Source organism: Flavihumibacter sp. UBA7668 (assembly GCF_002483205.1).
Lineage (GTDB): Bacteria > Bacteroidota > Bacteroidia > Chitinophagales > Chitinophagaceae > Flavihumibacter.
The window spans coordinates 458305-688990 of the sequence record NZ_DLHM01000004.1 but is presented as its reverse complement, the minus strand read 5'-3'; the positions used below and the strand labels follow the sequence as shown (position 1 = coordinate 688990).

At 42.1% G+C, this 230686-nt stretch carries 184 protein-coding genes (2 of these 184 running past the window's edge); 60 read left to right on the top strand and 124 right to left on the bottom strand.

Translation table 11 applies throughout. The features are described from left to right. Positions 1 to 1013, bottom strand: the 5' portion of a protein-coding gene (locus B2746_RS10970; protein WP_290793497.1) for a hybrid sensor histidine kinase/response regulator transcription factor. Its footprint begins 3055 nt before the window's first position; 1013 of the gene's 4068 nt are visible here — the first part of the coding sequence; its start codon is at positions 1011 to 1013; its stop codon lies beyond the left edge, outside the window. 57 nt (positions 1014 to 1070) lie between these two features. Here B2746_RS10970 and B2746_RS10965 point away from each other — a divergent pair, with 57 nt between their 5' ends. Beyond that, complete coding sequence (locus B2746_RS10965; RefSeq protein ID WP_290793494.1) at positions 1071 to 1583, top strand: hypothetical protein; 513 nt, start codon at positions 1071 to 1073, stop codon at positions 1581 to 1583. Here B2746_RS10965 and B2746_RS10960 read toward each other — a convergent pair. From B2746_RS10960 to B2746_RS10950, 3 genes are read right to left on the bottom strand one after another with little or no spacing between them, the layout of a single operon-like run. Next, positions 1558 to 2127 carry a hypothetical protein gene (locus B2746_RS10960; RefSeq protein WP_290793491.1) on the bottom strand — a complete coding sequence of 190 codons (570 nt, stop codon included), beginning with the start codon at positions 2125 to 2127 and terminating at the stop codon, positions 1558 to 1560. The two genes, B2746_RS10965 and B2746_RS10960, sit on opposite strands and share 26 nt — an antisense overlap. Continuing rightward, positions 2127 to 3473: a sensor histidine kinase gene (locus B2746_RS10955; protein ID WP_290793488.1), complete on the bottom strand. Its 1347-nt coding sequence runs from the start codon at positions 3471 to 3473 to the stop codon at positions 2127 to 2129. The genes B2746_RS10960 and B2746_RS10955 overlap by 1 nt, the downstream gene beginning before the upstream one ends. After that, positions 3463 to 4818: a sigma-54-dependent transcriptional regulator gene (locus B2746_RS10950; protein ID WP_290793485.1), complete on the bottom strand. Its 1356-nt coding sequence runs from the start codon at positions 4816 to 4818 to the stop codon at positions 3463 to 3465. Before B2746_RS10950 ends, B2746_RS10955 begins: the two co-directional genes overlap by 11 nt. Positions 4819 to 5006: 188 nt before the next feature. Here B2746_RS10950 and B2746_RS10945 point away from each other — a divergent pair, with 188 nt between their 5' ends. Beyond that, the gene (locus tag B2746_RS10945) at positions 5007 to 6269 is read left to right on the top strand and encodes an efflux RND transporter periplasmic adaptor subunit (RefSeq protein WP_290793482.1); all 1263 of its coding nucleotides are present in this window, start codon (positions 5007 to 5009) and stop codon (positions 6267 to 6269) included. Positions 6270 to 6329: 60 nt separating this feature from the next. Here the strand turns inward: B2746_RS10945 and B2746_RS10940 are convergent, their stop codons facing one another. Next, positions 6330 to 6521 carry a hypothetical protein gene (locus B2746_RS10940; protein ID WP_290793479.1) on the bottom strand — a complete coding sequence of 64 codons (192 nt, stop codon included), beginning with the start codon at positions 6519 to 6521 and terminating at the stop codon, positions 6330 to 6332. A gap of 31 nt (positions 6522 to 6552) precedes the next feature. On the opposite strand from B2746_RS10940, the gene B2746_RS10935 reads away from it, so the two are divergent. From B2746_RS10935 to B2746_RS10895, 9 genes are all read left to right on the top strand, one after another. Continuing rightward, positions 6553 to 7230 (top strand): ABC transporter ATP-binding protein, encoded by a 678-nt coding sequence (locus B2746_RS10935; protein ID WP_290793475.1) that lies wholly within the window; start codon positions 6553 to 6555, stop codon positions 7228 to 7230. Between the two features lie 35 nt (positions 7231 to 7265). After that, positions 7266 to 9623 (top strand): ABC transporter permease, encoded by a 2358-nt coding sequence (locus tag B2746_RS10930; RefSeq protein ID WP_290793472.1) that lies wholly within the window; start codon positions 7266 to 7268, stop codon positions 9621 to 9623. 61 nt (positions 9624 to 9684) lie between these two features. Then, the gene (locus tag B2746_RS10925; protein WP_290793470.1) at positions 9685 to 12114 is read left to right on the top strand and encodes an ABC transporter permease; all 2430 of its coding nucleotides are present in this window, start codon (positions 9685 to 9687) and stop codon (positions 12112 to 12114) included. A gap of 9 nt (positions 12115 to 12123) precedes the next feature. After that, positions 12124 to 14484 carry an ABC transporter permease gene (locus tag B2746_RS10920; protein ID WP_290793468.1) on the top strand — a complete coding sequence of 787 codons (2361 nt, stop codon included), beginning with the start codon at positions 12124 to 12126 and terminating at the stop codon, positions 14482 to 14484. A gap of 9 nt (positions 14485 to 14493) precedes the next feature. Next, complete coding sequence (locus tag B2746_RS10915) at positions 14494 to 16929, top strand: ABC transporter permease (protein WP_290793465.1); 2436 nt, start codon at positions 14494 to 14496, stop codon at positions 16927 to 16929. A gap of 8 nt (positions 16930 to 16937) precedes the next feature. Further along, positions 16938 to 19364, top strand: a complete 2427-nt coding sequence (locus tag B2746_RS10910; RefSeq protein ID WP_290793462.1) for an ABC transporter permease — start codon at positions 16938 to 16940, stop codon at positions 19362 to 19364. Positions 19365 to 19408: 44 nt separating this feature from the next. Then, positions 19409 to 21832 carry an ABC transporter permease gene (locus B2746_RS10905; protein ID WP_290793459.1) on the top strand — a complete coding sequence of 808 codons (2424 nt, stop codon included), beginning with the start codon at positions 19409 to 19411 and terminating at the stop codon, positions 21830 to 21832. A gap of 183 nt (positions 21833 to 22015) precedes the next feature. Next, positions 22016 to 22687 carry an ABC transporter ATP-binding protein gene (locus B2746_RS10900; RefSeq protein ID WP_290793457.1) on the top strand — a complete coding sequence of 224 codons (672 nt, stop codon included), beginning with the start codon at positions 22016 to 22018 and terminating at the stop codon, positions 22685 to 22687. A gap of 12 nt (positions 22688 to 22699) precedes the next feature. Next, positions 22700 to 24151 (top strand): TolC family protein, encoded by a 1452-nt coding sequence (locus B2746_RS10895; protein WP_290793453.1) that lies wholly within the window; start codon positions 22700 to 22702, stop codon positions 24149 to 24151. A 2-nt stretch (positions 24152 to 24153) separates the two neighbouring features. Here B2746_RS10895 and B2746_RS10890 read toward each other — a convergent pair whose 3' ends face one another. Then, positions 24154 to 25932: a carboxypeptidase-like regulatory domain-containing protein gene (locus B2746_RS10890; RefSeq protein WP_290793450.1), complete on the bottom strand. Its 1779-nt coding sequence runs from the start codon at positions 25930 to 25932 to the stop codon at positions 24154 to 24156. A 152-nt stretch (positions 25933 to 26084) separates the two neighbouring features. Between B2746_RS10890 and miaB the strand changes: the two genes are divergently transcribed. The 8 genes from miaB (at position 26085) to B2746_RS10850 (ending at position 33447) form a co-directional block, all read left to right on the top strand. After that, complete coding sequence (gene miaB / locus B2746_RS10885) at positions 26085 to 27509, top strand: tRNA (N6-isopentenyl adenosine(37)-C2)-methylthiotransferase MiaB (RefSeq protein ID WP_290793447.1); 1425 nt, start codon at positions 26085 to 26087, stop codon at positions 27507 to 27509. A gap of 77 nt (positions 27510 to 27586) precedes the next feature. Then, positions 27587 to 28867: a sigma-54 interaction domain-containing protein gene (locus tag B2746_RS10880; RefSeq protein ID WP_290793445.1), complete on the top strand. Its 1281-nt coding sequence runs from the start codon at positions 27587 to 27589 to the stop codon at positions 28865 to 28867. After that, on the top strand, positions 28851 to 29378 hold the full coding sequence (locus B2746_RS10875) for an LptE family protein (protein ID WP_290793443.1): 528 nt from the start codon (positions 28851 to 28853) through the stop codon (positions 29376 to 29378). The genes B2746_RS10880 and B2746_RS10875 overlap by 17 nt, the downstream gene beginning before the upstream one ends. A 21-nt stretch (positions 29379 to 29399) precedes the next feature. After that, entirely contained in the window at positions 29400 to 30335 is a 936-nt protein-coding gene (locus B2746_RS10870; protein ID WP_290793440.1) for a hypothetical protein, read from the top strand. Next, complete coding sequence (gene secG, locus B2746_RS10865) at positions 30332 to 30703, top strand: preprotein translocase subunit SecG (protein ID WP_290793436.1); 372 nt, start codon at positions 30332 to 30334, stop codon at positions 30701 to 30703. The genes B2746_RS10870 and secG overlap by 4 nt, the downstream gene beginning before the upstream one ends. Positions 30704 to 30783: 80 nt before the next feature. Then, positions 30784 to 31824, top strand: coding sequence for an endolytic transglycosylase MltG (gene mltG / locus B2746_RS10860; RefSeq protein ID WP_290793433.1), 1041 nt, complete (start codon positions 30784 to 30786; stop codon positions 31822 to 31824). 12 nt (positions 31825 to 31836) lie between these two features. Then, positions 31837 to 32805, top strand: a complete 969-nt coding sequence (locus tag B2746_RS10855; protein ID WP_290793430.1) for a YihY/virulence factor BrkB family protein — start codon at positions 31837 to 31839, stop codon at positions 32803 to 32805. Between the two features lie 39 nt (positions 32806 to 32844). Continuing rightward, positions 32845 to 33447, top strand: coding sequence for a thioredoxin family protein (locus B2746_RS10850; RefSeq protein WP_290793427.1), 603 nt, complete (start codon positions 32845 to 32847; stop codon positions 33445 to 33447). Between the two features lie 17 nt (positions 33448 to 33464). Here the strand turns inward: B2746_RS10850 and B2746_RS10845 are convergent, their stop codons facing one another. After that, the gene (locus B2746_RS10845) at positions 33465 to 33881 is read right to left on the bottom strand and encodes a TlpA family protein disulfide reductase (protein WP_290793424.1); all 417 of its coding nucleotides are present in this window, start codon (positions 33879 to 33881) and stop codon (positions 33465 to 33467) included. A 169-nt stretch (positions 33882 to 34050) separates the two neighbouring features. On the opposite strand from B2746_RS10845, the gene B2746_RS10840 reads away from it, so the two are divergent. After that, positions 34051 to 37131 carry an AsmA-like C-terminal region-containing protein gene (locus B2746_RS10840; protein ID WP_290793421.1) on the top strand — a complete coding sequence of 1027 codons (3081 nt, stop codon included), beginning with the start codon at positions 34051 to 34053 and terminating at the stop codon, positions 37129 to 37131. 156 nt (positions 37132 to 37287) lie between these two features. Then, positions 37288 to 39666, top strand: coding sequence for a sodium-translocating pyrophosphatase (locus tag B2746_RS10835; RefSeq protein ID WP_290793418.1), 2379 nt, complete (start codon positions 37288 to 37290; stop codon positions 39664 to 39666). Positions 39667 to 39738: 72 nt separating this feature from the next. Here B2746_RS10835 and B2746_RS10830 read toward each other — a convergent pair whose 3' ends face one another. Beyond that, positions 39739 to 40173 carry a MarR family winged helix-turn-helix transcriptional regulator gene (locus B2746_RS10830; protein ID WP_290793415.1) on the bottom strand — a complete coding sequence of 145 codons (435 nt, stop codon included), beginning with the start codon at positions 40171 to 40173 and terminating at the stop codon, positions 39739 to 39741. 137 nt (positions 40174 to 40310) lie between these two features. On the opposite strand from B2746_RS10830, the gene B2746_RS10825 reads away from it, so the two are divergent. Together B2746_RS10825 and B2746_RS10820 are read left to right on the top strand one after the other, a co-directional pair. After that, positions 40311 to 40694, top strand: coding sequence for a BlaI/MecI/CopY family transcriptional regulator (locus tag B2746_RS10825; RefSeq protein ID WP_290793410.1), 384 nt, complete (start codon positions 40311 to 40313; stop codon positions 40692 to 40694). 1 nt (position 40695) lies between these two features. Next, the gene (locus B2746_RS10820; RefSeq protein ID WP_349680613.1) at positions 40696 to 42585 is read left to right on the top strand and encodes a M56 family metallopeptidase; all 1890 of its coding nucleotides are present in this window, start codon (positions 40696 to 40698) and stop codon (positions 42583 to 42585) included. On the opposite strand, the gene B2746_RS10815 is transcribed toward B2746_RS10820, so the two are convergent. Continuing rightward, on the bottom strand, positions 42582 to 43220 hold the full coding sequence (locus tag B2746_RS10815) for a WbqC family protein (RefSeq protein ID WP_290793407.1): 639 nt from the start codon (positions 43218 to 43220) through the stop codon (positions 42582 to 42584). The genes B2746_RS10820 and B2746_RS10815 overlap by 4 nt on opposite strands. Positions 43221 to 43540: 320 nt before the next feature. Here B2746_RS10815 and B2746_RS10810 point away from each other — a divergent pair, with 320 nt between their 5' ends. Further along, entirely contained in the window at positions 43541 to 43975 is a 435-nt protein-coding gene (locus tag B2746_RS10810) for an LEA type 2 family protein (protein WP_290793404.1), read from the top strand. A gap of 83 nt (positions 43976 to 44058) precedes the next feature. On the opposite strand, the gene B2746_RS10805 is transcribed toward B2746_RS10810, so the two are convergent. Beyond that, on the bottom strand, positions 44059 to 44424 hold the full coding sequence (locus B2746_RS10805) for a heavy-metal-associated domain-containing protein (protein WP_290793401.1): 366 nt from the start codon (positions 44422 to 44424) through the stop codon (positions 44059 to 44061). A gap of 27 nt (positions 44425 to 44451) precedes the next feature. Further along, entirely contained in the window at positions 44452 to 45087 is a 636-nt protein-coding gene (pyrE, locus tag B2746_RS10800; protein WP_290793398.1) for an orotate phosphoribosyltransferase, read from the bottom strand. A 121-nt stretch (positions 45088 to 45208) separates the two neighbouring features. Here pyrE and B2746_RS10795 point away from each other — a divergent pair, with 121 nt between their 5' ends. Then, positions 45209 to 45832 carry an NUDIX hydrolase gene (locus tag B2746_RS10795; RefSeq protein WP_290793395.1) on the top strand — a complete coding sequence of 208 codons (624 nt, stop codon included), beginning with the start codon at positions 45209 to 45211 and terminating at the stop codon, positions 45830 to 45832. Here the strand turns inward: B2746_RS10795 and B2746_RS10790 are convergent. The 7 genes from B2746_RS10790 to prfB all read right to left on the bottom strand — a co-directional run bounded on the left by B2746_RS10790 (position 45829) and on the right by prfB (position 51811). Then, entirely contained in the window at positions 45829 to 46257 is a 429-nt protein-coding gene (locus B2746_RS10790; protein WP_290793393.1) for a hotdog fold thioesterase, read from the bottom strand. The genes B2746_RS10795 and B2746_RS10790 overlap by 4 nt on opposite strands. A 2-nt stretch (positions 46258 to 46259) precedes the next feature. Then, complete coding sequence (coaD, locus tag B2746_RS10785) at positions 46260 to 46733, bottom strand: pantetheine-phosphate adenylyltransferase (RefSeq protein WP_290793391.1); 474 nt, start codon at positions 46731 to 46733, stop codon at positions 46260 to 46262. A gap of 13 nt (positions 46734 to 46746) precedes the next feature. Further along, positions 46747 to 47676: an aspartate carbamoyltransferase catalytic subunit gene (locus B2746_RS10780; RefSeq protein WP_290793388.1), complete on the bottom strand. Its 930-nt coding sequence runs from the start codon at positions 47674 to 47676 to the stop codon at positions 46747 to 46749. Positions 47677 to 47695: 19 nt separating this feature from the next. Further along, positions 47696 to 48217 carry a bifunctional pyr operon transcriptional regulator/uracil phosphoribosyltransferase PyrR gene (gene pyrR, locus B2746_RS10775; RefSeq protein WP_290793385.1) on the bottom strand — a complete coding sequence of 174 codons (522 nt, stop codon included), beginning with the start codon at positions 48215 to 48217 and terminating at the stop codon, positions 47696 to 47698. An 88-nt stretch (positions 48218 to 48305) separates the two neighbouring features. After that, complete coding sequence (locus B2746_RS10770; RefSeq protein WP_290793382.1) at positions 48306 to 48887, bottom strand: porin family protein; 582 nt, start codon at positions 48885 to 48887, stop codon at positions 48306 to 48308. Between the two features lie 177 nt (positions 48888 to 49064). After that, positions 49065 to 50696, bottom strand: coding sequence for an L-glutamate gamma-semialdehyde dehydrogenase (gene pruA, locus B2746_RS10765; protein ID WP_290793379.1), 1632 nt, complete (start codon positions 50694 to 50696; stop codon positions 49065 to 49067). A 16-nt stretch (positions 50697 to 50712) separates the two neighbouring features. After that, positions 50713 to 51811, bottom strand: a protein-coding gene (gene prfB, locus B2746_RS10760) for a peptide chain release factor 2 (protein WP_349680612.1) whose coding sequence is annotated in 2 segments (ribosomal slippage) — positions 50713 to 51759 and positions 51761 to 51811 — 1098 coding nt in all. Because the reading frame shifts where the segments join, the coding sequence is not laid out codon by codon here. A gap of 236 nt (positions 51812 to 52047) precedes the next feature. Here prfB and msrA point away from each other — a divergent pair. Further along, entirely contained in the window at positions 52048 to 52641 is a 594-nt protein-coding gene (gene msrA, locus B2746_RS10755; RefSeq protein ID WP_290793373.1) for a peptide-methionine (S)-S-oxide reductase MsrA, read from the top strand. Positions 52642 to 52733: 92 nt separating this feature from the next. On the opposite strand, the gene B2746_RS10750 is transcribed toward msrA, so the two are convergent. Together B2746_RS10750 and B2746_RS10745 are read right to left on the bottom strand one after the other, a co-directional pair. After that, positions 52734 to 53492 (bottom strand): acyl-CoA desaturase, encoded by a 759-nt coding sequence (locus tag B2746_RS10750; protein ID WP_290793370.1) that lies wholly within the window; start codon positions 53490 to 53492, stop codon positions 52734 to 52736. Positions 53493 to 53543: 51 nt separating this feature from the next. After that, a complete protein-coding gene (locus B2746_RS10745) occupies positions 53544 to 55178 on the bottom strand; it encodes an ABC transporter substrate-binding protein (RefSeq protein WP_290793367.1) in 1635 nt (544 codons plus the stop codon). Between the two features lie 41 nt (positions 55179 to 55219). On the opposite strand from B2746_RS10745, the gene B2746_RS10740 reads away from it, so the two are divergent. Then, on the top strand, positions 55220 to 56878 hold the full coding sequence (locus B2746_RS10740; RefSeq protein ID WP_290793364.1) for a M1 family metallopeptidase: 1659 nt from the start codon (positions 55220 to 55222) through the stop codon (positions 56876 to 56878). Here B2746_RS10740 and B2746_RS10735 read toward each other — a convergent pair whose 3' ends face one another. Further along, complete coding sequence (locus B2746_RS10735; RefSeq protein ID WP_290793361.1) at positions 56879 to 57553, bottom strand: C40 family peptidase; 675 nt, start codon at positions 57551 to 57553, stop codon at positions 56879 to 56881. An 85-nt stretch (positions 57554 to 57638) separates the two neighbouring features. Here B2746_RS10735 and dnaE point away from each other — a divergent pair, with 85 nt between their 5' ends. The 3 genes from dnaE (at position 57639) to B2746_RS10720 (ending at position 63678) form a co-directional block, all read left to right on the top strand. After that, on the top strand, positions 57639 to 61280 hold the full coding sequence (gene dnaE, locus B2746_RS10730) for a DNA polymerase III subunit alpha (RefSeq protein WP_290793358.1): 3642 nt from the start codon (positions 57639 to 57641) through the stop codon (positions 61278 to 61280). A 104-nt stretch (positions 61281 to 61384) separates the two neighbouring features. After that, positions 61385 to 61702 carry a thioredoxin gene (trxA, locus tag B2746_RS10725; protein ID WP_290793355.1) on the top strand — a complete coding sequence of 106 codons (318 nt, stop codon included), beginning with the start codon at positions 61385 to 61387 and terminating at the stop codon, positions 61700 to 61702. Between the two features lie 203 nt (positions 61703 to 61905). Continuing rightward, a complete protein-coding gene (locus B2746_RS10720) occupies positions 61906 to 63678 on the top strand; it encodes a carboxypeptidase-like regulatory domain-containing protein (RefSeq protein WP_290793353.1) in 1773 nt (590 codons plus the stop codon). A gap of 16 nt (positions 63679 to 63694) precedes the next feature. On the opposite strand, the gene B2746_RS10715 is transcribed toward B2746_RS10720, so the two are convergent. Then, positions 63695 to 64957 carry a NupC/NupG family nucleoside CNT transporter gene (locus B2746_RS10715; protein WP_290793352.1) on the bottom strand — a complete coding sequence of 421 codons (1263 nt, stop codon included), beginning with the start codon at positions 64955 to 64957 and terminating at the stop codon, positions 63695 to 63697. A gap of 127 nt (positions 64958 to 65084) precedes the next feature. Here B2746_RS10715 and B2746_RS10710 point away from each other — a divergent pair, with 127 nt between their 5' ends. Then, the gene (locus B2746_RS10710) at positions 65085 to 68765 is read left to right on the top strand and encodes a T9SS-dependent choice-of-anchor J family protein (RefSeq protein WP_290793350.1); all 3681 of its coding nucleotides are present in this window, start codon (positions 65085 to 65087) and stop codon (positions 68763 to 68765) included. 1 nt (position 68766) lies between these two features. After that, positions 68767 to 69909 carry an aminofutalosine synthase MqnE gene (gene mqnE, locus B2746_RS10705; protein WP_290793348.1) on the top strand — a complete coding sequence of 381 codons (1143 nt, stop codon included), beginning with the start codon at positions 68767 to 68769 and terminating at the stop codon, positions 69907 to 69909. On the opposite strand, the gene B2746_RS10700 is transcribed toward mqnE, so the two are convergent. From B2746_RS10700 to B2746_RS10675, 6 genes are all read right to left on the bottom strand, one after another. Next, the gene (locus B2746_RS10700) at positions 69888 to 71345 is read right to left on the bottom strand and encodes a TolC family protein (RefSeq protein WP_290793346.1); all 1458 of its coding nucleotides are present in this window, start codon (positions 71343 to 71345) and stop codon (positions 69888 to 69890) included. The two genes, mqnE and B2746_RS10700, sit on opposite strands and share 22 nt — an antisense overlap. Before the next feature lie 9 nt (positions 71346 to 71354). After that, positions 71355 to 72716, bottom strand: coding sequence for an HlyD family secretion protein (locus tag B2746_RS10695; RefSeq protein WP_290793344.1), 1362 nt, complete (start codon positions 72714 to 72716; stop codon positions 71355 to 71357). 1 nt (position 72717) lies between these two features. Further along, on the bottom strand, positions 72718 to 74418 hold the full coding sequence (locus B2746_RS10690; protein ID WP_290793342.1) for a peptidase domain-containing ABC transporter: 1701 nt from the start codon (positions 74416 to 74418) through the stop codon (positions 72718 to 72720). Between the two features lie 74 nt (positions 74419 to 74492). Beyond that, on the bottom strand, positions 74493 to 75917 hold the full coding sequence (locus B2746_RS10685; protein ID WP_290793340.1) for an L-serine ammonia-lyase: 1425 nt from the start codon (positions 75915 to 75917) through the stop codon (positions 74493 to 74495). Positions 75918 to 75956: 39 nt separating this feature from the next. Next, positions 75957 to 76439 carry an FKBP-type peptidyl-prolyl cis-trans isomerase gene (locus tag B2746_RS10680; protein WP_290793338.1) on the bottom strand — a complete coding sequence of 161 codons (483 nt, stop codon included), beginning with the start codon at positions 76437 to 76439 and terminating at the stop codon, positions 75957 to 75959. A gap of 211 nt (positions 76440 to 76650) precedes the next feature. Beyond that, complete coding sequence (locus tag B2746_RS10675; protein ID WP_290793336.1) at positions 76651 to 76992, bottom strand: hypothetical protein; 342 nt, start codon at positions 76990 to 76992, stop codon at positions 76651 to 76653. Positions 76993 to 77066: 74 nt separating this feature from the next. On the opposite strand from B2746_RS10675, the gene B2746_RS10670 reads away from it, so the two are divergent. Continuing rightward, complete coding sequence (locus tag B2746_RS10670) at positions 77067 to 77939, top strand: hypothetical protein (protein WP_290793333.1); 873 nt, start codon at positions 77067 to 77069, stop codon at positions 77937 to 77939. Here the strand turns inward: B2746_RS10670 and B2746_RS10665 are convergent, their stop codons facing one another. From B2746_RS10665 to B2746_RS10565, 21 genes are all read right to left on the bottom strand, one after another. Then, positions 77940 to 79325 (bottom strand): undecaprenyl-phosphate glucose phosphotransferase, encoded by a 1386-nt coding sequence (locus B2746_RS10665; protein ID WP_290793331.1) that lies wholly within the window; start codon positions 79323 to 79325, stop codon positions 77940 to 77942. It lies immediately after the preceding gene. A gap of 35 nt (positions 79326 to 79360) precedes the next feature. Then, the gene (wecB, locus tag B2746_RS10660; RefSeq protein WP_290793328.1) at positions 79361 to 80449 is read right to left on the bottom strand and encodes a non-hydrolyzing UDP-N-acetylglucosamine 2-epimerase; all 1089 of its coding nucleotides are present in this window, start codon (positions 80447 to 80449) and stop codon (positions 79361 to 79363) included. Between the two features lie 9 nt (positions 80450 to 80458). After that, positions 80459 to 81334, bottom strand: a complete 876-nt coding sequence (locus B2746_RS10655; RefSeq protein ID WP_290793325.1) for a hypothetical protein — start codon at positions 81332 to 81334, stop codon at positions 80459 to 80461. A gap of 5 nt (positions 81335 to 81339) precedes the next feature. Beyond that, positions 81340 to 82350: a Gfo/Idh/MocA family protein gene (locus tag B2746_RS10650; RefSeq protein ID WP_290793322.1), complete on the bottom strand. Its 1011-nt coding sequence runs from the start codon at positions 82348 to 82350 to the stop codon at positions 81340 to 81342. Further along, positions 82350 to 83375 (bottom strand): DUF354 domain-containing protein, encoded by a 1026-nt coding sequence (locus B2746_RS10645; protein ID WP_290793319.1) that lies wholly within the window; start codon positions 83373 to 83375, stop codon positions 82350 to 82352. Before B2746_RS10645 ends, B2746_RS10650 begins: the two co-directional genes overlap by 1 nt. Continuing rightward, the gene (locus B2746_RS10640; RefSeq protein WP_290793316.1) at positions 83359 to 84570 is read right to left on the bottom strand and encodes a prenyltransferase/squalene oxidase repeat-containing protein; all 1212 of its coding nucleotides are present in this window, start codon (positions 84568 to 84570) and stop codon (positions 83359 to 83361) included. The genes B2746_RS10645 and B2746_RS10640 overlap by 17 nt, the downstream gene beginning before the upstream one ends. Next, on the bottom strand, positions 84560 to 86716 hold the full coding sequence (locus B2746_RS10635; protein WP_290793314.1) for a bi-domain-containing oxidoreductase: 2157 nt from the start codon (positions 86714 to 86716) through the stop codon (positions 84560 to 84562). The genes B2746_RS10640 and B2746_RS10635 overlap by 11 nt, the downstream gene beginning before the upstream one ends. Before the next feature lie 13 nt (positions 86717 to 86729). Then, on the bottom strand, positions 86730 to 88625 hold the full coding sequence (gene asnB / locus B2746_RS10630) for an asparagine synthase (glutamine-hydrolyzing) (RefSeq protein ID WP_290793267.1): 1896 nt from the start codon (positions 88623 to 88625) through the stop codon (positions 86730 to 86732). Between the two features lie 17 nt (positions 88626 to 88642). Then, positions 88643 to 89701 carry a glycosyltransferase gene (locus tag B2746_RS10625; protein ID WP_290793266.1) on the bottom strand — a complete coding sequence of 353 codons (1059 nt, stop codon included), beginning with the start codon at positions 89699 to 89701 and terminating at the stop codon, positions 88643 to 88645. Continuing rightward, on the bottom strand, positions 89679 to 90638 hold the full coding sequence (locus tag B2746_RS10620) for a hypothetical protein (RefSeq protein ID WP_290793263.1): 960 nt from the start codon (positions 90636 to 90638) through the stop codon (positions 89679 to 89681). Before B2746_RS10620 ends, B2746_RS10625 begins: the two co-directional genes overlap by 23 nt. A gap of 5 nt (positions 90639 to 90643) precedes the next feature. Then, a complete protein-coding gene (locus B2746_RS10615; RefSeq protein WP_290793262.1) occupies positions 90644 to 92068 on the bottom strand; it encodes an MBOAT family O-acyltransferase in 1425 nt (474 codons plus the stop codon). Positions 92069 to 92100: 32 nt separating this feature from the next. Next, the gene (locus B2746_RS10610; RefSeq protein ID WP_290793259.1) at positions 92101 to 92844 is read right to left on the bottom strand and encodes a hypothetical protein; all 744 of its coding nucleotides are present in this window, start codon (positions 92842 to 92844) and stop codon (positions 92101 to 92103) included. 37 nt (positions 92845 to 92881) lie between these two features. Beyond that, positions 92882 to 93745, bottom strand: coding sequence for a polysaccharide deacetylase family protein (locus B2746_RS10605; protein WP_290793256.1), 864 nt, complete (start codon positions 93743 to 93745; stop codon positions 92882 to 92884). After that, entirely contained in the window at positions 93742 to 94932 is a 1191-nt protein-coding gene (locus B2746_RS10600; protein WP_290793253.1) for a glycosyltransferase family 4 protein, read from the bottom strand. Before B2746_RS10600 ends, B2746_RS10605 begins: the two co-directional genes overlap by 4 nt. After that, positions 94925 to 96124, bottom strand: a complete 1200-nt coding sequence (locus tag B2746_RS10595) for a glycosyltransferase (RefSeq protein ID WP_290793250.1) — start codon at positions 96122 to 96124, stop codon at positions 94925 to 94927. The genes B2746_RS10600 and B2746_RS10595 overlap by 8 nt, the downstream gene beginning before the upstream one ends. After that, a complete protein-coding gene (locus tag B2746_RS10590; RefSeq protein WP_290793247.1) occupies positions 96114 to 96737 on the bottom strand; it encodes an acyltransferase in 624 nt (207 codons plus the stop codon). Before B2746_RS10590 ends, B2746_RS10595 begins: the two co-directional genes overlap by 11 nt. After that, entirely contained in the window at positions 96734 to 97936 is a 1203-nt protein-coding gene (locus B2746_RS10585; RefSeq protein WP_290793244.1) for a hypothetical protein, read from the bottom strand. The genes B2746_RS10590 and B2746_RS10585 overlap by 4 nt, the downstream gene beginning before the upstream one ends. Positions 97937 to 97974: 38 nt before the next feature. Then, entirely contained in the window at positions 97975 to 99264 is a 1290-nt protein-coding gene (locus B2746_RS10580) for a glycosyltransferase family 4 protein (protein WP_290793241.1), read from the bottom strand. A 9-nt stretch (positions 99265 to 99273) separates the two neighbouring features. Next, on the bottom strand, positions 99274 to 100641 hold the full coding sequence (locus B2746_RS10575; protein WP_290793239.1) for a lipopolysaccharide biosynthesis protein: 1368 nt from the start codon (positions 100639 to 100641) through the stop codon (positions 99274 to 99276). A gap of 117 nt (positions 100642 to 100758) precedes the next feature. Continuing rightward, positions 100759 to 103062, bottom strand: coding sequence for a GumC family protein (locus B2746_RS10570; RefSeq protein ID WP_290793236.1), 2304 nt, complete (start codon positions 103060 to 103062; stop codon positions 100759 to 100761). Positions 103063 to 103092: 30 nt separating this feature from the next. Continuing rightward, on the bottom strand, positions 103093 to 103899 hold the full coding sequence (locus B2746_RS10565) for a polysaccharide biosynthesis/export family protein (protein ID WP_290793234.1): 807 nt from the start codon (positions 103897 to 103899) through the stop codon (positions 103093 to 103095). Between the two features lie 401 nt (positions 103900 to 104300). Between B2746_RS10565 and B2746_RS10560 the strand changes: the two genes are divergently transcribed. Then, entirely contained in the window at positions 104301 to 108038 is a 3738-nt protein-coding gene (locus B2746_RS10560; RefSeq protein ID WP_290793231.1) for a PKD domain-containing protein, read from the top strand. A 73-nt stretch (positions 108039 to 108111) separates the two neighbouring features. On the opposite strand, the gene B2746_RS10555 is transcribed toward B2746_RS10560, so the two are convergent. The 3 genes from B2746_RS10555 to B2746_RS10545 all read right to left on the bottom strand — a co-directional run bounded on the left by B2746_RS10555 (position 108112) and on the right by B2746_RS10545 (position 112611). Beyond that, positions 108112 to 110283: a sialate O-acetylesterase gene (locus B2746_RS10555; RefSeq protein WP_290793228.1), complete on the bottom strand. Its 2172-nt coding sequence runs from the start codon at positions 110281 to 110283 to the stop codon at positions 108112 to 108114. A 373-nt stretch (positions 110284 to 110656) separates the two neighbouring features. Next, on the bottom strand, positions 110657 to 112294 hold the full coding sequence (gene groL, locus B2746_RS10550) for a chaperonin GroEL (protein ID WP_290793225.1): 1638 nt from the start codon (positions 112292 to 112294) through the stop codon (positions 110657 to 110659). A gap of 35 nt (positions 112295 to 112329) precedes the next feature. After that, a complete protein-coding gene (locus tag B2746_RS10545; protein ID WP_150846796.1) occupies positions 112330 to 112611 on the bottom strand; it encodes a co-chaperone GroES in 282 nt (93 codons plus the stop codon). Between the two features lie 225 nt (positions 112612 to 112836). Here B2746_RS10545 and B2746_RS10540 point away from each other — a divergent pair, with 225 nt between their 5' ends. The 6 genes from B2746_RS10540 to B2746_RS10515 all read left to right on the top strand — a co-directional run bounded on the left by B2746_RS10540 (position 112837) and on the right by B2746_RS10515 (position 116582). Further along, positions 112837 to 113178 (top strand): hypothetical protein, encoded by a 342-nt coding sequence (locus B2746_RS10540; RefSeq protein WP_290793222.1) that lies wholly within the window; start codon positions 112837 to 112839, stop codon positions 113176 to 113178. A 71-nt stretch (positions 113179 to 113249) separates the two neighbouring features. Further along, positions 113250 to 114173, top strand: coding sequence for a transcription antitermination factor NusB (nusB, locus tag B2746_RS10535; RefSeq protein WP_290793219.1), 924 nt, complete (start codon positions 113250 to 113252; stop codon positions 114171 to 114173). 7 nt (positions 114174 to 114180) lie between these two features. After that, entirely contained in the window at positions 114181 to 114654 is a 474-nt protein-coding gene (locus B2746_RS10530) for a DUF1573 domain-containing protein (protein ID WP_290793216.1), read from the top strand. 61 nt (positions 114655 to 114715) lie between these two features. Next, the gene (gene yajC, locus B2746_RS10525) at positions 114716 to 115042 is read left to right on the top strand and encodes a preprotein translocase subunit YajC (RefSeq protein ID WP_290793214.1); all 327 of its coding nucleotides are present in this window, start codon (positions 114716 to 114718) and stop codon (positions 115040 to 115042) included. Then, positions 115042 to 115620: a dephospho-CoA kinase gene (coaE, locus tag B2746_RS10520; RefSeq protein WP_290793211.1), complete on the top strand. Its 579-nt coding sequence runs from the start codon at positions 115042 to 115044 to the stop codon at positions 115618 to 115620. Before yajC ends, coaE begins: the two co-directional genes overlap by 1 nt. Before the next feature lie 50 nt (positions 115621 to 115670). Next, positions 115671 to 116582 carry a hypothetical protein gene (locus tag B2746_RS10515; protein ID WP_290793208.1) on the top strand — a complete coding sequence of 304 codons (912 nt, stop codon included), beginning with the start codon at positions 115671 to 115673 and terminating at the stop codon, positions 116580 to 116582. 106 nt (positions 116583 to 116688) lie between these two features. Here the strand turns inward: B2746_RS10515 and B2746_RS22835 are convergent, their stop codons facing one another. The 11 genes from B2746_RS22835 to B2746_RS10465 form a co-directional block, all read right to left on the bottom strand. Then, positions 116689 to 116907: an RHS repeat-associated core domain-containing protein gene (locus B2746_RS22835; protein WP_414655284.1), complete on the bottom strand. Its 219-nt coding sequence runs from the start codon at positions 116905 to 116907 to the stop codon at positions 116689 to 116691. Positions 116908 to 117123: 216 nt separating this feature from the next. Further along, positions 117124 to 117318: a hypothetical protein gene (locus B2746_RS10510; protein WP_290793205.1), complete on the bottom strand. Its 195-nt coding sequence runs from the start codon at positions 117316 to 117318 to the stop codon at positions 117124 to 117126. A 305-nt stretch (positions 117319 to 117623) separates the two neighbouring features. Beyond that, positions 117624 to 117908, bottom strand: a complete 285-nt coding sequence (locus tag B2746_RS10505; protein ID WP_290793202.1) for a hypothetical protein — start codon at positions 117906 to 117908, stop codon at positions 117624 to 117626. A gap of 2 nt (positions 117909 to 117910) precedes the next feature. After that, complete coding sequence (locus B2746_RS10500; protein WP_290793200.1) at positions 117911 to 118717, bottom strand: hypothetical protein; 807 nt, start codon at positions 118715 to 118717, stop codon at positions 117911 to 117913. A 425-nt stretch (positions 118718 to 119142) separates the two neighbouring features. Beyond that, positions 119143 to 119835 (bottom strand): hypothetical protein, encoded by a 693-nt coding sequence (locus B2746_RS10495; RefSeq protein ID WP_290793198.1) that lies wholly within the window; start codon positions 119833 to 119835, stop codon positions 119143 to 119145. Between the two features lie 14 nt (positions 119836 to 119849). Continuing rightward, positions 119850 to 129680, bottom strand: coding sequence for an RHS repeat-associated core domain-containing protein (locus tag B2746_RS10490; protein WP_290793195.1), 9831 nt, complete (start codon positions 129678 to 129680; stop codon positions 119850 to 119852). 11 nt (positions 129681 to 129691) lie between these two features. Further along, the gene (locus B2746_RS10485; RefSeq protein WP_290793192.1) at positions 129692 to 130435 is read right to left on the bottom strand and encodes a hypothetical protein; all 744 of its coding nucleotides are present in this window, start codon (positions 130433 to 130435) and stop codon (positions 129692 to 129694) included. Between the two features lie 4 nt (positions 130436 to 130439). Then, positions 130440 to 137996, bottom strand: coding sequence for a PA14 domain-containing protein (locus B2746_RS10480; protein WP_290793190.1), 7557 nt, complete (start codon positions 137994 to 137996; stop codon positions 130440 to 130442). Between the two features lie 22 nt (positions 137997 to 138018). After that, a complete protein-coding gene (locus B2746_RS10475; protein WP_290793187.1) occupies positions 138019 to 139128 on the bottom strand; it encodes a hypothetical protein in 1110 nt (369 codons plus the stop codon). Further along, positions 139125 to 141311, bottom strand: coding sequence for a hypothetical protein (locus B2746_RS10470; protein WP_290793184.1), 2187 nt, complete (start codon positions 141309 to 141311; stop codon positions 139125 to 139127). Before B2746_RS10470 ends, B2746_RS10475 begins: the two co-directional genes overlap by 4 nt. Before the next feature lie 51 nt (positions 141312 to 141362). Then, the gene (locus tag B2746_RS10465; protein ID WP_290793182.1) at positions 141363 to 142523 is read right to left on the bottom strand and encodes a hypothetical protein; all 1161 of its coding nucleotides are present in this window, start codon (positions 142521 to 142523) and stop codon (positions 141363 to 141365) included. Positions 142524 to 142766: 243 nt separating this feature from the next. Between B2746_RS10465 and B2746_RS10460 the strand changes: the two genes are divergently transcribed. Beyond that, positions 142767 to 143570, top strand: coding sequence for a hypothetical protein (locus tag B2746_RS10460; protein ID WP_290793180.1), 804 nt, complete (start codon positions 142767 to 142769; stop codon positions 143568 to 143570). A gap of 17 nt (positions 143571 to 143587) precedes the next feature. Here B2746_RS10460 and B2746_RS10455 read toward each other — a convergent pair whose 3' ends face one another. The 6 genes from B2746_RS10455 to B2746_RS10430 all read right to left on the bottom strand — a co-directional run bounded on the left by B2746_RS10455 (position 143588) and on the right by B2746_RS10430 (position 153374). Next, on the bottom strand, positions 143588 to 145042 hold the full coding sequence (locus B2746_RS10455; protein ID WP_290793178.1) for a glycoside hydrolase family 30 protein: 1455 nt from the start codon (positions 145040 to 145042) through the stop codon (positions 143588 to 143590). Positions 145043 to 145071: 29 nt separating this feature from the next. After that, entirely contained in the window at positions 145072 to 145914 is an 843-nt protein-coding gene (locus B2746_RS10450; protein ID WP_290793175.1) for a glycoside hydrolase family 16 protein, read from the bottom strand. A gap of 9 nt (positions 145915 to 145923) precedes the next feature. Next, entirely contained in the window at positions 145924 to 146772 is an 849-nt protein-coding gene (locus B2746_RS10445) for a hypothetical protein (protein ID WP_290793172.1), read from the bottom strand. A 36-nt stretch (positions 146773 to 146808) separates the two neighbouring features. Next, complete coding sequence (locus B2746_RS10440) at positions 146809 to 148323, bottom strand: RagB/SusD family nutrient uptake outer membrane protein (RefSeq protein ID WP_290793169.1); 1515 nt, start codon at positions 148321 to 148323, stop codon at positions 146809 to 146811. 24 nt (positions 148324 to 148347) lie between these two features. Beyond that, positions 148348 to 151467, bottom strand: a complete 3120-nt coding sequence (locus B2746_RS10435) for a SusC/RagA family TonB-linked outer membrane protein (RefSeq protein WP_290793166.1) — start codon at positions 151465 to 151467, stop codon at positions 148348 to 148350. Positions 151468 to 151607: 140 nt separating this feature from the next. Beyond that, positions 151608 to 153374: a cellulase family glycosylhydrolase gene (locus B2746_RS10430; RefSeq protein ID WP_290793164.1), complete on the bottom strand. Its 1767-nt coding sequence runs from the start codon at positions 153372 to 153374 to the stop codon at positions 151608 to 151610. Positions 153375 to 153530: 156 nt separating this feature from the next. Here B2746_RS10430 and B2746_RS10425 point away from each other — a divergent pair, with 156 nt between their 5' ends. Then, complete coding sequence (locus tag B2746_RS10425; RefSeq protein ID WP_290793161.1) at positions 153531 to 156452, top strand: triple tyrosine motif-containing protein; 2922 nt, start codon at positions 153531 to 153533, stop codon at positions 156450 to 156452. Between the two features lie 36 nt (positions 156453 to 156488). Here B2746_RS10425 and B2746_RS10420 read toward each other — a convergent pair whose 3' ends face one another. Next, complete coding sequence (locus B2746_RS10420; protein ID WP_290793158.1) at positions 156489 to 157679, bottom strand: pyridoxal phosphate-dependent aminotransferase; 1191 nt, start codon at positions 157677 to 157679, stop codon at positions 156489 to 156491. A 79-nt stretch (positions 157680 to 157758) separates the two neighbouring features. Next, the gene (locus B2746_RS10415; protein WP_290793155.1) at positions 157759 to 158478 is read right to left on the bottom strand and encodes a hypothetical protein; all 720 of its coding nucleotides are present in this window, start codon (positions 158476 to 158478) and stop codon (positions 157759 to 157761) included. Positions 158479 to 158660: 182 nt separating this feature from the next. Between B2746_RS10415 and secDF the strand changes: the two genes are divergently transcribed. The 3 genes from secDF (at position 158661) to B2746_RS10400 (ending at position 165171) form a co-directional block, all read left to right on the top strand. Next, positions 158661 to 161774, top strand: coding sequence for a protein translocase subunit SecDF (secDF, locus tag B2746_RS10410; RefSeq protein ID WP_290793152.1), 3114 nt, complete (start codon positions 158661 to 158663; stop codon positions 161772 to 161774). A gap of 180 nt (positions 161775 to 161954) precedes the next feature. Continuing rightward, positions 161955 to 163517, top strand: a complete 1563-nt coding sequence (locus tag B2746_RS10405) for a hypothetical protein (RefSeq protein WP_290793150.1) — start codon at positions 161955 to 161957, stop codon at positions 163515 to 163517. A gap of 19 nt (positions 163518 to 163536) precedes the next feature. Beyond that, complete coding sequence (locus tag B2746_RS10400) at positions 163537 to 165171, top strand: hypothetical protein (RefSeq protein WP_290793146.1); 1635 nt, start codon at positions 163537 to 163539, stop codon at positions 165169 to 165171. Here B2746_RS10400 and B2746_RS10395 read toward each other — a convergent pair whose 3' ends face one another. Further along, positions 165172 to 165516, bottom strand: coding sequence for a HesB/IscA family protein (locus tag B2746_RS10395; RefSeq protein WP_290793143.1), 345 nt, complete (start codon positions 165514 to 165516; stop codon positions 165172 to 165174). 162 nt (positions 165517 to 165678) lie between these two features. Between B2746_RS10395 and B2746_RS10390 the strand changes: the two genes are divergently transcribed. From B2746_RS10390 to B2746_RS10375, 4 genes are read left to right on the top strand one after another with little or no spacing between them, the layout of a single operon-like run. After that, a complete protein-coding gene (locus B2746_RS10390; RefSeq protein ID WP_290793141.1) occupies positions 165679 to 166212 on the top strand; it encodes a hypothetical protein in 534 nt (177 codons plus the stop codon). An 18-nt stretch (positions 166213 to 166230) separates the two neighbouring features. Beyond that, a complete protein-coding gene (locus tag B2746_RS10385) occupies positions 166231 to 167796 on the top strand; it encodes an acyl-CoA mutase large subunit family protein (protein WP_290793139.1) in 1566 nt (521 codons plus the stop codon). Between the two features lie 35 nt (positions 167797 to 167831). Continuing rightward, entirely contained in the window at positions 167832 to 169160 is a 1329-nt protein-coding gene (locus tag B2746_RS10380; RefSeq protein ID WP_290793137.1) for an amidohydrolase, read from the top strand. A gap of 2 nt (positions 169161 to 169162) precedes the next feature. Continuing rightward, positions 169163 to 169711 (top strand): GNAT family N-acetyltransferase, encoded by a 549-nt coding sequence (locus B2746_RS10375; protein ID WP_290793135.1) that lies wholly within the window; start codon positions 169163 to 169165, stop codon positions 169709 to 169711. Between the two features lie 16 nt (positions 169712 to 169727). Here the strand turns inward: B2746_RS10375 and B2746_RS10370 are convergent, their stop codons facing one another. From B2746_RS10370 to B2746_RS10360, 3 genes are all read right to left on the bottom strand, one after another. Further along, positions 169728 to 171404 (bottom strand): glutamine--tRNA ligase/YqeY domain fusion protein, encoded by a 1677-nt coding sequence (locus B2746_RS10370; protein WP_290793133.1) that lies wholly within the window; start codon positions 171402 to 171404, stop codon positions 169728 to 169730. Positions 171405 to 171463: 59 nt separating this feature from the next. Further along, positions 171464 to 172138, bottom strand: coding sequence for a YggS family pyridoxal phosphate-dependent enzyme (locus tag B2746_RS10365; RefSeq protein ID WP_290793130.1), 675 nt, complete (start codon positions 172136 to 172138; stop codon positions 171464 to 171466). 139 nt (positions 172139 to 172277) lie between these two features. Then, positions 172278 to 173432 (bottom strand): acyl-CoA dehydrogenase, encoded by a 1155-nt coding sequence (locus B2746_RS10360; RefSeq protein ID WP_290793127.1) that lies wholly within the window; start codon positions 173430 to 173432, stop codon positions 172278 to 172280. Between the two features lie 152 nt (positions 173433 to 173584). Here B2746_RS10360 and B2746_RS10355 point away from each other — a divergent pair, with 152 nt between their 5' ends. Further along, on the top strand, positions 173585 to 174169 hold the full coding sequence (locus B2746_RS10355; RefSeq protein ID WP_290793124.1) for a methyltransferase domain-containing protein: 585 nt from the start codon (positions 173585 to 173587) through the stop codon (positions 174167 to 174169). Between the two features lie 9 nt (positions 174170 to 174178). On the opposite strand, the gene B2746_RS10350 is transcribed toward B2746_RS10355, so the two are convergent. The 5 genes from B2746_RS10350 to bshB1 form a co-directional block, all read right to left on the bottom strand. Further along, positions 174179 to 174688: a fasciclin domain-containing protein gene (locus tag B2746_RS10350; RefSeq protein ID WP_290793121.1), complete on the bottom strand. Its 510-nt coding sequence runs from the start codon at positions 174686 to 174688 to the stop codon at positions 174179 to 174181. 308 nt (positions 174689 to 174996) lie between these two features. After that, a complete protein-coding gene (locus B2746_RS10345) occupies positions 174997 to 176058 on the bottom strand; it encodes an agmatine deiminase family protein (RefSeq protein ID WP_290793118.1) in 1062 nt (353 codons plus the stop codon). After that, complete coding sequence (locus B2746_RS10340; RefSeq protein WP_290793115.1) at positions 176048 to 176923, bottom strand: carbon-nitrogen hydrolase; 876 nt, start codon at positions 176921 to 176923, stop codon at positions 176048 to 176050. The genes B2746_RS10345 and B2746_RS10340 overlap by 11 nt, the downstream gene beginning before the upstream one ends. 44 nt (positions 176924 to 176967) lie before the next feature. After that, positions 176968 to 178035 carry a fatty acid desaturase family protein gene (locus B2746_RS10335; protein WP_290793113.1) on the bottom strand — a complete coding sequence of 356 codons (1068 nt, stop codon included), beginning with the start codon at positions 178033 to 178035 and terminating at the stop codon, positions 176968 to 176970. A gap of 93 nt (positions 178036 to 178128) precedes the next feature. Next, positions 178129 to 178866 carry a bacillithiol biosynthesis deacetylase BshB1 gene (gene bshB1, locus B2746_RS10330; protein WP_290793111.1) on the bottom strand — a complete coding sequence of 246 codons (738 nt, stop codon included), beginning with the start codon at positions 178864 to 178866 and terminating at the stop codon, positions 178129 to 178131. A 52-nt stretch (positions 178867 to 178918) separates the two neighbouring features. On the opposite strand from bshB1, the gene B2746_RS10325 reads away from it, so the two are divergent. Then, positions 178919 to 180589, top strand: a complete 1671-nt coding sequence (locus B2746_RS10325) for a DEAD/DEAH box helicase (protein WP_290793107.1) — start codon at positions 178919 to 178921, stop codon at positions 180587 to 180589. A 79-nt stretch (positions 180590 to 180668) separates the two neighbouring features. Further along, entirely contained in the window at positions 180669 to 182072 is a 1404-nt protein-coding gene (lpdA, locus tag B2746_RS10320) for a dihydrolipoyl dehydrogenase (RefSeq protein ID WP_290793105.1), read from the top strand. A 645-nt stretch (positions 182073 to 182717) separates the two neighbouring features. Here the strand turns inward: lpdA and B2746_RS10315 are convergent. Beyond that, on the bottom strand, positions 182718 to 184010 hold the full coding sequence (locus B2746_RS10315) for a M43 family zinc metalloprotease (RefSeq protein ID WP_290793102.1): 1293 nt from the start codon (positions 184008 to 184010) through the stop codon (positions 182718 to 182720). 205 nt (positions 184011 to 184215) lie between these two features. On the opposite strand from B2746_RS10315, the gene B2746_RS10310 reads away from it, so the two are divergent. Continuing rightward, a complete protein-coding gene (locus B2746_RS10310) occupies positions 184216 to 185064 on the top strand; it encodes a glutaminyl-peptide cyclotransferase (RefSeq protein ID WP_290793099.1) in 849 nt (282 codons plus the stop codon). Here the strand turns inward: B2746_RS10310 and B2746_RS10305 are convergent. Genes B2746_RS10305 through B2746_RS10290 form a run of 4 tightly spaced genes read right to left on the bottom strand, consistent with a single transcriptional unit; the run spans position 185061 to position 191387 of the window. After that, a complete protein-coding gene (locus B2746_RS10305) occupies positions 185061 to 185957 on the bottom strand; it encodes a class I SAM-dependent methyltransferase (protein WP_290793096.1) in 897 nt (298 codons plus the stop codon). The two genes, B2746_RS10310 and B2746_RS10305, sit on opposite strands and share 4 nt — an antisense overlap. 2 nt (positions 185958 to 185959) lie before the next feature. Beyond that, positions 185960 to 186616 carry a hypothetical protein gene (locus tag B2746_RS10300; RefSeq protein WP_290793094.1) on the bottom strand — a complete coding sequence of 219 codons (657 nt, stop codon included), beginning with the start codon at positions 186614 to 186616 and terminating at the stop codon, positions 185960 to 185962. Between the two features lie 59 nt (positions 186617 to 186675). Beyond that, the gene (locus B2746_RS10295) at positions 186676 to 188331 is read right to left on the bottom strand and encodes a hypothetical protein (RefSeq protein WP_290793091.1); all 1656 of its coding nucleotides are present in this window, start codon (positions 188329 to 188331) and stop codon (positions 186676 to 186678) included. A gap of 23 nt (positions 188332 to 188354) precedes the next feature. Continuing rightward, entirely contained in the window at positions 188355 to 191387 is a 3033-nt protein-coding gene (locus B2746_RS10290) for a tetratricopeptide repeat protein (protein WP_290793088.1), read from the bottom strand. A 153-nt stretch (positions 191388 to 191540) separates the two neighbouring features. Between B2746_RS10290 and B2746_RS10285 the strand changes: the two genes are divergently transcribed. Together B2746_RS10285 and B2746_RS10280 are read left to right on the top strand one after the other, a co-directional pair. Then, positions 191541 to 191948, top strand: a complete 408-nt coding sequence (locus tag B2746_RS10285; RefSeq protein WP_290793086.1) for a DoxX family protein — start codon at positions 191541 to 191543, stop codon at positions 191946 to 191948. 26 nt (positions 191949 to 191974) lie between these two features. Then, positions 191975 to 192400: an acyl-CoA thioesterase gene (locus B2746_RS10280; protein WP_290793083.1), complete on the top strand. Its 426-nt coding sequence runs from the start codon at positions 191975 to 191977 to the stop codon at positions 192398 to 192400. Here B2746_RS10280 and dacB read toward each other — a convergent pair. Beyond that, positions 192373 to 193764 carry a D-alanyl-D-alanine carboxypeptidase/D-alanyl-D-alanine endopeptidase gene (gene dacB, locus B2746_RS10275; RefSeq protein ID WP_290793081.1) on the bottom strand — a complete coding sequence of 464 codons (1392 nt, stop codon included), beginning with the start codon at positions 193762 to 193764 and terminating at the stop codon, positions 192373 to 192375. The two genes, B2746_RS10280 and dacB, sit on opposite strands and share 28 nt — an antisense overlap. A gap of 72 nt (positions 193765 to 193836) precedes the next feature. Here dacB and B2746_RS10270 point away from each other — a divergent pair, with 72 nt between their 5' ends. Beyond that, on the top strand, positions 193837 to 195105 hold the full coding sequence (locus tag B2746_RS10270) for a competence/damage-inducible protein A (RefSeq protein ID WP_290793078.1): 1269 nt from the start codon (positions 193837 to 193839) through the stop codon (positions 195103 to 195105). Positions 195106 to 195162: 57 nt separating this feature from the next. Further along, positions 195163 to 196518 carry a dihydrolipoamide acetyltransferase family protein gene (locus tag B2746_RS10265; protein WP_290793075.1) on the top strand — a complete coding sequence of 452 codons (1356 nt, stop codon included), beginning with the start codon at positions 195163 to 195165 and terminating at the stop codon, positions 196516 to 196518. A 12-nt stretch (positions 196519 to 196530) separates the two neighbouring features. On the opposite strand, the gene B2746_RS10260 is transcribed toward B2746_RS10265, so the two are convergent. Beyond that, positions 196531 to 197040: a SixA phosphatase family protein gene (locus tag B2746_RS10260; RefSeq protein WP_290793072.1), complete on the bottom strand. Its 510-nt coding sequence runs from the start codon at positions 197038 to 197040 to the stop codon at positions 196531 to 196533. Between the two features lie 50 nt (positions 197041 to 197090). Here B2746_RS10260 and B2746_RS10255 point away from each other — a divergent pair, with 50 nt between their 5' ends. Continuing rightward, entirely contained in the window at positions 197091 to 197798 is a 708-nt protein-coding gene (locus B2746_RS10255; RefSeq protein ID WP_290793069.1) for a hypothetical protein, read from the top strand. Here the strand turns inward: B2746_RS10255 and B2746_RS10250 are convergent. The 4 genes from B2746_RS10250 to B2746_RS10235 are packed head-to-tail and all read right to left on the bottom strand — an operon-like array spanning position 197795 to position 203198. After that, on the bottom strand, positions 197795 to 200731 hold the full coding sequence (locus B2746_RS10250) for an alpha/beta hydrolase family protein (RefSeq protein WP_290793066.1): 2937 nt from the start codon (positions 200729 to 200731) through the stop codon (positions 197795 to 197797). The two genes, B2746_RS10255 and B2746_RS10250, sit on opposite strands and share 4 nt — an antisense overlap. Before the next feature lie 38 nt (positions 200732 to 200769). Beyond that, positions 200770 to 201639 carry a DMT family transporter gene (locus B2746_RS10245; RefSeq protein ID WP_290793063.1) on the bottom strand — a complete coding sequence of 290 codons (870 nt, stop codon included), beginning with the start codon at positions 201637 to 201639 and terminating at the stop codon, positions 200770 to 200772. Continuing rightward, a complete protein-coding gene (locus B2746_RS10240; protein WP_290793060.1) occupies positions 201636 to 202400 on the bottom strand; it encodes a polyprenol monophosphomannose synthase in 765 nt (254 codons plus the stop codon). The genes B2746_RS10245 and B2746_RS10240 overlap by 4 nt, the downstream gene beginning before the upstream one ends. 27 nt (positions 202401 to 202427) lie before the next feature. After that, complete coding sequence (locus B2746_RS10235) at positions 202428 to 203198, bottom strand: 3'-5' exonuclease (protein ID WP_290793057.1); 771 nt, start codon at positions 203196 to 203198, stop codon at positions 202428 to 202430. A gap of 279 nt (positions 203199 to 203477) precedes the next feature. Between B2746_RS10235 and ytxJ the strand changes: the two genes are divergently transcribed. Next, positions 203478 to 203807, top strand: a complete 330-nt coding sequence (gene ytxJ / locus B2746_RS10230) for a bacillithiol system redox-active protein YtxJ (protein ID WP_290793055.1) — start codon at positions 203478 to 203480, stop codon at positions 203805 to 203807. 9 nt (positions 203808 to 203816) lie between these two features. Here ytxJ and B2746_RS10225 read toward each other — a convergent pair whose 3' ends face one another. From B2746_RS10225 to B2746_RS10210, 4 genes are all read right to left on the bottom strand, one after another. Continuing rightward, a complete protein-coding gene (locus B2746_RS10225; RefSeq protein WP_290793052.1) occupies positions 203817 to 204698 on the bottom strand; it encodes a hypothetical protein in 882 nt (293 codons plus the stop codon). A 36-nt stretch (positions 204699 to 204734) separates the two neighbouring features. Next, positions 204735 to 208652 (bottom strand): T9SS type A sorting domain-containing protein, encoded by a 3918-nt coding sequence (locus B2746_RS10220; protein WP_290793049.1) that lies wholly within the window; start codon positions 208650 to 208652, stop codon positions 204735 to 204737. Between the two features lie 208 nt (positions 208653 to 208860). Then, positions 208861 to 209532: a response regulator transcription factor gene (locus B2746_RS10215; RefSeq protein ID WP_290793046.1), complete on the bottom strand. Its 672-nt coding sequence runs from the start codon at positions 209530 to 209532 to the stop codon at positions 208861 to 208863. A gap of 631 nt (positions 209533 to 210163) precedes the next feature. Further along, positions 210164 to 211600 carry a membrane dipeptidase gene (locus B2746_RS10210; protein ID WP_290793043.1) on the bottom strand — a complete coding sequence of 479 codons (1437 nt, stop codon included), beginning with the start codon at positions 211598 to 211600 and terminating at the stop codon, positions 210164 to 210166. Between B2746_RS10210 and B2746_RS10205 the strand changes: the two genes are divergently transcribed. Further along, a complete protein-coding gene (locus B2746_RS10205; protein ID WP_290794071.1) occupies positions 211577 to 211744 on the top strand; it encodes a hypothetical protein in 168 nt (55 codons plus the stop codon). The genes B2746_RS10210 and B2746_RS10205 overlap by 24 nt on opposite strands. Before the next feature lie 17 nt (positions 211745 to 211761). Here B2746_RS10205 and rpsA read toward each other — a convergent pair whose 3' ends face one another. The 29 genes from rpsA to B2746_RS10060 all read right to left on the bottom strand — a co-directional run. After that, positions 211762 to 213663 carry a 30S ribosomal protein S1 gene (gene rpsA / locus B2746_RS10200; RefSeq protein WP_290793040.1) on the bottom strand — a complete coding sequence of 634 codons (1902 nt, stop codon included), beginning with the start codon at positions 213661 to 213663 and terminating at the stop codon, positions 211762 to 211764. 70 nt (positions 213664 to 213733) lie between these two features. Further along, positions 213734 to 214957: an NAD(P)/FAD-dependent oxidoreductase gene (locus tag B2746_RS10195; protein ID WP_290793038.1), complete on the bottom strand. Its 1224-nt coding sequence runs from the start codon at positions 214955 to 214957 to the stop codon at positions 213734 to 213736. A 29-nt stretch (positions 214958 to 214986) separates the two neighbouring features. Then, positions 214987 to 215457 carry a hypothetical protein gene (locus tag B2746_RS10190; RefSeq protein ID WP_290793035.1) on the bottom strand — a complete coding sequence of 157 codons (471 nt, stop codon included), beginning with the start codon at positions 215455 to 215457 and terminating at the stop codon, positions 214987 to 214989. Between the two features lie 131 nt (positions 215458 to 215588). After that, positions 215589 to 216383, bottom strand: a complete 795-nt coding sequence (gene map / locus B2746_RS10185; protein WP_290793032.1) for a type I methionyl aminopeptidase — start codon at positions 216381 to 216383, stop codon at positions 215589 to 215591. 70 nt (positions 216384 to 216453) lie between these two features. Further along, complete coding sequence (secY, locus tag B2746_RS10180; RefSeq protein WP_290793029.1) at positions 216454 to 217788, bottom strand: preprotein translocase subunit SecY; 1335 nt, start codon at positions 217786 to 217788, stop codon at positions 216454 to 216456. Between the two features lie 75 nt (positions 217789 to 217863). Then, entirely contained in the window at positions 217864 to 218313 is a 450-nt protein-coding gene (gene rplO / locus B2746_RS10175; RefSeq protein ID WP_290793025.1) for a 50S ribosomal protein L15, read from the bottom strand. A gap of 87 nt (positions 218314 to 218400) precedes the next feature. Beyond that, positions 218401 to 218580: a 50S ribosomal protein L30 gene (gene rpmD, locus B2746_RS10170; RefSeq protein ID WP_290793022.1), complete on the bottom strand. Its 180-nt coding sequence runs from the start codon at positions 218578 to 218580 to the stop codon at positions 218401 to 218403. A gap of 19 nt (positions 218581 to 218599) precedes the next feature. Further along, on the bottom strand, positions 218600 to 219118 hold the full coding sequence (rpsE, locus tag B2746_RS10165; protein WP_290793019.1) for a 30S ribosomal protein S5: 519 nt from the start codon (positions 219116 to 219118) through the stop codon (positions 218600 to 218602). Positions 219119 to 219163: 45 nt separating this feature from the next. Continuing rightward, positions 219164 to 219517 carry a 50S ribosomal protein L18 gene (gene rplR / locus B2746_RS10160; protein ID WP_290793016.1) on the bottom strand — a complete coding sequence of 118 codons (354 nt, stop codon included), beginning with the start codon at positions 219515 to 219517 and terminating at the stop codon, positions 219164 to 219166. Between the two features lie 74 nt (positions 219518 to 219591). After that, positions 219592 to 220146, bottom strand: coding sequence for a 50S ribosomal protein L6 (gene rplF, locus B2746_RS10155; RefSeq protein WP_290793013.1), 555 nt, complete (start codon positions 220144 to 220146; stop codon positions 219592 to 219594). A gap of 122 nt (positions 220147 to 220268) precedes the next feature. Then, positions 220269 to 220667 (bottom strand): 30S ribosomal protein S8, encoded by a 399-nt coding sequence (gene rpsH / locus B2746_RS10150; RefSeq protein WP_290793010.1) that lies wholly within the window; start codon positions 220665 to 220667, stop codon positions 220269 to 220271. An 88-nt stretch (positions 220668 to 220755) separates the two neighbouring features. After that, a complete protein-coding gene (gene rpsN / locus B2746_RS10145; RefSeq protein WP_290793007.1) occupies positions 220756 to 221025 on the bottom strand; it encodes a 30S ribosomal protein S14 in 270 nt (89 codons plus the stop codon). Between the two features lie 22 nt (positions 221026 to 221047). After that, the gene (gene rplE / locus B2746_RS10140; protein ID WP_290793003.1) at positions 221048 to 221629 is read right to left on the bottom strand and encodes a 50S ribosomal protein L5; all 582 of its coding nucleotides are present in this window, start codon (positions 221627 to 221629) and stop codon (positions 221048 to 221050) included. Then, on the bottom strand, positions 221629 to 221967 hold the full coding sequence (gene rplX, locus B2746_RS10135; protein ID WP_290793000.1) for a 50S ribosomal protein L24: 339 nt from the start codon (positions 221965 to 221967) through the stop codon (positions 221629 to 221631). Before rplX ends, rplE begins: the two co-directional genes overlap by 1 nt. Before the next feature lie 70 nt (positions 221968 to 222037). After that, the gene (gene rplN, locus B2746_RS10130) at positions 222038 to 222406 is read right to left on the bottom strand and encodes a 50S ribosomal protein L14 (protein ID WP_039132458.1); all 369 of its coding nucleotides are present in this window, start codon (positions 222404 to 222406) and stop codon (positions 222038 to 222040) included. Positions 222407 to 222447: 41 nt separating this feature from the next. After that, positions 222448 to 222705: a 30S ribosomal protein S17 gene (gene rpsQ, locus B2746_RS10125; RefSeq protein ID WP_290792994.1), complete on the bottom strand. Its 258-nt coding sequence runs from the start codon at positions 222703 to 222705 to the stop codon at positions 222448 to 222450. A gap of 50 nt (positions 222706 to 222755) precedes the next feature. After that, positions 222756 to 222968, bottom strand: coding sequence for a 50S ribosomal protein L29 (rpmC, locus tag B2746_RS10120; protein ID WP_290792991.1), 213 nt, complete (start codon positions 222966 to 222968; stop codon positions 222756 to 222758). A gap of 27 nt (positions 222969 to 222995) precedes the next feature. Next, complete coding sequence (rplP, locus tag B2746_RS10115) at positions 222996 to 223415, bottom strand: 50S ribosomal protein L16 (RefSeq protein ID WP_290792988.1); 420 nt, start codon at positions 223413 to 223415, stop codon at positions 222996 to 222998. Positions 223416 to 223486: 71 nt separating this feature from the next. Further along, on the bottom strand, positions 223487 to 224281 hold the full coding sequence (gene rpsC / locus B2746_RS10110) for a 30S ribosomal protein S3 (RefSeq protein WP_349680611.1): 795 nt from the start codon (positions 224279 to 224281) through the stop codon (positions 223487 to 223489). A gap of 30 nt (positions 224282 to 224311) precedes the next feature. Continuing rightward, positions 224312 to 224647 (bottom strand): 50S ribosomal protein L22, encoded by a 336-nt coding sequence (gene rplV / locus B2746_RS10105; RefSeq protein ID WP_290792985.1) that lies wholly within the window; start codon positions 224645 to 224647, stop codon positions 224312 to 224314. 54 nt (positions 224648 to 224701) lie between these two features. Continuing rightward, positions 224702 to 224971, bottom strand: a complete 270-nt coding sequence (gene rpsS, locus B2746_RS10100; RefSeq protein WP_290792982.1) for a 30S ribosomal protein S19 — start codon at positions 224969 to 224971, stop codon at positions 224702 to 224704. Positions 224972 to 225006: 35 nt separating this feature from the next. After that, positions 225007 to 225846 (bottom strand): 50S ribosomal protein L2, encoded by an 840-nt coding sequence (gene rplB, locus B2746_RS10095; protein WP_290792979.1) that lies wholly within the window; start codon positions 225844 to 225846, stop codon positions 225007 to 225009. A 115-nt stretch (positions 225847 to 225961) separates the two neighbouring features. Beyond that, positions 225962 to 226261, bottom strand: coding sequence for a 50S ribosomal protein L23 (gene rplW / locus B2746_RS10090; protein WP_290792976.1), 300 nt, complete (start codon positions 226259 to 226261; stop codon positions 225962 to 225964). 24 nt (positions 226262 to 226285) lie between these two features. Beyond that, complete coding sequence (gene rplD, locus B2746_RS10085; protein WP_290792972.1) at positions 226286 to 226924, bottom strand: 50S ribosomal protein L4; 639 nt, start codon at positions 226922 to 226924, stop codon at positions 226286 to 226288. Between the two features lie 20 nt (positions 226925 to 226944). Then, a complete protein-coding gene (rplC, locus tag B2746_RS10080) occupies positions 226945 to 227562 on the bottom strand; it encodes a 50S ribosomal protein L3 (protein WP_290792969.1) in 618 nt (205 codons plus the stop codon). Positions 227563 to 227967: 405 nt separating this feature from the next. Continuing rightward, positions 227968 to 228273, bottom strand: a complete 306-nt coding sequence (rpsJ, locus tag B2746_RS10075) for a 30S ribosomal protein S10 (RefSeq protein WP_039142986.1) — start codon at positions 228271 to 228273, stop codon at positions 227968 to 227970. Between the two features lie 78 nt (positions 228274 to 228351). After that, positions 228352 to 228921, bottom strand: a complete 570-nt coding sequence (locus B2746_RS10070; protein ID WP_290792966.1) for a DUF4126 domain-containing protein — start codon at positions 228919 to 228921, stop codon at positions 228352 to 228354. Positions 228922 to 228958: 37 nt separating this feature from the next. Then, positions 228959 to 230017 carry an acyltransferase family protein gene (locus B2746_RS10065; protein ID WP_290792963.1) on the bottom strand — a complete coding sequence of 353 codons (1059 nt, stop codon included), beginning with the start codon at positions 230015 to 230017 and terminating at the stop codon, positions 228959 to 228961. Next, positions 230014 to 230686, bottom strand: partial view of a S9 family peptidase gene (locus B2746_RS10060; RefSeq protein WP_290792960.1) — the 3' portion only. The gene runs 1508 nt beyond the window's last position; only the last 673 of its 2181 coding nucleotides appear in the window; its start codon lies beyond the right edge, outside the window; its stop codon occupies positions 230014 to 230016. Before B2746_RS10060 ends, B2746_RS10065 begins: the two co-directional genes overlap by 4 nt.

Sequence of the window (230686 nt, the reverse complement as noted above, 5' to 3'; positions counted from 1 at the left end):
TGTTTATAGGTTCCAAGCCAAATAATGCCCTCTCTGTCCTGGTGCATGGTGAGAATACTATTCTGTGCAATGGATTTAGGATTGAGAGGATCATTTGTCAGATAACGTACAGTCGCCTTGGCCCGATTTATAAGGTTAATTCCGCCATGATCCGTCGAAAGCCAGATATTTCCATCCCTATCCTCCAGAACGCCGGTAATCAGGTCATTATTCAATTGCAGGGGTTGGGTGTTTTCGTTTATACGTACCAGTTGTTCGTTTTCCTGTAAGTAAAAAATACCATTGGGTGTATTGGCAGCATAAATCCAGGGTTGTCCGGCTGAATCTGCAAAAAGCCGGTAATCGAATTCCCCCGGATTCACTTCGTCCAGGTCATAACTGCTGTATTCCACCTGGCCAGTTTGTATGGATCGCTTTTCCAGTAATCCATCCTTATATACCAGCCATATTTTACCATTCTTTGTTTCCTTAAAACTGGTTGGTTGGATAGATCGGCTTTGTTTAGTAGCCGTGAAGAATTTTTTGGCGCCAGCTTCTGCAGGATTGATTTGGAATAAGCCAGATTGATTGAACAAAAACCAATAGCTGCCAGACCGTCCCCGTTCTATTTGGATCAGTGAGTCGATAGGTAATTGGCGTTCTTTTAGCCAACCCTGATAATCGGGGTTGAACTGTTCTGTTTTTGCATTATAAATGCAAGGTTGTTTTCGCGTCATTACCCATATTTCATGTCCGGGTAATTCATACAATCCGCTTACATTATTATCAACCAGACTGGTTGGATTTCCCTGGCTCGTGCGAAACTGTTTAAGATCGGAGCCGTCGAATCGATTGAGACCAGACATGGTACCTAACCAAAGAAACCCCTGCTGATCTCTTAAAATCGTATTTACCTGATTATTGGATAAGCCCGAATAGATATCCAATTGTGAAAAATTGTATTGTCTGGATTGCGCAGATCCGGTTATGGCAAACCCAATAATTAAGAATAGCAGGCTGGTTCTGAATAACATACATCTGCAAAATAGTACATTCCTGAAAGATCATCGAACTCTCCCTACCTTTGCCATATGAATCTTGATTACCAATCTATATTACCTGCCAATTTTGATGGCAGCTCCCGGGTTTGGATTTACCAGAGCAACCGGATTTTTGGCATCATCGAAGCGCTGGAGCTGGAAAAAATTTTTCAAGCATTTACCGATCAGTGGCAAGCCCATGGAGAACCGGTAAAAGGGTATGCCAATCTGTTTTTTGGGCAGTTTATTGTGTTGATGGCCGATGAAACACAAACCGGTGTGAGTGGCTGTTCTACAGACAGTTCAGTTCGTATGATCAAGGCTATTGAAGAAAAATTCGGTGTGAGTCTGTTCGACCGGCAGTTGCTTGCCTTTGTAGTGAAGGACAAAGTTCAATTGATTCCGCTGGCACAACTGGCTCCTGCAGTAAAGGGTGGATTTGTTACGGGAGAAACACGTTACTTCAATAATCTGGTGGCCACCAAAGCAGAACTTGAAAAAAAATGGATAATTCCGGTAAAGGAAAGCTGGTTAAAAACTAAGTTACCTTTGGAGAAGGCTTAAAGTCTATCCAGCAGACAAGAAATACCAGGATTGGAATTATCCAATCCTGCAGGGAAATTTTAGGTGAAGCTTTTATACTCCAATAGCTTTGAATAAAATCACTAAAATACGCTGCAATTAAAATATAAATTCCTTCAATAATCGGAATGAAGTAGGATAAGATTATTGATATTATAACAACCCAAATTTTTTGTCTGTTTGATTGCCACCAAAACAACTGATGAAAAAAGAACCCAAATAGGAATACACTAACTATCCGGATTAAGAAAAACTCATTTCCAATATACGGATCAACATCTTCGACACCAGCTTCGGAATCAACTTTTGAACGAATCATCTGATTGATCATTTGAACCGACTCCAAAACCAATAAAAGAATTTGTATAGCTAATACAAAAATTCCCGATTTATTTAGAAATTGTTTTCTCCTTTTTCGAAAACATTCAAAGAATAAAAGCCCGATTAAAAAAATAGTGGTAGAGAAAACATACCCTGACAAAAGATTTACTAATAAACCCCAAAAGTTATAAATCAAATTATTCATCAAAATTGCAATATAAACGCGGTTCCCTCTCCTTCCACGCTTTGAACGCTTATATTTCCTTTATGCAGCATCATAATCTGTTTACATAAACTCAGGCCAATTCCGCTGCCACTTTTTTTGGTACTGAAAAATGGAATGAAGATTTTATCCATAATTTCAGCAGGCATTCCAACACCATTATCAGCCACTTTAACCAGGGTTTTATTATTGGATCCTTTACTGGCAGATAATATTATACGGGGCTGCGGACGCTCCCGAACAGCATCCATCGCATTTACCAGCAAATTGATCAGAACCTGATCAACCAGATTGGTATCCGCTTCAATGGTTATTCCGGGCTCCTTTAGAATAATTTCTACCTCAATATCTAATTGCTCCAGTTTAGGTTGCATCAGTTGCTGTAAATTCACAAAAAGATCCAGCACCTGCACAGTCTCCAGATTCAGCTTGGTGATTTTGTTAAGGTTGCGATAGGTTTCTGCAAAACGAAGCAGCCCTTCACTTCGTCTTTTGATGGTTTCTATCCCCAATTCCAGGTCTTCAAACCTCCCATTTGGATCTTGTAACTCCCCCACCGCCTTATGCAAGCTTTTCTTGAGCGTATCCGCCAGCGAGGATATCGGTGCCACCGAATTCATAATTTCATGCGTCATAACACTCAGCAGTCGCTGCCAGGCCTTGCTTTCCGTTTCATCCAAGGCTTCATTCACGTTTTGAAAGGCAATCAGTTTATAGGTTTGGGACTCCGTCTGAAATGCAGAACAACTTACAAGTACTTTAAAACTATCTTTCTCCAAATGAGCAGTGGCCACTTTAACCTCACCAGGCTTTATAGACTTAACAACATCTCCCAATTCTGCATCTCTCCTGCCCAGTGAATCAATTGTTTTCAAATATGGAATCTGCAACATGCGCTTCAATGCTTCATTCATCCAGACTACATTACCTGTGGCCAATTCATAGGATAGAATACCTGTATCCACCAGTTCAAGTATACGTTGCAAATATTGATACTGTGTTTCCTTTTCCTTACTGATTACCTTGAATGCTGTATTAATTTCATTAAACCCCTTACGTAAAGGCTGTAATTCCGAGGGAGCATGTTTAACATCAAAATAGCGGGTGAAATCGCGGTAATGTACGGATTCCACAAATTGCCTTAATTCATTCTGCGCCTTCTGCTGGTACCGATATAAGTCATATAACAAAAAAATTGCCAACGGGATCACTAAAAATAGAAATCGATATTGTGCAGCTGCCATCAACCAGGCAGCCCCGCAAAGCACGGCAAAAAGCAACAATACTTTGAGCAGTAGTTTATTATTTTCCCAAAAATCAGATATCATATTTACTTAATCGACGATAAAGAGCAGTTCTTGTAAGGCCCAGTTCTTTTGCGGCTTTGGTTATATTCCCGTTATGTTTTTCGATCACTTTAAGGATGGTATTTTTCTCCACCGTACTCAAATTGGTTTCTTTTGGTTCCTCAACACCTTCCGTGGCAAATTCAATGGGAGAAAACAATAAATCAGCTGATTTCAATTCATCACCTTCGGCCATAATTACGGCGCGTTCAATGGTATATTGCAATTCTCGAACATTACCCGGAAAAGGATAGGTTAGCAATTTTTCTCTTGCCCCTTTGTCAAAACTCAATTGAGGCTTCATATATTTCTGACTGTAAATCTGGTTAAAATGATCAGCCAGTAATAGAATATCTTTCCCTCTTTTCCTTAATGGAGGAACAATTATTTCTACTGTATTGATCCGGTAAATCAAATCTTTCCGAAACCTTCCTTCATTGGCCAGTTCCTGCAGGGGAAGATTGGTAGCACAAACAAGCCTTACATCAATAGGCATGGGTTTATTGGATCCAAGCCTGGTAACCGTTCTATTCTGTAAAACCGAAAGCAGTTTCGCCTGTTGCTGTAAACTTATATTGCCAATTTCATCCAGAAAAATAGTACCACCATTCGCTGTTTCAAAACGTCCCATCCGGTCCTCACGGGCATCTGTAAACGCTCCTTTTACATGTCCGAATAATTCACTTTCAAAAAGGGATTCGGTTAATGCCCCAACATCCACTTTTACAAATGGATTGGAGGCTCTTAAGGAATGTTGATGAATCGCTTTTGCGATCAGATCCTTACCGGTACCATTCTCTCCGAGAACAAGAATATTCGCATCCGTAGGTGCTATCTTTTCAATCTTGTAAAAGATTGCTTCCATTTGCTCCGATTCGCCCAGCAATTCCGATCCAATCAGGCTTTTTGTGTCAAGTGTTTCCCCGGCTTTTTTACCTTCTTTTTTCTTCAGCACTTCTTTAATCGTTGCAATCAAACGATCGTTATGCCAGGGTTTAACCACAAAATCGGATGCGCCCTCTTTGAGTGAGCGAACTGCCAAATCCACATCGCCATAAGCTGTAATCATGATTACACCGGCATCACTTTTTAATTCCTTGATTCGTCTAAGCCAGAATAATCCTTCATTTCCGGTATGAAGGGAACTGTTGAAATTCATATCCAACAGAATAACATCAAACCGGTTTCCAGGAACAAGGTGGTTGATTTCCTGTGGATTCTTTTCAGTTACCACTTCCTTTACTTCCGATTTTAATAAGAGACGGACCGCTGTCAGAACATCGGTATCATCGTCAATAACCAGTATGGAGGCATTTTTTAACGTCATAATTCAAGGACACAAGTATAGGATTTATTTCCAGTGTACGTATATCTCAATTGCGAACAGTTATTGTATCAAAAGCGAACACAGGATATTCAAGGAAAGTTCAGAGGGTATTGAAAATCAGTCGTTTAGTTTTTGGCACAGGGTTTACATACCATAAGAAAGCACAATCAACGAAAAAAATACGAACTGTGGACAGAGTCATCGAAAAAAAGAAGTGGTCAACCAAAAAGCTGGTTACAATCGGGGGGATTATCGCCCTCATAACCCTGATCGCGGGAAGTTTTTATTTTACCCAGGGAGCCAGCCGGTTGAATGTAGATACAGAACGCATTTCCATAAGTGAAATCACCAAGGGAATTTTTCAGGAAACCATTCCGGTAAATGGAGTTGTACTTCCAGTTACCACTATTTATCTGGATGCAACCGAAGGCGGCCGGGTAGAAGAAAAATACGTGGAAGATGGTGCTATGATGACCAAGGGTCAACCTATCCTCCGGTTGAGCAATACCGACCTGGAGCTTAGTCTGTCAAACCAGGAAACTCAGGTTTTTAACGTATTGACCCAGATGCAGATTTCAAAAAACAATGCAGACCAGAATACTATTACCCGTTTGAACCAGATGGCTGAAGTGGACAATGCGCTAAAAGAAGCAGAGCGCCTCTACAAAGTGAATGAGCGCCTGTATGACCAAAAAGCGATTGGAAAGCAGGAATACCAGTCGAGCAAAAATTTATACGATTATCAGGTTAAAAGAAAAACACTTACCATCGATATTCTCAATAAAGATTCTGTTTCTAACCGCCAGCAGCTTTCCCAAATGCAGCAAAGTTTTGAACGGATGCAGAATGCGCTTCAACTCATGCGGAAAAAAGTGGGTGATCTGATTGTAAAGGCGCCGGTAGATGGCCAGTTAACTTCTTTGGATGCAGAAATCGGTCAGTCGAAAAACAAAGGTGAGCGCCTCGGACAACTGGATGTAATGAGTGGGTATAAAATCCGGGTAGATGTGGATGAACATTATATTTCCCGGATTTTCACCGGACTAAGGGGTACATTCAGTTTTGCCGGAAAAGAATATGCACTGCTTATAAAAAAGATCTATACCCAGGTAACAGGCGGACGTTTTCAGGTTGATATGGAATTTGAAAAAGAAGTACCGCAGGGAATCCGTCGCGGCCAAACCCTGCAGATAAGGCTGGCACTTTCAGATGAAAAACAGGCAATTCTTCTACCAAAGGGTGGTTTTTATCAGCAAACCGGCGGCAACTGGGTGTACAAAATAAATGAATCCGGAACAATGGCTTATAAAGTGAATGTGCAACTGGGTATGCAGAGTCCGGATAATTATGAAGTGCTGGAAGGATTGCAACCCGGTGACAAAGTCATCACATCGAGTTATGAAAATTTCGGCAATAACCAGGAACTGATCCTGAAAGGAGGTGAAAAGTGAGACATGAGATGAACTCCGGAGTGCCCAACTTTTAATTTTTTACTTTTAATTTTTTACTTTTTATACCATGCTTCCAATCATTACAAAAATATTTCTGCTGATGGCTGTGACCCTTTGCTCAAGCAATTCCTTGATCAGTGGCGAAAATTGTGTGGAACCAATCTTCACCCAACCTGCCTGTACAGCAGAACCATTGAACCTTATCCAGGAGGACCAAACCAGTTTACTGGAAGAATCCTCCCCTCTTTTCATTCTCACCACTATATAATAAATCGACCTCAGTATGATCAAGATCAGCCAACTCGAAAAAATTTACCGCACGGAAGAAGTGGAAACCGTGGCGCTGAACAAATTATCGCTGGAAGTTAAAGAAGGCGAATTTGTTGCCATAATGGGACCATCCGGTTGTGGTAAATCTACCTTATTAAATATCCTCGGACTGCTGGATGATCCTGATGCCGGCTCCTTCGTGTTTAATGGTATTGAAGTAGCAGGATTTAATGAACGCAAACGCGCCGACCTCCGCAAACGGAATATTGGGTTCGTCTTCCAGAGTTTTAATCTTATTGATGAACTCACAGTATATGAAAATGTGGAATTGCCCCTTATTTATACCGGTGTAAAACCTGCTGAAAGAAAAAAAATAGTGGAAGATGTACTTGACAAAATGGTCATCATGCACCGTAGGAACCACTATCCTCAGCAATTATCCGGCGGTCAGCAACAACGGGTGGCCGTTGCCCGTGCAGTGGTTAATAATCCAAAACTTATTCTGGCGGATGAACCAACAGGAAATCTGGATTCCTCCAACGGAAATGAGGTTATGCAACTACTTACAGATCTCAATGAACAGGGTACCACCATCATCATGGTAACACACTCAGAACATGATGCCCGGTACAGTCATCGAATCATTCGCATGCTCGATGGTCAAACTGTAATGGAAAATATCATGGTCTAACCTGACGGATAACCGACGGGTAAAAAAACAACTTTATGATTCTGAACTACTGCAAGCTCGCATTGCGAAACCTGACAAAAAACAGGTTCTTTACCATTATTAATATAACCGGGCTTACAATCGGAATGGCAGCCACTTTGCTCATCTTTTTGTGGGTATACAGTGAGCGCTCCTGGAATAAAGAACATGTAAATTATGACCGCATTTCTCATGTACATGTGAACCGAAATTTCAATGGAGAAATAAACACCGGTTCAGATATGATGTTTCCACTGGCAGCCGCCGCAATGACAGCAATTCCTGAAGTGGAAAAAGCATCGATATCCGGATTTCCAACAAGTATTATGCTAACTGTTGGGGATAAAAAGATAAATCGCCTGGTAGTTACAACCAGCCCTGAATTTCTGGACATTTTCAGCTTTGAATTTTTACAGGGACAGCCGGAAGGATTGCAGGATCCGGATGGAATCATTCTGACCGAATCAACAGCAAATAGTCTTTTTAACCGAATAAATGTAGTAGGCGAAGCAGTAAAAATAAATAATGACCGTACTGCCTATGTAAAAGCAGTAATTAAAGATCCAGCTAGTACCAGCACGGTCCAATTCGATGTGTTACAAGCATTCAACACTTCTTCCCAATGGGTGAAAAATGCACAAACTGATTGGGTAAATTGCGGGAACCGGGTTTTCTTTCTGCTTCGCGAAGGTGCGGATAAAGCAGCAGTTGAAGCAAAAACGATCGCATTGATTCGTGAAAAAACCGGAGCGGAAAATCCAACAACACGCGGACAGATAATTTTACACCCGATGAGTAAATGGCGTTTATATGAAGAATTTAGAGACGGCATTAATACCGGGGGAAGAATTCAATATGTTCGATTATTTACGTGGATTGCCATTATTATACTATTGATTGCCTGCGTAAATTTTATGAATCTTTCAACAGCACGCTCTGAAAAAAGAGCTCGTGAAGTTGGTATTCGTAAAACTCTTGGCTCAATGAGGCGCCAACTGGTTTTTCAGTTTATCGCAGAATCGGTATTACTGGCTTTATTTGCATTTTTGATTTCAGTATTGGTTGTATGGATTACACTCCCCTCCTTTAGCAAATTGCTAAATCAACCAATACAACTTCCCTTCAAAGAACCATTTTGGTGGTTCATTGGAATGGGAATTATATTATTAACCGGAGTTATTGCCGGAAGCTATCCCGCCTTGTTTTTATCAGGGTTCAAACCGGTAAAAGTGTTGAAAGGAACATTCCTAACAGGAAAATCCGGACTCACTCCACGAAAAATACTTGTCACAGCTCAGTTTTCCATCTCCATTTTATTGATTTCCGCAACTCTTCTCATTTATCAGCAAATCAATCATGTTCAACAACGTGATCTTGGATACCATCAGGAAAACTTGCTCATGGTAAATTCATCGGCCCAATTGGATAGACAGCTTAAAGCCGTCAAAAACGAATTATATGCGACAGGAATGGTAGAATCCGTAAATCGAACCAGCAATCAGATTACCGACCTTTTCGGATATACATCAGGAATACGTTACAGTGGTGCACCACAGGCTGATAATCTGGTAATCGGATTTATGTTTACCGATGAGGATTTTGCAAAAACATTACAAGCAAAAGTAATAGAAGGTCGTGATTTCCTAGCCAGAGACACCCAACAGATTCTGCTGAATAAAGCAGCAGTGAAGGTCCTGGGTATGAAGGATCCGGTAGGCAAGATCGTAACATGGGCCGGGCGTGAACGTACTGTTGTTGGAGTAATTGATAACATGGTGATTAATTCACCCTATGCAGCACCTGAACCCATAATGCTGATACAGGGTGCAGCTTGGGCAGGAAGAATCAATATCAGATTTAAGAATGGTATAGATATAAAAAAAGCCGTGGAAGCTGTAGAACATATCCACCGTAAGTTCAGCCCGGATTACTTATTTGAATATCGATTTATTGATGATTTTTTTAATGAAAAATTCAACAATGAAAAACTGGTTGGGCAATTAGCTATCATCTTTTCAGGCATGGCCATTTTTGTATGCTGCCTTGGTCTGTTTGGATTGGTATCCTTTGCTATAGAAAGGCGAAAAAAAGAAATCGGAATTCGGAAAGTTCTTGGTGCTTCCGTTAAACAATTGCTGGTATTGCTGTCTCAGGAATTTGTCCTTCTTATTGCATTTGCTTTCCTGATTGCAATTCCCCTTGCCTGGTGGATGATGCATGGCTGGCTTGCAAATTATGCTTACAGAATTACTATAAACCCTTTGATCTTCCTTGTTGTAGCTGCCTCTGTCGCACTGATTGCTTTTATCACAATAAGTCTGAACGCATCAAGAGCGGCCTTGAAAAATCCGGCCACCTCGCTCCGATCAGAATAACCTTATTTCTTTCACCCGACCGGTGGCACCGGTCGGGTGAAAGAAATTTAATACAGTTGAAATGTTTAACAATAACTGGAAAATAGCCTATCGAAGTCTGTTAAAGAATAAATTCTTTACAACTTTAAATATAGTTGGGCTTGCTGCCGGCTTAACCTGCTTTTTATTGATTACACTATATGTGACCAATGAACTGGGCTATGATCATCATAATAAAAAAGCGGATCGGATATTCCGTATCAATACAGATATAGTGATGGGTGGAACTGAACTAGTTATGACAGTTGCTCCTGATCCAATGCCTGAAATTTTGAAAAAAGATTATCCGGAAATTGAAGAATACACAAGAATATACGCCAGCTCCGGTTCCAAACTGATTAAAAAGGGTACTACCTTTTTAAATGAGACGTTGGTAGCTCATGTGGATTCCACCTATTTCAAAGTATTCTCCGCTACAGCTATTTCCGGTGACTTGAACACTGCACTTAATGAACCAAATACAGTTGTTGTCACCAAATCCATGGCGGAAAAATATTTTGGAACTACCGATGTTCTTGGGAAAACGTTGGAAACCAATGATAATGGCTCCACCATTTATAAAATTACCGGGGTAATTGAAGATATTCCAAAGCAGTCGCATTATCGTCCTGATTTATTGTTTTCCATGGATAATGCTCCCTATCAGTTTGGCCAACTGCTCAGCCATAATTTTCAGACCTATCTCCTATTAAAAGATGGCAACAACGCTGCCAGTCTGGAAGCCAAGTTTTCTGACTATGTAATGCGACATGTTTTGCCAGCAGCGAAACAGGAAATGCAGATTAATAGCATGGAAGAATTTGAACAGGCAGGAAACAAGTTGAAGTACAGCCTGATGCCACTTACTGATATCCATTTACATTCCAATCGCTTTCCAGAGCTTGCTGTAAATGGTAATATCCAGTACATTTATATTTTTTCTGCAGTCGCAGTTTTTATACTCTTAATAGCCTGCATCAATTTCATGAACCTTTCAACTGCAAGATCTGCCAACCGCGCCCGCGAAGTAGGAATCCGGAAAGTATTGGGTTCAGAAAAATCAACACTTATCAGACAATTCCTTACCGAGTCTACACTTCTCTCCTATTTGGCTATTTTCCTTGCCCTTCTTGCCACAGCCTTATTACTGCCTCTTTTCAATGACATCTCTGGTAAGCAATTTGAGGTTGCTGATCTTTTCAATCATTTTTTCATTGTTTTGTTATTTTTTCTTCCACTTGTTGTTGGTTTGCTCGCGGGTACCTATCCTGCATTTTTTCTTTCCTCCTTTCAGCCATTGCAGGTCTTAAAATCAAAATTTAGTACTGGCCATACCAAAGGTGGATTGCGTAGCACGCTTGTTGTAGTACAATTCGTTACCTCCATTGTACTAATCATTGGAACCCTTGTTATATATCGTCAGTTGAATTATATACAGACCAGAAATATTGGATTCAATAAGGACCAATTGCTGGTGATCAATAATACATTCGCATTGGATAATCAAAAGGAAGGATTTCGAAATGAAATTCTAAAATTGTCCGGGGTTATAGGCAGCACTAACAGCGGATTTTTACCGGTATCCGCAAGCTCCAGAAATGATCGCACCTTTTCCACCCAGGCAGCAATGACATCCAGTTCAGGTTTGAATACCCAAATCTGGGGAGTGGATGAAAATTATATTCCACTTTTGGGAATGGAAATGAAGTATGGAAGAAATTTTTCAAAAGAATTTGGAACCGATTCTTCCGGTATCATAATTAATGAAACGATTGCAGCCCTTATGGGAATTGAAAACCCGGTTGGACAAAAATTATATTCGGGAAATAATGGTGGCATGACAACTCCATATACAATAATTGGTGTTGTAAAAAACTTTCATTTTGAATCGCTGAAACAGCAAATTGGTCCGGTTGCATTCTGGCTAAAGCCCGCAGACTATTCAATGGCATTTAAAGTCAATGCAAAAAATATAAACCCCTTGCTGGCAAGTATTGAACAAACCTGGAACAAAATGGCCCCTGATATGCCATTTGAATATAGTTTTCTGGATGAATCCTTTGCCCGCATGTATGAGTCAGAGCAACGGGTGGGTCAATTGGCAATTAGTTTTGCGGCCCTTACTATCCTGATCGCCTGTCTAGGGTTATTCGGTCTCGCTGCTTTTATGGCAGAACAGCGCAACAAAGAAATTGGTGTTCGGAAAGTCCTGGGAGCATCTGTTCAGCACATAATGGCATTACTTACCCGTGACTTTATAAAACTGGTGGGAATAGCAGCAGTAATTGCATTTCCAATAGCCTGGTATGCCATGCATAAATGGCTGGAGAATTTTGCATTCAAAACTTCTATTGGCTGGTGGATATTTTTTGTGGCTGGTGGTATTGCGATCTTAATTGCTCTTATTACTGTAGGCGGGCAGGCATTAAAAGCAGCCATTACCAACCCGATCAAAAGTTTGCGATCAGAATAAAATTAGACTATGCTGTACAGTTACTTAAAAATTGCTTTTAGAAATCTGGGTAAATACAAAGGTTTCTCAGCCATCAATATACTTGGTCTGGCTGTAGGTATGGCATCAGCCATTCTGATCTTCTTATGGATTTCACATGAAATCAGTTATGACCGATTTCATGAAAAAAAAGACCGTATTTATGAAGCATGGAATAAAGGAAGTTTTAACGGAAAGCTTTCGTGCTGGAATACCACTCCCAAAATTCTTGCAAAAGCCTTACAGTCAGATATACCCGAAATTGAGACGACAACCCGGGTAAACTGGACTGATTCTTATCTGACAAAATTTGGCGAAAAAACCATCATGATGAAGGCTTCCGTGGTAGATTCCACCTTTCTTCAGGTTTTCAGTTTTCCCGTTCTTAAAGGGGATTCTGCCAGTGCATTAATGAATCCAACCGGCACGGTAATCACTCTATCGACAGCACAAAAACTTTTTGGAAACGAAAATCCAATAGGGAAAATACTGGAACTAAATGAACAATACCAGCTAACAGTAACAGCCGTAGTACAGGATCCGCCAAATAATTCACGTTTTCAATTCGAATGCCTGGTCCCCTGGTCCTTTTTGCGAAGCCAGGGAGGAGACGATGACTATTGGGGAAATAATTCAACCCGTACATATGCCCTGTTAAAACCGGGTACCAATGCTGAAACTGCCAATGCAAAACTGGTTGAATTCAGAAAAAAATATGACCGGGATGATCCAAAAGGTGGGTTCTTCCTTTACCCGATAGAACGATGGAGACTATATTCCAATTTTACTGAAGGTGTTGAAGAAGGAGGCATGATCGAATACATCCGTATATTTTCTATTGTAGGGGCTATCATTCTGCTGATTGCCTGTATCAATTTTATGAATCTTAGTACGGCTAAAAGTGAAAAAAGAGCAAAAGAGGTTGGAATCCGTAAAGTAATCGGCGCCATGCGTCATAATTTAATGGGACAGTTCCTGGGAGAATCAATTCTCATTGCTTTTCTTGCCGGCTTGCTTGCTATTGTACTTGTACAATTGACCCTTCCTTCCTTTAATACATTTACCGGAAAAATTGTTCGGCTTGATTATACCAATGCCTGGGCATGGACTTTGTGGTTCGGTTTTATTCTGTTAACCGGACTGATTGCAGGAAGTTATCCCGCATTTTTTCTATCGGGATTTCAGCCAACCAAAGTGCTTAAAGGGGCTTTCAAAAAAACACAGGCTGCTATCAATCCAAGAAAAGTATTGGTTGTATTGCAGTTCACCTTTGCAATCGTATTGATCATTTGCACACTTGTAATAAACAAACAGATCAATCATGCACGCAACCGAAATAATGGATATAACAAAGATCAGCTGGTCTATTACTTCATGACGGGCACTACAGAAAAAAATTATACGCTTATTAAAAATGAATTACTTTCATCAGGTACTGCTGTATCCGTAACCAAAACCAGTGCCCCTTTAACAGAAGGCTGGAGTAATACATGGGGCATCAACTGGAAAGGAAAGCAGGAAAATGATCGGACCTTGTTTGATCGCTTTTGTGCTGACCAGCAATTTGTTACAACCGCCGGACTGGAATTGGTAAAAGGCAGAGATTTTGATCTGGAAACACACCCTTCCGACTCAACAGCGATACTATTAAATGAATCTGCTGTTGCAGCAATGGGCTTTAAGGATCCGATCGGACAAACTTTACAGGATAATGGACGCGATTGGACTGTGGTTGGGGTCATCAAAGACTTTATCCTGCACTCCCCCTTTGCTAAAACACAACCCATGTTCATTCAGGGTGCGAAGGGCTGGTTCAATGTCATTCATTTCAGACTAAATGCCGCCAATTCAGTAAGTGAAAACCTAAAAAAAGCAGCATCTATTTTCAAAAAATTCAACCCCAGCTACCCCTTTGATTACACATTTGTGGATGAGGCTTATGGTGCAAAATTTGAAGAAGAAAAAAAGATGGGATCGCTTGCAGCATTGTTTGCCGGACTCACCATTTTCATCTCCTGTATGGGGTTATTTGGACTGGCTACCTACATGGCAGCTACTCGTTTTAAAGAAATTGGGATCCGCAAGGTGTTGGGAGCTTCTGTTGCATCAATTACCACCTTATTATCAAAAGACTTTCTAACACTGGTTTTGCTTTCATTCCTTATTGCCAGTCCGCTTGCCTGGCTGCTTATGAATCAATGGCTTGAATCCTATGCCTACAAAACAGCCATCGATGGTTGGATATTCCTTGTAACTGGGGTTGTAAGTATGTTGATAGCTGTATTGACAACGAGCATTCAGGCAATTAAAGCAGCTCTTTCCAATCCGGTTAAAAGCTTAAAGTCAGAATAAATCCCTGTCATGATAAAGAATTATTTTACCATCGCATTTAGAAATATCAGAAGATACGGAACCCATTCCCTTCTGAACATTACCGGCCTGGCCATTGCACTGGCTGCCTGTCTGGTTATATTTCTGGTATTGCAACATGAACGGAGTTATGATCAATACCATGCCAATGCCAGCAGGGTTTTCCAGATAGTGAAAAAAGAAGTGAAAGACGGCAATGAAGAATTCTATTCAGGAGTCGCTTTCCCGGCCAGAAAGGCACTCAGCAATGATTTTCCGCAGGTTCAGTTTACCCAATTTTTTGTTTCAAACGGTTCCCAGATAACAGTTTTGGATCAGGAAAATAAAATTACCAATCAGAAATTCATAGAAGAAACAGGTGTTTTTTTTAGTGAACCCAACTTTACTGATTTTTTTGATTTAATCTGGATTGCAGGACAACCGGAGATTTTGAATCAACCCGGCATGGTAGCAATCTCCAGATCCAAGGCAGAAAAATACTTTGGATCAGTTGAGCGGGCAATGGGCAAATCCATATTATTCGACAATCAAATCCGCTTACAGGTAGCAGGAATATTTAACGATCCACCGACTAATACCGACTTTAATTTTCAAATTGTTCCGTCGTACCAGACCTTTTTATCAAACTCTGGGGTGTGGGGATTTGAAGATGCTATTGATGGATGGGGATTATCAACATCCAATCACCAGGTATATGCACTTATACCCGAACGTACAACAGCTGACCAGATCAATTCACAAATGGGTACATTCGTTAAAAAATATTATCGGCCAGAGGCAGCATCAAAAACGTTTCATTCCCTGCATCCACTTAAAGAAATTCATTTTGATACCAGGTTTGGAAACAACGGTACCCATGTTACCAGCAAAGCATCCTTAAACACACTATTACTGATTGGCGTATTGATACTCCTTATGGCATGTATCAATTTTGTAAATCTGTCAACTGCACTTGCTGCCAAAAGAAGCAAAGAAATCGGCATTCGGAAAGTTATTGGAGGAACACGTTCACAATTACGCGCACAATTGATAACAGAAACATTTTTATTGGTGCTGTTTTCCTCCGTTATTGCTCTTTTACTCTCCTGGATTGCACTCCCCTATCTCAAATACATTACTGATATCCAGGAAAAACTGAAACTGCTTAACCCGGGAAGTTTCCTATTTCTGTTCTCTGTAATTCTGATTACCAGTGTGCTTTCAGGTTTTTACCCCGCATTTGTATTAAGTAATTTCAAACCAATTGCTGCAATTAAAAATAAAATCAATACCAGTACCTATGCTGGTTTATCTTTGCGAAGAATTCTGGTAGTATTACAATTTTCGTTTTCACAATTACTGGTTATAGCAACTATAATAGCTATTTCTCAGATGAGCTTTATCCGCAATGCGGACCTTGGTTTCAGTAAAGATGCTACATTGCTGTTAACTGGCAGCAGTGATAGTGTTACGATTGCGCGTCAGACTGGATTTCGTGCCGAACTGAAAAAAATTCCTGAAGTACAACAGGTTTCTTTTTCATTTGATGCCCCGTCAAGCGATAATAACTGGACCTCAAATTTTGCATTTGATCATAAAACTGAAGACCAGCCCTTTGATGCACATATAAAAATGGCAGATGAAGCCTATGCTGAAACCTTTGGGCTGAAACTCCTGGCAGGAACTTTTTATTCAGATGCTGATTCCGTTCAAAAAGTGGTAATTAATGAAACCATGTCCCAAAAACTGGGCATGAAAAATCCTCAAGAAGCCATCGGTAAAACAATGAAGCTTGGTTTGCAGGATTGGCTGCCAATTGTTGGAGTGGTAAAAGATTTTAAAAATAATTCCCTGAGAGAAACCGTAAAACCAACCATTATTTTACGTACCAGAAACAGAGCCAGCACCTACATGAGTCAGACCAATATCAAACTGAAGACCAGTAATCCTGGCAAAGTACTCGGAAAAATTGAGCAGCTTTGGAATACGCATTATCCCGAATATGCTTTTAGTGCAAGTTTTCTGGACGAATCCATCAATGATTTTTACCAGCAGGAAGAACGATTGAGCAGGCTATATAAAGTATTTGCCATCCTCGCTATCATTATTTCAAGCCTCGGTTTATATGGGCTTATTTCCTTTATGGCTATTCAAAAAACAAAAGAAGTAGGTATCCGAAAAGTGCTGGGAGCGTCTGTCTCAAACATAGTATTACTTTTTTCCAAAGAATTTACTATCCTAATTCTGGTTGCATTTGCGCTTGCTGCACCAGTCGCCTGGTACCTGATGAATGCCTGGCTGCAGAATTTCGTATTCAAGATCACAATAGGCTGGTGGATTTTCGCCATAGCCATCCTTACCAGTATTCTGATCGCCTGGGCTACCGTTGGATATAAAGCCATCCGCGCTGCTCTGGCCAACCCTGTCACCAGCCTTAAAACTGAATAACCAATTCTATGCTGCGCAATAATATAGTACTGGCGATCAGGAATATAACCAGAAATAAGGCATATAGCCTGCTAAATATTACCGGGATTGCACTTGGTACTGCAGCCTTCCTGCTAATACTGCAGTTTGTCAGCAGGGAAAAAAGTTTCAATTCATTTCATAAGGAGCTTCACCAGCTGCACCGCCTGGTATATACCAGCCCGGATGGAAACTCCTGGCCGGAAATGGAACCAGGAATCGGTCCGCTTATAAAAGAACATTTTCCCCAAATTCAGGATTTTTGCAGGTATGAATCAGGAATAGCTCAGGGAGTAGTGAAGATCAATGATCCGGGGGCTGATCCTTTCAGGGAAACCGGGATTGGGTATGCGGATGGCAATTTTTTCAGCTTTTTCAGCTTTCCACTTCTTGCCGGAAAAGCTGCTGATCTTGAACATCCATTTACTGTATTTGTATCCAATAAAACTGCGAAAAAATATTTTGGCAATAAAAGTCCTATAGGACAATCCATACTTTTATACAACCAGTTTGGTGAAGGCACATTCAGAGTAGCCGGGATTTATGATATTCCAGACAATTCTGATATTCAGTATGATATGGTTTTTTCCCTTGCCACCCTTGCCGTTCCTTCCTATGTAAAAGATAATGACTGGGCCGCCATTGGCAATTTATCTTCCCAGTATATTCAAACAATGGTTAATCTTTCTCCGGGCACTGATCTGACTCATTTGGAAAAACAATTGAATGAACTTCGTCACTCAAAAATCCCCGAACAGGATGGTACCAAACTGCATTTGCAGAAAATGTCTGCCATGCACCTGCCCGATTCTTTTAATGACCCTTTCCCAAGTTTTGGAAATTTAAAATATGTGTATGTATTAGGTCTTGTAGCAATTCTGATTGTGTTCATGGCCTGGTTTAATTATGTCAATCTTTCAACTGCGCAGGCCTTAAAACGAGCGAATGAAATCGGAATACGTAAAATTATTGGGGCAAGCCGGGCTTCCCTTATTCAACTCTACCTGACAGAAGCTATGTTGATGAACCTGCTGGGTGCCGGTTTAGCACTTCTGCTGGTACTTTTTATTCAACCTGTTTTCAATAACCTGATCCAACAGGAACTAACACTGACATCTATTAAATGGAACAATATTACCATTACAGGTATTGGAATCCTGCTTACCGGAGCAGTTTTATCCGGTTGGTATACCGCAATGGTAATTACTGGTTATCAACCACTGACTGTACTCAAAAATAAATCCATCGGCTCTTCAAAATCTTCAGTTGTAAGGAAATACCTGGTAGTTGCACAATTTGCCATATCAATCGGACTAGTCTTATCTACTTTTATTATTTATAAACAATTGCAATACATGCAGGATAGTGCTCTTGGAATGACAATTGATAAACTATTGGTAGTGAGAGGTCCGTCTGTTGGGAAAGACAGTAGTTATGCCAACCGGAAATCAGCCTTTATAACCGGACTGGAATCCAATCCACAGGTTCAGCAATTTTCATTGACAGGATCAGTACCTGGGTCCTATTATAATTTCCGTACCGCAGGATTCTCTCAACCAGGCTCCAACAAAGGGGTTGAGCAAAAGTCTTTTGCCTTTGCCATTGTAGATCACCGATACCTGCCTACTTATTCAATCGATCTGGTCGCAGGAAGAAACTTTACACCTTCCGAAACATCGGTAGAATGGAATCAGAATGATAAAGTGATGCTTAATGAACGGGCCGTAAAAGAACTCGGTTTTAAATCTGCAGAAGAAGCCATATCCACAAGAATATCCTGGGATGAACGAAGTTTACAGGTTTTGGGAGTAGTAAAAAATTATCATCATACAGGTTTGCAAAACGCAATTGATCCAATTATCTTTTACCCCCAAACCAACAATGTTTATTATTCAATCCGACTGGTTTCGGGCCGGATTCAGGAACAAATTGCAAAGTTGGAAACCTTATTTAAACAAAGTTTTCCCAATAACCCTTTTGAGTATTTTTTTGCAGATGAACAATTCAATCGGCAATATATTGCGGAATCAAAATATGGTGCATTATTTACAACAGCTTCCTTTTGGGCGATCCTGATCGCCTGTCTGGGATTATTTGGATTGACCACCTATTCTATTCGTGCCAGAACCAGAGAAATTGGCATTCGAAAAGTATTGGGAGCATCCGTTTCTGATATTACAACACTTCTCTCACTTGACTTTATAAAACTGGTACTTGTTGCAGGACTGATTGCCTGTCCCCTTGCCTGGTGGGGTATGCAGAACTGGTTAACCAATTTCGCCTATAAAATTGAAATTCCCTGGTGGCTTTTACCCTTTGCAGTGCTGGTTGCCCTTTTTATTGCTGTAGGCACCATCAGCATTCAAACAATTAAAACAGCCCTTTCTAATCCAATTAAAGCATTAAAAACAGACTAAAAGCACCACCCGACCGGTGCCACCGGTCGGGTAAAATATGTACTATGTTCAGAAATTATTTAAAACTCGCCTATCGCAATATTATCAGACAAAAAGGATATTCAGCCATCAATATATTGGGATTAGCTATCGGAATAGCAGCCTGTTTACTCATCCTTCAATATGTAGCGTATGAATTAAGCTATGAGGATATGATTGACAATAAAGAATCAATTTACCGGGTCAATCAGGATCGCTATGATAATGGAAAACTTAGTACCCAATGGGCTTCCGGAGCATTTGCTGTTGGAAATAGTTTTAAAGATGCCTTTCCTGAAATCGAATCCTATGTCAAAATTGTTCCGGATGATAATGCTGTTGTAATCACCAATTCAGAAAATCCGCTCAAGATTGATTTCCCATATTTTGTGTCAGAAGATTTTTTCAAGGTATTCTCTTATCCGCTGATAAGCGGAGACAAATCTACCCTGCTAAAAGAACCTTTCACAGCGGCCATTTCAATCAGTCTGGCGAAAAAAATATTTGGTGATAATAACCCCATCGGCGAATCAATCCAATTAAATAAATCTCAGCTTTATAAAGTAACCGGAGTATTTGCAGATTTTCCGGCAAACAGTCATATGGGATCAGATCTGTTGTTATCCTATCAATCCTTTATTCAGATACAGGCAAAATACAATAACAACCCGGAACAAGCCTGGTTATGGGACGGCTGTATTACTTACCTGAAATTAAAACCGGGAACAGATCCCAACGCATTGGAAAAAAAATTCCCCGGTATTGTTGAAGCTGCTGTTGGTACCGATCTGAAATCCTTTAATGCAAGCGTAACCTATCTGCTGCAACCAATAAAAGACATACATCTGAACTCAAACCGGATTGGTGAAGCCCGTCCAACCGGAAACAGCAGAACAGTATATCTGCTATTTGGGATTTCTCTATTCATTATAGTGATCGCCTGGATTAATTATATAAATCTTGCTACTGCCCGATCTATTAATCGTGCAAGAGAAGTTGGAATTCGTAAAGTAGCAGGATCACTTCGAATCGACTTAATCAAACAATTCATGTTGGAATCGGCACTCATGAATGCAATAGCTATTGTGCTGGCATTTCTGATTATACTGGCATTTCTTCCCGTTTTTAACTATACTACCAACCAGCAACTTTCAATATCCCAATTAAATCTGTCAGTTTTCTGGACAGTATTAGTTGGCTTATTTATTGTTGGCAGTCTGTTGTCAGGGATCTATCCTGCCCTTGTATTATCCGGTTTTAAACCCATCTCAGTACTGAAAGGAAAAATGTCAACCAGCTCACAGGGCGTATTATTACGAAAAGGACTGGTTGTATTCCAATTCACGGCTTCACTGTCTTTATTAATTGGAACCGCCATCGTATACAAACAGATCAAATTCATGAAGAGCCAGGAAATTGGCCTTACAATAAATCAAACGCTGGTGCTGAAAAGACCAATTGTTGTAAGTGACAGCATCTATACAAGAACACAAACAAGTTTCAAACAGGAAATATCCAAATTACCATCCGTCTCAGGAGTAACAGTATCAAATGCCATTCCGGGAGAATCGGTAAATCAAAATGCTGGAGGAATCAGGTTGATTACAGATCCTGAATCAAAACAAAATCAATACCGGATCATCTCCATGGATTACGATTATCCGCAGTTATATGGATTAAAAATTATTGCCGGCAAAACTTTTTCACTGGAAAAAGGAACATCCGGAAACCCTGTACTATTTAATCAAACCGGCATCAAACAATTAGGTTTTCCCAATCCGGCTGATGCAATCGGAAAACAAATTTTTTTCTGGGGTGATACCATGCGTATTGATGGTGTGGTCGCTGATTTTCACCAACAATCCTTACAATCCAATTTCGAACCGTTGATTTTGGTACTTCGTCCAAATACAAGAGGATATATGTCTATCCGAATGCAAACAACAGATGTTAAATCAACCATTGCCTCTATTGAACAAAAATGGAAACAATATTTTCCTGGGAATCAATTGGAATATTTTTTCCTGGATGCACATTTTGATGCACAATATAAAGCAGACAATCAATTCGCCCTGATATTTGGAATTTTCACGTTTCTCGCCATATTTGTTGCCTGTATGGGATTATTCGGATTGGCTTCCTATATTACCATTCAACGAACCAAAGAAATTGGAATCCGTAAAGTTCTTGGTGCATCAGTGCAGCAAATAATCTTTTTATTCTACAAAGAATTGGGACTTATGGTCAGTTTGTCATTCATAGTAGCAATTCCGCTTGCATGGTTTGCCGGAAAAAAATGGCTGCAAAGTTTTGCCTTCCAGACAAACCTGAATCTACTGGTATTTGCACTTCCCTTTATTTTAATTGTATTAATTGGCCTTATTACAATCAGCTTTCAGACAATTAAAGCAAGTTTAAGAAATCCGGCAATCTCACTTAGAACTGAATAAAACTACCTGGATGGGATCCATACTTCTTTATTAAAAATCTGCACGCTACACAACCGTACAATAACTGTATCATAAACGAACAGTAACCAACTTGAACATCTCTGTATCTGGTTCATTTTCAATAAATTATAATATTGGCATAAAATTTCATCCTTTCTTTACAGTTCTAAAAGCTCAAGCATTATGATTAAACTGGAACATATTTCAAAATGGGTAAACCAGGGAAATAACCGAATTTTTTTATTGAAAGATATCAATATAAATATTGGAGAAGGGGAATTCATTTCCATTATGGGACCCTCAGGATCAGGAAAATCAACCCTCCTGAATGTGATTGGTATGCTGGATTCTGCCGACGAAGGATCCTATTTTTTCAATGATCAACCCGTTCATACGCTCAAAGAAAAACAACGTTCACTTTTATATAAACAACATATCGGTTTCGTTTTTCAGGCCTATCACCTGATTGATGAATTAACGGTGTATGAAAATATTGAAACTCCGCTGCTCTACCAGGATACGAAATCTGCTGATCGTAAGGCAATGGTAGGTGATATGCTGGATCGTTTTAATATCGTGGGAAAAAAAGACCTGTTCCCAGCCAATCTTTCTGGCGGACAACAGCAACTGGTAGGAATCGCCAGAGCATTGATTGCCAAACCTAAACTCATTCTGGCAGATGAACCCACCGGAAACTTAAACAGCAAACAGGGGGAGGAAATTATGGAAATTTTCACCCAACTGAATAAAGAAGAAGGCGTTACCATCATTCAGGTAACCCACTCAGAAAAGAATGCCGCCTATGGCAACCGCATTATCAACCTACTTGACGGAAGAATTGAACACAACCGATAAGCGACTTATTTTATGAAGAAGAGATTAACCTCACTCCTATGTGTATGCGCTATTTACCTGGTCCTGCTACTGGCGGGACCGGGTTTGATGGCGCAATCAGACAGCAGCACTCATCTTACCCTCAAACAATGTCTTGACCTGGCCTATTCAAATAACCTGGATTTAAAACAGGCGGAATTGCAGGCTGCCACCATTGGAATCGATTACAGGCAGGCAAAACAGAATATGCTGCCGCAAATCAATGGCAGTATAGAACATGGAAACAATCAGGGAAGAAGCATTGATCCGTTTACCAATAGTTACTTAAATCAAAAAATTGAATACGCTAATTATGGTGTTAATGGAGGCGTGATTTTATTCAATGGACTGGCAACCCAAAATGGTATTCGGCAACAACGCCTGGCATTGGCTGCCGGAAAAGAAGAAATTCAACAGGAAAAGGATAACCTTAGTATCAATTTGATGAATGCCTATTTTCTTGTATTAAGTACAGCGGATCTGCTAGAACAAATAAAGATACAGGCAAATCTTACTCGCAAACAGGTTGAGCGGCTTACCATCATGCACCAGGAAGGAGCAGTTCCGCCTGCTCAGTTTTACGATTTGAAGGGGCAATTAGCAAGTGATGAAATCAATCTGGTAAACACTAAAAACCAGTTGGATGCTGCGGTATTGGATTTATGCCAAATGATGAATATCCCGTACGATCCAGGTATCCAACTCGAACCTTTAGGTCCGCAGGATTTTCTTCAGGCCTATGAAGGTAATCCGTCCTCCATTTATCAGACAGCATTGGGTGCATTGGCTGTTGTAAAAGCAGCAAATTTAAGAACAGAAAGTGCAGAAAAAGGAGTAAAAGCATGGAGAAGCCAGCTCTGGCCTACTCTTAGTCTGAATGGCGGATTATTTACCAATTATTCAAGCGCTGCGCGTACAGCCCAATTTCTCCGGACTGTTGAATCACCTACAGGAGATTATGTTCAGATTAATGGAACTGAATCACCTGTACTGACCATGCGCGATGAATTTTCTATGCAGAAAATTGCCTATGGCGATCAGTTCAAAAACAACTATAGCACCAATATAAATCTCTCTCTTCGAATTCCCTTGCTCAATTATATGCAAACCCGTAACCGGATTGATCGGGCAAAAATCCAGCTAAAATCCGCCGAGTTGGTAGAAAAAACAACCAGAATCCGCCTGCAGCAACAGGTAGAACAGGCCTTCCTCAATATGACAGCTACCTATAATCGCTATAAGACTGTTCTTCAACAGGTAGATGCCTTTCAGGAATCCTTCCGTACAGCTGAAGCCAGATTTAACGAGGGAGTATTGAACTCAGTAGAGTACCTGACCGCCAAAAATAACCTGGACCGGTCCAATATCAATCTGATCATTGCAAAATATGAATATGTATTCCGTACGCGCGTACTTGATTTCTACCAGGGCAAACCGATCTGGTAAACTTAATTTCGCCTTATAAATGAGAACTTACCATTCATTGGCAGAATCAGTTGAGAACTAAACTCCCTCATTTGCCCCGAAAAGGAACCACTAACCCGCTCGCCGACACCACCAATTTCATCAAATTTTAATTCAGCCGGATTACTGTGCAGGGCAGCTCCGCCATAAATGGAGGAGGCATCCCAGCCATCAAAAAACAAGACTTGACGGAGAGGATATGAACCAAAATAAAACTCAGGCACAAAAAATTTCATCTGATATTTCCCTTTCATGTCTTTAAAGGTAAATTCATAGCCATTACTCGTAGGACTTATTTTACGGATACTAAACGTATCTCTGTTTTCAAAGAGGAAATAGGTAGAATCTCCAAAATTAATTTGAGCATAAGAGAGCTCGGTATCCGGCTCACACAATTCCACATTTCCCAGATTTATTTCCGGATGCCCCTCCTGATTAATTGCTTCAATTGTATGTGTTTTGTTTCCGGAAAAATCCATCAGTTTTACAGAAACTCCGGCAAACTGCGGTCCTCTGCACTTTAAATATTGTATATCAAAAAGACCATCTTTAAAAGAATGATACTGGACATTTAAACCCTGTTTTATTTCAATGCCACCAATTAATAAGGGGGAACTTCCATTACAACCAAAAGCAGTACCGGTTAATCTTACAAATTCCTGTTTATAGGTGGGTTGGGGACTAAGATAAGCATAGAGTTTTCCTGTCAAAAACAACCGATGTGACCTACTAATATCATTACCACAATAATCCTGGGTACTAATTGCAATATCTCTATTTATAGGAAATCTGGTAACTGAAATTCCATTTTTATCCGGATAAAGATAGGTCCGTTGATGTGATGCAACATCAGTAATCAATACCTTAGATTCATTAAAAGGAGTCCCATCCCGTTTAAACAGGTATATTTTAATCAAACCAAGATCGGATCGTGTACCAATGGCCCAGCTTGAAAAACTGGTTGCATTAAATGTGAAAACAGTATCAACTCGAATTGCCTCCCCTTTATTCTCCCAAATTGCTGCTTTTTCATTGAAATGCCAGGAATACATTTTTTCCTGCGGATTAAGTACCGTTTCTGATGATGGCTTTATTCTTACTTCAACTGCTTTCCCACTTGCAATCTGTAATGGCTGATCTTTCTCATCATATAATTCAATCATGAAAAAAGCAGAGGGACTCATTATTTGATTCTCTCCAGATTCATTTTTTGCTGTCTCGCCTCCCGGTATTAAAGTTTCAAAATTTGGTTGATTACTGGTAAATGTTTTGGCATACACTTTCACCATCCCGTTATAAGTGGTTCTATTTTGTTTAAATTCAATACCCTGAGCAGGAAAAACCAATTCCAATCCATTTTCCAGCTTTAATACACCTCCGCTATTTCCTGAAACAGTTACGGCTTTCGGTTTTTTAACCAAACTAATATCCAGTTCCAGTACGCCGCCACCAACTGTCTTGAATTTTTGTGAGTAATTAAAATAACCAGGCTTTTCTACCATTAATAGTACTGAATCCACTTTCAAACCAGCATCCATCCTAAAATTTCCATCTGTACCCGATTCCAATTTTTGCCCTTTAATGTTAACAATTGCACCGGATACGCTTGAGCCTGTTTCATCTGTAATTTTTCCCTGAATATGTAAAGCAAGTTCATCCTCCAGCTCTGATAATCCACTTTCCATTCCGCTCTTGGAGCAGGAGTTGATTCCAATAGCTATTATACAAAACAACAGCTTTGATAGTATCCAATTAGTTTTCATAAGATAAGGTTGAATTTATAAAACTTCAATTTAACGCCTACATCCACAATTAATTGCCTGATAATCAATCAAAAATTCCTCGAATTTTAACAACTGTCAATTTGGCACATGTGCCGGTTTTTCGCTAATTTTGCTCCCTTAAACAGATTTGGATGCTGGATCTCTCGACACAAAAAATACAGGATGAATCCCGGCAGGGGGAAGCTTTCGCACCCTTTGCCATCGATGAAAACCAATACAAAAAGCATTTCTATATTGAAAGCTATGGCTGTCAGATGAATTTCGCCGACAGTGAAATAGTCGCTTCTATTTTACAGGAACAGGGTTTTGGCGCTACCAGAAACCTGGAAATTGCCGATCTGATTTTTATCAATACCTGCTCCATCCGTGAAAAAGCGGAGCAAACCGTTCGCAAACGCCTCACCGATTTTAAAAGAGCAAAAAGAGCAAAACCCGGATTGTTGATAGGCGTACTTGGTTGCATGGCCGAACGTCTGAAAGCAAAGTTCCTGGAAGAGGAAAAACTGGTAGATCTGGTCGTGGGACCGGATGCTTATCGCTCCTTACCTGCCTTAATTGAAGAAGCAGAAACCGGTCAAAAGGCGGTAAATGTCCTTCTTAGCAGAGAAGAAACCTATGCCGATATCGCTCCGGTGCGACTTGATTCAAACGGTGTTTCCGGATTTGTAAGCATCATGCGAGGGTGCAATAATATGTGTTCTTTCTGTGTGGTACCTTTTACGCGCGGACGTGAACGCAGCAGGGATGCCGGCAGCATCGTTGCTGAATGCGAGGCACTATTCATTGATGGATACAGGGAAGTGGTGTTGCTAGGACAAAATGTCGATTCCTATCACTACCTGAATGAAGTAACGGATGAAATCGTAACCTTTGCGCGGCTACTGGAAAAGGTTGCACTCATTTCTCCAGAACTTAGGGTGCGCTTTTCAACCTCCCATCCCAAAGATATTACGGATGAAGTGCTTCACACCATGGCTAAATACGAAAACATCTGCAATTATATTCACTTGCCGGTTCAAAGCGGCAGTTCCCGCGTATTGCAATTGATGAATCGTACCTATACCCGCGAATGGTATATGGCTAAAGTTGACCGCATCCGCGAAATTATCCCGGATTGTGGCATCTCTTCCGACATAATTACCGGTTTCTGTACCGAAACAGAGGAAGACCATCAGGATACCATGAGTATAATGGAATATAGCAAATACGATCTCAGCTACATGTTCTTTTACAGCGAACGTCCCGGTACCCTGGCTGCACGTCGCTATACCGACGATATTCCGCTTGAAACAAAGAAACGCAGACTTGCTGAAGTAGTATCTCTGCAAGGCCGATTAAGTAGAGAAAGCAATGCACGCGATCTTGGAAAAACTTTTCAGGTACTGGTGGAAGGCCCCAGTAAAAAGAACCCTGCCGAATGGATGGGCAGAACCAGCCAGAATAAAGTGATCGTTTTTCCAAAACCAGCCGGACTGGAAAAAGGACAATACCTCCATGTCGAAGTGACGGATTGTACACAGGCTACGCTAATTGGAAAAGTGAAACTTGAGGAGTGAGATGTTAGACCTGAGATGTGAGGAGGGTTCCTACTTTTGACTTTATACTTTTGACTTTTGACTTTTGACTTTACAAAATGGACACTCAAAGCATAAAAAACAGATTTGGCATTATTGGAAACGCACCAGCTTTAAACCATGCATTGAATGTAGCGGCCCAGGTTGCCAATACTGACCTGAGCGTACTGATCGTTGGCGAAAGTGGAGTTGGAAAGGAAGCATTTTCGCAAATCATTCATGCACTGTCAGCCAGAAAACACAATCCCTTTATTGCTGTTAACTGCGGTGCAATTCCTGAAGGAACCATTGACTCAGAATTATTTGGACATGAAAAAGGCGCCTTCACCGGTGCAGTTGATAGCCGGAAAGGTTATTTCGAAACAGTAAATGGAGGAACCATTTTCCTGGATGAAATAGGAGAAATGCCCCTCGGCACACAGGCACGCCTGCTAAGGGTGCTCGAAACAGGTGAATTCATCCGCGTTGGTTCTTCCAAAGTCCAAAAAACCGATGTTCGGGTAATTGCAGCTACTAACCGGGAATTATTGGAATTCACCCAAAAAGGGAAATTTCGGGAAGATCTCTACTACCGCTTAAGTACCGTCCCCATTCGGGTACCTTCCCTCCGCGACAGAAAAGATGATATTCCGCTGTTATTCAGAAAATTTGCCGTTGATTTTGCGGAACGATATAAATCGCCCCCAATACAACTTGATGATGAAGCCAGAACCTTACTGGTGAACTATCCATGGCCTGGGAATGTTCGTGAACTAAAAAATATCGCAGAACAGATCAGTGTACTTGCCACTGATAAGATGGTTAACTTTTATGAACTGAAACGGTTCCTTCCGGAACAACCAAATAATCGGTTACCCATGCTCGTTGGAAACGGACACACATCTAATAGTCCGGAATTCAATAGCGAACGCGAAATCCTTTACAAGCTTTTTTTTGATATGAAAAAAGATGTAACTGAACTGAAAAAAATGTTCGTAGAGATCCTGAAGAATCCGGGGGAAGCAGCTGCTGCCGCTGCCTATACTAAAGAAAGTCTGCTGCGCGATTACCCATCACCGGTAGACTATGCATCACCTGCAGCAGCACTCCCCTCTCCTTCATCTTACATGCAACCCATGCAGCAAAATGCACCATCAACCGTACTAATGCCGCATTCGCATGATGATATCCATGATCATGAAGAGGTTGAAGAGTCGCTTAATATCATGGATAAAGAAAAGGAATTGATTCTCAAAGCATTAAAAAAACATAAAGGAAAAAGAAAGGATGCTGCAGCAGACCTTGGTATCAGTGAACGAACCCTTTATCGTAAATTGAAAGAATATGATATCAGTGAATAAATCAGTCCGAACCAAATCGGCCTTACTCTCTTCTCTTGTGGCTCTTTTTTTAGTAGTACTTCCAGGCTGCTACTCCTTTAAAGATATATCCATACCCGAAGAAATTAAGACGGTACGTGTTCAGTATTTCGAAAATAAAGCACGTCTTTTTAATCCGGTATTAAGTCCCCTGCTCACCGACAAATTACGACAAAAGGTAATCAGTCAGACCAGATTAACCCAGGTTCAGGGAGAAGATGCACATTATGATATTGCTGGTACAATTACTGATTGTTCTGTTACAACCACAGGCATCTCCAATCAGCAGGCAGCCAGCAACCGATTGAATATCACTGTTCAGATTGAATTTAAAAACAGGAAGGATGAAACAAAAAACTTTGAGGCATCCATTACGCGGAATTTTGATTTCAGTGCAAGTCTGACACTGGACCAGGCACAGCTTCAGTTACAGGATGAAATTATCCGAAACCTGAGTGATGAAATTTTCAACCGCATATTCTCCAACTGGTAAATAAAGTATATTGCCATCTTCATGGATCTCAACAGAACGATACAATATTATTTTCATCAGCCAAATCTGGAAAGTGTAACTGTTTCCGAGTTGGAACAGCTGGTTAAACAATATCCCTATTGCGCCCCTCTGCAATTTCTCTTACTGAAAAAAATGAAACTGAGCTATTCTTTGGGGTTTTCCGAACAATGGCAACAATCACTGCTTTTTTTTCAGGATCCTTATTTTTTGAATGCGCAGTTAAACTGGATCAGCGGCCCTGTTACTGAATCCGTGAAACTGGAAATAAAACAGGAAGAAAAAACGGCTCCGCTAATTGAATCCAAACTGGTCAGGGAACTGACCTCAGAACTGGCAGATGCGCTGGCCCTCGCCAAATCAATCGCCAATTCAGCCATTGAACCGGAAACAATCGCTTCTCATCAACGGGAGGAACCATCCTATAATACAGATGATAACCAAAATGATTCGGATTCCTCTCCGGCTTTGGATGATCAGCCTATGCTCCGAACCGACCTCCTGTTAAAGGAATCACCCATCCGAATTCCTTCCATCCGGGATCTTGGTCCGGTTACAGATGATATGCCAAGTTTTGAACCCTATCACACCATCGATTATTTCGCATCTCAGGGTATTAAACTCGGAAATGAACTCCCAAAAGATAAACTCGGAAAACAACTGAAATCCTTTACTGAATGGATCCGATCCATGAAAAAACTGCCTCAGACTGTTATTGAGGAGAAATTGATGGATGCCGGAAAAGGCGAAACCATTGAGGCAATGGCCGCCGATTCTATTGAAGGAAAGGAAATTCTTACTGAAACCATGGCGGATGTCCTCCTGAAACAGGGTAATAAAGCCCGGGCAATGGAGATTTTTCAGAAATTAAGTTTGGCTCATCCCGACAAATCCGCTTATTTTGCGACTCGAATTGAACAATTAAAAAATCGATCATGACCGTCTTTTTTCTGATTCTGATAATCCTGGCAAGTGCTGTCCTGGGTTTTATCATCCTGGTTCAAAGCCCAAAAGGTGGCGGACTTGCTGGTAATGTGGGTGGATTAAGCAACCAATTCATGGGTGTTAAACAAACTACGGATCTGCTTGAAAAAGGTACCTGGGTATTTGCCCTGATTGTAGCATTGCTTTGCCTCTTTTCTGCTGCTTTTATACCTCAATCAGCCGGAAAATCGAAATCTATTATTGATGAATTGAATACTAAACCAGCTGTTACGGCTCCTGCTCAAACGCCTGCTACCCCGGGTAATCAGCAACTGGTACCGGCTCCTGCACCGGCTGATAGCCAACCCAAGCCGGCCAATTAATCAATTTCAACTTATTGAAACAATAAACCCTGCTCCAAACAGCAGGGTTTTTGCTTACTTTAGAGTGCAATCAGGCATCCATGAAAAAAATACTTCTCGTTCTATTCGGTTTGATATTTATTGCCGGTCTGGCAGCTCTCTGGTTTTTTACCGGCTCCGCTACCGCATTCGAAAAAAAGAACTACTTCCTGGAAATCCCAACAGGCAGCAGGTACGAAGATGTTCTTGCTAAACTTGAAAAAGATACTGTTTTGCGCTCTCCTGCCAGCTTCAATTTTGTTGCCAAACGACTTGATTATCCTGAAAAAGTGAAAGCCGGGAGGTACAATATCCCAAAAGGATCCAGTCTGCTTACCATTATCCGAAAATTGAGAAATGGCCAGCAGGATCCGGTAAACCTTGTAATCAACAAACTTCGGACGAAAGAAGACCTGGCCTCCATGGTAGGACGAAAACTGGAAATTGATTCCGCAACATTCATAAATTATCTGTTGAACCCGGATTCTCTTCGCTTATGGGGCCTGGACAGCAATACCATCCTATCGACAGTTATTCCTAACACTTATACCTATTTCTGGAACACTTCCCCTTCCCGGATAATGGACAAATTGCTGGCTGCCCGAGAAACATTCTGGAATGAAGAAAGAAAAGCCAAAGCCGAAAAACTTGGCTTCACGCCGGAACAGGTAGTTTCACTAGCCTCCATCGTAGAAGAAGAAACCAATAACAATCAGGAAAAAGATACTATTGCTTCTGTTTATATCAACCGATTGAAAATAAATATGCGGCTGGGTGCTGATCCTACGGTCAAATTCGCTTTGCGGGATTTCTCACTGAAACGCATTTACCATAAACACCTGGCAGTAGAATCGCCGTTTAATACTTATAGGGTAGCAGGATTGCCACCCGGACCCATTTGCACTCCGCAAGCAGTTACAATTGATGCAGTTCTGAATGCGGCTGTTACCAAATATCTCTATTTTGTGGCCAATCCCAAATTTGATGGCACCCATATTTTCGCAGAAAATTACAAGCAGCATCTGGTTAATGCCAAAGCATATCAACAAGCGCTGGATACTTATCTTAAAAAGAAAAATAAACCGGAGGATACCGGAAGTTGATGTTGCCTCACTATGTTCAACCTAAACAACCTGATACGTAACCTGCCTCCAGTGCGGTGGACCATTGCCAAAAGCAAAAAAATCATTCTGCCCGGATTTGAAGGGCTGCCACTTTATGATGTGGCGGTATTTTTTATGCAGCAGGTGAAGAAAGTTGGATTGAATGACCGCGCGGCAGCTATTTCATTCAACCTGTTGATGGCTATACCTGCGGCTACGATCTTCCTTTGTACACTGATTCCATATATGCCTTTTAGCAGGCAAATTACCACGCAACTCCTGTTACTAACCAGAGATGTAACTCCCAATATGAATACATTCCTTTTGGTGAAAGATTTCCTGGAAGATTTTCTGGAAACTCCCCGGAGCGGATTGTTGTCGATTGGTTTTTTTCTGGCGGTTTTTTATGCCTCCAATGCCATGCTTGGAATCATGCGCACATTCAATAAATCATTACTATATACACGAGACCGGAATTTTTTACTGGAACGATGGGTTGCCGTTCGCATAACCACGGTGCTGATCCTGTTATTTTTATTGACAATGGGTTTAATTCTGGCACAGGGAACCATCTTAACCTGGGCTTTGAATAAACTTGAAATTAATACCCCAGTTGTGCGATGGCTGGTAAAAAACCTGCGTTGGGTGTTCATCCTTGCCCTTGTTTACTATTGTATTGCGATCATCTACAAATATGCACCGGCCATCCATGAACGCTGGCAACTTTCCTCACCTGGAACAACACTGGCCACTATATTGGTTGTACTCACTGCTGCCGGCTTCTCCCTTTGGCTGCAAAGATTTGACAACTTCAATAAAGTGTATGGTTCTATCGGTACCATATTAATTCTTATGTTACTTATATTCTTCAGTTCCCTGGTCTTACTTATTGGATATGAATTAAATGTGAGCATTCACTCCTTAAAAATGATGGCTGCGGAAAGGGCTAGAAAAGAAGCTACACTTCCATCTGTGAAATAAAATGCCGAACTTTAAGAAGCTTACCAAATTCGTGTTCATATGAAGTTGATCTTTACCATCTTTATCACCCTTATAACCATTCAACCTCTTTGGGCTCAGATAACCCCCCTGGCCATTGGTTCCTCTATTCCAAAATCAGAGATCAGAATGAAGGATGTTTCCGGAAAACTGGTTTCACTTTCAGATATCAGAACGTCCAATGGCCTGCTGGTTATGTTTAGTTGTAATACCTGTCCTTATGTGGAAAAAAATCAATCCAGAACGCGTGCAATTGGCTCTCTGGCTCAGGAAAAAGGCATTGGTTTTATTGTTTTAAATTCCAATGAAGGATCCCGTGATAGTGATGATTCCTATAAAGATATGCAGCAATATGCACGCGCCCAGCAATACGCATGGCCCTACACAATTGATAGTAAAAATGAACTGGCTGATGCTTTTGGTGCATCCCGTACACCTGAATGTTTTCTTTTTGATGCAAATGGCAAACTGGTATATCACGGGGCTATTGATGATAATCCCGCTGATCTGACTAAGATTAAGCGAAAACACCTGGAACTGGCAATACTTGAAGTAATGGAAGGCAAAGAGGTTTCTGTAAAATATAGCCGGTCTGTAGGCTGTAGCATTAAGAGAAAAAGCTAACCTGAACCTTTTATATGTTATTGGGTTAATTCCTGATAAGCTAGTTTTATCTGGGGACCTGTCATGGATCGATTTACAAATTTCCGATAGTTTTTTACCGGATTTATCCATAAAGTGACCGGTATCGCACCATCCCAGGCAGGGTCAATTCTCGGACAAAAACTATCGGCATTCGTTTCATTCAACCAAACCTGAGTAGGCCCCAGAAAATTTTTAGCCCGAAGAAAAGATTCCACTTTTTCCGGATAATAACCCGGTAAATCCAGGCTTACCATCACCAGCTCAACCTGCGGATACTGCTGTTGCGACTCAATAAAATAGGGCAATTCATCAATACAGGGTCGGCAAAACGTAGCCCAAAAATTGACCACCATGGGTTTTTGCGCCGATTTAATATAATTATCCAACTCATCAATTGAAATTTTCTTAACCATTTGGGCAGTTGAGCTGCCTGTAAGGCAAATGCATAGTAAAAAACCAAGTATCTTATTCATATTCGAAATGGCCCATGTTTAACAGTGAATGAAACAACAGTTCATCCCTTTCAACGTTTATCTTTGCGGGGCACGATATTTTCATTGCTAAGCTAAAAACTTTCCCCCTATGCTTAAAAGAATACTGGCAATTTTAGGAATTCTTCTGGTTTTACTGCTTGCTGCAGCAATTGCCATCCCGCTTCTTTTTGGCGATAAGCTAAAAGCAATGGCTAAACAGGAAATGAATAAACAACTTAAAGCCCCCTCCGGTTTTGAAGATGTTTCCATTTCTTTTTTCCGTCACTTTCCCAAACTAAGTATTGGACTTGATAAACTCTATATTACCGGCCCGGATAATTATGCTACAGATACACTGGTTTCCGCCCAGCGAATTGATGTAGCGGTAAATATTTTCAGTTTGATTGGGAGTGGTCCCATTAAAGTATCCAGCGTAGTGCTGGAAGATCCCAGGATTCATGCCATAATTGGAAAAGACGGTACGGTTAACTGGGATATTATGAAAGAATCTGAAGAAACAGAAAATCCCGATACTTCAAGCAATGGATTCAACCTGGATTTGCAGCAATATGAAATAAAAAATGGGTTGATCCGCTACGATGATCGGCAGGGTAATATGTTTGCATCTATTGAAGGTCTCAATCATGAAGGAAGCGGAAATTTCAGTGCTGAACAATTTCTGCTTGAAACAAAGACAGAAGCTACAGCAGTAAATTTTACTTATGAAGGAATTCCCTATCTGGTAAATACAAAAACTGATCTGGATGCAAATTTTGATATCAATACAAGTTCCAGCAAATACAGCTTTTCAAAAATGAAAGCTGTTCTGAATGAAATGGAATTGAATGCAGATGGTTATTTTCAGCTGGTAAATGACTCCACTTATGGAATGGATATTCAATTTAATACACCATCCAATGAATTTCGAACCATATTATCGTTGGTTCCGGCCATCTACACAAAAGATTTTGCTTCGCTTAAAACCAGTGGTACCGCTGCATTCAAAGGATTTGTAAAGGGTCAGTATTCACCTACTGAAATGCCGGCCTATTCTGTTGAAGCCATTATTAAAGAAGGCTTCTTTCAATATCCGGAATTGCCCCAGCCTGTCCAGCATATCAATCTTGATCTTAAAGCTACAAACGCAGATGGACAACCGAATAGCCTGGTACTGGAAATTCCCACTGCCAATCTGCAGTTTGGCAAAGAGCCTTTTTCCTTCCGGGTTCTATATAAACAACCCGAAACTTTGCAATTTATTGATGCTGCTGCAAAAGGAAAACTGGATCTTGGCACCATCGGGCAATTCATTAAGCTGGAAGAGGGCACAAAAATAGGCGGACAGGTTACTGCGGACATCGAGGCAAAGGGAAACCTGAATGTAGTACTGCAACAACAACCCGGCCCATTTCAGGCAAAAGGGCTAATCCAGCTGGCGAATATTTATTATGCGTCCAAAGAATTTCCACAACCTATTCAAAATACAAGTGCAACCATTCAGGTTTCCAATCCGGATGGCGTTCCGGATCATACTGTTGTTAACATACCATCCGGACATGCTGAATTCGGATCAGACAAAATAGATTTTTCTCTTTTATTGACACAACCCGCTTCTGATCCGGCTTTTGATGCCAGTGCCAAAGGCGGGTTTGATTTAGGAAGAGTTCAACAGTTTTATAGTTTTGATCCTGGTACCAGCCTTACCGGCCATTTGGATGCAGACCTTCGGATCAGGGGAAAAAAATCACAGATAGACAAGGAACAATATGATTTGATTCAATCAAGCGGGGTTGTGAATCTTCAGCAGATTGTTTTCAAAACACCTGATTATGCAGACGGACTGGCATTGAAATCAGCCAATTTGCAGTTTACACCGAAAGATATTGCGATCAATAATGCCAATGGAAGTTTTCAACAAACCAATTTTACCGCAAATGGTAAAATCACAAACGCTATTGGATACGCGATAAAAGATGAGCCTTTATCAGGAACATTATCCATGCAGGCAGATAAACTGGATCTTAATAAATGGATGGGGACTTCAACAGAAGCAGCGCCCGAAGCCACTGCCAGCAGTCAGCCTTTTGCAGTACCTGATAATATTCGCTTTACTGTTAATGCAGCGGTTGATCAGGTTAACTATGATAAAGTAGCTTATAATAATGTTAAGGGCCAGGTTTCTATTGCAAACGAAACGGTCAATTTGCAAAACCTGAGTATGAAGGCGCTGGATGGAACAATTGGACTGAATGGCTCCTACTCTACCCGGGATAATAAACTGAAGCCGGCAATCAGTTTTGCCTATCAGCTGCAAAATCTGGATGTAGCTAAAACCTTTAAAGCATTTAATACAGTTAAATACATAATGCCGATCGGTGAATTTATTTCAGGTAAACTAAATTCAAGTTTGACCCTGAATGGCCGATTGGGTGAACAGATGATGCCTGATCTAAGTTCCCTCACAGGTAATGGGGTAGTACTATTGGTGGAAGGATTTCTGAACAAATTCAAGCCCCTTGAAATGCTGGCCGCCAGGCTAAAAATTAGTGAGTTGGAAAAAATCAGTGTGAAAGATATCAAACAATATTTTGAGTTTGTTAATGGGAAAGTGCTGGTGAAACCCTTTACGGTAAAACTGAGTGATATCGAAATGGAAATTGGGGGCATGCATGGATTTGATCAGAGCATGGATTATCTGATCAATATGAAAATCCCGCGTGCCAAACTCGGAACGGATGCAAATCAGTTAATAAATGGACTGGCTGCTGAATTAAGTAAAAAAGGGCTGGCAGTTAATCCCGGTGAAACGGTCAACCTCAAAATAAATATGGGCGGGTCCTTAACCAATCCAAAACTCAATTATAATCTTGCACAGGCGGGCACAAGTCTGGCCAGTGAACTGGAAGCAAAAGCAAAAGACATTGCTGCAGAACAGAAAGCCAAAGCGGATTCTGCCCTGAATGTGGCGAAACAGCGGGCAAAAGACAGCCTGGCTGTGATCAAAGCAGAGGTTTTGAAAGATGCTAAAAAGGAACTTGCTAAACAGATCCTTGGTAGCAAAGACAGTACAGCAGCAGGTGATTCCGGTAAAACATCAACCCCTAAACGCGCCGAAGAAGCAGCCAAAGGAATCCTGAACGACCTCTTCAAAAAGAAGAAAAAACCCGCTGACAGCACCAAAAACCAATAACTCCCCCCACCCGACCGGTGGCACCCGACCGGTGGCACCCGACCGGTGAAAAATAATTTGCGCCCAAAAGGCACCTGAGATGCATCCTGGGTGCCTTTTTTGCATTTTCTCCCCTATTTTTGCCCACTCTAAAATTTTGTTAACAAGTACTTCATTATGGACAAATTGTTTTACCTGGTTCCGGCAATGGGTGTGATTGGCTTGCTTTACACCTTTGTAAAATTTGCCTGGGTATCCAAGCAGGATGCAGGTTCCGACCGCATGAAAGAAATCAGTAATTATATTGCTGAAGGAGCTATGGCCTTCCTGAAGGCTGAATGGAAAATCCTAGGATATTTTGTTGTGATTGTAGGCATCCTCTTAGGATTTATGGCCAGTAGGAATGAACATTCCCACTGGAGCATTGCAATCGCATTTGTAATTGGTGCTGTATTCAGTGCGCTGGCTGGGTATGTAGGAATGCGTATCGCGACCAAGGCCAATGTACGCACAGCACAGGCAGCACGGACCAGCTTATCCAAAGCATTACAGGTTTCTTTTACAGGTGGGTCAGTTATGGGACTTGGTGTAGCCGGACTGGCAGTATTAGGATTGGGAAGTCTGTTTATTGTGCTGGTTTTATTCTTCGCACCCGGATTGGCAGCAAATGACCACCTGGTAGCAAAAGCAATTGAAGTATTAACCGGATTTTCCCTGGGTGCTGAATCCATCGCACTTTTTGCTCGCGTAGGCGGCGGTATTTATACCAAAGCTGCGGATGTGGGTGCTGACCTCGTAGGTAAGGTGGAAGCCGGTATTCCGGAAGACGATCCCCGTAATCCTGCTACGATTGCCGATAACGTAGGTGATAATGTGGGCGATGTTGCAGGTATGGGTGCAGATCTTTTCGGTTCCTATGTTGCAACCGTTCTGGCAACTATGGTACTTGGACAGGAAACCATCGCAACAGATGCATTCAACGGGTTCTCTCCAATTCTGCTACCGATGCTGATTGCAGGTGTTGGGATCCTTTTCTCCATTGTGGGAACCTGGTTCGTTCGAATTTCAGATAGTGCAGGAATAAGTACGGAAGCTGTACAGAAAGCCCTCAATATGGGGAACTGGGGATCAATTATCCTTACAGCGATTGCGTCTTTCTTCCTGGTTCAATATATTCTTCCGGAAACTACCATGCAACTACGTGGATTTGAATTCACCCGTATGGATGTATTCTATGCCATCCTGGTTGGATTGGTAGTTGGAACCCTGATGAGTATTATCACCGAATATTATACTGCAATGGGTAAACGTCCGGTTATGAGCATCATCCGTCAGTCAGCCACTGGTCATGCTACCAATGTAATTGGAGGTCTGGCAGTAGGAATGGAATCTACTTTCCTTCCAATTCTCGTTTTAGCGGGAGGAATTTATGGCTCTTATTGGTTTGCCGGATTGTACGGAGTGGCAATCGCAGCAGCCGGTATGATGGCAACCACTGCGATGCAGCTGGCAATTGATGCGTTCGGACCGATTGCTGATAACGCAGGCGGTATTGCGGAGATGAGCGAATTACCCAAAGAGGTTCGTGAAAAAACAGATGTACTCGATGCAGTTGGTAATACAACGGCTGCTACCGGTAAGGGTTTTGCAATTGCATCTGCGGCATTAACTGCACTTGCATTATTCGCGGCATTTGTTGGAGTAGCCGGTATTTCCGGAATCGATATTTATAAGGCAGATGTACTCTCTTGCTTATTTGTTGGGGCAATGATTCCGTTCATATTCTCCTCACTCGCCATCCGCGCAGTTGGTGAAGCAGCTATGGCGATGGTGGAAGAAGTTCGCCGTCAGTTCAAAACCATTCCGGGCATTATGGAAGGAACCGGCAAACCGGAATACGATAAATGTGTGGCCATATCCACGGAAGCTTCCATCAAAAAAATGATGCTGCCGGGAGCTATAACTATTATTTCCCCCCTTATTATCGGATTCATGTTTGGTCCGGAAGCGCTGGGTGGATTCCTCGCTGGTGCAACCGTTAGCGGTGTTTTAATGGGAATGTTTCAGAACAATGCCGGCGGTGCCTGGGACAATGCGAAAAAATCCTTTGAAAAAGGAGTTGAGATCAATGGAGAAATGTACTACAAAAAGTCAGAACCACACAAGGCTTCTGTAACCGGCGATACAGTAGGTGATCCGTTTAAGGATACTTCCGGTCCATCTATGAATATCCTGATCAAACTGATGAGTATTGTTTCCCTGGTAATTGCTCCTACCCTTGCTGATCTGCACAATACCAAGGCAGATACAGGAAAAGTGGAGAAAAAAGTTGAAATCAGGGTTAATGGTTCGGATGCCGACCTGGAATTGAACAACTTTGTTGAAATCCTTCAAAAAGATGGGTACAGCAAAAATGGGCAGCTGGCTGTAAATTACAAAGAAGGAATACTGATCATCAACGGAGAAAAACAAACTGCGGAGATCGTTAAGAAATATGAAAACTTTCTTGTTTCTGGTCAAGAAATCGCGTTCGAAATGTCTGTAGATAGGAATTAATTCTATCTTTACTACTGAAACTAATCAGATCCAAATACCAAAAGTCCCGACGTGTCTACGCCGGGGCTTTTTTTAGCTACAATTCTCTGTTATTTTTGCCAGCACTTTTCGCGCAATGGCAATTTCCTCCTCGCTGATACCGCTTAACGCAATCTTCCTGTTTTTCAAAATTCTTGGATGCACCTGCTGAAGTAAATCATCTGCTGCCCGGGTAAGTGTCAGTTCGAACCGGCGACGGTCAGTCGGATGATCTGCCCGATGCAATAAGCCCTTCCTCACCAATAAATCGATGATCCGGGTAATGGAGGCATAGTCTTTAAATACAACCAATGCTATTTGCTGCTGCGTTAATTCAGGCTGATCCTTCATAGCCTGTAAAACCAATAATTGGTCAATTGTTATTGCTCCATATTCCTGGGCAAGGTTTCGTTGAGCCATCTGACGATAGGTCTTGATTGACTTCTCCAACACATAAAAAAAGGTAGAATTTAATTTTTCGGCCGTCATAATATTGATACATCATTATTTGATATATCAATATTATGATTTAATTTTGAGGAAAGCAAATCGTCATGAATAAAATTTCAAGCACCTTAACAAGGCTTTACGAAAACAATCGTATATTCGGTTTCAAATTCTTCACCATGGCTTCAACCAAGTACATTAAACCAACTGAAAGTGAACTGGAAATCCTGCAGGTTCTGTGGAATCGGGAACTGGCAAGTGTTAGAGAAGTTCACGAGGAATTATCGAAAACCAAAGATGTCGGTTATACCACCACGTTAAAGTTGATGCAGATAATGAATGAAAAGGGATTAGTGAAGCGCGATGATTCTGTAAAAACGCATATTTATCAGGCTGCGGTTAGCAGGGAGAAAACCCAAAAACATCTTTTGAATAAAATGATAGATGGATTATTTGGCGGCTCCCCTACCCAATTGGTATTACAGGCACTGGGTAATCACCAGGCATCAAATGAAGAGCTGGAAGAAATACAGCATTTATTGAATAATCTTAAAAAACAGTAACATGGCTCTGCTCCCCCAGTATGCCTGGTTAGAGGCACTGGGCTGGACCATCGTAAACAGCTGGTGGCAGTTTGGATTGCTTTGGATGTGTTGGCTGCTATTACAAAAAGTTTGGCCCCAGGCTTCGGCCTCTACCCGTTATAACCTTGGGATTGCCTTCCTGCTTATCGGGACAGGCTGGTTTTTAGGTGGATTTGTTCTTCGTTGCCTCGCACCTGTCCGGGAGCTGGAACCCCTATTTTACCAATCCGGTAGCTCTTCAGGCTTGTGGTTAAGTCTCCAAAAAATCCCCTCTCTGGTTTTTCCCTATCTTTCTATTGCCTACCTAGGCTGGCTTGGGATTAAATTATTCCAGCTGGTTTTTCAATACCGCCAGGTTAAACTGAGTGGAATTTCCGGCCTTCATAAAGTTCCATCAACCTGGAGAATTTTTAGTGAAGCGATGGCAGCCCAGATGAATATTGGAACAACCGTTCAAATTTGGTTATCCGAAAAAATAGATAGCCCCCAAATAATGGGCTGGCTAAAACCTGTGATTCTCCTTCCTATAGCTGCAATAAATCAATTAAGTCCAGAACAGTTAGAAGCTGTTCTGATTCATGAACTAGCCCACATTAAAAGAAATGATTATGTATGGAATTGGGTTATTTCACTGATTGAAACACTCCTTTTCTTTAATCCTTTTGCGAAATTATTTATTTCAAATATAAGAGAAGAAAGAGAGCATGCATGTGATGATTGGGTCTTGCAATTTCCCTTCCAACCACAATCTTATGCTGAAGCATTGCTCAAACTGGAACAAAAAAGAAGCGGACATGAAAGTAATTTAGTTCTGGCAGCAAGTGGTAGTAGCAGAAAATTACTGTTAATCAGAATTCGAAGAATGTTGAATATCCCAGCAACCCGTTCCATCCGTAAGGGATACACAGGCTTGCTTTTCCTATTATTGCTGCTCAGTTCCCTTGCACTCCTACTACCCACGAATCAGCATGCAAAAGTGCTAATACAAGAATTGACAGATCCGGTTGCAGCACTGGAATTAAAGTTGTTTCAAGGAGTGAATTACCAGTCCAGAAGATTGACAAGATTAAGTTCCACTAATAGAAAAAATGAAATCCAGCCATCAGAGCCAATGCAGGATAAATTGATGGAAAATAGTGAAATAAACCCTATTTCATTAACTGATAAATCAATTATAAACATTGAAAATCAACTAGTTGATAACTCAGAATCAATAACTGATAAACAAGCTCCTGAATTGTTAGAACTTGTTTATACCGGTGCAGCAAACGGACCTGTAATATATCAGGAAACTTCCGCTGCTGTTGTTGAGAATAAGGCCTTTACATTTGAAAAATCAGAAAATACAATAGATATTCCGGAAGAAGCATCTTCTCATTATATGCTTCCGTATGTACCAAGCAAAAGCTTTGAAGCTACCGCCATTATTGACACCACTCCTGCCTTAAACGCTCATTTACAGTCAAAACGTAAGGCGCAGGAAGCCGCACTGCAAACTCAGCTTGCATTGGAGAAATTAAACTGGACCAAGGTTCAGGAAAAGCTATCAAAACTCGCAGCAGGATCCGGATCGCGACAGGACCTTCAATTATTGCTCGAAAAAGAATTGGCCAAACTAAACTGGCAGGAAATTCAACAACAATCCAGTCAACTTATGAAACAGTTAAGCCAGACTGAATTTGAAAAATTTCAAATAAAGCAGCAGGAAGCACAGGAATTACTGTTGGAAAAAATGGATACTTTAAAGGAACTTGACCTTGAACTACAAAAAGCAACCGAAAATCTTGAAAAAGCCATCCGCGAAAAAGAACGAGAATTAAAGGAAAAACAAGAACAACTACGCAAAAAACACAAGATTGTACATATTTAAGAACCTGGCCTTAACAGGTTTTTAGCTGAAGGACCTTTACAAAATAACAAGTCAAGTATGGATAAACCGGCAATAAAGCCGGTTTTTTCATGAAATACCTGCGTATAATTGGAAGTAATATACAGGAGCCCCCCATCTGATCCTGGATGAAATTCATTTACTGCGTTATCCATTTCCATGAATGGAAAAATGGTGCTATCTCGAATTTCTTCCTCCTTTTCTACAATGATAAAGGGATTACCCAATCCAATTTTTTCAACCACCCAATTCTGACAGGCCAAATTCCATTCAAACAAATTGGCAAATGGCATTTTATAAAGATCTGCCAATTCGTCGCGATAATATTCAAACCAGGGCGAACGATTATAACAGGACGCAATCGCTCTGAAATGTTCGAGGCGCCATCTCCCATCTACCGTTTTTACATCCTTATAAAATTGACGTTCATTCCTTCCATCAACAATGGGGACAGTGAGTCGGAGAGGACCATCCGCACCCGCGATCATGGTGCGGTTACGAAAACTCATTTTTGCATGCATTTCATATTTAGATAAATACACATGCTTATAATTATATGCTTTTTTAAACCAATTAACATTTGCAAAATATTGTAAATCAATAATTAATGAATTCATATAACGAATATATATATTTCTATCAAATTTTCCGAATAAATGATCTTTACAGGTAATAAAATTGTGTATAAATAGTATCTAATTATTTTAGATAAATACAGTTAATTAACTGTAAATCAATTTAATATATTTATTTTATGATACTAAAAATAATAGTATATACTATCTTCTTATAAATACTCTATAATTAAACTAAAGACCAAAAATATTGGCACTAAAGATAGGTTAATTCATGGAAATGAATTTGTGCATAAATGGGAAATCACCTATTTTGCCTGCTTATGATACCTTCAATTTTAAAGGGCGGTAAATCGCTCCTAATGGCTGCAATTGCCCTCACCTGCTGGACTATGAGTTCATGTAAACAACCTGAAATACCAGAGTACCAGGCTTTGGAAAATTTCAATATTGGGAGGATGGGGATGAAAGAAACTGTCGTTTCGGCAGATTTAAAATATTATAACCCCAATAATTATGAGCTCCAGTTTAGAAGAGCAGACCTGGCTATTTCCGTAAATGATCGCCCGGTGGGCAATACTGTTTTGGATACCCTGATTTGGATTCCTAAAAAAGATACTTTTTATATTCCTGTCCAGATGAAGGTCAATTTGAAACAACTGATGGGTAATGCGCTCACCTTAATAATGGACGATGAGTTGGATATTAAAGTAAATGGGACTGTTCGTTTAGGACGCTCCGGATTTTTCATGAACCTCCCTGTAAATTACCAGGGAAAACAAAAAATCAATTGGTGATCCAAAACCACCCGTCGGGTATCCGACGGGTAAAAAAAAGTCCGGTTCCATTGGAACCGGACTCATATAAAGAAAAAATCAATTTATTGTTTTTTCATACCCCCACCATCTTCAGGTTTCTTGCAACATTTGGGTAATTTCTCATATGATTCTTCATTGGCAGCCACGTCATCGGCATCATAGCCGGCATTAGCGATTGCCGTTTTAATGTTTTCAATATTGGTTCGATCAGTGAAAAAAGTCACTTTTGTTGTCTTCCTTTTATAATCAACAACTGATTTGGATACCCCGTCCTCCCGTGAAAGAAAACTTTCAATCTTCTTTTTGCAACTTTCACATTGAACGGAAGGCGTTTTGATTGTAACTGTTTGGATCGCCTTTTTGGATTGAGCAACTGCTGCCATGGTAAAAGTTCCAAGGAGCAACAGTAATACGGATAGCTTTTTCATATATGCATTTTTTTGATTACTAAAATACTAAACTCCGGTCCAGTTTGAAGGGTCTTCCCTCCATTTTAACAGAATAGGCTCTACCTTACTATCAATCATTCCTTTTTCCAATGCCAGACTTACCAGTTGGCTATAGTTAGTGAGTGATTGAAATGGTATGCCTGCTTTCGCAAAGGCTTCGTCTGCAATTGGAAATCCATAGGTAAAGATAGAAACCATTCCAAGTACTTGCATCCCTGCAGTTTTCAACACATCCACTACCTGCAGGCTGCTTTTTCCGGTCGAGATCAAATCTTCTATAACCACTACTTTCTGTCCAGCGGTAAATGCCCCTTCAATCTGATTACCCAAACCATGTTCTTTGGGTTTGGGTCGTACATAGATGTAAGGTAGTTTCAACTGGTCTGCTGCCATTGCACCCCAGGCAATACCTGCTGTTGCCACTCCTGCCAGTATTTCCGCTTCCGGATAACGTTCAAAAATCAGGTTACACATTTCCGACTTTATGAAGTCTCTGATGTAAGGAAAGGAAAGCACTTTACGATTATCACAATAAATAGGGCTTTTCCATCCACTTGCCCAGGTAAAGGGTTCATCCGGACTCAATCGAACTGCATTCGTCTGTAATAATTTCTCGGCTACGGCCTTCTCATTTGAATTCATAGTAACTATTTAGGTGTCAGACAGGTGTTAGGACAGTCTTCTGACTATCTTTGTTAAATGTTAGAACACTGTCCTAACACCTGTCTGACACCAGTCTGACGTTTAAGCGAAATTACTCCATATGTACATCAAAATCTACTTTGGGACCAAGCCGGTTTTCTTATGTGATTCCATCAGCCCGGAACTGGAGCCCTATCTTCATCACGATGATGCTATTTTTATGGAGGAAAACAGCAGTCCGGCTATTCGATCCCTGATCCATGAAATGGAAGTACCCAAAGTACATGCAGGCATCCTGCTTCACCCAGATCTTTCGGCCCTTCAACATGCCTTCTGGAAAAAATTCACGGTACTCAAAGCCGGTGGCGGCGCGGTTTGGAATGAACAAAACCAATTACTGTTTATACAGCGCAGGGGAAAATGGGACCTGCCAAAAGGGAAACTGGATGATGGTGAAACCATCGAAGCCTGTGCCATCCGGGAAGTGGAAGAAGAGACTGGAATCCATCCTCCTACCATACAAAAACACCTGCTAACCACCTATCATACCTACCAGGAAAGTGGTAAACATATCCTGAAAGAATCCTGGTGGTTTGAAATGATGTCAAATGGGCCACAAGACCTAAAACCTCAGGTAGAAGAACAGATAACCGAAACAGTTTGGTTAGCACCATCCGATTGGGCAAAAGTGAAGGAAAATACATTCCCATCAATACTTGATGTATTGGATACGCTACAATCTTAAATTTTCCGGATCGCAACCGTCAATCTGCTGATGCAAACCAATTTGCCCAGTTCATCTTCAATCCGGATTTCCCAAACCTGGGTACTGGCACCGCGATGAATTGGTCGGGTAATCCCAGTTACTCTGCCTTCTCTTGCAGAACGGATATGGTTCGCATTGATCTCCATTCCTACTGCAATAAATTTACGCGCGTCCACCGACAACGCAGCTCCTACACTTCCCAGGGTTTCCGCCAAAGCCACCGACGCCCCCCCATGCAGAAGTCCATATGGTTGCTTCGTTCGGTAGTCCACCGGCATACTTGCTTTTATATAATCAGGTCCCAATTCTTCCCACTCAATTCCAAGGTGCTCGCCCATGGTTCCCTTACCCAATAGTAATAAATCCTCCATCTTCAAATTTGGATTAAACCATATAACGGCCATGCTTACCTATTTTGGTGTAAACTATTAAATACTGCAGCCGGAATAAATGGCGATGCATCTCCATTGTTACGGATAATATCGCGCACAATAGTGGACGCCACAGATGTGTATTTGGGCTCGCCAGTCAGAAAGATCGTCTCAATATTTTTATCCATCGTCCTATTTGCATCCGCGATGGTTTTTTCATATTCAAAATCACTCACATACCTAATACCCCGCAGTATGAAATTCGCCCCGATTTCCTGGCAAAATTTCACAGTGAGACCTTCATATACCGCCCCTTCGACTTTAGGTTCTTCTTTAAAAATTTCTTTGATCCAGAGTAAACGTTGCTCGGCGGAAAACATAGGGGCTTTGGAGGAATTTAACCCTACTCCTATTATCACCTTATCAAATAAAGGCAGCGCGCGGGTTACAATATCGACGTGTCCCAATGTAATGGGATCAAAGGTTCCGGGAAAGAGGCAAATCTTCATGCTGGTTTATTATTTAAGGTTCTCCACGGCCGGCAAGCAGATAAAGAACTGCCATTCGTACCGCTACCCCATTTTCAACTTGCTGCAGAATAATTGAATGTTTGCTGTCAGCTACATCACTATCCAACTCCACCCCCCGGTTGATTGGTCCCGGATGCATCACAATAACTTCCTTATCGAGCTGATCAAGAACAGATTTTTTAACCCCGTAGGCAAGGTTATACTCCCGAAGGGATGAAAATAATACCTGATTCTGGCGCTCCAGTTGAATACGAAGCACATTTGCCACATCACACCACTCAAGGGCTTTCTTCAGATTATATTCCACCCGCACATCAAAAGCTTCTTTCATATAGGTAGGAATCAGAGTAGGCGGACCAGCCACCATCACTTCCGCACCCATTTTTTTTAACAGATATATATTGCTTAATGCTACCCGTGAATGCATGATATCCCCAATTATGGCAATTTTTTTTCCTTCCAGACTGCCCAGTTTTTCACGAATGGAAAATGCATCCAGCAACGCTTGCGTAGGATGTTCATTGATTCCATCTCCCGCATTTACGATAGCAGCCGGAATATGTTTTGCCAGAAAATGCGGAGCACCACTTGCACTGTGCCGCATCACCACCATATCCACTTTCATACTCAGGATATTATTCACTGTATCCAAAAGTGTCTCTCCTTTTGAAACCGAGGATCCACTTGCAGCAAAATTGATGGTATCCGCACTTAACCGTTTCTCCGCCAGTTCAAAAGAAATCCTGGTACGCGTTGAATTCTCATAAAAGAGATTGACGATCGTCACATCTCTCAGGGATGGAACTTTTTTAATCGGTCGCTGTAAAACTTCCTTGAATTGGGTGGCTGTGTCTAAAATAAGTTGAATGTCCCGGGGAACCAGATCTCTAATGCCTAGAAGATGTTTTGTACTTAGTTGCATTAGGGTGCAAAGTTAATCGTTAGAGTAATACCACTTCATCCTTTCCTTCATTTTCCTTCCAACCCACTTTTACACGTTCGGTGATTATGGAGTCAATTGATTTTCCCACGTAATCGGGTTGAATAGGTAATTCTCGGCTGAACCTGCGATCGATCAGCACACAAAGTTCTACTTTGGACGGCCGGCCAAAATCAAGCAGCGCATCCAGCGCAGCCCGAATGGTTCGTCCGGTATACAACACATCATCAATTAAAATAACCTGTTTATCCTGAATTGAAAAAGGGATATCCGTTTCATTCGCGATGCGCAACTCATTCCGAACATCATCCCGATAAAAGGTAATATCAAGAATTCCGTAGGCTACTTCACTTGACGGAAGTATGGCAAGAATCTCCCGATTGATCCGATCGCTCAACCATTTCCCTCTCGGCTGAATGCCAATAATACAGGCCTTTGACAGATCCGGACAATTTTCCAGGATCTGATGGCTAAGCCTTTTAACCGTTAAGTTGATCTGCTCTTCACTGAGTATGGTTTTCACTCGGTCAATTTTACGCTAAAATAAGGGATCAATACCGATCAAAAAAAAGAGCCGCTACCCGCGGCTCTTATCTTTTAGAAAAACAATTTTATTCTCCACCAAAAACATAAAAAATGCCTAGTTGAAAAACACTGTTTCTGGCTTTTATTGATTCTCCACCTTCAGAATCAAAGATACTACTCAAGCCATGGTTATACCGCGCATTTACACCAAAGCCCATCGGCAATTGATAACCAACACCTAACCCCCAGGCAAAATCAACTTTTTTCATTCCTTCATCAATATCTACAGAAATATCACCTGATTTTAATTTACTTTTTGCTAAAAACCCAACCTGAGGCCCTGTTTCAGCAAAAAATCCTGATTCAGTGTGGTATTGGAACATTACCGGAATGTTTATATAACTCAGATTAATTTTTTCTTCCCCAAATTCGCCATCACCTTTGGAGCCCTGTGCGGAAAAAACTATTTCCGGTTGAACCTTAAAGTTTTCATTTATTGGCAATCGTACTAAACCACCGCCATTAAATCCAATTACAGATTTTGCATCTTCTATATCCTTGCCGGCAAAAGTGGAAAGATTTGCGCCGGCTTTAACTCCAAATTGGATCTGAGCTTTGGCTGCATTAAATGTTGCGGCACACAAAAACACTAAAAAAACTTTTTTCATACTATTAGTTTAATAAAAGAAATCAAACAATAGCTGAAACGGAAGTGGTGGTATTTTATTATTAAAACATTAATTTTCATGTAATAAATACAACTATAAATTCTCCCATTACCACTACATCAGGCTAAACAAAAAAACCGGCTGCCCTGCAACCGGTTTCTATGATAACTTAACTTTTTAACTCTCTCCCAGAAAAGGATAACTATAATCCACAGGCGGGTTAAAGGTTTCTTTAATCGTTCTCGCACTTAACCACCGGTATAAATTCAACATTGATCCCGCTTTATCGTTGGTTCCACTTGCCCGAGCTCCACCAAACGGCTGCTGTCCTACTACTGCTCCGGTTGGTTTATCATTGATATAAAAATTACCCGCAGCATGACGTAAACGGTTCACCGCCAATTCAACCGCAGCCCGATCCTGCGCAATAATTGAACCTGTCAATGCATAATCGGAGGTGGTATCCACCAGTGTCAGTGCCTTTTCAAACTGGTCAGCATCGTATGTATAAATAGTCAATACAGGTCCAAATAATTCTTCACACATGGTTACATAACGCGGATCACGCACTTCAATTACTGTAGGTTCAATAAAGAATCCTTTGCGTTTATCGCAGTTTCCTCCCACCAGAATTTTTGCTTTGCGATCTTTCTTCGCATTATCAATATATTTCTTCAGCTTATCGTAACTCTTTTCATCAATTACCGCATTTACAAAATTGCTGAAGTCTTCCACCGTTCCCATTTTCATACTTTCAACCTGAGCAACCAGCTTGCGCTTTACCGCTTCTGCAATATTGGAAGGCAGATAAGCTCTCGATGCAGCTGAACATTTTTGTCCCTGGAATTCAAACGCCCCTCTTGCCAATGCGGTTGCTACCACATCAGGATCAGCCGATTTATGTGCCAGCACAAAATCCTTTCCACCTGTTTCTCCTACAATCCGTGGATAGGATTTATACTTCGAAACATTTGCACCAATCGTTGCCCACATCTGATTAAATACACCTGTTGATCCGGTAAAGTGAACCCCGGCAAAATCACGGTGATTAAAACAAACCTCCCCTAAAGTTGGTCCATCTACATAAATCAGGTTGATCACACCATCCGGCAGCCCGGCTTCTATCAATATCCGCATGAACATTTGCGCCGAATAAACCTGTGTATTGGCCGGTTTCCAAACCACCGTATTGCCACACATTGCCGCGGAGGTTGGTAAATTACCCCCGATGGCAGTAAAATTAAACGGCGTTATTGCCAATACAAACCCTTCCAGCGGACGCCATTCCATGCGGTTATGCACACCCGGAGCACTGATGGGCTGTTGCTTATAAATTTCACTAAGAAAATGTACATTGAATCGCAAAAAATCAATGATTTCGCAAGCACTGTCAATCTCTGCCTGATATATGTTTTTGCTTTGACCAAGCATGGTTGTACCATTCAAATGCGCCCTGTATTTTGTCGCAATTAGATCTGCCGCTTTCAAAAAAATTCCGGCCCTGTTTTCCCAACTCATCGCAGCCCAGGAATCTTTAGCTTTTAAAGCTGCGTCGATGGCCTGCTGTACATGCTTTTTATCTCCAGCATGAAAATGACCTAAAACATGCACCCGTTCATGCGGAGGATGTATGGCCACTTTATTTCCCGTACGAACAGCCCTTCCGCCAATATACATAGGGATATCCGCTTCTTTTTTCTTCAACTCAGCCAGTACTTTTTTCTGACGAAGTTTTTCTGGTGAACCGGGCGCATAAGTTAATACGGGTTCATTCACCGGTAATGGGTAAGAAAAATAACCAAGACTCATGGTATATGTTTTTGTGTTAGCTGGCAGGTTCTTCTTCTTTCTGACTCATCAGGTAAGCTTTGATAAATCCATCCAATTCGCCGTCCATTACGGGTTGTACATTTCCAACTTCGTAATCCGTACGATGATCTTTGATCATTTTATAGGGATGGAATACATAACTCCTGATCTGGCTGCCCCATTCAATTTTTTTCTTGCTGGCATTGGTAGAATTCTTTGCTTCTTCCCTTCTGCGCAACTCTTCCTCATACAATCGGCTTTTCAGCATTTGCATGGCTTTTTCCCGATTGCCTAACTGAGTCCGCTCGGTCTGGCAGATCACCACTATCCCTGTAGGCAGGTGGGTCAGCATCACCTTGGTTTCCACCTTGTTTACGTTCTGTCCGCCAGCTCCACCACTTCGGGCAGTCTCCATTTTAACCTCACTGTCCTTCACTTCTATTTCAATGGTATCATCCACCAGTGGGTATACAAAAACCGACGCAAAGGAGGTATGTCGTCTTGCATTGGAATCAAAAGGCGATATCCGAACCAATCGATGCACTCCGCTTTCTCCTTTTAAAAAACCATATGCGAAGGGACCGTCGAACTGGAAAGTGGCACTTTTAATACCGGCTCCATCCCCATCCTGCCAGTCCAATTCAGTAACAGTCCAGCCCTGCTTTTCGCCATACATTCGGTACATTCGCGACAGAATATGCGCCCAATCCTGGCTTTCCGTTCCCCCGGCACCACTATTGATCTGCACAACGGCAGGTAATTCATCCTCCGGCTGGTTTAAGGTACTTTTAAACTCTGCTTCCTCAATGGCCTCCAGGGCCTTTTCATAAGCTTCCCGAGCCTCCTCTTCCGTTGCTTCTCCTGCCTTCCAGAATTCATACAATACAGCAAAATCCTCCACTCCGGTTTCCACCGACCGGAACAGATCCATCCAGTATTCGTGTACCTTGATTTCTTTCAGAATGGCTGTAGCCCGCTGGTTATCATCCCAAAAACCAGGAGCAAGGGTTAATTGTTTATCTTGTTGAATCTTATCGGTGCGGTTAGCGACGTCAAAGAAACCTCCTTAGAACGGTAACCCGTTCCCGTAATGTTTTCAAATGTTCTACTGTCATAGCGGGCAAAGATAGGAGTATATGCTAAAAATTCCAGCATGGTACCGGTGGTTGATTAGAATGGCCCTAATTTAACGTTTTATCCAGCTCCTGAAACCTTCTGCTGTTGTACCTTGCACTAACAATTGTGTTCAACTAAAATGTCGTATTTGAAACTTTTTACCCCGTTTTCTTTACTGACTTGTTATCTTCTGCTTAGCAGCAGTTGCGCGCAAAAAGAAAATCCGAACAGGTCTATGAGTAATGACTTAGTATACTCCGGTTACCAGCAGGTTACAGACACGGCCACCCTTGGAGCCGGTTGCTTCTGGTGCGTTGAGGCCGTTTTCCAACAATTAAATGGCGTTTTAAAGGTCTCATCCGGTTATTCCGGCGGCCATGTTGCCAATCCTACATATGAACAGGTTTCCGAAAAAAACACCGGACATGCAGAGGTAATTCAGGTAGTTTTTGACCCCTCCATGGTAACTTTCGACGAAATCCTGGAAGTTTTCTGGCAAACCCACGATCCCACCACCCCAAATAAACAGGGAAATGATGTGGGTCCGCAATACCGCAGTGCCATTTTCTATCATAACGAAGAGCAAAAGAAAAAATCTTTATACTATAAGGAACAACTGGAAAAAAGTAATGCCTGGGAAAAACCCATCGTTACAGAAATTTCCCCTTTCAAGGCTTTCTACGTTGCCGAAGATTACCACCAGAATTATTATCTAAACAATGGCTCACAACCTTATTGTTATTTTGTAATTCGTCCCAAGCTGGAGAAATTCGAAAAAGTATTCAGAGAAAAACTGAAACGATATAACCAGGGACAAACAAAAAATTAAACACCGTAACTGAACCAATAAAAAAGCGACCGGATTGATATCAATCCGGTCGCTTTTTTATTTCTGACCTATTAATAAAATGTAGCTTGACTTTAATGGTGGTGCTGACGCTCCAATGCAGCAGGCTTCAGTTTAATAATTCCGATCACATTCATGAAACGCATTACATAAAAAGTTGGATCGAGTTCAAACCATTTGCGTGCAAAATTGGGGTTCTCTCCATCCTTGTGGTGATTGTTCTGGAATAATTCTCCCAACAAAAAAATCCCCCAAGGCTCAGAGTTTTTTGAATGATCGCCATTCTTAAAATTCGCATAACCATACTTGTGTCCACACCAGTTTACAATTGCACCCTGAACCGGTCCCATTAAGTAATGTATCGGTAACAACAGGAACCACCAATAACTTGGTGCAAAAAATACATATACAAGTGTGTAGGCAATACCAAAAAATAAACGGGTTGCCCAATGATCCGCAAAGCGATCCAGTTTTTCCCAGGTAGGCAGATAAGATTTGGTAAATTGTTCTTCCGGCATTCCCTGGCGGGTAACAAAACTGTTGTAAATATTTCTGGTATGCATCATCATGCCCCATACATCTTTAAAGAAATGCGGACTATGCGGATCCTTTTCCGTGTCACTGTAAACATGGTGCATGCGATGCATAACTCCATAAGCACGTGGCACCAGGTAAGAAGAACCCTGTGTAAACCATGTCATCAGATAAAAGATTCTTTCCCAACCCTTACTCGTTGTGTACATTTGGTGGGAAGCAAATCGGTGCAAAAAAAACGTGTGAAAGAATAAGGATAAAAACCAGTGCGTGAAAAAGAAAATTAAAATTACCGCCATGTGACTCTTTTGAAAAATGAAGGCCAAAGTTACTGCAAAAATACAAGCAGATTAGTTAAATCGTACTCTTCTGAGTTCCAGGAGATTCAGCGCATTTGGCTTAAAATTCCGAACAAAAGGTTGAACAAGATGTATAACCTCATCGTACCAAAGTGGCACTATGGGTGCATCCTGCAGAATCATTCGATCCATACGCTGATATAAATCAAAACGCAAACGATCGTTCGTTTCTAATAAGGCTGCTTCATATAATTTATCAAAGGCAGGATTTTGGTATCTGGTATAATTAGGAGGTGCTGGATTTTTACTGTAAAACACACTCAGATAATTTTCAGCATCCGGGTAATCTGCAATCCAGCTACCCCTAAAAAACAAGGCCTGGGATTGTGCAGTTTGTTCCAACAGTAAACTTTTTTGAACCACTTCCACCTTCACAGGAATTCCCAATTCCTGCCATTCCCGAACCATATAACTGGCCAGTTCACTGTAAATCGGAACAGTCAATAACTTAATTTCTGGAATTCCCTTCCCCTCTTTAAACCCAGCCTGCTCCAATAATAGCTTGGCTCTTGCTGGATTATACTGATAACCTTTTACCCGCACTGAATCAAAGGAAGGCAAACCGGCCGGAACAAATCCCGATTCAGCGGCAATCCCTATGGAATTTCTCAGATAAAGCATCATTTTTTTCCGATCAAAGCCATAATTCAGGGCCTGCCGGATGGCTCTTAACCGAAGCGGAGAGGATTGTACCAGCGCACTGGCTGTATCTACCAAAATACCCAGGTATTCTATATTCAGATAAGGATGTTTGTTCAACTGGATTTTCCCCTGCCAGTCGGATCGCAATGCCCCTTTTTTAGTTAATACCTCATCTTTGAAAGAGGCATCAATATCATTGATAAAATGCAATTTGGACTGCCTGAACAGTAAAAACTCAGTTGCCTTGCTATCATTGAAACTGATCTTTATACCATTTATATAGGGAAGGCGCTCCCCATTTTCATCCCGCTCAAAATAACCCGGATTTTTCTTTAGAAGCAAGGCCTGCCCTTCCTCCAACGCAACCAGTTGAAATGGCCCGGTTCCAACCGGATGTGACCGGAAATCTCTGCCATATAGTTCAAGCGCCTCCATTGGCACTACAGAGCAATACTGCATACTTAAAATCCCCAGGATCGGAGGAAAAGGTGCAATCAATTTAATCTGCAGAATACTGTCATTCAAAGCAACAAAACCCTCTTTTGCCAGTACCCGATCATTAAAAATCCAGGCTCCGCTACTGGCAGTTGAAGGATCCATAATCCGTTGCAAACTGAATACAACATCCTTCGCAACCATTTTCCTACCCACCGCATCCGTAAAACATGGATCATCATGAAATTTCACATCCTGTCGCAGAAAAAAAGTATAGGTCTTTCCGTCTTCACTGATTTCCCAGGCTTTTGCCAAAGAAGGACTGATCTGCAAATTGCTATCCACCTCCACCAGCGTATTATAGAGTTGATGTACAGCCCACATAATACTCTGATTTTTGGCAAAAGCCGGATCAAGACTCGCTATGCCGGTTGATTCATTATAACAAAAATACCCCTCTTCCATCGCATCTCCGGATCTGCATCCCCCCGCTGCCACCCCTATAAGAAGTACAAGTATATATAAACGGTAATTCCAAAAAGTACACATGTTATCTGAAGCAACTATATTTAATGAAAATTCGGTTTGATATGCAACTTACGTTAAAGCGTATATTATTCTTCAGTTTGATTATTCTATTCACGGCCTGCTCAAGAGTAATCAGCCAGCCACTTTCCGGCACTCAGCCAATAACGCTGCAGGATACCTTAAGAGGCAGCCTGAACGAAAACAGAACCTGGTGGGATGTTAAAAAATATGCGATTTATGTAGAACCGGATTTCGCCACCAAAACCATCCGTGGCCATGTACAGCTTACAATTCAGGTTCTGAAAAACCATACTTTAATGCAGTTGGACCTGCAGGAACCAATGCAAATTGATCGCATTGAATCCAATGGGAGAAAATTCAACTTCAAACGCAATGGAAATCATTTTTTTGTCACTATTCCAGGTGGATTTCCAGTAAATAGCCGCCAATCAATGCTGGTTCACTTTTCCGGAAAACCAACGGAAGCAATTCGCCCCCCATGGGATGGTGGCTGGATCTGGAAAAAAGACAAAACGGGAAATCCCTGGATGAGCGTGGCCTGTCAGGGTTTGGGTGCCTCCGTCTGGTATCCCTGCAAGGATCACCAAAGTGATGAACCGGATGAGGGTGCTGAACTGAGGATCGTGGCCCCAGCCGGGTTAACCGCTGTTGGGAACGGACGTCTGCTAAACCAGTCAAACCTTGACAGCGGTCGAACCGTCTTCACCTGGGAAGTAAAAAATCCGATCAATAATTATAATATCATTCCATATATTGGCAAATACGCCCATTTTGCAGAACAGTTTGATGGAGAAAAAGGCAAACTTGACCTTGACTACTGGGTGCTTGAAGAAAACCTCGAAAAGGCGAAACAACAATTTCAACAGGTTAAACCAATGATGCAATGTTTCGAACACTGGTTTGGCCCCTATCCTTTTTATGAAGATGGCTACAAACTGGTTGAATCACCCCATCTTGGCATGGAGCATCAAAGTGCGGTGGCTTATGGTAACCAATATAAAAACGGTTATCTCGGAAATGATCTTTCAGGTACCGGATGGGGCTTGAAATGGGATTTCATCATCATTCACGAAACCGGTCATGAATGGTTTGGGAATAATATCACCACCAACGATATTGCAGACATGTGGATCCATGAAGGATTTACCAACTATAGCGAAACCATTTTTACCCAGTGCCAGAACAATGTTCAGGCTGGCAATGAGTACCAGATCGGAAGCAGAAAAAACATCGACAACGATATTCCTGTAATCGGACAATACGGCGTTAATAAGGAAGGTAGTGGCGATATGTATGCTAAAGGATCCAGCGTTATTCATATGATTCGCCAGATCATGGAAGATGATGAAAAATTCAGGCAATTATTAAGAAGCCTCAATAAAGATTATTATCACAAAACCGTCAGCTCGGCTGAAATTGAAGCGTATATAAATAAGTTTGCCGGAAAGGATTTCACTCCCCTCTTTAATCAGTACCTGCGAACCATACAAATCCCGGTATTGGAGTATAAAATTACCAGAGGCAAACTATCCTATCGCTGGACAAATTCAATTAGAGGTTTCAACATGCCATTAAAAGTAAAAACGCAGGATAAAACCAGCTGGATACAGCCTACAACTGAATGGAAACAATTACCCGGCAAAAATTCCAATCTTATCCCGGATCCGAATTTTTACATAACTGCAAAGCAGGTTCAATAATCATAGACGGCCTGCACCAACAAATCGTTTACGGTAATATTCATCATTCAGATCGCTGATCATTACCCCACTGGAAGTGGATGCATGTACAAATTTATTATTGGCCAGATAAACACCTACATGGGAGATCCCGCCGCGTGTATTAAAAAAGACCAAATCACCTTCCTGCAAATAATCCGTAGGAATTTTCTGCGCTGCATCATATTGCTGGCGGGCTGTTCGGGGCAGGGTTTTGCCAAAGACGGAATTTGACAAATTACAGGTAAAACCGGAACAATCCACCCCCTGTTTGGTATTTCCCCCATACCGATAGCGGGTACCATACCAGTCTTCTATAAATTGTAATAATGTTAAATTCGTGAGGTATTCAACCGGCTGATCCAGTAAAACGGCATATTTAAAATGCAACTCCGTACTATTCTCAATATTTCCATAAACTCCGGTAGCCCGTGCCTCATCCGGAGATCCAAACCAGCCGGTATTGGGATGATTGCCGTTTCCCGGACCTTCTTCACCAGGCGTCATCGAAATACCGTCAATAAAGCGGGAATTACCTGGTTTACTGGGCTTTGTGCGCTTCACCGTAGGAGACGCACTGCCTGATTTTGTTGGTTTTGATGAACCACAGGCAGCCAATACAACCATAACTGCCGATATATAAAATAATCTGATCAAGGATATTTATTTTAAACACAATTGTGCAAAAATAGCAAATTAGAATTTGATGCAAGGGCGTTAAAATTTTGTTACTTGCAGGTCTATGTCGAGGTTTTCACATTTACACTGCCATACCCAATATTCCTTACTGGATGGGGCTGCCAACATTCAGTCTCTTTATAAAAAAGCGATCAAGAACAATATGCCTGCAATTGCCATCACGGATCACGGCAATATGTTTGGTGCTTTTGAATTTGTTGCTGAAGCCTATAAACATAAAGGCGAAGACGGAAAGCCTCTGGTTAAACCGGTTGTTGGTTGTGAATTTTATGTGGTGAAGGATCGTACCCGCAAATCATTCACCAAAGAGCAGAAAGATGAACGTTACCATCAGGTATTACTTGCAAAAAATGCAGCAGGCTATCAAAACCTGATCAAACTCACCTCCCTTGGTTATACGGAAGGAATGTATTCCAAATATCCCCGTATTGACAAAGAACTGATTGAAAAATACCATGAAGGACTGATTGCAACTACCTGTTGCATTGGTGCCTATGTACCGCAAACAATTTTACACGATTCGGAAGAAGACGCAGAGAAAGAATTTAAATGGTGGCTGGATATGTTTGGTGAAGATTATTTCATTGAACTGCAACGCCACAATATGAAGGAACAGGAACAGATCAATCAGGTGCTGCTGAAGTTTGCAAAAAAATACAATGTTCCTGTTATTGCTACAAACGATAGCCATTATACGGATAAAGACGATGCCAACGCACACGATATCCTGCTTTGCATCAATACCGGTGAAAAGCAGAGCACACCCGGTTTTGATGATTTTGTAAATGATGATGCCGCTGTTAAAAACCGTCGTTTTAAATTCCCCAACGATCAGTTTTATTTCAAAAGTTCGGAGGAGATGTCGGCACTTTTCAGTGATATTCCGGAAGCCATCGACAATACCAATCTGATTGTGGACCGGGTTGAACTGCTCAACCTGAAAAAGGATATCCTGCTTCCGGCATTTCCGATTCCCAAAGAATTTCAGGTACATGCCGATTCCAATCTCAACCAATGGGAATACCTCCACCATATAACCTACGAAGGCGCAAAAATGCGCTACACAGATATTAGTCCTGAAATTCAGGAACGACTCGATTTTGAATTGTTCACCATCAAAACCATGGGCTTTGCCGGTTACTTTCTGATTGTAAGTGACTTTATCAAAGCTGGTCGGGATTTAGGCGTTTTTGTGGGCCCGGGTCGTGGATCCGCTGCAGGTAGTGTAGTTGCTTATTGCATCGGTATCACCAATATCGATCCAATCAAATACAATCTGCTGTTCGAACGGTTCCTGAACCCCGACCGAAAAAGCATGCCGGATATCGATACGGATTTTGATGACGATGGTCGCCAGAAAGTAATCGATTATGTGGTGCAGAAATATGGTAAAAACCAGGTAGCTCAAATTGTCACCTATGGTACCATGGCGGCCAAAATGAGTATCAAGGATGTGGCCCGTGTGCTGGATCTGCCATTACCGGAATCCAATGCCCTGGCCAAACTGGTACCCGATAAACCAGGCATTGAACTGGGTCGTGTACTTAAAGCCCCCCTTACCGAAAAAGATGGGGAGAAATCCCTCGAAGCAAAAGAGCAGCTGGTGGCCGAAGACATGGAAAATGTTCGCCGCCTGCGGGAGATTTATAATGGGAATGATATTCGTGCTCATGTACTGCATGAAGCAGAAAGATTGGAAGGTTCTGTACGAAATACCGGACTCCATGCCGCCGGCATTATCATTGCACCGGAGGATTTGATGAATATTATTCCGGTTTGTACGGCCAAAGACTCTGATCTGCTGGTAACACAAATCGAAGGCAGTATTATTGAAGATGCCGGGGTTATCAAAATGGACTTCCTGGGTTTAAAAACCCTCACCATTATTAAAAATGCACTGACCCTCATCAAAGAAAACCATGGTGTGGAAATTGTCATAGATGATATTCCGCTCGATGATGCAGCAACTTTTGAACTCTATCAACGGGCTGATACCATCGGCACCTTCCAGTTTGAAAGTCCGGGTATGCAGAAATACCTCCGCGATCTAAAACCCGATCAGTTTGCTGACCTGATTGCGATGAATGCCCTTTATCGTCCGGGTCCGCTTGCCTATATTCCCAATTTTATCGATCGGAAACATGGTCGGGAGGAAATCGCATATGATTTACCCGAAATGGCCGATTATCTGCAGGAAACCTATGGTATTACTGTCTATCAGGAACAGGTGATGCTGCTTGCGCAAAGTCTGGCTGGCTTCAGTAAGGGCGATGCGGACGTTCTGCGGAAAGCCATGGGGAAAAAGCAGAAATCAGTTCTTGATAAAATGAAAGCACAGTTTGTGGATGGCGCCATGAAAAAAGGCCATCCCAAAGATAAACTGGAAAAAATCTGGACAGATTGGGAAGCTTTTGCCCAATACGCCTTCAATAAATCGCATTCCACCTGTTATGCTTTTGTTGCCTACCAGACAGCCTATCTGAAAGCGCACTACCCTTCAGAATACATGGCGGCAGTATTAAACAACGCCGGAAGTATTGAAAAAATCACCTTCTTTATGGAAGAGTGTAAACGAATGGGGCTGGAGGTTTTGGGACCGGATATCAATGAATCCAAAAAAGGATTCGCCGTAAATAAAGGCGGGGCGATCCGCTTTGGTTTGGGTGGCTTGAAAGGTGTGGGAGAAGCCGCGGTGGACAATATAATGCTGGAAAGAGCAACGGCGGGCCCCTACACTTCCATGTTTGATATGATCAAACGGATCAACCAGCGGGCAGTAAATAAAAAAACATTGGAAAGCCTGGCATATGCCGGCGCATTTGACTGCTTTCCGGAATTTCACAGAGCACAATATTTCCATATTCCAAACGGAGATACCACCACCGGACTGGAAAAAATCATCAAATACGGGAATATTTACCAGGCCCAGTCGCAGGGAACAACCAATACTCTTTTTGGGGATCTGCCGGCTGTACTGGATATTCCAACTCCGAAAATCCCACCCTGCGATCTGTGGTCCCTCACTGACCGACTGGACAAGGAAAAGGAAGTCACCGGCATTTTCATGAGTGGGCACCCGCTTGACAATTTTAAATTCGAGATGAAACATTATGGTATCACTCCATTGGCTGATTTTCTGGAAGTGATGGAAAGTAGCACCTTGCAGGCAAGCGGTAAACAATACCGGCTGGCCGGATTGGTATTGGATGGATTACACCGTCAAACCCGAACCGGCAGAAGTTTCGGCGCATTGACACTGGAAGATTATTCCGGCAAAACAGAGATTATGTTATGGGGCGATGATTATATGCGATTCAAAGATTATCTCGATAAGGGAAAAAATCTCTTTGTAGTAGGTTCCTTTCGCTCCAGATTCAATTCCGATAAATATGAATTCAAAGTGGAACGGATCAGCCTGCTGGAATCTATAAAGCAATCGCTGACAAAACAGGTAACGCTATATGTAGAACCTCGTCATGTTACAGAAGAATTGATCAATTTCCTGGAAGGCAATATGTTGAAATTTAAAGGAGGATCTACTTCCTTGAGAATCAATTTAATGGACACAAAAAATCAAAAAGTGACCAGCTTGTACAGCCTTGGACAGGGATTGGAAATGAATGACGAATTGACGGGTTGGCTTCAGGGAAAACCGGAATTGGAAGTCAAAATTGACACAAATTAACGTGGTTTAACAATTGGGAATGCCATAACAGCCCCTTTCAACCATCGGAACTATTTTTGTGTTTTAAAATGCATATCACTCAAACAATATAAAAAACAATAATCATGGCGTTAGAATTAACTGATTCCAATTTCCAGACAGAAGTATTGGATTCTGAAAAATTAAGTGTAATCGACTTTTGGGCAGAATGGTGCGGACCTTGTCGTGCAATCGGTCCGGTAATCGAAGAGCTTTCCAAAGAATACGATGGCAAAGTAAAAATAGGGAAGGTAAATGTGGACAATAACCCGCAATTATCCATCAATTATGGTATTACTTCAATTCCTGCTATCCTTTTCGTAAAAAATGGCCAGGTGGTTGATAAGCTGGTTGGTGCTCAACCGAAAGCGAACTTTGTAAAGAAAATTGAAGCACATATTTAATAAAATAGGCGCCCATTATATTTAAGAGGTCATCCCTAAGGGTGGCCTCTTAGTCTTTATTGATTTTGATCAATGAATTGAAAATGAATCAACTATTTCCATTGTATGGAGGGGTACGGCATAAAATTTGCCATTCATCTAAAAGTTTCCGATCCATATAAGATTTGGAACAATAACCCGTTCAAGGATAAGATTCATACCCTATGTCAAATCCAATAATCCGCATTGGCGGGATGGTACTATTTTGTGCTGTCTTGCTGAGTGCCTGCTCAAAACCTGACCAGGAGGCTGAGCCCCAGTCTATTGAAAAGCCAACCGGGACAGGTTTGGTTACAATTTCTCTTCAGGGAAGAGTAACAGATGAGTTTTCTGCTCCCATTGCCGGCGCCCTGGTTCGGTCCGGGAATGATATTACAACCACTGACATTAATGGAAATTACCGATTCTCCACTTTACGGGTGAAGCCTACAAGTGGACTTGTTGAGGTATCCGGAAATGGCTATTTCAGGGATTACCAGCGTTTTGACGTTTTGCCTGAATCGGAACATTTTATTCGCATGAAACTGGTTCCGCGCGAATCAGGACTGCAGTTTGCCGCCGGGTCAGGAGCTGTATATACGCTTGCTTCAGGCTCCCGCTTACAATTTGGCGCAGATGCCATGAAAGATGAAGCAAATGGGCAGCCATATTCAGGAACGGTTCAGGCACATGCATTCAGCAGGGATGCCGATGATGCCTCATTTCATTCAGTTATCCCCGGTTCCAAAGGAACCGACCTCGATAAAAAACCGGTTTCTATTCAGTTTCTGAGCGCCTTGGTAACGGAACTTACCGGAACTGCCGGACAACAACTTCAACTTAGTGCAGGTAAAGCTGCATCTGTTCAATTTCCAATTCCGGCGTCCAAACTTTCAAATGCTCCGCAGGTAATTTCGCTTTGGTATTTCGATCCTATCAGCAGTGAATGGAAAGAAGAGGGAAAAGCAAGAAAAGAAGGAAATTATTATACAGCACAGGTGCCTCATTTCTCAACTTGGGCATGTGGAATTGCACAGCCTGCAGCACCTTTGAAAGCATCTATTACAGATGTAAGCGGTACGGCTTTATCCTATGTCCGTATTCAACTTTATTCAGCGGATGGCAATGAAATGCTGAGTAGTCCGGTTCATACCAATGATAAAGGCCAATTACTGATGAATGCCCCAAGCAACCGGGCGATGGAAATCAGAATAATAAATAATTGTGATGAAGTTTTGTCTGCCCAAAAAATTAATACCGGTTCAGCAGAAAGCTGGTTGGGAACCATTAAAGCGGGGGCAAATGCAGCAAACAATTTACTGATTCAGGGTAAAGTGCAGAATTGCAAAGCAGCGCAGGTATATAATGGCTGGGTAAAGATTACGATAGACGGACAGACGCATAAGGCAAAAATTGTCAATGGGAATTTTGAATTGAGTCTGAATCGCTGCTATAATACCAATACCTACGCTAAAATAACTGCTGTGGATGAAGACGGCAATATGGAAAGCAATACCGTTACAATGGAAGTATCAACCGGGAAGATCGACCTGGGAACACTTAGTACCTGTAATAAGCGGAATATGCAGTATATCAGTTATACCATGAATGGCACCAATTATTTGCTGCAGGCACCAACTGATTCACTGATTCAAACCATTGGTACCGCTTCAAAATCCTATACCATCAATTGTTATAAAACCTCGGATCCTTCTACAATCGCCTTCAGTCTGAGCTTTTCAGGGGAAGCGAATCCGGGAGAATATCCGGTAACCACCCTAAAGTTCAGCCAGAACAAAACCCAGTTAACAAATTCAGGAGCATGGCTGGTAAAAATCACCAGCTTCGGTAAAGTAGGTGAATTTATAGAAGGCAATGCCAGCGGGAGTATGCGAGATCAGACCAGTAACCGCACCTTACCGTTTAATTTCCGATTTAAAGTTATCCGGAATCAGTAATCAGATTCTTTTCGAGTTACATCAATATTCCTGCAATGGTGGCGCTCAGGTAAGATGCCAGAGTTCCGCACAATAATGCCTTTAATCCCAACCGGGCAAGGTCAGCTCTTCGTCCGGGTGCGATCTCCCCTATACCTCCGATCTGCATACCAACCGAACTGAAATTGGCAAAACCGCAGATGGCAATACTTACAATCAGCAAGCCTTTATCAGAAACCACCGGAACAGAATTATTTGTCAGATTCTGGAAAGCCACAAATTCATTGATGGTGAGTTTTTGTCCCAATAACGTAGCTACACTATCCACATCATTCATAGGCACCCCCATTGCCCAGGCAAAGGGATAAAAGATTTTACCGAATATATAGTTGAGACTGAGTTCAAATTCAGGATTGAAAATATGACCGATTTTGATAAGGATCCAATCTAGACAGGCAATCACAGCAATGAAACCAATCAGCATGGCAATAACATTCATCGCAATTTTAAATCCATCACCGGCACCATGTGAAATGGCATCTACCACATTGGTATAATGGCTTTTTACTTCCAGTTTAACCCGGCCAAGTGTCTGACTTTCTTCGGTTTCAGGAAATACAATTTTTGAAATCACCAGTGCACCAGGAGCTGCCATCAGACTGGCCATAATCAGTTTGGGTGCAAGATCCAGTCCGGCCTGTGCCCCCATATTTGCATACACCACCAGAATGCCACCTGCAATACAAGCCAGACTCCCACTCATACTTGCCAGCAATTCACTACGGGTCATCGTCTGAAGATAAGGGCGTATCATCACCTGCGCCTCCACCTGCCCTACGAATGCGGATGCCACATTACTCAGTGCTTCGGCTCCACTTACCCGCATTACAAAATTCATTGCTTTGGCAATAACAGCCACAATGCGTTGCATTATTCCAAAATGATAAAAGATAGCTACAAGTGCACAAACAAGGATAATGGTTGCCGTAACATTAAAGGCAAAAACAAAGCCCCCGCCAACATAATTTCCGATTGTGCCATCCGGTTGGTAAGCTCCCAATCCGCCATAAACAAAAGCAGCCCCCTTTCGGGCGAAGACTTCAATCTTTTCCATTCCCTTTCCTAAAAACTGGAAAAACTTGGTTACCGCAGGTACTTTTAATACCAGGATGGCTATTAGAAGCTGTAATGCAATACCACTTCCAACCACCCTTAGATTAATCTTCTTTTTATTATTAGAGAATAAATAGGCGATCCCTAATATCAAAACTATTCCGATCAGACCCTGGAATCTATCCATGCAGTGTGTGTTTTTGGTGCCAGCAAGATAGAAGTTTTTACAATAAATACAGATTTCCCTGTAGACCATTGCGCCAAGCATGGCTTTCGGCCTTTATATTTGTATTTCGCCAAGGGAAAAGCAGTTCATGTTCAAGAATTTATTAATTACGATCTTTTTTATTTTAGGTTTATTCGCTTCCCTATCGGCGCAGGACCCCATTATCCGACCGGGAAAAGGTATTAAAATCGGAGGAAGTCCAACCATATATAACCTGAAAATTCCACCTGGAAAGCAAAATACGATCGTACGCGACCGGCATGGCCTGCTTTGGAACAGGGGAAAACGAAAGGGACCGGTTTTACGAAAAGACCCAACTGCCCTATACCTCAAAGAAGATCCATTGCGATTTGGTCGGCCGGGACGAATCAACCGCCCCTTATCCGGAACGGTTTTATCGCCAGAAATAAGTGTAAATCAGGAAGGCATGTCGGCGGCAGAACTAACTCCTGCTGATCCAACGATCTGCGTTGGGCCAAACCATATAATTCAGATGGTAAATGGACCCTCCGGTGCTTATTTTCAGATTTTTAATAAAAGCGGGGCTACCCTTACGGAGCCTGTATACCTTGACAACCTTACCCAGGAATCAGGTTATAGTGGCGCAGGGGATGGAATTTGTTTGTATGACCAATATGCCGACCGCTTTGTAATGATGGAGTTTGGAACGCCTGCCGGTAGTGGAGATATCAACACCCTGATCTTTTATGTATCTCAGACAAATGATCCGCTGGGTGCCTGGTACATTTATAAATTTACGGATACCAGCTTTTTTCCGGATTATCCCAAGATTTCAGTTTGGCCCGATGCCTGGTATGCAACTTCAAGAGATTTTACCCTGCCTGACAATATTTTCTCAGGTGTTTCCCTGTTCGCTTTTAACAAGGAACAAATGCTGAATGGTGAGCAGACAATTCAGATGCAACGGGTACGCCTAAGCGATGTTAACAAATACGATGGGATTGCGCCTATCAATGCATTCGGAAATGCTTTGCCTGATCCGGGATCACCAGGGTTATTTGCCTTTCGGAATGATGATGCCAGAACAACCCAGGAAGATGCCGACAGCATCGGGCTACTTGCTTTTTCAGTGGATTTCAATAATTCCGCTAACAGTAGCCTCGTAAATGCAGGATCGGTACCAACTACCCCATTCAATACAACCCTCTGTGATGAGGGTGGTTATTTTCAGGCATGTATTCAAACACCAGGCAACAATAACCGGTTGATGGCTACCACCAGTTTTGTGATGGATAAACCGGTGTACCGTCGATTCCCGACGCATGAATCCATATTAATTTACCATACGGTAAATGCAGGTTCTCCCGGAATTGCCGGATTTCGCTGGCATGAATTGCGACGAACAGGAGCAGCCTGGTCGCTCTATCAGGAAGGCACTTATTCACCGGATAACACACATCGTTTTTATCCTTCGATGAATATCAATGCACTGGGACAGATTGCTGCTGTTTACAACGCCTCCTCCTCCACCCTTTGGCCATCTATTCGGGTAACAGGCAGAAATGAAGACGATGTTTTGGGAAGCCTTCCAGCAGATGAAACTTCCATTGTAACAGGTTCAGGTTATGGCACATTCTCTGCACGCTGGGGCGATTATAATATGATTGCTCCTGATCCGGTTGCAGATTCCATATTCTGGCTTACTTCCATGTATGGAGCACAAGGCGGCTGGAAAACCCGGGTTTCTGCAATTAAACTGGCACCCAATAAAAATAATGATGCCAAACTTGCCGGTATTCAATCGCCCCTGAATGGACAGATATTTTGTACCGCATCCAGCTTTAATACCACCATCCAACTGGCTAACAGTGGAAATCTCCCACTAACCAGTGCCCGCATCAACTGGCGATTAAATAATGGTTCCGTACAATTCATTAACTATACCGGCAATCTCGCATTCGGACAATCCGCTACCATTAACTTACCCATCACCGTTAGTGCCGAAGGAAATTATAATTTACAGATCTTTGTCAGCCTTCCAAATGGTGTGCCCGACGAACGTGCATTTAATGATAGTCTGACAGTCAGTTTTGTATTACAACCACCACTTACCGGCACTATTTCACAGGGATTTGAAGGCACAACTTTCCCTCCTGCACGATGGAGTATTCTGAATCCAAATACCGGAAGCCTAAGCTGGGCGCGCACCACACTGGCAAGCAAATCCGGTTCAGCTTCTGCCTTTCTGAATATATTCAATTATAATTCGCCCGGCGACCTGGATTACCTGATTGCTCCTTCCATGCAATTGAACAATGTAGACTCTGTGATCATCCGGTTTGCACACGCTTATAAACCCTATTCAAACTCGCCGGATTTTGCTGATACGTTAATGCTGATGGCTTCACTGGATTGCGGAAATACGTTTACCGAATTGATCTGGAAACAGGGCGGCAGTAATCTTGCAAGCACTTCAGGCACTACAGGAGACCTTAACTGGATCCCTGCCAATGAAGAATGGACTGAAAATCGGTTAAGTATTCCTGTTAGCAGGTTCAATGGTGCCGGAAATGTCCGGTTTGCATTTGTTTCAATAAATAAATTCGGACAGAATATATTTCTGGACGACATTCAGCTGATCCCCTTTTCGCTTCCTGCCCGCGATCTTGCACTCAGACAGATTTCCGAACCACCAGAAAGAATCTGCTCCAATGAATTCAGTCCATCTATTGAATTAACTAATAGCGGCCGAACAACCATTTCAAGTTTCCGGATTTTCCTACAGTTAAATGATGGACCAATTGTTAGCCGCACAATAACAGGATTAAACCTCACCAGCGGAAGCAATTATATCTTAAACTACGACAGCAGTTTCACTGGCCTGGACAATGGTGTAAATCAATTCAGGGTATATACAGACCGGCCGAATGGTCTGGCAGATTTACTTCCGGTCAATGACACGCTGACGAAACGTGTTTTTCTCTTTGAAGAAACAAACATTCCACTTACTGAAAGTTTTGAACAGGGAATTTTCCCTCCGGCCAATTGGGATTTTCAGGGCAGATCCAATAATCCGGGCTGGCAGATTGCAGCCGGACCTGCAACCAATGGCCTACGATCCGCCCTGATCAGAAACTATATCAACAGCAGTAAAGGTGATCGCGATGAGTTGTTCCTACCGCCTGTAAGAGCAGGTTTGGTTGATTCCGTGTATCTGAAATTTGACCTGGCCTACCTGGCTTCCAAACCGGCCGGCCAGCCAACGGATACGCTCGAAATCTGGCTGACAAAAAATTGTGGTGCAGATTCAGTGCTGTTATTTTCACAATGGGGCCAGGAATTGCAAACAGTAACTGATCCCAATACACCCGGAACGGTCGAATTCGTGCCATCACAACGCAGCCAATGGAGGACAGACTCCATCGATCTTACCAAATTGGTGGCACCTAATGAGGCTTTCCAGATCTTCTTCCGGAATATCAACCAGCAGGGCAACAATCTTTACCTCGATAACATACAGCTCTATACCTTAACTTTGCCGCCGATATTGAAAGAACAGGGTTACCTGGTGGTTCCAAACCCAACAGACGGTCAGTTACAGGTGCGGCATTATCGGGAACTCGAGAACCTTCGGCGCATTGAAGTTGTTAATGCATTAGGTCAAACTGTATGGTCCAGATCTTATTCCGGAAATGCCAGCAGTTTTATCCCGGTAGATATCCGTCGGCATGCAGCTGGTACCTATTATGTTCGACTGATTTATACCAACAAGGTTCGCAGTACGAAAATAATAAAGACCACCCTTTAAGATGACGCAAGAAGCATTTGAACAAATTCAATCCACACAGCCGGATTCCGATTTACAACGGATAGGAAAAAAAATATTTCTGGGCGAAAGAATCCTTCCGGATGAAGCATTGTTGCTGTTTGAAAAAGCAGGCTTATCCTGGTTGGGAGCACTCGCCAATCATGTCCGCGAAACCAAACACGGAGATACCACTTATTTCAACCGGAATTTTCATATAGAACCCACCAATATTTGTGTATTCAGTTGTAATTTCTGTTCCTATTCCCGCTTATATGCCCACAAAGAAGAAGGATGGGAACTGACTGCTGATCAAATGCTGGATATCGTAAAAAAATACGATGGTCAACCTGTAACGGAAGTTCATATTGTAGGTGGAGTTCATCCTAAATTAACACTTCACTTTTTTGCAGATCTGCTGAAAAAAATAAAAGCCCATCGCCCTGATCTACATGTAAAAGGTTTTACTCCGGTTGAACTGGATTATATGTTCCGAAAAGCCAAAATGAGCCGCAGGGAAGGCATGCAATTTTTAAAGGACGCCGGATTGCAATCATTACCGGGAGGTGGCGCAGAAATATTTGCACCTGAAATCAGAAAACAGATTTGTGAAGACAAGGTAGATGGTGCGGGCTGGTTGGAAATTCACCGTATTGCACATGAATTGGGCATGCACAGCAATGCTACCATGTTGTATGGACATATTGAAAGCTTCCGTGATCGGATTGATCATATGGAACAATTGCGTCAATTACAGGATGAGACAGGTGGTTTCAATACATTTATTCCCTTGAAATTCCGCAATAAAGACAATGCCATGAGTCATATTCCGGAAAGCACCATTGTGGAAGATATGCGTATGTATGCGATTGCCCGAATTTATATGGATAACTTCCCGCACCTCAAAGCTTACTGGCCAATGCTGGGTCGTAATAATGCACAACTCACGCTTTCCTTTGGGGTGAATGATATTGATGGCACCATAGATGATTCAACGAAAATTTATTCAATGGCCGGATCAGAAGAGCAAACACCTACCATGAGCACCAGTGAACTTGTACAACTGATTCGACAGGCAAGACGCAAACCGGTTGAACGAGATACACTCTATTCTGTAGTTAAAGATTATTCAGAAGTGGAAGTATAAGGTAGTTGTCCCCAACGGCCACCCGCCCAAACAAGTCCGGCTTTTGATTTGTACCACTTCGTTTTGAGTTCAATCAGCTTCTGGAGTGACTCCAGCACTTTATTTTCTCGTGCATTCAACAGGAACAAGGTACTTTCTCCAACATTGAATCGCAGACTTTCTCCACGGAACAAACGCATATAATTGGCATATGCATTTTCGTTAATGGAGATCTGTTTGCGAAGGGTCATTAGCTCATTATAATAATTCCGAACCTTGTTTTCGATTTCCAATTGCAGTTGATCAATATCAAGATTGGTTTGCCTTATTTTAATTTGGGCCTGTTGATAAGCTCCCCTCCCCTGTCGGAGAAATAAAGGCATCTGAAATGAAAATCCGATTTTATAATTGTTTTCCAAAAATGCTCTATCCAGTTTATCAACCACATTATACCCTTTATTGAGCAGATTATATTTAAGATCAGCCTTGGGCAAAAGGCTTTGAAATTTTAATCTTCTTTCGATTTCCTGAACGCCCAGCTTATACTCATAGGCTTTTAATTTCGGATGTTCCAGTCTGGCACTGGTTACCAGCTCATCCAGAGGTGGAAGGTCAAGATTCCAGTCGTTTAGGGTTGTCCAGTTAGTATCAGGAATAATCTGGTCACTCCATTCAAAGGATCGATTTTCTGCCTGCCATAAAAAATTCGAGAGGTCCAATCCTGCATTCTGAAATTGCAACCAGGCATCTGCTTCAAGTAACTGAAATTGTTGCAACTGGGTTAAGGCTTCTGTTGTATCGATGGCTGCCCTTAGCCCCTGCTCGGCTTCCAGCCTTATAAACCGGTATCGATCTGCATTTACCTGAACTGCTTCATTCAAAATGCGATATACCTGGTAATTACGGACCCATGTCCAATACACAGCCAGTGATTCATTCAGCAAATCGTTAATCAGATTTTGCCGTTCTGCAGCAGTCTGATTAAGCATTATTTTTGCCTGTTGTAGAACGGCCCTACGTTTGTCCAGCACCAGGTCTTTAGCAAGTGGAACACTGATACCCAGATAACTTGTTTTCCCCAGCGATCGTTCATTCGCTGTTCTGGTTCCTATTACTTCTTCCAATCCACCATATAGTTCAATACCATACCAGGTAGGGATGGCAATTTCCGGATTGAAATAATTATAATAGAGCTGTTCATCAAAGGTTTTTTTATCGAAGCTGGTGGAGAGGACGGGATCAAATGCACCCCGGCTTTCGCGGATAAAAGCACCTGCCTGATCCACCTGTAAATTTGCTTGCTGCAAATAGGGATGAAACTGGCGGATAATTGCCAGTAATTGTTGTTCACTTAGTGTAAAGCGAATGGAGTCAGCTGCTTGTGCCCAGCTATTGATCGGAAAGAACAGGGATCCAATAATCAATAAGTAATAAACCCGTTTTACTAATAGCCGCATTGTCTTCAATTAGATCGATGATTTACCTTTCTTTTCATCCGTTCCACCTTTTTGGGGAACATAATAATCTGGCGGGAAGCCATTGATATTCCGCCATAATTCATACCAGATTGGAACATCCTTAAGTAATGCAATACCAATGGCACCCGTTCCCATTCGAAGTGCTTTGGGCCATGGTTTATCTTTGGGATCCTCCGTTACCAATATTCTGAAAAGTCCGTTTTCACTAACCGAACTTTCCACCGCAGTAATAATGCCGCCAAATGTTCCATAGGACGCTTCCGGCCATCCGCTGAAAACTATGGCAGGAAAACCATCAAATACAAATCGTACTTTTTGTCCGGTTGCAACAAGTGGCAGATCTACCGGTTTCACAAAAACCTCCACCGCATATTGATAATTGGTTGGTACAATTTCAACCAGCATTTCACCCTCTTTTACAACTTCATTCAACCCTGATTTTCTTGCTTTTGTAACCTGTCCATCCTGAGGAGCCAGCACATAATACAACTGGTTTCGGATATCATAACTTGTATACAGGTTTTCCAGTTTGGCAATATCCCCCATGCCGGCGGCAATTTCAGATGAAGTGGTAAAACGCTCTCCCTCAGCCTTGGATATTTTTTCGAGGTATTGCTGTCGTTCTCCATTGAGTTCAAGCTGCAGCCTTGTCCATTCCTGGAACGAATTGGCTAGTTTGATTTCTGCACTTGTTCTTTTTGCCATGGCATCCTGAACAGCCTGGCTTCTTTGTTCGAGTGACAAGAGTGAGGCTACGCCAGAATCGTAGAGAACACGCTGACGTTTGAATTGTTCCTGTTTAAAACGGAGATCATTTTGAGCAGCCTGCAACTCCATACTATCACTCCGGATTTTGAATTGCTGTTGCTGAATTTTATTCTCGAGTTCTTTTACTTTAAGTTCTAATCCTTGTTTTAGAAAAACCAATTGCTGATTAATGGTGCTTACTTTCCCTTTGTAATTTTCTACCGCATCCTGTTTGGCAGAGAGTTGTTCTTTTGTTCTTGGTACCAGATTGGGATCCAGGTAATCGACTTTTACCTCTGCCAATTGCAGGATGGTATCGCCTTTTTTTACAAGATCTCCTTCCTTTACATGCCAGTTAACGATGCGGCCTCCTATTATGGCATTTAATTCCTGCGGACGTTGTTCCTGTCTGGGAGTTGTAACCGCACCTCTAGAACGAATGTTTTGAGTCCAGGGCAAAAACAAACACACAACCAGCATGCCGAGCACACTCAACATCCAGATTTTTACCTTACTCGACCTGTTAATCATGTAAACAGCGTCAAAAGAGGAAAATTGTTTTCCGGGAGCCTGCCGGGCAATTATTTCTTTTACGTGTTCCATATTATTTACTTGTTAGCTGTTCTTTGATTGTTTCCCATTTGCCGATTGCTTTGATACTCCCTTCTTCCAGATAAATCACGAGATCTGCTCTTGGAGAGAAGCCGGTATCATTACTGATAATAATTCCGGTTGTTGCTGGCAATTGATTCAGCAGATAATCTTTTATGCGATCGCAATAAGTTGGTTCCAATCCAAGCCAGGGTTCTTCCAAAAGCAAAAACGAAGGTGAATTTACAAGCGCTCTGAGTAACAGAAGTTTCTGAACTACTTTCTTCGGCAGTCGTTCTCCCATTGGATTAATCATCATTTCAAGTCCGCTTTTTGTACTAATGAAAAACTGGCGTAATCCTACAATATCCGCCAGCTGCATTATTTCATCAATCGAAACTTTATCATTTCCCATGGTGATATTTTCCAACAGACTTCCCTCAAACAATTCCTGATTACTGAGAAATACGCCGGTCCGTCTGCGGAAAGAACTGAAATCATATTGCTCCATGGGAAGGTTATTATAGGCAACGGTTCCTTCAAATGGCTGGTAAGCGCCACTTAAAACTCGTATCAACGTAGACTTGCCTGAACCATTTGCCCCCATCACCTGTACTTTTTCACCTGGTTTGATATGAAAGCTGAGATCATTCAAAATCGTTTGTCCATCACGGTATGCAAAGCTTAAATCCTTCACCAATATTTCAACTCCGGTTGGATAAGGAATCAACTCTCTTTTACCATCCTGTTCCAGTTGCTGGTCGGTTACTTTTTCCAGTTTCTCCAGGGATGTCAGAATATCATATACATTATCGATATTAACGATTAGCTTTTCAACGGAAGTTATAACAAGCAGAATGATAATTTCCGCAGCCACAAACTGACCGATATTCAATTGTGTATCGACCAATAAAATTACCCCCACAATTAACATGGCGGCAGTAATAGCCACTTTAAACCCGATCAGTGCCCAGTATTGCAGTTTAAGTATTCTAAAATGCCGGGTTCTTGCACTAAGGTAATCGGTAACAATTTTATCAGTTCTTTGCAAATGCAGGCTTGAATCTCGCGCAAATTTGAAATTCGTTACCACTCTTGCAATTTCTTCCAGCCATCCCCCTACTTCATATTTATGATCACTTTCCTCCACACTTGTTTCAAGGCCCTTAGTACTTGTCATTCGAATAATCAGGTAAACTATGGAGACAAAGACAAGGCTGAATAAAATGAAAATGGGGTGATAAAAAGAAAGAAGGATCAGGCCGAATATAATCTGAATAGTGGCGGTTGGGAAATCCAGCAATAATTTTGAAAGTCCTTTTTGCAGCAATGCTGTATCAAAAAATCGATTGGTCAGCTCGGGTAAAAAATAGCCATCTACACTTTTCAAATTCAGGCGGGGCAGGGTTTGTGCATATTCGAAGGAATACCGTACAAAGACCTGTTGTTCAATTTTTTCGATCAGTTTCATCTGGTTCACCTGGAAAAGTCCGTTAAAAAACACCCCAAGTACTACCAGTATAATTAAAACAACAATGGAGGTAGATATGGCTCCACCCAAAACAAAACTTACGATGGACTGAATACCGAGCGGAAGGGATAGTTGAACCAGTCCATTAAGCACGGCATAAAAATAAATTGCCGTGATATCTTTCTTTTGAAAGCGTAGTATTTTCAGTATCCTTTTTAAAGGATTCATACCTAATACAGCCATAGCTACAGGTCATTTACAAGTTTCGTTCAAAGAGAGTTCCAGCTGCAATAACAGTGATTCAACAGAATTGTTGATCAACATTCCGGCAAACTTAAGGGAATATTTAAAGCAAGTCCGCCATCTGCCGTTTCTTTGTATTTACTATTCATGTCCTGAGCGGTATCCCACATCGTTTTAACGACGGCATCCAGGGAAACTTTGGCAAAATCAGGAGCACTTTGAAGGGCTAACTGGGAAGCGGTGATCGCCTTTATGGCACCCATTGTATTCCGTTCAATGCAGGGTACCTGAACCAGCCCGCCTATTGGGTCACAGGTCAGTCCCAGATGGTGTTCCATGGCAATTTCTGCTGCCATCAAAGCCTGCCTTTGTGTTCCTCCGCGGCATTCAGTTAGGGCTGCAGCAGCCATGGAGGAAGATACGCCGATCTCCGCCTGACATCCACCCATTGCGGCGGAAATGGTAGAGCCTTTTTTGAAGATGCTGCCAATTTCTGCAGCAGTTAATATAAACTGTATAATTGATTCATCAGAAGCTTCACAAAAAACTGCATAATATTGGAGCACAGCCGGAATTACACCCGCAGCTCCATTGGTTGGTGCCGTTACCACCCTTCCAAAAGAAGCATTTTCCTCATTTACAGCCAGCGCAAAACAGGAGACCCAATCCAGAATATATTGAAAATCGGAACCGCCTGCGCGGATGGCAGCTACCCATTCTTCGTAATTATTGTAGGTGCGCTCTCTTAGGAGTTTCTTATTTAATGCAGCTGCCCTGCGTTTTACCGATAACCCGCCGGGTAACATCCCCTCCGTATGGCATCCGCGATACATACAGCTTTTCATCACTTCCCAAATCTTCATTATTCCGGCTCTTGTTTCAGCTTCCGGCCGCCAGGCAGTTTCATTTTCCGCTACAATTTCATGAATCGATAAACCGGTCTTTCGACACCAGTGTAATAAATCATCGGCTTTATCAACGGGAAATGGGGGTTCTATCCGATCCTGTTTATGCACTTCATCACCTTCCTGTGTAATAAATCCTCCCCCAATCGAATAATAAGTGGAGTGAAGCGTACGTCCATCCTTTAATAAAGCATGGAACCTAAGTGCATTCGGGTGAAATGGAAGAAATTCTTTTGTATGAAAAACCAGTTGCCGGGATACATCAAAAGACAGGGAACAGGTGCCTTTCAAGGTTAAAATCCCGTCTTTCCGGATTTTTTCAATTTTGGATGTAATGGATTCTACCTCACAGGTTACCGGATCTTCACCCATCAGGCCCATTAATACGGCAATATCAGTCCCATGCCCTTTTCCGGTTTTTGCCAGTGAACCAAATAGGTCTATAGCAATATCTTCTACCTGATCTAGGCTGCTCGTTTCTTCAACTGTTGACAGAAAAGCAAGTGCAGCCCTCCAGGGACCCAGGGTATGAGAACTGGACGGACCAACACCAATTTTGAAAATATCAAATACAGAGATTGGCTCGTATGACAAGCGACATGGTTTTGAACGAAATTAGGGAAAAGCAAAGGCTTAGTAGAATTCTACCAGTTCAACCTCAAAAAAGAGGATAGAGTTAGCTGGTATATTCCCGTTATCCCTGCATCCATATCCTAATGCAGAAGGGAGAACCATTTTTATTTTTCCACCTTTCTTAATTTTTGGGATTGCGATCTGCCAACCGGGAATCAGACTTCTAAGTGCCCAACCCGTTTTTTTAGGGTCTGACTGGGAATCAAATACGGTACCATTTGTCAATTTTCCTGTGTATTTGATTTCTATTAGTGAATTCAGGTTTGGTGTTCCTCCGGTGCCCGGATTAATTATTTCATAATATAGACCGGATTCATCCTTGATACCATTGATATTATTGGCAGTATTATAGGCCAGAATAGCCTGTTCCTCATCTGCAGGTGGAACAACCGTGCAGGTAGTTTCGGGGTTGGATTTATTACAATGCCAGCTGCTGAAAGCCAGTAAAACCATCGAAAAGAGTACAATAATCTTTTTCACCATTATCCTGAATTTTGCGCGAATATATAGATTGCCAATGGTATAGACCACTAAAGAGTGAGATATGTTGCATGGGGGAAGGAAAGGAGACAAGGGAGGAAGAGAAAAAAAGGACGGAAGAGGAACCGCCTTTTTTCGGCCTGGCCGTGTTGCCAAATTCCCCAGAGATCGAGGTGTTGCGTCTGTATACTAAATGACCCGTCGGGTATATGTCCTATTCCTCCCTTGCCTCCTTTTCCTCCCCTTTCTCCTTTGTCTCCCCCTTCTTCAATTCCCAATACCGCTGCTCATACTGATCCCATTGGTATTGCTTGTAGAAAATTGCCATGAAGGTTACAATCGCCAGTAAAGCAATGATTAAAACAATGGGGTTAAACTGGCTGCCTGCCACCATCCCGGCTCGTTTGTACCATCCGGTTGCATAATTGATAAAGATGGGTACACCCAGTAAAAGCCCAATAGGTAATCCTATCAGCCATTGCCGGAAGGTCTTTTTCTGGCGATCCCTGTTCTGTTCCCAATAGACTAAAAAATCCTTTTCTTCCTGGCTTAGCATGACTGCGTTTTGGCAAAAATAAGCCTACCGCCGATTTTTTACTTAATTTGTGCTTCAACCAATACCCGATTGCATTGAAAATTGATCATCTTATTACCCAGTATCTATACCAGCAGAAGAAAGTGAGTTTGCCCGGCATTGGTACCTTTACCATGGAAAATGGTTCCGTCAGCTTCAGTAATAAAACTGATGCTGAAATGAGCCCGGATTTAATTGAATTCATTCGGACCCACACAGGCAAAATGACAGCCCTGGCTACTTCTGATCTGGAATCCTATATTATGCTGAATAAACAGTTTTTAAATATTGGGAAGGCGCTGCATTTTGAAGGAATCGGAACATTGGTAAAAGCTAAAGAAGGATTATTTGAGTTTACGCCTGGAGAAATGGTAACGGAGCGGCTGGATGACCGGCAGCCGGAAAGCAGAAGATCCACTGTATTTGAAGATAGTACCCGATACGATGCCCAAAGCGGGAATGGAAGAAAATTAGCCGTTTTCATTGGCATCGCAGCAACATTAGGCATCATTATCTGGGGGGGATGGAAATGGTCGCAATCAGGATCAGGGAATGGCAAAGCGGATAGTTCAACTGCAGTTGCCGTAATTCAACCGGAAACAAGTCCCCAACCCGATACCAATCGGACGATGGTTCAGGATTCCATCAGCAGAAAGCCACTTATTGATACAACCAATAGCACTTCTGCGTCCAACCCGGCCAGGTATAAGTTCATCATTGAAACCACCAACCGAAAAGCCCGGGCATTAAAACGTTACAGTCAGCTTGCTGAAATAAAAAGCGGAATTAAAATGGAAACCACTGATTCCGTGTCGTATAAATTATTCTTTGTAATTCCGGCCATGCCTGCTGACACAACCCGAATCAAAGATTCACTCCGGCTTTTTTATGCCAGCCGAATTGTTACAGTGGAGAAAGAGGGGAATTGATCAGAATGCGTTTTTATCGCCTTTAACGGAAAGAAAGGCCGTCATCAATATGATTTTCAAATCGAGCAGTAAGGTCCAGTTTTCCATATACCAGATATCATGCTCAATACGCTTCTGCAGGAATAAATTATCGGTAATCTCACCTCTGAAACCATTTACCTGGGCCCATCCGGTAACCCCTGGTTTTACAAAGTGGCGGATCATGTATTGCTTGTAGATATTCGCAAAATCTTCGGTATGTTTCAGCATATGCGGGCGCGGACCAACCACCGACATATCACCCAGAAATACATTGAAAAACTGAGGCAGTTCGTCAATATTGGTTTTCCGCATAAACCGGCCGATTTTGGTTACCCGGTCATCATTTCGGGTTACCTGTTTTTTATTCGCTTCATCGTTCATTCGTAAACTCCGGAATTTTATACAGAGAAAGGGCTGATTACTTTTACCAGAGCGCATCTGGGTAAAAAATACAGGGCCTCTGGAACTAAGCTTGATCAGAATGGCAATAATGGGGATTAACCAGGACAACAAAAACAGGATAATAATACTGCTGAAAGCAATATCAAACAGCCGTTTTTTGATCCGATTACCGGTATCTTCCAAAGGTTCATTCCGGAGAGAAAGCACCGGAATATTATCGATAAAATCGACATAGATATTCCGGTTCACAAAAATTTTATAATCGGGCACAAAACGAAAATGAATAAACTGACTTTCGGCCTGTTTTGCCAGCTCATACAAGTCAGGGAAATGTTCAGGTGCAAGGGTGGAATAAATCTCCGTTACCTTGTTTTGGATGACAAAGGGCATAATATCTTTTATGCCGCCTGCAATCGGATAACTCGGCTCCGCAGACAGGCGTTCTTCATCTTCAAAACAGCCTGCCACATGAACAAATTTTGATTCCTCATTAAAGTAACGGATCAGCCTTTTACTTAACTCGTTATGCCCTACCACCACCACATTCTTCTGAAGTCGGAACCTACTTCGCAAAAAGAAGATCAGTATGTTAAACGCAATTCGATTAATGCTTAGAAGCAAGGCAAATCCGCCCACCACAAGCAGAATATACATTCTGGAATAAGGAAAATGATAGAGAAAAATAAACAGGAATAATATCAGAACCGTAATCAGGTAAGACTTGATGGTACGTTTATAAAAACCTTCAAAATCAAGCCAGTCTTTTGCAATATATAATCCGGTTAAATAAACAGATGCCATCCATACCAGATTGATAACAGCAAAAAACACATGATACGGTCCCTGGTCAAATGCCTGGGCCCGGTCAACAAACAGACTTACCAGTACCAGCACCAGGTTAAGGGAAATAATATCCCATAACCATAACATGGTGCGGTAAAATACGTACGAGAGTTTATTCATGGTTCAGGGTACAAGATATTGCGGAATCCTCAGGTTTAATAGAGTTCCTCTAGTTTTTTGATAATGCGTACGGCTGTTTTTCCGTCCCAAAGCGGAGGTACCTGTCCGGTTTTCCAGCTACCTGACATAATTTTTGCCAGATAGGGTTCCAGTTTGGTGGGATCAGTCCCAATCAATTCATTGGTTCCCATCGTAACCGTTTCAGGCCGCTCGGTTGAATCCCGCATGGTCATACAGGGTACATGTAAAACAGTCGCTTCTTCGGTTATGCCACCAGAATCCGTAATAACAGCCAGCGCATTTTTTACGAGGTAGATAAATTCAAGATAAGGCATCGGCTCTGCAAGAACCAGCTTCTCATTATTGAACCCAATGCTATCAAGAATTTTTTTTGTTCTTGGATGCACGGGGAAAATTACCGGAAGATCTCCTGTGGAACGGATGATAGTACCAAGCAAATGCTCCAGATTGGCAGGATCATCCACATTCGTCGGACGATGAAGCGTTAATAAAAAATATTTTTTTGCTTTCAGATTGGCGGCTCCCCAAAGTTCCGGCTCTATCAACCGATCTAGGTTCTGATGCAGGGTATCAATCATCGTGTTTCCAACAAAATGTATCCGGCTTTCTTCAACCCCTGTCTTGCGGAGATGTTCATTCGCAATTTCGCTGGTAGTGAAAAAATGATCTGTGATAGAATCCGTGACAATGCGGTTGATTTCCTCCGGCATCGTCATATCTCCGGAACGGATACCGGCTTCCACGTGAACCGCATCTATACAAAGCTTTTTTGCTGTAATGGTACAGGCCATGGTAGATGTAACATCTCCCACTACCAATATAAGATTGGGGCGATGCTCCATTAATTCCTTTTCAAAACGCACCATGATGGCCGCCGTTTGTTCTGCCTGCGTTCCTCCACCCGCTTCCAGATTGGCATGCGGTTCAGGAATCCCCAGTTGTTCAAAAAAATCAGCACTCATTTTTTTATCGTAATGCTGTCCGGTATGAACCAGGCGGTAGTCTGTTTTTGAACCTTCCGCCTGCCGTGCATGGATTGCCTTTATGATCGGTGCAATTTTCATAAAATTGGGACGAGCACCTGCAACTATTGTAATCTTCATGAATTGATATTAGGGGGTTGTAGCATAAACCTGATCATACTTATGAATCAGGGAAGCAGTATCATTAATATTGGTTTTGGAAGAAGCCCCAAATAAAATGGATTCAATATTCGGAAGTCCGCATACATATTCAATTGCTTCCTTCGGAGACACCGCGCCACCCGCCAGCACCTGCATGGCTATAGCACGAAATTCTCTGGTACGAAGTGTTTCTTCATACAATTCCTTACCACCCGACATTCTGAAACCTGCTTTATTGATAGAAGCACAGATGATCGGATTTTTTATCCCGCCTTCTTCCAGCATATTCAGCAATGCCGGCATATTCATAGTAATAAAGCCCGCTTCGGCATTGTATTTTTTCTTCACATAGTCATGATAGGCTACCAGCACATCTTTCATTTTCAGTCCCAGTAGCAAATCCGTTACCACATTCTGTAAAAAGATAACCGGGGTATTGATGCCTTTAAACATTTTCATTTCAGCATCAATCAGCAACTCCATGATGGAGAGAAAATCTTTCGACAGAAAGGCAACTCCGCCTTTAAAAAGGGAGCCAAAAAAATTACCCGGCACATATTGTTTAATGGTGCCCATGATTCCCAACTCGGTTACCGCATTTGCATATTTGTGTGCATAGGGCATACAGGGGTATATTTTGAAATCGCGGTATTTATCGGGATGCTGGCGAATCACTTCACAGATATTCGCAATCCGGTCGTGGGTGGTACACATAAAGGTATTGATCCCGGCTTCCATAGCATGATCAAGGGTTCTGATGATGGCTGCATCTTCTTTAAACCGGATCGATTGTGCCATTGATTTTTCATCGGAAATATGATTTACCGCGAAAAACTGATTGTCACCAAATAATATTCTTTCCATCTTCATCACTGTTGAGCTTTTCTGATTAAGGCAATGGCGTTGTCTGTTTTAGCAGCTGATTCAAAAGAGTTGATTGTATTCGGAACCTTACCCTGTACTGCTTTTATAAAATGATCCATCTGCGCTGAATATTCTTCTCCGCGCAGGTAGTAATCAACCGAAGGTGTCAGGTCTGTAACATATTTTACATTCCAGCCTCTGCTGTAACCAGCCGGACAGGAAGCCTCTTTAAAATAAACTTTCAATTCATTGGCATCCGAAACAATTTTTCCTTTTGTTCCATTGATACTGATGGAGGTACTCATTTTACGGTGTGTATCATCACTCCAGTTAACGGATAACAAACCGGAAACGCCGTTTTGTAAAGACATCATCGCATAGACTGCATCATCCACCTGTTTTGAAAATACAGATTTCAAACTGCTGCTTTGTACCGATTGAACCGGCGACAATAAATAATTTATAAGATCAATTACATGCGATGCATAATCCATCAGGCATCCCCCTCCCTCTTCAGGATTGGAACGCCAGGTATCCTGTTTTGGTTTCACTACCACCGGACCATAAGCCTGTCCCATAAAATGATAGATCTCACCAATTGCTCCGGATTGAACCAGTTTCTTTACTTCATCAAAAGTTCCAACAAACTTGTTGTGATAACCTACCTGATTCACCAGCTTTTTTGAATTAGCCAATTGAATCAGTGCCAAGCCCTCTTCCGGATGAAGGCAGAAGGGTTTTTCAACAAATACATGAATTCCAAGATCCAGCATTTCTTTCACCATGGATGCATGGAATTTGGTAGGTACCGCAATCACTACTGCATCAGGTTTTGCCTGAGCCAGCATTTTTTTATAATCTGTGAAACAGGGAAACGGACTGTATTTTTCCATTGCTTCGATTACCATTTTTGAGGTATCACAAACCCCCACCACGTCTGCATCCGGATGGGCACCCAGTATGGCGAGGTGAGATATTCCCATCTTTCCCGCTCCAATCAATCCAACTTTTACCATTATCTGTTGTAGTTTAATATTTCGCTGATAAATAAATCATAGGCCTTTTTACCTTTCTGCATCAATTGCAGGTCTGGTTCTTTATTCTGTAGGGATTGGATCAGATTTTCTACGGCTTCCGGTTTCAGGTTAGGTTCGTGCGCCATAATGCCTTCCTCCAGCAAAAACTTATCCACTTCCAATAATTCATCCTGATAAACTGAAATTGTTGGAATTCCAAGTATCGCCAGTTCTCTTGTCATAGATCCGCCTGCACCAATAAACAACGTGCATTCTTTCGCAATCTGATCAAACTGCATCGGTTTATCCGGAACTCTGATGCCTGAAAACTTTTGCTGCCGGTAATGTTCCAACTGGGTTTTATCCCTCGGTAATATGGTAATGGAATAACTATGTTGCAATACCTCCAGGGTACTGTCAAGAAAATTTAATCCGCCTTTATAATATTGCGCGGTTAATGGTTCCGGACGAACATAAATAGTTTTATGATCAGGCGGATTCGCCTGCCTTGCTGCATGAATCTCCTCTCCTTTTTGCCACAGGTAAATCCCTTCCTTCACACCCGGATACTGCTGTATCCGTTTAGCTGATCCGCCTTTTTTGACAATTTTCTCAACCGGCAGATTCTCCGGTATCAGAATTTTATTCGCGAACATAAAACAGGGAATATTTCCCATGGCATGTTCATTATCATTTGTATAAATCGATGGAATTCCCAGCAAACGGGCAACTACCGGAGAATGAAAGGAAGATTGAGAAACAGCAAGATCAATTTTCTTATCCCGAAGAAACTTCCTTAACTGATTTACCCGAATCGGATAACCAAATAACTTTTTATACAGATTCTTACCGTAATGTTCTCCGATGACATGATGTTCCATATTTTTCTGCTTTAGCAGATCAATGGTATTGGCCAATGGACGGCAGGTTATCAGTACATCCTGCCCACGGGCTTCAAGATCCCTGATCATGTCGTGGAACATGTTGATATGAGGAGAATTTGAAAGATCAAACCAGATTTTCATGCGGTATACGGGGTTGTGCCTGCTGTGAAGGTTTTTTGTCCTGTCTCAGGTAAATGGCTAATGCATAAAACATCCAGGACTGCGACCATCGCATATAAGGAATCCTGGAATGGAAATATTTATTGATCTGATAATAATAAAATCCCTGCGGATCCTGCATATTATCAATTGTCCAGTTCACCACCCGATCAATCAGCTCTTTATGCTGCTGAAAGAGATTCAACTTTGCCAGCGTGATCACCAGTTGTGTTGGTGCATGAATATCGATTGGATATGTAGCATGGCTGTAGTACTTGGAGATACCTTCTTTTGTAAAGAACGTATTCAGATAATACTGCAGGCCTTTTTCTATTACCCCATCAAAACTTCTGTCGCCGGTAAAATCACGGTAATCGGTCAGACATTCGAGATTATATCCGGTATGAAAATTATCAATCCATTGATGGAAGGAATAGGTACCATAACTCCAGGAGCCATCTTGTTTTTGATGAGCAGAACAGAAGGCTACAGACTTCCTGGCCACTTCTTTCAATTCCTCCTCACCTGTATGGTGATACACTCTCGCAAGTAAACGGCTACCTAAAAGAGAAGCATTAAATACAATACTGTTATCGTTCTTTGAATAGGAGAAGGCAAAATTTCCATGCTCATCCGGCGTACGGTTGAGATCTTTCAGGAAAAAATCGCAGGTACTTCTGGCCTTCTCCAGCAGACAGGCTTCACCAGTGATATCGTAGGCATCCAATAATGCATTGGCAATAAAAGAGGAAGCAACTACAGTTGGTGTAAATTTCGGTTGAAAAAAGGCACGTGATTCCCAATCAAAATTATACCCCCAGCAGGCTCCGCTGAATCCGGGTGTTTCCGCATCAATAATTTTTTCGACAAAAAACCGGATTCGTTCAAGATATTCGTTCTTTGGGTCAGCTTTGTACAACTGGCAATAACCCGACAGAAATATACCGAGCGCTTTGGGATTGTATTCCTTTTTTATACCCACCATTGGACGTAAATTCAAGGGCATTCTTTTGAAGGCCTGAATCCATACCAGACGGGCAAACCTGCTTTTAGGTGCCCAGGGGAGCTTTTGAAAAAAAGTACTGTTCAACCCATCATAGGGATCATATCCTTTAAACTCTTCTTTCTCACAAAAGTCTTTCAACTTCTGGAAAGAAGCTTCTACCTTATTGCTCATTGAATTCAATATTTTGGGGTAATCCGGTTGCTAAACTATCAAGTATGCGAAAGGTCGTAATAGTAGTAAGACAAATTGAACGGAAAGAAATGGGACTACCATTTCCCTTCTGAAGTGATTCAATAAAACTATGCACTTCTTCCTTATGACCTTTACCAGGCGATTTCAGTTTGATTTCTTTACCTGATTTATAAATCAATCCATCACGAAAATCATTGATCACACCAATTTTTCCGGCACAGAATACTTCGATCAATTCTTTCGGCATTCCCTTATCACCATTGGCCAGGTAAGTAAGATTACCTACTGACCCGTCTGAGAATTTTACCACTATAGAAATATTATCAGCCGGTGTAATGGCGGCATTGGTAGTACTGATACAATCAGCATACACTTTTACCGGTTCCGCGTCGGTAAAAAATTGCATCAGGTCAATAAAATGACAGATCTCACCAACAATACGTCCACCTCCGATTTCAGGCTGCTGAATCCAGCTATCTTTCGGAATCAGTCCGCCATTCACCCTGATATTCACTACCATCGGCTCACCTGAATTCGCCATTTCATCTTTTATACGGCGACTCACTTCAGCAAAGCGACGATTAAAGCCAACCATCAGTGACTTGCCTGTTTTTTTCATTGCTTCCGCTACATCTGCCAGCTGATCATCATTCATGGCCAGCGGCTTCTCCACATACACATGTTTACCTGCCTGAAGTGCTTTAATGGTTAATCCGGCATGGGAAGAATGTGGGGTTGCAATGAATACAGTATTGATTGATTCTTTTGTTAAGACATCCTGCAAATCAGAAGAACAAAAATTAAAACCAAATTTATTGGCCACATTTTTTGCAGTAATACCTCTGGATGTTACTACACCATCAAGTGATCCGCCACCTGATTTTACATTCGGGATTAGATAACTTTGTGCAAAACTTCCTGCACCAATAAAACCGGCATTGATGGAAGCAATCGGTGCTTGCTTCAGTTCCACCTTGCTGCCGTGTTTGGTTTTATTGGGAGCATATTTCAAGAGCATTCCAATATGCGGTTCCTTTACTTTGCCAAGAATAATATCATAGGCTTTTTCTGCATCATCTATATCAAACACATGGGTGATAAGCGGCTGCAGATTGATCAGCTTTCGAGATAATAAATCGAGAAAAGCTTCCATATTCCGTTGCTCTGTCCAGCGTACATAAGCATAGGGATAATCATGTCCGTTTTCCTCATAATTGGTATCATAACGGCCAGGGCCATACGAACAGGAAATCCGCAATTCCAATTCTTTCCGATAGAAATGCGGATCACGCGGGATGTCCATCTTTACGGCACCTACCACAATTATTTTTCCTTTTTTACGACACAGCTCAGTGGAGAGTTCAATCGGATCACTCGACAAGGTAGCCGCTGTTATGATAATGGCATCAAATCCATGCCCGTTGGTGAAATTTTCACAGGCTGCCAGCAGGTTGGGATCGTTTCGGTTCAGCGCTTTATCGGCCGAATATTCATTGGCCATTTTTACGAATGAATCGGACAAATCGATGCCAAATACCGTACAGCCATTTGCTTTTAAAAGCTGACCCGTTATTTGTCCCAGTAATCCCAAACCTATTACACAGATTTTTTCATTCAATCTGGGTTCAGCCTGCCGAACGCCCTGTAATGCGATGGCACCCAGGGTAGTAAAGGAAGCTTCTTCAGAACTTACATTATCCGGAACTTTAGCCACCAGATTTTGTGGAACTGCAATAATTTCCGCGTGGGAAGCATAATCCAACCCTGCGCAGGCCACCCGATCTCCGGTTTGGAAACTTCCATTCCGGTCAAGGGAAGACAACACCGTTCCGCTGGTACTGTAGCCCAACGCTTTCAGTGAGTCTAATTTGGTCTTCACTTTTTCGAGGGTAGCCTTCAATCCCTCTTTTTTGATATTCTGGAGCACCTGAGCAACCAGATCAGGCCGCTGACGGGCTTTATTCAATAAATTGGCCTGTGCAACTTTTACCGTACTTCTTTCAGTACCGGCACTGATGAGAGAAAAGTTATTCTCCACTAATACCATTCCGCTGGAGAGTTTAGGCATCGGTACATCATCTACGTACAATTCTCCGGTCTTGAAATTCTGAATAACCTGTTTCATTTTTGTAGTTGGTTCAATTATCTAAAAACTCCCGGAACCACAGTTCCAGAGTAATCAACTGATAAATCTGGTAAGCATTGTCTTCCACCCCTTTCCGATCGTCCTCAATAAGTTTCTTTACGGCCCCGAAATTAAGGATGCCGCGCTTCTCAATTGCTTCTTTTGACAATAATTCGTCCACCATACCCTTCAGATCGGTGGATATCCAGGATCTTATAGGGGCGCCAAAAGCCGCTTTGGGCCTGTAAATAATACTCTTAGGCAAGAACGATTCGGCTACCTTCTTTAATATATATTTAGGTTCTTTTTTATATATTTTATAGGGCCCGGGGATTTGCATCGCTTTCTCTATAACCAATTTATCTATAAATGGCACCCGAACTTCAACAGAAGCTGCCATGGAAGCACGGTCTGTATAGGTTAGATTCAGGCCAAGCATAAACATGCTCAGATCCGTATTACACATCTGGTTGACCAGGTCCCCTTTAAATTTTGCATTAAATTTTGCATCATGCTCCTCCAAAAGGGCAGGAATGGCCGCCTGATAGGCCGGTTTTACCAGGGTTTTCAGGCTTTCCGGACTATAATAGGAATAACTCCGCATATAAGTTTGACTGGGCGGAAGAGATACCAGACTGAAAAACCGTTTGGCCCATCTGCCAAAACGGAAGCCCTTCCCGCCAATTTTAACCGGTAAAAGGGAAGCGGTAAGGCGACCTGCAGCCCGTACAAATCCGGGTAATTTATTAAACTGCATGGAAAGCAGGGTCGCTTTCTGCCGGCGGTAACCACAGAAAATCTCATCTGCTCCCATACCTGACAATAACACTTTTACCCCTTTATCGCGGGCAGCTTTACAAATGATATAGGTATTGATGGCAGCAGGATCACCAATCGGCTCATCCAGGGTACGCACCATTTCCGGCAGCATTTTGATTATATCGGGGGTAATCTCAATAACATGGTGATCAAAGCCGAATTCATCTGCCAGTTGCTGGGCATATTTTTCATCATCCGGCATTTTTTCCACTTTTTTATCGCGACTGGTGGTCGAAATGGTATAAGTAGATAAATCCGGATTGGTTTTTTTCGCCAAAACAGAAATAAGGGAGGAATCAAGTCCACCGCTTAAAAAACTGCTCACCGGCACATCTGCCACCATATGCCTGGCAATGGAAGCTTCAACCGCTTCCTTAATATCAGCAACAATAGCTTCCTCAGACTGGTAGGCGGGGTTACTGGTTGGTTTAAGATCGTAATACTGCACCAGTTCCATACGCTGATCCGGGTGAAACAGCATATAATGGCCGGGAGGCAGTTTATAACAATTCCGGAACATGGATTGGTTGCCGGATACCCAGGAATAATTCAGGGCACTTACCAATGATTTTGGTTCAATCGTTTTATCAAAACCGGGCAGTTTAACCAGGGTCTTTAACTCTGAACTGAATGCCAGCCCCTTTCCTATCCGGGTATAAAATAAAGGCTTGATCCCAAAATGATCTCTGGCCAAAATCAGTTCCTTCGTTTGTTTGTTATAAATAGCAAACGCAAACATACCGATCAGCTGATCCAGGCTTCCCAATCCATATTGAACAAACATTTCCAACGCAACTTCGGTATCACCGGTTGTAATAAACTCCACCTGTTTTTCATTCCGCAATTGCTCCTGTAATGCCTGATAGTTATAAATTTCGCCATTGAATAAAATGGCATAATCACCTTTATGGAAAGGCTGATTGGATCGTTCGCTCAGATCAATGATGGACAGACGCTGATGGGCCAATGCAATATAATCATCCGACCATACGGACTGGTTATCGGGTCCCCGATGCGCCTGGGTGCGATTGGCCATCGCTGCCAGCGATGAGTTATCTGCAAATCCTGTAAATCCGGCAAATCCGCACATGTTCTGTTTTTTAGGTGTTAGATAGTTCCCAATAAATTGGTGTAATACGATTTATAATAATCGTATGAATTTGAAGCTGCCGGGTTTATTGCAGTTGATCCATTTTGTAAAACCCGCAAGAGCGTTTTTTCAAAGGCTTCCTGATTCCTGTTTTCAAACAATATAGTTTCATCCGGCCGTTTGACCACATCGGATGAAATGATTGGTTTATTTAGAAAAATAGCTTCTCTGATGGAAAGGGAATCGCCATCCGTATTAGTTGGACGAACTACCATATCTGCCTGCTCCATTAATTTCACAAAAGAAAGTTCTTCGTTGATCAGAGAAAACTCATCCTGAATACCACTGGCTATAATCTGTTGTTGATACGCTTCAAAAGCCGGACCAAACATATCAATGGTTGCAATATTGAAAATGAAATGTATTCTCTCGCCAGCCTCTTTAATATTTTTAACGGCTTCAATGCACATATCAACTCCATAAACATCCTGATTATTAAACCGATCGAGCCGCCAGGCATTGGATACAATAATCTTTTTACCTTTTGCTCTTTGTTCGTTTAAAAGCTGCTGAACTCTGGCCGGCAATTCTTTTTCTTCCTGCATAACCGGCGGCAGAAAAGCATATTGAACAAAGGTCTTTTTAGCCGGAATCGTTACCCGTTGCAGCATTTCTGAATTCACACTGATAACGGCATCACACCAACCGAAAAATTGTTCATCAATCCAGCGGTTCAAGCCTGATTTTTCTTCAGGATACGCATGTAATGTCAGAACCACCTTTTTACCCAACAACTTTGCAGACAGTATATGAAAAAAGCGGAGTGCATTTAATCCGGAATGAATGAAAAGGAAATCGGACCAGGCAACTTTTTTCCAATAGGTAAGAAATTTTTTCTGCCGGATATTAAAAAAAGCAGGTTTGATATTTCTGGATTCATCTACCAGTTCTATTTCGAATTGATCCGCCAACAGATGTTTTAATCTCCATAAATGGATACTCACCCCACCTGCAGGAGGAGGAACAGGTCCAACCAGGAGCATTTTTTTCTTCTTAGTCATTTGCCAGTCTGCCATCGGCCGATTTAATTTTTTCCGCTATAAGAGTTGAAAAGCGAAGAGAGGACGGCTCATTCAGGTGCCTTACATCATAGAAATTTTTTGGATTGCCGGTAAAGGCAGGATCCTGTGAATGATCCCAGAAAGGAACCTGGTATTTTTTGGCAATTTCTTCAGCCAGCACCACCGATTTATCACGCACAGGAAAAGTATTAAAGTACGGAGAGCAGACTATATACAAATCCACACCGGCATCTTTACAGCTTTTTATAAACTGCTCATAACTCTTCACCTGAATGGTATCAATCTCATAATGAAGATTCACCGTATCAATTACCGGTTCTTGTGAAAGCTCACGGTTGATGGGTGAATATCCTTTTATAACGGGGTCCTTCTTGTTATAAAACTGCGTGTTTCCCAGCCCAATTGATAACAGGGTTGAATTGAATGGATACATCTGGAACCAGAGTTTGACCGGTTCGAAATTGCCTCTCAGATTCACTGTTGATCTTATTTCCGGATGCGTTTTGTAAAAGGGAAGCAGCACGGAAAGTTTCTCATAGTTGGGTGCATAGTATTCGAATTCATGACCAACTATATCAAGTATGATGGCTTTGGGTTGATGTCTTTTTAAAACAGCCTGCACAACGGCATTGCTGTATAAAATAAAATTTCCGTTTCTGCCGGCATTGTAGAAAGACATTCCAAGTGCTTCTTCAAAAGCTTTGGGGTGATAATGGTTTCTGGCTCTTGAAGAACCGAATACCATAAGTTCTTCCTGACTTTTCTCCAGGGCATAAATGGTTTCATAATCTGGTCCGGAGCTCTGCTTGAAATACAGATTCCGTAATACAGATCCAATGATAAAATCCACCGAAAAAAGTACCAATAGAAAAATCCCAAGTCGAATCAGAAATTTCTTAAACCCATTATTGGTAAGTAATTGAGTCAGCATGCAGATTAAAATTGAAAGTAGATAAACTGGCTTCCGTCAAATACTCCGATCAACAGGATCAGAGCAATCAGCACCATATAAGTTGCATAGCGAACTACCGGGTTTCTATTTTCCAATAACGGAGTTGCATTTTTGAAATATTCATGCTTTAGCTCTCTTGCCAATAAAACAGCAAGGCCAATAAAGCCATAAAACATTTGCGTAAAATCAGTGAAGAGCGGACCACTAAATGTGAAAATCTTCTTCACAATCAGGAACGCATCCTGAACAGATGCTGCCCTGAAAAAGATCCAGGAAAAACAGATCAGAATAAAGGTAACAAGGATATTACCCGTTTTTTTAATCCAGGCAGGAAGCGGAATTTTATTTTCCAGGTGTTTATCAATATAACGGGATCGGATAAGTGCAAATACAAGATAGAACCCATTCAATGCACCCCAGATAATATAGGTCCAATTAGCGCCATGCCAAAGACCACTTATGAGAAATGTTATAAACAGGTTGAAATACCATCTGGGAATGGGAACCCGATTACCACCCAGAGAAATATATAAATAATCCTTGAACCAGGTTGAAAGGGAAATATGCCAGCGGCTCCAGAATTCAGAAATACTGGCAGAAAGATACGGGCGATTAAAGTTCTTCATCAAATCATACCCCATTACTCTTGCTGCACCAATTGCAATATCAGAGTATCCGGAGAAATCACAATAAATCTGGAAGGCAAAAAACATGGTAGCTACTGCCAGTGTTAGTCCGGTATGCTCATCCGGATTACCATAAGCCGCATTTACATAAATTGCCAACCTGTCTGCGATAACCAGTTTTTTAAACAAGCCCCATAACATTAAACGAAGTCCGCTTACCACACGTTCGTATTCGAACTTATGTTCTGTACGGAATTGAAAGAGGAGATTTTGCGGCCGCTCAATCGGACCTGCCACCAATTGGGGATAGAACATTACATACAATGAGTAGATCCCAAAATGTCGTTCTGCTTTCTGGTGCCCGCGGTATACCTCAATGGTATAACTCATTGCCTGAAAAGTATGAAAGGAAAGTCCGATCGGCAATAATATTGACAAATATGGAACAGGGTTCTCCCAACCGGCTCCATGCAGAAGAAAGGTCAGGTTATCATTTAAGAAATTATAATACTTGAATACAGCCAATACACCGATATTGGCAATCAGACTGAGAATCAGGTATCGTCGTTTTTTCTTTCCTTGTGCTTCTTCTATCCAGATACCTGCAAAATAGTCGATAACTATTGTGAAGAATAATATCAGGATATAAACCGGTACAAATGCCATATAAAAATAGCAACTGGCAACCAGTAATAAAAACCATCTGTACTTATGCGGTAATATAAAATACAGCGAAGTAACCAGAATAAAAAAGAAAACAAACTCAATCGAATTAAATAGCATAAACTGAGTGAATTATCGTTAACAGTAAATTTTTACCCTTTTCCAAGTGCACCAAACATGGCACCAATTTTTTTCAATAGTTGGTAACTAACCGTATAATAATTGGTACAGGCTACCACTTCACCACCAAAGGATGATTTGAAATTATTGATACCCAAAAGGGCCTTGTCTTCGGTATTCTGGGTATAGCCGCCAAAATCATATACTTTATAGCCCAACTCTTTAAAATGCATCATATCCTTATAATGCAGGGCTTTATTCGCTTTTGCAATCAGGCTCTTATCAAAAGCATCATCGGTTCTTTTGGAAGCCGAATGAAATGCCCGGACAATTTTATAAGTGTCGTCAATCAATGTACTGTGTGCAACCAGGATGCGTCCTTCGTGTTTGGCATAGCTGAGCTTAAGAAACCCTTCCATTTCCTGAATTCTCCGCACGCTGGTAGTTCCAATATTTACTGTTTTGGCAAACTCATTAAAGAACTCAACGAATCCTTCCACATCTTCATGAAATTCAAAAACAACACCAGCCTCTTCTGCCTGGCGGATCTGCTGTCTGTTAGACTTAACAAATCCACCCAATATTGTCTCCTGATCCAGGGTTAAATCATTTTCGATGGTATACGTAATATCAGAATATCCTGGTGAAACCGGTTTCTCTCTATTCTTTACATGCAACCAGGCGGTGGGCAGCAACATATCCCAAAATCCGGGTTTACAGTGATACCAGTTCTCTCTTACATTCAGGAATAAAAATTTCTTTTTAAAGCGTACCATTTACGTGTTGTTTTTTTACAGCGGTTCGGAATAAAGTTTAATTGGGTGGAAATATTCGTTGCCAATAACCATTTATTTTGGCAAGATTCTCATAATAACCGCCTTCATCATTTACAGAATAACGGGGTATTTCAAGTCTTTTTACCTGGGCAACATCAATTTGTCCGGGTTTGGTGGTAAAGCCTAAACGATACTTATTTTTTTCTGCCAGTTGTATGGTCAGTTGATTATAATCTCCATTGGGATAAGCCAGGCTGGTGGTGTTTTGCATCAACCATTCATCCAGTTTTGCTTTCCCTTCGGCCAGTTCATTTTGTTGGCGGGCTTCATCGCAATTTTTTAATATCGGATGAGATACCGTATGTGCGCCGATTGTAATGAAAGGATGTTTGGCCAGTTCTTTCAATTGTGTCAGGGTCATACAGGTACGTTCTAACCGGATATGTTCTTTGAGAACATCCAGCTTCAGATCAAACTCCGGAGCGGGAAGAGCTTTGAACGATTCTACAGTAGGCAATCCACTGAAATTGCTTTGTGAGGGAGCACCTGCATAATCCCACCAGTAATTACCCTCCAGAACCGGATTTATTGGAACAAATACAGTTACCGGAACTTTGTATTCTTCAATAACGGGCAGGAGATCGAGGAACTCTTTATTACCATCGTCAAAACTGATAAAGGCCAATCGGTTTGCCGGTAGTTGTTTTTGGTTTATCATCTCTTCCAATTCCTGAATTGAAATAAAATGATAGCCTTTTTTATGCAACCAACTGATCATTTGTTTAAATAAAAGAACAGAAGGATTATGAAAATAAATGGATAAAACCTTATCATCATCCGGAGGACTAACCATTCGGGCACCCATTAAAGCAGCCCCAATTATTTCTTTGAGTATACTCATACTGCAGGTGCTGCTTTTTTTGCGTGAACCAATTGCTGATAAAAGGCCTGTGTTCGTTCAGCAACCGAGCTGGCCATATAATTTTCTCTTGCTTTATGTTTTGCAGCCTCTCCCATTTTCCTGATTCGTGCTGAATCATTGTACACCTGCCTGAGTGCATCTTTTGCAGTTCGGGTTGAATCGAGTTCTATAAGGAACCCATTCTTTCCATCATCAATCATTTCCGGTATCCCGCCAACTCTTGTTGCCAGGGCAGGTCGACCGGCAGCCATTGCTTCTGCGATGCTCATGGGTAATGCCTCCTGGCGGGAAGTCAGTACGAGCAAATCTGCTTTTACCAAAACAGCCGGCAAATCGGAATAAGCTACCCAGCCATTAAATTGAACCTGTTCTTCCAAAGCATGATTCCGTATATAATCTTCCATTAATTGCTGATATTCCGAACTTCCAAATCCACCACAAAATTCAATGCTGTACACAATTCCTTCTTCCTTAAGTTCCTTAAGCACCTGCAGGATGAATAATTGATTTTTGAGGTCGTTCAGAATGCCAACAAATACCAGGTGATTGCTCATCCCATCTTTCAACGGAATATCTGCATACCTGGAAGGAATTGCATTGGGTATAATACTTAGCTGATTTATTTTGCGATTCTTAAACTGTTCTCTTGAATAAGCAGAAATCTGAATAATATTATCAGGATACAACCAGTCGCCAATTATTGCATTCAGGTAAATAGTCAGTCGTTGTTTCCAGTGCTTGGCGATTTTCAACTCCGCCCAGGGAATCCCATGGATAGTTATAAGGTGCGGAATCGAAAACATACTGGCCCATCTCGTAAACAGCAGGGTTCCGCCAATCTGATAATGTACCAGATCAGGTTGGAATGATTTTAATATTTTTCTCAATCGGCCGGTACTTACAAAAAAATAATTTAGGCTGGATGAAGGAAATGGCCCCTCGGGCAGATAATAAATCCGGATATTTTCTGCAAACTGAATTTCAACCGGCTCTTTCAATTCTTCTGTGATAGATACCAATAGAATTTCAGCTTCTCCGGTTTCAGCAAAGCCCCGTAAAAGGTTCATAACAGCAGAATGTACGCCTCCTGTAATCGTTTCGATTTTGGTAGACATATTGGGCACCACAATCATTACCCTCAACTTTTCAGACAGCAGCTTATTCACTCAGAAATAATTTTAGTTTTATCCCCAATGCTTTGTGATCAAAATATTGTACGCCTAATTCATGCCCTCTTAAACCGATTGCGGTTGCCTCTTCCGGATGTTCCATCACAAATTGCATTTTTGTAGCAAATTCAGTTTCATCATACTGATCACAGATCAGTGCCGTATCGCCATCTTTAAAAAAATGGGCAACCTCTCCAATCTTAGTGGAAAGAATTACTTTTTTTGCAGCGCAGTATTCTCCAATTTTATGCGGAAAACGGGCAATATCCTGCTGGGTGGGCCGCAGCGGAATAAGCAATGCCCTGCTGGTCATATATAAATCAATCAATTCCTGCAAAGGCAGTCTGGAAAACAGTTTAATCCGGCTGGCTTTGGGGCTGCTGGCAATCCGCTCTTTCAAACGTTTCATTTCCCACTCACTCCCATTTGAAACGAGGTAAAGCGCATACCGATCCTCTTTCAACAACTCATAAGAAGAGAGTATAAAAGAAATGACTTCATAATAGCCGGCATGGCCACAATACAAAAAGAAGGGCTCTTCAGCACTTGCAGAGCTTTGGAATTTTTCAAACTCCACAATGGAAGGAATTTGAAGAATATTCTTTCTGTCCTTCTGTTTTGCTGCGATATCTGCCAAAAAATGACTGATGGCTACCACTTTATTTGCCAATGCACCGGAATATTGATCATAGAGCTTATTATCCCATTTTACCAGCCTTGATTTCGGAATATTCATGGACGAGAAAAATTCCACATTATCAATAACCAGGGAAATTCCTAAAAGCAGGGAAACAAGTTTATAATAAACGATATTATAGAAACTTAGTGTTGAAACCAGGATAACGGTTTTCTTCTGCTGGTTTTGGCGTTTCTCTTTACGGATTATAAAGAATTCATTCAACATTCCTTTCAGCTTTTCCATATTCCGTTGCAGAAAGGAAGAAGGCCGGTAAGGATTGCCGGATGCATATACAAAAGGAACACCTTCAAATTCAGCCTGATGCAGCAAATCCTGGCGGGCTCCTTCCGGTTGCTGGCCATAGCGATTAATAATTAGTACAGATGCTCCGGCTTTCTGCAGTCCTTTTGATATAAGTTTTTGTCGTTCCACCTGGGCCAGCCCAAACGGGAAACCGCTTGTACCAACAAAGCATACATTTAAACCAGTTGAAACCTTCTCACTTTTCATTGAAAATCTTCAACGGTTTAATTGGTTTACAAGGATTTCCGGCACAGATCATATTGGCAGGCAGACTAGAACTCACCACACTTCCAGCGCCAACGACGGTATTCTCACCTATCGTCACACCTTTCAATACCAGGCAATTGGCACCAATCCAAACACGATCACCAATATATACGGGTCTTGATACTATTTCACCATCATTTCGATGGTATGGATCCAGGGAATGCCAGTCGAAATCAGTAATAACAGAATTTGCACCAACCATTACCTGTTCACCCAATTCAACAGATGTGGCACAACCAATTGTAGTTCCACTCAATCCGCTGCCATTTCCAATTTTAATTTGTGCACCGGTACGATGTGTGGAAAGCACGCAACGATGATTAAGGCCAAATAAATTGGTCACCACACCTGAACGGAACTGACAATTGTCCCCAATAATAATAGCGGACTGCTCATGCATAAAAAAAGTAGAAAACTTAAAGAATAAGGCGTTTTTACCAAGTTGTATTCCATAAATCCGCGCAAACAAATAGGTAACTCCGGAATAGTACTTAACACTATAATCCTGTTTCTTGACTCTTAATTTATTTATGATGGATGTTAAAGAACTCATGCTACCGCTGGTTGTAAATTTTCTTCAGAATCTGCTATTTTGGGAATTCCTTTTTCATAAGGGATGTAGAGTAGCAACAGTGCATAAAAAAAGCCAAATCTGAAATAGGGTTCACTCACTCCCAGAATAAGTACAATTGTTACAAATAATAATGCGATAAATTTCTGTTCTCCATAATAAGAGGCAATTGAACGTACGGATCGGTAATGCAAAAAAACAAATACCAGGAAAAATGGGATTCCCCAAACTGCAATAACATCGGTTGTGCCATTGTTTCGTTGTACGGCTTTGTTCACGGAAGCCACCCGATGTTCCGGATGATTACCTCTTCCAATGAAAATATAAATATTTTTTTCCTCCAGCTCTGTTATATCCAGATAGGCACTTGCCATCCTGGAATTACCTCCCTGAATTTGTGCATCATACGCCACCTGATTCAGTTCGTCATTAATTTTAGAACCCAGAAATTCCAGCTCCGTATAGGAATAGGCAAACCCTGCTATAAATAATAAAATCGTACCCGCTCTTAATATAGGGCTTCCGATTTTAACTGCATAATAGATACCGATAAACAGGAACAGAGCCAGGTAAGCAGTAGTTGAAAATGTTGTCAGAATACAAATAATAAACAGAATACCAATTTTATTAAAGATGCTTTTTTGACGAATCGTATTGTACATAAGGGCTACCATAAGATACCCTCCATAAAACCCTGCTTCCCAGAAAGGACCAATATTTCGAATCCGAAAGGTGAAATCAGGAGAAAAATTAAAAAAGATAAAACTATGAATGATCTGGTTAATGCCGTATGATTCCTGCTCGAGCGGAACATAAATCGGGAAATAAGCAATCAATAAATCAGCCACAGATGGCTTCAGGAAAATCGGTATGAAAAAAATCAGACTGATAATGGATATATATACCATTACTTTTAGAAATACATCCAGGAATTTCTCCTTAAAAACATCCACCGTTATTACAGCGGTAAGTAATATCATTAACTGCGCTGCAACCGTAAGAAAATAATACATTCCTGTATTCAGGAATTGAAAAAATAAAATACTTCCAAACAACAGCAGAAAAGGAAGAAAATACCTGACACTCACTTTGAAGTAGAAGAAACAAAATATACAATAACCAAAATAAGCATAGAATACGGGCATATTATTGATGAACAATGGAAATCCCGATGTAGCCATCAGTCCCAATAACAAAAGTATTTGTAAAAACTGCTTCACTAACTTACCTGATGTTGAATTGTTTTAGAACGACTTTGTTCCAAAATTGTAGTATAAATAGATTCCAGTTGCTCCACAATTTTCCCGGGTTCATGCCTGGATACTGCCCGCTTTCTTGCTTTCACGCCCATTTCCACAGCCTTCTCAGGAAACAAGGCAATATCAAGAATATTTCTGGCAAGCAGGTATTGATCATTATCAGGATACAAAACACCTTCACTTCCATTCTTCATTAGGGAACTCACACCTCCTGTATTGGCAGCAATAACCGGCATGCCGAGCAACATGGCTTCACACACGCTATTTGGACTGTTGTCAATATGTGACGGATGCACAAAAACATGGCTTTTTGTTAGCCGATCCACCAATTGATCGGCATTTACCGGGCCATGAAAAACAACCGGATAGCTTGTAAAGCTGTCTTTTAGCAAATTTTCGAATAAGCGAACCAATTGATGCCCTTTATCAATCCCATATATATTCCAGACAAATTCCAGATCAGTTTGCTCTTTTATCAACCTTACTGTTTTCAGAATAATATCAAGCCCTTTATAAATATTCGGATTAATGGTTGTACTAATAACAAATGGATGAGCAGTTTCTGGCTGCTTCCATTTTTTTTCCATAAAGATTGGCCGGATTACCTCCTCACAGTGATAATAGAATGAGCCTGGTGAAAGCAATTTGCTTACCGATTCATCCCAAAAAGTGCGACCCATATAATATTTGCAGTATGAAAATATCTGCCGTTCACGGCGAGCCATTTTTGAAATGGTTCGGTAATCAAAATATAATCCAGTTCCTCTGATGCTATCTTTCAAAGGAGTTCTGAATAAAATAGAGCTGTTGGAAACACCCCGTGGAAACCAATTATCGAGATAAGGCGTAAGGATTCCCTGGATATGCAATACAACCGGCGTATTTACATATTTTGCCACCATTCCGAACACTTCTTCAGAACCAAATACATGGATCAGATCCGGTTTAAACTGGTCAATTATTTTTAATAATTTGAAAATTTTTGTATCGGTAGGAAGATTGAGAAAGAATCGATCCTTAATACGGGTCAACGCATTTTTCTCTTCCAATGCAATGGCGAAATAGGTTGTTGACCCTTTTACAATTTTTTTGTCCTCCTCCAGAGGATAAAAAAAGGCCACTCCCAATTCAATGGAAGTTGCTTCTGTAACCAGTGTTTCCAGGGATGAAATCCATCCTCCCCCTTTACTTAATGCACCTAGTTCAGCTGCAGCATTGGAGGGAGTATTTGAAAACCAGAGAACTTTCATTGGGTCGTATTATTTATTCCAGATACCTGTTGCAGATTGCTGAATGATTTTTCTGTATTGCAGGGGCGCAATAAATATTCCATAAACATTACATAAAATGGATGAGTAAATGAGCCCGGCTTGTCCAAAGTACCTGCCCAGAAAAATTGCCAGCGGAATAAAAAGTATTGGAGCAATTATACTGGTCAGAAATTGAAGAAACACCTTTCCCGTTCCATTTATAAAAAACACAAAAATGGAACCAAATGAACTGCTGATAAAATACAACCACATGGCAAATCCGGCATGCAAAGAATACCTCACGGAATCCCCCACCCAAAATTTTATCACTGGTATACTTACCAATAACATCAGTAATCCGCCTGCAGAAATCAAAGCCCATATTTTCAGCAGTTTATTGATCGTTTGTTTTATCCAGGGAATATCGTTTTTATGATAGGCATCCGAAAACGCCACCCAGAATGGAGACATTACAATCGAAAAAACCATGGTTATTATGCCGAAATATTTATAATTGATATTGTAAGAAGTCACTTCATCCGCATCATATAACTTAAGCAATAAGATATTGGTAGTCTGATAAAGTATAATTGCAGCAATCTGGATTACAAAAAATTTCACCCCCAATCCCATCAGGATTCTGGAATAAGAAAAATTTATACTCTTAAAGGAAGGTGCAATCAACCTGTATTTTGTTTTAAAATAAAACAGACTGGAAAAGAAATAAACAACCAATGGTGTTGCACTGAATGCCAGTCCGAGATAGAGCAGATTTCCTTCTGTTGTTTTCGTCAGAATAAAGATAATGGCAAGGGAAAGCAGGTTTCCCATAAAACTCAGGAAAGATGCTATAGAAACCTGTTGGTGCGCCGTCAGAATAACTACGATTGTCTGCAATATAAACTGAAGGCAAAAGAGAATAAATACCAGTGAAATCAGGCTCCTCAATTCGGGTTCCATTTCGGCCGGAAGACTAAGAACAGCACTCCAATTAATAAAATGATGAACAACCAGAAATATAACTACAAAAGCCAGCACCAATAAACACAGTATGGCATAGGTTGTACTTACCAGTGTTTTAGCGAGATCCTTATCATCCTTTGCCAGTGCTTCCGCCAGCTTATTTTTCAACCCATTTCCCAGACCTATATCAAAAAAACTAAACCAGGCGATAATAGAACTTAATGCCAGCCAGATCCCATATTGGGTTGCATTGACGTATTTAATGGTCAGAGGAACCAGTAACAGACTGATAAAGACACTGCCACCTTTTACGAAAAGCGACCCAATAATATTCCGGATAGCCAGTTTGGTGCGGGCATTATCCGACTGAAGTATATTGGAAAAAAGTTTGGTGCTTAAGATTTTTGCTCGCATAATTGGTGGTTACCGGCCAAAGCTTCGCCTCCTCAGTCACACCTACAGGCGCAACCAGGTACGATCGATCTAATCAAAACCTATGAAATGCTGGAAAGAAAAGCTGTACGAAACCGGTTATGCACCAGGATTATTACCGTACCCGAATCCGTTCCCAAACATTTTTACTCCCCATCCCCGGCCTTTTACGGCATTGAATACATAAGCGGGGTTCTTCAGCGCTTCCATATGCCCGTTATACAAGAGCATTGTCAGGTTCGCTTTGGATGTAACTCCTTGTCTGATAACGAATAAACTTGCGTCTGCAATATGTGAAATGGCCTGAATATTTACATCATCACTGAATGCAGGGCCAACTATCACGATATAATCATAAGAAGCCGACAATTCATTGATCAGATTTTCGAGCTTATCGCTTACCAGCCATTCTGCATTGCCTTCATTGGATGCCCCTACAGGAAGGATCGTTAATCCCTTTGTAACTTTATCAGCATGCAACAATGCTTGTAATGGAACGGCTTCACTGAAATAATCAACAATGCCTTTGGCATTTTCCAGATTATACAGTGTACTGATTTCATGCGTATAAAAATCCAGATCAATTAAAACTACCCGGGCATTGGTCATAGCCAGACTGACTGCCAGGTTGGATGACAGGTATGCTTTCCCCTCTCCCCTGTTGGCGGAGGTTATAATTACTTTTTTGTACTGGTTATTATTGGCCCCAAAAAACAATTGATTACGCAGGCTTTTCAACTGCCCTGATATGGGCGAAGCCGCATCATTCCTAACCAGATAAGGATCCCTGGAGGAATCATAGGAAATTTCACCCAATACAGGGATGGAAGACAACTTCTCCAGTTCCGAACGGAATAATATTTTTTTATTCAGTCCCTCTTTCAGACTAACCCATACAATACCTGCACCCAACGCAAAAATCAAAGCAGCCAGGTATAGCACAAATTTATTCGGACTAACTGGCATTACCGAAGAATAAGCTTTATCAATGATCCGCGTATCACCTTTATTGGTGGATGTAAAGGATAATGCAGCCTCTTCTCTTTTTTCCAAAAGAAATGCATACAATTGATTTTTAATAGCCTGCTGACGGCTGATTTCAATCAATTGTTTTTCTTTTTGAGGAATGGTACTCAGCATGGCAGAGTAACGGCTACCCGTACTCGCAAAACTATTTCGGGAAATATTCAGATTGATTTTCTGATTTCTTACATTTTCAAGTATCCCTGGTTTTAAGGAATTGATTTCCTCCCGCAGACTAATCAGAATAGGACTGTTTTCACCCGTTGTTCTTTTTAATTTTTCATACTCCAGCTGGGTATCATTCAATTTATCCAGCATTTGATTCAGTGAGGGATCATTTACCCCTACTGCCGATGGAACAATGCCTGAGCTGGATGCTTCTTTTTGTACGATGAACTTTTCCACCTCATCCAAAACAGCAATTTGGTTTTTGATCTGTTCCAGCTGACGATCATATTGTCCAACATTGTCCAGATACTGCCTTCCCTGGGCACTGATATCAATAACTCCGGTATTGGTACGATATCGTTGAATTTCATTCTCAACTGAATCCAATTGTCCGGCTACCGAACGAATCCGATTTTCCACCATGGCCACTGTATTGGCAGCCCGCTGGTTTTTATCTTCAATTTCAGCCTCTGTATAAACCTTTACCAGTTCATTGAGAATATCCTCTGCACGGTCAGGCACCTGGTCTTTAATTGAAATATTAATAACCGTTGCAAGTTTGCTGGCAGGAACAACTTTCAGCCGATTCATCAGAGATGCCTGCACCGGCTGAACAGGATAAATAGTGAAATACAATGATCTGGTTACGGTGTCACCATTGTACTTATAATTGGGTACAAAACTGATTTCACCCCATTTTGTGGCCACCCATTGATTAATGGGAAAATTATCTTTACCAATGGTAACGGATCTGTCATCACGGTTGAAAACAAAAGGAATTTTTTCTGCTTTTTTAATTCTTGTGGGATCTTTAAACCGAACCTTTATAGGAGTTGTCAGATAGGCCGGCATCTGTCTGAACTTGGTCTCTTCCATAACATCCGCATAGAGTCCCAGATTATTTACCACATCCGAAATAAAGGAATGGGATTTTAAAATTTCAATTTCATTCTCAACCAGTTTTTTACCGCGGAAGAGGTTGAGATCCTGCAGCATATCTGATTCATTCAAACCTTTGGATTCATCCTTGATTACTACGGATGAATAGGCTTCATAAACCGGAATGGTGAATTTGCCATAAGCATAGGCTATTGCCAGGAATAAAATTATCAGTAATAAATACAGTGGCCAGAAAGGCATGTATTTCTGCAGCAATTGTTTAAAAAGATCATCCTCTTTCGCCCGGAAAGTCTTGTTTTGTGTTGGAGGCATATCGTTCGATTTCAGAGTTATCAAAAAGTATTACCGGAAAACCCGGTCAACTATAATAGCAAGTAATGCAAAACCACTTAACAGTGCCGGCAGCAATTGAGTAAATCGGCTGGTACTTTGCACTCTGGCTTTATTCGCCTCCACATATATAATATCGTTGTTCTTCAGAAAATAATAGGGCGATCGGAATAAGGATTCATCATTCAGATTAATCCGGCGGGTGATTTTTTTATTCCCTTCTTCCCGAATCAGTAAAATATTATCACGTTTTGCAGTAAGTAATAAATCACCGGCCATTCCAATGGCTTCCAGCATACTGATCCGCTCATTGGCAACAGAAACCACAGACGGTTTCCCTACTTCTCCCAATACAGTTACCCGGAAATTCAGGATTCGAACATTTACAATTGGATCCACCAATAATTTCCTGCTTGCAAGCGCAAGTGTGAGAGAATCTGTAAACTGTTGTTTGGTTAAGCCTGCAGCCTGTAAACGACCAAGCATCGGAAAAGTGATAACGCCTTCCGGATCCACCAGGTAACCTACCGGTGCCTGTGTATTGTTGGTATTTCCAAAATATCCGGCAGGAGTCGTATTGGTTAAATTGAATGGAAGATTTGCATCCGGATTTAAAGAACTGATATTGATTCCAAGTATATCCGCTTTTTGGATGATCGGATCCAGGTTGGCATCCACAAGCGGGTACTGGGCGGGATAAGAATCATTAAAATACCGCGATTTTTCAACGCTGGCGCATCCTACAAAAAATACGCTTAGAGCCAGCAGCAGTAAGAACCGGCCATAATTGGCGCACACAGGTAACACGAAACGATTCATGAGGTAACAGGGGTTTAATGGTAAACACAACTTTAACATCTGTAACAGACATAGTAATTCCCATAGGAATTGTACGCATGCTAAAGATGCGTAAAAGTAATACATCACCTGACTTTATACAAATGTTTGGTATGATTTACCGATTACCAAATCTGGTCGTTCTCTAGGGTGGCACTGGATTAAAATAAACAACTGGCTATCAGCTGTTTAAAAGTTTTCATTCGATGCTAAGGGTTTACCATTAACGTAGACCTACGTGAAAAATTGCGTGCCCTTAGATGTATTTCGAACAATTTGTGGAATACTCTACACGTTTTATTGTTTCAACTGTGAATATTTTTTACCGGTATTTCTGGCACAGAATTTGGTAAAAACATTAACAGTTCAGAAAATCCAATATCATGAAATCCAGTACCCGCACTCATGTAGTGAAAACCTGTGCGTCGGTGTGTCTGCTCCTGTCGAGCTTATTCACCAAAGCACAATCCGGCATCATCTTTTACGATGATTGTGAAGCAACGAATAAACCTGTAATGGTTGGGACCAACGGAAACGTTTCCGCGGGCTGGACCAGCAGACAGGGAAGCAGCACAAACAGTTCAATTGGCCGGTCTAACGCCTATGCACGCAAAGGCTCCTTCAGCTACAAACACACGTTAAGCAATTCCACCAACGACGGGTGGCAGTACATGAAAGCAGAATTGGCCTGGAACTTTCTTCCGGCAGGTTCTCCGCTTGGGACAGTAGGAGACAACACCTCCTTTTACCGCCAGCCACTCGGACTTCGCTGGATGGCCGCATCCACCCTTATTCCTCCCTCCAATATGGATCAGAACACGATCACTTCGATCCTGTTTAATACCAAACCTGTTGAGGACGACTGGCCCACGCCTACCTATCTTGCCATGGAAAATGGGAGATATGTATTCATTATCACAAAACTTTCTTCATCTGGTGCCACAACCATAACCAAAACCGATGTAGGCCCGGTTATCAAAGGCCAATGGGAAGACTGGGTGATGAATCGTGATTTCACCTCTTCTTCTTCCGGTTTTGTACGCCTCTATAAAGCGGGTAAACTGGTAGCCGAATACATCGGACCAAACTGGAAAGAAGATGGCCGCCACAGTAAAGAACCCTATATGCAAATGGGACTTTACAAATGGGCTTTCGGAAATAACCACAACCCGGCTCCCAATGTAAATTCTGTTGAAATGTACATGGATGAAGTTCGGTTTGGAAATCAAAATGCCAAACTGGAAGATTTCCTGCTCGACGGCACCACCGCTCCTCCCCCAACCAACCAATTACCAACAGTAAACCTCGGAAACAATCGAACCATAACTCTACCCACCAATTCTATTTCTATCACCGGAACTGCTGCTGATGCTGATGGAAGCATCAGTTCCTTTCGCTGGTCGCAGGTTTCGGGCCCCAATACAGCAACTATTGCAAACGGAACAACTGCCACTGCTGGTTTTTCTAATCTGGTGCAGGGCACTTATAGTTTTCGCCTTACTGTTACGGATAATGCAGGCGGTTCCGCCTCGGCTACCGTTTCAGTAACCGTGAATCCTGAAGTAGTACAAAATACTCCACCTGTAGCAAATGCAGGAAATGCTATCACAATCAGTTTACCAACCAATACGGCCACGCTTTCAGGATCAGGTACGGATGAGGATGGAACAATTGCCTCTTTTCGCTGGCGCCAGATTAGCGGTCCAAATACGGCTACAATAAATAATGCCGCACTTGCTGGAACGTTGATCTCTGGCCTGCTTCAGGGTTCCTATAGTTTTCGGTTAACCGTAACCGATAATGATGGTGCCACTCATTCAGATGATGTTACGGTAACGGTAAATCCCGCGCCGGTGGATAATGCCGCGCCGGTATCAAACGCAGGATCAAACAGAAATATTACATTACCAACCAATTCTACCAATATTTCCGGATCAGGAACCGATGCAGACGGAACAATTGCCTCCTATCGCTGGCGTCAGATGAGCGGTCCAAATACTGCTACCATCGCCAATGCAGCAGCAGCAGGTACCAGTGTATCCGGATTAATTCAGGGCACCTACACCTTTCGGTTAACTGTAACCGATAATGATGGTGCTACTCATTCAGATGACATGAATGTTACCGTTAATCCTGCACCAAACCAGGCTCCAACCGTGAGTGCAGGCAGAAACAGAACCATCTCTTTACCAACCTCAAGTACCAGCTTATCCGGTTCTGCTATTGATGCTGATGGTACAATTGCAAGTTATAGCTGGATCCAGATAAATGGGCCTTCAACCGCAACCATTGCAAATGCTACTACCGCAACTGCTACCGTTTCAGGATTGGTTGCCGGCGTATATACATTCCGTCTTCGGGCTACCGATAACGATGGCGCCACCGCCAGTGATGATGTGACAGTGACCGTTTATGCTGAAGCTGTAGCCAATGAAGCACCGGTTGCCGGGGCAGGTAGCAATCGCACCATAACCTTGCCAACCAATAGTGCCGCTTTAAATGGTACAGGAACGGACAGTGATGGAACCATTGCTTCCTACCGCTGGACCCAGGTAAGCGGACCAAGCACGGCTTTGATTAATCCGGTTACTGCTGCAAGTACAACGGTATCCGGACTGGTTGCCGGAACCTATGTATTCCGCTTAACCGTAACGGATAATGATGGAGCTTCGGATGCAGATGAAACAACCGTTGTTGTGAATCCGGCACCAATTCCAAATGCAGCACCTTCCGCCAATGCAGGGTCAAACAGATCAATCACACTTCCGACCAATTCCACTACCCTTTCTGGTTCCGGAACGGATAGTGACGGAACGATTGCATCCTATCGCTGGTCTCAGGTAGCCGGACCAAATACCGCTACCATTGCTGCAGCAAGTTCAGCAGGTACCGGCATCTCCAGCCTGATAGAAGGAACCTATACCTTCCGTTTAATAGTAACAGATAATGATGGCGCCCGTGATGCTGATGATGTAATAGTAACCGTGAATCCGGCTCCGGTTGTTGCAGTAAAAAAAGCACCGGTTTCCAATGCAGGTGGTAAAAAAACAGTGAATAGCAAATCAACCTCACTGGATGGCAGCTCTTCTTATGATACAGATGGATCCATTGTTGCCTACTCCTGGAAACAAAACAGCGGTCCTAATATCGCTACCATCTCATCCACTAAATCTGCTTCTACAACGGTTAGCAATCTGGTTACAGGTACCTACTATTTCCAACTGGACGTAACTGATAATGACGGACTCAAATCAGCCAGTACCCTGACACTGGAAGTATTACCTCCTCCGGTTGCACCGGTAGCAAGGGCGGGAAATAATATCACTATCTCTCTTCCAACCAACCGCACAGAATTGAATGGTGCAGGTTCAACCGATGCTGATGGCAGTATCCGTTCTTATCGGTGGACACAGGTAAGCGGACCAGCAAGTTCAGGGATCTTAACTCCAACTTCCAGCAAAACTGCTGTTACCAACCTGGTGCTTGGGACCTATCAGTACCAATTGGAAGTGACAGACAATGCCGGATTGAAAGGAACAACAACCGTATCAGTAAGGGTACTCGCCAATAGAGCTCCTGTAATTGTTACTAATGATTCGGTGGAAGTAATCCTGCCTTCTGACACCGCTTCCCTGAATGCAAGTGAATCCTATGACCCCGATGGTACCATCCGCCTTTTCCAGTGGAAACTGGTAAATGGACCAAGCAATGCCGTGTTGAATAATCAGAATACATCCATTGTAAATCTAAGCGGACTTGTAACCGGTATTTACACCTTTGAAATTCTGGTTCGTGATAATGGAAGTATTACGGTTCGTAAGGAAGTAACGGTAACAGTTAGAGGTACATCCGGCAAGGAACGTCTCTCCATGAAGCTCTATCCGAATCCGGTAGCCAGCAATGGACTGGTAACCCTCCGACTGGATGATAATTCAACCGGAAAAGGAACCATCCGATTCTACAGCATCAGTGGAGTACTGGTTATGCAGGATGAAGTGAACAAAAACACGACCCACTTCACCAAAACCTATAACCTTGCCAATTTTGCCGCAGGTACGTATGTGATCCGCGTTCAATTTGAAGGAATGCCACCTTCCGTAAGGAAGTTCCAGAAGCAATAACACGTATGGTTGATATACAAAGAGGCTGCCTCACTTGAGACAGCCTCTTTTTTATTCGAAGTACTAACCCTTTTTATTTTGCTTTCACCACCCTGATCTGCTGGGTTTCCGTTGGTGTAACTACCCGTACAATATAGGTACCCGGATTATAATCCAGCAATTCACCCATTGAAAACTGATTATTCCCCTTTTGCAGTTGAAGCTTGCGGGAAGACAATAAGCGTCCGGATGCATCATGCAAATTAATAGTTGCCAATGCTGCTTCATTCATATTAATCGTTGCATTAGCTGAACCAGCAACGGGATTCGGATACACCCTGAATTCTTTTACTGAATTAAGGCGATTATTTACGGTTACCACCTGGCTGTATAATTCCCGTCCATCCTGCTGAATGGCACGGATCCGGTAATGGCTTACGGTAGTATTCGGCTTATTGTCGGTGAAATCGTACTGAATGTTTCCATCCTGACCGGTTCCATACATATCATAAATCTGCTTGAATGAATTTCTTGTTTCCCCGCGCTCCACAATAAACTGATCAAACCGCTCATTGGATTCCACTTTCCAACGCAGGGTGTTGGCAACTCCGGACCTGGAAACAGTTAGAGAAAGCGGATCGATAGGCAGCGAACCTGGTGTTATTGGAAGTGAAAAGCCTAATAAACCCAAACCTCCGGAATTCACAATACTTGGTGCGTTATATGCATCGCGGCCATGGTAGGATAAACCTGTTGGAATAGTATTGGACGGATTATTAAAATTAAATACAACAGAAAAACCATTTATTGTGACGGAAGTAATTGTATAAGAAGATGGCCCCTCCACTCTAAACACGGAAGTTATCTGAGTTCCTAATGGATCTGTCAAAATAGAATAGGTATCAGCTAAATTACTCAACTCGATAGTTATCTGGTTTGGTGCACCATTAAGATTAGTACCTGTAAAATCTATACCTGTTGGATAAAAAGAACGGGTATTAGTTTGCTCGGGTAGTCCATATAATTCTTGACGAACAAGAGTAGTCATGCGATTGGCAATATACTGGTAGCCAGTATTTCCATATCTGTAGTGACAATACCAAGTACCTTCATATACATGATTAAGATTTTGTGTAGAAATAATTTCTATATCAGAATTGGCATTTGCAATTTCTAATTGTGCTTGAATAATGGGAATAGTCGCATTTATTGAAGATTGACCGGGATAAATGTTACACCCCATCCGTACTTGAAACATAAATGTTTTAACTAATGCCGGGTAATCAGATTCCCATTCGCTATGTAGACCCGTAAATTCATTTATATAGGTATTTTTTGCAGTAGACTCTAAAAGTGGATTTAATTGTACATTTATTATATCAGATTCACCCTGCCACCATAATATTCCTCGAATGGATGTTCTTAAGCCTGATTCATTTGCTCTTCTAAGCAACCTGCTATAATTATTTGATCCATCCCCTGCACCATCCTGTTGCGCTGAAAAATTTTTCCTGAAATAGGGAATATCAGAACCATATCCTCCATTGAGGATAGCCACTGGAACATTATTTGCTGTTGCCAATTCTTTGGCAAAACGCATACCCCACATTCCTGTATTGTAATCAGCCTGATAACTTGCAAGCCTATTCCCTACATTCCAATCGCTTGGACTTTCTGCATAACCTCGATTATCTGAACTACCATAAACCCTTACAAAATGATTATTTGGTTCATCAGCTGGCATATCACGTATGGGCAAATATTCAGCTAACGCATTTGATTGCCCCTGAATTATAAATGCATCCCCTGCAACCACTTGCTCTGCATCAGCCAATAATGTAAAATTGCCACCTAAAAATCCGTATAGTTCATATTTATGATCATTTAATTCCGCAATGAGATTATGAGTAATACTAAAATTTGCAATCCCAAATCCATTATAAGTCAGGGCTGAATTAATTGTACTGATTTGAGAATAAGTATAACCTGGTCCGGGCGCAGTATTATCTCTGTATACTCTTACCTGCAAAGATGTATATGGAACAGTATTATTAATTGTTCCTGCAATCGTAACAACCGCTACATCGGGGTTCGCATCTGGCGTAATCACCCTGGGATACAATTGAAAGTCTAAAGGAAAGCTTGTTAAAGTTCCATTGGGAATGGAAGGCAATACAGGTTGCGCATGGGTAAGGCTAACTAAAAGGGTCAGGATCAAGGTTAGCACAGAACTGACACACCAAATCTTTTGATTCGCTTGTTTCATTATCCGTAATTCGTTTTGTGGTTGAGGCACTAATTCAGAGTGGTGAGCTTCAATACGGATAATGGAGTTACAGTGGGCTTAACTCGATATGGATAGGTCAAAATTAGATCATAAATCCAGATTTCAAAATGCAGAAATTAAAATATTTTTCAACATTTAATCGTTGCAACGTCAATCAGGATAATAATCTTATAAAACTACAATATTTACCGCAAACCTTTGCGTATTTACATACAAAATCAGTAGGAATTAAGCAAATTCGTAATATTACGAATAGTAGTTCTACGTTAAAAAGTTATTCACATTCAATCGTTAATAAAAAAAACTGCCCTCCAACCGGGGGCAGTTTTTTTTATATTCTCCGATTTGGAAATTAATATCCCATATCTCCCATTCCACCACCATGGCCATGCGGAGCAGGCGCTGCTTCTTTAGCAGGCTTATCAGCAATAACACACTCGGTAGTCAGCAACATACCAGCAATAGACGCTGCATGCTCAAGGGCAACACGACCTACTTTGGTAGGATCAATTACCCCTGTTTTCAGAAGGTTTTCGAATTTCTCGGTGCGGGCATTGAAACCGTAATCACCTTTACCTTCACGAATCTGGTTGATGATTACAGAACCTTCCAGTCCGGCATTCTCAACAATGATACGCAATGGAGCTTCCAGTGAGCGACGTACAATCTGTACACCCAGTTTCTCATCTTCATTGCTGCTGCGGAAACCATCCAGTGCAGTGATTGCACGGATAAACGCCGTACCACCGCCAGGAACGATTCCTTCTTCTACAGCCGCACGGGTTGCATGCAGGGCATCATCCACACGGTCTTTCTTCTCTTTCATTTCCACTTCAGTAGCAGCACCTACATTCAGTACAGCAACACCACCGCTCAGTTTAGCCAGACGCTCCTGCAGTTTCTCGCGATCGTAATCGGAAGTAGTGCTTTCAATCTGAGATTTGATCTGATTGATGCGCTTGGTGATTTCGTCTTTTTTACCCTTACCACCTACGATAACGGTATTGTCTTTATCAATTGTAATGGAAGTAGCCTGTCCCAGATAGCTGAGGTCAGCATTCTCCAATTTGAATCCCTGCTCTTCGCTGATTACGGTACCTGCAGTCAGGATAGCGATATCCTGCAGCATTTCTTTACGACGATCGCCAAAACCCGGTGCTTTTACAGCAGCCACTTTCAGCGTACCACGCAATTTGTTTACTACCAGTGTAGCCAGTGCTTCCCCTTCCAGGTCTTCACTGATGATCACCAATGGACGACCACCCTGTGCTACTTTCTCCAGAATATGCAGAATGTCTTTCATTGCACCGATCTTCTTATCGTAGATCAGGATATAAGGATTCGACAATTCAGCGTTCATTTTTTCGCTGTTGGTAACGAAATAAGGAGAGATATAACCACGATCGAATTGCATACCTTCTACCACTTCTACAGTAGTATCGGTTCCTTTTGCTTCTTCTACAGTGATCACACCGTCTTTACCAACTTTCGCCATTGCTTCTGCAATCAGCTTTCCGATTTCAGGATCGTTGTTGGCAGAAATGGTAGCAACTGCTTCAATTTTCTTGGTATCGTTTCCGATTTTCTGGCTCTGGCCACGCAGTGCTTCCACTACTTTCTCCACCGCCTTATCAATACCGCGTTTCAAATCCATTGGATTGGCGCCGGCAGCCACGTTTTTCAGACCTTCGGTGATAATCGCCTGAGCCAGTACAGTAGCGGTAGTGGTACCGTCACCTGCAACATCAGCAGTTTTGCTGGCAACTTCTTTCACCATCTGGGCACCCATGTTCTCAATTGGATCTTCCAGTTCAATTTCTTTTGCTACGGTAACACCATCTTTAGTTACTGCAGGAGCACCAAATTTCTTTTCAATAACCACATTACGACCTTTTGGTCCCAGGGTTACTTTCACCGCATTGGCGAGGGTATCAACCCCTTTCTTCATTCTGTTTCTTGCTTCGAGGTCGAAGAAAATTTGCTTTGCCATAGTAGTTGACTTAAATAAAGTTGTTGAATGTTTAATTAGATAATAGCCAGGATATCACTTTCCCGCATAATCAGGAAATCACCACCTTCCAGTTGCAATTCTGTTCCGGCGTATTTGCCATACAAAACAGTGTCGCCAACTTTAACAGTCAGGGGCTCATCTTTTTTACCGGTACCGGCAGCCACGATGGTTCCACGTTGTGGTTTTTCTTTCGCTGTATCAGGAATAATGATACCGCCTGCAGTTTTCTCTTCAGCAGGGGCGGGCTTTACTACCACCCGGTCGTGCAAAGGAGTAATGTTCAACTTCTTAGCCATATTACTTGGTTTTAATTAAGTGATTTAGTAGATCCGGAGCGATGGCCCCGGGAGCGAGCAAGTAGGAACGAATAACATGCCAATCCGGTTTTTCAGGGCGATTAAAGCCATTTTTGCAGGAATCCGGCAATTTTTCGGCCCTTTCCGCGTTCTTCCTACTGACAGTCGATGTGTTCCGTGCCAATTTTTCAGGCCGCCGGAAGCTTCGGCAGTGCGTACCGGCATATGCTACGAATTCTATCATCTCTAAGCTATCTATTTCTGCTGCTAATCAGCAGCCTGCTTCTGTTTGCCTGTCAAAAATCCAGCTCGGAAGAACTGATCCTGACAGATAATCCGGCAGTGGTGCAAACTTGGCGCTATCCCTGCGGTCCGGCCTGCGATGCAGCCGCCTGGGTATTGGTTATGGAAAATGGGATCGCGTATGAAGCAATCAATTTACCCGCCGATTTTCAGCGGGATGAACAGCCTGTGCTGGTTCAATTCCAGAAAACCGGACAAAAAAATTCCCTCAACCCCGGAACCGGTTTGGAAATCATCTCCATCCTTAAGATAAGACCCCGTTAATTGATGCCCCTGCTTTTGGTCAACGCCCTGAAATGACCTAGCTTTGCCGCCTTAACAAAGTTCTTGGAGGTATGATCAGCAGAAGAATTATCAGGGTAAAAGTGATGCAGACCCTGTATGCACTGGATTCTTTCACCCAGCCGGCTAAACCTGGCGAACCCGTTCGATTATTAAATAAGCAATTTGACCAATCCCGACAATTATTACTGTACACCATTCATTTTATTACAGAAGTTGCCCGCTATTCTGAAACGGATGCCCGCAACCGCGCCAATAAACACCTGCCCTCCGCAGCTGATCTGGAAGTAAATACAAAAATCGCCGGCAATCAGTTACTCTGGAAAATCCTGGAAGATGCTTCTTATCAGGCTGCCATTAAGGAAGATCTGGTAGATAAATTTCTGGATAAGGAACTGGTTCGAAAAGTTTACCTGGAACTGGTTACCACACCTGAATACCAGGCCTATGTTCAGGTGCAGGGACGCGATTACAAGTCCGAGAAATCGATGCTGGAATTCATTTACAACAACCTGCTTATTACCAGAGAAGAATTCACCAGCCACCTCGAAGAAAACTTCAATAACTGGGACGATGACTGCGAGATGGTGCATCAGCTGGTGCAGCAATTCCTGAATAAACCCGGCAGTTTCAATTTTCAGGTAATGGTGAGTCCGGAAAAAATGGATTTCGCCAAAAGTCTCTTGAATGCGGTGATCGACAAGCGCGATATCACCCTCGACATGATCAAACCCAAATTGAAAAACTGGGACCCGGAGCGGATCGCCACCCTCGACATGATCCTCATGCAAATGGGCCTCTGTGAACTATTGTATTTCGAAACCATTCCACCCAAGGTTACGATCAATGAATACATCGATTTGGCCAAAGAATACAGCACACCGCAAAGTGGGCAGTTTGTGAATGGAATTTTGGATAATATTCATAAAGATCTGGTCAGAGATAATAAATTGCATAAAGTAAGTTTTAAAAAATAAATCCGACATGCGTATACTCTTTTTATCCATGCTGGCATTGGCGGTAGTTGCCTGCCAGAACAGTCCGGCTAAAGATGCCGAAGCAAGCGTTCCAGAATTAAGTACAACACCGGCAGCAGAAGCTGCCAACACGGTGGACAGCACCCAGTTTACTTCCATTGAGTGGCTTGATCAGGATAAAGACTATGGAAAAGTGACCGAAGGTCAGCAGGTGGAAGTTGCCTTCCGTTTCAAAAACAGCGGTACCAAACCCCTGGTAATTTATTCGGTTGCCCCTGCCTGTGGTTGTACGGCTGCAGAACCTCCGAAAGAGCCCATCCTTCCCGGCAAGGAAGGCGTAATCAAAGGTTCCTTCGACAGTAAAGGACGGATTGGCACCAACAATAAATCCATCCATGTACGTGCCAATACCAACGGCTCCATGGATCACCACCTTCAATTCAAAGTTGAAGTAGCCGCCGCAGCTGCTGCCGGTAAATAGCCCATTCACCTATTCACCTCATTCACTTATTCACCAATTCACTTATTCACAATTCACCAATATGACCAACTTAATCTTCCTACAAGCCGGTGGCGGCGGAATGACCCAGTTACTACTTCTGGGTGGTATGATCCTCGTATTCTGGCTTTTTATGATTCGTCCTCAGGCTAAAAAAGCGAAAGAAGCCAAAACCTTTCAGGAGAACATGCAGAAAGGCGATAAAATTGTAACCATCGCCGGCATTCATGGCACCGTAAACAAAGTAAATGAAGACGGCACCTTGATGCTGGAAACCTCTCCGGGTAGTTATATGAAGATTGAAAAATCTGCCATTTCTCTGGAGTGGACAAAAAACATCAACAAACCAGCACCAGCTGTGAAAGCATAATGTTGAAAATAGGCATAACCGGCGGTATCGGCAGTGGTAAATCGATGGTGGCAAGGGTGTTTGAACACCTCGGCATACCGGTTTATAAGGCTGATACCGCCGCCAAAAGCCTGATGAATGAAGATCCTGCCCTGCGTACTGCCATCACCTCCTTATTTGGGCCGGAAGCCTATCAAAACGGTGAATTAAACCGTTCTTATATTTCCTCCCTTGTTTTTAATGATCGTGCGAAATTAGACGCGCTTAATGCGATTGTACATCCGGCCACCATTCAGTTTGGCAGGGACTGGATGAACCGACAATCAGCCCCCTATGCCATTAAAGAAGCGGCCCTGATTTTTGAATCCGGTACCCAGGATGAGCTGGATTATGTGATTGGCGTGTCTGCACCTCTTTCTCTTCGCATTCATCGCGTCATGCAGCGTGATCAGATTACCCGCGAGCAGGTATTGCAGCGGATGGGCAATCAGCTCGATGAATCCCTTAAAATGAAGCTCTGCGATTTTGTCATTGTCAACGACGACCAGCAATTGGTGCTGCCACAGGTACTGTCCCTTCATGCCCACTTGACAAAATAGAATTAATTCTCTATTTTGGTCCCGATTTAACCGTACAATCCCCCGGAACCATGACCACCAAAAAGATTCTCTCCATACTTGCTTTTGTAGTGCTGGCAGTTTTACTTGATCGTTTTTCCGGTTATCTGCTGTCCAATTGTTATTTCTCTGACAAATCTGCCAAAGTGGATAAGCTGGTATATTCCGTTCTCAAAACAAAAGAAGATGTCTTGGTTTTTGGTTCTTCGCGTGCCCAGCATCATTATAATTCGGCGGTGCTGGAAGATTCCCTGAATTTAACCGTGTTTAATGCGGGTGCAGGCGGACAAAATATCTATTACCATACCGGGATTTTAAAAGCGGCGTTTGAGCGCTACCAGCCCAAGGTGGTATTGCTGGATATGTCCTATATCGATTATGAAGTGACCCCTCCTACCTGGGATCGGGAAAAACTGAGTTTACTCCTGCCCTTTACCCAAAAATCGGATGCTGCAAAAGAAACCGTTTTATTACGCGGACATTTTGAGCAATTAAAAATGCAGTCTGATTTATACCGCTTCAATTCCACCATTTATCAGATTGTGAAGAATAATGTGTCCGGTGAACTGGAACACCAGCAGGGTTATGTTGCCCTGAATCATGTGTACAATGGCGCGCCGCAAAAAGCGGTAAGTGCTGAAGCCGCAATCGATTCGGCCAAATTGAATTACCTGAGTGATTTTATTGAGTATGCGAAGAGCAATCAGGCAAAAGTAATTGTGCTGGTATCTCCCCACTATATAGAAAAGCACCAGAGTGCCAATCTAAATTTTGTAACCAATCTGCTGAAGGAGAAACACGGCATCAGTGTCTGGAATTACGAACAGGATCCCCAATACCTGAGCAAAAAAGAATGGTTCCACGATGCCTTTCACCTGAACGATGCCGGCGCAACTGTATTTTCCTCCGCCATTTCAAAGAGGATCAAGGAAGAAGTGCTGTAGCATGTTCCATCTATGTACCAAAGTTGCCTAATTCATGTGCCCACCCTCTGTGGCTGGTTAAAATTTCAGGCGCAGGGTATGCCAACTTCAGGCGGTTAGCACAGGGTTAGCACAAACCATCTTGATCTATTCCATCAATTGGTCTATTACTCGCAAATTGATATGGAGTAAGCATTGGATATTCCCCTTCTAATGGATCAATTGAAAGAAACCGTCCAATTCTTACATCGTATATCCTAAACCCATAATCCTGCTGATTCCCTGTACCCTTTACCTCATTATCATTCTCCTTCCCATTAAACCCATACCTATACTCCCCCCGCATTAAAACTTCTGCCCGGCATTACCATCCCATAGGAATAATAGTCCGTGGCCGTTTGGATATCGGCGTCATAGTATTCTATCAAAGAACCGTTCATGCGGGGGATCTGACCATCCCCGATGGTGGCCATCACATTCCCCAGATAATTGGTGATCTCGATCCCAGCCGCGATGAACCATAAATATACGACTCCCGGAGCACTGGCGTTGCGGTGACCTGTTAGGTGGCCAGTACATTGCCCTGCGCATCCCGCACATACCAGGTGGAAGCCGTTATTCCAGATGCCTCCACTTCCTTGTACACCCGGTTACCCGATGCATCATAGCGGTAGCGGATCACCGTACTGCCTTTATAGATATAAGACTTTCCGATCTGCGCAAAAAATACCAAAGTAAGAACTGGCAGAACAGGCAAGAATACTCCCTTATGTATTTAGTAGATATGTAAGAGGCGAATACTCCGCACACTACACCATCGATGAAGCAACCCACACCATTATCATTCAGGCCATACTCGCTTTTCCGAAAGACCAGGAAGTGAACTGGAAAAAAAATGAGGTATTACGTCGAAGTAAATACATCACGTATAAAAACGACTTGACCAAATCTAATTATTTAATGGTATTTCAAATAACCTTGTGCCTTCTAAAAAACACACCCATTACTTAACAAACTCTAATAAAGAAACGCCCCCCTTTTCTAACTTCATCACATTTTCCTTTAGATAAAATATTTTAACTGTTTTACTTTTTCTACTATATCATTGTATGAACGTGCTATATCTTCCCACTCACTTCCATCAAAAACATAAGACAAATAAAGTCCCGCCCTAAACCAATTCTTCTCTTGTTCGTCTATTGGTCTACCATCTTTCAGTCCAAGCTCAGTTAAGGCAAGTGCAATATCAATGGCATTGACATGAGTACTTATGTTTTGACCTTGTCTCGCTAATCGATACTCGCACAAACGTTGCCTTAATCTAATTACTTCAGTTTCTAATTCCATGTTTACTCCCTATTAATAATTTCGACATTCTTTTTCAACTCGGCACTAAATATCTGTAATCCTCCACCTTCCAATGGCGTTTTACCATCTTTGTAGTGGGGTATATCTTTTTTATGTGTTGAAGTCAATGCTTTAGTGGATTTAGCAATCTTCACAGTAAGTGTTTCAGCAACATCACTTGTTTTTAGTCCGATTTGCTCTGGAGTAGTTCCAGGTAAAGCAAAATAATTGCCGATTGTTCCTTCATTTCCAATGATTCGGTACTGAATCAATTCCATTTCTTCATCCAAATCCTGAGTAAATACTTGTTTTGAATACTCTATATAATCCGCTGCGACTCCCCATGCCTTTGAAAGTTCTTTACGCTTTTGAACTATCGGCTTAAATGATGAAAAAATTGGCTTCGATATCTTATTAATAGCCCTTCCAGTTTCATCCCCTGGGCCTGGTATGCCCGGCCCTTCATATCCTGTAAGTCCAGTAAAAATTGAAAACCCAATAGTTCCTGCTGTTTCCTGGTTCGCAACGGCACTCCAAAATAATGGTCTTAACAACGGCGCGGTCCTTCCACCAGTTAATACGGCTCCTCCACCAATTAACCACACACTCATTGCTTTGTTCCAAGCTTCTCGCTCCGATTCATCAACAACCATATCATTATTCACATCACCTTGGATCATATATTTTCTGGTCGACGGGCTCCATACACCAACCATCGGTGACCCCATGCCTTCCAAACCATCAATATCAATATTAAAAACAGGATTGTTACTTGCAAACTGATAAGGAGTTAATTCAGGAAAATCCATAACGGTATACACCCGAACCAGATTTTACCCCAGTTGTACAGCCGTCTTGCACCAGCTTTTTACTCAAAGAACTGCCGATGCTACTGCTTTTTTACAGGAATAGCCGGCTAATTGTTTAGTTTCATCCGTTGTGGTAAAGCTGATTCCTTGCTAATTAAGAGATACTGTTACTCTTATAATTGTCGGACACTTGAGGATCGTGTATTCTTTTTTTTGCCTTTAACGAACCAAACGTTTTAATAATCCAATCAATTCTGATCCTGATTTTAAATCCTTTAACGGAATAAAAAATGGCCAGTAAAGCCGATCCGGATATCCGGACGCCCAATTGTACAAAGACTGTAGACGTTGCACAGCATTGAAAAACCCCAAGGAATATTTTTCCTGACGGCTTTGTTATCGATTAATCAATACAAATGTGATTCTTATGATTTGCTTTTTACAAATTCACTCATTCGGTCGAGATAAAAATACAATTCTTCATAAATATTCCCCTTTGCTTTCTCCCTATCAAGCTCTGCTCTTAAGTAGTTAGCCATATTAAAAAACTCAGTTTCGTTTCGTAAGCACATCGCCAATAAAATTGAAATGAATAACGCATTGTTGCCAAAATTTTTCACAATCTCATGCTTATTCGAAGAATAATATTCTTGAAAACCCTTTAATTCGCAAAGTAAATATGCTAATGGAATTGCCTTGTTTTTTAGAGTATCCAGTGTCGCATTCATTGAATTCCTAGCTTCAGCCAAAGACCGAACTTCATTATAATATCCAGTTCGAAATTTATACTCACTATTCCGAAGTGAATCAATAAAATCTCCTTCAAAAAATCCTGTAGACCATTTTATAGATTCTTTAATTCCTGCAAACTCATAGAACTTCAATGTTATTTCTTGAAGCGCATTTATCCATATTATAACCCCAAAGGAATACTCGTAATTTGTTGGATAATAATTTAAAAAATCAAATGCGACTTCAATTCTACCTGATTGAATTGTCTTCTTAAAGCTTAACTGGCTTTTTACCAATTTGAAACCTTCCATTGAAAGAAGTTTATCAGCTTCCATCAATGCAAAGTTTTTTAAGTCAGCGTATTTAAACTCATCGTCAGCTAACATAATCATATTATACTTTATTGATTTGTTGTTTTATTTTCCTTATCATTAGACGCAGGTGTTGCTGACTGCGAACTTCCATTAGTTCCGGAATTATTTGCATTGCCATTATTAGTTGATCCAATAATTTTAATATCTTTTATTCGCCCCGTGAAATCAGTTCCGCTTATTGCTCCAATCTGAGCAGCCTTATTCGCTCCTCCAACGAACTTAATACTTGCTACTTCGCCGTTAATCATCATGTTGAAAAAATCTTTCTGATTCAAAGTTAATGACTGGGATACATTTTGCTTAGTTATTCCCGTAATTGAAAACTTCGCCTCAACTAGATCCAATGTCCCATCCCTCCTTACTCCAACATTGTCAATCCTTACGCGAACTGTTATACCATTAGATCCTTCGACAGCAAAAGTTACCTGTCGAACAACATTGCGATAATCCGGATTCTTGAGCATAGACTGATACACTTCTCTTTCGAAAACGTTTCCATTCGCTTGATTTCTAGAAATCAATACAGATCCATTGCCCCCGAAAGTATATTGAGCTGATGTAACGGCATTGTCAACATAACGCCCTAAGGCTTCACGATATCTCACCATTCTTTCTCGAATCCCCAACCTCACTTCCCTCTGCATTAATTCCCTCTCCTCACGCAACCTTTGAAGCCTAGTGCCCTCTCTTATCCTTAACGCAGTATTGGTGGCAGCCTCCTCTACTGGATGTACCAATCGAATACCTCTTCCGGTTCCACTAGCTCCCGGCCTTAGCGGAGGTTGACGTTCCGCTCCATCTAAATCAATAAAATTGATTGGATCATTTTCAGCAAACGCATACGTACTGTTCCAAGGATAGTCCTTTGTCAGCGGATCCACACTTAAGAACTTTCCTAATCGTGGATCGTAGATTCGCATTCCATAATCCTGCTGATTCCCTGTTCCTTTTACTTCGTCGTCATTTTCTTTACCGTTAAACCCATAACGATACAACCCGGCTGTACTTGCACCGCCAATATTTCCGGTACCGGCATAGGATTCATCGGCGATATAGGCTTCGAATTCGTCGGTTGTTCCGCTTTCAAATTCGCCTACGAGTTCGATGCTGCCGGAAGCTACATATTCCACCGGCTCGGAACCGGAACGGGTATTGAGAACAAGATCCACCGGCACCTGGTAACCGTTTACTTCTGTTGTTTCCGTAAACTCGCCGCCTGCTATGTTCAGCCCCTGGCCAAACTGTCGACCCGGCATCAACATCCCGAAAGGATAATAATCGCTTGCCGTAACCACATCCGCTTCGTAATAGTCGATATCAGTTCCATTGGTACTGAAGCCGACCTTCCGATCACTGATGGTAGCCAGCACATTGCCCAAATGGTTGCTTAATTCAAAGAACTTCTGTCCGCGGTAGCTGCTGAACACCGATGGTGCCGCATAATTTTCTTTCACATCCACCCGACGATTAAAGATACCAATTCGGCTACTTCCATACAAATGGACTTCCTTCTGATACAGACTCGATGGCAATTCCGATCCCGTACCATTGGTTTCATAGGTACTCATCACATTGCCCGATGCATCCCGTACATACCAGGTATACCCAACCGCACCGGAAGGTTTCGCAATCGATTTGCCGATCCGGTTTCCACCGGCATCATACCGATAGCGGATCACCGTACCATCGCGCTTATTGATCTGGTGAATTTTCCCGTAAACCGTCCAGCTGATCTGACTGATGCCTTCAGCAGAATCGCGCACCAGATTTCCAATAGCATCATAAGAATAGTTATTCACCGGCTGGTCATCGATGTCTTCAATATATTCTGCACTGTTTACATTATCACGCACCCGCAACAACTGGTTATTGATCAGACGGCCATTGAGATCCCGATTGTATTCGTAATTCAGACTGTCCATCGCCAGTTTATCATCCGTACCATATCGCTGGTAGCGTAGGATATTTCCATTGCCATCATACGCAATCCGTTCGCGATAGCCCTGCATTACCTGCATGGCCGACCAGCTGTTGGTGGCCTGATCCAAACCGGTATAGCGATCCATGGCAGTAATGCGGTTCAACTGATCGTAGCGGTAGTTATAAACAACCGGACTGTTCAGCTTCCCGATATTCACCACCATACTGCTGATATTTCCATTGTACAACGGACGGTGATCCTGGTTCAGATAGGCAGAGAAGCCAGGGAAATAAGTGGTGGCTGTGCCAATTGGTGTATAATCGCCCTGGTAATAGTGCAGGCTGAATGCGAATGCATCTCTTGCCACATATTTATGGCGACCGGTTGCGGCACCATCTCCCCCCATATCAAACTGACCATTAAATAAACTGTTTCCATTCACCCCTTTTAACCAACCCTGTAGTGTATAGGCATAATCCAGTCCCTGTACCTGCTGATCACCCAATTCCATCCGGGCCAGCGGACCATGTTTATAATACTGATAGCGGGCATCTTTCGACCAAACCCAATAATCCGGACTGGTTTCCACTTCAATCAACCGGTTATCGGCATCGTATTGATAGCGATGGAAGAACTGATCCACCTGACCGCTGTTGTAGGCCACTTCATTTACCTTACCACTGATCAGGTCATACTGGTAAACGATTTTTTTCCAACGGTTGCCGTTACTGTTCATCACATTAACAGTTGCCGGATCGTTGCTGCCATAGTCCTGCAGGAGCGTATCCACATTGCCATGGATATCATAACTATAAAAACTGGCGGCATTAAAATTAGCCGGATTATTTCCTTCTGTGATGGTTACATAAGAAACCCGGTTCCGAAGATTGCGTTGCACCAGTTCTTCTTCGATGGCACCATTTGCATAAGGAAGATCATAGACGGTGGTGGTTATCTGTCCGCGATTGGCGGCATTGGATCCAAACCAGCTCAAGAGACTGGTCTGGTTACGGGTCAGGGACTGATTAACGGTTGTACCGATACCATTGCTCAACTCTCCCACTTCATTGATTCTGCCGAGGAAATCATATTTGGTATAACTGTATTTTTTATCAGCTGCTGCAACCGGACCAGCCTGCAGTGCATTTTGCGAAACCACGAGTCGACCCAGGCGATCGTACCAAAAAGAGCTGATGCCTGCATCCGGGGTGAGTTGTGCTACAACCTGATTAAGCGTATTGTATCTGTACCGGGTTGGTAATCCATGAACAGGCGTTAATACCGTTCCGGCAGTACGGGCAAGATTTACACTATCTGACCAGCTGGCTCTGTAAACAGGATCCACACCGGCTGGTGGCACGGTTTTCACGAGGTTACCGGCCTGATCATAATAGTAAAGCGTATAATGGTATTCGCGAACCTGGCGGGTAACGGTAAAGCTTTCAAACTTGTAGGCATCAAGACATTTCGCCAGATAGAGACTATCGAAATTATTCAGTAAGGAATCTTTGATAACCGTGAATCGCTCGGTAGCCTTACTTACTGCAAAGAATTCATTATCGGTACAGTTGGTAATTACTTCCGGAGGCAGGGGGCCAAATACAGGTTCCGTGCTACCGCATAAGCGCAGGGCAGCAGGAGTTGTTTTACGAATAACGCAGGCATTAGGGAAGTTACCGGTTTTAGACAGGTAGAAGGAATCCAGTTGCTGTTTGGTGAAATTCGTATTGAACCGGAAATTGAAGTATTCAGTGAAAGGATCGGTGAGAGGGAAAATATCATAGGCATATAAATCCTCCGGCGATTCGGCGAATCGTGGTTCAGAAGATAAGCCATCTGCCAATCTCCAGTCTCTTCCATTTAAAGTGTCGCGGGCCCAAGTGCTCAATGCAGTTGGATATGGACTTTGATTGGGATTATTGCCAAAAGTTCTTAAATAACCATAGGATAATATTCCTTGAGATTTAGTATTTACTCTTGCCAGTTGATTGTAAACAGAATCGATATATCCTGCAACATGGGGTTGAAAATCTGACTGCAGATGTTTAAGATTCGGAAATCCAAAATGCAGTTTGATCAGATCATGCTGTCTGCCACCCACACCACATAAAGTGAAGAAACCAAGTTTTGATTGATTCTGACTAATATTTGGAAACAGCTGATCTACTGTTCGTCCAACATACTGAGTTGAAATGGTATCTCCGTCCACATAACCGGGCAAAAGATCAAAAGCGGGCTCATACCTAATCCGTCGGATATTTTTATTATTTGAAAAATCTCCCAGGTAATTATGTAGAATTGGGCTTCTTTTATAAACAACTATTTCTAAACTAAGTATGGAAGAAATCGAAGACCAGTTATAAATTTGACTTGATCTGTTAAGCGTTGAATCTCTTGTTCCATGAAAGCCTAAGCGCAATAAATTCTGCGGAAAATACCCCCTTAGGTTAGTGGACATTGGTTCTGCCGGATATACATTCTGGTCATAAATCTGAACCACTCCCTTTTTATCTGAATGATAAACGGTAACAGTATATGGCTGAGGTGTTGCAGAGTAGTTATAAATATGTTTAACCCTATAAAAATTATGTGACTCATAATCTTGTCCAACAACATCAGTCTGCTCATACCAATGGATTGAATTCTCTTTAACTAAAATTGTTTTGGCAGATGATACTGAATTATGGGCCAGATAATAACTGGTACCATCACCAAAATCAATATAAGAACCAAGACCAAGATCGATTCTTTCCAGTGTATCTCTTACGTTTACATCAAACTGGAAAAACCGTTGTCCAACGATTCCTTTACAAGGAACCTGCTGGCCTGGATTCAGCACCAGTTCAAACTTACCGTTATTGACTGGCTTAAGAACACCTACTATTCTATTGGTTGAATCACTATTCCATATGTCTGCAAAAGATTGATTAATCTGCTCTGGTGTTCCATCAATTGTTTGACCTATCAACTGATCATTTACGTTAAACACACCTTTTGGCCCGTCAGCTGGTGTTGGATTCCCAGCAAAAGTTCGCATTTCCAACTGAACACTATTAGACCTGGGGGCATTTATTTTCTGATAATCAGTAATAACTTGTGCCAATTCAACATTTTGAATTGCTGCCGTATCTAGCGCTTCTTTAATACTATAACCACAGTTTATCAGGTATAAGGAATCAATTTTGGCAAATGTCAAAGACTGCCCAGTTAATGAATTGAAACTATTTGTAAAGTATTGATTATAGGTTAGAGGTCGATCTGAACAAATACTTCCAAACTTATACATCGCCCGATTATTATAATCAAGAAATTCCTCATTATAAATTTCGTTGCCTTGTGAATTAGATACTTTTATCCAATCAATTTCAAAAGTATCTCCTTGAAAGCTGATAAAACTTGGAAGGTTCCTTATACTGTCAGGATAACTTCTGGGCAAGGTAACTACATGCTGATTATCCAGATACAAATTGTATTCCTGATGCGTAACAGCTAATTTAATAGTTCTCCAAATCGAAAATCCATTAGTTGTATTTAATGATTTTAAGGGTGATAAGTGTACGTTATTTTCTCTAAATTGATAAAAATTAATATTTCCTGCTGCAGTCTGAGTAAATGTAATATATACATATGTTCCAATTCCAAAACTAATATCATTACCGCCAAATGTTCTGTTATTTACGGGATGTTTTACTCTAAATTCAAAAGTATACCCTTCCCTGATATCACATGGCAATTTTGTCCCCATACCAAATGTAATACCTGTAATAGCTCTAGAATAATCGAAGGTTCTATCTGGCATTTTTAATACTCCATTATTAAATAACTCCCATGGTTCCTGCTTTGGAGTTAACTCATTATTAACCCGATAACTATCGTATCCAACCTCCCATTTATACCCACGTACAATCCGTTCCTTTAATGCAAACAAGGAATCACATACAGTATCAATTGGATTTACACAATCATCCAAAAACTGAAAATATTCCCTTAGTGTTTTTGTAAATCCAAGTTTGGAATTTAAATAAGACACATACAGTTTATTTATTCTTTCCTGTTCCGGACTTACAGCCATCGAATCAGGCAGGGCTTTTATTCCGGGGAAGGTGGCTGTAAAGCTGGAATCAACCTGTTTAAACTGATCACAATCAATACAAATCTCTGCACCCCCACACTGAAATACCGGTGGTAAACTTATAGGCTTAGCAAAGAACTTACAATCCGGATCAGAAGTTGGTGAACAGGACGCCAATAAGGTTGAAATGGTTGAATCTGCTATATCCGTCTTATAAACAGTTCTTATATAAGCGCCAAAACTTGTTTGTCCGGCTGGCTGAATCAGGTACTTATTATGTAAAGTATTAATCTGCGCACACTCACAACTATCTGGTTTGCTTACCACTACTTTTTCTGTAAATCCTGAAACCTTATCATATGGCTTCGGGGTAGTTATCATATAAGGATGACAAGTCGGACTTGCAGTTAATCCTTTTGATACCAGGTATTCATTAAGCACCTCTTCAAAACTGTAATAAGGGCCGGCTGAACCTGGTTTTACTGTGCTGGATCCGTACAAATGAGTTGCATCTGAACCTTTTATACAAACTCCAACCAGTTTCAGAATTAATGCTGCTGTATCCGCTGGAGGAATCTGACAAAGTTCCAGATCCCGTAACCAACTGGCCGCATAGGCTTTACAATTGCTTTCATAAAACTCCGCTTCATTCACCTGATTTGACGCATTCATGGAATTTGCCTCGGTTGTATTTGTCGGGATATCCAGATTATTCTCTTCAAATAAAGCAGCCGCCTCACCAAAATGTGGCTGAAACTCCCGTGCAGCAAGTTCAGTACTACTCAATTCGCCTGAGCATAACTGAATTATTCGTTTACTGATCAGTTCCTTTTTTATTTCCAGGTACATCTGACGGAAATTTCGCCAGGCATTATCCAGATCTGCTTCACATAAATCAGCTGTTGAAAAAGAATTACCGATGGCAGCATAGTTAATATAACAGGCCTCTGTCTCATTAGCATCCAGACATTTTACCAGTACGGTTGCCATACCCCACAAACTGACATCCAGATTATCAGCTTCTTTATATACCAGCAGCAGCGCTTCCAGTTTTGATTTGTACTGATTGGAACTGCTATCGTATAAGACCGCCAGAGGATCCCGCTTGATCAGTCCCGGAGTACCATTAAAACGGGTATAATTCGAACCGGTCAATCCGGTTGGATTCAGGAATCCTTTTGACAACGCTTCCGCATAAGTTTCAGTTTCTTCAAATTCCTGATCCCAGATATGGCTCTCTTTTAAACGCTCATAATTCAACAGCTTACAATATTCAGGATGGAAGGGAAGCAATGCCTCCGCCCAGGATAATTCAAATTTGGCTGCAAATGCCTCAGGATTCAATTTCGACGGATTGATCATCTCCCCACTGCCATCATCAGAAACAAGGGCCGGTAAACCATCCGCATTCAAATAATTGGTGATCCGCTGGTATTTGGCAATGATCGGTGGAACAACCGGATTCAGGGTGCTATCCGAATCCCTTTCATAAAAGACATTCAAATCATCCTCATTATTATCGAGACTGGCATATTGACCCGAACTTGGCGTCATATCCATGAGCATCGCCTTTCTTTTGTCTGTCCAGCTTTCCACTTTATTACACAATGCTTTGCAGGCATCCACCTGATCCAGATAAGCCTTATAGATGGTAGGTCCATAATTGGCTGTATCAGTTGCAGGGAGACCAACCTTATCAATAAAGTTTACCCGAAAATCTTCATAGGATCCCAACGCCAGTTCACAACTGTCGCAGGAGCTGGCACAGGAAATAATCGCTGCCAATGCCGTTCTTTCTTCACTTATCATCTCCTCTACTGTTCTGCAGGTATTATTTCGAACAAACACCGTATCTCTCAGATAGTCAAGCGCACGACGATTAACAATTAATTGTTTTGTTACCTCGTAATTGCCCTCCCCAAGAAATTTGGTGAAATTGATCGCAAATCCTGCCGGGGTATTAACACAGGTTGTATCAATAGCATTTATCGAAAAATTTCGGAAAGTGGTATCAAAGGCCTTGCCCCCGAATGTTTTGTTATTCCGATCATCTGTTATGGTGATTTTCAAATCGTACAGACAATCATAACATACGGTTACCTGCTCACAATTGGCAATTTCAAGTGTTGCCGGATTCAAATTATAGGAGAAATAAAAGGAATCACTTCTGGCAACCAGCAGTGAATTTCTGGTTTCCATAACCAGGTCTTTGATTACCGTATTTTCCGGTGTGGACAATTGTTCCGTAATAAGACGTGCCCTATTGGATTCAAGGGAATCCAGTTTTACTGAATCTGCAAGTTTGCCCGCCAATGCAGTGACAATGGTTCGTCCCTGCATGTCTGTGTAACTTACGCTGTATTGTCCGTTGGCATCCCGCACCATGGTTTTGAAATAATGCGAATTGTAGCCAACTTCTGTCCCAAATAAGGCATTTAATTCTTCCTGACTGGGTGTACCATAGAAATAACGGGTTTCATGATTTTCTCCAATCCTAAACTTTTTACCCACACCACTCTGCCGCATAATGCGGCCGGTTTGATCATTAGTATATTCCACCAGTGTAAATGGATAACCCTCTGCATCAGGAATATTCCTGCCAATCAAACTGTCTTTATCCGGATTGGATGCTGAATAATAATAGGCTGCTCCGGAGCTCGAAGACATTGGGTCTGCTATTTTAGTATCCGCAGCTTCTCCTGCTTTTAAGGAATCAAAATTACTCACATCATAAGCGTTCAATCCGTTTACACCATTATTAAAATTTCTTGAATAACCAATTATTGAATTTAATGTGGGGGCTGGTAATACCTGAATTACCGGTCTGCCCTGATAATCATAAATGCTTTCCGTTACGATGGTATTTAATGTTACATTATCTTTTGTAACAGCCTGGCGCATCCGCAAACTGCCATCAAAATACTGAACCACTGATTTTCGCTTTCCTTCTTCAGCAAAACTGGTGGAAGCCTGCCAGTTTAGACTATTTTCATGCCCTTCGAAAAGCACGGAAGCGATGGCATCCTGATGCCAGTCAGCCTCTTTCCTGAAACCATCGGCCAATTCCTGCACAGCTCTGACTCTTGCAAACAGATAACCCTTCCCATCGTAAAGGAGGGGAATTGCATAGGATTCCCCAACAACTGAAACGCGGGATGCATTTCGTAAAAATATCATTCTGTGGTTGGGACTGGCAACTGTTCCATACTTCCCGGTTGCCATGGAAGCACTGTCGATAAATGTCCATTCCAAATCGTAAATAGTTGCTCCGATAACAGATGGCCATGCTGCCATTACAGAATCGGCTCCCTGTCCCACAGATTCCAATGTTAGATCTGTTACCAAATCATTGGTGCAGGAAAAATCATATTGGGGAAAAGCCTGGAGTTCATTTTCGATCAGCAGAGAATGCCAGATACTGGTATCCGGTGCAGTCTTTTCCAACACTTTCACAATAACCTGATGCGCCCCCTCAAATACGAATTGATTGGAGTATCCATATACTGAATCTTTATTGTAAACCAACTCAAGTGTTTTTTCTTCCGTAAGTATGGATCCGGAAAAAACAGTCCGTTGTATTTCCAGCTTAACACTGGCTGTAAAGTTGGCAGGCAGCACCAAAGCAGCTTCATCATCCAGTCGAAACGAAACTTTATTTCTGACAAGGTATGCCTGCGGAAGTTTTGCTTTCCGGGCAGGTGTTGTATAATTCAGGTCAACCACCGTATCAGCAGCATTTTCCTGAATTTCATACAATCGACCCAACAAAACTGATTTTCTTGTATTTTCTGCCTGCTGAGAAAACACAACGGGTGCCTGTAATAACAGGACAAAAAGGATAAGGTTATAACAGAAAGCTCTCATATGCGGAACTTTTATAAGCTTGAATGAGCAATAAATACAGTATAGGCTGCCAATCGATCAGAGGCAAGCCAACCATCCGCATTTTTTTGCAGATAATGTGTTAAACTAAACACCGGATCGCCGGAAGAACTGGATTTCCAGTTTTTAAACCGGATATCCAGCACTACCCAATCACCTGAAATTCCGGTTGCCTGAACACCTCCACTCATCAGCGACTGATTTACAATTTGTCTGGATGAGATCATCCGCCCTTTCTTATCAACCAGAAACGATAATTCTTTGTATAGTACAGGTTGGCTAAACACCACTTTATACTGTTCCAATCCATGTTCAGTTTGTTTTGTACAGATTACCTGCTGATTTCCCTTTAATAAAGAATCCAATAAGCTGACTGCATTAAAACCGGATTGCATGCTATTGGGCCGGGTCAGATAGATGAGCTGATCTTCCTCGAATACAACTACCGTTAAGGAACTATCCTGAAACACTTCCATTCCTCCAATTGAATACCAGCATTTTTTTCCCAGGTATTTGCAGCTTCCATTGGCCGAATCAATAAATTGATCCGGACTGGAGATCGCTGCAATCCGGTAGTCCATTTCATAGGAAATGGAACCTGATTCCAATGAATGGCTCACCGATTTTCTAAGCGCTGTCAGGTTTTGCTGTGTTTGAGGATCGGGTTGTACTTGTCCCTGAGCAACCCCCGGAGAGTTAAAACTGACTAAGAAGAACAGGATAACTATTATACGCATGAGCTTAGTTTTTTTGTAAGGCACTTCTGGTTTCCCTGATGGTTTGAATACCCCGTATGGTTTCTTTTTTTAATCGCACCAGTGTTCCTTCATCGTCGTATTCATAAAAAGTGGCATAATTATTTTCATCCAGTTCAGCCATCAGACGTAAGTCTTTTGCGTCATAAACGAATGATTTCATATTGGCATGATAAGGATGCATCCGTACATCATCAAAATAGACGGTTGAACTGTTTAATGCAGCCAGCTGGATAGTAAGCAGGGTTGCTCCTTCATGGATATCCACCACGGCTTCATAGCGTTGCCAGCTTTCAATGATTGATCCGGAAGGTTGAAGTGTATACGAGTTACCTCCATTATCAACCACTGAAATCTGGTTATTGGTATAGGTTCCATTGCTGCACGGAACAGATTCCTTTACCCATGCACTGATGACCATTTTTTGTCCGGCTAATGGTTTATAAGAAGGCAATAACGCACTGCTATCCGCCTGAATCTTGTCCAGAACCGAGCCAGTTGTAGTACAGGCATGTTGCAAGGTGGACACGGTAAAAGCCGGACTACTTGTTTCGCCCGAGGCAACAACCGGAACAGTGATTGCCGCTGAATTATTCGCGGCACCCAGTTTCAGGCTAAATCGACCTGAGTGCGCATACATGGTATCCAGATAAGTTTTATAACTACTAAAATCGATATGGCGGGGAACAACACAGGCGGTATCGCAATTCTGTGTGGAAAAACCATAATCTTCGAATCCATCAAACATGGATTCCTGGTACCTGGAATTATTAATTACCGCTATTGGTAAGGTTTGTTTGTATCCATACAAGCCGGCATTATACCTGCCTAATGGATCCAGGTTCTCCAATTCCAATCCTCTGTTATTGTATTTGGTAGCAACGATATTCCAAACCCATCGGTTGGTATCAGCGCTGACAACCAATTTTTCATTATTAAATTTCCAAAAGCTGTCAAAATCAGCGATGACACCATCCTGGCGGATATTGGTTTCTACAGCCGGATTGCTTTCCACCCGATCACTATAATATACATATGCCTTTTCTGAGCGCCAGTTTCCTAATAAACCAGAAATGTAGGGATTGACAGATGTATTAATTACTGCACTTGAACAAGACATGCTTGTAATGGATTCACAGGAGGTGCAGGAGTCTATGAACAATTCAACTTTATACTGAATAATCGAATCGGAAGGGGTGACAGTACATATAATTGTATCTGTTAACTCAATATTTGATGTGCTGAATATTTCTTTCGTACAAGGAATTCCAAAACTGAAATCTCTCCAACCGGCATTTCCAGACTCGATCATTTCGTATACAGGTATATATTCATCAGTATTACAATCAAAATAGGAGTATCCAAAATAATGAATTCCTACACCAGGATAGTATGTTCTGAAAGAATATGATTTACAAGTGTCATTTCCCGCACTAATGGTGTCCGCCATATTAAACTGTATCCTCCCATTTGAATTACAGTATGGATTTTTAAGTTTTGTAAAATTGTAAACCTGTTCCGCAAATACTACTTTATCAGTTTTAAATGAGGACTCATCTATCATTGGTCCTTTAAAATTCGCTTCATTTTTAGCCAAATAATCACCTTCAAAGGGTTTAACCGGATTTACTTTCGCTTGGGGTAATCCGCCAATTGTTCCTGTTACACGGATCGAAATAGCACAATCACCGATCATTGCCTTGTATTCTGGAGTAAATGGATTTGGAGTGAGTGTATAAAACAATTTCTGGGCATTATCAGCTAGCAAGGGACAATTAGAAATATTTATGCCACCTGCTCTTGCCAAAGAATCTACAGTAATATTTTGCTCTAGTGTTGTAAATAACCGGTTGGAATTAGTTAAATAACTAAAAAAGGGAACTGCACAATTACAAATACTATTTCTATATGATTCTGTTTTTGCAGAATCAGCCCCCGGAGTAGTACATGGGACCTCTAATATTTCACTCTTCATAACGTCATTCACATGCCAAACCTGATTAAACTGATTGGCAGAAGCCTGAATCATTTTTTTGTCGTTGGTAAATTGTAGTTCAACCTCGTTGGTAGAACTATTAAACACCACCGGATTTTCTTTCATTAACAGAGATCCAACAGAACCAAGCAGGTTTCTTCTTCCACTTCGAATAACTTTAATGGTTGCATTGTATCCGGTATAAGGCAGACCATTCGCATCCATCAGGTAAATCTGGGATACACCCCCATTTACAATAGCTGTATCAACCACCCATAACCGCCTGTATTCACCAAATGTTGCCGGCTGATCCTCACATACAGAAATGGTTCCTGTTTTTTCACTTCCATTTACCAACACTTCATCACCCGGGAACAACCAATCGCCTGCTGCTCCTGTTAACCCACCAATTATTTTCCCATTTCTTATTTCCAGTCCACGTAAGATGATATCTATGTTTTTATAGGCCAATCCCATTCCTTCATAGGCCCAGTGTGTAGGATAGGAAAACGTATAAACAGGATCCCTGAATGAATTATTGGTTCGGGTAAGTAATACATCTCCGGTTTCAGCATCGTATAATAAATCACGTGTGGAAACAATGCTGCCTTTATCTGATTGAATCACACTATCCAGGATTCCATACCGCTGAACTACTTTGGTAACGGCCACTGAGCGGTATTTGTTTTCTTCGCGCTGGGGCATCCCAATTACCGAAGGAATTGCAAAGATGAAAGGTGGTGGTGGTATATTAAAACCATCCACATTTAAATTGACATTGGTGCCATTGGTTACGGATAACTGTTCCCGCATATCAACCATGATCTCCACTTCTTTCCCGATTAATGCACTTGTATCAATCTTTCCGTTTGGATGGACCGCCATCACCGAATTGGATAGTCGTTTTTGCGCACCTCCTCCTTTTACTGTTCTATATATATACTTTGTATACGTTACAGGATTAACAAGATCAGATTCAGCATACGCAGCCTGGCTCTTAATTTTTCCATGCATATCGTTCAGCTCTATTTTAAAGCCTTGTGATAATCCTATAAAGTGTTTTGCATTAATTCTAAGGAAATTATTTATAGATGGGCGATAACGTTTTTTAGTATCATTATCCAATAGGCTGTGTTCCGTATAAACCGGATAATCATATGCGGTATAAAACTCTGTTTCGGTTAATCCATTGGCAGACTTTACATTCTTTTGATGCAGGCTTCTTACTCTGACACGACCATACCCTATGGTTGGTGCCGGGAATAATGATTCTCCTAATGGGGTTTCGGTATAGCCTAGTGTTACCGGTCCAAGAATGCCGGTTTTTTCGATATACTCAATGGGCATTCTGAAGGGGTTCTCTTCTCCTCCAATACCCGGCTCAAAACTCGCAACACCTGTACTTCGATTAACCAGTTTTCCTTTGATGGTATCAATTTTATTATATTCATAAACCTGACCATATACCATCGGACGTTGTTGTGTTAACTTATCCCAGTTATCATAAATCTTTATGGATTTGACCCGATGTCCGCCTCCAAATTTCCGATAGGTTGGATTTAATAATCGAACATAACTTCGATTCAACTCCACCTCACTTAGCTGGTACCTGGAACGGATATTCAATTCATACCCCAATAATGCTTCTTTAATATTCTCCCCCTGGGAAGCCAGCATATTAACGGCTTCTTTTATTCCGAGGTTACCATCATTCTCCGATCCGATAAAGGCTTTTGACGGAAGGTTCAAACGAAGAAACTGGGTTGCTGCTTTAACCAGGGGACTAAAATGACCATCTGAATTCCCTTCTTTTGAAATGCCTTTTAATTTGACCCAGAAACGGTTGGCATTGACCAGTCCATAATAATTTCCATCAGATAAATCTGCATAGCAGTTAATGTACTCAAAACCGCTGCCGAATTGATCAGAAGGCACTTTTACAGCAACCCGGAAGAATAGTTTATTTATACTCTCAAGGAAGTTATTGTAGATCTCCTTCGAATTATTTCCAGCACCGGTATAATCCACAAAAACATAGAGATGATCCCCCAATGCTGAATACAATTTATCAGTTGGACTGGCATTTGCACTTCTTGCAAATCCGGCTATCTGGAACATTCTCATTGCACGCTTATGTTGTACATAGGCATACTCATCCGCTTCATACTGGATTTTCATAGCCCCTCCGGATGGAAGAGAAATTGAATCCAATGCCCAGGCTCCGGCATTCTGGGCTGCAATCAGGCTATCCTGTATAGTATAAGGATATTCTGAATTTGGAATAATGGTGGATCCATTACTTCCCGGATTGGTAGCCGGATTTTTATACTCTCCCCAACGATCCATTGATTTGGGATGAAAGCCCGGATTAATCCCATTATAAGAAAACTTATACCGGTTTCTTTTCCCTTTTGTATTTCCCTTGTAGGTAAAATAAACCTCTTTCAAGGTCAATTTTCCTCCTGCGGAACCCTGATTAATACCAGGACATAATTCATAAGAATACTCAAAATGAACTGTCTTAATAGGAACCGCTTTCGAAGGCTGATTCAAAAACTCTGCCTTACTGTAAAGTCGGATTTCTTTCAGTCGTTTCGCTTTGCCCAGGGTGGTGCGACCTGTTGGATCAACTGAACGAATATCCGTTCTGTCTTCCAAATGAAAGGTAGCAATCATTGTTTTTGACACAACAGAATGCATATACCAGAGCTCTTTATCGCCGTAGATCATGGATCCTTTGTCATCCCGACTATCTGATTTTAAACCTTCATTATAAGTTACACTATCAATTGCAGAAGGAGCTCTCCATTGAAAGGGCTGCTGAAGTCCGGCAATTCTGGAATAATTGAACTTTATGGCGTCTCCCAGATCATCATCCGTGATACCATCACCCGTCAAATCAACATAATCCGGTGAAAGTAAGCCCGTCAAAAGGAAAGAGTGTGCATAAGCAGGTACTTCTTCCTTAGAAAAATAGGCATCACGGCCAATAGAATTTCGAACAGAAGCTGCATCCGCATTGTAATAAGACATGCCTGTTTCTGCATTGCCCCAACTTTTTTGAATCGAAAAACTGGTTTCTGTTTGCTTTAAATTATAGACTGGTATTCCGTATACATACCTCCTTCCATCTTTATTCAAAACATTTATTTCACTGATATGGGAAGATTTCCGATAGGGGTTTACACGCTTTTCCTTCACCACATTGGGATAATGCAACACTTTCTGTTCAAGATCAAAAAAAACTTCTTTGGGAATTGGAACAAACGCATTTACTGCATCCCCGGGTTTGTTCCATTTAAAACTGATTAAGGATACACTTCTGTACTCAAAATATTCAATTCTTATATCATAGAACTTCCCCTCCGTTAAATATACTGTTGTATAATTATCGGTGGCAGCATGATTCTTCCAGTCATTAATCCGGAGAGAATCATTGATCCACATACGAATTCCATCATCCGTTCTTGTTTTTATTACATATTTCCCCGTTTGTGGCGCTCTTAAACGACCAATCCATCGAATTGAAAAATTATCATTAATTTTTATAGCTGGATTTACTGGAGAATAGAATGGAGTCACATCCTTCCATTTATTATCCCATATATCACGGTAATGAGTATTGGATACACCTTCCAGGGTTTTATTGGCATACACATTTCCGGTTAATCCAATACCAACGGTGGGCTCAGTGGGAAATAAATCGGTATAACAGGCTGCAATGTTAAATGAATCCGGAACATAGGATTCAATCATTTTATGAAGTCCTGCTTCCTCCGCTTCACCGGCAGTCAGGTAGCTTATGACCTGTGTTCTTTTATCACGCTCCTTTCGCATCAAATCAGATGCCACCAATGGCTGAGTACTGGTTAATTGCCGGTTGGTGTACCTGTTTAATTTGTTGGTTGTTTGAATTAAGGAGCTGCTTGGTCCTGGTTGAAACAGACCTATAGTTACCAGGTCATCACCTCCAACTGCATTATAAAATTCCTTGTCAATAATTGATTTTTCACCCGGATTTTTAAAGTAGCTGGCTTGAAAATCAAGCGAATCACGCCGAAAATTCAGGGCTTTTTTAGCTGCATTTTCATTTTCCCAGGCACCAGTTTGGGTGATGGCCCGGTTAATATTCAAATCCACACCGGCATGTGCCAGATCTCCAAAACCTACATCCACACTGAATCGATCTGACTTATCTTTAGTACGCATAAAATGATCACGTACCCAGCCAATATCTCCTCTATAGGCACGAAACATACCACCCGTTCCTTCGCCGGAAATCGAAAACACATCAGGTGTATAAAATGGCATGGCAATATGTGGAACAGCCGGCTTTTCCCTATAAGGAATTTCCTTTTCCCGGTTAAAATCAAGTAAGGCGGAAGTATTATCATTGGCCTGATGATAATTTAGATACCCGAAAGCCGGGATTCGCCTCATGGTATCTTCAGCATCAATATATTGCCTGGACTGATAACCACTGATAAAAAAACTTGGATGAATTACTTTGAATTCTGTACCAACTTTCGCAGTGAAACTGATATTTTCACTGGTATAGGGCAGGTTTATGGTCGGTACAAATGTTGGACTTGCAAAGGAGATGCCATGGGAGTGGGTACTACTGATACTGGCATAATTATCGGATCCGTTTTTCTTTTTGTATTGCGACATCCCGGCAGACAATTGCAATACTTTAATTCCGCTTCTTGCATTATACGGAGAGGATATACTAAAGCTGGCACCATATCCAGCCTTGTCTTCATTTTCTCCCGAGGCAACTTTAACCGAAAAAGAGGGAGAAACTGTCAAACCTTCCTGGCTATTATTGGCAAATGACAAGCCACCACTTAATCCTCCCTTAGAAGCAGACCCAACTCTGATACTTGCATTTAAACCAGATTCCATTCCCCAGCCCTTGTAGGTATTTTTAAATAACCCAAGACTAAAACCGATACCAGCTCCAAAATTCCCCTGTTGCATACCCGCAAGCTCCAAATCTGCACCAAGAGTAACACCAACAGTTTTATTTTCATTAATCTTTGTTACTTTTCTGATGGAGTCAGCATCACCTGTAAAATCATCCGGCAGGCCCCGCATATTCCTTGTAATTGTACCCGGATTTACGTTCCAGCCAAGTCCAACCCAACTGGCTTCCTGTTCCATAGAAACACCGCCTTTATATCCAAGTGTCAGTGGATAGCCGCCAACATCCAATAAAGGAATTGAATAGGAAAAATCTCCGGTGAAAAGATCTACCATATTATTACCATTCACCGAACTGAAGGATTGCATTTCGGGTTGGGTTGGTCCACCTCCGAATGTGTTATTTTGTTGGTCAGTTCCTAACAGATTTCTATTGGAATCAGGAATTGACACATGAATATTATCTCTCAGATAGTTGGTATCCGTTGGTATTTCCTCATATCGTACTGCCGGTAGAGGATAATATCTGTCCCTACTATAATAATTGGCCCGGGCAACAGCAGGAATCAGAAATAATTCGCTGTAGAATATAATCAAAAACAGATAGGCTGTAAGTTTTTGGTATCTGGAAAATAATTGGAACATATCGATAAGGTTTAGGCTTGGATTATTTCGATTGAGTAAGCTGAAACTTCAAATAGTATTTCTTACCCAAATCATCCAACTCAAGTATATAATCCTGTTTTTTTCTAATTCCGTTAATTGATGAGAGGGGAATTCTAAGGTAATTTGAACCCTGTGTCAACGGTAATTGAATTGGGGAAGATAAAAGTGCTTGTCTTTTCCCATTTTTTATCTCAAATAGTAAAATACTGGCATTGGTATTGTTCTGATCGTTAGTAAACACAAACTGAATATCACCATCAAGCAAAACAGCATGCCCCCCCATATTTTTCTTTAATACAGCATAGGTCCCTTTTCGCCTTCCAGGAATTTCTGTATTCCTGCTTATCTTAAATAACCAGATTTCACTATGGGAAACAGGCATTAAGTTATTTAATGCCGTAACCTGCCAGGCATACAACTTTGAACTATCCAGCTTTGGAAGTGATAAAGGGTATTGAAATGAATTGCCAGGTAAACTTCTCTGAATCCAAACAGGCACATTAAACTGAATAGCATCAGAAGCACTTTGTGTGGGCAACACTTCCACCATTTTCCAATCATATCTTAATCCAGATATCAGGGTTGTTGACATGGGTGCAGTCCAGGTAAAAAAAGGATGTTCCTCTTCTATATTGTCTTCATTTTCCGGTAGAATTAATTGGGGTGGAGATAATGGCTCCACCTCGAGTGTTTCACATTGCTCTGCAACTGTTTCAAGTCCATCATTATTTTGCCAATAGAGGGTATAACAAATATTGAATATGCCAACCGGTAAAAAACCATCTGGTTGTGGATCAACCGGATAATTAGCATTTACCGTCTGGTAACTGATTGGACTCAGCTGGTTCTGAGTCAGCAACACAGCCCCCTGATTGATCAGGAAAAATCTGGATGTACCACTCAACACCAATTGATTGGATTGTAAATCAGAAATTGTAACCACCAAACGAACATTCATCTGTTGTGAATTCGAATTCATAATGGATATGTTCCACAATTGTGCTTTTGAAAACACTCCGGGAGATGGAAGCTGACTTTGCAGTACAATCTGGGCATTCAAATCAATTGTAAGTCCCATTAATATGCCGACTATGATACTTATATATTTCATAATCCTGATTTTGATCTTTTTGCTTTTGTTGAAAAGTCAATTGTTTTTATAAATAAGATGGAAGCCATATCATTAAATCGCAATCCGTTTAGTTCTGTTGGTAAAAATGATTTATCCCATTGCAATTGAAACTGGTCTCCTTTTCTAAGCTGGATCGACAGATTACCACTACCACCCACTTTGTAAACCTGGTTATTATACCTGCCAAGTTTAACACCCACTCCTATTTGCAAGCAATTCTTAAATAATGGAAAATTCACCCGATTGTCGAAAGCCATAAAATTATAAATGGCATTCCTGGTATCACTAACAGAAAACTGACTGGTGAATACTTTAAATAAAAATGTCTGATTGAATAACAGGGAGCGCACATTATTATATACAAAAGCCGATTGAGTAGAATTAAGGTTTTGGTTAAACAGAAGCTGTGTACTGGTCATTATCTTACCAATTCTATAAAAATGGAATACCTGCGCTGTAATTGTCTGAAATCTGGCTTCCACAACCTGTTGTCCCACTAATGCATATTGAGAAACAGGTATATATCCAACCATCAAAGAGGGCCAGCTTGGTATACGCAGACTAGCCGTAACTGTTTTAAAAACAATGTTGGATTGAAAATTCTGAGTAATAAAAGGATTACTGAAATCTTGTTTTCTTACTGCTGCGGATAATTTAAGCCGGTTTTTCCATATTGACTGGTCCAATTTAACATACCATTGTTCCTGTTCTGTATTGACCTGCCAGGTACTGAAAGATTGAAAATTACTGCCTGATTTCCTGTATAATGCATCTACTCTTGTACCGGTCTTATGAAAATTCAAATTTACCCTTATGGCTGTAGCCAGATTAGCATCTTTAAAAGAGCCTATTTTTGTTTGACCCGGAATATTTTGTGGCCTAAAATCAGGAGAACTGGATTGAGCTAGCTCAGCTTTTATATAACCATATTTTGAAAATTTTGTCTGCCCCTCTAAAACAGCGCCGGAAATCCGCATTGTTATTCCCTGATTAAACTGACTGCCGAGCAGTTTATTACCATTGAAATAGGATACGGCAAGGTAAGTATCAGAAAGCTTTCCAACGCCAAGTTTTGCTGACCAATAGGGCGCCCATTTTTTAGCTTTTGGACTTAAACCTACATCCCGAAACCGGTAATCCAAACTACCTATGGCGACTCCGATTATATACCAGCTATTATAAGTAAACTGCAATCCATTTAAACTCATATTTCGCGATGTGAGTTCACCTGCATCAAGAGGTGCCCTACCCAATCGAAAACTTTGAATACCAGAAAACAATTTCAACCACTTTGATAATTGAGCATTTTTTAGTTGTTTTTCTACCTTATTATTCAATGCTAATTCTGATGTCAATTCAAGCAGGGAGAGGCGCTGGGCTTTTAATTTATAGCCGTTAATCTGGGTCCTTGCCATACCTAATTTTTCATTCACAGAATCTATGGATCGCTCATACTGATTCCACCTGTTTTCAAATTTTTCAATAAGCGACAATAATTTGTCTGCTCTGTCCCGGATGGAATCGTAACGTTGGACATTCAAACTGTCGGACAATGAATAATCAAATGATTTTTCTTTAACCGAAATGATCTCTTTTAATTCCAATTTGAATTGATTGATATCCTGTAATGAAGCTATCGATTCCAGCCTGGCTAATTTATTCCTGTAATCCGCAAGTTCATTTTCCAATTCGTCGGAATATTTTCTTTTCAAATTCAAAAAGTAGGCGTCTAAAACTGCTTCCCTGTTTTGATTACTAAATGTTTGTTTATCATATATTAATTGCACATCCAGTATTTCTCTGTAATAAGGCGAATTTGTTGACCTCCCCCACATAGTAATACCCACAGGAAAAAAATCAAATAGCTTAATCTGCTGTTGATACATAAACTGCCTGTTGGAAAGTGACCCACCGATAAACGGAGTGTCAATGAAAGATTGATGGGTATATTGCATGCTTAGCAAACCATTCCCTAATGAAAGGAAAGGCTTATTAAAAGACGGACGGTTAATTGAAATATTACTTACAAGCATTCTTTTACGAATATTCCTGGTATCATTATCACCAGTTGTATCAATTTCATTCCATTGTGTAAGAAGAATATACAGACTGTCTGCTCTTTGTGCTTTCACGTCTGTAGTGAGCAAACAAAGCACTGCCATGTAAACATATACAATGGTTACCCTTTTCACTTTTCAATAAATAAATAGAAATTAATTATTGGATTTACCTGCTTCTTTGGTCAGCATCGCTTCCAATAACTGAGTTAATTTTTTATTCTGCTCCTGTATTGCATCAATTTGTTTTTGTTGCTGTATACTGTAAAGCGTCAACTCCTCAATTTTTCGCAAAAGAACAGCCTGATTATTTCCAAGATCCAATCCATCTTTTTCCACCTCAGCAGCGGAAGGAACTTCAGGCAAATGATGGTATTGCATAATATAAGATTCAACTTCATAAAGGCTGGGCAATCGATAAGTTGAACTGAAAACAAAGTCTGGCCAATTGCTCTGTGTAACTTTCACTTTTCTGGTAAACACATCACCATTAACGTGGAGAGCCGCTCTGTTTGCAGTGGTACCCAAACGAACAATTCCTGCACTATCTAATACCATTTTTTTCCAACCACCCCAAGCTGCATTGAATCCAGATCGAATCCAAACCTGATTATTATCTGAAAATGCGAGCTCATGAGACTTGCCAGTATTATCAGCGCTTCCCCCACGTAAACCAATAACAGATGACAGACCAGATCCTTCGCTGGCCAAATTAACTGTAGAATTATTTTTCAGTTGAACCTGTAATGATGTATTGTAATTAGCCGGACTTGTAGCTACTGCTCTTGTATCCAAAAATCTCATTCGTGAAGGACGTAATGGGGAAACCTGTAACTCTTTCGTGGAAGGATCCATGGAAACTATTGAATCGCGTAAAGTAGTAACTCTCGAAAATGCTAATCCATAAAATTTTCCAGTTCCATCTATTCTTAACCGTTCATTTGCATCAGCACCACCACCGGTATAAAATCGAATATTTGCATTAGCATTAACAGCAGCGAAATGCATCCCTGCACTTCCATCATAGGTAAAAAATGAAGCATTCGGCTTGACATGTCCATTGGCCGAAACACCACTGCCAACCGTACCCAGATACAGCGTATTGCCACTATTTGAAAAGGTTATTCTTCCCAAACTTGTAGTTGCCAGTTCCTGAATCATTATCTTATCCCAATCGTATCCCATAATGTGAAGCGGCGCTAAAGGAGTTGTAGAACCAGTACCAATACCAGCATTACCAGTCAGTGGAAAAGTATTTTGTGCTAAAGAGTTGATGGAAGAAATGAGCAGAATAATCCCAGGTAAGAAAGATTTCATGGTTAAGGTTTTAAGGAATTCAGAACGAAGAAAGAAAACCTATTTTGAAAATGCAATAGTAGAATTACGAAGTAAAATCAGTCCTAAGTAAAAATTATTAGTTGTTACGTCAAAGTATATGCGAGAATAACCTTAACTAGAAAAGTTTATAACACATTCACATCTTTAAACAAATTATGAGAACCTCAATTTTATTCTTAACTTCTATATTCTATAATTAAAATAAAATCAACCTCTTTAACAATGAAACAAAAAATTATTCTGCTAATTGTAGTTTTTTCATTTTTTGGATTCCAATCAAATGCACAATTAAAAGAGATTGCACGTGAAAAAAATTGGGAAGAAACAACGGAACCATTTCAGCTAACCGGCCCCTTGTATTATATTGGAACACTTGGATTGGGTTCTTTTTTGATTACAACAGAAACCGGTCATATCCTGCTTTGCACAGGTATGCCATCCTCCGGTCCGCAGATTGAACAATCCATCCGCACCCTGGGTTTCCGTCCGGAAGACATAAAAATCCTGCTTACTTCAAATGCACGCATTGATCAGTCCGGCGCACTTGCCTACTTTAAAAAAATGTCCAATGCCAATATGCTGATCATGGATAAGGATCAGTCGGTTCTTGAAAGCGGAGGCAGAGATGATAGTCAATTTGGAAACAACCCGGACTATCAATTTGAACCCGTACTGGCAGATCAGGTGCTAAAAGACCAGGATACAGTGAGGCTGGGCAAAATATTGCTGATTGCACACCTCACACCCGGACAAACACGTGGATCAACCACCTGGGAAATCATCCTTCCCGCAAGACCAAAACCAACAAGAATAGTTGTAGTAGAGCCTATGGGAAATGCAGAAAATTATAAAAGCAGTTTCGATAAACTGAAAAAATTAAAAGCCGGTATCTGGCTCTCACCACATACCGACTTCTGTAATTTCGAGTTGAAAAGAAAACGGTTCAAACAATACGGAATCGCCGCCTTTCATGATCCTTCCGGTTACCTGAAAAAAATAGAAGAAGAAGAAAAGAAGTTTCAGTAATACCAGAAAAAAAATAATTACCACACATAGGTAGCCACCGCTCCCCCACCCAATGTAGCAGTTGCATACCGAACCCCAAACTTGATTGAAAAAGTCTGGCTTCCCGATTCCTTATTTAATACAATCAATACTTTTTTCCCTTCGGGATTCTTAAAGGCAACAGTAAGCAAGGAAGATGTTTGCGAAGAGTTTATCCGAACCGAACCCGGACGTACGAATCGCGATGCATGCGCAATAATATAATAAGCCACATTCCTTGTCAGATTTGATCCGATCGTTAATGCACCCAAACAACTGGTACATCCTCCCGGCGTATGAGGATCATAGTTAGGATCTGCCGCCAGATTCCATTCCAATACATTTCGACTCCAGTTTCTGGTAGCTCCAATGATCAGGTTCTCTGTATGCCATTTTAAATCTTCGCCAAAATTACCCGGACCGCCAACCCATTGTTCTGTAAAATAAATATGTTTATCAGGATGCGCATCATGTACCTGCGATAAAGCATTGATGGTTCCTCCATACAAATGAAATGCAGAGCCATCCACATATTTGGCAGCATCCGGATCATCTAAAATCGCCAACGGATAATCCGGACGATCCGCATTATGATCGTAAATTATAATCTTCGTTTTAATATTTTCTGCAGCAAATACTGGTCCCAGGTGATTCTTGATAAAATCTGCCTGTTCCATTGCCTCCATTACCATACTCGGATTATTTCCGCCATGCAGGGGCTCATTCTGCGGAGTAATGGCATCAATTACAATGCCTTCTGCCTTCATGGCTTTAATATAGTTGGCAATGTATTGCGCATATACCCGATAACAATCCTTTCTCAGATTACCTCCCTTAAATTCCTTATTCGTTTTCATCCAGGCCGGAGCCGACCAGGGAGATCCCATGATTTTAATGGTTGGATTTAACTGAACAATTTTTTTAAGAATCGGAATCAAATGCACCCGATCCTTATCTATGGAAAAATGGTTCAGATTGAAATCCGTTTCATTCACAGGAATATCATTGTAACTGAAGGGCGCACTATCCAGATCAGATGCTCCGATACTGATGCGTAAATAACTTACACCAATAGAAGCACTGTCTGCCAGAAACAATTCTTTCAGGATATTATCTTTCTCTGTGGCACCTAAACCATTGATCAGTCCGGCACTACCACCAGTAAGAGTATAACCAAATCCATCTATAGACTGATAACTTATACTGGAGTCCACCGTAATAATCTGATGCCCCGGTTGTGATCCGGAAAAATTAACCGGAACAGTTTGCTTCTTAAAATAAATATAACGGGAAGGCTCGGTCAGATAGGTCATAATATCCGATGCAACCGGACCAATAGGCGGAGGTGTTTCACCACCATCGGAATCCTCCTCCGGTTTATTACATCCACATGCCGATAATAAACAGCAACTCAAAAAAAGCAATCCAACTCTTCGTATCGTTTGATAAATCATACCTCTTTTATTTTATTATTCACCATTCACTATTCACCATTCATCTTATAAACTCTCACATATTCCACCTCAAATACTGCCGGAAAAACAGTTGAATCAATTCCCTGAACACCACCCCTGTTTCCACCTACTGCAAGATTGATCAGCAGATGGAATTTTTTATCAAAAGGCCAGGCATCAATACCCTTGCCTTCATTGATATGTTCAAAAAGAAACTGGTTATCTATATATCCCCGCACGGCATAAGGGGTCCAATCGACTCTGTAATCATGAAATTCACTCATGGCCCCGGCTACTGTTCTGATGGCCGTTTTCTGGGTATTTTTAATATGATTATAAGACTCCGTATGTGTACTGATATGCACGCGTTCCGGATCATAACCCACATGCTCCATGATATCAATTTCTCCGGAGCGTGGCCAGTCGCCATATTCCCAATCGGTTGGTAACATCCAGATGGCAGGCCAGGTTCCTCTGCCCGATGGCAATTTCGCGCGCACCTCAAATCGGCCATATAAAAAATCAGCTTTTTTTCTTGACACCAGACGCGTTGAGCTGAATTCTTTTCCGTTGATCGGCTCTTTTACTGCAGTAATAAGCAGCTTTCCATTTTCGACGCGTACATTTTCCGGTCGGTCGGTATAATACTGCAATTCATTATTACCCCAACCGCTTCCTCCAATATCATAACCCCATTTGGCTGGATCAGGAACTCCGGCATTATCAAATTCATCCGACCAGGTCGGCGTTGAAGAAAAGGTCCATTTTTTATCTACCGGAAGAGTACTACTTCCACCCTGTTGGTCGGAAGAAGATGATCGGCCGCAGCCGATCATCAATAGTATTACAGAAGCGCTGAATAGTTTTTTCATAGGCAATACTTACATTCCTCTTAGTTCAATATTATCAACTGCCATACCGGTAGTTCCCAAACTTGCTCCACCCGTTTTTATCAACAGGTATTTTTCACCACCGGTTGTAAAGGTTACTTCACCGGCTTTTCCTACAATCGATCCGGCACATCCAATAGTGGAAATATTCCCACTGAAACTGGTATTGCCACAACCATTCCAGGTATTCATCCCGATATAGTTTCCCCCATTGCTATAATCAGTACCAGCTACTGGTTGTGTAGTTCCAAAATAAACTTCCAGCCAGGTATCTGTTGCACCGGAACCACTAACCGTCATGCCAAACCGATATTTCTTTCCTGCTACTACATTTACTTTCTGATAAATCGCAGCCTGTCCCCAGTTACCTCCTGTTGCTACCATTTTGCCATCATTGAGCGCAAATGTTACCCCATCGCTGATGACAATTTTTGTCCAGCTGGCTTCATCTTCCGGATTCATTTTTCCTCCTGCAATTAAATTGCCTGAAACAGGGTCACTGGTGGCAACAGTAATGGTTTGCGCAGGTGCATCATAAAATACACCACCTTTTCCCATAACCCGCATTCCTACAGAATAAGCACCTGCATCCGGATAAAACACGGTATCAATAGATTTACCATTGGCAAACCCTTCCCCCTTGTCAAAATTCCATCGGGTGCTGATATAACCTTCTGTTGTATTGCGAACGATATAGGAATTGGTTCTGCCCGTTACCTGTTCTATTTCAAAACTGGGACTCAGCACCGTTTCCAGACCATTGTTTGTATAGTCTTTTGAACAGGATCCAAACAACAGCAACCCGAAAGCTGCTGTTATTGTTCTTGATATAATTTTCATACAATTAGTTTGATGTGATGATCTTTCGTTGATTCATTAATTATAACCGGGATTCTGCACCAGTTTGGTTCCCTGCAATTCGCGTTGCGGAATTGGCCAGATTTCACTCTTACCTGCCTGGAATCCTCTTGGTCCGAGTACCGTTGCTGCATCATTCCAGCGTACCAGATCAAAGAAGCGATGGCCTTCTCCCGCCAGTTCTCTTCTTCTTTCCAGTTTGATGGCAGCAAGAGAAACAGGAACCGGATCCAATCCAACCCGATCACGCACCGCATCCAGCAATGCCTGTGCCCGTGCACCGGTACCACCCAAAGCTTCTGCTTCCATCAGATAGGTATCCGCCAAACGAATTACATAAGAGTTCTGTTTGAAATTCAATTCCTGTGCACCACCTCCTGTTCTTATATCGGCACGGGTTGGCAGGTATTTTTTCAGGAAATAACCGGTATTCTGATAACCTTCAATATAATCTGCCTGTCCGGCTGCTTTTAATGCTTTCAGATCAAATACGGTAGCATCAAATCTTGGATCATCTTTAATAAATTCATAAAAATCCTCGGTAAATACATTAAAGCTCCAACCAGAGGGTAAATCGGGTGCAGTGGAACCAGCGGGACGGGAATAACTTCTTGGTCCAACCATTACATTGATGGTATTCCCTTCATCTGCACCACTTCCCCAAAAGCCCCAATCTGCATTGGATGCATCGGTATGCAATACTTCCAGTACTGATTCTGAATTGAACTTATTTAATGGTTTCCATAAATCAGCAAAATTGGGCAGCAACTGGTAACCCAATGGACTAACGCCTCCGGGTGTTCCGTTTACCTCTGCAAACTGTGCTGCTGCTTCCTGGTTTTTATTCTGGTACAAATAGACTTTCCCAAGAATGGCCATACCTGCACCTCTGGTTAACCGACCTGCTTCTGTTCCTAATGCAAGGGTGGTTGGTAAATCAGGAATCGCTTCAGTCAGGTCTTTTTCAATCTGCGCATATATGGCACCGGGAGCAACCTGCTCCGGATCATAAATGGTGGATGTTGTTAAGGGTTCCAGCAACAATGGAATATTACCAAACAAACGAACCAGATTAAAATAATAGAGCCCTCTCAATGCTTTGGCTTCTGCAGTAAAACGTGCCCTGCTTGCTTCGTCCATATCGGTTTCACTGATGCGGGAAAGCAGACTATTGATCCGGAATATTCCCTGGTAATGATCATTCCAGAAACTACCCGGCACCGTTACTTCATCCAGTGTATGTGTCGAAAAATTCTGGATCCCGGCACCATCACTGGCACCACCGCCCCCTGCATAATGATCGTCTGATCCTGCATTCAGCATGGTAATCAGGTTTTCAAATCCACCTGAATTTTTTCGCATCACATCGTATGCACCAACCAGTGCCCCATAAGCCTGCGCACGATCAGCATAATAATTTTCAGAAAGGAACTGGCCCTTTGGCTGAATGGTTACAAAATCCTTACCACATCCGGTCATGATGGAAGTAAGGGCAATTGCCAGTATTGAATGTTTAATTATTCTTCTTTTCATAATTCAATCGTTGATAGAGTTTGATTAAAATTGAAGTTGGATTCCACCTAAAATTGAACGCGCCTGTGGATACTGACCACGGTCAATTCCAAATACCCCACCACCTACTTCAGGATCATATCCGGTATAACCGGTGAAGGTTAACAGATTCTCTGCTGTGATATACACCCTTAATCTGCTTACACTGATTTTCTTCAGGAGATCTGACGGTAATGTATACCCGATCTGTAAAAGTTTCAAACGCAGATAATCTCCTTTTTCCAAATAGAAATCAGACATTTTGCTGAAGTTTCCATTGGGATCATTACTTACCAGCCGGGGATAATCATTGGAGCTTCCCTCTCCTGTCCAGCGACCCAATGCTTTAGCCGGATAATTGGCTGTTCCTATATCCAGACGACGCAACCCCTGGAAGATCTGACTACCTGCAGCACCCTGTGTAAATACCATCAGATCAAATCCTTTATAATCAAGATTGATGGTTAATCCATAAGTCATTTTCGGAATATTTGTACCGAGGAATACACGGTCTTCCGCATTGATTATACCATCATCATTGGTATCCTGCCACCTGAAATCACCCGGACGTGCATTCGGCTGAATAACATCCCCTTTAGAATCAGTGTGAGCAAGAATATCTGCATCATTCTGGAATATGCCCATGGATTTGTATCCAAAAAAGGAGTTATAAGACTGACCTACTTGCGTACGGGTTACCTCTCCCATTGATTGGAAACTGGCTTCACCGCCAATGAAATTGGCATCAGCTGCCACATAAGTAACTTCGTTTTTCAACAAGCCCATATTTCCATTGGCAGCAAATCCAAGCTTTCCAAACTGTTTCCGATATCCCAATTCGATATCCACGCCAAGGTTTTGCATATCTGCGATATTTGCAAATGGTGCAGACGGCACACCCACATAACCCGGAATATTAACCGGACGTAAAATGCCCGATGTTTTCTTATTGTAGAAATCAACGGTCATATTCAGGTTATGGAAAAGCGTTGCATCAAACCCAATATTCGCCTGAGAGGTTTCTTCCCAGCGAAGCGCCGGGTTATCTAATGTAGTGGGTGAATATCCGGTAATCACCTGACCGGAATTTCCGAGTGAGTAATTATAACCACCACTGATAGTGGCCAGGTAACGGAAATCAGCCAGCGCATCGTTTCCTACCACACCATAACCACCCCTTATTTTCAGTGTTTTAATTACATTATTGGCGCCCCAGAAATTTTCATTGCTCACCACCCAGCCCATCGAGAAGGATGGAAATACGCCCCATTTTTGATCAGCACCAAAACGGGTGGATCCATCGCGACGGATAATACCGGTAAACAGGTATTTATCAGCATAGCTATAATTCACCCGTGCAAAATAAGAAGCGATTTTATGCTGAATGGCTTCCGATGCATAGGATACCCGGCTTGTTTGTGGAATATCAAATCGGAAGGAAGCATCCTTATAACTGGAGATAGGAAGGTTATATAAAGTAAGTCCAACATTCCCTCCAATATTCTCCACATAGGCACCTTGTCCAAGTAAAACACTCACATCATGATTATTGAATTTCTGACTATAATTGATGGTGTTTTCAAGGTTCCAGTTCAGGCTTTTATTTTCACCCTTACCATAATTGTTTTGTGTATTACTGTTGGTTGGATTCAGATAAAAAACCGGTGTAAATCCGATATTTCCCCAATAGGAACTCTTACCACCCAATGTGGAACGTACCTTGATATTTTTTGTAACGGCTGCTTCCAGATACGCATTTCCAACAAAATCATCTGACCAGTTATGATTACCCAACCTGGTTTGTATGTAAGCAAGCGGATTGGTCATCTCCTGTCCAACAATGGTGGAAATTCCATAGGGATTTCCGTTTGCATCGCGGAAAACCGGATTGGAATTATAGGGTGCACCGTTTGCTTCTGTAGGATCTGTTACCACTACTTTTGTTATCGGATCCAGGTTGATGGCTGAACTTAATGGTCCGCCAAATTCACTGTTGGTATTTCCCAGGCCAATTGATTTTTGTCTGGCATAGGAAAAGGTTTGTCCGAATGTAAATACTTTGGAAATTTTATGTGTGGAGTTGATACGGAAACTCTTACGGGTATATTTAGATATTTCCGTAGCAACGATTCCATCCTGATCCTGCATACCGAAAGAAAGGAAAAAGGTGGAACGTTCATTGCCTCCGCTCATGCTGATTTCATGTGAATAGCGGCGTGCATCCTTATTAAAGATCACATCCTGCCAGTCTGATCCTTTTCCGAAAGAAGACGGATCATTGTAAAGTGGTCCGCCGCCGCCTGCAACAGCCCGCTCATTCATAAGGGTAGCATACTGAGTAGCATTCAGCAGATCCAGTTTTTTGGCTGGCGCCTGTGTACCGTAAAATCCATTATAGGATACCGTTAGTTTACCTGATTTTCCCTTTTTGGTGGAAATCAGAATTACACCTGTTGCAGCCCGGGTACCATAGATGGCAGCAGAAGCCGCATCTTTTAATACCTCAATCGATTCTATGTCGTTCTGGTTAATGTAAGCGATACCGCCTGCATCTACCACTACTCCATCCACTACCCAAAGCGGATTATTTCCTCCACCAAAAGTAGTTACTCCTCGCACCCGGATGGTGGATGCAGAACCCGGTTGTCCTGAATTCTGCTGAATGGTAACACCGGATACTCGTCCCTGTAAGGATTGTTCAATCCGTGTGTTGGGAACGTTTTGTAATTCCGAAGCTTTCACACTTGAAATGGCACCGGTTACAACTGATTTTCGCTGTGTTCCATAACCTACCACCACCACTTCATTCATGGCGGCAGCTTCGGCAGTTTCCATTTCTACATTCAGCACCCGGTTGGATGGAATGCTTCTTTCTACCGGGTTCATGCCCTGGTAAGTAAAAATCAAAATGGAGTTTTCTGAAGGAACTGAAATACTGAAGTTTCCCGCATCATCGGAAATAGTGGAAACATTGCCGTCTTTAACCGTGATGGTTGCCCCCGGCAAGGGCTGGTTTCTGGTTTGCGATACCTTTCCCGTTACAAGAATGGATTGAGCAGAAACGGACAGCGTCAGTAACTGCATCACAATAACAGCCATTAACTGGCATAGCAATCTTTTCATCATAAGCAAGTAATTAGCGTAAAGAATTGTTAAAAAATCTGAGGACTAATCTAGTTGTGGTGCCTGCGCTTTCAAAACAATCCACCCCCTCAACACCACATCAATAAGTTGAGGAGGCCCGAATACAGCCTATCAATAACACATCAATTTGATTTTGTAAAGCGAATCGACTGGAATTCAATGCCACTTGTCAGGAATTTAACCTGTAACACCCTTTCTCCTGCCTGAACTGGCAGAGCGGGCAGTACAAAATATTTCCATTCCCCTTTGGTAAAGGCTTTTGGTACGCTGATCCGGTGTGCTTTTTCCTCGCCAATCAGCGTGAACTCAAGCGCTCCTTCCTGCGTGTGAGCAGACAGAAGCAGTTCAATTGTATAGGTTCCGGCTTCCGAAAAATGGACGGTGTATTGTAACCATTCTCCGGGTTCGGTATGCGTTATTGTATACTTGTTATTCTCCATCATACGGATATCTACCCCATCATTCCGATAGGCATGCCCCCTGTTTCCGGCAGATCCCTTTCCTGTTGAAACACGATAATTGGCCGTATCCAGATCAAAATAGGCCAGGCCATTGCGTCCCAGGTCATAATCTGCAGCAGAAAGAATGGTTCCATGTTGAATAGTAGTTGTTTTGTAGGGTATGGTCGCAGTAGAATTTACCTGGCGAAACATGGCATCTACCACATCAATATGTTGGATCGCCTTATCAAAATGCGTGTTTCGGGCAAGCTCCAACAATCCCTGGTAAGCAATTTCAGGTGTTGGCCTCGGGCCTTTCTTTGCCCAATAGTTCAAAACGGCATTGTACCCTTCCGTAGATTTTATTTCAAGTGGATTATTGATCCCGATCTTTTTTAATGGCCACCAGCACCAGCCGATATTATTTCGTTCCATCAGGGATATTGCCTGTGTAAACCAGGTATTGGAATTCTCTCCGGTTTCGCCGAGCCAGATCGGTACCTGGTATTTTTTTCTAAAATCAAGAAACTGCTGAATCGCTTCCTGTGTATTGTAATTCCAGTATTTATGAAAGCTCAGGGCCATGTTTTTATCCCAGGGTGGCAGTATTCCATTGTAATTATTACCCCATCCGTTTCCCTCAATTATTATTAGGTGGTTGGTATCCACCGACCGGATGGCGGTTGTAATATCCTGCATCAACTTTTTCAGGGGCTGATTCCCCTGTTCCTGCAATCCGTTTTTATCAGCCGGATCAGTAAAGCCCCAATTCGGTTCATTAATGATGTCGTAGGCTGCTATCCAGGGTTCATTTTTATATCTATCCGCAAGTTTTTTCCAAAGGGCGATTGTTTTTTGCAGGTTCTCTTCACTTTGCCATAGAAATGGTTTGGACGGATCCGCATCCGAAATATTCAGGTCATTCCCTTGTCCGCCTGGCGCTGCATGCAAATCCAGGATCAGATAAACCTGGTTATCCCTGCACCAGCTCAGGAGGCTGTCGGTGTATTCGAATCCCTGTTGAAGCCAGGTATGCTTTCCTTTTACCGGTTCTTTTTCAATGGGCAGGGTATATAAATTATAATGCATGGGTAAGCGTACGGAATTAAATCCCCATGCTTTCATGGCTTCAATATCTTTTCGGGTAGTATGGTTTGAGAGCCATTCCGTATAAAATTCCGCTGTTTTCTCCGGGCCAATCAGTTCTTCAATATGCTTCCGGATCACATGTTGCTGTTGTCCGATTCCATTTACTTTTAACATATACCCTTCCTGCAGCATCCATCCACCCAGTCCCATTCCCCGGAACAGGATATTCTGCCCATTTCTATCTACTATTTGTTCTCCAGAAGCCCGGATAAATCCCTGTGCCGACAATTGAAAAGGCAATAAAGGAAGCATCCAGATAAAGTGCAGGAGCAGTTTTCGAACCTGATTGATACGTTTCATTCTATGGCAATTATTGGTTGGGATTAAAAATACCCGATCAAAAGAGCCGGATAGGGTGATTTACCACATCAATACCACATCAAACCGCAAAATCAGCCTAATCAACCCTATGAATAACACATCAATTGATATATTGTGACGGATTGCATTGCACATATGAAGGATACATTTATTCTATTCACAGTTTTATGGCTGGCCTGTTTATGTCCTGGTACTGTCCGGGCACAACACAGTATTGCCATCCCAACCATCACCAATTACAATAAGGAAGCTTATGGTGCAGGAACCCAGAACTGGAAACTGGATCAGGATGATCAGGGGATTCTGTACGTTGCCAACAATGAGGGTATGCTCAGTTTTGACGGAACCCATTGGAATAAATACCTGCTTCCAAATGAATCCATTGTTCGATCACTTGCCACTGGTTCGGGTGGTAAAATTTATATAGGCGGACAGGGAGAAATTGGCTATTACCTGCCGGATAAAGCAGGATTACTGAAATATCATACACTTGTTCACCTGATTCCGGCTGAACACAGGGAGTTTGCAGATATCTGGAATGTGATTGTTTTGAAAGACGAGGTTTTCTTCCGTTCTAATAAGCGCATTTTTCATCTGGTAAATGATAAAATAATTGCCTATCCCAGCAGAAACTGGGATTTTTTAGGATATGCCAATGGTATGCTAATCGCCAATGAATATGATAAGGGGCTGTTGCAATTCAGGCATGGAACCTGGGAACCATTTGTGGATGGAGGAATCAGTCTAAAAAATACCAAACTGGTGGATTTGGTTCCACTATCAAAAGACAGCCTGCTAATTGCCAGCAAACATGCAGGTTTGTTTTGTTATACCAGAGGTATGATTCAACCCTTTCAATCACCGGATCTTAATGGTATTACGGATAAGATCCTGAACGGTGTTATTCAACTAAATGAAACTGAACTGGCCATCGCCACAGCGTTAGGGGGGTGTTATATAATCGATACAAAAGGAAACCTGGTGCACCGGCTCTCGCTGCATGAGGGACTACAGAATAATAATATCATTTCCATTTCTCTTGACAAACAAAAAAATATCTGGCTTGGACTCGATAATGGAATCGACTTTGTTGGGTACAACAGCCCGATCCGTCATATCTATGCGGATAAACAGGAACATAGTCCGGGTAGCGCTGCCATCATACATAAAAACAGATTATATATTGGACTGACCAGTGGCTTATTTGAAGCGCTTCTACCCCACGCTGCAGATCTATCTTCTGTAAAATCAGCATTTAATAAAGTGGCCAATAGCAATGGGCAGGTATGGAATCTTTCAGAAGTGAACCAGCAACTGATTATGGGGCATAGCGATGGTGCTTTTATTATTGATGGTGCCCATGCACGCTTACTGGATGGAAGTACCGGCTTTTGGTTTTTCAAACCGCTGAACCCGGTACAGCCCTCTCAATATATGCTGGCCGGCACCTATAATGGGTTGAATATTTATGATTTTCAGCAGGGAAAATTCCTGGATAACCGACGACATATACATTTTGAATCTTCCCGATTTTTTGCACTGGACAATGATATCGGGTGGGTGGCGCATCCATATATCGGCTTATTTAAAATTGATTTAAGTACCTGGCCATCGCCCACCTGGAAATTGTATGAAGACAAGAAAAATATTCTTTCCAAAAACAGGAATGCGATCTATAAAATAAAGAACAGGGTGGTGTTGTCAACCGATCATGGATTGTACGAATACAATGCAGATAAGGATGATTTTGTTCCCTGTGAATTTTTACGAAAAATATTTCAAAATAAAACGGTTCAATACCTAAAGGAAGATGAGGCTGGAAATATCTGGTTTATTCAGAACAAACATTTAGGCGTAATCGATTTGCGTTCGGGTGAACCGGAAAGAGTGAATATTCCGGAAATGGATTCCAAGTTATTGAACAATGGATTTGATTTTATTTATCCCTATAACAAAAACAGTGTATTTGTTGCAGGAGAAGATGGATTTTATCTGCTCAATTATGAAAAGTATAAAAGTATGCAGGGCAAGATTCCACTGCTGCTTTCTTCTGTAAAAGCCATCAGTGACCGCGACAGCAGTTTATTTGGAGTGTATGGAAATCAGGCAGCGAATGGAGATGGATTTGTAAATGCGCAAAGTCCTGAACTGGATTATAACCTCAACAGCCTCTCGTTCGCATATTCTTCACCGTTATATGGTCGGCAGGCAAGTACAGAGTTTTCATATATGCTGGAAAACTTTGACAGAGGCTGGTCGGCCTGGTCGAAAAAAACAGAAAAAGAATACAACTATCTACCTCCCGGAAACTATGTTTTTAAGGTTAAAGCGAGAACGCATTCAGGAGAAGAACCGGCTGTTGTAAGCTATCGGTTCATCATACTTCCACCCTGGTATGAAACGATCTGGGCCAAGCTCAGTTATATTGTTTTAATTGGTTTGGGAGTGTATGGAATCTACCGATGGCAAAAGCAAAAATTTGAGTTGCAACAGATCCGGCATGAAGAAGAACAGAAACGGATACAATACCTGCATCAATTGGAACTTGAAAAATCAGAAGCTGAAATTGTGCGCTTGAGAAATGAAAAACTCGAAGCTGAGCTGCAGTTAAAAAACAAGGAACTGACAACCACTTCCATCAATCTGGTGCAGAGAGGTGAAATTTTGCACAAGGTAAAAGACGAAGTGTTACGGTTAAATAAAACAGTTGGAGAAACAGATCAACCGGAGGATATAAAAAAGATTGTGAAGATGCTGGAGCCTGAAAAATTCAAAATGGACTGGGATCAGTTTGCCCTGCATTTCAATCAGGCATATGATGATTTTTTAATTGCGCTTAAAAAAGAGTATCCCCGGTTAACACCGACTGAAATCAAGCTTTGTGCGTATCTGAGACTGAATATGAACAGTAAGGAAATCGCGCGCATAATGAGCATTACTATTAAAAGCGTGGAATTAAGCCGATATCGGCTGCGCAAAAAACTGGAACTATCTCCCGAAGAAAACCTCTTCAATTTCCTGATGGAATTTCATGGCCGTCAAAAAAACCGGTCTTAAAAAACACCCGTCGGGTAAACCCGACGGGTGAAGATCTTACTTCAACTTCGCCAGCACAGCTTTGATGCGGGCCATTCCTTCCTGAATTTTAGGCAGGCTGTTGGTGAATGCGATCCGGATACATTTGTCTTCTCCGAATGCTTTTCCGGTTACGGTTGTAACGTGTGCATTCTCGAGAATATAAAAACATAATTCGTCCGAATTGTTTACGGTAGTTGTTCCATCTGATTTTCCGAAATAGGAACTGATATCCGGGAATACATAAAAGGCACCATCAGGTTCATTGCAGGTAACTCCTGGCAACTCACTCAGCAATTGCATGATAACTTTTTTGCGTTCTGCAAATTCCTTTACCATAGCTCTGCTGGGAGCCAGATCAGTTGTTAAGGCAACGATGGCTGCACGTTGGGTAACGGCATTGGCTCCACTTGTTATTTGTCCCTGTATTTTTTCACAGGCTTTGACAATTTCAGGAGCGCCGGCTATAAAGCCCAGGCGATATCCGGTCATAGCAAAACCTTTACTCAAACCATTGATGATGATAACACGGTCTTTGATATCATCAAACTGGGCAATGCTTTCATGTTTGCCATTGTAGTTGATATATTCATAGATTTCATCACTCATGATATACACCTCAGGATGTTTGCGAAAAACATCCGCCAAAGCCGAAAGCTCTTCCTTCGAGTATACAGCACCGGTAGGGTTACATGGTGAAGAGAACATGAAGAGTTTGGTTTTGGGCGTAATGGCCGCTTCCACTTCTGCAGCACTAACTTTATATCCGGCTGCGGCCGAGGTGCGGATCATAACAGGAACACCTTCCGACATTTTTACGATTTCGGAATAGGAAACCCAGTAAGGGGTTGGAATCACCACTTCATCTCCGGTATCCACCAGGGCCATAATAAGGTTGGCAATACTTTGTTTGGCGCCGGTTGATACCAGAATATTCTCGGGTTTATACTCCAGATTGTTATCGCGTTTTAATTTGGTGCAAACGGCTTCGCGCAGATCCGGATAACCGGCAACAGGAGGATAATGGCTCCAGTTTTCATCCACCGCTTTTTTGGCAGCTTCTTTAATATGTTCGGGGGTATCAAAATCTGGTTCACCTAAACTGAGGTCGATAACATCAAATCCTTTTGCACGAAGTTCGCGGCCCATTTTGGCCATACGCAGCGTTTCTGGTTCACTGAAGCGCTGCAACCGGGATGATAGAGACATGTTGTTTTGCTAAATTGGTTTGTTTATTGAATGATTGCCTGACAATTGGTAAAAATACAAAATGACCGGTTTAATACCGTCATTTCTTTTGGAGAATGGTTAATAACCTGGGCTGTTTATCCCCTGTGGCGCCCGTTTCTCCGATGCCAATAAAACTGTACATACTTGCAGCGCTAACCGGGAAATCCCCCCCATCCAATACCAGGTTATTCTTATCTATTAATTCGTAGCGCCAGCTACCTGGTACAACATTTACGGTAAAATCAGTGCCGGTGATTCCGGTGAATTCAAGAAATGCCCGCCGGCTGGCCACCACCAGGGTATCATTTGGATTAATCAGCCATAAACTAAGAGAATCCGGTCCCGCTACACAATTAATAAAGCGTACCCTTGCAGAAGTATCGGTGGTTTCCGGGTCATCCCGGATTATGGTCCAGCTGCCAAAGCCATTTACTGCCGTATCAAAATGAAGGACGGTATAATAGGCATTCGGATCCCATGCTAAAAATTTACCCTCTGTATATATTTCATCTCCAACCTTCCAGCCAATAGTTTGTATACCAGGGCGGGCAGGGATATAGCCATTATCGTTCAGCTCGCCTGCACTGCCAAAAGGAAGATCTGAATCGGAAATCGGGTTGCCATCCAGCAATAAATTTACAGGTGCAGCATCCAGTGCAGCATTCACCAGCAGGATCTTTGCCCTGGGACCTTCCCCGGTTTTATCCTCCTGTTTAAGGCAGCCAACCAGTATAAATGCAATCAGGACACCCGGAATCAGGCTATTTCTCCAACTCATATTCAATTATTATAACATCTGAAAGACAGGTTTTCCCCCTCTGTTCCGGTTCCAACCGGATTTGCAAATTCCGTATTTTTTCCGGGATAACTACTCTAAAAACTACATCCTGTCAATATTTCATCCGAAATCCTATATTTGCCACTCTTTAAAAAACTACAAAAAACGAAACAAGTATTGCGATGAGAATACTCGTGAGCATCTTTACTGCTTTCCTGATCCTGATTTCACTGTACCAGTTATCATTTACCTGGTTCGTGAACCAGCATGAAAAAGGCATCGAAGAAAAAGCAATGCGGTATGTGAACACCTACCCTAAACCAGAACAAAAGTATGCTGGCAACCAGGACCTCCAACTGAAGTACCAGGACACGCTGAATGAGATCAAAAAATCTACCATCAGACGATTGCAGGACAGCACCCGTAATGAAAAGATTACGTGGTGGGGACATTCCTATCAAAAAGCCAAAGAAAACGAATTACTGCTCGGTCTTGATCTTCAGGGCGGTATCAACGTTACGATGGACGTTGCATTAGACGGACTGATCAGAGGTTTGAGTAACAATCCAACTGATCCCAATCTGAAAAAAGCGATTGATGAAGCAAACCGTAAAAAAGCAACATCAGATGCTGATTTTATTACCCTGTTTGCACAATCTTTTAAAGAGGTGAATCCGGGTATGAAATTGGCACCCTTGTTTTCAAACAGTACGCGCAATCAGGTTAAAGTGGATGCAACGGATAATGCTGTTGTACAGTATATCCGGGAGCAGGCAACTGCTGCTATGAAACAGACCTATGATGTACTGACCAAACGGATTGACAAATTCGGGGTGGCGCAACCAAATATCAGTCTGGATGAAACCAAAGGTATCATCACGGTTGAACTGGCTGGTGCTAGTGACCCGGAGCGGGTTCGTAAGTACCTGCAATCAACCGCCAACCTGCAATTCTTTGAAGTATACAATATTGGCGAACTGGATCGCAGCCTGGAAGCAGCTGACAAAGCATTGGCTGCTTATCTGAAAGGAAGCAATCCTACTGTTGATACGGTAGCTAAACCGGTAACCGTTGATACAACCACCGCAGGTGCTGATACCAGCTCTCTTGCCAATGTTCTGAAAAGCGGCGACACGTCTAAAACTGCTGCAGCGCAAACACCGGAAGCTGCACGTGCTACCAATCCAATTCTGGCAACCATCCAGTTTGTTCCTCCTCAGCAGGGGCAGGATGGACGTCCGGTTTTTGCTCCTTATCTTGGTTTTGTTGCAACAAAAGATACCGCATTGGCGATGTCTTACCTCAACAATCCGGTAGTGCAAAACAATATGCCGGGTGATGTAAAATTTCTCTTCGGAATGCCGGAGAAAAACGAAGATGGAAAAGTGCAGGATTTTGTTGCGCTCTATGGCATCAAAACCGTACCAGGTTCTGAAAAAGCTAAACTCGAAGGTGAAAATATCACCGACGCATTCCAGGATTTCAATCCGGTTACCAATCAGGTTACCGTTAACATGGTAATGAGTAAGCAGGGGGAGAAAATCTGGGCGAAAATGACGGGCGATAATGTTGGACGCGCCATTGCTATTGTGTTGGATGAAATCGTTTATTCTGCTCCTAATGTAAATGAACCGATTACCGGTGGTAACTCACAGATTTCCGGCTCCTTCAGCGTGCAGGAAGGACAGGATTTATCCAATATCCTGAAAAGTGGTAAACTGGATGCGCCTGCCAAAATTGTACAGGAGCAGGTAGTTGGACCAACACTTGGACAGGAAGCTATTTCAGGTGGTTCACTCTCCTTCCTGATTTCATTTGCAGTGATCTTTATCCTGATGCTGGTATACTATAACACAGCCGGATGGGTTGCTAATATTTCACTCTTCCTGAACCTGTTGTTTACTGTTGGGGTGCTGAGTTCACTGAATGCAACACTGACAGCCCCTGGTATTGCCGGTCTGGTTCTGACAATCGGTATGGCAGTGGATACCAATGTGGTGATATTCGAACGGATTAAGGATGAATTAACAAGAGGCAAATCATACCAGCAGGCTGTTTCAGATGGCTATAGCCGTTCGCTGGCACCAGTTCTGGATGGTCACCTTACCTCTTTGCTGACAGCATGTATTCTGTTTTATTTTGGTCTCGGTCCCGTGCTTGGATTCGCTACCACTCAGATTCTCGGTTTGCTACTGAGTCTGTTTTGTGGTATCCTGATTTCCCGTATGGTTACTGATTTCTATACCAATAAAAACCGTCACTTCAAATACTTCACCAGCTTAAGTCGTAATCTCTTTAAGAAAGCGAATTTCGATTACGTTAAAGTGCGGAAGATCACCTATATCGTATCTGCGATTATTCTTGCACTTGGAGTTGGCGCTTTATTCAATGGTTTTAATCAGGGAGTTGAATTCAGTGGAGGTCGCAGTTTTATCGTCAAATTTGATAAAGCAGTTTCTACCACTGAGGTTTCCAATGATCTTGAAAAAGTATTGGGAAGTACACCAATCATTAAAACATACGGTGGTGCGAATCAACTTGATATTGTAACGGATTACCTGATCGAACAATCAGGTCCTGAAATCGATGATCAGGTGCAGGCTAAACTATTTGAAGGATTGAAAAATTTTCTTCCTGCCAACACTACTGCAGAAGAGTTCGATACCAAATACAAACAGGGTTCCAAGAAAGTCGTTCCAACCATTTCAGATGATCTTAAACAGGGTGCCAAATGGGCCACCTTCTGGTCTCTGTTGGCGATCTTCCTCTATATCCTGATTCGTTTCCGTGACTGGAGATACTCATTTGGTACCATTGTGGCATTGATTCACGATGCGCTGGTTACCCTGATCGTATTCTCGTTCTTTAAGGATATTGTGCCTTTCTCTCTGGAAATTGATCAGCACTTTATTGCAGCCATCCTTACCGTAATCGGTTTCTCTACGAATGATACCGTTATTGTATTTGACCGCATCCGCGAAAACAGTCACCTGATGAAAAATGCAACCCGTGCACAAATCATCAATAAATCAATCAATGATACCCTTAGCAGAACGATTATGACTTCTGTTACGGTATTCCTGACCATCCTGATCCTCTTCCTCGTAGGCGGTGAGGTAACCAAAGGTTTCGCCTTTGCGATGTTGATTGGTGTAATTACCGGGGTGTATTCATCCATCTTTGTGGCTGCTCCGATCCTCGTGGATTTTGGCAAAAGCAAACCACTTGGTGGTGACTCAAATGAAGTAATGGAAGCCAGTGTTGAGGCTCCTGTTACACCAGCAGTGAAAGCATAAGTTATATCATTATATTACAAAAAAAGAAGCTATCTATTTGAGATAGCTTCTTTTTTTGGTATTAGTGGAGAATTCAAATTTTAATCCCGAAATACATGATAACTTAAAATATTCTCAGCGCTTAACCGTTGATGTTAGACTGTTCAGGCTTGATAAACTTAAACCCTAAACAAGTTATACATGAAACTGGTTAGTATACTGCTGGCCACCGCTCTGGTGGGCCTGCAATTAATTGCTATCGGACAAACCGCCGGTGCCGGTACGCTGTCCAGCATTGAAAGCCTGGCAAATACCATACAGGCTAACGATGAAAAATTTGCTGCATTAAACCGGCAACACCTGGAATCCTATGATGCAGAAAATCAAAAACTGCTGGCTCATAAGAAAAAATTAAACGACCTGATTGCTGAAAAAGCACGTGCCCTGAATGAGTTACGCAGCGGATTATATTGCAGTGAGTGTAAGCGCCCAAAATCAGAACTCGAAAGAGGTGGCTCCGAAACATTCTCCGGACATTTACGCCGGGTGAATGGTGTTTCCGTTCCTGCTACCAAAGAACATATTGAATCCAAAATGGCAGAGTATGATCGCCTGATCGCCGCCCAGGAAGAGGTAATCAAAAAATTTCAGACAGAAGAAAATGAATTTACCCGCAAACGGGCAGATCTGGATAAACAAATGACTGATTTGCGTGGAAAAACAGATGATCTAAGAGCACAGATTGTGGCGCTCAGCAAAGAGTATAAAGACAAAGTAGTGCAGGAAGCTAAATCGATTACCCTTCTATGGGTGGATGGCATACTGGTAACGCTGGCTGAAAAACATTATGCTGAAGACCGCATCAATATCATCAAGGTAAAACTAAGTGAACTTCAACAGGAAGAAACAAAAGCAATCAGTGAGTTGAAGGATAAAGTTGCGCAGAAAATTGATTTGCAGAAAAAACAACTTAACGAAAAAATTACAGGTAACCGCACCAGACTTTATGATCTGGAACAATTACACAGGGATCGGCTCAGCAGATTAAAAACGGATTTGAATTCGCTAAGAACCAAACTATCAACCGTTAAAACCGAATTGCAAATCAATTCCATGTTAACTGTTGATGAAAAAACTGTACTTGATGATAACAGAAAAGAGTTGGAGAACAGAATAGAGCAGAATCTGAATGAACAAAAGTCCTATGAAGAAAGGTTTGAATCAGATCGGCAGCAATTACAGACTGAAATTAAAGCAGCCGAAGATAAAATCTGGGACTTAACGGTGAATCTTAGTAAGATCCAGGAAGAAGCGTTGAAAGGCCTGAGAAATGCCTTTACATCCAAAAGAAAGATATTGGAAGATGCACGGATTGCACGGGTTGCATCGCTTGAACGCTTAGGCAGCCTTGCAAATGACAAATCAGATCAATATCGAAAAAAACAGTCCGAACACGATTCAAAAGCCAATGCAGAACGCATCCGTTTACTGAGAGCATGTGAAAAAGCAGGATGTTCCTGTTATGGAAGAGATGCCCAGGGAGAATTTAATCTCATCGCCAACAACCGGCTAACCTGTGTAGGATCGATGGAAAATCTGCATGCAAATAACAGTGTCTATTATGGCTGTGAAGAAGAATCCGTCAAATATAAAAGCCATTACCATTCATGGGTAAATGGACTGTCTGATTCCGATATGGATGCGCTCCGAAAATCATCATCGAAGTCGCGATATGATATGATCCTGCAAAAAGTAACTAATTAATTCAATTATACATTATACGATGAAGGCTATTTTAACCGGACTTCTCCTGGTATTCAGTGTACTGGCAGTAGCACAAACGGATGATTTTTTAACATTGGAAACCAAAATCAAAGACCATATCAAAAATGGCAGATGGGATGAAGTCGTAGTTACAGCTCCCGATCTTGTCATCGCTGATCCAACAAAGGGAAATGGTTATTATTATGCAGCATTGGCTTTTTTGAAACTGAACCAGCCTGAAAAAGCTACTGAATATCTGGCACAGGCAGAACCGCTTGCTGATGAAAAGTTGCAAGCTTCCATAGAAGAACTGAGAAAAGAAATTCTGTCCTACCGCGCAGCCAATCAGGTATTGGAATCAGCAGAAAAACAGGAAAAACAAGGTGATAAAAAAGCTGCTGATGAATGGAAAAGACTCTGGGAAATGGACAAATCAAAAACTGAATTTGCCTTGAATGCAGTAGATCTCTACGTGGAGCAAAAAAATTATCCTCAGGCTTTGGACATTTTAAAAGATGCATCATTGGCAAAAGATGCCGGTGCACAAACCTTGTACAAGCGAATTAATAATACACCGGAGATGAATCGCATCAATGGATATAATGAGGCACTTGCACAGGGAAAACAAAATATGAAAAACGGCAATTTCAGCACGGCCATTTCCAATTTCTCCACCGCACTTCGATTTCAATCCAACGATGCTGAAGCCATTAAACAAAAAAAGTTTGCAGAAGATGAACTTGCCTGGCAAACTACCAGAAAAACAAATACACTTGAATCTTTTGAAACTTATTTGAAAGGGAATACACTTCGTAACCATAAAGCTGAAGCCGATGATATTGTACAACGCGCATTAATCCGTTTTGGAAATAAAGCTGCATCGGAAAAGAACTTCAAGGATATGGAATATTATTTCAAAAAATACCAGCAACAATATCCAAACGGATCAGAAATAGCAGCAACCAGACAAACCATGTGCAATGCATATCAGGCTGCAGCTGATACAGATAAAAATAAAAAAACGGCCTATGACCAAAAACAAACGATTACCTACCTCAATAGGATAAAATCGATTTGTTCCGGAACACCGGCACTGGAATCAGCTATCAAAACAGCCAATCGAAAAGCTATTCGTTATGGTCGGCCAAGCAGAGGATTTATAGCCTATGTGTATGATAGCCTGGCGCCAATCGGCTTATCGTTCGGTACCATCAACAACCGCAAGATTGGTATGTATGTTTCGGTAAAAGCCAATGAAGCACTATTTAAAGGCGGCAGTTTTTATACAGTAAATGACCAGGGTGTGTATGAAGACAACGTAATGGATGATATAAGGCCAACAGGCGCTACCCGAACCAATCATTTTGACGGAATGATTGGTCTAACAAAAAAAATCGCCTTCCCGCTATGGCTCTATGCTGGTGGTGGCGTTAATTATTCGCAAGCCTATATTGAAGTGGATGAATACAATGATTCCGGACGTTTTGTTGAAACGGAATGGATCAAAAACACCGATCAGCAATTCTTTAAACCTGTAGTCGAAGCAGGTGCCATTATTGATATCGGCGGCTTCCAGATCCGGGGCGGAGGTAAAATGATTGATTTTGAAGATATTTATTATACAGTCGGAGTGGGATTTTCTTTTCGCCGTTAATTAAACGGCGAAAGAAGTTCCGCAGCCACAGGTTTTGCTGGCATTGGGATTCGTGAACGTGAATCCGCGGTTATTGAGTCCATCCTGCCAGTCGATCTCCATTCCCATCAGGTAGATGCCATGCGATTTATTCATGGTGCAGGGGATATCTTCAATTAAAAACTGTTCATCGCCTTCTTCCACTTTATCAAAACCGAGGATATAACTCATGCCGGAACAACCACCGCCCTTAACCCCTACCCTTAATTGCTGGGTTTTGTCAAATCCCGGATCCTGCATCAGCCGTCTGATCTCAGCTACCGCTCCCGCTGTCATTGTCACCGGCGTTTCTATTGCTGTTTCCATACGTTGCGATTTGTTTCTGCAAAAATAACGATTTTCCTCATCACCCGCCGGGTGGCACCGGTCGGGTGCCACCCGACCGGTGCCACCCGGCGGGTGATGAGCGCAAAAAAACTTTGTGGTGGCCAACAAGCCGTTAAATTTGTTGCTTAATAGCTTAAAACCATGGATAATACCACTGTTTCGATTATTGCCGGCGTTGTTTTATTGGGATTTGTTGTTCTCTACCTTTATTTCTACCGAAAGGATAAAAAATCACTGGCTGCCATTCCTAAGGCGGCACCAGCTGAAACTCCAAAAGAAAACAATCCCAACAAACAAATGCAACTGGCTGCTTACGAACGTTTGGTTATCCTGGCCGATCGGATCGCTCTGCCCAATGTCATCAGCAGAAGCAATGATCCCGCCTTTGATAAACGCACCATGCAACAGTTGCTTACCCAAACCATCAAACAGGAATTTGAATACAATCTCTCCCAACAGATTTATGTAAGCGCGGCAGCCTGGGATGCCATCCGAAATCTGAAAGAACAAAATATAATGATCGTAAACCAGCTTGGAGCCATTTTACCGGACGAGCTGAGCGGTGTTGAATTCAATAAAAAAATAATCGAATTCGTCATGAACCAGCCACAGGGATCCATGCACGGCCTCGTTCAGGAAGCACTCAGCTATGAAGCAAAGAAGTTATTGAGTTGATTGAATTAAACGATTGTTATGGCAGAAAAAAAGATCAGAACTGATAGCGGCATTGAAATTAAACCGGTTTATTATCCCGAAGATCTCCCCTCCAACCGGGATCGCTCCGAACAACCCGGTGAGTTTCCTTTTACCAGAGGTGTTCAGCCGGATATGTACCGTGGCAAACAATGGACCATGCGCCAGTATGCCGGTTTCTCCACGGCGGAAGAAAGCAATAAACGCTATCATTACCTGTTATCTCAGGGAGTATCCGGATTATCCGTCGCTTTTGACCTGCCTACACAAATCGGATACGACAGCGATCATGCCATGTCGGAAGGGGAAGTGGGAAAAGTTGGTGTAGCCATCGATAGCCTGGAAGATATGCAGGAACTATTCAACGGAATCCCCCTTGAATCGGTCAGCACATCCATGACAATCAATGCCACCGGTTTTATCCTACTATCTTTTTATGTGGCACTGGCCAAACAGCAGGGTGCTGATCTTACCAAAATCAGCGGTACCATCCAAAATGATATTCTCAAAGAATATGCTGCCCGAGGTACGTATATCTATCCACCCAAACCCTCCATGCGCATCATCACTGATATTTTTGAGTGGTGCAGTGCTTCCCTACCCAAATGGAATACAATTTCCATTTCGGGTTACCATATCCGGGAGGCCGGCTCTTCGGCTGTGCAGGAAATCGCTTTTACATTATCTAACGGTAAAGCCTATGTGCAGGCAGCAAAGGAACGCGGACTCGATATCAATGTATTCGGAAAACGACTCTCCTTCTTTTTCAATTCACATAATAATCTCTTTGAAGAGGTGGCGAAATTCAGAGCAGCCCGCAGAATGTGGGCAGCCATTATGAAAGAACTGGGAGCAACAGATCCCAAAGCCATGATGTTGCGCTTTCATACCCAAACCGGTGGAAGCACTTTAACTGCACAGCAACCGCAAAACAATATCAGTCGGGTTACCCTGCAAACGCTTGCCGCCGTACTTGGCGGCACCCAATCACTGCATACCAACGGCTATGATGAAGCTCTTTCTTTACCTACGGAAGAAGCGGCCCGCATCGCACTGAGAACCCAGCAAATTGTTGCTTTTGAAAGTGGTGTTGCAGACACTGTAGACCCGCTTGCCGGCTCTTATTTTGTGGAAGCACTCACTGCGGAACTGGAAGAACAGGCTTTCGCGCTTATTGCCCGGATCGATGCCATGGGCGGCAGTGTTGCTGCCATTGAACAGGGGTTCATGCAGGAGGAAATTGCCCGCAGTGCCTACGAATACCAGAAGGGAATTGAAACTGGTGAAAAAATTATAGTAGGCGTAAATAAATTCCAGATTGGAACAGAAGCCCCGATTCCTGTTTTTAAAATCGACGATTCCATCCGCCTGGTACAAACGCAAAAACTAAATGCCCTTAAAAACAACCGGAATCCGGCAATGGTAGATCAGGTATTGCAAAACCTCAACGATATAGCAGCTTCCGGCGAAAATATTATGCCGGCTGTAATTGAAGCTGTTGAACAAAAATGCACCCTGGGTGAAATTGCCGATGAATTACGAAGCGTATTTGGTGAACATCACTGAGTTTTGCTTAAATTACCGCATATCAACTCATCCTTATGCGTATTCCGGTTTTGATACTATCAGCACTCGCTTTTTCCTCGATTTCATTTGCACAATCCGCCATCGATGCCACCATCCAGGCAAAAGCCAAACAGATTTTACCCAAAGTAATTGAATGGAGGCGGCATATCCACCAATATCCTGAGCTTAGCAATCGGGAAACCAAAACAATGGAGTACATCGCCCAACACCTTCGTTCGCTCGGAATCGAAGTGCAGGAAAAAGTGGCAAAAACAGGAGTGGTGGGTTTATTGAAAGGCGGCAAACCCGGACCGGTGATCGCACTGCGTGCCGATATGGATGCATTGCCGGTTGAAGAACGAGTTGATATTCCATTTAAATCTACCGTGCAGGCTGATTATCTCGGACAAACCGTTCCGGTTATGCATGCCTGTGGGCATGATAGTCATGTTGCCATCCTGATGGGAACAGCAGAAGTACTGGCCAGTATGAAAAAGGATCTTGCCGGAACCATCAAATTCATTTTTCAACCTGCTGAAGAAGGTCCGCCAGGTGATGAAGAAGGTGGCGCCCCCTTAATGGTGAAAGAAGGCGTGATGGACAACCCCAAAGTGGATGCCATCTTCGGGCTGCATATTTCTTCCAGTACGGAAAGCGGATCCATCCGTTACAAAGCAGGCCCCTTCATGGCTTCATCCGACTGGTTTACCATCAAAGTTAAAGGCAAACAGGCACATGGATCAGCCCCCTGGGGAAGCATCGATCCAATTGTTGTGGGAACTCAAATCATTGCAGGACTGCAGACAATTGTAAGTCGGCAGGAAAATATAGTGAAAGCGCCGGTAGTGATCACGGTTGGCAAATTTCACAGTGGTGTAAGAAGTAATATCATACCGGAAGAAGCCATTTTGGAAGGCACGATACGTACCCTTGATGCAGAAATGCAAAAAGATGTGCATGAACGACTCAGAAAAACGGCACAGAAAATTGCCGAAGCAAGTGGTGCAACAGTGGAAGTTTCCATTGATACAAAAACCCTGGTAACCACCAATGATTCCAGCTTAACCAACATGATGGTCCCCTCCCTTCAGAAAGCTGCCGGAAAAGACAGGGTACAGACCCAATCCTGGACAACCGGAGCCGAAGACTTCTCCTTCTTCGGAGAAAAAGCCCCGGCCTTATTTTTTAATCTGGGCGGAATGCCTGTTGGAACCGATCCTGCAAAAGCACCCGGGCACCACACTCCTGATTTTTATATCGATGACAGTCAGCTGGATGTAGGTGTCAAAGCTTTCTGCCACCTGGTATTTGATTATGCCACCCTCCAATCCAAACAAAAAACGCCTGCAAAAAAAGGCTTTTAGCAATGGAATACCGACTTGTTCAGGAGCTTCCTGAGATGGAAGAAATCCTCGTCTTGCAACGAGCCAATCTCAAACAAAACCTGGATGCTGTTACAAAAGAAAGTCAGGGTTTTGTAACACTGCAACATGATATCAACCTGCTTCAAAAAATGCATGCAGTAATGCCTTCAGTTATTGCTCGAGAAAAGGATCAGCTGGCAGGTTACGCATTATCGCTTCCAATTGACTGTATCGACCTGTTTCCTGAATTAAATGGCATGTACAGCCAGCTGCCTGCCATGCGCTTTAAAGGGCATCCTATGGCCAATAAACGCTATTATTATTTGGGACAGATCTGCGTTGCGGCAGCTTTTCGCGGACAGGGAATTTTTCAGGGATTGTACCAGGCTCATGCAAAATACTTCGGCAAGCAGTTTGACTGTATGGTTACGGAGGTATCGCCTTTGAACAAACGATCCATGGCGGCCCATCTGAAAATGGGCTTTGAAGTCATCCACGAATACGAAGATGAAAGCGGCGAATGGCGCGTAATTGCATGGGACTGGTTCTGAATAGCTCCTGCTTCTCTTATTTTTTCTGCTCTTTTGCCCAGGTATCTTTCAGGGTAACCGTTCTGTTGAAAATAAGTTTTTCTTCATTGGTATCCTTATCCAGACAGAAATACCCTTTCCGCAAAAACTGATAGCGTTCTTCAAATCGGGATTTCATCAAAGCCGGTTCAGCATATACATGATCAATCACTTTCAGGGAATCGGGATTTATATAGGATTTGAAATCTCCTTCTTCGCTGGAAGGATCCTCCACTTTGAAAAGGCGATCATACAATCTGATTTCAGCTGATACTGCATGTTTTGCACTTACCCAATGCAGGGTACCCTTCACATTAATTCCGGAAGTATCGGAACCACTTTTACTCTCCGGTATATACGAACAATGCAGTGCTGTGATTTTTCCTTCTGCATCTTTCACCACTTCATCACAACGGATAATATACGCACTTTTGAGTCGGACCATTTGTCCGGGTGCCAACCGGAAAAATTTCTTCGGTGCCACTTCCATAAAATCTTCTGCCTCAATATAAAGTTCCCTGCTGAAAGGAATATCGCGATGTGTGCTGGTTTCAGCCTCCGGATTGTCTTCACTTGAAAGCATTTCTTCCTGTCCCTCCGGATAATTGGTCAGGATTACTTTAAGCGGATCAAACACCACCATGCGACGCAGCGCAATTTTATTCAGGTCTTCCCGCACGCAGAATTCCAATAAGGAAACATCAATCATGTTTTCTCTTTTTGCGATACCGATCCGATCACAAAAATCAACTATACTGGAGGGCGTATAACCTCTTCTTCTCAGTCCCGAAATAGTTGGCATACGCGGATCATCCCATCCTGTTACATGCTTTTCATTTACCAGTTGAAGCAGTTTTCGTTTACTCGTAACGGTATAGTTCAGGTTGCGACGGGCAAATTCATATTGGTGAGAAGGATAAATTTCCAATTCTTTAATACACCAGTCGTATAATTCGCGATGGGGTACAAATTCCATGGTACAAAGAGAATGGGTTACTTCTTCGATAGAATCGCTTTGTCCATGTGCAAAATCATACATCGGATAAATGCACCAGGCATCTCCGGTCCGATGGTGATGTGCATGTTTGATCCGATACAAAACAGGATCACGCATGATCATATTGGGATGCGCCATATCGATTTTAGCACGTAGTGTGCGACTGCCATCAGCAAACTCCCCCGCTTTCATCCGGGCAAATAAATCCAGGTTTTCTTCAACTGACCGTTCTCTGAACGGACTGTTCACACCCGGCTGTGTGGTGGTTCCTTTCATGGAAGCAATTTGTTCTGAGCTGGAATCGTCTACATAGGCCAGTCCTTTATTTATGAGCTGGAGGGCGAAGGCATATAACTTTTCAAAATAATCAGAAGCGAACAATTCGTTTTTCCAGGTAAAACCCAGCCATTTGATATCTTCCTTGATACTCTCCACATATTCGGTATCTTCTGTAACCGGATTGGTATCATCAAAACGGAGATTGGTATACCCGGGGTATTTTTTGGTGAGGCCAAAATTCAGGCAGATACTGGATGCATGACCGATATGCAGGTATCCATTGGGTTCCGGAGGGAAACGGGTAATAATGGAACTATATTTTCCGGCAGCCAGGTCGGCTTCAATAATTTCTTCAATAAAATTCAGGCCTTTCTCTTCTTCTTTCTTGATTTCGCTCATATTGTAAAGATTCCTTTGGAAGGGCGAATTTACACCCTTTTCCCGTAGGGTTCAAGGGCTTAATTCCGAGCTCCGAAAAGCAAACTTCCCACCCGGATCAGATTAGAACCCTCTTCCAGCGCAATTTTATAATCACCGCTCATACCGAAACTAAGGAGGGGCTTCTTATCTGTTTGCTTGATTTTCGGCAGAAAGGTGGTTGCCCATTGTACCAGTTGACGGAATTCTGTCCTTATCTGTTGTGGGTCATCTGTATTTGACGCCATTCCCATCATCCCTCTAATATGTACTCCCCGGAATGCTTCCGGATCCTGCTGAATAGCCTGAACCAAGTCGTCCAGATCAGTTGCATCCATTCCAAATTTGGTTTCTTCCCTGGCGATGAATACCTGCAGCAGACAATCCACCTGCCGGTTTATTTTCATTGCCTGTTTACTGATTTCCTTTAAGAGTTTGATACTATCAACCCCATGAATCAGATGAACGAAAGGAACCAGGAATTTTACTTTATTCGTTTGCAGGTGACCGATATAGTGCCAGCGAATATCGGTTGGCAGGAGGCCCTGTTTCTCCACCAGTTCCTGTACATAATTTTCACCAAAATCACGTTGTCCTGCTTCATAAAGTGCGCGTATATCCTGAACCGGTTTGATTTTACTGACTGCCACCAGTGTAGCCTGTACGGCCTTGCATTCATTGATTATCTGCTGATAGTTAGGTAGGTTAATTGCCATCAGACAAAGATAAGGAAGGTGAAAGGTGAAAAGTGAGAAGTGAAACAGAGAGATGCGTCCTTTCACGTTTCACCTTTCACGTTTCACCAAAAAAAAGCGCCCTTCTTTCGAAGCGGCGCTCAAGCAAGCAAAACCAAACCTATTTTAGTACGGAACGACCGATTACAATTCGCTGTACTTCAGATGTACCCTCATAAATCTGGGTAATCTTGGCATCGCGCATCAATCGTTCAACGTGGTATTCCTTAACATAACCATAGCCACCGTGTATCTGCACAGCCTCTGTTGAAATCCACATGGCTGCTTCCGATGCAAATACTTTTGCCATTGAACTACTCAGCGTATAATCCTTCTTATTATCTTTTTCCCAGGCTGCTTTCAAACACATCAGACGGGCAGCTTCCACTTTGGTAGCCATATCCGCCAGTTTGAACTGTATCGCCTGGTGTTGCATTATTTCTTTTCCAAACGCCTTCCGTTGTTTGGAATAAGCAACTGATAATTCATACGCTCCACTTGCAATTCCAAGGGCCTGCGAAGCTATTCCAATTCGTCCACCTGCCAATGTTTTCATCGCAAATTTAAACCCAAATCCGTCTTCCCCAATGCGGTTTTCCTTCGGTACTTTTACATCCGTAAAGGAAATGCTATGCGTATCACTTCCCCGAATCCCCATTTTATTTTCTTTCGCACCAACGCTTACACCGGGCCAGTTTTTTTCAACTATAAAAGCATTGATTCCAGAAGATCCTTTGCTTAAATCTGTTTGTGCTATAACCAGATAAACAGATGCGGAAGAACCATTCGTAATCCAGTTTTTAGTACCATTCAGGAGATAATAGTCGCCTTTATCTTCTGCTGATGTCCGTTGCGAGGTAGCATCACTTCCAGCTTCCGGCTCACTCAATAAAAATGCACCAATATACAACTCACCATCCTTTTTACCCTGAGCTAATGGCGTCAGGTATTTCTTCTTCTGGTCTTCATTTCCAAACGTTTCCAGTCCCCAGCAAACCAGACTGTTATTAACGCTCATACAAACACTGACACTTGCATCCACTTTACTTATCTCTTCCATTGCCAGCACATAACTGATCGTATCCATTCCTGCCCCGCCATAGGCAGGATCTACCATCATTCCCATAAAACCCAGATCAGCCAATTGCAGTATCTGTTCTTTTGGAAATTGCTGTTTTTCATCGCGCTCAATTACTCCCGGCAAACATTGCTGTTGTGCAAAATCCCGGGCTGCCTTTTGGATCATCAACTGTTCTTCTGTCAACTGAAACTGCATGGGATAAGCTTAAAGTGGAGCAAAAATAGCAGAAAAAACAGTTCAACTAACGTTTGTTAGCTATTATTTTATAAAAAGGTATCTCTTCTAAAATTAATTAGTTCGTTTTGCAACTATCTAATTTTCATTGATTTACTTCCTAGATTTAAATAATGAAAAAACTGGACCGCGACTATTGGAATGAGCGTTACCGCCTGGCTGATACCGGTTGGGATATAGGATCCGCATCTCCCCCCCTGACCGCCTATATCGATCAACTCACAGATAAGAATATTCGAATTTTAATTCCCGGCTGTGGCAATGGATATGAGGTTGAATATCTGTTGAAAGCAGGATTTAAACAGATCACTGTAATAGATATTGCGCCTGATTTAACGGAAGCACTTCGTAAACGTTTTCAAAAATGGGAAGGAAAAGAATTGCAGATACGAACTGGAAATTTTTTTGAACTAAATGGAGCATTTGATCTCATTCTGGAACAAACTTTTTTCTGTGCACTTGATCCATCCCTGAGACCAGATTATGTTTCGAAAATGGCGTCACTGCTTTCAGTGGATGGTAAGCTGGTGGGCGTTTTATTTAATCGTTCCTTTGAAGGCGGGCCTCCATTCGGTGGTTCAAAAGAAGAATATGAAACCCTCTTTAAAAAAGAATTCAGCAGGAGAATAATGGAACCCTGTTACAATTCCATTACTCCCCGGCTGGGTGCTGAACTCTTTATACAAGTACAAAAATAAACGGACAATTTATTTTGGCATTACTACACTGTCGATCACATGAATTACACCATTGCTGGCTTTCAAATCGGTTGCAGTTACCCATGCGGTACCACCAGTTTCGTCGGTTAGCTTCACTTTGCCACCATCCAGCGTTGCTGTTAATTTGCCTCCGCTAACGGTAGATAATACTGCTTTACCACCACCGGATTGAATTGCTTTGATCACTGCTGCAGCATCCAGCTTTCCTGCCACTACATGGTACGTAAGTACTTTGGTAAGCGTTGCTTTTGCTTCCGGTTTTAATAATCCATCAACCGTACCTGCAGGAAGTTTGCCAAATGCAGCATTTGTTGGTGCAAATACAGTGAATGGTCCGGCACTTTGTAAGGTTCCTACCAGGTCTGCCGCTTTTACTGCAGCAACTAGTGTGGAATGATCTGCACTACCTGCAGCTACACCAACAATATCTTTACTTTGTGCGTTTGCTGTTAAAACAGAGGCAGCTGAAATCAACATGAAAAGGAAAAACTTTTTCATAACAAATTTTAATGGTTAAATGATGAATTGATTACGCCGGCGTGCTATAGATAACCCAAAAACTCAGCCAATGTTTTGCAGATTGATTAAATCACTGCTCTTTATTTCATGCTTTGGCAATACTTTATAAGCTGTGGAAGAGATGGTAATGCAGGAGGGTTGGAGAGTGAACAGAAGGGGAAGGGGAAAAAGGAGGAAAGGGAGGAAAAGTAGAAGGCCCGGACTAAAATAAATTATTACCCGAATGGAAAAATCCCCATCACCTTTCACCTTTCACCTCTCTCCTTTCACCTCTCTCCTTTCACCTCTCACCTTTCACTTTTCACCTCCAATGGTTCCTGCTGGCTCAGGCAATGGAAACTGCCGAGGCCCCAGATGATTTCAGTAGAATCTATTCCGATGGCTTCACGATCCGGGAAACATTCCTGAATGATGCGCAAAGCTTTCTCATCTTTGGGAGAACGGAAAGTTGGAACAATTACATATTTATTGGCGATATAAAAATTGGCATAGGAACAGGGTAACCGCTGATCATCAAAGACCAATTCATCGGGCATGGGCAGTTCAACAATATTTACCTGTTTACCATTCAGCAGTCGCATTTGCTGTAACTGCTTTAAATTGGTTTGCAACAATTCATAGTTTTCATCTCCCTTGTTTTCTTCAATCACCGTCAATACCGTATCCTCATTTACAAATCGAACGGTATCATCTATATGTCCGTCGGTATCATCACCCACAATACCTTCATCCACCCATAATACCTGCTGCACGCCGTAATATTGCTGCAGGTACCATTCAATTTTTTCCTGATTAAGTGTTGGGTTTCTGTTGGGGTTCAACAAACAGGCTGTGCTCGTTAAAACGGTTCCCTTTCCATTAAATTCTACTGAACCGCCTTCCATCACTATACCCGGATGAAATACCGGCAAACCAAAATGTTCTGCTATTCGGGTTGGAATTACATCATCCAAATCAAAAGGAGGATATTTACCCCCCCAGGCATTGTACCCCCAATCTACAATTGCTTTGGGTTTGTCAGCAGCAGGGTTGATCAAAAAAGCCGGACCATGGTCCCTGCACCAGGCATCATTGGTGGGAAAGAAAAAGAAATCAACCTGAGTAAGATCCACGCCAGCTTTCTCCAAATGAGACAAGGCAAAGGACTTCATTGCTTCATCCCGCACATTTATGCAGACCCTTTCACTTTTTGCCAGCCATTTAATGAATTCGGCATAATATGGAAATATCGTGTGGATTTTTCCAGGCCAGCTTGCTTCCTTATGTGGCCAGCTTAGCCAGGTAGCCCTGTGTGGTGCAAATTCTGCCGGAAAATAATAACCCAGTTCGGCCGGTGTATTAAGACTCATCAATGTATCGTTTGGTTATTGGCTGATAAGAATCAATTCTTCTGTCGCGCATAAACGGCCAATGGGTTCTATAACGCTCGGTTTTGGAGAGATCCAACCCAAGTACAGTTACTTCTTCTTCTTCATAGGATGCCTGGTATAGTACCGTTCCAAATGGATTACTGATAAAGGAACCTCCCCAGAATTTCATGGCACCATCCTGCTCAAATCCAACCCGGTTCACACTAACCACATGTACTCCATTGGCAACAGAGTGACTGCGCTGTATGGTCTGCCAGGCATTATATTGCTCTGTATTGGTTGCTTCATCCTGTGAAGTTGCCCAACCTATTGCTGTAGGATAAAATAGAATTTCAGCGCCCATTAATGCAGTTATACGGGCTGCTTCCGGATACCATTGATCCCAGCAGATCAGCACGCCAAAGGTGGCAAACTTTGTTTTGAAAACCTTGTACCCCAAATCACCTGGTGTAAAATAAAACTTCTCGTAATATGCCGGATCATCGGGTATATGCATTTTGCGATACTTGCCCAGATAGCTCCCATCCGCATCCAGCACCGCCGTGGTATTATGATACAATCCCTGCGCTCTTTTTTCGAATAAACTTGCAATGATCACCACACCCAGTTCTTTGGCCACCGAACTTAGGGTTTCTGTAGACGGACCAGGAATGGGTTCTGCCAGTTCGAAATTGGCATAATCTTCCACATCGCAAAAATAAAGGGAGGTAAACAGTTCCTGCAAACACACAATCTGTGCACCTTTTGCAGCGGCCTGTTTAACTCCCGCTATAGCTTTTTGTAAATTTTCTTCTTTATTGGCGGTACATCTCATCTGCACCATGCCTACCTGTACAGTTGACATTCACTTGAATTTTGAGCGCCAAATGTAAGAAGAGTTCCCGACTATCAGGCCCGTCCCATCTGTTTAAGGAAGGAAACATGTGATGCGATAGCAAGCCTTGTTTTTGGGTACTCAATATAAGGCACACCGTATTCAGCACAGGCTTTCTTGATGATCTTGCTGATGGCAGGATAATGTACGTGTGAAATTTTGGGGAAAAGGTGATGTTCCACCTGGAAATTTAATCCGCCAACCAGCCAGCAAACAATTTTATTACCGGTGGCAAAATTAGCGGTGGTTTTCAACTGGTGAACAGCCCACTCATCTTCCAATCGGCCTGTTTCAACATCCGGCACCGGAAAAGCGGTATGCTCCACGGTATGTGCCAACTGGAATACAATACTCAGTACGAATCCCGCAAACATGGTGAATACCAGGAAGCCAACCAACCAGGAAGTGAAACCCAGCATATAAATCGGCAATCCCACATACAGGAAGAGATTAAATACTTTGAACGACCAGAAAGTGATATGATCACTTAATTTCATTTTTTTCAATGGCATGCTTCCGATCTTGCTGGCGAAGTATTTGGTATAATCCAATACGAAAATCCAGAGGATATACAACAGGGAATAAAGCAACCAGAAATAAAGGTGCTGGTACTTGTGAAATTTGTATTTGGGCTGAGTGGTACTCATCCGCATCCAGGGCTGGATATCAATATCATCATCCAGTCCGTCTACATTTGTATAGGCATGGTGAATCACATTGTGTTTTACATTCCACATAAAACTACTTCCTCCCAGTACATTCAGGGAAAATGCAGCCACCTGATTTAACCACTTGTATTTACTGAAACTACCATGCGCACCATCGTGCATGATATTAAAACCGATGGCGGAAACAATTCCACCCAACAACAAACATTCCAGGATGGCTACCCAGGTTACCGGGGTAAAAAACACCAGGTGTACATAGGTAAACACAAAAGCAACCAACAGGATAATCGCCTTTGTGTAAAGGGTCATATTTCCGGTTGTGGACTTTCCTTTTTCTTCAAAATACTGATTGATTCGTCTTTTTAATTCAGAATGAAAAGACTGAGCGGTGGAGCTAAACTTTGGAGTAACCATGAGATAAATAACAGGTTCGAAATACAAAATAAGGGATAAAGGTACGAAAATCCGGCACGATGGAAATTTCTGTTTACCCTAAAACTGTTAATATTAGGTCTCGTTCTGAATCAATGCATCAAGACTACTGATTCCCAATGTTTTCTGCGTGGTAAATCCTTCCGCAAACCGAACTCCAATCCTTTTCCCCAGCATTCTTGCCCTGGCCACCACAGATTCCCGGAAATCAGGGGTGGAAATATAGGTGGTTGGTCCTTCAGTTTCCATATCCGGATTATAAAACTGGGTGGAATAGGCTTCGATTGCTTTCATTCGCTGATCAAAAACATCTGAAATATCCACCAGAAAGTCTGGCTCATGCAGACGATCCTGGATATAATGCAGCACATATTTGGGACGCCAGCGATCCTGTAACTGACCCGCATCGTCGCTGGTTTCAATTTTGATCAGTCCGGCCAGGAAGCAGGCTTCCGCAATCAGTTTACCCGCCCGCCCATGATCCGGATGTCGATCTTCCAAAGCATTGGACAGCACTATTTCAGGTTGATATTTCCGAAGTACACGAATCAGTTGCAACTGATGTGCCGCATCATTTGCAAAGAAACCATCTTTCATTTTGAGGTTCTCACGGACATGAACACCCATTATTTTTGCCGCTTCTGCAGCTTCCGCATACCGGGTTTCAATTGTTCCCCGGGTTCCCAGTTCTCCCTGGGTAAGATCCAGAATCCCTACTTTTTTTCCCCGCTTTATTTCATTGATGATGGTGCCAGAACAACCCAGTTCCACATCATCCGGATGAACTCCAATGGCTAGTACGTCAAGTTTCATAATCTGCAAATGTAGTGCGTTTAATATCTTACCTTTGCGCAAATTTTGATATATGATAACATTTGATGGGTTAGGACTTGATGAGCAATTGGTTAAAGCGACGACAGCCCTTGGATTTGTAACACCTACCCCGATTCAGGAAAAAGCAATCCCGATTTTGCTTAGCGGAACCACTGATTTAGTGGGACTTGCACAAACCGGCACCGGAAAAACGGCTGCCTTTGGATTACCTCTTTTACAATTGATTTCACCCGCTGATAAATACCCACAGGCGCTGGTTGTTTGTCCAACCCGCGAACTCTGCATGCAGATTGTTACTGAAATGGAGTTGTTTAAAAAATTTAAACCCTCCATCAATTTGGTAGCTGTTTATGGTGGTACTGCTATTGGAGCACAGATCCGCGATATTAAGCGCGGTGTCCATATTGTGGTTGCAACTCCAGGTCGTCTGATTGATCTGATTGAGCGGAAAGCAATCAATCTGGAGCAAATTAAATACGTTGTGCTGGATGAGGCAGATGAAATGTTGAATATGGGATTCCAGGATGATATTGAATTCATTCTGAAAAACACACCAAAACGGGAAAGTACCTGGTTGTTCAGTGCTACCATGCCACCTGAAATCAAAAAGGTGAGCAAGCGCTATATGAAAGATCCGCAGGAAGTGCAGGTGGGTAAAGTAAATACCGGCAATAAAAACATTGATCATCAGTATTATATTACTTCTGCCCAACACCGTTATGAAGCACTGAAGCGTCTCATTGACTTTAATCCGGGTATGTATGGAATTATTTTTACGCGTACCAAACTGGATGCGCAGGATATTGCTGAAAAACTGACCCGCGAAGGGTACGATATCGATGCCCTGCACGGTGATCTTACCCAGGCACAACGCGACAAAGTAATGGGACAATTCCGTGATAAAAGCCTGCAGTTACTGATTGCAACCGATGTGGCAGCAAGAGGTATTGATGTGAAAGAAATTACGCACGTAATCAATTATGAATTGCCGGATGATATAGAAGTGTATACACATAGAAGCGGACGTACCGGACGTGCCGGTAAAACCGGAATCTGTATGTCAATTGTGCATAGTCGTGAGACATTCCGTTTACGTCAGATAGAAAAGATCGTTCAGGCACCTTTCAATAAGTTGGAAATTCCAACTGGTAAGGATGTTTGCCGCAAACAGTTTTTCTACTTCATGGACAAATTGCTGGAAACCGATATCAGCCATGGCAACTACGAAACCTATGTTCCCATGCTGGAAGAAAAGTTTGCTGATATGAGCAAGGAAGATATCCTTAAGCGGGTAGCTGCAATGGAATTTGATCGCTTTCTGAAATATTATGATAATGCAGAAGACCTGAATATCAGGGAAGATCGCAATAGATTAAGACAACAGCCGAGCCGTGATTTTGGTCAGCGGGGTGATGCCGGAAGAGGAAGAGAAGCTGTGCGTGGACGCGCATATGAAGGTCCATCCAATACTACCAAACTCTTTGTTAATCTTGGTACGAAAGATGGTTTTTACAAAGCCAGCTTTTTGCAGTTTATTCTTGATATGAGTGAACTCAGAAAGGAGTCTTTAGGTCGCATTGATATGAAGGAAATGAACAGCTGGGTGGAAGTTGATAAAGCTGCAGCTTCTAAAATGATCAAGGCTATTGATGGAAAAACCTATAAAGGCCGCAAAATCCGGATGAATGATGCCAACCGCTAGTGGTTTGGCTATTTGAGCCGGGTAAGTTAGTTTCGCAAATCAGGTACTATTAATTCAACCTATAATTAAACTATAGATTATGGCATACGACGTTCTTGTGATTGGTAGTGGACCCGGCGGTTATGTAGCCGCTATCCGTGCATCACAGTTGGGTTTTAAAACAGCCGTTATTGAGAAAGAAAGTCTGGGTGGCGTTTGTCTGAACTGGGGTTGTATCCCAACCAAGGCGCTGCTGAAAAGCGCTCAGGTTATGGAATATATCAAACATGCAGAAGCTTATGGTATTGAAGCGAGCGGTAAGCAAAACTTTGAAAAAGTAATCAAACGCAGTCGGGGTGTTGCAGATAAAATGAGTAAAGGGGTGCAGTTCCTGATGAAGAAAAACAAGATCGATGTGATCATGGGTTTCGGAAAAGTACAGGGCAAAGGAAAAGTGGAAGTAAGCAAAGCAGATGGTACCAAAGAAGTGGTTGAAGCAAAACATATCATCATCGCAACAGGTGGTCGCAGCCGGGAATTACCGAGCCTGAAACAGGACGGTAAAAAAGTGATCGGCTATCGCGAAGCAATGGTTTTACCGCAGCAGCCAAAATCAATGATTGTGGTTGGTAGCGGCGCTATCGGCGTTGAATTTGCTTATTTCTATAACAGCATGGGAACTAAAGTTACCATCGTTGAATTCATGCCTAGAATTGTTCCGGTAGAAGATGAAGATATTTCCAAAGAACTGGAAAAATCCTACAAAAAATCCGGGATCGAAATAATGACGAATGCATCGGTTGAATCAGTTGATACTTCCGGTTCCGGCGTAAAAGCGAAAGTTAAGACTGCCAATGGCGAAGTGACGCTGGAAGCTGATATCGTATTGAGTGCTGCCGGTGTGGTTGCCAATATTGAAGGCATCGGCCTGGAAGAAAACGGTATTAAAACAGATAAGGGTAGAATTGTAGTTGATAAATTTTACCAGACAAGTGTTCCAGGTGTGTATGCAATCGGAGATTGTGTACCCGGACAGGCACTGGCACATGTTGCTTCAAAAGAAGGAATTATCTGTGTTGAAAATATCGGCTACGCAGAGAAAAAATACCATCATCAGCCGGAAGCACTGGATTATAACAATGTTCCGGGTTGTACCTATTGCACACCTGAAATTGCTTCTGTCGGATTTACGGAGAAAGCTGCCAAAGAAGCCGGATATGAAATTAAAGTGGGTAAATTCCCATTAAGTGTATCAGGAAAAGCACAGGCGGCTGGTGCTACTGAAGGTTTTATAAAAGTAATTTTCGACGCCAAATACGGTGAGTGGCTTGGTACGCACATGATTGGTTACAATGTAACCGAGATGATTGCTGAAACCGTTGTTGCCCGCAAACTGGAAACCACTTACCACGAAGTACTCAACAGCATCCACCCGCACCCAACCATCAGCGAGGGCATTAAAGATGCAATTGAAGTGGCGTACGGAGAAGCGATACATTTGTAGGTGAAAGGAGAGAGGTGAGACGTGAAAGGTGAAAGACTCGAAAGACTCAAAAGAATCGAGAGTATAACTTACAATAGGATCTGGATCTCCAGATACAAAAAAAGAAGCAGTCTGATTGGGCTGCTTTTTTTATGTAAGCAGGTTTTAACCTGGAGGTTCATTATTGAGCGATGAGCCAATTGATTGGGGAAATGAGCCAATTAAAAGACCTGTGAGCCAATACGAATTTTCATAAACAATTGAAAGACAGATTCATATAACTTATTATGGAAATTCACGCAGGCGCTATCCTCCGTAATCCTTCGTTATCCTCCGTTTTCTTCCGTACATCGTTTTAGCTTCGATTTGCCTTCCCTTTCCCCACGCTTTAGTTTCCCTTTATCCTCCCCTTCCCCACAATTCCCATTCGTTGTACGCCAGCTCTATTATCATTATCGGCTAATTTTCGGCTCTATTTCGTCTCTTTTTCAGCTCTGTTCCGGCTTTGTTTCGACTTGTTCTATCTTCGATTACCTTAGGAGTACCTGCTGCAAAATCCTATCAAAACACTATTATAACCAAACTTTGTACAACCATCTAACAACCTCAACCACCCCGAAACCATTCCCCTTCTCCTCCCCTCTCTTTTCCCCCCTCTCCCTCTTCCTACATCTTAACAAACTTCCCTACCGGCTGTCCTGCCTTATCGGTTTTGATCAGGTATTGCCCGGGCGTAAGCGTTCCGATGGGAACGATAACCTGATTTCCACGGATAGGTACCTGCATTATCTGCTGGCCCATTAGGGAATAAATGAATAGTTTCTTTTGTTTAAATTTTTCAAAATCCGTTATTTCCACGCGGATCACCGTGGAGGCGGGAACAGGGAAAATCTGTAATGGCTGGGGCTTGATTTCGGATGGATCCGATTGTCCCCAGTTGGGATCAATGGGATCGCCGTCGGTTTGCAGGGCGAGGCCGGCCAACAGACTGTTCCGGGCTCCATTGACATCAAAAACGGAACGCATTTTCGCTTTCTGACCCAATGTAAACATATACATACAGCTATCATCGGTCAGGTCCATATAATTCATGTACATATCACCCTTCGGATCATCTCCGCAGGTATTGAGAATACCAGACGGACATCCCCTGTTATAGCCTTTCTGCTTCGGGGTATCATCAATCCCGTCATCTCCGCAATATGAATCGCCCCAAATATGTTTAAGTCCCAGCCAGTGGCCGATTTCGTGAACTGCCACCCGGCCAAGCGTATATCGACCCTGTTTATTAAGGGTACCAAAAACCTGGTGGTTCAACACAACTCCATCGGTGGACGGATGATCACCCGGCATACTCGAATAGCCCATGATACCTCCCACCATATTGCCAACCCATATATTAAGGTAATGGGCAGATGGCCAGGCATTATCCCCGCCTTTGGAACTATACTTGATACGGTCATCCATGGAAAACATGGTAACCCCGGTTTTTACCCGCAGGATTCCGGTAGTCGGTTTGCCTGCCGGATCCACTCTTGCCAGTTCAAAACGAATCATGCAGCTGGCCACCAGTTGCTTAAAACGATCCGGAACCCGAACCAGGTCGGCATTGGCAGCCTGAAAATCACGGTTAAGTGCATCCAACTGTGCCTGAACCTGTGCATCTGAAACTGCTACCGATCCGGATTGCAGGATATGCACTACAACGGGCACTACAATCTGTGCAGGCACCACCAGTACCGGCGCTAAGGGAACAGAAGAAATTGCGGAAGAAGTTGAAATGGAAGAAGTTGTTGTGGAAGTAGTTTCTATGGAAGAAGTATTGAAACCGACGTTGGAGTAATTCCCGGAAGTAGAATAATTTCCATGAATCGGCCTGCTGTCCTGGGCACACTCTTTTTGAGCGAAAAGCCAGGCAGGCACAGATATCAACAGAAAGAGTATAATGATCCGTCTCATGAAAAAGGGTATTAAGACGGCCAATCATAGCGTGGATCAACAGAAATTCATCGGGTAGATTTTGACGAAGTTTGTCAAAGGATATTCAGAGAAGAATTGTAAAACAAGGGCTTTTTTGTTGAAATTCAAAGAGTAGTAACATATTTTTTGGAGTTTTTAGCCGAATGGAAATGGTCGGATTGGTACCTTTGCCTGCATGTTTAGAATGAAATCAATACCAGCCTGTATTTCCGCCAGCTGTTTGGCTATAAGCCTTGTTGCCTGTAATAATGGAGGGGAACCTGCCGGATCAACCCCTTCCCAGCCGGCCAATACCCTCCCCCCACCCGCCAGTTTCCAGGTGAATCTGGTAAATACCTACCCGCATGATACCAGTTCTTATACGCAGGGATATGTTGTGTATAAAGGTCAATTGCTGGAGGGCACAGGCGGCAAACCCGGGGATAATCCATATGAATCAAGAATTTCAAAAATTGACCTGCCTTCGGGTAAGGCTAATCTTACACAAAAGCTGAGTACCGCTTATTTTGGGGAAGGGATAACGGTCTTTAATGATAAATTATACCAACTAACCTGGAGAGAAAAAGCCGGCTTTATTTATGACCCTGTTACACTTAAAAAAACCGGAGAATTTCAGATTAAAACAGAAGGATGGGGATTAACCCACGACAGCACTAACCTGATTTTGTCGGATGGCTCCAGCAACCTGTATTTTCTGAATCCGGAGAATTTTACCACCTCCCGCATTCTTACTGTTTCCGACCAATATGGCCCGGTAAATAATTTAAATGAACTGGAATTTATAAATGGCTATATCTATGCAAACAGATGGCAGACGAATTTTATTCTTAAAATAGATCCATCAAACGGCCAGGTGGTAGGTAAGGCAGATTTGTCAACTCTGCTGGATTCACTGAAACAACAATATTTCAAAAACACGGATTATAATAATGGAGATGCAGTTTTAAATGGCATTGCCTATGATGCTGCTTCCGGAAAAATTTATATAACAGGTAAACTCTGGCCGGTCTTATTTGAAGTAAGCTTTAATTAGGTTTTTCGCATTACGTAAATCAGTGAACTTGCTTTCTCTTTATCTCTCATGGCTTTTTGATTGGACTTCCAGCCCTGCAAAAAAGCGTTGACATGATTGGGTTTTCCGTTTTTATAATTTTCACTTAACATACTTACGTAGAAGCTGTCGAACCACATAGGAATTGTTTTTTCAATCTGCAGTCCAGGTAACTCCATCAACCTGCGCATGGAAGCGGGTGAAAAATGATACAGGTGACGTGGCACATCATATGCTGCCCAAAAATTCTGATAATAGGTTGCATCGCCGGATGTATAATTGGGAACTGCCACAATCAACCGGCCATCCTGTTTCAATAACTGAACAATTGTTTTTACATATTCCTGCAAGGCATGTACATGTTCCAACACATGCCACATGGAGATCACATCAAACCTTCCTGATTCCAATCGAAACAGGCTATCCGGCTCCAGCAATTGCAATTGATATTTATCACGCGCTATGGAACGCGCGCCTGCATCCGGCTCAAGACCGGTAACCTGCCATCCTGCATGTTTCATGGTATGCAGGAAGGCTCCAGTACCAGCACCGATATCCAGCAAATGTCCCGATTTTCGTCCGCTTACTTCCACTATCAGCCTGCTCTTGGAACGAAGGGTATATTTCCTGACCCAATGGTACAATGTATTGATGATTCCCTTCTTTGTATCGTTATGTGAAATATAGTCAGCTGATTGATAATAGGTTCCTATTGATTCCTGATCAGGAATATCCTGGGTAAACTGAAATGAACAGGATTCGCATTTCCAAACAGAAAATATTTCTTTGGAAACAGAATAATCGGGTATAACCTGGAATTCCTTAACAGATGTACTGCTGCAAACCGGACAAGTACTGTAATGAATCAATGCCATGATCAGTGGTTAAGATTTCTACTGGTGGATGGCATCTGATATACAGGAACTTTTTGCTGATTTCCACTGGTACGAACACCGGCATCCTGCCTGAAATAATGAAATACAGCAAAACTTATTGCGATGGCTGCCAGAATCAGGGCAGCAATCCACCAGGAACCTCGTTCAATATAAACATCATCTGTTTGTCCGTCAGACAAGTCAGAAGCTATTACTTCCCGATCACCAACAAGAATGGAATGTTCTGCATGTTCGCGAAGAACGCGATTGGCGGTAACCGGAGCAGGAAGATCAAAAGAAGGTGTTTCCGTTTCAAATGAAATTTCCCCTTTTTCATCGGCTACAAAATTTCCCAATCCCGGCCAGTTGGCTACTTCATTTGCCCTGATTTTTGCCCGAAGACCATAGGCAAATTCATTGTACCATTTGATAGCTTCAAAATCAGGCACACCCAGCCGATTTGCCAGGTAGCCAAATAAATCCTTATCGGGAGCATCAAAATACTGATCAAATCGAAATCTGTAGAGGGGCGACAAAATCCGGGTATTAACAAAATCAGTTCTGGCGGGCAAACGCTCCATATGAAGCGTCCCCAGTCCGGGTATACTGATTCGTTTCTGTAGAAACAGGTAATTATTTAAAACATCCAGTTTTTCCATACAGGTTGCAATCGGGCAAAAAACCGAATTTTACCTGACCCGTCAAAAATTAGTTTCTCTTATTTCTGATTAAAGCGAAAAATTATACCACCCATCACATTAAATCCATATACCTGGTATTGATTCCAACGCTCGTAGCGGTTATTCAAAATATTATTCATCTGAAGCCAGAGATCAAATGACCTGGTTACTTTGAACTCCAATCCGGCACTCAAATCATAGGCCTGATCTCCTTTTCTGTCTTCTCCTGCCAAATTCCGGTAAGCCGGACCATCCCAGCCAATGAAATCAGTTTTAAAATACAGATCGTCGATTACTTTCCAACGAAGGTTGGCATGTAATTCAAGCGGGAATAGTCCCCATGCTTTCGACTGACCTTCCACGCTTACAAAGTTATTATAGGTAACGCCGGAAGAGAAAGCGAATTTCTCTCCTTTATTGTAGCCGATTTCACCATGAACCGTAACAACATCCATTTCAGGAGCATATACTGTTTCAAATGTTTTACCATCTCTGAAATCATTTACAAACAGGTTTACATTCCGTTGTTTTTGTACCCCCAATTTTGCATTATACGTGAAATGCTGGGCCAATACTCCTTTAAAGCCTCCATACAATTCAACGATTCGGGTATTCAGCAGTTGCGACGGCTGTGCAATCCATGGATTGATGGTGGAGAATCGCTGCATACTTCCCTTATTGAAATAACCGATATATCCTGCCTGGAAAGTAAAACGTTTATCATTGGTGGTGAAATCAGCGAGGATATTCGGCAGCATATGAAATACGCTATTATCCCAGGAAGGTAATATCCCTGTTTGAATAGACACATTGGGTGTCTTTAACAAAAGGGAGGGTGCCAGTTGAAACAGGTTATTCTTGATAGCTGATTTATCCTGGGCTTTGTAATGTGTCATATCGCCGATGAATGCCAGGTTGATACCAAAGCTTTTTCCAAAGGTTTTCTGCACAGGAAGTTTGAATATGAAATTCTGTTCTCTTGCACTGCTGTCTTCGTTTTTATGCCGGAAGGAAACCACCCGGATACTTGGCTGATAACTCAAACCAAAATCCGACGGATCAGTATTTCTTAGGGTAATTTCTCCATCGATTGTTTGAAATTGTTGTCTCAGTTCGCGTTTGGAAAAATCAAGTGTAGTTGGCCGGTAACCGTAGAGAAAATAATCCTCCCCTTTGAATCCGACTTTAGCTGTTACCTGGTGATCTTCAGAAATCATTTGTCCCCCGCGGGCAGTTACATCCACCAGATTATGTTTCTGAAAATCGAGCTTTCCTTTGGAAGCAAAGACTTCACCATATAAATTCAAAAAGGAAGATTTGCCATCTCCAAAATTGAATCCTGCCTGTGCATAGGGAAGATGGTTATTACCCGCCCCCACTTTTACATACTGGCTATTTTTCCATGGGAACAAAGAATCGATCTGCATGGCAACAGGTTTCAGTGTTCCCGGCTGATATGGCAGTTTTACCTGCTGAACAGGAATAGAATAATTCAATACCGGCTTTGTACTATCCATTGCCGGCAATGCTGCTGAAAAATTCAACTTCACCGCATCCCGCAAAACAGGTTTGAAAGTGGATGTTATATCAATGGTCTTTTTCTTTGAGCTATCCTGTGCCATTCCACTTAAACAAAGTGAAATGAATCCTGCACCCAGGGCGATTGTTTTTCCAATTACGCGCATATTGTTCATGGATCCTCTTTCTTTAAAATGAATCAATTGTTGGCAGAAATATTGTTTTGTTTGCTTTCTGCTTCCGTTGCCACTTTCAACTTACGTTGTGCTTCTTCTTTTAATGCCGGAATGGAAGCGTTTTCAACAATACTCTGATACGTTGCTTTTGCATTGAAAAAATCCTGTTGTTTCATATAAATATCACCTAACAACAGATAGGCGCGTGTTACCCATTCTTCATAGGAACCGCTTTTATTGATTACTTCAAAAGCTGTTTTTTCAGCTTCCTTAAACTTTGATTGTTCAAACAGGCACCAGGCAATTTCATACCTGGCTTCTGCACTGAATGCGCCTTTTCCGCCGGATGCTGCCGCTCTGTAATAAGAGATCGCCAGATCAAAATTCTTCTCTTCCTGTGCGGCTCTGGCCAATACCATATTGCTTAATAATTTATCATCTGCACTGGCTCCTTTTGCCTTGAGTAATTCTTTGGCATTTTCAACCGCCCTGGGCCATTGAGCCAATTGGTATTCACTTCTCAATTGACCACGCATGGCTTCCAGTTTATTTTCCTCCGTACTTGCAAATTCTTTCAAACTGGCATACAGACCAGCAGCTTTATCATATTGTTTCAGGTCAAAGAAATTAAGCCTTGCTGCCTGTAATAAAGATTTTTCACCAAACTTATTAGGCACCCGGCTGGCTACGGCTTCATAAGCTGCTGCTGCAAGGGCATGTTCTTTCCGGCTTAAAAGGATTTCACCCTTATAATAATTTGCCTCTACCACATATCGACCCTGCGGGTAAGTATTCAGGTAATTATCAAACCGGCTGATTGCATTGGTAAAATTTCCATTACTCAACTGCACTTCCGCTTCTGCATAAGCCAGTGAATCCTGCTGACTGGTTGATACATCTCTTCCCATTTTCCGGGCATATCCGATGTATTCACTGGTACGTCCTTCTTCAACATAAATACTTCTGGCATTGTCCAATGCATCTTCGGCTTCGGTTGAATTGGGATATTGTTCCAGCAGGGCATTGTATTGTTTCAGCGCCTCATCATTATTCCCCAGATTATATTGTGCAATTCCTGCCCTCAGGTGCGCTCTTGGTTTCAGTGCTTCACTCTTACTGTTTTTCAAAACCGCATTGAGATAAGGAATTGCTTCTTTATACTCTTCGTTTGACAAGTAGGATTGGGCAATTTCCATGTTGGCATCCGGCACCAGAGAAGATCCAGGATATTTCTGCTGTAATTGTTGTAATTGTCTGATTTTATCATTGGTACTGGAAATGCCGGCAATCATGGATTTCTGAAAACTTGCATAATCACTGGATGGCCAGCCTAATTGAATGGCACGATCGTATAAACCGGTTGCTTTTTTGTATTCCCGCTGCATATAGATGGCATCCGCCATGCGGATAAAAGCATCCTGTTCAACCTGACTGGAACGGGCGGTTGGTGTTTTTACAACTGCTTCAAAATGGAATTGAGCCTGTTTGTACAATTCTTTTTTGAGGTATGCATAACCCAGGTTGTAGTTAGCATGACTTGCATTTACTTCATTATTGGAAACCGGATTCTTCAGATAATCTCCATAATATTCGATGGCTTCTTCGGTTGCTCCTGTACGGTAAGCCAGCTCTCCTTTCCAAAACTGAACAAGCGGAAGAACAGCCGTATTAAAGGGCGCTTTAAGTGCTTTATCAAGCAATAAATCTGCTTCCTCCAGGCGATTGTCATTGATTAATTCAGTGGCTCTTCCATATAAAATACCCGGATAAAACTTCCTTACCTGGTCCGATGGCTGCCGGATACTTTCCAGTAAGGTCAATGCATCTTTATAGTTACTTGTACTGGCCATTACCCCAACCAGCACTTCCCGTGCCTCCGCTGTATAACCGGAATTGGGATAGGTGGCCAGAAATTGCTGTAATTCATTTAAAGCGATATCATGGTATCCTAACTCATAAGAAAGTTTACCATAGTTGAATCGGGAAATTTCCTGTTGGGTTGGATTGGAACTATTGATGGCACAAAACAGAAAGGCATTCCGCGCATTGGCTTTCTGCCCGGTTTTAAGATAGGCATCCCCCAATAAATACATGGCATTCTGTGCCAGTGAATCTTCCTTGCCGGATAATTTTTTAAACCCTTCTATAGACTTTTCATATTGACGGGCCTGGTAATAACTATAAGCCAGTTCATATTGATCATGCCTTCCTGGTGTTGAAGAAGCTGCGTACTTTTCAAGGTAAGGCAAGGCTTTCGCATAATCACCCTTTTCAAACCAGCCATGACCAACCAGCTTGGATAATTCAAGGTCATAATAGCCTTTACCTTTATCCAGTTTATTGGTTGCATATTGAAGTGCCTGTTCTTTATCGCCGGTGATATATAGAATCGTAGCAATATAATACGGCACTACATCCGAATATTCGGCTGCATTTTCAACCACTCTGAATGATTCCAGCGCTGAACGGTATTGTTTGTCCTTAAATGCTATAAAACCAAAATAATAATTGGCATCTACATAATGTTCAGAGTTCTTCATTTGCCGTACAGCATCCAACAAGGGCTTTGCCTGATCAAATCTTTGCAGATTGAAATAACTATACCCCTGATGGAACTTAAGGGTAGCCACCTGATTATTTTCCAGGTGTTCCAATGAAGTCTTTTCATAGAAATTTACTGCATTGAAAAAATCTTTCTGACGGTAGTAATATTCTCCCAGTTGAAAACTCATTAGTTCAACCCGGCTAACATTTCTATCCAGTTCTACGTATTCCACAGCTTCCTCCAATGCACCTTTTTCGTTTTTCATCAGTCCGCATGCGAGTGTGTAATAACGCAGCTCCTGAGAATTCAATGCCTGATTGGTCTGATCGGGTTCCCTTAAACGAAGATGTAACTCACGGAATATGGGATAGGCGAGGCTATACTGCCCACGCTGATAATATTCCTTCGCTTGTTTAAATCCTGATTGGGGATCAGTGAAAAATCCTGTTTGTTGTGCCTGTGCCAATTGTAATACGGAACAGCACAAAATCGATGCGACGAATCTTCTCACTTGTTAATGATTTTAATTTCAAAGGCCACTTGAAACCGGGTAAAGGTTTCAAATATTTTAATTATGACCAAATAACGTTCCAAACAACTGTGGATAATTGAAATGATTAACAATTCTTTCAACCGAGTGCCTATTTTTGACAAAAAATCCAGAATGAAAAAACTACTTTCCACCAGTTACCAGGAATGGGCATTTGACACCATGAGCTTTTTGATGAGAATTTCGTTCGGAGGTTTAATGCTGGTTGATCATGGTTTTCAAAAATTAGTTAAATACCCCAGTTTACAATCGAAATTCAGTGATCCTTTTCATATTGGTTCCGACTGGTCGCTGCTCCTGGTCATCTTTGCAGAGGTTTTCTGTTCCTTATTGGTGATAGCCGGACTCTTTACCCGACTGGCGGCCATTCCGCTTGTTATTGCTATGACAATTGCTTTTTTCATGGCGCATAACCATGATGTTAAGGAAGGTGAAAAAGCCGCTTTATTTCTTACCGGTTTCCTTGCAATCCTGCTGGTTGGTCCGGGCAGAGCCTCTTTAGACAGAATGATGGGACGATAAAAACTTTAACATAAGAAATACCCAATATGTATATAGCAGAGACCCAGGTGCGTGTCCGATATGCTGAAACCGATCAGATGAATGTGGTTTACCATGGTAATTATGCCCAATATTTTGAAGTTGCAAGAGCGGAAAGTATTCGCCAGCTTGGTTTGAGTTATAAGGATATGGAGGCTATCGGCATAATAATGCCAATTGTGGAATTACATACCAAATTTCTTCGGCCGGCTCATTATGATGATCTGCTGACTATCCGCACCACCCTTGCGAAACTTCCGGAAGATCACCGGATTGAATTTCAGCAGGAAGTTTTCAATGAACAGCAGAAACTGCTTACGATTGGAAAAGTGGTTTTATATTTTATCAAAGCCGATACCAAAGAAAAAACAAGCATGCCAACAGCACTGTATGAAAAGCTTTCCCCCTATTTCAATGCATCCAAAACAGAATAAAGTTTACGTACAGCTGCGGCTCCTGATCCGGAATAATTATTAACTAAAATGGCTACAACATATTTCTTTCCGTTTGCAGCGGTATGAAAACCGGCATAGGCGCGGGCTCCATTGATGGACCCGCTTTTTAATTTCATCCCATTATAAACAGGCAGGGAAGCAAAAAACTGATTGAACCAGCTCTGCTGACTCGACCAAAACAAGGCCCTGGTAAGCGCATCGGATGTAATCCTGTTTTGTGGCGATAATCCACTCCCATCCATTAATTGAAGCGCACCCGCTTCAATTCCCTTATCCTTCCAGAAATCCACCAACTGATCCACTCCTTTTGCTGTGGAAGGCTCTTTACCGGCTTTCAATGCCAGTTGTTTTATCATTGCTTCACCATACAGGTTGATGCTTTTTCGCATGAACCAATACACCAGGGAATCCAGCCGCGGAGAGAATGTTTTTCCCAATACATTCCAACGTTCGCCAACAACCGGTATTGCAGTTTCTTTTACTGATATCCCACCCAGCGTTAATTTATGTTTGAATTGTTCTGCCAACTGTTTTCCGGGATCAGGAAGTGCCCCGGAAATCCTAAACCGATCTTCCCCTAACGGTATGGTTCCTCTGATAATTCCTTTTATTGATCCCGGGGGCAAATAGATATAGGCATTATCACCACTGCCTTTTGATCCGGTTAGAAGCGCTGACTGAAGCTCCACATCAGCTAATTCCGGCTTTGTTCCAATGATTTTTACAGGTGTACCAATGCCCGGACCGGCAGCCAGCAACACATCAAACTGATTTTCACGCCAATTCAAAACGCCGGCACCCGCACCATAGTAATTTCCGATATCCTGCCAGATCCAGCCATCCGGTGTCCTTTCCTGATTCCAGCCATCCTCCTTTATAAGCAAGTCTCCTGAAATGGTTTTAATACCTTTTTCCTTAATCCATTTTACCCAGGATTCCAGCACCTGATCCTCCCTTGTTGATGAATAGCGCCAGGATCCAAGGGAAGGATCGCCACTACCCTTTATAATCAGATTACCTGTCAATATTCCATTCTTAATTTCTCCGGTATATCCCAGTTCAGTTTCAAACTGGAAACCCGGACCTAATTGAGCCAATGAACTGATTGAAGTCATCACTTTTAAGGTGCTTGCCGGTGCCAGCCCCATTTGTTCATTGTACTGATAAACCGGTTTACCGGTTGTTGCATCCAGTACAGATAAAGAGATGGCTGCATGTTTCATGGCCGGATCACTGGCAAGTTTCAGTACCTGTTGTTCAAGCTGTTCAGGCACCGATTGGGCATTAACAGAAAAACCTAGACCCATCCAACCAAGCAGCCCGATTATTTGTTTCCATCGCATCCGGCAATTTAGCTATTCCGGAAAAAACAGCCTAGCTAATTTGCCATTACCTTTATTCATTGAAACAACTGTATGGAATTACTTACTGCAAGTATTATCACTATTGGAGATGAATTACTGATAGGTCAGGTTATTGATACCAATAGTGCCTGGATGGCACAACAATTAAATCTGGCAGGCATCAGCGTTAGCCGACGGGTTGCTGTTGGTGATGAATGGAATGCCATCTGGACTGCACTTGATCAGGAAATGGAAAGAGCCGATATTGTTTTAATCACAGGGGGATTGGGACCCACTGCTGATGATATCACCAAACCCTTATTATGCGAGTATTTTGGAGGCAAACTGGTAACAGATCCTGGTGTATTGGCACATGTTACCAACCTTTTCGAAAATGTCTACAAGCGCCCCATGATTGAAAGAAATGCCCGTCAGGCGGAGGTTCCGGACGTAGCAAGAGTGTTGCATAATGCAAACGGAACCGCTCCCGGCATGTGGTTTGAAAAAAACAATAAGGTGGTTGTTTCCTTACCCGGAGTACCGCACGAAATGAAAGGGCTGATGACCGGTGAAGTAATCCCTCAATTATTAAAACAATTCAATCCGCCCATTATCCTGCATCGTACGCTGTTAACTGCGGGTATTGGAGAATCCTTTCTTGCAGAACGAATCAACCAGTTTGAAATCAATCTTCCTTCCTTTATCAAACTGGCCTATCTGCCAAGCTATGGAATGGTACGGCTCCGGCTAAGTGCATCCGGATATGATAAAAAAAATATTGAGGACATCATCAATGAACAATTTATCCTGTTACAGGAACAGGTGGCGGATGTGCTGGTGACCAATAAAGATGAATCAATGGATCAGTTGGTGGCTAACCTTTTATTGAAATACGGACAAACCCTTTCAACAGCGGAGAGCTGTACCGGCGGGTATATAGCCCAGTTACTTACAGCTGCAGCCGGATCAAGCCGTTATTATTTAGGGAGTATTGTGAGTTATGCAAATCAGGTCAAAAAAGAGCTGCTTAAGGTATCGGAAAAAACACTGGAATCGGTGGGTGCTGTAAGTGAGGAAACTGCTGTACAAATGGTGAAAGGTGCGCTGGCATCCTTAAAAACAAATTATGCAATTGCTACAAGTGGTATTATGGGTCCCGGTGGAGGAAGCGAGGAAAAACCGGTTGGAACGGTTTGGGTGGCTGTTGGAAACAATTCTGAAATAATTACCCGGAAATTTAATTTCCGCTTTGATCGTCGGCGCAACATTGAATTAACTGCCACGAATGCTTTAAACTTATTAAGAATATTTATAATCAGTCAGAGTTCTGGAAAAAACTAACAGTCATTAACATTGATAGCGAATCCTTACCTTTGGCGCACAAATCATTGAACGCTTATGGCTCTAGTTGACCTGGTAATGCCAAAATTGGGAGAAAGTATAATGGAAGCTACTGTATTAAAGTGGCTGAAAAACCCGGGCGATACCGTGAAACAGGATGAAACCGTATTGGAAATTGCAACTGATAAAGTTGACAGTGAGGTACCCAGTACAGCAGATGGAGTTATTGAAGAACTGCTTTACCAGCCCAATGATGTTGTTCCGATCGGTTCCGTAATTGCAAGAATTCGTACAAACGCAGAGGCACCATCTGCTGCACCGGAAATTACCCCGGAACCTGTGGTTGAAAATCTGCATCCAGCTCCGGTAGCAGAGACTGTTCCGGCTTATATTGAGGAATCGGTTAAAACCCCGTCCGAACATACAGTTCAAAACAATGGAAACCGCTTTTATTCTCCGCTGGTTTTGAATATTGCTGCCAGTGAGGGTGTATCGATGGCAGAGCTGGAATTTATTCCGGGAACTGGAAATGAAGGCCGGGTTACTAAAAAAGATATTCTCCAGTTTGTAGAAGAGAAAAAGGCAGGCACAGCCAAAACAGCTCCTGCCGTTGAACCTGTTGTTTCTCCGAAAATTGTACAGGAACATAAAATTACCAGTCCAACGGGCAATGGGTCAGATAAACCAATTAGCTCCTATGGCTCCAATGTGGAGATTATTGAAATGGACCGGATGCGCCGGCTGATTGCAGACCATATGGTTAAAAGCAAACAAATCAGTCCGCATGTAACCAGTTTTACTGAAGCGGATGTAACCAATCTGGTTCTCTGGCGCGATCGGGTGAAATCTCAATTTATTAAGCAGGAAGGAACCAAAATAACTTTTACGCCCCTCTTTATTGAGGCAATCGTACGCTGTATCAAAAAGTATCCTTTGATGAACAGTAGTGTGGATGGCGATAAAATCATTGTAAAGAAAGATATCAATATTGGCATGGCAACTGCATTGCCGTCTGGCAACCTGATTGTGCCTGTTATTAAAAATGCAGATCAGTTAAATCTGGTTGGCCTGGCCAAACAGGTGAATGCGCTGGCCGATGCTGCGAGAACGAATAAGCTGAAACCTGAAGATACACAGGGCGGAAGTTTTACCTTAACCAATGTAGGCACGTTTGGAAGCCTGATGGGTACGCCCATTATTCCACAACCACAGGTAGCTATCCTGGCTGTTGGTGCCATTAAAAAACGTCCGGTTGTTATTGAAACGGAGCAGGGAGATTCCATCGCCATCCGTCATATGATGTACCTGAGTATGAGTTATGATCACCGGATTATTGATGGCAGCCTGGGTGCTACTTTCCTCACTGCCGTGGCCAGGGAACTGGAACATTTTGATCCACATCGCGAGTTCTAACACACACATAGATCAATGCGGAGAGGGCTGACCATACTTGGATTGAACAAGTGTCAGCCTTTTCCCTTTTTTGGTAAGGATGTAGAGATTATCATAAGCCTCATCCGGTAAATCTGTCAGTATTGCTTCTCCGGTCATTTTATTTACCAAATCATCTACTGTATTACTATGACCTACAATCAGCGTGTTTTTTTTGAGTGATTTCAACTGCTGAATAAAAGCGGAATCTATTTTGCCATAAGTTTCAATGCGCAGAGAAAATCTTTCTGCAGTTGGTGTTGCCGTTTGCTTCGTTCGGCTTGTATTGGTGGAATAAATCTGCTGAATCTTTTCCTGCTTCAGGCGCTCTGCCAAATCCTTCGCCCTTTGCTCTCCGGCAGCTGATAAAGGAGGATTGCCAGCAGTATGCATGGCATTACCGGTTGACTCCTGCGCTTTCTCGGCATGGCGTACAATATAATATTTCTGGCTGCAGGCCGTTAACAAAAAAGAAAGGATAAGAACCGGCAGGATTTGTTTCATAAACGTTGTTTTAACAGCAATTTCAGTAAATTAATACAAATTAGTTCACCATGAAAACATTATCCCAAACCTGGTTTGCTGAAGGATACATCGATTTTGAACTGAAAAAATATACCCTGCTCGCCTATCTGAAGGAGGTAAACAGTCATTTCAATGAAAACAAGCTATACCCCCAATTAGCAGACATCATCTTTCACTACAACAACCTGGTTCAGTTTCGGGAGAACAAAAAATTCCTGCAGGAACAGTTCCCCAAGCGGCTTACCGGAATTCAACTGGAAAAACTGCAATTACTTTATGAACAAATGATTGAAGATGATGAGATGATGGAAGAACTGGAAAACATCATTCATTATTCCACCGGAAAAATGAAAGACACCATTCGGAACGGAACGGAGATTTTCGAATTTGTAGAAGATAAAATTCAGATAGAACCAGTGGGACTCATCCCTTTGGATAATAAAGAAGGCTATTTTTTTCTGGCGAATTCTACAAAAAAAGAAACGCTGATCTACTACTACCGTTTAAGCATATTTGAAAAACATGATGAGCAGTATCGGGCAATAAAAACCTCCTTTGTTGCAGAATGGCAGCGAAGCATCAGCAATACATTCGAGAACATGAAGGGGCTTTTGATAAAAGAAAAGAAAGAGCTTCCTAATCCGGCAGTGTATACCATCAATTCAACTCTTTCTTTTCCGGTGGACGAAACTTTTTTACCAATTGCCAAGCGTTGCCTGGTTCGGTATATATCTTAATAATCAAGTCCCCATTCAATTCCTTTTAAGGTGGCAGGAACACCTTCTTTCATCCATTTGGGAGCAGGTGCGCCTTTCAGGTAATGATCAAAGAATTGTGCCATCCGTATGGTCCAGTCCTTCCTGTTTTTTCGTTCAATGATACCATGCAATTCATCATTGTAATTGACCATCCAAACCGGTTTGCCCAATCTTCTCAATGCGGTGAAATATTCAATGCCCTGGTACCAGGGAACAGCATCATCTTTATCGTTATGCAACATCAACAACGGAGTCTTTACTTTATCAGCTCTGAATAAGGGAGAATTTTTTATATAGAGTTCCGGTTTTTCCCAAAGATTCGCACCTATCCTGCTTTGTGTTTTCTCATACTGAAACTGACGGCTTATGCCGGTTCCCCAACGAATGCCGCCATAAGCACTCGTCATATTGCTAACCGGAGCACCGGCTTCCGCTGCAGCAAACATATTGGTTCGCGTTATCAGATACGCAATCTGGTAACCACCCCAGCTATGCCCCTGCAAGCCCATTTTGGTTGAATCCACAAACCGGAATTTCGACATATACCTTGCTGCTGAAACGATTGAATTATAGGCATCCTCACCCGGCTGCCCGGTTTTATAATAAATATTCGGATCAAATACCAGGTATCCATTACTGGTATAATAGGCAATATTTACAGATGCTCTAACCGGCATTGGTTCAATATAATTGTAGCGTCGGTCTGCATTTTTTTCATAGAAATAAAAGATAACCGGATATTTTTTGGAAGGATCAAAATTGTCTGGTTTGTACAATAGGCCCTCACTCATTTTACCATCCAGCATTTTCCATTTATGTAATTCCACGGTAAACCAATGGTATTGGCTCTGCTGTGGATTTAGTGAACTCACCTGCCTGTAGGTTGAACTATCATTCACCGTTTTCAATCCTGCAGTGTACAAATTCAACGCTGCCGGACTTTGTTGAATAAAGAGCAGATCATCTGCTGACTTCGCCTTAACTGCCCCGTCTACAATAGATGCATGAATCAACGAGGTGGCTGCTTCCGGTTTAAATGAAGTTCCAAATTCATACGACAGCCATCCATACCCTTTTGACATATGATCAAAGAGCTGGAATAAGAGTGGTTGTCCCGGTTTCAAAAAACGCTGGTCACGATCCAGCTGTTCATTTCTTACTGTTATTTTATTTTTTCTTCCCCATCCATTGGTCATCATTTTTGCTGCTGACCTGCCTGCAGGATCCACTTCCCATACATCGTATTTATCGTAGATGTAAAGGCTCTCATCAGCTTCTTTCCATCCCATAATTCCATGCGGAGGTGCATCCGAAGGTGTATCATGGTCCTCATCATATAAAGGAACAGGTATTGATTTAGAAATTACGCTTGAAATTGACCTTTCGTTGCTATAGGAAATCCAGTGTTTTTGTTTTGGATCATACCAAACAATATAGTTACCCTGCGGAGAAATCCGTACGGTAGATCGACTGGCTCGGGGCGTAATAAGTGTGCGTTTGCCTGTTCTGATATCTACTCTGTACAATCGAACAGCACCATCCATTTTCCATTGCTGTTCAATTCTTAATCCGGCATTGCTCATACCCACTGCAAAATTTCCATTGCCTTCATCTGATGGCATCACAATTTCACAACTATCGTCTGCCAGGTTGATGAGTTGCCTTTTATCAAGATCCCACACTGTCTGCCAGCTTTTCTTTAATTCGGCAGAAAGTGTTACCAGTTGCTGTGGTTGCAGGTAATCGTCTTTATAATTCCATACATCCAGTTTGGCTGTTTCAAAATCAACCAGACTGGTATCTTTAACCGGACGATCAGGTGCAAGGCCAAAAAACAATCGCTTCCCATCTTTGCTGAAATAAATGGAAAAATCCGGACTAATCACCTGCTCTTTTTTAACGCCATCGGACATTCTGTTAACTAATTCGACAGCCTTACCATTTCCCTTTGTATAATGGTAAAGCTGGTAATATTTTTTAAGCGCTTTGGCCGTACTGTCTTTCTGAATTACAAAAGCCAGCTGATTACCTGCCTCTGTAAACGTAAAAAGTTTTGCTTCCTGAAAAGATTTGGCAATGGTATCAATCCGATCTGCAGTAAAATCCTGAAACAATAAAACAGCTTCACTCAATGTATCACTGTTTTTTCTGCTCTGTTCAATTGCCAGTGCCTGACCATAATCTGCCAGCTTGTATTCAAGCACCAGTTTATGTCGCCATTCTTTTCCGGAAACCAAATCACGTACCACCAATTCAGTTCCTTCTTCCACCGTTTCGCGTTTCGATTTTGTAACTGAACTTTTAACCGGCTGAAGAGATGTCATTCCCTTAATTCTGGCTTCATTTACTTTATTCCGCAGACTATCTGAAAGGAATCGGAGACTATCTGCTTTGCGCAGCAAATCCTGCAGGCGGGATAGAGAATCAATGTTGGATTCCTTTGGCAAAGGAGTCGTCTTCCATAAATGATAGGCAAGAACAGCACCGGCTTTCGCAGGAAGTTGATAGGATTTCACATCCGGTATCCGCTGCTCATAGCCTTTACCCAGCTCCAGCATATAAAGAGAATCTTTAGGTACATCGTTCGGACCTTTTTTTGCTATCCGGGCTTTTCTGGAATCCTTAAAGAGTGGTTTTATACGAGCTACCAAAAAACGGCTGTCGTGGCTAAAGCTTGCCTGGTAACCGCGGGGTACTTTCCATATCTGCTGATTTTTTACAGATTGAATTACTAACTGACCATCACCTTCCTGAACATTTATCGTGTATGCCAGCCAGTTACCATCAGCACTAAGGATGCGTTCACCAATACTTTGCCATTGGTCATATACGCTATGATCCAGTGGTTTTTTTTGGGCAACTACTGCAGAAGAAAATAACAGCAAGAACAATGCCCAACAGTTGCTTCTCATGTGTGTTCGGTTTTATTGCTAAAATAACACAATCCGGTTTACCGATGGCTCTTCCAAACCCGAAATAACTGGATAGAAACAGCACTTACAATGCAAAGCAAACCAATATAAAAATGAATGCCCAGCTTTTCATTTTCATTAAACAGAAAAAAAGCAAGCAGAATTCCATAAACGGGTTCCAGGTTATAACTGAGATTAACGGTAAATGCAGAAATATGCTGGAGGGCATAGGAGGACAGATAAAATGCCCAAACCGTACAAAGCAGTGACAAAATTAATAACCAGCCCAGATCAGGAAGATTTGGAATAAGGTAGCTGGCAGGGAAATAATAAAGATAAACCGGCATCAATAAACTAAGAGTCAGAAACCCACCCGTGAGTTCGTAGGTAACCAGACTTTCAACAGAAATTTTCTTCAATAATTGTCGGTTTAATACCGGAAAGATGGCAGCAAGGAAGGCAGAAATGGTACCAATTATAATACCTGTTTTATACTGACTGTCGAATTGAAAAATGATAAATATTCCCAGCATCACCAATAATCCAAGAGCCAGTTCCTGCCAGGCTAATTTTTTCCTAAGGAGAAGAGGTTCCACCAGGGCAGTAAAAAAACCTATGGAGGAAAAACAAACAAGCGTTACTGATACATTTGAATATTTAATAGCACCATAAAAACTAACCCAATGCAGGGCAGCAATCAATCCAACACCAAAAATGGAAAGAATGAGCTTTAAAGGCAGAAGCGGAACAGTTTTTCTGAAGGCGACAATCAGCCAGAGAGCGATGGCACTCAGTAACAAACGGTACCAGACAATCAAGGCTTCATTCAGTGTTATCAATCTGCCCAGGACTCCGGTGAAGCCGGCCAATAGTACGGCAAGATGTAACCGAATGAATGCAGTTTTCATGCTGCAGCTTCCTCATCATCAGTGTTTTTCATCCGGTTGTGATAATCTTTAAACAGACTTTCCCAGCGCAAACGCAAAACACCCAGTATACCTTCTTTTACGATGCCTTTATGCATTTTGGAAACACCATACTGACGATCTTCAAATATGATGGGCACTTCCTTTATTTTAAAACCAAGTTTCCAGGAAGCAAATTTCATTTCTATCTGGAATGCATAACCGAGAAAACGGATTTCATCCAGATTCAGGGCTTCCAGCACTTCGCGTTTATAACAAACAAAACCCGCCGTGGTGTCTTTGACCGGAATCCAGGTAATCAATCTTGTGTAGATACTTCCTCCCTTGGATAAAAAAATCCTGTCCCAGGGCCAGTTCACCGTTCCGCCTCCTTTAACCCAACGTGATCCGATAGCGACATCAGCACCCTCATTTGCGCAGGCAGTATATAAACGCTGAAGGTCTTTCGGATTATGTGAGAAATCTGCATCCATCTCAAAAATATATCGATAGCCTTTTGCCAGCGACCACTTAAATCCGTGAATATAAGCTGTGCCCAATCCCAATTTTCCTGTTCGCTGTTCAAGAAATAATTGCCCGGGATATGTCAACTGAAGAGACTTTACAATCTCTGCTGTGCCATCGGGTGAACCATCATCAATTACCAGCACATGAAAGTCCTGTTGAAGGTCAAAAATGGCCTTCAAAATAGAAGAAATATTTTCCTTCTCGTTATAGGTTGGTATAATGACAATTTTTTCCACTAAAAATGTGAAGCGAAAATAATAGAATTAACTTTTCTTCAGCAGGGTTCTGTTCAGTATTTCAGTTAACTTCTGTTTGGTATGAAGTGGGAAATCACCCTTCATCATCCAGTCATAATATTGAGGTTCTGACTTTAATACGTCAGTCACAGGCCGTCCCTTATGTTTGCCGAAATTGAACACTTCCACTCCATTCTGAAACACAAAACGCCGGGCAAAATCAACAATTTGTTCTTCACCAATAAACTTGATTACAGAATCAACCGTATCGCCCAGTTGGGGATACCGTATTAATTGCGCCTCCAATACTTCCCATGTAGCAGTTGCATCCACTTCGGCGCTATGTGCACCATCCAGTGTTTTATTGCAATAGAATTTATATGCCGCACTGAGCGTGCGCTGTTCCATCAAATGGAATATTTTCTGTACATCCAATAATTTGCGGGATCCAACCTCAAATTCCAAACCAGCCCGCAGGAACTCTTCTACCAATAAGGGGATATCAAATCTGTTGGAATTATATCCTGCCAAATCGCAGTTTTCCAGAAATTGTTTCATTTCATTGGCCACCTGACGAAAACTGGGTGCGTCTTTTACCATTTCATCCGTAATACCATGCACATCGGAAGCACCAGCCGGAATGGGCATTTCCGGATTAATCAGTTTGCGTTTGGTTGTTTTGCTATAATCTTTCCCGATTCGTACTATGGCTATTTCCACGATCCTGTCAATACCAAGATTTGTACCTGTAGTTTCAAGATCTATAAATGCGATAGGTTTTTGTAATTGTAACGCCATGGCGCAAATGTACACTTATTGGCAATTTGGCCAATCATACCCTTTACTGCATACCATAAATTATTATTAATTTTCATGTTTAAACCTGGAATTTTCGCTGATCTTGCAAATAGGTATGTAATTTGCAAGTCAGTATCAAAATTGGTTATCATGAAAAAGTTCTGGATAGTATTGGGATTGGCCGGTTTATTAACCATTGGGTTAAGTTCATGCACCACATCAAGAGGCGGGTGTAAAGTTTCTTCAGGAATGGTGGGTTATTAAAAAGGAGCAAAGACAATGAATTGGATTACACTTTCCAACCTGGAACAAATTGAACATATAAAGCAGGCTTCTTTCTCCAAACCTCAGGTTATTTTCAAGCATAGTACCCGCTGTTCCATCAGTGCAATGGCTAAAAACAGGCTTGATAAAGCAAGTATTCCGGAAGGAATTGAATTTCATTATCTGGACCTGATTCAATACAGGTCAGTTTCAAATGAAATAGCAACAGGTTTTGGCATTGAACATGAATCACCCCAGATACTGCTCATACGGGATGGGGTTTGTGTGTTTGATGCAAGTCATACCGCCATTTCCATGAATATGCTGCGGGAAGCACTTCAATAAAGCCTTTGTCTAATTACGCTGGTAAAAAAACAGCCGCAATTGTACCGGTAAACCCGCATTTTCACTTAATGTAAAAAAGCCGCCCAGGTCTTTCCTGAATGCAATGGCTTCTCCCTGCGGTTCCATAGGCGCAGAAATGGAGACAGGGGCACGTATTAAAGCATCAGCCGGGCTTTCTCCCGCATTCCTTTTCCAGTAAGAAATGCCTGTATAGGTTCTGAGCAATAGTTCCTGTCCATCCTGCCCAATGGCAGCTCCTGTCACTGTTTCCAGTTTGGTTGCTCCTGCAGACTCCGCAATATTAATTTCATTCGTACTATAGGGATACCTTAAAACATAGATAGATGCGGGTTTCTCTTTGGTAATTAAAAGTATATCTTTTGTTGCCGGATCAACCAGTACAGCTTCGGTGTTATGAGATGCTCCATCGCCATAAGTAAACCTGATTTTTACCAGATTCTGAACGGTTGTTACCCCTGCTGCAGGCTCTTCCAGCCTGTAAATTGCATATTCATTATGCTGACGGGCATTGTCACCCGTTTCGGCGATATAGAGATATTTCCTATCCTGATCGGGGCCGGCTCCAATAGCAAGGTCTTCCCAGTCCCGATTGGTAGCTCCGGGTAACTCAACGGGATCCTTTAGTGCTCCATCATGCCCTACCTGTAATAAAACTGCACCATTATGACTATCCTCAATCATCCAGATAGAACCCGGTTGGGAATAACTATCCGCAATTCCGGAAACTTCTGCGGGAAAATCACTGGCCAGCAGCACTCCCGTTGCTTCCTTAAAAAGTGGTTTAAAGTCGGATGATTCTCCAGACTTGGAACATGCCAATAAACAAATACCAAGGAGTATTCCTACAGGTTTGGGGTAAAAATGCAGCATATAAGTAAAAATAAACACTTATATGCTGCATGCAAATTATTGGAAGAGTAATTTCTCGATTGTTTCGGTTCCTGTTGCTGTATTACGAACTTTCAGGAAATAAATGCCTGGTTTCATTGATACCTGACGCTGAATTGTAACAGTCATAGGTCCGCTTACGGCTTTTTGTGTTTGATACAAAACCTGTCCGGCTGCATTCATCAGATCAAGCTGATACATTCCCGGCTGATTTGCCTGGAAGGAAATATGCACCAGCTCCTTAACCGGGTTTGGATAAATCCTGATAGGCAGCATTGCCCCATTATCCATCTTCAGCTTTAGCAGATTGGAGTAGCTAATTTTTCCACTCTTATCTATTGCCTTGATACGGTATTGGTGTATTGGATCAAGCAGGCGGTCATCCGTATAACTGAATTGAATGCCGGCTCTGTTGTTCGTTACACTTACTTCACCAATAACCTGAAACTCATTGGAAGTTGGATTCAAACGCTCTACCTGGTACCGGATAATATCCCCAGTTTGAATATGATTCCAGCTTAACTGATTTGATTTACGAACAGTTTTGCCATTCAGCTTCAATTTGTCAGAAAGAACACCACCACAATTACCTGTTACATTATAATAGTTGAGTCTTACCAAACAACCATTATTTACAGAAACTCTTGCCACATATTCTCCGATGCTGTTGGGTTCAAGATAAGGAATCATATACTCTCTATCCGTTCCTACCAACACACTGTCTGTATCGGATAATTTATGGTACCATTCATAACTGGCATTTGCAAAATTTGGAACGGATAAGGTTACATCTGTGTAATAACAATCAGACTGGGCTGTTACTACTATATTTTGCAGCGGAAGAACGCTCACATCATTCAGTGTTGCATTTCCGCAATAATCCACCACTCTTAAACGAACCAGGGAATAACTGTTTCCATTATTAATACTGAAAACCGGACTTGCCTGAGGTGGTGCAACAATGGAAGGAGCAGAAGGTACACTTCCGATAATCTCATACATGAAGGGAGGTGCACCACCTGTTACATCAGCACCCACACTAAAGGAATTATTATCACATTGGAAGGATGCAGATTTATCCAGTTGAGGATACTGGTATGCACCTACCACTACCGTATCGTAGCCTTTATTATTACAACTTCCCGGAAGATTATACTGTACAACATAAGTTGCCGGCTCCAGATCTGTCCATTTATACACTGCAACTGAACCCGTATTGTATGGGATATTTACCAAATTTCCGTCTTTATTAATAATAGTGGGACTGATAATTCCCAGGTTGGAACTGACAGTGATGGTTAACTCAGAAGAACCATTCTGGTTGGCACCCGATGGACATTTTGACAATACCTGTATATCACTGCTGAAGGTGCTCATAACAGGCGTTACCATACCACTGGTAGCACTTCCGCAATTATCCGTTAATTCAACGCGATACTGCTGAGTTCCCGGCAACATATCCAGGTTTTCAACCCGAATGCTTGTACTTCCGGTAGTTACGGTTTTTACCAATGAATCAGCCGGATTATACACATTCACCGTATATGGACCGAATCCGTTGTTTACATTCACCCGGATATTGGTTCTGTTGAACTCACAGGACGGCTGGGCTGTCAGTGAAATACCGGGTGAAGAACGACGAACTTCAAAACAACGGTTAATAGTGGTATCATAACAATTGTCGCGAATTCCTATACAATAGGATCCGTATGGAAGATTATAGAATTGTCCGTTGCTGCTGGTTGATACAATATTATTTGCAGAATCCCGAAGCGTATAAGTTGGGGAACTGAAATTACTTACCCATTGAATTCTTGCATTGAAGCCATCACAATCTCTGTTGGAGAACTGAACACCTCCTGCGTTTGGTATATTCTGTGTTACATTAATACAACGGGTGATCAGAGTATCATAACAGTTCACATCATTTTGAACTTCCATGCAATAAGAACCATAAGGAACATTGTTAAATAAGCCTGTTGAATTAGTTCCTATCACCGTTCCTGCACTATTCTTTAAAGTGAATTGTGCATTGGTAAGATTGGTCATACCATTTAGGCTCATGGTAAAACCAGTACAGTCGCGGTTACCCGCCTGCAGGCTGCCAACAGCTGGAATGTTCGGTGCAACGGTAATACATCTTCGAATTGTGGTATCATAACAATTCACATCATTCCGGATATCCATGCAATAGGATCCATACGGAAGTCCGGGAAACACGCCGGTTGTATTACAACCAATCAATGTATTGGATGCATCATACAAACAATATTGAGGGTTGGTGATATTGGTTTGTCCGCCAATACTCAAATCGATGGTTGTACAATTCCGCACTACATCCAACTGAGAATTAACAGAGGGCGGAATTGGCAATACGGCAAAGCAACGCTCAATGGTGGTATCATAGCAGGCAGCATCATTGGTAATTCGCATGCAATAATTTCCATAGGGAATATTACCAAAATTTCCATTATTGTTACAGGCGATCTGAACACCGGCCTGGTTGAATAAACAATATTGAGGATTGGTAAGATTGGTTTGTCCGGTTATGCTAACATCAAAATCTTCACATTGTGGATCAGTAACAGTTACACTTGCTGCAACTGAGGGTATCAACGGCTGAACAGTGAAACATCTGGTTAAAGTTGTATCATAACAGCCATCTTTTACTTCTATACAATAGGAACCATTCGCCAAATTTGGGAAGCTGCCGGTTGTATTACAGGCAAGCTGTACACCGGAACTATTAAACAAACAGAAATTTGGGTTTGTAAAATTCACCAGTCCACTTACGGAGGCTGTTACCTGATCACAACTGATCCTGTTTAAATTTACATTTGGATTCAGACTTAACTGTGGTTGCGACATGGTGAAGTTGCGGGTAATAGTTGTATCAAAACAATCATCCCGCACGGTAATGGAATAGGTTCCTTCCTGAATACCGGAAAACACACCGGTTGAATTACATGCAACCTGAACATTGCTGCTGTTAATCAGACAATAGGTTGGGTTATTCAGATTCACCTGTCCGGTTATGGAAGCTGTGAAACTATTACAGGATTGAAAGCTGGTTAAAACAACATTTGCTACAGCGGGAATCTGGTTATCGGACCAGTTAACACCACGAACATTACCACAAGCATCTTTTGTAACCAGGCGCAGAGAACGACGAGACTCCAGATCATAAGTGAACTGATAGGTTGAATACCAGGTGGTATCACCCGGACTATTCACTGCACCGTATTGAAATGAATTAAAGATTGGATTATTGGTATTGGAATTACCTCTTGAATCGCGCACACGAATTTCAAAATTTCCATCCCGGCAATTTACTCTTGAACCACTATGGTATTCAATCCACCAGTCGTAGGATAGTACATTCACCCGACGGGTTTGAATTCCTCCGCAGGAGTCTTTCAATTCAATCGCATATTCACCACCTGGTAATCCGGAAAATACACCGGTTGAATTCGATGTACCAATTCCTGCTGGCGAAGGTGCAACGATGGTGAAAGTGTAGGGAGAACGACCACCCGTTAAATTCGATACCGTAATTGTTGCGTCACTTGCATTGGCGCAGGTCTCATCGGTTTTAACCAGATTAAAACGGGGATCTTCATAGGTACCGGGTACGATGATATTCTGCAGTTCAGCAACACAATTGGTGGATACATCCTGCACCATAACCGTATAGGTTCCGGCAGAGAGTCCACTTATGGTTGAAGAAGAAGTATAGGGGGTATTAATTGGACCCAAAACCCGGTAATTGTAATTTCCGCTACCACTGGAAGCGGATACGGTGATGGTACCGGTGGCCTTACATCTGGACTCTTGCGATACGGCTGAACTCACAGTAAGTGTACAAGTTTGCGCCTGTACCTCCTGATAGTGAATTAAGGTGTAAAGAATGGTTAGGAATAGGTAGAGTTTTTTCATAGTCGGATTTGGATTCGAGGATATAACGTCAAAAATCTATCTACCATCGATGAAATGAAAGCTTTTATCGAAAATTTCGACGAATGGATACCCAGATTGAGTAGTAGTACCTAGGGTTTGTAGAAAAAATACGATAAAAAAATATCCCCTGTCTGATTTCGGTATATCAAACAGGGGATAAAAAAATAATCTTTAATCAACCTATCCTTCAGGTTTCCTGAACAAACCCTTTTTTCACAGCATACATGACCAAACCGGCCATCGATTTTGCACCGGTTTTTGTTTTTAATTTATCACGGATTGCCTCCACCGTTCTGGGACTGATATCAACAATATCAGCAATTTCCTTGGTGGTTTTTTCTTCACACATCAGTTTTAGAATCCTGATTTCTTTATCTGTCAATTGCGCGTCCAGTAAATGATCGGGTTCTGTTTTACGGGTACGCAAACCCGTCAGCAGGGCTTTATTGGTTAACTCATTGAAGAAGAACTCCTGTTCATAACAGGTTTTAATTGCCTGATAAATGGTTTCGGAATCAGAATTTTTAGTGAGGTAGGAATTTGCTCCAATTTCCATAAGTTTTGAGATCATGGAATGGTCATTGTGCATGGATAGGATAATCACTTTTACATTCGGGTTTATTTTACGAATTTCAGGAAGCGTAGTAATCCCATCCATTATAGGCATCTGAATGTCAAGCAGAATAACATCCGGCTCAATATGTTTGAGCAAATTCAATAATTGCATCCCATTATCTGCCTCTGCTATCAACTCTACATCTTTTTTTGCAGAGAGGGCTGTTTTGACACCTGCACGGAAAAGTGCATGGTCATCGGCAATAGCAACCTTAATAGGATTGTTCGGGTCTGGTTTTTTCATACGGTGAATTTTGCGAATTGGGAAAGGTCATTTTTCGGATCCTTTCGGTTTGCAAGTTGTAAAAATTCCTGAACATTCACTATAGTAGTTCTACGTAAATATACCTGTTCGGAATATACCATCTTTGCAATTTTCCATAAATTTAGCCTTTTTACCATCGTAACTATCCCTATAGCGGGTCGAAATTTTACGAATTTTCCAGTATTTCCTGTATGGCTAAAATTCAGCAATTCCGCTCTTGTACCTGATACCTGCTCCACCTACCTTTGTTTCAGAAGTTGATTGACGGGAATCGAAACTCCAACCATCCAATGTCCAGTAACAACCGTCCAGAACTCTTTCAATATCTTATGAAACCGGCGAGACCTATGTCAATCAACTTTCTTTTCTAAGATCCATGAAAAGCCCGGAAATCAGACTTCTTCATCCGGAATCCAACCAACCTGCCCAATTACCCTAACAAAACCGTCTACCCAACTGGGAAACCAGCTCTTTATAGATTTATGCCTGCTTTGTATGCAACAGGTGCGTAGTAGCGAAGGGGGATTTAAAACCATTTGGCCGAATAAACGGAGTGAATGTTTATGAAATCAGCAGCCAACCTTCTAGGTTTACTTAATTCCATGGAGCATTACAAGGCAGGCTTTTTTTTGTATTTCCTGAAATACTGATCGAGGAAAGACACTGCATTTCCCGAACTTATTTTTTGCATAATGGATACCGGCTCTAACCAGCCATTTTCAGGTAAATTCCAGGTTCCCTTACGAAGTAATAAGTAGTTTTCAATTAGCTTCAGCAAATTCATTCCAAGGTCTGAAAAGTCCATGGAACCAAGGCAACCATCTGGCGGATTAACTGAACCATCAAAATCACTTCCAATACATATCATATCCCAGGCAGGCAATCGGGCCCTGTCTAATACTTCCGCTATATGTTGAATCTGGGTCCAAACCAGCAAAGCTGCAGGACTTACTTTTTTTTGTGCAGCGATGGCTGGTACCTGGTGAATAAATGATTTGCTGGCCAGTCTTCTGCAGTCTAACTGAAGGGCAAATAATCCTCCCGATTTAGAAATTGTAATAAGTTCTTCATCATAGAAATTAATATCTGTCTTATAAAAAAGGTTTTCAGCTCCGGGTATGGTTGTTCCTCCAATTAAATTAAGGCCGGTTACACCACCATGACTCACGATAATCGGAAGCCATTGACTAGGAGCATAGTCCGTTTCAAGAATTTCAAAATATTGCTTCCTTGCCTTAAGACTCATGTGTTTTATATCAATCAGTATGGGAGCGCCCTGTTCATCACTTAGCAGTTCATGAAGCGTTTTAATACCGAGCTCTGTAAAACCTTCATTCATTCCATTCTTCTGGTTTACAAGCGGTCCAAGTATTTCAAGACTAGGTGCATGCCCGCATAGGTCATTGTAGAAATTATGGGCAAATGTTATAAAAACAGGCGGATGCTCCCATTGTTTAACAGCCCTGACCTTTTCAACAACTTCATCAGGATCCGGAGTTCGGCCAAACTCTCCCAATCCAGTATTAAAAACATGAGCGCCTTCAATGCTTAGCACTATTCCCAATCTGTTTTTGGCAATCATAACTTCCTCCAGTTCCTGCGAGGAAGAAATAAAAGTCCAGCTTCGATCCTCACCATTTTCTGGAGAGCTTCGCTCACTATTTCGAAAAAAATCATATTCCCGCTCAAGGTCCTGGAAGTAATCGAGATGCCGCTGCAGATGCCTCACTCTTCGGTAACCTATACCTGTAACAAGATCAGATACATATGCAGAAACCAACCCACTTCCTGTAAGATTAATAAAAAATCCTTTTTCAAACGGATAAAGAGAAACGAATGCCAGCTTCACATTTCCAGAACACATGGCTGAAAGGTCGGCCTGAGAGTAGCTAGAAATACCAGATATATTTTTTACCAGCCGACGGTATTTTGTAAGTGGTTGGTGGTACCATAGATTAGAGCGTGGATCGGAAATAACCGATTCATTAAATGAATGACCGAAGGTTTTCAAATTCGGATGGCAATGGATGTCAGCAAATTTGAACATGAGGCTTGTGTTGGATTTGTAACAAATCGCAAGAAAAAAAGAACGGGAAAAGAAACTAGTTTTAAGGTACCTGTTTATTATGGAACAAGCAAATCAGATTCCGACATAAAAAAAGGTGCAGCTTTTGCTGCACCTTATTATTGAGAATTCCAATTTGCTTATTAAGCGCCTTCGCCTTCCCCGCCTTCCAGCTTCTTCTTGAGTTCAGCCAGTACACCCAGATCACCCAAAGTAGCTTTTTCAACTTTGCTTTGGATATTCTTAACCGCTTTCTTGGTTTTATCTGCTTCAGCTTTAGCTTCCTTCTTAACAGCTTCTCTTTCTTCTGCTTTAGCAACTTCCCAGGTGCGTGCGTGACTTACAACAATCCGCTTTTCGTTACGGTCGAATTCGATTACCAAAAACTGATTGGTTTCTTCCGCATTTACAGAGCTACCATCTTCTTTTGCAAGGTGACGGTTAGGAGCAAATCCTTCCAAACCATAAGGCAATTGAACAATAGCACCTTTGTCGTCCTTACGGATTACGGTTCCTTCATGAACTGTACCGATAGCAAATGTATCTTCCAGTGCATTCCAGGGATCTTCTTCCAGTTGCTTATGTCCAAGTTGCAGTTTGCGGTTTTCTTTATCAATTCCGAGAATGATAATATCGATTCTCTCTCCCACTTTAGTGTACTCAGAAGGATGGTTGAATCGCTTCAGCCAGCTCAGGTCACTGATGTGAATCATACCACCAATACCAGGCTCCAGTTCAACAAATACACCGTAAGGAGTAATGTTTTTCACGAGACCGCTATGACGGCTTTCAACAGGGAATTTATTTTCGATTTCATTCCAGGGATCAGGAGTCATTTGTTTGATAGAAAGACTCATCTTGCGTGCATCCTTATCAAGGGTAACGATTTTAGCTTCGTATTCGTCGCCCAGTTTAAAGAATTCTTTCGCGTTGATGGGGGTATTTGCCCAGGTAATTTCACTAACGTGAACCAGTCCTTCCACTCCAGGCATAATTTCCAGGAATGCGCCATAATCTTCAATATTCACAACTTTACCTTTAACTACATTACTTTCTGTAACGTTTTCAGGCAGCACATCCCAAGGATGTGGCGTAAGTTGTTTCAGACCAAGGCTGATCCGCTTTTTGTCGTCGTCGAAATCCAATACCACCACATTCAGCTTCTGGTCCAGTTTCAACACCTCTGAAGGGTGGTTGATACGACCCCAGCTGATATCGGTAATGTAGAGCAATCCGTCCAGACCACCCAGATCCATAAAGGCACCGAAATCGGTGATATTCTTGATGGTTCCTTCCAGTACCTGGCCTTTTTCGAGTTTGCCCATAATCTCTGCACGTTGTGCTTCGATATCGCTTTCGATCAATGCTTTGTGCGATACTACTGCATTCTTGATGGCTTCGTTTACTTTCACCACTTTGAATTCCATTGTTTTACCAACAAACTGATCATAATCAGTTACCGGTTTCACATCGATCTGAGAACCTGGCAGGAAGGTTTCCATACCAAATACATCCACGATAAGACCACCTTTGGTTTTGCTGGTAACGGTACCAGTAACAATTTCACCAGTCTTGTGAACTTCCACGATTTTTTCCCATGCACGTGTAATACGAGCCTGTTTGCGGCTTAGGTGAAGATGGCCCTGACGGTCTTCTTTTTCCACCACCATAACTTCCACTTCATCACCAATCTTCAATCCATGAAGATCACGGAATTCGTTTAAGGAAATCAAACCATCACTTTTAAATCCGATGTTCAGTACTACGTCGGTTTTAGTTAAACCAACCACAGCACCTTTAATCAGTTCTCCATCAGTGATAGCAACAAAAGTTGCTTCGTACACTTTGTCGTACTTTGCTTTTTCTTCAGAATTGTAAGAAGAAACATTGCGCTTGTCGATGCTCCAGTCGAAATCATCGTGCGCAGTGGCTACCTCAACAGGTGCCTCAGGTGCAGTTGTTGTCGCTGTAGTTGCTTCTGCGGGTGCAGCAGCAGACTCCTGATCATCAGCGTTTAATTGTTTAGCAAAAATGTTTTGAAACATATTGTTTTCCCGATGGTTTTATTCGGGCCTGCAAAGATAGGTAAAATGAGCTTCACAGCTGCTTTTTGGGCTATTTTTTAACGATGGAATTAGCTGCCAGCCAGCCACTGGTCCAGGCATGTTGAAAATTGAAACCACCCGTGATTCCATCCACATCCAGCACCTCCCCCGCAAAATAGAGTCCGGGGTGTAACCGGCTTTCCATGGTAGCCGGATTTACGTCGGCCAATGAGATTCCGCCTGCGGTTACAAACTCCTCTTTAAAGGTTGTTTTTCCATGCACCTCCAACTCCATGGCGCACAATAGTTTAACCAGTTTATTCTGCTCTCTGGCTGGTAATTCACCCCATTTAGCTTCGGGATCTGCTCCTGTTTCATTTAACAGGTATTCCCAAAATCGCTGTGGTAAACCAAAGGGATTTCTGTTTATTAATTTAAGCGCGCCTTTTTCATTGCGGAACAACCGGATAAATTCAAGCAAACGCTGTTCATGATAGTCTGGCACCCAGTTTATTACTACCCGGAATTGCCAGTTTTTTTCAGCCAGCTGGCGGGCTCCCCAGGCACTTAAACGCAAAATAGCCGGACCGCTTAATCCCCAATGCGTAATCAACACCGGTCCTTTTTCCATCAGTTTGGTTCCGTTAATTTTAACCTGCGCCGGGTCAACCACCACTCCCATCAGATCCCGGATCGAATGGCCCGGCAGGTTGAATGTGAACAGCGATGGAACCGGATCCTGAATAACATGTTTGGTAGATTTGAGCCAATCAAACTGACTGCTTTTAGGATACCCACCAGAAGCCACACATACAGCATCTGCAAAAAATTCATTGGTTGTTGTTTTAATTCGCCAGCTCCCTTCTAATTGCTCCAACTCCTGCACTTCCTGATTCATACGGATCTGCACTCCATATTTAGCAGCTTCCGTCAATAAACAGGTGATTATTGATGCAGAATCGTTGGAAACAGGAAACATCCGACCATCTTCTTCCACTTTTAAAGGCACTCCCCTATTTTCAAACCATTGAATGGTGTCTGATGGGTTAAAATATCCAAATGTTTTTTTAACAAACTTCTCTCCCCGTGGATACTTTTTAGACAATGCCGGGATTTCAAAACAGGCATGTGTTACATTACATCTTCCACCTCCACTGATGCGGACCTTCGACAGCAGTTTGGATGATTTCTCCAGTAATACTACGGTTAATGCCGGATCCAGTGCAGCCGCATTTACTGCACAAAAAAAGCCGGCAGCACCTCCTCCAATTACAACTAATGTCCTATTATCCATACCAACAAAAATACAGGAATACCAGCGCATCAATTGTTGGAAGCCAATGGATAGTACGACTCGTAAAAAAACAGGGACCGTAAATTAGGAAACCTGATATCCTCTATTTCCGAAGGCATCAGATCTTCTACCAGGAATCGCAACATTTCCTTTCCGGATAATTCTTCCTGAAAAATTATTTCCAGTCCATTGCCGTTCAGAATCTTTAAAAGTAAATCGGCCAGTTTGGAGCATTCTTCTTCGGTTCGGATTATCGTGAGATCAGGTAGTGGTGGTTCCCCAATAAAACGGTGTATGGCAACTTTTTCAGAATGGGTAATGCCTTCAATAGCCATTACCATTTTCAGAAAAGCATGTTCCATTTCCGGACTTGCCTCGGCTGAAATATGCACCTCCGCACCTTTTTCAGCCTGAAGCCGGATTCTCATCAGTTCATTTTCAATTTTTAATTGTTCCTGGGGGTCTTCACTGAAATGCAGTGATTCATCAATGTTTTTCATTGTACCATGTTTTAATGTCAGTAATAAATTCTGTACAGTGTAAACATGATAAATAAAAATAACCTGGTCAGGAGTGAAAACACCCTTTTTGACCAGGTTAAAAAACGGGTGCTGCAGCACCTAAACGCATATCAGCTAACTAAATTCGGATTTGATTTTTCAGCAGCTTCGATCTCTTCAAAACTGGAGAGAATATCAGCTTTCCCTCTGCGAACACAAATAGTATGTTCGAAATGTGCAGCCGGTAAACCATCCTTGGTTTTTACTGTCCAGCCATCATCATCATACCAAACTTCTTTTACCCCCATATTAATCATGGGTTCTATTGCTATCACCAATCCATCTTTCAATTTTGCTCCACTCCCTCTTCTACCATAATTCGGAACCTGTGGTTCTTCATGCAAATGCCTGCCTAATCCATGTCCAACAAGTTCCCTCACAACACCATATTTATGCTTGCGTTCCGCAAAATCCTGAATGGCAAATGAAATATCTCCTACTCTGTTGCCAGCTATTGCTTTTTCAATTCCCAGATAAAGAGATTCTTTGGTAACCTGTAATAACTGCTTTGATTCTTCTGATATGGTTCCAATAGCAAATGTATAGGCACTATCTCCATGGAATCCATTTTTATATACACCAACATCAACTGAGACGATATCTCCCTCTTTAATCGGTCGATCATTTGGAAATCCGTGTACAACGGCATCATTTACACTGATACAACAGGTAAATGGGAATCCTTTATAATTTTTGAAAGAAGGAACTGCTCCATGATCACGGATAAATTGTTCTGCCAGTTCATCCACTTGTAAAGTTGTCATACCCGGACGAATGGAGCTGGCTACCTGAGCAAGTGTTTTGCTAACCAATAAACTACTTTCCCGGATCAGTTCAACTTCGGCACTGGTTTTATAATATATCATGCGCTAAAAAAAAATTCCCGGCAAAGGTAATCCTTTACCGGGAGTTATAAATTATGTACAATTCTTCGACTTAAATAGTAGTTGTACTTACGGCCTGACGCCCCTGGATTCTTCCACTTTTCATGAGGCCATCATATTGACGCATCAGCAATTGTGTCTCAATCTGCTGCAGCGTATCCAATACAACACCCACCATAATCAGCAGGGAAGTACCGCCAAAGAAGGAAGCAAATCCCTGTGTAATACCAAGTCGCTGGGCAAATCCGGGCAATATACCTACCAGTGCAAGAAGAATTGCTCCGGGTAAGGTAATCCGGTCCATCACACTGCCAATATAATCAGCCGTATCCTGACCAGGTTTTACTCCCGGTATAAAACCGTTGTTTCTTTTCAGATCCTCCGCAATTTGCTTGGGGTTAAAGATCAGGGCAGTATACAGGAAGGTAAATCCTATCACGATTACCGCATAAATAACCATATGCCATGCATTCCTGGGATCAGAAAATATTCTGGCTATTCCCTGACCAGAGTCAAAACTGGTATAGGAAAACAGGGTAGGAAGAAACATAATTGCCTGAGCAAAAATGATTGGCATTACACCTGCGCCATTTACTTTTAAAGGGAGGAATTGTCTGGCACCACCAAACTGTTTATTACCAATTATCTGCTTTGCGTATTGCACCGGGATTTTACGCACCCCCTGAACCAATACAATCAAGCCCATAATTATGGCAATTAAAACAGCGATTTCAATTACGAAAACCAATAATCCCCCGCTGCCTCTGTTACTTTTAGCTGCCCATTCCTGAATAGCAGACTGCGGCAAACGGGCAAGGATACCAACCATGATAATGAGAGAAGTACCATTTCCAAGACCTTTATCCGTTATTTTCTCACCCAGCCACATCACAAACAGGGTACCTGCAGTAAGCACCACGGTTGTAGAAAGCCAGAAATAAGAGGAATAAGAAGCCAGTAAAGCCGGACCATTTACCTGATTCAGATAGGCAACATATGCACCTGCCTGAACAGCAGTAACTGCCACCGTCAGATAACGAGTCCATTGATTGATTTTCTTACGTCCACTTTCTCCTTCTTTCTGAATTTTTTGCATCTGCGGAACCAGAATGGTCATCAGTTGCATAAAGATAGAAGCAGAAATATAGGGCATTATACCCAATGCGAAAATGGATGCCTGTGAAAAAGCACCACCTGCAAACGCATCAATCAGTCCGAGTGCTCCTGATTTAGCAGTTTCGGTATCAATTTTGTTTGGATCAAGACCGGGCAATACGATATGAGCCCCGATCCTGTAAATCAGAATTAGCAGCAGTGTAGTTATGATCTTATTTCTTAACTCTTCAATGCTCCAGATATTCTTCAGCGTCTGAATTAATTTCTTCACGGATTTCTGAGATTTAAGTGAGCCTCCAATAAAAAAGGACGCATTTTTCCAATGCGTCCGGCAAGATAAAGAAAATTACTTTACAATTTCAATTGTTCCCCCAGCCGCTTCAATGGCAGCTTTTGCTTTCTCACTGGCAGCGTTCACCTTAAAATTCAGCTTAGCTTTCAACTCTCCGGTACCAAGAACCTTAACATGATCGGTATGACCAATCAGGCCATTGATATAAAGTGTTTCCAGATTAAATTCAGTCAGACTGTATTTCTCTGCTAATTGTTCAATTTGACCCAGGTTGAATACCTTGTATTCAATACGATGGATATTGGTAAAGCCACGCTTGGGAACACGACGCTGAATAGGCATCTGACCACCTTCGTGAGCACGTTTGGACTTGTAACCGGCCCGGCTTTGTCCACCTTTATTACCTTTTGTAGAAGTACCACCTTTACCGGATGCTTCACCTCTACCTAATCTTTTTTCTTTGTGCGTTGCGCCTTCTGCTGGCTTTAAATTGTGCAGGTTCATTTTACTTGATTTTAAACTTTCGGGGAATCACCCCTCGCATGAATGGTGAAAAGTGAAAAGTGAAAGGTGAAAGACCTTTCACCTTCTTTAAGCTTCTTCCACCTTTAAAAGGTGTTCAACTTTGCGTACCATACCCAGAATCTGAGGGGTGGCTTCAACCTCGCGGGAGGCATTCATCTTTCTCAGACCGAGTGCCTGAAGGGTCAGTTTTTGACTTTCCGGACGGTCGATGGCACTTTTAACTTGTGTGATCTTAATCTTTTTCATCTCTATACTGATTGGGAGATTATCCATTAAATACTTTCTTCAGACTAACGGTACGGGTTTTAGCCACCTGGATTGGTTCTTTCAAAGTAGCAAGTGCTTTGAAAGTTGCTTTAACCACATTATGAGGGTTAGCAGAACCAAGGCTTTTTGCCAATACATCGGTAATTCCGGCGCTCTCCAGTACAGCACGCATGCTACCTCCGGCAATTACACCGGTACCATGTGCAGCAGGCTTAATCAATACTTTAGCAGCTCCTTCTTTAGCCAGCTGATCGTGTGGAATAGTTCCGTGCATTACAGGAACTTTGATCAGGTTTTTCTTTGCGTCTTCGATACCCTTGGTAATAGCTTCCTGAACTTCTTTGGCTTTGCCGAGTCCGTGACCTACCACTCCATTTTCATTTCCTACTACAACAAGTGCAGAGAAACTGAATGCACGACCACCTTTGGTAGTTTTCACAACACGATTGATTGCAACTACTTTCTCCTTGAGCTCAAGGTCACCGGCTTTTACTTTATTTAAAATTACTTGTGCCATTTATTGCAGAAATTAAGTTGAGTTTAGATGATTTGGTACGTTGAATTAGAATTGAAGTCCTCCTTCACGAGCACCATCTGCTACTGCTTTAATACGACCATGGTAGAGACGACCACCCCGGTCGAATACAACCGAAGTAAGACCAAGTGCAGTTGCTTTGGTAGCAATCGCAGCTCCTAACAATTTGCTCTTTTCAGATTTGGTGCCTTTTTGAGCAACAATATCCTTATCACGGGTTGAAGCTGCAGCCAGGGTAACACCATTTTCATCGTCAATCAATTGCACATATGTTTCGGCATTGCTGCGGAAAACTGACAGACGGGGTTTCTGAGCAGTACCAGATACTTTTTTACGTATGCGGTACTGAATCTTCTGCCTTCTGATTGATTTCGTTTCCATTTCTATTTATTTATAGCTCCGATACTGCCGGAGAAATTGAATAATTATTAATTAGCTTTTTTGTGGCTTATCTGTTATTTACCAGCAGATTTACCAGCTTTCTTGCGAACCACTTCACCAACAAAACGAACACCTTTTCCTTTGTATGGCTCTGGTTTACGCAGACTGCGGATTTTCGCAGCGACCTGTCCAAGCAGTTGTTTATCAACGCCTTCCAGTAGAATCTTTGGATTCTGTCCTTTTTCTGTAAGGGTGGCTACTTTGATTTCACTTGGAATTTCAAAAATAATATTGTGAGAATATCCCAAAGCAAGATCCAGTGTATTTCCTGTATTCGCTGCCTTGAAACCCACACCTACCAATTCCATTTGTGCTTTAAAACCTTCAGTTACACCTTTAACCTGATTGGCCAGCAGGGCACGATATAAACCATGCATGGCACGGTGGCGGATCTGGTCGGTTGGACGCTTGATCAGCACTTCATTATCAACTACTTCCACGATGATATCGCGATCAATCGGCTGCTTCAGTTCCCCTTTGGGGCCTTTCACTGTGATCACATTATCTTTTCCAACTGTTACAGTAACACCGGAAGGAATTGTGATGGGTTTTTTACCTATACGAGACATGTCAAAAAATTGATTTGTTAAGCAAAGGATTGTTGATCGGTCAGACGGGTATAGGACGCCTTAATGTATCAACAACCAGTTATATATGAATTGCGCAATGTTGCCATTGCGCAATAAGTTGATTAATAAATGTAACAAAGTACCTCACCACCTACATTCTGCGATTTCGCTTCCTTATCGGTCATTACTCCTTTAGAAGTTGAAAGGATCGCAACACCCAATCCGTTTTTTACACGAACAAAATCAGCAGGCTTGGCATACTGGCGCAAACCAGGACGGCTAACACGCTCCAGACTCTGGATGGCAGGTGTTTTAGTAGAAGGATCATATTTCAGGGCGATTTTAATCAGGCCCTGTTTGCTATCTTCTTCAAATTTGTATTTCAGGATATATCCTTTATCGTACAAAATTTCAGTAATACGCTTTTTCAGGTTAGAAGCAGGAATCTCCACTATTCTGTGACCAGCCATTTGAGCATTCCGAATGCGGGTCAGGAAGTCTGCTATAGGATCAGTAACCATTGTCTTTAATAAGTTTGATTGATAATTGTTTTACAATGCGATATCCTATCTGATATCTACAATTTAATAGTTCCTGCTGGATTTTATTTTACCAGCTGGCTTTCTTAACTCCAGGAATCTTACCGGCCAGGGCCATATCACGGAACATGATCCTTGATAATCCGAAATAACGCATATAGCCTTTCGGACGACCAGTCAGCTGGCAGCGATTCTTCAAACGAACGGGAGAAGCATTTTTTGGAAGGGTATCCAATGCCTGGTAATCACCGGCTGCTTTCAGCGCTGCACGCTTTTCAGCAAACTTAGCTACCATAGCTTCTCTTTTCCTTTGTCTGGCTTCTACTGATTTTTTTGCCATATTAAAAATTAAAAAGTATTCTTTATTGTGCGTTTTCGCCTTTTCTGATATTACGGAAAGGCATTCCCATTTCCTTCAACAATTCATACGCTTCTTCATTCGTATTGGCTGTTGTAACAAACGTAATATCCAAACCTGTAATCTTATTCACCTTATCAATATCGATTTCAGGGAAAATGATTTGCTCAGTAACACCCAGGGTATAATTACCACGGCCGTCAAAAGCTTTTTCACTGATACCTTTAAAGTCACGTACACGGGGAAGTGATACGGAAATCAAACGATCCAGGAATTCATACATTTTCTCACCACGCAGCGTAACACGAGCACCAATGGGCATGTTCTTACGCAGTTTGAAATTCGAAATATCTTTTTTGGACATGGTAGCAACTGCTTTCTGACCAGTAATGGTAGACAGCTCTTCTACTGCAATGTCAACCAGCTTCTTGTCGGCCACAGCGCCATTAACGCCACGGTTCAGACAGATTTTGGTAAGTTTTGGCGCCTGCATGATAGTGCCATAGCCAAACTTCTTCATTAAGGCAGGTACAACTTCTTTCTTGTACTTGTCTGCCAGACGCGGAGTATATTTAACGGTACTCATTACTTAATTACCTCCCCTGATTTTTTAGCAACACGAACTAATTTACCGGCTTCACGGGTACGCTTAACTTTAGTTGCGGCACCAGCTTTAGCATCCCACAACATAATGTTGGAGATATTGATGGCAGCTTCCTTCTTTACAATACCACCTTTGGTATTCTGGGCAGAAGGTTTAGTGTGTTTGGTGATAATATTCACCCCTTCCACTATTACACGGCCTTCGTCAACCATAACTTCCAAAACCTTGCGTGGTTTTTTCAGGTCTTTGTCGTCGCCGGTAATAACCACCACCGTGTCGCCCTTTTTAATGTTGTATTTCGCTTTGAATCTTGTGCTCATGTAGATTCTGTTTATCTAGTTTATCACTATTGTTTGGTGCCCGTGCCCCAATCGGGGCGCAAAGGTACGATTATAATACTTCCGGAGCAAGAGAAATAATCTTCATATATCCCTTGTCGCGCAGTTCTCTTGCAACAGGTCCGAAAATACGCGTACCACGAGGTTCATCCGAGTTGTTTAACAATACCACGGCATTGTCATCAAAGCGGATATACGAACCGTCTTTCCGGCGCAATTTGTTCTTGGTACGAACAATTACCGCTTTGGTTACAGTACCTTTTTTAATACCTCCTGCAGGAATGGCATCTTTAACAGTTACAACAATCTTGTCACCAATCCGGGCATAGTCCTGTCCGCTGTTTCCCAACACGCGAATAACCAGCACTTCCTTGGCTCCACTGTTATCAGCTACATTCAGTCTGCTTTCTTGCTGAATCATCTTTAATTAATTTATTCAATTAGTAATGTAAAACAGAGGGATTACTTCACTTTCTCTACGATCTCCACCATTCTCCAGCGTTTTGTTTTGCTGAGTGGACGGGTTTCCATAATCCGGACCATATCACCAATGCTGCACTCGTTTTTCTCGTCGTGTGCATGGAATTTAGTGGTCTTTTTTACGAACTTACCGTAGATGGGGTGTTTCACCTTTCTTTCCACTGCAACAGTAACGGTCTTTTCCATTTTGTTGCTGGTTACTACACCAATCCTTGTTTTACGCAAATTTCTTTCAGCCATTGTTATCTTTTTTAGCTTATTCGCTTTTTGAATACACCTGGACTACCCAATCAGGCAGTGGCCAGTTTTTTGGTTAATTCCGTTTTCAGGCGGGAAATATCCCTGCGAAGTGAACGAATACTCATCGGATTCTCCAGTGGAGTGATCGCATGAGCGAACTCCAGCTTCTTCAGACGCAGTTCATCTTCCTGGATGCGAGCCTTGAGATCAGCCAAACTCATGTCTTTCAGGTTGGCTACGAAATCTGTGGTCTTCTTTGACATCGTATGGTCGATTTTGTTGTTATTAGCTTAAGACTGTAATTCACGACGAATTACAAACTTTGTTTTAATTGGTAACTTCTGAGCAGCCAGTTCCATAGCGGCTTTGGCAGTTTCTTCAGATACACCATCGCACTCAAACAGAATACGACCGGGCTTTACTACAGCAGCCCAATGATCAGGGTTACCTTTACCTTTACCCATCCTTACTTCAGCGGGCTTTTTGGTAACTATTTTATCAGGAAAAATGCGGATCCAGACATTCCCTTCCCTTTTCATGGAACGGGTCATTGCCTGACGGGCACTTTCAATCTGGCGATCGGTCATCCACACTGTTTCCAATGCCTTCAAACCGAAGGAGCCAAATGACAGACTGGTGCCACGTTTTGCATTACCTTTCACAGGCATTTTCTGCATCTTCCTGTGCTTGGTTCTTTTTGGCTGTAACATCTCTTATATTAATTTGTCAATGTTCTTAAATCTGATACCTTCTAACTTCCAACTACACACTTCACAATTCCCTAGCCTCTGCGGCGGTCGCCTCCACGGCCTCCACCTCCACCACCTCTTCTGTCTCCACCACGATCGCCGCCACCACGACGATCATCACCGCCACGGCCTTCCCGACGATCACCCATCGGTCCACCTTCTTTTCCACTGATTATATTCGGATTCAGGTCACGTTTTGCCAGTACTTCACCTTTACAGATCCATACTTTGATACCAATTTTACCATAAACAGTCAGGGCAAATACATTGGCATAATCTATATCCATACGCAGGGTATGCAACGGCGTACGACCTTGTTTGATTTCTTCAGAACGGGCAATTTCAGCACCACCCAAACGACCACTTACTTTCACCTTGATACCTTCAGCACCCATACGCAAAGCGGATGCAATGGCCATCTTGATAGCACGTTTGTAGTTGATCCGGTTTTCGATCTGTTTAGCGATGGTATCTCCAACGATGTTGGCATCCAGCTCCGGACGACGAATCTCCAGAATATTAATCTGAACATCATCCTTCCCAGTCAGTTTCTTCAATTCTTCCTTGATACGATCCACCTCATTACCACCTTTTCCTATGATGATACCAGGCTTGGAAGTATGAATTGTAATGATCAACTTACCAAGGGTACGCTCAATAACAATTTTAGAGATTCCTCCTTTGTTAATACGCGCCATCAGGTAGGTACGGATCTTATGATCCTCAATCAACTTGGTTGAGTAGTCTTTTTTACTGCCAAACCAGTTGCTTTCCCAACCGCGGATGATTCCCAACCTTGCACCAATAGGATTTGTTTTCTGACCCATTTGTTTGGTATATTAAGTTTATACGATTGATTATTTAGTATCTACAACTACAGTTACGTGATTGCTACGTTTGCGAACACGATAACCACGACCCTGAGGAGCCGGACGCATACGCTTAAGCGTTCTTGCGCCGTCAACAAAAATGGTTTTTACAACCAGTTGGGTCTCATCACCACCTTCATTTGACTGCTTCCAGTTGCTGATCGCACTTACTACCAGTTTGCGCAAAGGAACAGCGGGATGCTTGGCATTGTGCTCTAACACAGCCAGCGCCTTTTCTACTTCCATGCCACGAACCAGGTCAGCTAATAAACGCATCTTTCTGGGCGATGTGGGGTAATTTTTCAGTTTAGCTACTGCTTCCATTTTTTATAAGATTCTATCTCCCGCTTGCGCCTGGGCTTCGGCGGGATTAATTAATTACATTTTTTTGCTTGAGTGTCCCTTGAAGTTACGGGTAGGTGCAAATTCACCTAACTTATGACCTACCATAAACTCCGTTACATATACCGGAATGAATTTGTTACCATTGTGCACCGCAAAAGTGTGACCAACGAAATCAGGTGTAATGGTAGAACGACGGCTCCAGGTTTTGATAACACCTTTCTTGGATTTGCCTTCGATCATATTCATCACCTTCTGCTCCAGTTTTACGTCTACGTAAGGACCTTTTTTAATTGAACGAGCCATATCTAAATTTTAGAATGCTGATTGATGATTGTAGATTATTTATTGGCTAACTTCTTACCGTTCTTGCGTTGGATAATCAGTTTATCAGAGCCTTTATGCTTACGGGTTTTCAGACCTTTTGCATATTTACCTGTTCTGCTTCTCGGATGTCCGCCTGATGCACGGCCTTCACCACCACCCATCGGGTGATCTACAGGGTTCATCGCAACACCACGGTTTCTTGGCTTGATACCCTTCCAACGATTTCTACCAGCCTTACCCATGCTCTGCAGGTTATGATCACTGTTTGATGCTACTCCAACAGTTGCATAACAATTGATCAATACCTTTCTTAACTCTCCGGAAGGCATTTTCAATACAGCGTAACGCTCTTCTTTATTGCTCAACTGGGCAGATGTACCAGCACTACGTGCAATCTTTCCACCCTGACCAGGCTGCATTTCAATATTGTGTACTACCGTACCAAGCGGCATATTTTTCAGCATCAGCGCATTCCCTAATTCAGGAGCTACTGAATCACCACTGATTACCTCAGCACCAACCTGTAAGCCCTGAGGAGCCAGGATATAACGTTTTTCACCATCCGCATAATTCAATAATGCGATGAATGTGGTGCGGTTTGGATCATATTCAATAGACGCAACTTTTGCAGGAATATCCTTTTTGTTACGTTTGAAATCTACCAGACGATACATTTTAGCATGACCGCCACCAATGTAACGCATACTTCTGCGTCCCTGAGCATTACGGCCACCGGTTCCACCTTTCTTTTCTACCAGGCTCTTTTCCGGCTCATTGGTAGTAATTTCAGCATACGCGTTTCCAATTCTCCAGCGCGTACCTGCTGTCATTGGTTTATACTTTCTTAATGCCATCTTCTTATTTTTTGCTGCGAACTTTTCAGCGTCGCACTACTTTAATAATTGTTTTTTCAGTTAGAGTGCTCCAGTTTCAGGCTTTCACCTTTCACCTCTCACCTTTCACTTCTTCCTAAACCGCCCCGTACAGATCAATGGTTTCACCTTCAGCAACGGTTATCAGCGCTTTTTTGTAAGCAGACTTACGACCCTGAATAAATCCGGCTTTGGTAAAGCGGGTTTTATTTTTACCAGGAATCACGGCAGTATTAACATCTACCACTGTAACACCATAAAAGGTTTCAATGGCCTTTTTGATTTCCAGTTTGTTGGCCTTCCTTGCAACTTTGAACGCAAAGCGACGCAGACTTTCCTGCTGGGCATTTGCTTTCTCCGTGAGGATGGGTTTTATCAAAACTTCAGAAAGTTTCATTTCTTTCTATTTAGAATGTAATTATTAAGCGTTTTCTTCAACCTCTGCTTCAGTAAAAACTTTGGCAGCACTTTCACTCAGTACCAGAACCTGTGAATTCACTATATCATAGGTATTCATATCGCTGAGCAGGGTAGCATTCACGGATGGAATATTACGAATACTCAGATACAGGTTATCTCCGTCTTCAGGAAGGATGTACAATGCCTTTTTATCAGCAATATTCAATGCCTTCAAAATTCCGGTGAATGTTTTGGTCTTTGGAGTTTCCAGCTTAACATCTTCCAGGATTACAATAGCACTTTCTTTTGCTTTGTAAGCCAGCGCAGACATTTTTGCCAGATCTTTCACCTTACGATTCAGTTTAAAACTGTAATCGCGGGGTTTTGGCCCGAAAATAGTACCACCACCTTTGTACAAAGGGTTACGGATATTTCCTTTACGGGAACCACCGGTACCTTTTTGTTTGTGCAATTTGCGGCTGGCACCTTTAACCTCCATACGGGTCTTTACCTTATGTGTACCCTGGCGTTGTGCTGCCAGGTATTGCTTTACAGAGAGGTAGATTACGTGATCATTGGGTTCAATCCCGAAGATCTCTTCCGGTAACTCAATGGTTCTTCCGGTCTTCTGTCCTTGTATATTTAAAACATCTACTTGCATCGTACTTCAGATTAAATGGTTTATTTCTGGATAAAAACAATGGAACCATTGTGGCCAGGAACTGAACCACTCACCAGTATATAATTCTTTTCAGGAAATACTTTCAGAATTTGCAGGCCTTTCATTTTCACACGGTCATTTCCCATGCGACCGGCCATGCGCATACCCTTCATTACACGGGATGCATCAGAAGAGTTACCAAGAGAACCTGGCGCACGTTGACGATCGTGCTGACCATGGGAAGCTTCACCTACCCCACTGAATCCATGACGCTTTACAACACCCTGGAAACCTTTACCTTTGGTATTACCCACAACATCAACTTTTTCGCCTTCTGCGAAAATTTCTGCAGTAATGGTTTCACCAAGTGCTTTCTCTATTGAATAATCGCGAAATTCTGTAACGAAACGTTTGGCAGCTGTTTGTGCCTTGGAGAAGTGATTTGCTTCGGCTTTTGTTGTGTGCTTCTCTTTCTTATCGCCGAATGCGAGTTGGACTGCATTGTACCCGTCGGTTTCTTTTGTTTTAACCTGGGTCACGACACATGGACCAGCTTCGATGATGGTACAAGCAGTTTGCTTGCCATCGGGACTGAAGATGCTGGTCATCCCAATTTTTTTTCCAATAATTCCTTTCATTTAAGTTACCATTTGTGCCGCATGGTTAAAAGGACAATCCACCCAAAACAACTGATACACAGTTGACTTTCCAGACCTGCTGGAATGGTGGTGGATGGACTTCAATCCCCGTTTGCTACTGACCTTTTCTGTTTTTATCTGCCGAAGCTTTAGCGAAGGCAGACCGCCTACGCTAAAGCTTCGGCGGTTTTTAGAAGTACCAGTAGTAAACAAACCCTGAACGGCTTGTTCATATTTACTTTTACTAATTATTGAATGATAAAGGATTTCCAAAGGATTTGCCTTTTCATCCAACCCCAGCGCTCTTTTCTCCGCCAGTGGCGGATTGAGAGTTAGGGCAGTTATTTATAAGAACTAAGTGCTTTTAAAGCTTTTTTTCGGTTGCTGTCTTTAAACAGCCGGCCGTCATGCCTTGATTTCAACTTCTACCCCGGATGGAAGGTCGAGCTTACTCAACGCATCTACCGTACGGGAAGAAGATGTATAGATATCCAACAAACGCTTATGCGTACAAAGCTGGAACTGCTCACGGGCTTTCTTGTTTACGTGAGGGGAACGCAGTACGGTAAAAATTTTCTTCTGCGTAGGCAGAGGAATAGGTCCGGTTACTACTGCTCCCGTGCTACGTACTGTTTTAACGATCTTCTCAGCAGATTTGTCCACCAGATTGTGATCGTAAGACTGTAATTTGATTCTGATTCGCTGTGACATACCTATTATCCAAAAATTGAATTGGGAGTGCAAAGGTAACGGTCATTTTATAATCTGCAAAAGTTTTTTCGAACTATTTTACCGTTTGGAGCGAACTAGTAGCCGATAAATCAAAAAAAAGACCAATCCAAGGCATATAACAGCCATTACTACCGGTATAAACAGTGCCGTAACCGAGCCGATTCCCGCTGCCAGATGCTCCCCCGTTGCCAGAATTGAATTACCGGTACCCGCTGTTGTTTTGGTAGAAACCAGCCGTAATGCACTTGTTCCAAGCTGGATTGTTCCTGCTATTCCACCGCCGGTTAGGATACCCAGCCCCCATCTGAACATCGGATCCCAGTCCCCAACCGGTAAAAAACTGGTTGCCAGCAAACTGCCCGCCCCAATTGCCAGCGGGGTCGCAATCGTATCCAATACATTATCAATAAACGGAATATAATAGGCCAGAATTTCCAGCAAAGAAGCAATTCCAAAGCTTACAATTGCCGGCCAGGTTCCGATCCATGTTTCACTTGAATCTGCCGGTATCCAACCAGCTTTCATCGCGATACTCACCACCAACAAAGGAAGGAATACCCGAAACCCACAGCAGGCACTTAGCGAAATGCCGAGTGAAACGGCCATTATTCCGGTGACTGGATCCATAAGCAGGAAAATTACTTATAATGTTTGGGAAACAGCCTCATTTCTTCCTACTCAGAAACGGCCTTTCCACCAATCTGAAACTTAGAAATCCGACCAGCAGCGTACCCAATATGGCCAACGGAAGGAATAAGTAAACTGGCAGGTTCGTTTTGTGAATCAGTAACCAGATGGGGTAATGAAAGACATAGATTCCATAGGAATATTTTCCCAGCCAAATCAACCATTTTGATTGAAAAAACCGACTACAAAAGTTGGATGACTGGAGAATGAATGCTATCAATGCAGCCCAACCTATCGCAATCAACGTAAATCCGGTAAATGAAACCCAATTACTTGAATAGTGTCCATTCCAATTTCCTGATAAAAATAAGCTTAAAAAATAGACGTAAATGATTGCTGCTAAAACGCCCCACCACCTCCTGTCAATGCCAAACCAGCCTTGCCTGGAAATAAAGTAGATTCCTGTACCAATGGCAAAAGCATCCATCCGGCATAAAAAGAATACATACCGAAAAACATTTTCGAATGATGGAAACCAATATTGGGCATAACTGCGAAAAATAATTGAAACAAGAAGTATCAAACCCAAAAAGATCCATTTTCCCCGATCGGTAACCGGCTTTAGCATCCAAAAAAACAAAGGCCACAATACATAAAATTTCGCTTCTACGCCCAAAGACCAAAGGGGCAACAGGAAAACCATAGCGGGAAACCCATCCAACGCATACCAGATATCAGTTTGAAATGCCCAGTAATAAAACTGGTTACGCTTCAAAATTTGAAAGGATTCCGATTCTGCTCCGAATTTAAATAATGGAACCAGCAGAAAAAACAAAAATAAACTCAGGTAAGTTGCTGGTACAATCCGCAGGATACGATTTCTAAAAAAACGAATCAGGTGCTCCTTATTCAATGGACCCTGCGACAATGATTTTGAAATCAAGAACCCTGATAACACAAAAAATAAATCCACCCCCATCCATCCCCAGCTATCAATTATTTCGAAATGGTAACAAATGACCAGTAAAATTGCCAGTCCCCTGAAACCATCCAAAGAAGGCAAATTTTCTTTTTCAGTTAAAGTAGACTGATTCATTTTGCTCCAGGGGGACAATGCGTTTTTAGGAACGAAGTATATAACTGACTAAGATGTTCGAAGGTACCCTCTCCTTCCGAAATACTATGCGAACGATTGGGATAACTCATCAGCTGGAATTGCCGATTGTATTTAATTAACGCATTGATCAGCATCTCCGCATTATTGTAATGTACATTATCATCTCCGGTTCCATGGATATACAGGAGATGTCCCCTCAGATTTTTGGCATAGGTAATAGGTGATCCATTTATGAAATCCTGCAGGTTTTCCTGCGGCAATCCCATATAACGTTCCTGGTAAATATTATCATAGGTCAACTGATTACCCACAGCCGCCACTGAAATTCCGGTTTTATATATTTCAGGATACTGAAAAAGAAGATTCAGTGTGGCCGAGCCACCACCACTCCAACCCCATACCGCTACCCGTTCCGGATCAATAAAGGACCATTTAAGAATCTCCTTTGCTGCCATTGCCTGATCCCGTATATTAACCAAACCTATTTTCCTGTATACTGATTTTCGCCAGGATCGACCTTTCGGTACTGGTGTACCGCGGTTATCCATGCTAATATAGATGTATCCGTCTTCCAGCATATTCCCTTTATACAAATGATTATACCCGGCACCAAATTCATCCTTTGCTGTTTGTCCCCATGGCTCCGTA

Excerpts from the sequence above, each read along its gene's own strand:
- B2746_RS10405 (WP_290793150.1), top strand. The coding sequence starts at position 161,955 with ATGAAACTGGTTAGTATACTGCTGGCCACCGCTCTGGTGGGCCTGCAA.
- B2746_RS10335 (WP_290793113.1), bottom strand. The coding sequence starts at position 178,035 with ATGGTTACTCCAAAGTTTAGCTCCACCGCTCAGTCTTTTCATTCTGAA.
- B2746_RS10415 (WP_290793155.1), bottom strand. The coding sequence starts at position 158,478 with ATGAGTTGGAGAAATAGCCTGATTCCGGGTGTCCTGATTGCATTTATA.
- coaD (WP_290793391.1), bottom strand. The coding sequence starts at position 46,733 with ATGAAGATTTGCCTCTTTCCCGGAACCTTTGATCCCATTACATTGGGA.
- B2746_RS10300 (WP_290793094.1), bottom strand. The coding sequence starts at position 186,616 with ATGGAAAAACTGGATGTTTTAAATAATTACCTGTTTCTACAGAAACGA.
- B2746_RS10740 (WP_290793364.1), top strand. The coding sequence starts at position 55,220 with ATGCAACTTACGTTAAAGCGTATATTATTCTTCAGTTTGATTATTCTA.
- B2746_RS10915 (WP_290793465.1), top strand. The coding sequence starts at position 14,494 with ATGATAAAGAATTATTTTACCATCGCATTTAGAAATATCAGAAGATAC.
- rpsC (WP_349680611.1), bottom strand. The coding sequence starts at position 224,281 with ATGGGTCAGAAAACAAATCCTATTGGTGCAAGGTTGGGAATCATCCGC.
- B2746_RS10495 (WP_290793198.1), bottom strand. The coding sequence starts at position 119,835 with ATGTTAGCTGACGATGAGTTTAAATACGCTGACTTAAAAAACTTTGCA.
- B2746_RS10425 (WP_290793161.1), top strand. The coding sequence starts at position 153,531 with ATGAAGGATACATTTATTCTATTCACAGTTTTATGGCTGGCCTGTTTA.
- B2746_RS10540 (WP_290793222.1), top strand. The coding sequence starts at position 112,837 with ATGCTACGAATTCTATCATCTCTAAGCTATCTATTTCTGCTGCTAATC.
- B2746_RS10870 (WP_290793440.1), top strand. The coding sequence starts at position 29,400 with ATGGATCTCAACAGAACGATACAATATTATTTTCATCAGCCAAATCTG.
- B2746_RS10855 (WP_290793430.1), top strand. The coding sequence starts at position 31,837 with ATGTTCAACCTAAACAACCTGATACGTAACCTGCCTCCAGTGCGGTGG.
- rpmD (WP_290793022.1), bottom strand. The coding sequence starts at position 218,580 with ATGAAAAAGATTAAGATCACACAAGTTAAAAGTGCCATCGACCGTCCG.
- B2746_RS10680 (WP_290793338.1), bottom strand. The coding sequence starts at position 76,439 with ATGGTGAAAAAGATTATTGTACTCTTTTCGATGGTTTTACTGGCTTTC.
- B2746_RS10640 (WP_290793316.1), bottom strand. The coding sequence starts at position 84,570 with ATGAGCAATAAGGTAGAAGCTTCTTTCCAGAAGTTGAAAGACTTTTGT.
- B2746_RS10295 (WP_290793091.1), bottom strand. The coding sequence starts at position 188,331 with ATGAACAATATGCGCGTAATTGGAAAAACAATCGCCCTGGGTGCAGGA.
- B2746_RS10310 (WP_290793099.1), top strand. The coding sequence starts at position 184,216 with ATGAAATCAATACCAGCCTGTATTTCCGCCAGCTGTTTGGCTATAAGC.
- B2746_RS10790 (WP_290793393.1), bottom strand. The coding sequence starts at position 46,257 with ATGGCCGTTATATGGTTTAATCCAAATTTGAAGATGGAGGATTTATTA.
- rplF (WP_290793013.1), bottom strand. The coding sequence starts at position 220,146 with ATGTCTCGTATAGGTAAAAAACCCATCACAATTCCTTCCGGTGTTACT.
- B2746_RS10910 (WP_290793462.1), top strand. The coding sequence starts at position 16,938 with ATGCTGCGCAATAATATAGTACTGGCGATCAGGAATATAACCAGAAAT.
- B2746_RS10845 (WP_290793424.1), bottom strand. The coding sequence starts at position 33,881 with ATGGTTAAGAAAATTTCAATTGATGAGTTGGATAATTATATTAAATCG.
- rplE (WP_290793003.1), bottom strand. The coding sequence starts at position 221,629 with ATGAGTACCGTTAAATATACTCCGCGTCTGGCAGACAAGTACAAGAAA.
- nusB (WP_290793219.1), top strand. The coding sequence starts at position 113,250 with ATGATCAGCAGAAGAATTATCAGGGTAAAAGTGATGCAGACCCTGTAT.
- B2746_RS10190 (WP_290793035.1), bottom strand. The coding sequence starts at position 215,457 with ATGAAAAACATTGATGAATCACTGCATTTCAGTGAAGACCCCCAGGAA.
- B2746_RS10625 (WP_290793266.1), bottom strand. The coding sequence starts at position 89,701 with ATGGCAGACTGGCAAATGACTAAGAAGAAAAAAATGCTCCTGGTTGGA.
- B2746_RS10390 (WP_290793141.1), top strand. The coding sequence starts at position 165,679 with ATGGATAATACCACTGTTTCGATTATTGCCGGCGTTGTTTTATTGGGA.
- B2746_RS10700 (WP_290793346.1), bottom strand. The coding sequence starts at position 71,345 with ATGCGGCTATTAGTAAAACGGGTTTATTACTTATTGATTATTGGATCC.
- B2746_RS10895 (WP_290793453.1), top strand. The coding sequence starts at position 22,700 with ATGAAGAAGAGATTAACCTCACTCCTATGTGTATGCGCTATTTACCTG.
- rpsH (WP_290793010.1), bottom strand. The coding sequence starts at position 220,667 with ATGGTTACTGATCCTATAGCAGACTTCCTGACCCGCATTCGGAATGCT.
- B2746_RS10065 (WP_290792963.1), bottom strand. The coding sequence starts at position 230,017 with ATGAATCAGTCTACTTTAACTGAAAAAGAAAATTTGCCTTCTTTGGAT.
- rplP (WP_290792988.1), bottom strand. The coding sequence starts at position 223,415 with ATGTTACAGCCAAAAAGAACCAAGCACAGGAAGATGCAGAAAATGCCT.
- B2746_RS10940 (WP_290793479.1), bottom strand. The coding sequence starts at position 6,521 with ATGAAAAGAGGGGAGGATTCTTCCAGTAAACTGGTTTGGTCCTCCTGG.
- B2746_RS10545 (WP_150846796.1), bottom strand. The coding sequence starts at position 112,611 with ATGGCTAAGAAGTTGAACATTACTCCTTTGCACGACCGGGTGGTAGTA.
- B2746_RS10805 (WP_290793401.1), bottom strand. The coding sequence starts at position 44,424 with ATGAAAAAGCTATCCGTATTACTGTTGCTCCTTGGAACTTTTACCATG.
- B2746_RS10935 (WP_290793475.1), top strand. The coding sequence starts at position 6,553 with ATGATCAAGATCAGCCAACTCGAAAAAATTTACCGCACGGAAGAAGTG.
- asnB (WP_290793267.1), bottom strand. The coding sequence starts at position 88,625 with ATGTGCGGATTTGCCGGATTTACAGGATTTGCAGATAACTCATCGCTG.
- B2746_RS10430 (WP_290793164.1), bottom strand. The coding sequence starts at position 153,374 with ATGAAACGTATCAATCAGGTTCGAAAACTGCTCCTGCACTTTATCTGG.
- B2746_RS22835 (WP_414655284.1), bottom strand. The coding sequence starts at position 116,907 with ATGCGGGGGGAGTATAGGTATGGGTTTAATGGGAAGGAGAATGATAAT.
- B2746_RS10490 (WP_290793195.1), bottom strand. The coding sequence starts at position 129,680 with ATGAGAGCTTTCTGTTATAACCTTATCCTTTTTGTCCTGTTATTACAG.
- B2746_RS10835 (WP_290793418.1), top strand. The coding sequence starts at position 37,288 with ATGGACAAATTGTTTTACCTGGTTCCGGCAATGGGTGTGATTGGCTTG.
- B2746_RS10325 (WP_290793107.1), top strand. The coding sequence starts at position 178,919 with ATGATAACATTTGATGGGTTAGGACTTGATGAGCAATTGGTTAAAGCG.
- B2746_RS10840 (WP_290793421.1), top strand. The coding sequence starts at position 34,051 with ATGCTTAAAAGAATACTGGCAATTTTAGGAATTCTTCTGGTTTTACTG.
- B2746_RS10585 (WP_290793244.1), bottom strand. The coding sequence starts at position 97,936 with ATGGCTACATCGGGATTTCCATTGTTCATCAATAATATGCCCGTATTC.
- B2746_RS10555 (WP_290793228.1), bottom strand. The coding sequence starts at position 110,283 with ATGAAACAAGCGAATCAAAAGATTTGGTGTGTCAGTTCTGTGCTAACC.
- B2746_RS10500 (WP_290793200.1), bottom strand. The coding sequence starts at position 118,717 with ATGGATTTTCCTGAATTAACTCCTTATCAGTTTGCAAGTAACAATCCT.
- mqnE (WP_290793348.1), top strand. The coding sequence starts at position 68,767 with ATGACGCAAGAAGCATTTGAACAAATTCAATCCACACAGCCGGATTCC.
- B2746_RS10920 (WP_290793468.1), top strand. The coding sequence starts at position 12,124 with ATGCTGTACAGTTACTTAAAAATTGCTTTTAGAAATCTGGGTAAATAC.
- msrA (WP_290793373.1), top strand. The coding sequence starts at position 52,048 with ATGAGTAATGACTTAGTATACTCCGGTTACCAGCAGGTTACAGACACG.
- B2746_RS10780 (WP_290793388.1), bottom strand. The coding sequence starts at position 47,676 with ATGCAACTAAGTACAAAACATCTTCTAGGCATTAGAGATCTGGTTCCC.
- dnaE (WP_290793358.1), top strand. The coding sequence starts at position 57,639 with ATGTCGAGGTTTTCACATTTACACTGCCATACCCAATATTCCTTACTG.
- B2746_RS10560 (WP_290793231.1), top strand. The coding sequence starts at position 104,301 with ATGAAATCCAGTACCCGCACTCATGTAGTGAAAACCTGTGCGTCGGTG.
- B2746_RS10485 (WP_290793192.1), bottom strand. The coding sequence starts at position 130,435 with ATGCGTATAATAGTTATCCTGTTCTTCTTAGTCAGTTTTAACTCTCCG.
- B2746_RS10365 (WP_290793130.1), bottom strand. The coding sequence starts at position 172,138 with ATGGCAATTAACCTACCTAACTATCAGCAGATAATCAATGAATGCAAG.
- B2746_RS10655 (WP_290793325.1), bottom strand. The coding sequence starts at position 81,334 with ATGGAAAGAATATTATTTGGTGACAATCAGTTTTTCGCGGTAAATCAT.
- B2746_RS10960 (WP_290793491.1), bottom strand. The coding sequence starts at position 2,127 with ATGAATAATTTGATTTATAACTTTTGGGGTTTATTAGTAAATCTTTTG.
- B2746_RS10690 (WP_290793342.1), bottom strand. The coding sequence starts at position 74,418 with ATGGCTGTATTAGGTATGAATCCTTTAAAAAGGATACTGAAAATACTA.
- bshB1 (WP_290793111.1), bottom strand. The coding sequence starts at position 178,866 with ATGAAACTTGACGTACTAGCCATTGGAGTTCATCCGGATGATGTGGAA.
- coaE (WP_290793211.1), top strand. The coding sequence starts at position 115,042 with ATGTTGAAAATAGGCATAACCGGCGGTATCGGCAGTGGTAAATCGATG.
- B2746_RS10345 (WP_290793118.1), bottom strand. The coding sequence starts at position 176,058 with ATGAGTCTTAATACACCGGCCGAACTGGGTTATTATTTTCCGGCAGAA.
- trxA (WP_290793355.1), top strand. The coding sequence starts at position 61,385 with ATGGCGTTAGAATTAACTGATTCCAATTTCCAGACAGAAGTATTGGAT.
- dacB (WP_290793081.1), bottom strand. The coding sequence starts at position 193,764 with ATGCGATGGAAACAAATAATCGGGCTGCTTGGTTGGATGGGTCTAGGT.
- B2746_RS10205 (WP_290794071.1), top strand. The coding sequence starts at position 211,577 with ATGGATGTCAGCAAATTTGAACATGAGGCTTGTGTTGGATTTGTAACA.
- B2746_RS10270 (WP_290793078.1), top strand. The coding sequence starts at position 193,837 with ATGGAATTACTTACTGCAAGTATTATCACTATTGGAGATGAATTACTG.
- B2746_RS10925 (WP_290793470.1), top strand. The coding sequence starts at position 9,685 with ATGTTTAACAATAACTGGAAAATAGCCTATCGAAGTCTGTTAAAGAAT.
- B2746_RS10370 (WP_290793133.1), bottom strand. The coding sequence starts at position 171,404 with ATGAGCGAAATCAAGAAAGAAGAAGAGAAAGGCCTGAATTTTATTGAA.
- rpsQ (WP_290792994.1), bottom strand. The coding sequence starts at position 222,705 with ATGGCTGAAAGAAATTTGCGTAAAACAAGGATTGGTGTAGTAACCAGC.
- rplR (WP_290793016.1), bottom strand. The coding sequence starts at position 219,517 with ATGGAAACGAAATCAATCAGAAGGCAGAAGATTCAGTACCGCATACGT.
- B2746_RS10360 (WP_290793127.1), bottom strand. The coding sequence starts at position 173,432 with ATGCAGTTTCAGTTGACAGAAGAACAGTTGATGATCCAAAAGGCAGCC.
- B2746_RS10250 (WP_290793066.1), bottom strand. The coding sequence starts at position 200,731 with ATGAGAAGCAACTGTTGGGCATTGTTCTTGCTGTTATTTTCTTCTGCA.
- B2746_RS10225 (WP_290793052.1), bottom strand. The coding sequence starts at position 204,698 with ATGCTGCATTTTTACCCCAAACCTGTAGGAATACTCCTTGGTATTTGT.
- B2746_RS10820 (WP_349680613.1), top strand. The coding sequence starts at position 40,696 with ATGGCTCTGCTCCCCCAGTATGCCTGGTTAGAGGCACTGGGCTGGACC.
- B2746_RS10280 (WP_290793083.1), top strand. The coding sequence starts at position 191,975 with ATGTATATAGCAGAGACCCAGGTGCGTGTCCGATATGCTGAAACCGAT.
- B2746_RS10580 (WP_290793241.1), bottom strand. The coding sequence starts at position 99,264 with ATGAAAGTTCTCTGGTTTTCAAATACTCCCTCCAATGCTGCAGCTGAA.
- rpsA (WP_290793040.1), bottom strand. The coding sequence starts at position 213,663 with ATGTTTCAAAACATTTTTGCTAAACAATTAAACGCTGATGATCAGGAG.
- B2746_RS10530 (WP_290793216.1), top strand. The coding sequence starts at position 114,181 with ATGCGTATACTCTTTTTATCCATGCTGGCATTGGCGGTAGTTGCCTGC.
- B2746_RS10260 (WP_290793072.1), bottom strand. The coding sequence starts at position 197,040 with ATGAAACAAATCCTGCCGGTTCTTATCCTTTCTTTTTTGTTAACGGCC.
- B2746_RS10265 (WP_290793075.1), top strand. The coding sequence starts at position 195,163 with ATGGCTCTAGTTGACCTGGTAATGCCAAAATTGGGAGAAAGTATAATG.
- secG (WP_290793436.1), top strand. The coding sequence starts at position 30,332 with ATGACCGTCTTTTTTCTGATTCTGATAATCCTGGCAAGTGCTGTCCTG.
- B2746_RS10210 (WP_290793043.1), bottom strand. The coding sequence starts at position 211,600 with ATGTTCAAATTTGCTGACATCCATTGCCATCCGAATTTGAAAACCTTC.
- B2746_RS10400 (WP_290793146.1), top strand. The coding sequence starts at position 163,537 with ATGAAGGCTATTTTAACCGGACTTCTCCTGGTATTCAGTGTACTGGCA.
- B2746_RS10220 (WP_290793049.1), bottom strand. The coding sequence starts at position 208,652 with ATGAAAAAACTCTACCTATTCCTAACCATTCTTTACACCTTAATTCAC.
- B2746_RS10930 (WP_290793472.1), top strand. The coding sequence starts at position 7,266 with ATGATTCTGAACTACTGCAAGCTCGCATTGCGAAACCTGACAAAAAAC.
- rplO (WP_290793025.1), bottom strand. The coding sequence starts at position 218,313 with ATGAACCTGCACAATTTAAAGCCAGCAGAAGGCGCAACGCACAAAGAA.
- B2746_RS10900 (WP_290793457.1), top strand. The coding sequence starts at position 22,016 with ATGATTAAACTGGAACATATTTCAAAATGGGTAAACCAGGGAAATAAC.
- B2746_RS10480 (WP_290793190.1), bottom strand. The coding sequence starts at position 137,996 with ATGTTCCAATTATTTTCCAGATACCAAAAACTTACAGCCTATCTGTTT.
- B2746_RS10880 (WP_290793445.1), top strand. The coding sequence starts at position 27,587 with ATGGACACTCAAAGCATAAAAAACAGATTTGGCATTATTGGAAACGCA.
- rplC (WP_290792969.1), bottom strand. The coding sequence starts at position 227,562 with ATGAAAGGAATTATTGGAAAAAAAATTGGGATGACCAGCATCTTCAGT.
- B2746_RS10875 (WP_290793443.1), top strand. The coding sequence starts at position 28,851 with ATGATATCAGTGAATAAATCAGTCCGAACCAAATCGGCCTTACTCTCT.
- B2746_RS10650 (WP_290793322.1), bottom strand. The coding sequence starts at position 82,350 with ATGGTAAAAGTTGGATTGATTGGAGCGGGAAAGATGGGAATATCTCAC.
- B2746_RS10355 (WP_290793124.1), top strand. The coding sequence starts at position 173,585 with ATGAAAAAACTGGACCGCGACTATTGGAATGAGCGTTACCGCCTGGCT.
- B2746_RS10665 (WP_290793331.1), bottom strand. The coding sequence starts at position 79,325 with ATGAATAAACTCTCGTACGTATTTTACCGCACCATGTTATGGTTATGG.
- B2746_RS10395 (WP_290793143.1), bottom strand. The coding sequence starts at position 165,516 with ATGGAAACAGCAATAGAAACGCCGGTGACAATGACAGCGGGAGCGGTA.
- B2746_RS10455 (WP_290793178.1), bottom strand. The coding sequence starts at position 145,042 with ATGATTTATCAAACGATACGAAGAGTTGGATTGCTTTTTTTGAGTTGC.
- B2746_RS10675 (WP_290793336.1), bottom strand. The coding sequence starts at position 76,992 with ATGCTAAGCCAGGAAGAAAAGGATTTTTTAGTCTATTGGGAACAGAAC.
- B2746_RS10475 (WP_290793187.1), bottom strand. The coding sequence starts at position 139,128 with ATGAAATATATAAGTATCATAGTCGGCATATTAATGGGACTTACAATT.
- B2746_RS10465 (WP_290793182.1), bottom strand. The coding sequence starts at position 142,523 with ATGAAATCTTTCTTACCTGGGATTATTCTGCTCATTTCTTCCATCAAC.
- B2746_RS10815 (WP_290793407.1), bottom strand. The coding sequence starts at position 43,220 with ATGAATTCATTAATTATTGATTTACAATATTTTGCAAATGTTAATTGG.
- wecB (WP_290793328.1), bottom strand. The coding sequence starts at position 80,449 with ATGAAGATTACAATAGTTGCAGGTGCTCGTCCCAATTTTATGAAAATT.
- B2746_RS10385 (WP_290793139.1), top strand. The coding sequence starts at position 166,231 with ATGGCAGAAAAAAAGATCAGAACTGATAGCGGCATTGAAATTAAACCG.
- rpmC (WP_290792991.1), bottom strand. The coding sequence starts at position 222,968 with ATGTCAAAGAAGACCACAGATTTCGTAGCCAACCTGAAAGACATGAGT.
- B2746_RS10070 (WP_290792966.1), bottom strand. The coding sequence starts at position 228,921 with ATGGATCCAGTCACCGGAATAATGGCCGTTTCACTCGGCATTTCGCTA.
- B2746_RS10350 (WP_290793121.1), bottom strand. The coding sequence starts at position 174,688 with ATGAAAAAGTTTTTCCTTTTCATGTTGATTTCAGCTGCCTCTGTTTTA.
- rplV (WP_290792985.1), bottom strand. The coding sequence starts at position 224,647 with ATGGAAGCAGTAGCTAAACTGAAAAATTACCCCACATCGCCCAGAAAG.
- B2746_RS10235 (WP_290793057.1), bottom strand. The coding sequence starts at position 203,198 with ATGGCGTTACAATTACAAAAACCTATCGCATTTATAGATCTTGAAACT.
- B2746_RS10750 (WP_290793370.1), bottom strand. The coding sequence starts at position 53,492 with ATGGCGGTAATTTTAATTTTCTTTTTCACGCACTGGTTTTTATCCTTA.
- B2746_RS10710 (WP_290793350.1), top strand. The coding sequence starts at position 65,085 with ATGTTCAAGAATTTATTAATTACGATCTTTTTTATTTTAGGTTTATTC.
- B2746_RS10435 (WP_290793166.1), bottom strand. The coding sequence starts at position 151,467 with ATGATGAAAAGATTGCTATGCCAGTTAATGGCTGTTATTGTGATGCAG.
- map (WP_290793032.1), bottom strand. The coding sequence starts at position 216,383 with ATGATATATTATAAAACCAGTGCCGAAGTTGAACTGATCCGGGAAAGT.
- B2746_RS10715 (WP_290793352.1), bottom strand. The coding sequence starts at position 64,957 with ATGGATAGATTCCAGGGTCTGATCGGAATAGTTTTGATATTAGGGATC.
- B2746_RS10285 (WP_290793086.1), top strand. The coding sequence starts at position 191,541 with ATGAAAAAACTACTTTCCACCAGTTACCAGGAATGGGCATTTGACACC.
- B2746_RS10795 (WP_290793395.1), top strand. The coding sequence starts at position 45,209 with ATGTACATCAAAATCTACTTTGGGACCAAGCCGGTTTTCTTATGTGAT.
- B2746_RS10635 (WP_290793314.1), bottom strand. The coding sequence starts at position 86,716 with ATGAAACAGGTTATTCAGAATTTCAAGACCGGAGAATTGTACGTAGAT.
- B2746_RS10830 (WP_290793415.1), bottom strand. The coding sequence starts at position 40,173 with ATGACGGCCGAAAAATTAAATTCTACCTTTTTTTATGTGTTGGAGAAG.
- B2746_RS10605 (WP_290793256.1), bottom strand. The coding sequence starts at position 93,745 with ATGAGTATACTCAAAGAAATAATTGGGGCTGCTTTAATGGGTGCCCGA.
- B2746_RS10620 (WP_290793263.1), bottom strand. The coding sequence starts at position 90,638 with ATGCTGACTCAATTACTTACCAATAATGGGTTTAAGAAATTTCTGATT.
- B2746_RS10440 (WP_290793169.1), bottom strand. The coding sequence starts at position 148,323 with ATGAAAAGAAGAATAATTAAACATTCAATACTGGCAATTGCCCTTACT.
- B2746_RS10195 (WP_290793038.1), bottom strand. The coding sequence starts at position 214,957 with ATGGATAATAGGACATTAGTTGTAATTGGAGGAGGTGCTGCCGGCTTT.
- rplN (WP_039132458.1), bottom strand. The coding sequence starts at position 222,406 with ATGATTCAGCAAGAAAGCAGACTGAATGTAGCTGATAACAGTGGAGCC.
- B2746_RS10770 (WP_290793382.1), bottom strand. The coding sequence starts at position 48,887 with ATGAAAAAAGTTTTTTTAGTGTTTTTGTGTGCCGCAACATTTAATGCA.
- rplW (WP_290792976.1), bottom strand. The coding sequence starts at position 226,261 with ATGAAACTTTCTGAAGTTTTGATAAAACCCATCCTCACGGAGAAAGCA.
- B2746_RS10375 (WP_290793135.1), top strand. The coding sequence starts at position 169,163 with ATGGAATACCGACTTGTTCAGGAGCTTCCTGAGATGGAAGAAATCCTC.
- B2746_RS10965 (WP_290793494.1), top strand. The coding sequence starts at position 1,071 with ATGAATCTTGATTACCAATCTATATTACCTGCCAATTTTGATGGCAGC.
- B2746_RS10255 (WP_290793069.1), top strand. The coding sequence starts at position 197,091 with ATGAAAACATTATCCCAAACCTGGTTTGCTGAAGGATACATCGATTTT.
- B2746_RS10950 (WP_290793485.1), bottom strand. The coding sequence starts at position 4,818 with ATGACGTTAAAAAATGCCTCCATACTGGTTATTGACGATGATACCGAT.
- B2746_RS10450 (WP_290793175.1), bottom strand. The coding sequence starts at position 145,914 with ATGAAAAAACTATTCAGCGCTTCTGTAATACTATTGATGATCGGCTGC.
- B2746_RS10340 (WP_290793115.1), bottom strand. The coding sequence starts at position 176,923 with ATGTCAACTGTACAGGTAGGCATGGTGCAGATGAGATGTACCGCCAAT.
- B2746_RS10890 (WP_290793450.1), bottom strand. The coding sequence starts at position 25,932 with ATGAAAACTAATTGGATACTATCAAAGCTGTTGTTTTGTATAATAGCT.
- B2746_RS10610 (WP_290793259.1), bottom strand. The coding sequence starts at position 92,844 with ATGGTACGCTTTAAAAAGAAATTTTTATTCCTGAATGTAAGAGAGAAC.
- rpsN (WP_290793007.1), bottom strand. The coding sequence starts at position 221,025 with ATGGCAAAAAAATCAGTAGAAGCCAGACAAAGGAAAAGAGAAGCTATG.
- rplD (WP_290792972.1), bottom strand. The coding sequence starts at position 226,924 with ATGCAAGTAGATGTTTTAAATATACAAGGACAGAAGACCGGAAGAACC.
- B2746_RS10905 (WP_290793459.1), top strand. The coding sequence starts at position 19,409 with ATGTTCAGAAATTATTTAAAACTCGCCTATCGCAATATTATCAGACAA.
- B2746_RS10595 (WP_290793250.1), bottom strand. The coding sequence starts at position 96,124 with ATGAAAAGTGAGAAGGTTTCAACTGGTTTAAATGTATGCTTTGTTGGT.
- B2746_RS10420 (WP_290793158.1), bottom strand. The coding sequence starts at position 157,679 with ATGTCTCTATCATCCCGGTTGCAGCGCTTCAGTGAACCAGAAACGCTG.
- pyrE (WP_290793398.1), bottom strand. The coding sequence starts at position 45,087 with ATGAATTCAAATGAGAAGGCCGTAGCCGAGAAATTATTACAGACGAAT.
- secDF (WP_290793152.1), top strand. The coding sequence starts at position 158,661 with ATGAGAATACTCGTGAGCATCTTTACTGCTTTCCTGATCCTGATTTCA.
- B2746_RS10305 (WP_290793096.1), bottom strand. The coding sequence starts at position 185,957 with ATGGCATTGATTCATTACAGTACTTGTCCGGTTTGCAGCAGTACATCT.
- B2746_RS10565 (WP_290793234.1), bottom strand. The coding sequence starts at position 103,899 with ATGAATCGTTTCGTGTTACCTGTGTGCGCCAATTATGGCCGGTTCTTA.
- miaB (WP_290793447.1), top strand. The coding sequence starts at position 26,085 with ATGCTGGATCTCTCGACACAAAAAATACAGGATGAATCCCGGCAGGGG.
- B2746_RS10615 (WP_290793262.1), bottom strand. The coding sequence starts at position 92,068 with ATGCTATTTAATTCGATTGAGTTTGTTTTCTTTTTTATTCTGGTTACT.
- rpsJ (WP_039142986.1), bottom strand. The coding sequence starts at position 228,273 with ATGTCACAGCGAATCAGAATCAAATTACAGTCTTACGATCACAATCTG.
- B2746_RS10515 (WP_290793208.1), top strand. The coding sequence starts at position 115,671 with ATGACCACCAAAAAGATTCTCTCCATACTTGCTTTTGTAGTGCTGGCA.
- B2746_RS10575 (WP_290793239.1), bottom strand. The coding sequence starts at position 100,641 with ATGCGAGCAAAAATCTTAAGCACCAAACTTTTTTCCAATATACTTCAG.
- B2746_RS10215 (WP_290793046.1), bottom strand. The coding sequence starts at position 209,532 with ATGAAAAAACCAGACCCGAACAATCCTATTAAGGTTGCTATTGCCGAT.
- lpdA (WP_290793105.1), top strand. The coding sequence starts at position 180,669 with ATGGCATACGACGTTCTTGTGATTGGTAGTGGACCCGGCGGTTATGTA.
- pruA (WP_290793379.1), bottom strand. The coding sequence starts at position 50,696 with ATGAGTCTTGGTTATTTTTCTTACCCATTACCGGTGAATGAACCCGTA.
- B2746_RS10850 (WP_290793427.1), top strand. The coding sequence starts at position 32,845 with ATGAAGTTGATCTTTACCATCTTTATCACCCTTATAACCATTCAACCT.
- B2746_RS10590 (WP_290793247.1), bottom strand. The coding sequence starts at position 96,737 with ATGAGTTCTTTAACATCCATCATAAATAAATTAAGAGTCAAGAAACAG.
- B2746_RS10315 (WP_290793102.1), bottom strand. The coding sequence starts at position 184,010 with ATGAGACGGATCATTATACTCTTTCTGTTGATATCTGTGCCTGCCTGG.
- B2746_RS10570 (WP_290793236.1), bottom strand. The coding sequence starts at position 103,062 with ATGCCTCCAACACAAAACAAGACTTTCCGGGCGAAAGAGGATGATCTT.
- B2746_RS10695 (WP_290793344.1), bottom strand. The coding sequence starts at position 72,716 with ATGGAACACGTAAAAGAAATAATTGCCCGGCAGGCTCCCGGAAAACAA.
- B2746_RS10245 (WP_290793063.1), bottom strand. The coding sequence starts at position 201,639 with ATGAAAACTGCATTCATTCGGTTACATCTTGCCGTACTATTGGCCGGC.
- B2746_RS10955 (WP_290793488.1), bottom strand. The coding sequence starts at position 3,473 with ATGATATCTGATTTTTGGGAAAATAATAAACTACTGCTCAAAGTATTG.
- rplX (WP_290793000.1), bottom strand. The coding sequence starts at position 221,967 with ATGAGCACAAGATTCAAAGCGAAATACAACATTAAAAAGGGCGACACG.
- B2746_RS10380 (WP_290793137.1), top strand. The coding sequence starts at position 167,832 with ATGCGTATTCCGGTTTTGATACTATCAGCACTCGCTTTTTCCTCGATT.
- rpsS (WP_290792982.1), bottom strand. The coding sequence starts at position 224,971 with ATGGCTCGTTCAATTAAAAAAGGTCCTTACGTAGACGTAAAACTGGAG.
- B2746_RS10470 (WP_290793184.1), bottom strand. The coding sequence starts at position 141,311 with ATGGCAGTGCTTTGTTTGCTCACTACAGACGTGAAAGCACAAAGAGCA.
- B2746_RS10745 (WP_290793367.1), bottom strand. The coding sequence starts at position 55,178 with ATGTGTACTTTTTGGAATTACCGTTTATATATACTTGTACTTCTTATA.
- B2746_RS10505 (WP_290793202.1), bottom strand. The coding sequence starts at position 117,908 with ATGGAATTAGAAACTGAAGTAATTAGATTAAGGCAACGTTTGTGCGAG.
- B2746_RS10445 (WP_290793172.1), bottom strand. The coding sequence starts at position 146,772 with ATGAAAATTATATCAAGAACAATAACAGCAGCTTTCGGGTTGCTGTTG.
- B2746_RS10460 (WP_290793180.1), top strand. The coding sequence starts at position 142,767 with ATGAAACAAAAAATTATTCTGCTAATTGTAGTTTTTTCATTTTTTGGA.
- ytxJ (WP_290793055.1), top strand. The coding sequence starts at position 203,478 with ATGAATTGGATTACACTTTCCAACCTGGAACAAATTGAACATATAAAG.
- rplB (WP_290792979.1), bottom strand. The coding sequence starts at position 225,846 with ATGGCATTAAGAAAGTATAAACCAATGACAGCAGGTACGCGCTGGAGA.
- groL (WP_290793225.1), bottom strand. The coding sequence starts at position 112,294 with ATGGCAAAGCAAATTTTCTTCGACCTCGAAGCAAGAAACAGAATGAAG.
- B2746_RS10810 (WP_290793404.1), top strand. The coding sequence starts at position 43,541 with ATGGCTGCAATTGCCCTCACCTGCTGGACTATGAGTTCATGTAAACAA.
- rpsE (WP_290793019.1), bottom strand. The coding sequence starts at position 219,118 with ATGGCACAAGTAATTTTAAATAAAGTAAAAGCCGGTGACCTTGAGCTC.
- mltG (WP_290793433.1), top strand. The coding sequence starts at position 30,784 with ATGAAAAAAATACTTCTCGTTCTATTCGGTTTGATATTTATTGCCGGT.
- B2746_RS10645 (WP_290793319.1), bottom strand. The coding sequence starts at position 83,375 with ATGAAAATCTGGTTTGATCTTTCAAATTCTCCTCATATCAACATGTTC.
- B2746_RS10720 (WP_290793353.1), top strand. The coding sequence starts at position 61,906 with ATGTCAAATCCAATAATCCGCATTGGCGGGATGGTACTATTTTGTGCT.
- B2746_RS10825 (WP_290793410.1), top strand. The coding sequence starts at position 40,311 with ATGGCTTCAACCAAGTACATTAAACCAACTGAAAGTGAACTGGAAATC.
- yajC (WP_290793214.1), top strand. The coding sequence starts at position 114,716 with ATGACCAACTTAATCTTCCTACAAGCCGGTGGCGGCGGAATGACCCAG.